Below are 207,541 nucleotides of genomic sequence, written 5' to 3'. Positions count from 1 at the left end.
ACGGCTTGACGCCAGCAACGGGCGCCAGGACCACACGGTTTTGCCGTACGCTTATCCACGCCGTCGTCGAGGCGTAAACCAGCGTCCACCGCAACCCGTCCAACGTCCGTGACGACGGCCGACGCCCTTCTGAGTAGGACGGGATGGCCAAACACATATCTCTGATTTTACTTCTGGTAAACAGAAATATTTTTTATTTCGGGGCTTGACACGAATTCTGACAATCAGAACTGATTTGCCCGACGGGTTGTTTTGTCGCACTGATTGCCGCGCATCCGCCATTGCGAGCGCAGCGAAGCAATCCGTAGCGCCGCAAGCAGAGGAATGGATTGCTTCGTCGCTACGCTCCTCGCAATGACGGTGGTAGGCAGAATCGCATCCCTATTCCACACCCGCTTCATCCGGCGTGAACTCATAGACCGACGAGCAGAACTCGCAGGTCACCACCACCTTGCCGTCCTTGACCATTTCCGCACGGTCCTGCGGCTGGAAGCTTTTCAGCATCGATGACACCGCGTCGCGCGAGCAGGAGCATTGCGCGCGCAGCGGCAACGGCGTGAACACGCGCACGCCGCGTTCGTGGAACAGGCGATACAATAGGCGCTCGCCCGACAAATCCGGATCGAGCAGTTCGACATCCTCGACGGTCGAGATCAGCGACTGGCCTTCGACCCAGGCGTCGTCTTCGGCCACCGCATGCGTCACGGCGCCTTCTGGCGCATCGCCGGGATCGAGGTCGGCCTGCCGCGCCCGCTCCGGCGCCTGCGGCAGGAATTGCAGCAGCATGCCGCCGGCGCGCCAGCGGTGTTTCGGACCGTCGCCGCTGCCGCGCCATTCCTCGCCGACCGCAAGCCGCACGCGCGTCGGGATCTGCTCGGAGCGCAGGAAATATTCATGCGCGGCGTCTTCGAGATTGCCGCCTTCCAGCGCCACCAGGCCTTGATAGCGGCTCATGTCCGCGCCCTGGTCGATGGTCATCGCCAGATGACCGTTACCCAGCAGCGCGCCGGAGTCCTGCCCGTCCTTCAGCCGCGTCGCATCGAAGCGCGCATAGGCGCGCAGCCGATCCGGCAGCTGGAAATCCACGATCAGGAACGACACCGGGCCGTCGGTCTGGGTCTGCAGGATGAAGCGGCCGTCGAACTTCAGGGACGAGCCGAGCAGCGTCGCCAGCACGATGGCCTCGCCGAGCAGCTTGCAGACCGGAGCCGGGTAATCGTGCTTGGTCAGGATGTCGTCGAGCGCGGGGCCGAGCCGGGTCAGCCGTCCGCGCAGGTCGAGCGCGTTGACTTCGAACGGCAGCGCTGCATCGTCGATGGGAACCGCCGATGGCGCGCGGATCGGCGCTGAGGGCGTGATTTTGATGTCGGGGGATTGAGTCATGGCGCTTTATCTGGGGTCGAAGAGGGTGAATCGAAAGGGGGTATTACGTCGTCCCGGCGAAGGCCGGGACCCATAGCCACAGGGAGTTCTGAGTAAGGCAAGGCGTCAACCACTGCCTTCAATCGTTAGAGCCGCGGCGTATGGGTCCCGGCCCCCGTGCGCAACTGCGCACTAGGCCGGGACGACAGTTACGTTGGGGCCGCTACGCCACTTCGTTAAAACACCAGGCCAGAATGCCCTTTTGCGCATGCAGGCGGTTTTCGGCTTCGTCGAACACCACCGATTGCGGGCCGTCGATCACCTCGTCGGTGACCTCCTCACCGCGATGAGCCGGCAGGCAGTGCATGAACAGCGCATCACGCTTGGCCAGCGACATCAGCTGGGCGTTGACCTGGTAGGGCTTGAGCACGTTGTGGCGATGCTCGCCGTCCTTGTCGCCCATCGACACCCAGGTGTCGGTCACGACGCAGTCGGCGCCGGCGACGGCGGCTTCCGGGTCGTTGCCGAGCACGATCGGCGCCTGCGTCGCCTTGATCCAGTCCTTCATCGCCTTGTTCGGCGCGAGCTGCGGCGGGGTGGCCACGTTCAGTTTGAACTTCAGGCGTTCCGCCGCATGCGCCCATGACGCCAGCACGTTGTTGTCATCGCCGGTCCAGGCCACGGTGCGGCCCTCGATCGAGCCGCGATGCTCCTCGAACGTCATCAGGTCCGCCATCACCTGGCAGGGATGCGAGCGCCGGGTGAGCCCGTTGATGACGGGCACGGTGGCGTTGGCGGCAAGCTCCAGCAACGCATCGTGATTGAGGATGCGGATCATGATCGCATCGACGTAACGCGACAGCACGCGCGCGGTATCGGCGATGGTCTCGCCGCGGCCGAGTTGCATTTCCGCGCCGGTCAGCATGATGGCCTCGCCGCCGAGCTGGCGCATGCCGACGTCGAACGAGACCCGGGTGCGGGTCGACGGCCGTTCGAAGATCATCGCCAGGGTCTTGCCCTCGAGCGGCTTTCTGGGCGTCTCATGCGCCTTCAGCTTCGCCTTCATGGCGACGCTCAGGTCCAGCATGTTGCGCAATTCCTTCGGCGGCAGCTCGCTGATATCGAGAAAGTGACGTAGGGACTTGCTCATCACCCCGCCGCCTTCTTCTTGTCGCCTGACAGCGCGATGCAGGCGCGTTCGAGGCTTTGGACGGATTGCTCGATCTCGGATTCGGAAACGATCAGGGGCGCGAGGAAGCGCACGACATTGTCGCCGGCGCCGACCGTCAGCAGCTTCTGGTCCCGCAGCGCGGCGACGAGATCGCCCGAGGGCACCACGGCCTTGACGCCGATCAGCAGCCCTTCGCCGCGCACTTCCGCCAGCACGGAAGGATAGCGATCGACCACGGAAGCGAGCTTCTGTTTCAAGAGCAGCGACACTTTCTGCACGTGGTCGAAGAAGCCGGGTTTGAGCATCACGTCGAGCACCGCGTTGGCGGAGGCGATCGCCAGCGGGTTGCCGCCGAAGGTCGAGCCGTGCGAGCCCGGCGTCATGCCGGACGCCGCCTCTGCCGTGGCGAGACAGGCGCCGATCGGAAAGCCGCCGCCGAGCGCTTTTGCCAGCGACATGATGTCGGGGGTGACGCCGAGGCGCTTATAGGCAAACAGATCGCCGGTGCGGCCCATGCCGGTCTGCACCTCGTCGAAAATCAGCAGCAGGCCCTTGTCGTCGCACAATTGGCGGAGCGCCTTGTAGAACGCATGCGGCGCGCTGCGGACACCGCCCTCGCCCTGCACCGGCTCGATCAGGATGGCGGCGGTCTGCGGCCCGATCACCTTCTTCACCGCTTCGAGATCGCCATGCGCGACCTGGTCGAAGCCGTCCAGCGGCGGACCGAAACCTTCCAGATATTTGGCCGAGCCGGTCGCCGCCAGCGTGCCCAGCGTGCGGCCGTGGAACGCGCCCTCGAAGGTGACGATGCGGTAGCGCTCGGGATGTCCCTTGGCGGCGTGATAGCGGCGCGCGACCTTGATCGCGCATTCCATCGCTTCCGCGCCGGAATTACAGAAGAACACCAGATCGGCAAAGCTCTGCTCGCACAGCCTTGCTGCAAGCTTGTCGCCGTCCGGACTCCTGAACAGGTTCGACATGTGCCAGAGCTTGGTGGCCTGCTCCTGCAAGGCTGCGACCAGATGCGGATGGCAGTGGCCGAGCGCATTCACTGCCACACCCGAGGTGAAGTCGAGATAGCGCTCGCCTGACGTCGAGATCAGCCACGCGCCTTCGCCGCGTTCGAAACCGAGATCGACTCTCGCGAATACGGGAAGCAGATGCGACGGGGCGCTGTTGGTCATGGCTATCACTGACGGTTAGAGACCGGCCACATAGCGTGCATTGGCGCGAACGCGGCACAGCCGGTCTTGCGAAAACAAAACGTGCCGCCTTTTCGGGGCGGCACGTGACAGGCATTCTATGCTGGCTTTGGACCGTGTCAACACGCCGAAATCCGCTTGTTTTGAGCATGATCTCCGGGCAAGCGCCTTGCGCTTGTCCCGAGGGAAAACCGGCGTCCACTTTTCCGGATCATGCTCGAACCGCTTCCCTGCGGTGCAAGATAAAGCAATCCGTAGCATTCCGGTGCCGTGGAAAACTCCAATTACAATGCATAAATACCGGAACATGTGGACGCACGGACGCGTACTCTTGCGCCAGAGTCCCGCCATATTGTAGCGTCTGGGCTGTCGGGTACGACATCTCGTGCGGAAGTACTGACCCCTAGAGTCCATTTTGTAAGGCGTAAACGTTCGGGCGGCTTTTTTGCGCCCGGCGAGGGCTAAGGGATTCTGCCCGCTGGGATTTTTGAGAATTGGCATCGCCAGCGCTGCCCCCGGTTTGGCCGGCTCTGTGCGAAGGGAAGAATGCGATGACGGTATTGACCTGGTCCGACGAGCGCGTCGAGCAGCTTAAAAAGCTCTGGGAGGGCGGACTTTCCGCCAGCCAGATCGCCGCGGAACTCGGAAATGTGACGCGAAATGCAGTGATCGGCAAAGTGCACCGGCTGGGTCTCTCCGGCCGTGCCAAGAGCCCCTCCTCGGCCGCGCCGCGTCAGCGCAAGGCGCGCCCCGCCCAGCAGATGATGCGGGTGGCGCGCCCGGTGTCGCGCGGCAACACCGCGCTGGCCCACGCCTTCGAGGTGGAGATGGAGCCGGATCCGGTCGCCTACGACAATGTGGTGCCGATGAGCCAGCGGCTGACGCTGCTCGAATTGAACGAGGCCACCTGCCACTGGCCGATCGGCGACCCCTCCAGCTCGGAATTCTTTTTCTGCGGCGGCAAGGCGCTCAGCAGCCTGCCCTATTGCGCGCATCACTCGCGCATCGCCTATCAGCCGGCCTCCGATCGCCGCCGCCCGGCGCCGAAGCCGACCAGGTAAGGGCTGCGCATCAGCTACGCGGAAAATATCCGCTGTCGTCCCTGCGAACGCAGGGACCCATAACCACAGGCGATCGTGGTTAGGCTTGGCTGGAGCTCCAGCTCGCTTCAAAAATCGATACTTGTGGTTATGGGTCCCGGCCTTCGCCGGGACGACGATGGAGTATTGGCTACTCCACCTTCGCGAACCGATCATCCAGCGCGTAGCCGGCGCCGCGCACGGTGCGGATCGGGTCCTGTTCGCGGCCGGGGTTGAGCAGTTTGCGCAGGCGGCCGATATGGACGTCGACGGTACGCTCGTCGATGTAGATGTCGCGGCCCCAGACGCTGTCGAGCAGTTGCTCGCGGCTGAATACGCGGCCGGGATGTTCCAGGAAAAACTCCAGCAGGCGATATTCGGTGGGGCCGAGATCGATCGGACGGCCCGAGCGCGCGACGCGGCGCTTCTCGCGGTCGAGTTCGATATCGCCATAGGTCAGCACGGTGGCCAGCCGCTCCGGGCTCGCCCGCCGCAACAGGCCCTTCACCCGCGCCAGCAGCTCCGGCACCGAAAAGGGTTTTACGATGTAGTCGTCGGCGCCGGTCGCCAGCCCCCGCACCCGTTCGCTTTCCTCGCCGCGCGCGGTCAGCATGATGATCGGCAGCGCCTTGGTCTCCGGCCGCGCCCTTAAGCGGCGGCACAGTTCGATGCCGGACAGGCCCGGCAGCATCCAGTCCAGCACGATCAGGTCGGGCACCCGCTCCTTCAACCGTGTATCGGCGTCGTCACCGCGGGCGACGGTTTCGACCTCATAGCCTTCGGCATCGAGGTTGTAGCGCAGAAGCGTGGTGAGCGCTTCCTCGTCTTCAACCACCAGAATGCGTGCGTTCATCTATGTAAGCCTCTTGTGTTTTGACGCGCTGTCGATACGCGAAAAACGTCTCTCGTTCCGCTGTCAGTTCAGTAACTAGTTTCCCGGCACAGTCGTGGCAAAATTCGTCATGTCGCCCTTCGGGCGCTTGTCGAGGATCTGCTGGCCTTCGATCATGTAGAACACGGTCTCGGCGATGTTGGTGGCATGGTCGCCGATCCGCTCGATGTTCTTGGCGCAGAACATCAGATGGATACAGAACGAGATGTTGCGCGGATCTTCCATCATGTAGGTCAGGAGTTCGCGGAACAGCGAGGTGCAGATGGCGTCGACTTCCTCGTCGCCCTTCCAGACCGCCATCGCCGCCGGCAGGTCGTGCGACGCGTAGGCGTCAAGCACGGACTTGACCTGCGACTGCACCAGATCGGTCATGTGTTCGAGACCGCGGATCAGTTTCAGCGGCTGGAAATCGTTCTCCAGCGCCGCGACGCGCTTGCCCATGTTCTTGGCGAGGTCGCCGATCCGTTCCAGATCGGTGGCCACCCGCATGGCGCCGACGATCTCGCGCAGGTCGATGGCCATCGGCTGGCGGCGGGCAATCGTCAGCACCGCGCGTTCCTCGATCAGGTGCTGCAGGCGGTCGATCTCGGCGTCGGAGGCGACGACGCGTTTTCCCAGCGCAACGTCGCGCCGGATCAAGGCATCGACGGATTCGGTGATCATGCGTTCGGCAAGGCCGCCCATTTCGGCGACCAGGCGGGTCAATTCCTGAAGATCGCTGTCGAACGCCTTCGCGGTATGCTCTGAAGCCATTGTCTTCTCCTCGCGATGTGCGCTTAGCCGAACCGGCCGGTAATGTAATCCTGGGTGCGTCGGTCGCTCGGCGAGGTGAAAATCTTGTTGGTGTCGTCGAATTCGACCAGTTCACCGAGATACATGAAGGCGGTCTTGTCCGAGACGCGCGCCGCCTGCTGCATGTTATGGGTCACGATGGCGATGGTGTAGTCCTCCGCCAATTCTGTGATCAATTCCTCGACCTTGGCGGTCGAAATCGGGTCCAGCGCCGAGCAGGGCTCGTCGAACAGGATCACTTCAGGGCGCACCGCCACCGTGCGCGCGATACAGAGCCGCTGCTGCTGGCCGCCGGACAGGCTGAGGCCCGATGCATTCAGCTTGTCCTTGACCTCGTTCCACAGCGCACCGCCACGCAACGCCTTTTCGACGCGGCCGTCCATCTCGGATTTCGAGATCTTCTCATAAAGGCGGATGCCGAAGGCGATGTTTTCGTAGATCGTCATCGGAAACGGCGTCGGCTTCTGGAACACCATGCCGACCCGGGCGCGCAGCAGATTGAGATCGAGCTTGGGGTCGAGGATGTTGGTCTGGTCGAGCATCAATTGCCCGGTCGCCTTCTGGCCCGGATAGAGGTCGTACATCCGGTTGAAGATCCGCAGCAGCGTGGACTTGCCGCAGCCGGACGGCCCGATGAAGGCGGTGACGCGGTGGGTGCCGAGCGTGAGGTTGATGTTCTTCAGCGCGTGGTGCTCGCCATAGTAGAAGTTCAGGCCCCGCGCGGTCACTTTCGGCGGCGCGTCGGGCAGCGCCACGTGGGGAACGCCCGCGTTGACGGCACTCATGGATACAGAAACTTCGGTCATTTTGCGGTCCTCTCGGCGCCAAGGATGCGCGCGCCAATATTCAGGGCGAGTACGGTCAGGGTGATGAGCAGCGCCCCGCTCCAGGCGAGCTGCTTCCAGTATTCGTAGGGGCTCTGCACGAAGTTGTTGATGGTGACCGGCAGGTTCGCCATCGTCTTGGTGAGATCGAGGCTGAAGAACTGGTTCGACAGCGCGGTGAACAGCAGCGGCGCGGTTTCGCCGGCGACGCGGGCGGTGGCGAGCAGCACGCCGGTGATGAGACCACTTCGCGCGGCGCGATAGGCGATCCGCTTGATCACCAGCGAGCGCGGCAGGCCGAGCGCGGACGCCGCTTCACGCAGCGGATTGGGCACCAGGCCGAGCATGTCCTCGGTGGTGCGGACCACCACGGGGATCACGATCACGGCCAGCGCCAGACAGCCGGCAAAGGCCGAGAAGCCGCCCATCGGCACCACGATGGCGCCGTAGACGAACAGGCCGATGATGATCGAGGGCGCGCTGAGCAGGATGTCGTTGATGAAGCGGATCACCGAGGTGAGCCGGTCATGCTTGCCGTATTCGGCCAGATAGGTTCCGGCCAGCATGCCGAGCGGCGCGCCGATGCCGACCCCGATCGCAGTCATGATGATCGAACCGATGATCGCGTTGCGCAGACCGCCATCGGTCGAGCCGGGCGGCGGCGTGTCCTGGGTGAAGACGGCCAGGTTGAGGCCGGCCAGGCCGTTATAGAACAGCGTGAACAGGATCAGCGCTAGCCATGTCACGCCGAACAAGGCGGCGCCGACGCAGAGGCCCCGGATGATGATGTCATTGCGGCGGCGGGAGGCGTAAATCGGGTTCATGGCTCAGTTCCCCGCCTTCTTTTCCAGCCGCATCAGCATCAGCCGGGCGGCCGACAGGACGAAGAACGTCAGCACGAACAACAGCAGGCCGAGCAGGATCAGGCCGGACTGGTGCAGGCCGTCGCTCTCGGCGAATTCGCTGGCGATCGCCGCCGAGATCGTGGTGCCCGGCGCGAAGATCGAAGATGAGATCTTGAACGAGTTGCCGATGATGAAGGTGACCGCCATGGTTTCGCCGAGCGCGCGGCCGAGCGCCAGCATCACGCCGCCGATCACGCCGACCCTTGTGTAGGGGATCACCACGTTGCGGACGACTTCCCAGGTGGTGCAGCCGACGCCGTAGGCGGCTTCCTTCAGCACCGGCGGCACCGTCTTGAAGACGTCGACCGAGATCGAGGTGATGAAGGGCAGCACCATGATCGCAAGGATCAGCGCGGCGTTGAACAGGCTGAGATAAGACGGGGGACCTGCGAAGATGGTGCCGAGAACCGGGACGCCGTCGAAGATGCTGATCATGAACGGCTGGAACGAGTTGGCCAAAAACGGGCCCAGCACGAAGAAGCCCCACATGCCGTAGATGATCGAGGGAATGCCGGCGAGCAGTTCGACCGCGAGCCCGATCGGACGGCGCAGCCAGATCGGACAGATCTCGGTCAGGAACACCGCAATGCCGATACCGACCGGAATGGCGATCATCATCGCGATCACGGAGGTGATCAGCGTGCCGTAGATCGGCCCGAGCGCGCCCAGCACCGGCGGATCGGCTGATGGCGCCCAGCGCGAGGTGAACAGGAACGAGAAGCCGTATTCCCTGATCGCAGGCCAGGCGCCCACGATCAGCGATAAGATGATGCCGCCGAGAATGAGCAGCACCGAGATCGCACAGGCGCGCGTGAGCCAATAGAAGGTAACGTCACCAAGCTTGAAGGCGCTGAGGGCCCTGGCGCGATCGTAAGGTCCTGCAGCTTCCATCACGTCGCTCTGAACGGCCATGTCTGCCACGCCAATCCCCTGTACTGTATAGCCCAACTGCCCCGGACCCGGCGCCGGTTTTGCACCGGACTCTTGAACCAAGACCCCTGTCGGCCAAGACCCTGTCGACCAAGACCTTGTCGACCAAGTCACTCGGCAAACCAGACCCGCCCGTATTCGCCCTCCTGCCCGGAGGGAAAGACCCAACCCGGAAAGACCCGGGTTGGGCAAAGTGGGAGCACGCTCCCATTGTCGCCGGGCCGGAACGCCGCCCGGCTCTTGTTCTTAAGTTCAGCTCTTGATCTCGGCGGTCCAGGTCTTTTCGATCAGCTTAACCACGGAGTCCGGCATCGGGATGTAGTCGAGCTCCTCAGCCATCTTGCCGCCCTTCTCGAACGACCATTTGAAGAACTTGATGGCTTCCTGGGACGCGGCCTTATCGGTCGCGGACTTGTGCATCAGGATGAAGGTCGCGGCGGTGATCGGCCACGAGGTTTCGCCGGGCTGGTCGGTGAGGATGACGTAGTAGCCGGGCGCCTTCGCCCAGTCGGCGTTGGCCGCAGCAGCCTGGAACGAGGCTACCGTCGGCTGCACGGTCTTGCCTGCCTTGTTGACCATCGCGGCATAGGTCAGCTTGTTCTGCTTGGCGTAGGCGTACTCGACGTAGCCGATCGCGTTCTTGGTCTGGCCGATGTTGCCGGCAACGCCTTCATTGCCCTTGGCGCCAACGCCCGTCGGCCATTCGACCGCGGTGCCGAGACCGACCTTGGCCTTCCACTCGGCGTTCGACTTCGACAGATAGTCGGTGAAGTTGAAGGTGGTGCCCGAACCGTCGGAGCGGCGGACCACGGTGATGGCGTCGGTCGGCAGCTTCAGCTTCGGATTGAGCTTGGCAATCGCGGGATCGTCCCACTTCTTGATCTTGCCGAGATAGATGTCGCCGAGCACTTCGCCCGAGAGCACGAGTTCGCCCGACTTGATGCCTTCGAGGTTCACGACGGGGACGATCGCGCCCATCACCATCGGCCACTGCACGAGGCCATCCTTTTCGAGGGCCTCAGCCTTCAGCGGCGCATCGGTGGCGCCGAAGGTCACGGTCTTGGCCAGGATCTGCTTGATGCCGGCGCCGGAGCCGATCGACTGGTAGTTCAGACCGTTGCCGGTCTCCTTTTTGTAGGCATCGGCCCACTTGGAATAGACCGGGAACGGGAAGGTGGCGCCCGCGCCGGTGATATCGGCTGACAACGCCGAGGTCGAGGCGGCGACGAGGCCTGCCGCGACGATTGTCTTGATGAAATTCATGGCTGGTCTCCATCTGGTGAGCGAAGCGCCTGTTAACGCCCGATCGCGCTCACGCCGCATCCGTTTAGGTGCGGTCAATAGAGCTTTTACGAAGGTTCGATGACAGTTGGATGACAGACTCAAGCGATTGGAATCGCTAGAGTTTAAGTCCCTGCCGGGGGTTTCGCCTGGGGAAAGCAGGCGGTAAAAGTGGCCCCGTTTTTGGGCACGCTTTCGATCAAAAGCCGGCCGCGATGGCGGTTAACAATATGTTTCACCAAGGATAAACCGAGCCCGGTTCCACCCTGCGCCCGGCTGTCGCCGACATCGACCCGGTAGAACCGCTCGGTCAGCCGCGGCAGATGCTCCGGGGCAATTCCGGGCCCGAAATCGCGCACCAGGACGCGGACCTCAGGCGCGCCGTCGGCGGAATTCGCATGCACCAGCGAGACGATGACCTTGCCGCCGGACGCGCCATATTTGAGCGCGTTCTCGATCAAATTTTCGAACAGCCGCAGCAGCTCCTCGCGATCGCCCGCGATCGTCACCGGCAGCTCAGGCAGATCGATCTCGATGGCGACCTGGCGTTCATGCGCCAGCGGCTCCAGCCCGTCGGCGACCTGGCGGATGATGGGCACGATGTCGACCGAGGTATCGGGCCGAACATGCGCCGACAATTCGACCCGCGACAGCGACAAGAGATCGTCGATCAGCCGCGCCATGCGCGTCGCCTGCGCGTGCATGATCCCGAGAAAGCGCTCGCGCGCCTTGACGTCATCCTTGGCCGGCCCTTGCAGCGTATCGATGAAGCCGGACAGGGCGGCGAGCGGCGTACGCAGTTCGTGGCTGGCATTGGCGACGAAATCGGCGCGCATCTCCTCGACCCGGCGCAGCGGCGTCTGATCGTGGAACGTCATCAGCATGCACTTGTCGGCGCCGCCGAACAGCGTCGGCACCGGCACCGGCGTGATGATCAACTCCATCCAGCGGTCGACCGGCACATGGTCGAGATAGGTCGCGCGGCGCGGCTCGCTGGTCGCGATCGCCTCGCGCAGGGCGGTGATGATTTCGGGCGAGCGAAGCGCGAACTGGGCAAGCTCGTTCTTGCGCAAAGCGGGGGCAAGCTGGGCTGCCGCAGCATTGAGATGGATCACGCGGCCGGCGCGGTCGAGCAGCACGGCCGGATCCGGCATGCCGGCCACGACGGCGCTGACGGCGGCGGCTTCGACCGGATTGACGCCGCGAACGTCTTCGCGCGAGGTGGCCGTATCATGCAGCCGCCATGGCACCAGGGCTGCGGCGGCAATGCAGATAAAGGCGGCAATTGCGCGCGCCACCCCGAGTTCGCCGGTCGCAACGAATACCGACAAAGCGAGGCCCGCGACCAGCAGGATAATGGCCGAATGCCGTAACCGGTCGGACCATGGGGCAAAATAGGAGGAGGAAGAGGAGGAATCGTCTATCGCCATTGTTGGCTTTGTTCCCTCTGTCTTTTGCATCTTTTACGCGCTTTCAGGCGCCGGTGTCTCCACGCTCGCGCACATAGACGGCCTCACGTCTCGGCTCGGCGTCGGGGCCAGGCGCCAACTGGCGCAGGCGCTTCGACCGCGCACCCAGGATAACCTCCCGAAGCGTCAGCAAGATTACAGATATGACAAAAGGCGCAATATAATAGAGGACCCGGAACAGCAGCATCCCGGCCAGCAAATCCTCCCGGTCCATCTGCGAGAGGCCGACCAGCATGGCGGCATCGAAGACGCCGAGCCCGCCAGGGGAATGGCTGGCGAAACCCAGCAGCGTCGCCGAGACGAAGATGACCGCGACGAAGATAAAGTCGACATTGGACTCGCCCGGCACCAGCATATACATCGCCAGCGCGCAGAACCCGAGGTCGACGATGCCGATGCCGATCTGCAGCAGCGTCAGCGGCCCGCCCGGCAGCGTCACGCTCCAGGGTCCACGGCCGACCCCGCGGGGCTGGCTCCAGACCCAGACCACATAGCCGACGAGGCCGGCGATAATCGCAAACGCCAGGGCACGGTTGAGCCAGGCCGGCAACTGATCGATCGAAGCTGCGGCTTCCGGATGATAGGCGATGCCCAGCCCGAGCACGGCGGCGTTGCCGAGCCAGAAGGTGAGCCCGGCCAAGAAGCAGATCTTGGCGACGTCGATCGCGTTCAGACCCCAGGCCGAATAAATCCGGTAGCGCACCGCGCCGCCGGTGAAGACGCTGGCGCCGACATTGTGGCCGATCGAATAGGAGGTGAAGGCGGCCAGGGCGGTGACGCGGTAGGGGATGTGGGTGTGGCCGATCGCCCGCACCGCAAACAGATCGTAGAAGGTCAGCGTGAAGTAACCCGCGCCCACGAACAGCGCCGCCAGCACGATCTGGCGTGGTTCCGTGCTCTTGATGGCCTCGATCACCTCGTTGGAGTCGATGCCCCGCAGCATGTGATAGAGCACGTAGCACGCGGTTCCGATGACCGCGATACTGATCACAACCCCGAGCTTATGCAGGACCTGCTTCTGGCGCAGAAACGAAATCGCCCTGCGTATTGCTTCCAGCATCTAGACCTCGAATTGCGATCCCGCGACGACGGCAACGGTGCGAATTCCGCCGACACTCCGCTGCTCCCTGGGGACTCCAGTAGCGCGTTTTGGGCCGGAGTGGAATTCGTCTAACGACAATAAAACGCGGTTCTTCAATCTATTAGGCGGAATTGATGACAGTGGATGCACAGTTTTGCTGCATTCTGCGCGCCCAAATCGGGCTCCGGCCGGGTCCCTTGGGCAATCCCTTGACCAATCCCTTGGGCTGGAAGGGGTCATGCCGGGGCGTTTCAAGCCGCGGGCGCATTGCGGGAGACCACCCAGTCCCGCAGCCACGACCCCACCGCGCAGCCGCAAAGATAGAGCGCAAACATGATCAGGCCGAGGTCGAGCCAATAGCCAAACCGGCCGGGAACCACGCGCGAAAGCGCGGCCGCGACCAGCACGACCGCCAACGCCGCCAGCCACCGCTTCCAGTTCTTCGATACGCCCTCGCCGTGCTGAACGATGGAAATCCAACCCATCGCCAGCCCAAGCAGCAGCGAGCCCAACAGCCAGCCCCAGAAGAACGTCGTCAGATAGGCCATCCTTACCTCACCACGAAATCGATGCGGCGGTTCTGCGCCTTGCCCTGGTCGGTATCATTGCCGGCGATCGGCTGTGTGCTGCCATAGCCGACCGACGTGAAACGGTTCGCGGGCAGTCCGGCCTTGACCAGGTAATCGGTGACCGCCTGGGCGCGCTTCTCCGAGAGCGCCTGATTGGCGGGTTCCTCGCCGTCGGAATCGGTATGTCCGACGACCTCGATATTGGCGTTCGGGCAGCGCAATGCGGTCTCGATCAGCCGGTCGAGCAGCCCGGCGGAATCCGCCACGATGTCGGCCTTCCCCGATTCGAACCGGATCCTGGCCTTGCCGAGCAGGTCGGTAAACAGCTGCTGGCAGACCGTGGGGTCGACCGGCGCCGCAGTCGGTTTGACCGAGATTTCAGGCTTGAATTGCCAGCCCTGCGGAAACTCCTTGCCAAGTCCGGCTCGGATCTGGGTCGCGGCCGCCTCGTAAAGCGCATCGCCCGACAGTTTCACCTCGCGGTCGCTGACCACGAGCGTCCCGGTCGACAGCCGCGACAGCGCGCCGAGCGCCGGCACGACGGCGGCGGCAAATCCTGATGGCGCGCCGATACTCGCCTTCAGGTTGTCGACGACTTTCTCGCTGAAGAATTTGCGGCCCGCCGCCGCCACCAGTGCCGCATGGGCGTTGTTGTCCGGCACATAGCCGGTCAGCGTCAGCGTCACCGCGACCGGATCCTTGTAGGCCTGGAAGATGTAGGGCGGCGCCTTGACGTCGTTGGCCGCGACCGAATAGCCCTCCGGGAGATTTTTCAGCGCGGCGGCGATGGCTTCCCGGCCGCCAAGTTCACGCGCCATCCCTGACAGCGTGACCTTGTTGTCCGACAGCGTGATCTTTCCGTCCTTCAGTTTAGCGATCTGGTCGAGCAACAGCAGCGCGGCATTGTCGAAGCGCTGCGGCGCTCCGCGCGCCAGATTCATCCGGTCGGAGACTTCGACGCCACCGAGCATCGCGCGCGCGGCTTCCATGAGCTTGCTCTTACTCGAAGGCAGCGGCGAACTGCCGCCCAGCGTCACCCGGACGACGTCGCGTTCAGCCGACCACACGAACGGCTTGGCTTCGGGAACGAGGCGGGTTTCGTCGTTGACCAGCCGCACGCCCGGCACCGCATCCACCGACGCAACCGCGCTCAGCCGGCCCTCTTCCGAGAATGCTTCGGCCGCAAACGTCACGTCGCGGCCCGCAACCGCTATTCGCCTTTTGTCGAGGACGGTATCCTTGAGCGCCGTGGTAGAACGTTGCGCCAGGTCTGCTTCCAGCGGTGCGGTGCTGGTCCAGGCGGCGAGAGCCCAAAGGATGACGAACGGAATCACACCCGGCCACCATTTGCCACTCCACCTGAAAAGTCCGTGCATTCGAGTTCCTAAAGGGCTAGTGCCCCCGTTTCCGAAGTTCGTCCGCTGTCGCGGCACCCTTGATACGAACTTCGGCAACAAGAGGGGCACTAGCAAAACAACAAATTCCGGTGCCGCTTATCGATTTGAAGTCCCTAATCGAATTCGCGGAGCCCGTGTAGGGACTTCAAATCGGCGGCGCCGGGAACAGAGAGAAAACAAACCCTTGCGGGGCTGTCAAACCCGAAATAACACAGAAGCGTCGGGGTGCGGATATTTGCCCAGCTAACCGTTTATTCAACGGTCTGCCGCTAAGTTCGAAACGTAATGAAACAGGCGGCAAGTCCTGATGAAAACGCTCCGCAACACCGTTATCCGCGCCGGACTGGAGGCGCTCTACTTCTCGGGTGCGCACTATCTGCTGCGACCAATCTTCGCAGGTATCGGCGCAATTTTCATGCTGCACCATGTGCGCCCGCGCCGCGACGTGGAATTCCAGCCCAATTATCATCTCGAGGTCGAACCGGAATTCCTGCGCGCGGTGCTCGCGCATCTGCGGTCCCTCAACGTCGACCTGGTTACCATGGACGAGGCGCATGAGCGGCTCTCCCAAGGCAATTTCGCGCGGCGCTTCGCCTGCTTCACCTTTGACGACGGTTATCGCGACAACCGCGATTTCGCGTTGCCCGTGATGCGTGAATTCGACGCACCCATGACAGTCTACGTCACCAGCGATTTCGCCGAAGGCACCGGCCGGTTGTGGTGGGTTGCAATGGAGCTGGCGCTCGCCAAGGCTTCCTCGATCGAGGTGCCGATCGGCGGCGTGGTTACCCGCCTCGATGCCTCGACGCCGGTTGCCAAGCAGCTCGCCTTCGACCGGCTGCACGAGTGGCTGCGTAGCCTGCCGGGCGAGCTCGACGTGCAACGCGAAATCTCCGCGCTATGCACCCGCTATGATGTGGACGAGACCAAGATCGCCCGCGACCTCTGCATGTCCTGGGACGAGTTGAAGGCGTTTGCCGACGAACCGCTCGTGACCATCGGCGCGCATACAATCACGCATTGCAATCTGGCCAAGCAGACCGAGGCGACCGCCAGTTTCGAAATCGCCACCAGCCGGATGCGGATCGAGGCGGCGCTGCAACGCCCGGTGCTGCATCTTGCCTATCCCTATGGCGACAAGATCGCCGCCGGGCAGCGGGAGTTCACACTCGCCAAGGCGGCTGGCTTCAAGACCGCGGTGACGACCCGGCCGGGCATGATCTTCCCGGAAAGCGCCGGTCATTTGACCGCGCTGCAGCGGGTCTCGCTCAACGGAAATTACCAGGACGAGCGCATTATCCCGGTGCTGACCTCCGGCGCCGCCACCGCGATGTGGAACGGCTTCCGCCGCATCGACGCGGCTTAGCTGATTTCGTCGTTCCGGCGAAGGCTCAGATGCGCAATTGCGCATCTGAGCCTTCGCCGGAACGACGGTTGTTTCCTTGACTCGCCCTGCCCCCGCGCTCAAAACCGCTGCCAAGAGCAAAAGGAGGAACGCATGTTCAAGGATCTGTTTTCACTAAAGGGCCGCGTCGCGCTCGTGACGGGTGGATCGCGCGGGATCGGCAAGATGATCGCGGCCGGGTTTCTCGCGCAGGGAGCTGCGAAGGTCTACATCACCGCGCGCAAGGCCGGTCCCTGCGAGGCGACCGCGAAAGAGCTCTCCGCGGCCTATGACGGCGAGTGCATCGCGCTGCCGATCGATATTTCGACGGTCGAAGGTTGCGACAGGCTGGCAGCCGAGATGATCAAGCTCGAGCCGAAGCTCGACATCCTCGTCAACAATGCCGGCGCCGCATGGGGCGCGGAGTTCGACGAGTTTCCGGAGAGCGGCTGGGACAAGGTCATGGACCTCAACGTCAAGTCGCTGTTCTTCCTGACCAAGGCGCTGGCGAAACCGCTGCGCGCGGCGGCCTCGCACGAACGGCCGGCCAAGGTCATCAACATCGCTTCGGTGGATGGCATCTTCGTCAACCCGACGGAGACCTATTCCTACGCCGCGAGCAAGGCCGCGGTGATCCATCTGACACGGCGCATGGCTACCAAACTGGTCAAGGACAATATCAACGTCACCGCGATCGCGCCGGGCGCCTTCAAGTCGGACATGAACAAGGCCGCACGCGATCACGCCGACGACGTCGCCAAGCGCATTCCGGCGAAGCGGATCGGAACCGACGAGGATATGGCGGGAATTGCCATCTACCTCGCCTCGCGCGCCGGCGATTATGTCGTCGGCAACACCATCGCGGTCGACGGCGGCGTGGTCTACGCGAATGCGGGGCTGGAGATCGCGGGGTAGGAGCGGCGTCACCGGTGGTCTGCTCCCTCGCCCCGCTCTTGCGGGGAGAGGGTTGGGGTGAGGGGCTCTCTCCACGAGTTCAGAGCGGAGTGAGACCTGTACCCCCTCACCCGCCGCGCAAGAGCGCGGCGACCTCTCCCCGCAAGCGGGGAGAGGTTAAGCAAGCGGCTCACGTCTCGATTTTCACGTACTCGAAATCGCCGGGCTTGTTGTCGATGCCGACCTTGGGCGGCGAAATCCAGGAGGCGTAGGTGCCGGCTTCCGTAACCGGCGTCATCAGCGAGGCGATGAAGTCGCCATCGTCCGATGACGGCAGCCAATCGTTCTTGCGCGCGTTCCAGGTGGCGGCGTCGATCAACACGCCCTCCGGGGTCGCGTTGATGTCCTTGAACTCGCCGATATGACGATGGAATGCGACGTCCGGCAGCGTCAGCTTGAACTGGTAGCCGGCGAGCGAGATGATCTTGTTCCAGCGCAGCATGCCCTTGGCGCAATCCTGCGTGTAGTCATCGCGCAGGCGCATGTTGAGCGCGGTCAGCGCCGGCTCGTCAACGCGCTTGATCACGCCGTCGATCAGTTTCAGCACCGGATAGGTCGCGTTCTTCAGCTGATGGTCGTCGTCGATCTGGGTTTCCTTGTAGCGGCCCTTGATGCCGGCGTTGAAGGCATTAGCCGCGTTGGTCGAGACTTCCGAGCCGAACAGATCCAGCGACAGCGAGTAATGCAAATGTAGTTTCTTCTGGATGGTCGGCAGATCGATCACGCCGAGCGCGCGGACTTTTGCGATATCGGTGGGATCGGTGATGCCGGCGGCCTTCATCGCCTCGCAGGTGCGCTGCACGACGCGGCTGATGCCGGTCTCGCCGACGAACATGTGATGCGCCTCTTCGGTCAGCATGAAGCGGCAGGTGCGCGACAGCGGATCGAAGCCGGACTGCGCGAGCGAGTGCAGCTGCATCTTGCCGTCGCGGTCGGTGAAGTAGGTGAACATGAAGAACGACAGCCAGTCGGGCGTCGCCTCGTTGAAGGCGCCGAGCATGCGCGGCGAGTCCGCGTCACCGGAGCGGCGGCGCAACAAATCATCGGCCTCTTCGCGACCGTCGCGGCCGAAATACTTTTGCAAGAGATAGACCATCGCCCAGAGATGGCGACCCTCTTCGACATTGACCTGGAACAAATTGCGCAGGTCGTACAGCGAGGGCGCGGTCTTGCCGAGATGGCGCTGCTGTTCGACCGAGGCCGGCTCGGTGTCGCCCTGGATCACGATCAGGCGGCGCAGCGTGGCGCGGTGTTCGCCCGGGACTTCCTGCCAGGCCGGCTTGCCAAAATTCTCGCCGAACGGAATGACGCGATTTTCCTCTTGGGGAGCAAGGAGAATGCCCCAGCGATATTCCGGCATCTTGACGTAATCGAACTTGGCCCAGCCGCGCGGATCGACCGAATAGGCGGTGCGCAGGTACACCAGCGACTGCTGGAAGCCCTCCGGCCCCATGTCGCTCCACCAATCCATATAGCCGGGATGCCAGCCTTCGAGCGCCTTGAGCACCTGGCGATCTTCACTGAGATTCACGTTGTTGGGAATCTTGGTTGAGTAATCGACGTTCATGAAGTTCATCGCGTGCTCCTTGCTCGCTCTCGTGTCCCGGACGCGGTGCGACGCGAAGCGGTGCGCCGCAGAGCCGAGACCATTTCAGTAACGGTCCGTGTGGGTCCCGGTTCTGCGAAGCAGCGCAAGCGCGCTGCATCGCGCCCGGGACACGAATCAAACCCGCGTCATATCGAATTGCGCCTTCTGGCCGGTGCCGTAGCGGCGCAGCGCGCCGTTTTCGCCGACGGCGTTGGGGCGCTGGAAGATCCAGTTCTGCCACGCGGTGAGGCGCGAGAAGATCTTCGATTCCATGGTCTCGGGTCCGACGAAGCGCAAGTTCGCTTCCATGCCGGTAAGGCCGTCGGGCGAGAAGGAGGTGCGTTCCTCCAGGAACACCCGCACCTCGTCGTCCCAGTCGATATCGTCGAGCGCGAAGGTGACGAGGCCGAGTTCTTCGGCCGCCTCGGCATCGAGCGTGGTGCCGATAGTGGCCTCGGCGCGCTCGAGATCGGACGGATCGGCCTGGAAGCGCGACTGCAGCCGCGTCAGGCCATGGCTCATGGGATACGGCCCGAAATTCATCGCGGTCAGTTCGATGGTCGGCGGGGCGCGGTTGTCGCCCTGTTTCTGGCCGATCAGCATGTAGGAGCGGTCGGCGGCGAACACGAGTTCGGCCAGCGTGCCTACGAAGCAGGAGCCGGGCTCGACCAGCGTCACCAGCGTGCGCGAGGTGACGTCGATGCGTTTCAGCACCCGCTTCCAGTATTGCCTGATCTCGTTGACCAGCCAATGCGCCTTGTTGGCATCGAGGAACGCGTCGCAGGCGACGACGCCTGCGCGGTCGCCATGCGACTTGAACAGCAGCATCGCGGTCTCTAGCTCGTTGATGCGCAGGTGCAGGATCGCGTCATCGAGCTCGCGCGCGACCTGCAGCGGCCAGAACGATGCGCCTTGCGCGATCAGGCCGTCGATGTCGGCGGGCGGGGCTTCTTCCGGCGCCTTGATCGAGATGGTGGCGATGCGCTGTGCGCGGTCGATATCGACGCTGACAAAACCATAGCGGATGCCGGCCTCATTGATGGTGCGCTTGAGCGGCGTCAGCGCGAGACCCTTGCCATTGCCGTTGCGCCTGGAGGCGGCGGCGAATTCCTTGGCGCGGTCGGCGACCTTGGCTTCCAGCTTGCTGTTCGGCACGATCTCGTCGACCAGGCGCCATTGCACGGCGCGCTTGCCCTTGATGCCTTCCTCGATGGTGCAGAAATAATCGGCGTGATCGCGGCGCACCTTGCGCTTGTCGACCACGCGCGTCAGACCGCCGGTGCCCGGCAACACCGCGAGCAGCGGCACTTCCGGCAGCGACACCGCGGCTGAGCCGTCGTCGGCAAGCATGATGTGATCGGTCGCCAGCGCCAGCTCATAGCCGCCGCCGGCCGCCGTGCCGTTGACGACGGTAATGAAACGCTGGCCGGAATTCTCGGACGAATCTTCCAGACCGTTGCGGGTCTCGTTGGTGAATTTGCAGAAATTGACCTTGTGGGCGTGGGTGGCGCCCGCCAGCATGCGGATATTGGCGCCGGCGCAGAACACGCGGTTCTTGCCCGAGCGCATCAGCACGACTTTTACTTCCGGATGCTCGAAGCGCAGCCTTTGGACGGCGTCGGCGAGTTCGATGTCGACGCCGAGATCGTAGGAATTGAGTTTTAACTGATAGCCTTCGAACAGGCCGGCATTCTCGTCGACGTCCATGGTCAGCGTCGCGACGTCACCAGCCACATCGAGCTTCCAGTGCCGGTAGCGCGACGGATCAGTCTGGAAATCGATGTATTTTGCACCGCCTGCGAGGACGCGATCTTCGCCAGCCATTGGGCCACCCTGACGCTTTTGTTAGCCTTACCTTACATGCACAATAATGCATGTTTTTGATCAGGTCTAGTCCAAAACGTCGGAACATGCATTTTGTTTCATGTTCGGCTGACAGAGCCAAAGGCCACCCAATCGGACTTGGCAAGCTGCGGCCGCCCTAGTTTGACCTTGACGAGTTCGGCCAGGGCCAAAACCGGAAAACCGTCGGCGAAGCCGTCGCCGCCGGCGTTGCGCATGCCGAGCGCCTTGAGTTCGGCGAGCGCTTCCCCAAGCAACCTTGCTGCGGCGTGCGGCTTCTGCATACGCAGGCGCAAATTCGCGGTCGCGATCTGGATGCAGGCGCGCAGCAGGATTCGCTCGCGGCCGCCTTGCGGTGCGGCTGCCCACACCGCCTCACGGATCTCCTGCGACTCCCAGAAATAGCCGTGGTCGTTGAGCCGCAGCGCATAGCGTAGCGCCGGATGCCGCGCCGGCACATGGCCGCCGAACCGCGACGGCACCAATGCGGTGACCTGCGCCAGCGTTTCGTAGTCGGCGTGGGCTTCGTCAGCCTCGCCCGGCACATAGGCCCATCGCGGCAGCGGAAGATTGCCTGTGGCCAGAGGCGGGGTGGTCATCGGGGCGTGACCCGACGACCAACAGTCCCAAACAGTGCACGGAAAAATAGCTTACGCGGCCCGTCCCTGCGAGCCGTGGACACGCAACACCGCGTTTGCGAATTCCTGGACCGCATCCAGCGTCGCCCCCGGCGCCTCCCGATGCGGCTGGTGTCCCGCCCCCGGAATCACCGTCACATCGACAGGACAGTAGCACTCTTCCTGGGCGATCTCGATCTGGCGCATTGTCCCATACTCGTCGTCCAGACCCTGCAGGATCGCCACGGGCACGCGGATATAGGCGAGGTATTCGGAAATATCCCAGTTGCGGAAGGCCGGATCGAGCCAGGCGCCGTTCCAGCCATGGAAGGCGTTGTCGACATCCTTGTGCCAGCGCGCCAGCTTTGCCTTCAGGTCCGAGGTCTCATAGGCGGTCTTGATCTTGGCGATCGAACTCACCGAGATGTCCTCGACGATGAAATGCGGCGCGATCATCACGACGCCTTCGACGCGGTGATCCTGATGCGCACCCGTATAGATCGCCGCGATCGAGGCGCCGTCGGAATGGCCGACGAGCAGCCCGCGGCGAAAGCCGATCGCATCGAGCAGCTTTGGCAGCACGTCGAGCGCTTCGCTGTGCATGTAGTCGACCGGGCGCGGCAATTTCACCGGCGTCGACGCGCCGTAGCCCGCGCGCGAGTAAGCAAATACACCGGCTCCGGTGGCGGCCTGAAGCTTGTCCGGGAAGTCACCCCACAGGCCGGCCGAGCCGAGGCCTTCATGCAGCATCACGATGGTCGGCGTGTCCTGAGGTGACGGACCGATCATGCGGTATTCGAGATCGGACGCGCCGATGGTGAGGAAGCCTGTGGGGGAGAGAGTTGTCATGATGGTTCCTGCTCAGTCATTCCGGACGGATCGCGAAGCGAGCCGATCCGGAATCTCGAGATTCCGGATTCGTCCTTCGGACGCCCCGGAATGACGGCATCAATTGTGTTCCCGCAGCTTGTAGCGCTGGATCTTTCCGTTCGCTGTCATCGGCAGTGAATCCACCACCTCGATCCAGCGCGGATATTTCCACGGGCCGATCTTCTGCTTGACGTGCTCCTTGAGCGATTCATACAGACCATCGCGGTTGCCATCCGGGCGCAGCACGACGAAGGCCTTCGGCTTCAACAGCCCGTCGGCATCGGCTTCCGGCACGACGGCGGCCTGCAGCACCGCGGGGTGCACGATCAGCGCGCTCTCGACCTCGAACGGCGACACCCAAATGCCGGAGACCTTGAACATGTCGTCGGCCCGGCCGCAGAACGTGTAGCGGCCATCGGCATCGCGAACGTATTTGTCGCCGGTGCGGGTCCAGCGGCCCTCGAAGGTCTGCCGGCTCTTGCTGCGCTGGTTCCAGTAGCCCTCGCCGGCCGACGGCGCATCGACCAGCAACTCGCCGACCTCGCCATCAGGCACATCAGCGCCGGCGTCATTGACCAGCCGCACCTTGTAGCCCGGCACCGGGCGGCCCGCCGAGCCATATTTGATATCGCCCGGCGCATTGGAGAGGAAGATGTGCAGCAGCTCGGTCGATCCGACGCCATCGAGGATGTCGACACCGAAGCGCGCCTTCCAGGCATTGCCGACCGATTCCGGCAACGGTTCGCCGGCGGAGGAGCAGAGCCGCAGCCGCGTGCCGGCACGCGCGTTCTTCGCCGCCTCGTCGTTCAACATCGAGGCGAACAGCGTCGGCGCGCCAAAGAAGAGGGTCGGGTTGTACCCGTTCAAGAGGTCGTACATCCGACCCGGCGTCGGCCGGTCTGCATTCAGCACGGAGCTGGCGCCAACCGCCATCGGGAAGGTCAAGGCATTACCGAGCCCGTAGGCGAAATACAGTTTTGCCGCGGAGAGGCAGACGTCGCCCTCCTGGATGCCGAGCACCTGCGTGGCAAAAGTATCGGCGGTCGCCTGCAGACTGGAATGCACGTGCCGCACACCCTTGGGCATGCCGGTGGAGCCGGAGGAATAGAGCCAGAAGGCCGGCTCCTCGGCATGGGTCGGCACGGTCGCAAACGTATCGCTCTCGCGCGCGAGTTCGTCGGAGAGCTTCTTGTGGCCGTGCGCCTCCTTGCCGGACACGATGACATGCTCGAGGTCCGGCATCCGCCCGACGATGTCTTTCACGACCGGCAGCAGCGCTTCGGACACGAACAGCACCCGCGCGCGGCAATCCGCCAGCACATAGGCATATTGATCCGCCGTCAGCAGCGTGTTGAGCGGCACCGGCACGATGCCGGCGCGGATTGCGCCCAGGAACACGCAGGGAAAATCGACCGTGTCGAGCATGATCATCGCGACGCGCTCTTCGCGGCGGACGCCGAGCCGACGCAGCATGTTGGCGACGCGGCGGCTTTGCCGCTGCAGATCGCCATAGGTGAGTTCGGAGACCGTATCGGTGAAGGCGAGCTTGGCGCCGCGGCCCTCGTCGACATTGCGATCAAGCAGCCAGGTCACCGCATTGTAGGAACCGGACGTGCCGCTCACGACGCTTCTCCCAGATTTTAAGAATTATAATTCATATAAAGACCACCGGGCGCGCTTGCTGTCAATCCTCATCGGCATTATGTTTCCGAACCGCGCCGATTCGCAGTCAGGGCTAACTCAGGGAAATGTCCGAAACCAGCGATCCCGAAACCGGCTTTCTTGAGCAGCTCGGCCAGCGCGTGCGCACCATGCGGGCGTTGCGCGGCATGTCGCGAAAAGTGCTCGCGAAGGTCTCCGGCATTTCCGAACGCTATATCGCCCAGCTCGAAAGCGGCAAGGGCAACGTCTCGATCGTGCTGCTGCGCCGGGTGTCGAACGCGATGGGCGCGCATCTGGAAGATCTCATTCCCTCCACTGAACCTGTGCCCGACTGGGCTGTCATCCGCGACCTCGTGCGCAAGGCGACATCCGCGCAGATCGCGCAGGCCAAGGATGTGCTCGCGGGCGGCAGTACTGCGGCGCATCGCAAGATGTCGTTCTCGGGCATCGCCCTGATCGGCCTGCGTGGCGCCGGCAAATCGACGCTCGGCAAGATGCTGGCGAAGAAGATCGGCTGGAGCTTTGTCGAACTCAACAAGGAGATCGAGGCGCAGAACGGATTGTCCGTCGCCGAGATCATCGCGCTCTACGGCCAGGAAGGCTTTCGGCGCATGGAGCAGGCCGCGCTCGGGCAATTGCTGGCGCGCAAGGAACTGATGGTGCTGGCAACCGGCGGCGGCATCGTCTCCGAACCACTGACGTTCGACCTGATCCTGTCGTCGTTCTACACGATCTGGCTGAAGGCGAAGCCCGAAGAACACATGGCGCGGGTGCGCGGCCAGGGCGACCTGCGGCCGATGGCGGACGATCGCTCCGCGATGGCCGAACTGCGCACCATCCTGGTCAGCCGCGAACCGCTCTACGCCCGCGCGTCGGCCGTGGTGGATACCGCGGGCCTGAACGTCAACGACGCCGCGTCGCGGCTGGTCGATGCGGTGGCGCCAGTGCTGCACGATGAAGCGCGGATGTTCGCGCGGGGCTGAGCGGGCGCAGCGTCTTCGTGCACCGCTCGCGAAAAGAACGCCACCATTAACCACGGCCGCGGTTAACCACCGCAACAGTTCCATGCGGAAACACACCCTCTAATAGTGTTACCAAAGCGTTAAACGCAGGGAATACAGATCATGTCCGAGCGCCGCAAACTGCCGAGAAACCGCGTCTATTACGGCGGAAGGGTCGCCTTCAACGCCCGCTCTTCGACGCTCGCCTGCGTCGTGCGCAACTTCAGCCAGTTCGGTGCCAGGATCGAATTTGAAAATTCGGCCCTCGTGCCCGACGAGGTGGATTTCGAAATCGAACGCAAGGGAATCTCCTGCCTGGCGCGCCTGGTCTGGCGCGATCGTTTCGCCGCGGGCCTGATGTTTTCAGGCGCAAGCGAGGCCGGAGGCGTCGTTGAGCTGAACTGGGCGCGCAAGCTGCGCGCCAGCGAACGGGCGAACCGGCAACTGCGGTCGCGCCTCGATCAGCTGCGATCCGAACACTGATGCGATCCGCTCAGCCACCATGCAGGATGAAATCGCATGAGTACCCTTGAAGACGACGCTTCCATCCGCATCGCCGCGAAGATGCCGAGGAGCCGGCCGCGCCCGCTTCGCGCGATACTGGCGGTGTTGACGGCGCAGTACACGATCGTCGCGATCGTCGTCAGCCTGTCGGTTGCGGGCACGCTTCGCTATCTGGTGACACCGCAGATCGTCGCCAAGTTCGAAATGATCGCCGCCGCGCTCAAGCGCTAGCCGGTTTTAGTTTCCCCATCAGATATCGGCAATCCGGCAGACTTCCTCGTGAAACACGAGGTAGCGCTTCGGCGCGATCAGATGCGGCGTGTTCTCGCGCCACCATGCGGCAGCCTCCGGACTCGCTTTGGCGAGAATGCCGATAGCGGGTGCTGCCGCCACCGCATAGCCGGCGACTCGCTCTGCGCGTCCACGGAGAATGGCTGCCCATTGCGCTGGCCACGACTGCAGTATGGACAGGACGCCGAAGGCCAGCATTTTGCGGTGCGCCGCATAGCGCATGACCGGCAAATCGAGGCCGACCCATTTCTGACGCACCCATAGCGGCGCCTCGCCGGGAGGGACGGCGACAATACGGACAGCCCAATTGGGATTGTTCATTCGATCTCTCGCGGCATCTGCATCAGCTTCGTGCAGGCGGGAGGGGATCGCGTTCATGGCAGATGACGAAAAATGCGGCCTCCGTTCAAGGTGGGTGATGATGAACTCCGCGTATCCACCAACTCTGACCGCGAGCACGGCGCAAGCGGGGCATTTAGGCACGAAAATCCCTGAATTTATGCACAAAACCTGCTCAGCCATCGGCGATAGTGAGCGGGCTACGCAGAATTGAACGGGGCCATTTTCAATGAACAATCGCGCTATTGGCGCTTCTTATGCACACAGCCTCTTGTGGGTCATCTTTCGCGGCGATGGCCGTCGGTGCAAGGAGTATCGCTCACCTTGTGTTCTTCGACATCGTGCACGGTAACCCGCACAGAACCCGGGAAGACGTTCTCTCCATGATGGCCATACAGACGCCCATCCTTGGTATCATTGCCGCGATCGGATCCATCCTCGTATTTGCTTTACCTCAGGCCTTTCAAGCCGCCCTCGTTGCAACCTGGCATCGGATGGTTGGTAGTCGAGCGCGATTTGCAGTGCTTCCGGCGTTGCCGCTTACCGCCATATTGACCTGGTATTACTACGACTATCTGACGCCTTCGGATCTCATTCTGGGTATAAATGCCGGCCCGGACTGGAAGCCGTATCAGCATGGCATTTCGATCACGCGCTACATTGGCGCATTGGCGTTTCAGACTCCCGTTACGCTGTTTGGCTTCCTGCATATGGACGCTGGCTTCCGCGGTACTTCCAAGTGGCCTCTCTTGGGTGCGGCTGCGCTGCTAACGATCACGATTGCCGGTATCTGGGGCTACGTCACAGCTCAGCGACAAATAGAGCTGCTCTCTTCGGGGCAATGACCTTCAAATAGCTTTTCAGGTTGCCCACGAGGTGCGGCATAGTCACAGCAACATCGATCTGACCGACTCCCCGCCCTCTTTCAGCAACGGCAAAAACCGCTCGATCATCTCGGCCGTCGAGACCCGATCAACATGCGCGCCCATGTTGATGGCGCCGACGATCACGTCGTCGTAACGGCGCACCGGGACCGAGATCGAACGGAAATGCGGCTCGGCCTCGCGATCGACCAGCGAATAGCCCTGTTCGCGATCGCCGCGCACGCAAGCAAGCAATCGTTTTGGATCGGTCACCGTGTGTGGCGTCATCGGCTCGCGCCGCATGGCGGCGAGCCGCGCCGTGAGATCGCCATCGTCGAACTGGCCGAGCATGACGCGGCCGACCGAGGTGCAGAACGCCGGCAGGCGGTAGCCGATGTCGAGGCCGGCGGAGAACACCCGCGTCGGACTGCCGCGCGCGATGAAAACGACCTCGTCGCCATCGAGCACCGCCAGCGAGCTTATTTCCTGCGCGGCCAGCGCGATCCGGTCGAGCACCGGTTGCAGCACCGTCACCACCTGGCTCGACTGAAGATAGGAGGCTGCGAGGGTCAGCACGCGCGGCGTCAGCGTGAACAGTTTGCCGTCTGACGTGACGAAGCCGCCGTGCTCGAGCGTGAACAGGATGCGGCGGGCGGTGGCGCGCGGCAGATCGGCGGCGCGCGCCAGATCGCTCAACGTCGCCGGGGCCCCGATCGTGCCGAACACCTGGAGCAGGCGGATGCCGCGGTCGAGGCTCTCGACGAAATCGGTGGCGCGCTCTTCGCCCTCGGCGCGTTTCAGCTTTGGCATTGGCCCTTCCGATTGGAAGCGTTCAAAATTGTGCTTGCCGTCCTCTACAGTCATGGCATAATTCGCCCATTCGTTCAATAGGCGAACAAACCGCCTCCGACGAAAGGGCTGAACGCCATGATGAGCCAGGAAGCGAACGACCTGATCACCCGCACCGGGGCAAAGGACCCCTGCGGGAAACTGATGCGGATGTACTGGCAACCGGCCGCATTGGTCGACGAGCTACAGGGCCCGCGGCCGGTCAAAGCCGTCAAGCTGCTCGGCGAGAACCTCGTGCTATTCCGCGACGAGAACGACCGCTACGGCCTGATCGACCGCCATTGCGCCCACCGCGGCGCAGACCTTGCTTTCGGCCGGCTCGAACATGGCGGCCTGCGCTGCGCGTTCCATGGCTGGCTGTTCGACACGTCGGGCCAGTGCATCGAGACGCCGGCGGAGCCGAAGGGCTCCAACCTGTGCAAGGGCATCAAGCAGCGCTCCTATCCCGTGGTCGAGAAGAGCGGCATCCTCTGGGCTTATCTCGGCGAAGGCGAGCCGCCGGCATTTCCGGAGATCGACTGCTTCATCGCGCCCGACAGCCACACCTTCGCGTTCAAGGGCCACATCAATTGCAACTGGCTGCAGGCGCTCGAAGTCGGCATCGATCCGGCGCACGCCTCCTTCCTGCATCGCTTCTTCGAGGACGAGGATACTTCGGCTTCCTACGGCAAGCAGTTCCGCGGCGCGTCCGCTGGATCGGACATGCCGATGACGAAAATCCTGCGCGAATACGACAACCCGATCATCAATGTCGAGCATACCGAATATGGCCTGCGGCTGATCGCACTGCGCGAGATCGACGAGGAGCGCACCCATGTGCGCGTCACCAACCAGCTGTTCCCGCACGGCTTCGTCATCCCGATGAGCCAGGAGATGACGATCACGCAGTGGCATGTGCCGGTCGATGACGAGAACTGCTACTGGTTCGCGATCTTCACTTCCTACACGACGCCGGTCGACAAGAAGAAGATGCGCGACCAGCGCCTCGAACTCTATGAATTGCCCGATTATAAATCGCGCAAGAACAGATCGAACGATTACGGTTTCGATCCGCACGAGCAGGCGACCGCGACCTATACCGGCATGGGCGCCGACATCAACGTGCACGACCAGTGGGCGGTGGAGTCAATGGGCGCGATCCAGGATCGCACCAACGAACATCTCGGCACCTCAGACAAGGCGATCGTGCAATATCGCCGCCTGCTGCGGCAGGAGATCGAAAAGGTCTCCGGCGGCGAGAAGCCGTTCATGTTCCTCGACGCGTCCCGCGCGCGCAGCATCCAGGGCCCCGCCACTATGGACGGCATCGGGCCGACTCGGGGCTGGGAAATCTACTGGATGGAAGTCGACGTCAAACGCCGCCGCGGCGCGCCATGGGCCGCGCCGGTGCCGGGCGAGATATCGGACAAGATCCGGCATCTGACGGCGGCTGAGTGATGGATTTGCTGAAATTGAGCAGACGCCGAGGTTTCGGTTCACCTCTCCCCGCTTGCGGGGAGAGGTCGGATCGCTCTTGCGATCCGGGTGAGGGGGTACAGGTCCTTCAATTCGCACCGGCTTCGCGGAGAGTCCCCCTCACCCCGCCCCTCTCCCCGCAAGCGGGGCGAGGGAGAAGAAAGGGAGTGACGCGTTGAGTTTCGTGGAGCGTCACGGCCTGTGGTCGGCGGAGCAGAAGGAGGCGGCAAGCCGCCTGCGCCGCATTGTCGAAGAGCAAAAACTCGAAGTCATCCGGCTGTCGTTCCCGGACCAGCACGGCATCCTGCGCGGCAAGACGCTGGTCGCAAGCGAGGCGCTGGCCTCGCTGGAGAGTGGCTGCTCCATTACCACCACCATGCTCGCCAAGGACACCTCGCACCGCACGGTGTTTCCGGTGTTCACGTCCGGCGGCGGTTTTGGCATGCGCGAGATGGAGGGCGCCGCCGACGTCTTGATGGTTGCGGATCCCACCACGTTCCGCGTGCTGCCATGGGCGCCGACGACCGGCTGGCTGCTCTGCGACATCTATTTCAGCGATGGCCGCCCGGTGCCGTTCGCGACAAGGCATCTCTATCGCGGGGTGCTCGATCAACTCGGCCAGCGCGGCTACGATTTCGTTGCCGGGCTTGAGGTCGAGTTTCACATCTTCAAGCTCGAAGACGCGCACATGGCGCCGGAGGATGCCGGGCAGCCCGGTCAGCCGCCTTCGGTGAGCCTGCTGTCGCACGGCTATCAATATCTGACCGAGCAGCGCTACGACCAGATGGAGCCGGTGCTGGAAATCATCCGGCGCGAGGTGCTGGCGCTCGGCCTGCCGCTGCGGTCGGTCGAGGTCGAGTTCGGCCCGAGCCAATGCGAATTCACCTTTGCGCCGACCAGGGGGCTGACGCCCGCCGACAACATGGTGCTGTTTCGCAGCGCCGTAAAACAGGTCGCCCGGCGCCACGGCTATCACGCCACCTTCATGTGCCGGCCCAAACTGCCGAACGTGTTCGCGTCCGGCTGGCATCTGCATCAATCCATCGTATCGCGCGCCAGCGGCGACAACGCGTTCATGACCACGGAAGGCAGCGAGGTACTGAGCCCGTTTGCGCGCAACTATCTCGCGGGACTGCTGGCCCACGCCCGCGCCTCCGCCGTGTTCACGACGCCGACCATCAACGGCTACAAGCGCTACCGCACCTATTCGCTGGCGCCGGATCGGGCGATCTGGGGCCGCGACAACCGCGGCGTCATGATCCGCGTGCTCGGCGGCCCCAATGATGCTGCGACACGTCTGGAAAATCGCATCGGCGAACCCGCCGCCAATCCCTATCTCTACATGGCCTCGCAGATTCTCTCAGGGCTCGATGGCGTCGACCGCAAGCTCGATCCTGGCCCGTCAGCCGACACGCCCTATGAGACCAAGGCGGCGCTGTTGCCGAAGACGCTGCGCGAAGCGGTGACCGCGCTCAGCGACGATCCGTTTTTTCGTCAAGCGTTCGGAAAAGAGTTCGTCGACTATTACGTCCACATCAAGAACGCCGAGATCGAACGCTTCCAGGCCGAGGTCTCGGAATGGGAACATCGCGAATATTTCGAGATGTTTTAGACAACAGTCTCGCGTCGTCCCGGCGAAGGCCGGGACCCATACGCCGCGGCGGTCATTGTTGTAAAAAGTATCTGACGCCGTCACTTTCACGGATAGATCACGCGGTATGGGTCCCGGCCTTCGCCGGGACGACAGTGAGTCCCCTCACACCACCGCATTCTGCTTGATAACCTCCCGATAGAACGACGCACTCAGTTTCGGCGTGCGGCGCTGGGTGTTGAAGTCGACGTGGTAGATTCCGAAGCGTTTCTGGTAGCCGTCCATCCATTCGAAATTGTCGATCAGGCTCCACAGGAAGTAGCCGGCCACCGGGACGCCCTCCGACGTCGCGCGCTGCAGATGGAACAGATAGTTGCGCAGATACATGACCCGGTCGACGTCATAGATGTTGCCGTCCGCGGCCGGCTGATCCGTCGACGACGTCCCGTTCTCGGTGATGTAGATCGACTTCACGCCCCAGATCTTCGCCGCGTGACGCGGCGCCCAGTACAGCGCCTCCGGACCGATCCTCAGCCAGGACGCATCCATATGCGGGAACGATGCCGGAAACGGCGCCAGCGTATAGCCGCGCGAATTGTCAGCGGCCACGACGTAATGGTCGGGCGTGTAGACATTCAGCCCGACGAAGTCGATCGGCGACGAAATGATGCTGAGATCGTCGGCGGTGTGTTTCGGGGCGTCGGGCTGCGCCAGATAGGCGTCGGTGAATTTTCCTTCGAGGATCGCGGTCAGATAACCGGCGTTGAGCTCGCGCACGGCGATCTCGGCGGCGCGGATGTTCGCCGGCGTCTCGATCGCGGGGATGCAGTTGACCATGTTCTCGGCGAGGCCGATTTTGGTTCCGGCCCTGGCGTGTGCCCGGATCGCCTGCACGGAAAGGCCGTGCCCAAGGGCAACGTGGTGACGAACCTGGTTCTGTTCGCCTAGCGACAGTTTCAGGCCCGGCGCGTCGAGGCCAAGGCCATGGCCGAGATGAACCAGCCTCGAACATTCGTTGATCGTGAAGATGTGCTTGACGCGGTCGCTCAGGCGCTCGGCGACATAGCCCGAGTAATCCGCAAAGGCTTTCGACGTGTCGCGCGACACCCAGCCGCCGAAGCGGTCCTGCAGCGCCTGGGGTAAATCCCAATGATACAGGGTGGCAAACGGCTCGATGCCGTTTGCCAGCAGCTCGTCGAGCAACCGGTTGTAGAAATCGAGGCCCTTCGGATTGGGCGTGCCTGTTCCTTCGGGAAAAACGCGAGGCCACGCGATCGAGAAGCGGTAGGTCTTCGTCCCCAGCGCCTTCATCAACTGGACGTCGTCCTTGTAGCGATGAAAGTGGTCGTCAGCGACGTCGCCAGTGCTGTGATCGGCAATTTTTCCGGGCGTGTGCGCAAAACGATCCCAGATCGACGGCCCTCGGCCGTCCTCGTTGACGGCGCCTTCGATCTGATACGACGAGGTCGCGGTGCCCCATCTAAAATCAGCCGGGAAGGCCGCGCTGGGTTTCTGGCCGCTGGAACTGCTTTGTGCATCCGCTGACTTGACCGATCCCGTCGACAGGCCGAGCGCCGCCCATCCTGCAAGCTTGCCCAAACGGCGCCGGGAAAATCTGTTCGACCACATGCGTTCGTTCCCGGACCAGAGCCCTCTTCAGCACACAGCTATTTGTCGCATTCGACCTTTGACGTCGCCGCAACGAAGCCGCCGCCGCCGGCCTGCGGCTTTGGCGGTGGCAGGGAAGCGACGGCGACCGGTTGTACGGCGAGTTGTTGCTTGCGAAGCGTCTTCCGGAACACGAACGGCATGTTCGGTAGCGCGCTCGACACAGCAACGAAACGCGGCGGCGACAGCGCGGCGCCAAACAGAACGAACGCCGCTGCCGTCCACAGCGACTGCCAGTTGTGAACACCCTCATTGAAAAAGAGGAAAAGCGCAGCCGCCACGAGCAGGCCTGCAAACACCGCCTCGGCGGTGACGCCGTTGTCTGACTTTCGACGGCAGAGCAGCGCCACCGTCCAGACCGGCACAGCCGCCATGGTCACGCTGGCGAACGGGAAATCCCGCGAACGCGGATCGAACACAAGGCCGAGCGCGACCTCTACGGTGATCAGCGTGGTGACCATCAGCACAACGCCCAGGACCAGCACAGGCAATGACGAGGGCCAGCCTTCGCGCGGGCCGAGCAATTCCCGGAAGGACGGCAATGGCCGTCCGGCCATCAACGCGTTGGCGCACAGCAGCGGCAGCGCGATGGCCGCGGTCAGAAGCCATCCCTGGTTCAGCAGACCGGCGACGCCATAGTTTTCATAAAAGGCCTTTTCGGCACCCAACCCCAGCAGGATTCCGCCTGTCGTCGCGCACGCCGACACGGCCAGCCACGGCGCCAATCCTGTCGCCGTCCGCCGACGCCAAAGCGTCAACAATGCAACGGCAAAGACACAAATGCCGAAAGCAAGGCCGGCTCCCAGTTGCAGCCTCCAGAACGGATAATTGCTGACGGCCGCTCCGTGCGCATGCTTGATCTGACGGCTATCGCCGTCGAGAAGGCCCCAATGGGCGCCGACCGTGCCTTCCCACTGGCGCTTCCATGATTCGTCGTAGGCCTCAAACAGATTGACGCGGATTTTTTCTCGGCCGGCCCGGTCGAGCAGTTCGGAAACGAAGCGGGCCTGATTGATGCGTGACGGCAGCGAGACCTCCCGCATGCGTCCCTTGCTCGGCCAGCCCGCCTCCCCGATCAGGATTTCCTTGCCGGGAAACGCCTGCGCCACCTTGTGGTAGATATCGATGACATGTGCCGCCGCGTTTTCGGCTCGGATCGGCTCATCTTCCCAGAACGGCAACATGTGGACCGTGACGAAATCGACGTCGGCCGCCATCTCGCGGTAGCGCAGCCAGTAATCCCAGGAATCGGCGTAGGTTATCGGCGTCGTGATACGCGACCTGACCGAGCGGAGGATTTCGCGAAGGTCTGCCACCGTCATTTCACCCCGGAGCAGCACCTCGCTGCCGACGATGACGGAGGTCACGGTCCCCTGATAATCCTTGGCCAGCGATACCGCGGTGTCGATCAGCGTTGCGTTCTTCACGCGGTCGCGTCCGAGCCAAATACCGAGAATGACTTTCAGCCCGACCTTCGACGCCAGCTGAGGCACCTTGTCGAGCCCGTTCTCGACCGAGTAGGTGCGGATGCAGTTCGATATCCCGGCCAACTGGCCGAGATCTTCCGCAATCTGCTCCGGGCTGATGATGATGTTGGAATTCCACGGTGTCTGCCCGCTCCGGAACGGCGCGTAGGACACGCAGTCGAGCTTTCTGGCGGGATCAATCAGCGCATGATCCAGCAGCACCGGCGCCGCCAGCCAGTACCAGGCCGCAACAATGAAGCTCATGGAAAAAAAGAAGAGCACAAGCGGCACGCTCTTGCGGGAAGCGCCGGTCGGCCGGACCGGCAAACCAGATCGCAACGCGGCGGAAGCATCGAGGGACATCGCGCAGCCCTAGGCTAGATCAGGAGCAAGCGGTGCTCAACGTCGCATTGCGGCGCGGTGGTCGCGGCGCCGACAATCGTGAAAACCTGCCGGTCAACAGGAAGGCAATTGAATACATTGTTGGACATACTTTGGCCTGATGGAGGTCACGATCCGGCTTGAGGGTTTGACGGCACGCGGCCCCGAGAGAACACGTCGGTTTGACGGAAAAGAATATACCAGCGTTCGTCATCTTCCAACAATCCCGGGCCCACCTGGCATGTGCGGGATCGTTCTGGCTGACCTGCGCGCAGCGTGGGCCAGCCGACCGCGCTAGGTGAGTTGCGCCAGCCAGACCGTATGACCGCCGCAGTCCGGATCTTCGACGACATGCGCCACCACGTCGAAACCATTCGCGCAGAGCAGCACGCGGTACTCAGTGGCGTCCAGGCTGGCATGATAGAGCGGCTCGCCCCTGTAGCTCCCGATCGCTTCGCCATGCGCCGGACCGCTCGTGAACATCAATGCCGCGCGCGGCCCAGCATGATCCCGGAAGATGGCAAACATCCGGCGCTGTCATCGGGACAGAGGTGGAAGAAACTATCCCATCCCAGCAAACCGTCGAAGCGCCGCGTGAGGGCGAGCGTGCGCATGTCGGCGACGTGCCACGCAAGATCCGGAAAAGACGCCCTGCACAGGGCAATCAGTTCCGGCGACGAATCCACACCGGTGACATGACATCCCTGCTGGATGAGGTAACGGGCGATCGGCTCACCTGAGCCGCAGCCGATGTCGAGCACGGAAGCTCCGGCCGGCAGCAGCGCGCCAAACCGGTCGAGCCACGCGCGCTCCATCAGCCGGTTGCCGCGGTCCTGCGCCCAGGCGCGGGCGTGGCGTTGATAGAGTCCGATGATGCGGTCGGCGTCGGGGTTCATGGAGACGTGGCCCAGGGCAAGCGATTGACAGCATACTCCGTCATTGCCTGCGACAAATCCTCAGCGTTTGCGCAAGGCGCGCAGCGACGAAGCAATTCATCTTGCTTACGCAATCGGCCCCTTATTGTCGCGCTTGACGGCGTCGCCTCAAGCATTGCCCGAATACAATCTTGACGGGTATCCATACAATTTCTATACTCCGGGTGACAACAGGCCAACGCAGCGAGCTAACGCAACGACAAGCATCAACAATCCAAGGGACCGCGGCCGTGCAAGACTATCCTCGCCCCAACACGCGGCGTTTGCGAATATTCTCGTTCGATCCGGCACTCGCTGCGCGCTACGATCTCGCTGGAATGAGCGGCATCACGATCGAAATCCCTTGGGAAGACAATTTGGAGAAAGGCCCGGTCGGCGAATACATTGAGGTGATCGATATCGATCCAGGCAGCGGTGTCGCCTATACGCCTGTCGACCTCAACGCGCCCGCGCTGCTCGCGACCGACGGACTTCAACCATCGGAATCCGACCCCCGCTTCCATCAACAGATGTGTTACGCGGTCGCGATGAAGACGATCGAACATTTCGAACGCGCTTTGGGACGGAAAGCACTCTGGTCTCCGCGCGCGCGGGCCGCAAACAGCGACTACGAGGAAAACTACGTGCCCCGCCTGCGCATTTACCCGCACGCGCTACGCCAGCAGAATGCCTTCTACAGTCCGCAGAAGAAGGCACTGCTGTTCGGATATTTCTCGACTAAAGCAAAAGACAAGAAGAACACCCCGGGCACGACGGTATTCACCTGTCTTTCGCATGACATCATCGCTCACGAGACGACGCATGCCCTGCTCGACGGCGTGCACCCGCGCTTTAGCGAGCCGGTCAACGAGGACGTGCTGGCCTTTCACGAGGCTTTCGCCGACATCGTGGCGCTGTTCCAGCATTTTTCCTACCCGGGCGTATTGCGCGACCAGATTGCACGCACACGCGGCGACCTCGTCCGCCAAAGCGTACTGGGCCAGCTCGCGCAGCAGTTTGCCTTGGCGTCGGGGCGCGGCGATGCGCTGCGCAGCTATCTCGGCAAGGAAGTGAAGGGCGTCTGGGAACCGATAAGGCCCGATCCGGCAATGCTTGACGAAACGTCTGAGCCACATGATCGCGGCGCCATCCTGGTTGCGGCTGTCTTCGGCGCTTTCACCAGGGTTTACCAGGCGCGGACGCGGGACCTGTTCCGGATCGCCACCGAAGGCACCGGGGTTCTGCGCGAAGGCGACATCCATCCCGATCTCGTCAACCGCCTCGCCGACGAAGCTCAGCTTTGCGCGGACCGGGCCTTGCAGATGTGCATTCGTGCCATCGATTATTGCCCGCCCGTCGGGATTACGTTCGGCGGCTATTTGCGCGCGATCGTGACGGCCGACCACGACATGAATCCGGTAGACCGAGAGCACTGGCGACTGGCTTTCATCGAAAGCTTCCGCGAATGGGGAATATCGCCGCGCGGCGCACGCTCGATGGCAGAGGACAGCCTGCTCTGGCCGACCGAGACGGAGCTAGTGAAGGAACGCGTCAAGGTTTCCAAGGGTGACTACATCGCGGAAGAGACGCTCAGCCGGAATGCGATGAAGAAAATGTTCAGTCAAGCCGCGCCGAGCAGCGACGATCCAGCCTATCAACGGAAGGCATCGCGCGCGGCCCCCGAGCAGTCAATGGCACCCTCATCCGGCATTTTGACTCCGGCCGGCCTGCAGATGCCGCGTTTCGATATATGGGTCGATGCCGACAGGCAGGCGGCCACATTCCATTCCTGGCTGCTGGACGAAGGCTACAGATGGATGACCGATGCGCTTGGTCTGGTGGTTCAGGTCGATAATCTGCCCAAGACGATCTCCGCGCGCCAACGCAATACGAACCAGGCCAATGTCGAGATCCACGCCGTGCGCACCGCCATGAAACGCGGACCGCTCGGCTGGCCTGAGCAGCACATGGTCGTCGCGGTAACGCAATGGCGCGCCGGTTTCTTCGACAAGGAAAAGCAGAAAGACAAGGACGCGACGCCAGGCGCGTGGGCCGATGCCGAGCGAGATTTCAAATACCGCGCCGGCTGCACCCTCCTGATTGATCCGGCAGGAACGCAGATTCGGCGCGTGATCCGCACGCCTGGCACCGTGGACAACGAGGACGAGCTCGACCGCATGCGGCACTACCTGCTCAACGGGCTGTCCCCGCCCAACGCCTTTGAACCCACAGCGGCCCGGTTTAGCGCGAGCGCCGAACCGTTCGCGCTCCTTCATTCGCACGCCGGGGACTGAATCATGGCCAAGAAAACGACGGCCAAAAAAGCTGCAGCCAAGAAAGCGCCCAAGAAAACCAAGAAGGCCAAAAAGGCCAAAAAGGTCGCAAGCAAGAAAAAGGCAAAAAAGCCGGCGCCTGATGCGCCCGCGACCGCTGCCGTCAATTCGACGCTCAAGCCACCGCCCGGCGGCGCCGCGGTTCGCATGTACCGCATTGGTCACGGGGATTGCTTCCTGATCGCGTTCGCCGGCGATAACCCGGACAAGCCGGCGTATGTGCTCATCGATTGCGGCTACAAGCCGGGGTCACCCGCTAAACTCAAGCCGCCGACGAAGGTAGCGGATATCGGCGCGAACATCCTCGAAACCACCGGCGGCTTCGTCGATGTCGCCATCGTCACGCACGAACATCAGGATCACGTCAATGGGCTCACATCGACCAACTTTCCCGACCTCAAGGTCGGCAAGGTCTGGTTCGCGTGGACCGAAAACCCGGACGACGATGTCGCAAATCAATTGCGGAAGAAGTTCAAGGACCGGCTGCTCGGACTGATCGATGAGCGCGCCAATCTCATGGGGCTTGGAAACAACGCCGCGGCAGGCGAGCTCGACTGGTACCTGGAATTCGAACTGGGAGAGGAGGCCGAGAAGTACAACGGCTTGGCGCATGCCGCCGCTGGCGGAAAGGACCCCGCCAAGTCGGCGAACAAGGTCGCGATGAAATACCTGCGCGAATGCGCACCGCAAGATCCGGAATATCTCTATCCCCATGAGAAAATCCGCCCGATTCCCGGTGCGAACGGCGCGCGCGCCTTTGTGCTTGGTCCGCCGCGCGACATCGACAAAATCGACGACCTCGACCCAATTGGGGACGAGAACTTCGGCCATGAAATGGCCGCAGCTGGTGCGGGAGGCACGCCAGCCGGTCCAACAACGTCGCCGTTCCCGCGCCGCCACGCGCTTCCGCTCGACCAGGCGTTCACGGACGACAAATTCGGTGACTTTTTTGAAAAACGCTACGGGAGCAGTCCGGTTCCGGAACCCGGTGATGGCAAGGAAATCTCGTCCAACGCGGTTTGGCGCCGGATGACGGCGGATGACGCGATGGATGCCGGCGCGCTGGCGCTCGCCATGAACAATGCCACCAACAATGCGAGCCTCGTCCTTGCGTTCGAACTATCGAAGAACGGCAAAGTGCTGCTGTTTGTCGGAGACGCTCAAGCGGGAAACTGGCGATCCTGGACCGACGGCGAATTCGACGATGGCGGCAAGACGGTTACGGCGACCGACCTGCTCGAGCGCACCGTGCTCTACAAGGTCGGGCACCACGGCAGCCACAACGCAACGCTAAAGGGAAAAGTCGGGTCGGGTCGGGCCAATCTTGCCGTGATGGCGAAGGGCGATAGCGCAACCGAATTTGTCGCGATGATTACCGCGGTCGAGGCGTGGGCGCACCAAAAGCCCAAGCCCGACTGGAATCACCCGCTGCCCGCCATCAAGCAGGCGTTGGTCGAAAAGGCCGGTGGTCGCGTTCTGCAAACGGACTCGAACCTGCCAGCCGGCCCGGTCGGCGCCGGGGCGGCCGGTTGGCAAGAGTTTATCAGCCGGGTTACCGAAACACCCCTGTACTTTGATCTGATCATTGAAGCTTGAGGGAGTTCGCGCGCGGACTCCCCTCAAATCCCCAGATAGCGGTGCTGCAAATCCGGCTCGGCGATCAACTGCTCCGACGTGCCGCTCCACACCGTGCGTCCCCGCTCGATGATGTAATGCCGGTCGGCGATGCGGGAGAGGTTGGCGACGTTCTTGTCGATCACCAGCACCGATTGCCCACGGCCCTTGAGCATCGACAGGCAGCTCCAGATTTCCTCGCGGATCAGGGGCGCCAGGCCTTCGGTGGCTTCGTCGAGGATCAAGAGCTTCGGATTGGTCATCAGCGCGCGGCCGATCGCGAGCATCTGCTGCTCGCCGCCGGACAGCGTCACGCCCATGTTGCCGCCGCGCTCGGCGAGGCGCGGAAACAGCGCGTGGATCTTTTCGATGGTCCAGGGATCGGAGTTGCCGGCGCGATTGCCGGCAGCCGCGACCAGGTTTTCGTACACGGTGAGGTTCGGAAAGATCTGGCGGCCTTCCGGCACCAGGCCGATGCCGAGTTTTGCGATCTTGTACGACGGCAGGCTGCGAACCTCCTGCCCGCCGAAACGGATGGTGCCGGCACGCGCCGCCGTCATGCCCATGATCGAGCGGATGGTCGTGGTCTTGCCCATGCCGTTGCGGCCCATCAGCGCGACCATTTCGCCCGACCGAACCTTCAGCGACAGGCCGAACAGCACCTGGCTGAGGCCATAGCAGGTTTCGATGCCATCAATTTCGAGCAGAGTTTCAGCCATGAGCGACCACCACGTGCTGATCGCCGAGATAGGCGCGCTTGACTTCGTCGTTGTGGCGGATTGCATCGGGATCGCCCGACGCGATGACGCGGCCGTAGACGAGCACGGTGATGCGGTCGGCGAGCGCGAACACCGCCTCCATGTCATGCTCGACCAGCACGATGGTGACTTCCTTGCGCAATTCCTTCAGCAGCGCCACCATGCGCGCCGACTCGGTGACGCCGAGCCCCGCCATCGGCTCGTCGAGCAGCAGCAATTGCGGCTTGGTGGCGAGCGCGACCGCAAGCTCGAGTTCGCGTTGTTCGCCATGGCTGAGTTCGGACACCGGCACGTCGGCGCGCGCCCCGAGCCCGACCCGCGTCAGCGCGGCTTGCGCGGCGGCCCGCAGCGGTTTTTCCTTGCGCGCATTGCCCCAGAACCGGAACGAGTGGCCGTCATGGGCTTGCGCTGCGAGCGCGACATTGTCGGCCGCGGTAAAATTCGGCAGCAGCGAGGTGATCTGGAACGAGCGCGCCAGCCCGAGCCGACTGCGCTCATAGGACGGCAGCCCGGTGACGTCGCGGCCGCCGAAAACAATGGTGCCTGAGTTCGGCATCAATTGCCCGGTCAACTGGCTGATCAGCGTGGTCTTGCCGGCGCCGTTGGGGCCGATGATGGCGTGCAACTCGCCAGGAATGACGTCGAGCGACAGATTGTCGGTGGCGAGAATGCCGCCGAACCGCCGCACCAGGTTTTCAACGCGGAGCAAGGGATCAGCCACGGTTAAACCTCCCGAGCAGGCCCATGATGCCGCCGCGCGCGAACAGCACGATCAGCAGCAGCAGCGGCCCCATGATCAGCGCCCAGTATTCGGTGAATTGCGACAGTAGCTCTTCCAGCAGCAGAAAGAAGATCGTGCCGATGACAGGACCGAACAGCGAGCCCATGCCGCCGAACACCACCATCACCATGAGCTCGCCGGAGCGGGTCCAGTACATTCCGGCCGGGCTGATGAAGTCGGTGTTGTTCGCCAGCAGCGCGCCGGCCAGGCCGCAGATGGTGCCGGAGATGACGAAACAGACCAGCCGGTAGCGGTTGGCATGATAGCCGATCGCCTGCATGCGCTGCTCGTTGGAACGAATGCCCTGCACCACCAGGCCGAAGCGCGAGTTGATGATCCGCCAGATCAGATAGATGCCGCCGAACAGGCAGCCGAGGCAGAGGTAATAGAACTGCACGCGGTTCGACAGGTCGATCAGGCCGCCGAAATTGCTGCGCTTGTAGATGGTCAGGCCGTCGTCGCCGCCGTAACGCGACATGCCCGAGGCGATGTAATAGGCCATCTGGGCAAAAGCGAGCGTGATCATGATGAAGTAGACGCCGCGGGTGCGCAGACTGAGCGCGCCGATCACGAGCGCATAGAGCGCCGACGCCACCAGCGCCACCGGCCACTGGATGAAGCCGGAGCCGATGCCTTCAAAGGCGAGGATGCCGACCGCATAGCCGCCGATGCCGAGATAGGCGGCATGGCCGAAGCTCATCATGCCGCCATAGCCCATGATGAGATTGAGGCTGGCCGCGGCCAGCGCGAAGATGATGATGCGCGTGAACAGCGTCAGGATGAAGATGTTGCCGGTGAGCTGCGAATAGAGCGGCAGCACGACCAGCCCGGCGGCGACCAGCGCCACGACGACGTTGCTTGTATTGATTTTTAATTTCATCGTTTGGCGGCCGGAAACAGCCCCTCCGGCCGCACCACCAGCACGATCGCCATCAAGAGATAGATCAGCATCGACGACAGCGCGGGTGCGGCGGTGGAGGCGGCGGCGGAACTCAGCACCATGCGCAAGAGATCAGGCAGGAAGGCACGACCAAGCGTATCGATCATGCCGACAAAGATCGCGGCCAGGAACGCGCCGCGGATCGAGCCGATGCCGCCGATGACGATGATGACGAAGGCGAGGATGAGGATGTTCTCGCCCATGCCGATCTGCACGGTGAGGATCGGCGCCTGCATCAGTCCGGCAAGACCGGCGAGCGCCGCGCCAAGGCCGAACACCAGCGTGAACAGCAGTTTGATGTTGATGCCGAGCGCGCCGATCATTTCGCGGTTCGAGGCGCCGGCGCGGATCAGCATGCCGATCCGGGTCCGCATCACAACGACGTAAAGCAGCGCGGCGACAGCGAGCGCGACGATGATGATCGACAGCCGGTAGGCCGGATAGTACACGCCGGGGATGATCTGGACCGGCACGGTCAGCCAGGCGGGCAGCGGCAGCGCGAGGCCGGCCGGGCCCCAGATCAGCCGCACCGCGTCATTGAAAAACAAGATCAGTCCGAACGTCGCCAGCACCTGGTCGAGGTGGTCGCGGCCGTAGAGATGTCTCAGTGCGATAAATTCCAGCGCGATGCCCAGCAGCAGCGTGGCGCCGAGCGCCAGCAACACGCCGAACACGAAGCTTCCGGTCCATGCGGTAAAGGTCGCGGCGAAATAGGCGCCCATCATGTAGAGCGAGCCGTGCGCCAGATTGACGAAGTCCATGATGCCGAACACCAGCGTCAGCCCGGCCGCCAGCAGGAACAGCAGCAGGCCGAACTGCAACCCGTTCAGCGATTGTTCGACAAGAACCAACTTAGCGCCCTCTCCATGATACTGGCGTCAACGCCACGCGTTGGTCGCGATCATGCCCCTCAACTCGAAACAAAACAGCGGCAGCGCGTTTGCGCCGCCGCCATTTTCTTATTGGATGCATGATCCTTGCCAAGTTTCTTGCCAAGATGCTGGCCAAGTCGTCAATTTCTGGCGGACCATGCGTCGGCAGAACAACTGATCACTTCATCGGGCATTTATCGTGGAAGCCATCCTGGCTGTCCTTGACGATGGTGGCCACCGTCTTCAGCGCCAACTGGCCGTCGGCATCCTTGACCACGTCCTGCAGATAGAAGTTCTGGATCGGAATGTGGTTCTTGCCGTATTTGAACGGGCCGCGCACCGATTTGAAGTTGGCTTTCTCCATCTCGGCCTTCATCGCGTCCTTCTTGGTCACGTCGCCCTTGACCGCAACCACCGCGCTGTTGATCAGCTGCGCGGCATCATAGGATTGCGCGCCATAGAAGGTCGGGCGCAGGTTCGGATATTTCTTGCGGTAGTCCTCGACGAACTTCTTGTTCTCGGGGTTCGGCAGGTCGTTGACCCATTGCTGCGCACCGGGAACGCCGAGCGCGTTGTCCTTCTGCAACGGCAGCGACAATTCGTCGATGGTGAACGCCGTATAGAGCGGGATCTGCGCCTTGATGCCGGCCTGCGCATACTGGTTGAGGAACTGCACGCCAGCAGCGCCCGGATAGAACACGAAGATCGATTCGGCCTTGGAGTTCTTGGCCTTGGTGAGCTCGGCGGAGAAGTCGAGCTGGCTTGGCCACACCGTGTATTCTTCACCGACTACCTGGCCCTTGAACGTGCTCTTGACGCCGGCCAGCATGTCCTTGCCGGCGGCATAGTTCGGGCCGATCAGGAACACCGACTTGACGCCCTTCTGGTTCATGTAGGTGCCCATCGCCTGCGGCGTCTGGTCGTTCTGCCAGGAGGTCGAGAACACGTAAGGCGAGCACAATTCGCCGGCGAGCTGCGAGGGACCGGCATTGGCCGAGATCAGGAAGGTTTTGGAATCGACCGCGGTCTTCAGCGAAGCCAGCAGCACGTTCGACCAGATGTAGCCGACGATGAAATCGACCTTGTCGGACTGGATCAGCTTTTCGGTCTTCTGCTTGCCGACATCCGGCTTCTGGCCGTCGTCCTCATAGATCACCTCGACCGGCTTGCCGTCTATCTTGCGGCCCAGATGGTCGAGCGCCAGTTCGAACGAGTTGCGCATGTCGTTGCCGATCGCGGCCGTGGGGCCGCTGAACGTCGAGACGAAACCGATCTTGATGCTGTCGGCGCCAAGCGCGGGCTGCGCCAGCGCCAGAGCCATTGCGCCCGCCAGCCAGAATGTCTTTTTCATATTCACTCCCCTCCTCATTATCTATTTTGTTCCGCCAGCCAGTGCGGCTGCCGTCTCGAGGCCTGCGCCTTCGTCAATCCCGGTAAGCCCGGATATTTTGTGCGCGAAATCTCCGGCCCACAGCAAGCACGAACCGAAAGCTCCGATTAGAACCTTCGGCCCATACCCCAGCGGCCTGCACCATAATTCGCAGACGGCGCCGAAGGCAAGAACTATAGTTCCGGTTGCCGGGGCAACAAATGTCGCAGGTGCGGCCGCAGCACAATCGAACGAGACAGCGCGCGCCATCATGTTCATGGCGCCTGATCCGGTTGGGGCGCGGCGTTTCGTCGCCACTCCGCCCAGCTCGGCCGGTCGAGTTGGAACAGATCGGTGCAGCGAACATACCAGCCGCTGCCATGCATGCGGCCGATCAACCGCAGCGCAGGCGTGTCGATATGGCAGCGCTCCCTGTCCTGAACCGCCGCACCATCCACGTGCGCGCACAGGATGCGGCCGATCACCGCCGTCTGGCGCGGCCCCGTCACCATCGAGCTCAGCACCCGGCATTCGAAGGAAACCGGGGACTCCGCAATGCGCGGCGGCCGTATCGCATGTGACGCGGCGGCGGTGAGGCCCGCCAGCGCGAGTTCGTCGATATCGGGCGGCGCATCGATGCAAGTGACGTTCATGGCCGCGGCATTCTGTTCGGAAACCAGGTTCACAACGAACTCTCCGGTCGCAAGAATATTCGTCGCGGTATCCTTGAAGCGCCCCGGCCCGGCGAGCAGGCCGATCGCGAGCGTCGGCGGCTCGTGCCCCAACACATTGAAGAAGCTGTAGGGAGCCGCGTTGATGACACCGTCTTCGGACAGCGTCGTCACCCAGGCAATCGGCCGCGGGGTCACCGCCGCCGTCAATATCTTGTAGCGTTGTTGAGCCTCCAGCGTCTCCATGTCGAACAACATCGCCGGCCCCCGCGCTCAGACCGCCACGACCGGATGACGCAGCCGGCCGATGCCGGCCACTTCCGCCTCCACGACATCGCCAGGCCACAGCCATTCCTGCGGCGTCCGCCCCGCGCCTACGCCGTCGGGCGTGCCGGTCGCGATGATGTCACCCGCCTCGAGCGTGATCGCTGCCGAAATGTCCGAGATCAGCAGCGGCACCTTGAACAGCATGTGGCGGGTGTTGGATCGCTGTTTTTCGACGCCGTTCACCGTGAGCCAGAGATCGAGCGCGTGCGGATCGCCGATCTCATCAGCCGTCACGATGCATGGACCGAACGGCGCGTAGGTGTCCTGGCCCTTGGAATAGATCCACTGGCCGGCGCGGCGATTGTCGCGCGCGCTGACGTCGATCATCACGCTGTAGCCGAAAACGAAATCGAGGGCCTGCGCTTCCGGGATCCGGCGCGCCGTTCGCCCCATCACGACGGCGAGTTCGACTTCCCAATCGAGCTGCTGCGTAATCGTCCGGTTGTGCTCGATGGCGTCGTCGGGTCCGATCACGCTGGTCGGAGGCTTTGAAAAGATGATCGGCTGCTTCGGCAATTCCTTCGCCGTGTCCAGCGCGCGTGACGATTCCGCGACGTGCTCGACATAGTTCAGCCCGATCCCGAAGATGTTCTTCCGCGGCCGCGGGATCGGCGCCAGCAGCCTGACATTGGCAAGCGGCAGCGCGGCACCCACCGGCCAATGGCTTGCGTGATCGCTTAAAATCTTCTTCAGCGCCATCGTCGCCGGCGGCCCGAGATCGATCAGATCGAGCATCGAGGACGGCAGCGCGACGCCGGCATGCGCGCCGATCCGTTCGACGTCCACGACCAGGTCATCGACGACGGCACCGAGGCGGGCCGCCGCCTCGACATTGGCGCGGTAGGTAACAAGACGCATGGTTGTTTTCCCTAGGATGTCAGCGGCTGCCGGCCTTGATTGTCGCCATACGCTTCCTCGCGATACAGGCCGAGGGCGTGCATCACAGGCAGATCGTTGAAGGTGAACAGGCAGGCGTCGTCGCGTTCGGAGCCGTTGACATGCTCATGCCAGGACCAGGACGGAACACAGAAGATGTCGCGCTCTTTCCAGTCGAAGCGCTTGCCGTCGATGATCGAGTGACCGCTTCCCTTTGCGACCTGGTAGATGAAACTGCCGGTGTGACGATGAGCCTTTGTGGCCTCGCCGGGCCGGAGCAGCTGCATCGACGCACCGATCGTCTGCATCACAGGACCGCCGGTGACGGGATTGACGTAGTTCATCAGCACGCCGTCATAAAGCGAGCCGTCGGAGGCCTTGCCGTAGCGTTGCAGCGCCTCGTAGGTCGGGCCCCACTCGTATTTCAGGAGCGGTGAATATCCGCGCGTCCATTCCGCGCCCGCGGGGCGCAGGCCCGGATTGCCCCAGGCGTGGGTCATGTCGTCGACGGGATAGCCGACCTCCTGCTGCATCTTCGGATGCACCGCGTAGAAATTGGCCTCGAGCGTGTTGACGAGCGGGATGTCGAGACCGTCCTGCCAGATGCACGGCGTGCCATCGCTGGAAACACCGTGTTCGTGCCACGTGCCGTTTGGGGTCAGGACGAAATCATTGGCGCCGAGTGTGAGCTTGTGGCCATCGACAATGGTGTAGGCGCCCTCGCCTTCCATGATGAAGCGCAGCGCCGAGGCGGAATGGGCATGGGCGGAGGCAACCTCCCCGGGGTGCATCACCTGCAGACCCGAATAGAGCCAGCCGACGGCGGCGGCATGATCACGGCGACCGGGATTGTTCAGGTAGATGACGCGTCGGCCGGCCTTTTCGGGAGACACCAGTTCGACGGACCGCAGCACATGCCGGCGCAGGTCCTCATAGCGCCAAAGCACAGGGACGGAGGACGACTTGGGCTGCCAGGGCTCGATCTTGTTGGCGACCGTCCACAGCGCACCCGCGTCCAGATTTTCCAGCTCGTCGTAATAGGCGAGCAATTCCGGGGTGTCCTCGACATTGGCGCGCCCGGCGACGTCTTCCCGGTGGTTTTCACGGCGTCCTGTTGCCATTTCGCTCTCCCTGGGTTACCAATCATATAAAATAATATATATCTTCGAAGCAATAGAAAATTTTCGAAAGAAACCCAATCCACTAACGGCGACCGCGAAAGCAGGAAACATGGCAGGCGTGGCAAGCGACCGCCGGATCGTCAGCGAAGGAGCCGGCGAGCCCGCAACATTGAGCGAAGTCGCCTATCAGCGTCTGCGTGCCGACATCGTCTCCGGCGCGCTCGACGCGGGCAAGCCGCTGCGCCTCGAAGCGCTGAAGCAGCGCTACGGCCTGAGCTTTTCGCCGCTGCGCGAGGCGTTGATGCGGCTGCAGTCCGAGCGGCTCGTGCTCTCGACGGCGCTGCGCGGTTTTTCGGTCGCGCCGCTGTCGCGCGCGGAAATGAAGGACGCGACGGAAACCCGTATTCTGATCGAATCCGACGCGCTGCGCAGATCGATGCGCGACGGCGACGATGATTGGGAAGCCGCCATTGTGGCCGCCTTCCATGCGCTCAGCCTGCAGGCCGAACGGCAATCGCGCCTCTCCGGCGAAGTAGGCGCCGTCGACATGCATGCGATGGACGAGCGGCACTATCAATTCCATCGGGCGCTGATCGCCCATTGCGGATCGCCGCGGCTGCTCGACCTGGCCGACCAGCTCTATGTCGAAACCCAGCGCTACCGGCTGCCGTGCCTGGTCGGCCGGGTGGCGGGAACGCCGGCGCGCGATGTTGCCGCCGAGCATCAGCAGATCATGGACGCCACGCTACGCCGCAGCGAAGACGCCGTGCGTTATTTGGCCGAGCATTACCGGCGAACCGCTGCGATCATCGAAGCGTCGACCGTGTGGCCGTCGTCAGCGTAAGCAAAATTTTTCGCTGCTGTTTCACCGCTCACGATGCGCTTTCGCTATCGGTCGATTGGCAAACGCGCCTTGAAGCTTCTCTTGGAAGCAGTGCACAAATAACTACATAATGAGGCACGGAGACATCTCGAACCGAGGCTGCATTCCATGACATCAGCGCCGAAACGTCAGCACCACGTGGTGATCGTCGGCGCCGGTTTCGGCGGGCTGGAAGCCGCCTTCGGGCTGGCCGGCGCAGCGGTAAAAATCACGCTGATCGACCGGCGCAACCACCATTTGTTCCAGCCGCTGCTCTATCAGGTTGCCACCGCATCGCTGGCGACCTCCGAGATCGCCTGGCCGATCCGTTATCTCCTGCGCGACCGGCCCGATGTCACGACGCTGTTCGCCAACGTCAATGGCGTCGACGCCGCGGGCAAGCATGTGCTCCTCGATGACGGCGAGGCGCTGCCCTATGACACGCTGATCCTCGCCACCGGTGCGCGCCACGCCTATTTCGGCCATGACGAATGGGAACCGTTCGCACCTGGGCTGAAAACGCTGGAGGACGCCACCACGCTGCGGCGGCGCATCCTGGTCGCCTTCGAGCGCGCCGAACGCGAGACCGATCCGGCGCGGCGCGCCGCGCTGCTGACGTTCGTCATCATCGGCGCGGGTCCCACCGGCGTCGAACTCGCCGGCACCATTGCCGACCTCGCCAAGGACACGCTGCCGCAGGATTTCCGCAACATCGACACCAGCAAGGCGCGCGTGGTGCTGATCGAGGCAGGTCCTCGCGTGCTCGCGGGCTTTCCCGACGATCTCTCGGCCTACGCTCAAACCTCGCTTGAGGGCCTCGGCGTCGAAGTGATGCTGGGAAAGCCGGTGACGGAATGCAGCATCGATGGCGTGGTCTATGGCGACACCAAGCTCGACGCGAAAACCATCATCTGGGCCGCGGGCGTGCGTGCCTCGCGCGCGGCCGAATGGCTGGGCGCGCCTGCCGATCGCGCCTACCGCGTGCAGGTAAAGCCGGACCTGACAGTGCCCGGCCATCCCGATATCTTCGCTGTGGGTGACACCGCAACGATTGCCGATGCGAGCGGAAATCCGGTGCCCGGCATTGCGCCGGCGGCAAAGCAACAGGGCCGCTACGTCGCAGCCCTCATCAAGGCGCGGCTCGGCGGCGGCACGCTGCCACCGTTCCGCTACAAGCATGCCGGCAGCCTGGCGCAGATCGGCAAGCGCAAGGCGGTGATCGATTTCGGCTGGATGAAGCTGCGCGGCAATCTCGCCTGGTGGATCTGGGGCATCGCCCACATCTATTTCTTGATCGGCCTGCGCCACCGACTCAGCGTCGCCATGAGCTGGCTCTGGATCCACGCCAGGAACCAGCGCGCGGCGCGGCTGATCACGCAGGGCTCGAGCAAGGTGACGGGGTGAGCCTCTTCTCCCTCGCCCCGCTCTTGCGGGGAGAGGGTCGGGGTGAGGGGCTCTCTCCACGAGCGAAGTGTGTCGTGAGACCTGTACCCCCTCACCCGGATCGCACCGGACGATGCTTCGCATCGCCGAGGCGATCCGACCTCTCCCCGCAAGCGGGGCGAGGTAAGCCATCACCGCACTCACTTCACCAGCGAGCACCCGCCATCGGCCATCGGCCGGAACGCCTGATCGGCGGGAATCGTCGAAACCAGCTTGTAATAATCATACGGATATTTCGACTCCGCCGGCTTCTTTACCTCGAACAGATACATCGGGTGGATGACGCGGCCGTCCTGGCGGATGGTGACGTCGCCGAACAGCTTGTCCTTGCCCTTGAACTTCTTCATCTGCGGCACGGCGTCCCTGGCATGGTCGCTGCCGGTCGCCGCCACCGCGTTGAGATAGGCGAGCGTGGAGGCATAGACGCCGGCCTGATTGCCGCTCGGCATCTTGCCGTTCATGCCGGGCCGCGCCGCAAAGCGTTTGGCGAACGCACGGGTGTCGTCATCCATGTCCCAGTAAAACGCCTCCAGCAGTTGCAGCCCCTGCGCGATCTTCAATCCCATGCCGTGCACGTCGTTGACGAACAACAGGAACGCCACCATGGTCTGGCCGCTCTGCTGGATACCGAACTCATTGGCCTGCTTGACCGCATTGATGGTGTCGCCGCCGGCATTGGCAAGGCCGATCACCTTGGCCTTGGAGCTCTGCGCCTGCAGCAGGAACGACGCGAAGTCCGACGTACCGAGCGGATGCTTGCTCGAGCCCAGCACTTTGCCGCCATTCTTTTCGATGTAGTTGGTGGCCTCGGCCTCGATGCCCTTGCCGAGCGCATAGTCGACCGTGACGAAGTACCAGTCCTTGCCGCCGCGCCCCATCATCGCCGCCGCCGTGGTGTTGCCGGTGGCCCACGCGTCGTTGACCCATTGAATGGTGTTGGGCGAACAGGCCTTGCCGGTGAGGTCGGAGCTCGCTGTCGATGACGCCAGGAACGTCATGCGGGAGTCCCGCACCAGCGCATTGATGGCGAGCCCGACCGCCGAATTGGGCACATCGACGATGGCATCGACACCCTCGACATCGAGCCATTTGCGCGCGATCCCCTGACCGACGTCAGCCTTGTTCTGGTGATCGGCATAGACGATCTCGACCTTGATGTTCTTGCCGCCGCCGCCAAAGTCCTCCGCCGCCATGCGCGCGGCTTCCACCGACCCCATGCCGTTGGTGTCCTGGAAGATGCCGGAAATGTCGTTGAGCACGCCGATCCGGACGACGTTTTCGGAAATCTCCGCCCGCGCCGGTCCGAACGCGGCGCAGAATAGCGCGAGCGCCAGATAGACCCTGATATTCTTCATCATTCTCTCCCTATGGATGTGATCGTTGTTGTTCCCGGACTGCGCCGGGTTTGAATTCAGATCTGCCGGTCCGGCAGCCGCACGATGAGGCCGTCGAGTTCCGGCGTGATTTTGATCTGGCAGGACAGCCGGCTGTTCGGCAGCCGCTCGGCGGCGACGCCGTGGAGCAGCTCGTCCTCCTCCTCGCTCATGGGCGCGAGCCGCGCGATCCAGCCCTCATCGACATAGACATGGCAGGTCGCGCACATCGCGTTGCCACCGCACTCGGCCACGATCTCGTCGACGCCGTGCGTGGTTGCGACCTGCATGACGCTGGCGCCGACGCTCGCGTCGATGCGTTCGGAACGGTTGTCGGGACGATTGAAAATGATGGTCGGCATGATCAGGCTCACGCTGCTTTGATGGACACGGGCAGGCTTTCGAGGCCCCGCAGCGTGTTATTGAAACGCCGCGTCGGCGGCCCCGTGATCTCGATCGCACTGACCCGTTTTGCCAGCGCCGAAAGCACCGCCTCGCCTTCCAGCCGCGCGACCAGCTGGCCGACGCACATGTGAATGCCGGAGCCATAACCGACGTGGCCACTGGTCTTGCGCGTCACGTCATATTCGTCAGGCCGGTCCCATCGCCGCGGATCGCGGTTGGCTGCGGCGAGGAACATCAGGATTTTCTCGCCCTCGCCGATCCGCGACCCGCTGATCTCGACGTCCCGTGTGGTGGTCCGGAAGAACGTCTGCACCGGGCTTTCGAAGCGCACCGCCTCCTCAAAGGCGTTGCGCGCCAGCGTTGGGTCGCTCCGCAGCCGTGCCCATTGATCGGGAAAACGCGCCAGGCAATAGACCGCGGCGCCGATGCCGTTGACCGTGGTATCGAGGCCGGCGCTGAGCAGCGAGCGCACCAGCAATGGCGCTTCCGCGGCCGTGATATCGCCGGCATCGGCGCGGGCATGGATGCAGGCGCCGAAACCGCCGGGCGCGAGATTTTCACGCTGGCATTGGTCGGCGACATAGGCCTGATGCGGCGCCGAGCGCTCGATCGCGTCCTGACGCAGCTTGTTCGGCGGCCCGAACGAGTTGAAGACAAGGCTCGCATAGGGCAGCAGGTTTTCGCGCCCCTCCGGCTTGAGTCCGAGCGCATCGGGAAACACGGACAACGGATAGGCCTCGGCGAGGTCGGCGATGGCGTCGAAGCTGCCTTTGGCGAGCAGCGCTTCGACCCGGGATTCGGCGGCGGCGACAAAGCTGCCGCGCAATTGCTTCATCACCGTCGGCGATAGCACCCGGCTCAGCACCGCCCGTGTGCGCGCATGTTCCGGCGGATCGGCCTCCAGAATGATGCTTTGCGGCCGCCAGGCCTTTTCCTTCGCAAAGTCGCTGAGGCCGACGCCGCGGCTGGAGCAGAAGGTCAGGGGATCGTTGAGGACGGCATGGACCTCGGCATGGCGGGCGACGCCGTAGACGTTCCACTTGTCGAACCAGACGACCGGCCCAGCTTCCCGGAGCACCTCGTGAGCGGGATGCGGGTCTTCGAAGAACTCGATCGAGAACGGATCGATGTCCATATGCGGCACGCCCGCCGATGGCGTGAAGCCTGATGTACTCATTCCGACCTCCCAAAGTTTGTTCTTGTAAAGAGCTGGCGCATGTCTCTATCTCTCAAGCCCAGCGTTTGCAGCGATGATCAGGGACATGAGCAGTCAACCACCCGCCAGGAATGCGCGCCGGCAGAGACCGGCGGAGGTCGCAGATGCCGATGACGGCCCGACCCTCGATCTCGAGCGCTACGTTCCGGCGTTCATCACCTTCATCGCCAATAAGCTCTCGAACAGCGCCACGGCGTTCTATCAGCGCAATTTCGGCGTCAACGTCACGGAATGGCGGATCATGTCGCTGCTGGCGATCGAGCCCGGCATTCCGGCCTCGCGCATCTGCCACGTGATCGGCTTCGACAAGGGACCGGTCAGCCGCACGCTCTCGATGCTGCAAAAACGGGGGCTTGTCGCGATCCGGACCGCGCCGGACGACGGTCGCACCCATTCGATATCGCTGACCGCGAAGGGACGCGCGACCCACGACAAGGTCATCGTCGCCGCGCTCGAACGCGAACGACGGCTGCTGTCCGTCCTGCGCAAGGACGAGCGGGAGGTGCTGATCGACCTGCTGCGCCGCGTCCACGGCAATCTCGATGCCGTCAAGGGCGTCGGCGGCCCATAGGCTGTCCGGCAACGACCATTTCATATGAAGCGCACCGGTCCGCGCCGCGGATGACACGGCGGCGTTCCGTGACCCGCTTTGGCTTTCGCCCATCCATACCTCCCTGCGAGACCCGGCAGCTGGACTGCTTCTGCGGCCATCATTGACCGAGAGACTGGCACGAATTAGTTGCCGTGGCAACAATATAGAGTTGCTAAAGCAACGAAATGCTCGGTCGGGAACTTTGGCCCTGCTGCATGCGGCTACGCTCGTCATGCCCGGCCTTGTGCCGGGCATCCACGTCTTTGCATCCTTTAAGCACGAAAGACGTAGATGGCCGGGACAAGCCCGGCCATGACGAAGGAGGAAATCTGACAGCTAAGGAAGGCTCAGACAGTACTGGCTGCTTTTTCGGCCAGACCCTAACGATCGCCGCGCGCTGCGGCGCGCCGTCTATTTCGACAGCGGACAGCCGCCGTCCTTCTCGGGCCGGAATGCGTCCTCGCCTTTGATCGTGCCGACCACTTTCAAAAGGTCCCATTTCGACTGCGACTCATCCGGCTTCTTGACCTCGAGCAGGTAGAGCGGATGGATTTTTCGTCCGTCGGCGCGAATGAAACCCTTGCCGAACAGGGGATCGTCGGTTGGCATCGCCTTCATCGCTTCGACAACCACCTTGCCGTCGGTGGCGCCGCCGGCCTTGTCGACGGCCTTGAGGTAATGAATCACCGAGGCATAGACGCCGGCCTGCATGTCGTTGGGATAATTCTTCTGCGGATGACGCTCGGAGAAACGCTTGGCGAAGCTGCGGGTGCCGTCGTTCAGATCCCAGTAGAACGGGTTCATGATCTGCGCGCCCTGCGCCGCCTTCAGCGTCAGCGCCGGCAACCCGTTCATGCCAAGGATCAGGCCGACCAGCTTCTGCTTCTGGGTGAGGCCGAATTCGGCCGCCTGCTTCATCGACGTGATGGTGTCGTCGCCGGCATTGGCGATGCCGACGATATCAGCGCCGGAGCCTTGCGCCTGCAGCAGGAAGGAGGCGTAATCCGCCGTCCCCAGCGGATGGCGGACGGCGCCGACCACCTCGCCGCCGGCGGCCTTGACCGCTTCCATCGCCTGCTTTTCGAGATCGTGACCGAACGCATAGTCGGCGGTGAGGAAGAACCATTTCTTGCCGCCCTTCGCCACCACCGCCTTGCCGAGACCGTGGCCATACGCGTAGGTGTCGTAGGTCCAGTGTACGGTGTTGGGGGTGCATTTCGCGCCGGTCAGCAGCACGGTTCCGGCGCCGGAGCCGATGAACACCTTGTTTTTCTGTTCGCTAATGCCTGCGACCGCGAGCGCGATCGCCGAGTTCGGCAGATCGAAGATCGCATCGACGCTTTCGTTTTCATACCAGCGCCGGGCGATGCCGACGCCGATGTCAGGCTTGTTCTGGTGGTCGGCCGCGACCACCTCGACGACCTTGCCGGCGGCCTTGCCACCGTAATCCTCGACCGCCATCTGGGCCGCGACCACCGAACCGATGCCCTGGTAGGTCGCGAACACGCCGGACTGATCGTTCAGCACACCGATACGGACTTTTTCCTGCGCCTGCGCGCCCGAGACGAGCAGGACCGCGGCCGCAGCAACCAGCGGCATCTTCAGCCGCGAAAAAACATGACCCATCCGGACCTCCCTGTGTTTACAACTCCAAAAGGCAATCTTCACGCTGCCGAAATTACTTATATAATATAAGTATTTTTCGGAGAGTCAATCTCGACCGGGAATCACTGAACAAATGCAAAAGCCCCGCAGCCGCGCCGCGGCAAAAAAATCCCCGCTGGTTGAAACCGCCGATGACAAGAGAAAGTCGCTCGATCTGAGCGCGTTACAGCAGACGCCCGGGTTCATGATCCGGATCCTGCAGCTGCTGAATTTCGAAGCTTTTTTCCGGCACTTCCAGGCGCTGGAAGTGTCGCCGGTCGAATATTCCATCCTCATGACCGTGCGCGACAACGAGGCCGTGACGCAGAGCGAACTCGCCGCCGTGCTCAAGATGCAACTGCCAAACCTCGTGAAGATCCTGTCTGCCATGGAAGAGGCCGGCATCGTGAGGCGGAAGCGATCGTCCCGCGACAAGCGTGCGGTCGAGCTTTCGCTCAGCGCGGCCGGGCAAAGGCGGGCCGATGAGGCAAGCCGGGCTGGCGAGACCTTCAATGAACACACGCTCGCCCCGCTCAGCAAGCCAGAGCGGGCGGCATTTCTTCAGATGCTGACGCGGCTGGTCGACGCCTACCGGCACGAACTTTCGCGAAGCAACGCCTCTTGAAGCTTAGCCGGCGCACCCGATCCACTCGGCCGATGCGCTGTCGTCCAACACCGCCACCGCGCCTGCCCGGCGGGTCAGCACCGCGCGCTGGTTGATGTAGCCCTTGTCGGTGATCTCGCCGCCATCGACGGAAGCAGGTTCGGCCAGCAGCAGCGCGCGCGTGGCGTGGCCGGACGAGTTGGTGCCCTGCGCTTTCAGTTTGGCGAGACCCTGCCCGATCGCGGCGCGAACTTCTTCGTGGCCGATGACCTCATCGGCGGCGGCGTTGTCGGGCAGACCGGCATGGTCACGACAAGCGGCGATGTTGGGGAACACCAGAAAGCGGACTTCATCGCCGCCATGTCCGGTGACGACAATATCCTGCGCCAGCGGCGCGAGTGCTGCGATGCCGGCGACGCGCAACGTGCCGACATTGACCCAGGTGCCGGAATTGAGCTTGAAATCCTCGGCGACGCGGCCGTCGAAAAACAATCCGAGTTCTGGCCGCTCAGGATCGGCAAAGGTCACGGCGTCGCCGATCAAATAAAAGCCTTCCGCATCGAACGCCTGCGCGGTGAGTTCCGGCGCCTTCCAGTAGCCGGGCGTGACATTCGGTCCGCGCACCCGCACCTCGAGCTTGTCGCCTGACGGAACCAGCTTCAGTTCGGTCCCTGATATCGGCACGCCGATATTGCCGGAGCGCCTGGCCTGGAAATGGCAGTCGGTCGCGAGCGGCGAGGTTTCGGTCGAGCCCCAGGCCGACACCATCGGCAGCGCGCGGCCGACCGTCTTGATCGAGAGCTGTTCCAGCGCATCCCAGAGATTCTGCGGCAGCGCAGCGCCGGCATAGAACGCGAACTTCACCTCGCTGAAAAACTTGCCGCACAGCTCGTCGTCACTGCGGAGTGCCGCGATCAGCATGTCGAAGCCGCGCGGCACGTTGAAATAGACTGTCGGCATCACGCTGCGCAAATTAGCCAGCGAAGTCGCGAACAACCCCGGCGCCGGCTTGCCGCCGTCGACATAGAGCGTGCCGCCATTGCGCAGCACCAGATTGAAATTGTGGTTGGCGCCGAACGTGTGGCTCCACGGCAGCCAGTCGAGGATCACGAGATCGCCCGGCGCCGCTTCGAGGAACGTCCAGGTCTGCGCCTTGGCCTGCTGGCTCGAGGTCAGCATGCGCTGGGTGTTGATCACAGCCTTCGGCGTGCCGGTCGAACCCGAGGTGAACAGGAATTTTGCGATGGTGTCCGGGGTCACCGCCTTGAAGGCTGTTTCGACGGCCGGCGTTTCCAGCGTCGCCGCGATCTTTGGAAACGGGATCACGTCGCCGTCGCTGGAATCGCTGCTGACGATCGCAGCCGAGTGCAGCGGCGCAATGGCCGCGAGCGCCGCCGCGAATGGATTGGCGCTGGAGACATAAATCGCGCCGGGTCCGAGCAGACGGATCATGCCCTTGAGCTTGTCGAAATCTTTCGACATCAGCGAATAGGCCGGCGAGATCGCCGCCGAGGGCACGCCGACATGCTGGGCAGCCAGCGCGAACAACGCATGGTCGACGCTGTTGTCGGACAGGATCACCAAGGGCCGTTGCGCGCTCAGCTCCTGCGCCAAAATCCACGCCGCGGCCGAGCGGACCTGCCGCAATGCATCGGCATACGTGAGCGTGTTCCACGGCGCATCTGGTGTCTTGCGGTCGGCAAGAAAAATCCGCTCCGGCGTTTGCCGCGCCCAATGTTCCAGCCAGTCGCCGACGCAGCGCGCGCCTGGATTCAGCGGCACCGTCGATTTCAGGATGATGCTGCCGTCCGTGCGGCGATCGGCAGAGATCACGGGCTTCGCAAACAGCGCTTCGGATTGGTCGCGGCCTGTGGCGGCGGCTGTCGTCATCGGTTTCCTCCTCGCGCGGCCCGTCGGCCGCCGGCCTCTTCGGGCCGCTCTTGCGCATATTGTTGGTCGCAACAATTGTTGTCGTCAACAACAATATTTCCTTCCCATTCGCAAAGCGCTAGAAGGGAAGCGACGCGGGGAGAAGCATGTGTCCAGCAGAGCGGCCCAACCAGCCTTGAAAACCGCGGTTTCCGCGAACGGCAAGCGCGGCGGAAATGGCAAGGCACGCCACCAGGAGCAGGATATCGAGGTCGGCCTCGACGGGCTGGTCGGCCATGCCGGCTACGCGGTGCGGCGCTTCCAGATCTGGATTTTTCAGGATTTCATCCGGACGCTGGCGGCGGTCGATATCAAGCCGACGCAGTATTCGGTGCTGACGGTGATCGGCGCCAATCCGGGCCTGAGCCAGATGGCGGTCGCCAAACGGCTCGGGATCGAGCGCGCCCGGCTGGTGCACCTCCTGGACAGTCTCGAAGACCGCAAGCTGGTGCGCCGCGTCCAGTCCCGGACCGACCGCCGTTCCCACGCGCTGCATCTGACCGCACGGGGCGAGGCATCGCTGCGGCAATTCAAGCTGCTCGCGGCCGAACATGAACGTCACGTAGCCGAGAAGATCGGGGCCGAGAACCGGGAGCAGTTGCTCCGGATTCTGTCAGCGTTCACCTGAGCGCGCGGGCGCGCACGAACTCCAAGCCCGACAGCTGACAACGCCGCCTATAAATTAGGCAGAGACAAGGCGCCGCGCTTGGAGCGCGAGCATGCTTCGTTTTCCGACAAGGCAATTAAACTATGGACATTGCAGGGCTATTGCCGTCTCGCGGGTTGCATCCTTAATTGTACACAATGGCACATCGCTTGCTTCAATCCGGATGGAACTCCTCGCTTTGGGAAGTCGATCGTGACTGACCTCAGCCAACCCAGGACGGGCATCACGTGACTGAAACCGTTGCTGCGATCGTCGCCGCGCACCGCGCCGGCACCATGACGCCGGCCCAAACCGTCGCGCGCAGCTATCAGCGCATCCGCGACCACAACGATCCCGCCGTGTTCATCTCCCTGCGCGACGAAAAGGACGCGCTGGCGGAAGCGCAAGCGCTGAGCGCAAACGATCCGGCGACGCTTCCGCTGCTGGGCGTACCGGTCGCGGTGAAGGATAATATCGACGCGCTGGGCCTGCCGACCACGGCCGCCTGCCTGGCCTTTTCCTATCTGCCGACGCGGGACTCGACCGCGGTCACAAAGCTGCGCGCGGCCGGCGCCATCATCATCGGCAAGACCAATCTCGATCAGTTTGCCACCGGCCTGGTCGGCGTGCGCTCGCCCTATGGCACCCCGGTCAACCCGGTCCGCAACGATCTCATCCCAGGCGGATCGAGTTCGGGATCGGCGGTCGCGGTGTCAGCTGGGTTAGTGCCGCTCGCGCTCGGCACCGACACGGCAGGAAGTGGCCGTGTGCCGGCGATGCTCAACAACATCGTCGGGTTGAAGCCGAGCCTCGGGCTGATCTCCAATGCCGGAATGGTGCCGGCCTGCCGCACGCTGGATTGCGTTTCGGTGTTCGCGCTCACGGTGGACGACGCCGTGACGGCACTATCAGCGATGGCCGGCCCTGATGACGCCGATCCGTTTTCACGCGACCGGCCGCTCGGCGCGGTCACGGCATTTCCCGGACAACTCCGGCTCGGCGTTCCCCGCGACGGTCAATTGGTCTTCTTCGGCGACCGTGAGTCGGAGCAGGCCTATGGCGAGGCGCTGAAGCGCTGGACCTTGCTGGGCGCGACGCTGGTCGAATTCGATCTCGAGCCGTTTTATGAGACCGCGCGGCTGCTCTATGAGGGACCCTGGGTCGCCGAACGCTATCTGGTGATCCGCGATCTCCTGGCGTCGTCGCCGGATTCGATTCATCCCGTCACGCGCGAGATCACCATAGCCGGCGCGCGGCCGACCGCAGCCGATACGTTCGCCGCGCTCTACCGGCTGCAGGCGCTGCGGCGCGTCGCCGAGCGCACCTTTGGCAATGTCGATGCGCTGGTGCTGCCGACCGCGCCGACCGCCTACTCGACCGCGCAGGTGCTGGCCAATCCGATCGAGCTCAATAGCCGGCTCGGCACCTACACCAATTTCGTCAACCTGCTCGATCTCTGCGGGCTGGCGCTGCCATCCGCGATGCGGTCCGACGGCATTCCGTTCGGCATCACGCTGCTCGCGCCTGCCGGACATGACGCGCAGCTCGCCAGCATCGGCCGCGCCTTCCACGCCGATACCGGACTGAAGATGGGTGCCAAGGACCTGACGCAGCCGCCGCTCGCAGCATTGTCGCCGCAACTGAGTGGCGACGAAATCGCGATCGCGGCGGTCGGCGCGCATCTCTCCGGCATGGCGCTGAACGGCGAACTGACTGATCTCGGCGGACGCCTGCTGGAAGAAGCCTCGACCGCGCCGGACTACAAGCTCTATGCGCTCGACACCACGCCGCCAAAACCCGGCATGCTGCGCGTCGAGGCGGGCGCGGGGTCGTCGATCAAGCTCGAACTGTGGGCGCTGTCGGCGGCGGCGTTCGGAAAATTCGTCGCCGCAATCCCGCCGCCGCTGTCGATCGGTACCATTCGTCTCGCGGACGGCCGCGGCGTGAAGGGATTTTTGGTCGAACCGGCGGCTGTTACAGGCGCGCGCGATATTTCCGCGTTCGGTGGCTGGCGCGCGTTCATGGCGCAGAAGGTGTAGGCCGTCATTCCGGGGCGCGCGAAGCGCGAACCCGGAATCCATAGCGCCAACAAGTTGGTCCTGATTTCAAGCGAAGCAACGTCCCCGCAGAGAAATGGATTCCGGGTTCGCCGCGTTGCGGCGCCCCGGAATGACGGCGCTTACGGATGCGACACCGCGTAAATCTCATACTCCCCGCGTACCAGTTCGATATGCGCGCGCATCGCGCCCGCCGCGCCGGTTTTGTCGCCGCGCATGATCGCGACCACGACGCGGTCGTGCTCGGCGTGCGATTTTGCCAGCCGCCCGAGATTGCGGAACTGGGCGCGGCGGAACGGCTGCACCCGCACCCGCGTCGCCAAGGTCATCTCGGCGATATAGCCGTTTTGCGAGCCGGCATAGATTGCGTTGTGAAAGCGCTCGTTGACTTCGTGGAACCGCTCGGGATTGCCGGCATAGCTCAGCACCCGCAGTTCCTCGTGGATCGCCTCCAGCTTCTGGCGTTCCGCGGCCGGCATCCGCTCCGCGGCGAGTCCTGCGCACAGCGCTTCCAGCTCCGCCATCGCCTCGAACATTTCAGTCAGACGCTCGATCGACGGCTGGGCCACCACGGCGCCGCGATGGGCGCGGGATTCGACCAGGCCGCTCGCCACCAGCTGCCGCAGCGCCTCGCGCACCGGCGTCCGCGACACGCTGAAGCGCCGCGCAATATCGGTCTCATCCAGCCCCGATCCCGGCGCCAGCACCCCGCGCACGATCTCGTCGGCAAGCTGCAGCCGCAATTCCTCCGCGCGCGTGACCTTGTCCGCCTGCGGCGAGGCGCGGTCGACACGCCGCACCACCGGCTCGGACTCTAGGCCGGCTTGCGGGATGCGCGTTGGAAGATCGTCAAGGCTCATGTCGTTTGACCCAAAATCCCTTCGACTCCGATCCCTTTACGAGGCCGGCTCGTCAATGATGCTGACATGGGCGGCGACGATTCTCCACCCCTCGGGAAACCGTATCCAGGTCTGCATCTGGCGCCCCACCTTCTTGCCGCTCCACACGTCGCGATAAAATAACGTCGAGGCGACCGCGGTATCGCGGCCATAGGTGGTGATCACGGTCTTGTCGGTCGTACGCATCAGCCCCACCGGCGAGCGGCCGGCGCGGAACGCCATGATCGCCTCATAGCCGTAGAGATTTTCGTTGATGCCGTAGCGCAGCGTGTGGGGATCGTTGCGGAACAATTCGTCCAGCACCGCGACGTCGTTCGACACCAGCGCCGTTTCATAGCGCGCGAATTGCGCTGACACCTCAGTGAGCACGTCGGGAAGATCGATATCCATGGCTAAAGTCCTCTTGGCGCAGGCGCCGCAGCAACGCCGGATTGCTCCAGCGCATAAGCGACGCGAAGCGCGATATCCTCGCGCCACGGTGCGGCGATGATCTGAACCCCGATCGGCATCGGCGCCAGCGGCACCGGCACCGCGACCACGGGAAGCCCGATGAACGAAATCGGCTGGGTATGGATGCCGATATTGGCGCGCACCGGCAGTTCGACGCCGTCGAGCTTGAAGGTCACCTGGCCGAGTTTTGGCGCGGTGCAGGGCGTCGCCGGCGCGATGATCACGTCGACCGACTTGAACAGCTCCAGCACCTGCGTGCGATACCAGCGGCGGAATTTCTGCGCGCGATCGACCAGCGGCGCCGGCACCATCGCGCCCGCGATCAGGCGATCGCGCACCGCCGGATCGAAATCGTTCGGGCGCTTGCGCAGGCGATCAAGATGCAGTGACGCGCCCTCGGTGGTGGAGATGACGTAAGCTGCGGCCCGCGCGCGCGCAGCCTCGGGGATTTCAATCGCCTGCGTCGCACCTAGCGCCTTGGCAACGCGCGCCACGGCCTCGACGGCCTCCGGAAACACGTTCTTCTGGAAATAGCCGCCGGCTATTGCGACACGCAACCCACCGATGCCTTGCGTGAGCTGTGACGTCACGGGCTCGAGCGGCCGCGTGGTGCACGCGGCGTCATCCGCATCAGGCCCCTGCATCGCATCGTAGGCCAGCGCGAGATCGCCGACGCTGCGCGCAAAAGGTCCGAGATGATCGAAGCTCGCCACGAACGGAAACGAGCGCGCCCGCGACAGACGGCCGTAGGTCGGCTTCAAGCCAAAGATCCCGCAGAACGACGACGGCACCCGGATCGAACCGTTGGTATCCGAGCCCAGCGCGATCGGCACCAGGCCGCCACCGACCGAACTGCCGGAACCACCGGAGGAGCCGCCCGTCATGCGCGTCGGATCGTGCGGATTGCGCGACGGGCCGTCATGGACGTTCTCGCCGGTGAAGTCGTAGGCGTATTCGCCCATGTTGAGCGCGCCGACCAGGACGGCGCCCGCCGCCTCCATGCGCTCGACCAGCGTCGCATCGCGCGACGACGGCGCAAGGTCGCGGTTGATCTTCGAGCCTGCGCGCGTCGGCAGGCCCTTGACGTCGAACAGGTTTTTCACCGCGAATGGCACGCCCGCGAGCGGGCCCACCTTTTGTCCCGCCGCAATCGCCGCATCGACCGCGCGCGCCTTGGCCCGCGCGCGATCCGCGGTCACGTCAGTGAAGGAGTTCAGAACGGAATCATGTTTGGCGATCCGCGCCAGCGCGTCTTCGGTCGCCGCAAGCGCGGTCATCCTGCCACCGCTCACGGCCTGCGCGATCTCTTGAGCGGTCTGTTGAACGGTCATGGCGCGATCAGGCTGCGAAGACACTGGCGGGCTCGGTTTCGTCGGGCAATGCAAATTCATCGACCAGCCGCGCCAGTCTCAGCGATACTTCGAGGTTCGCGCGCACCGCCGGCCGCCAGGAATCTTCCACCGGCAGCGCCAGCGCTTTGGCGACGGCGTCGATATAATCGTCCAGGGGTTCGGCCATTTCGCTCCCATCCAGGTTTATGAGTGAACCGGCAACGGCGGATGCGGGATCGCCGTCAGCAGCTCCTTTGTATAGGCGTCCTGCGGATTGCCCAAGACCTGTTCAGACGGGCCCTGCTCCACGATTCGTCCCGCGCGCATCACGATGACACGATCGCACAACAGGCGCACCACATTCAAATCATGGGAGACAAACAGATAACTCATACCCATCGACGCCTTGAGGTCCTGCAGCAGATTGAGCACCACCGCCTGCACGGAGACGTCGAGCGCCGCGGTCGGCTCGTCGAGGATCACGAGCTTTGGGTGCAGCGCAATCGCGCGGGCGATGCCGACGCGGGCCTTCTGGCCGCCGGACAATTGATGCGGAAAGCGATCGAGCAGATTAATGGGGAGACCGACCAGCCCGGCGAGTTCCTCGCAGCGGGCGCGCAGCGCGTCGCGTCCCCTGATGTCGCCGAGCTGCATGATCGGATCGACGATGGCGCGCGCCGCCGTGAAGCGTGGGTTGAGGCTGTCGGTCGGATCCTGGAACACCATCTGGATGCTTTTGCGCAGCGGCAGCCGCGCAAAGGCGTTGGGCAGCATGGAGCCGATCTCGTCGCCGTCGAACACGATACGGCCCGAGGTCTGGTCGAGAAGCCGCATTACCATCATCGACGTCGTGGATTTGCCGCAGCCGGATTCACCGACCAGACCGACGCTCTCGCCGTGGCCGACCGTAAAGCTGATGCCGTCGACCGCGCGGAACAGTTCGGCCTCGACCGGCGGCTTGCGCGAGAACAGCTTGCCGAGCACGGCCGTGGCGCCCTGGCGCGGATACTCCTTCACCAGTTTCTCGACCAGCAGCAGCGGCTTGGTTTCGTTGTCGGCCGGCCCAGCTGAAGTCAGCGCCGGCAGCGCCGCCGCGTCTTCCTCCGGCAACAGATCGCGCAAGGAGACGCCGAGCCGCGGCGTCGCGCGCATCAGCTTCTTGGTGTAGGCATGTTCGGGGTTGGCGAAGATGTCGGCGGATTTCGCGGTCTCGACCACGCGGCCCTTTTCCATCACCACCACGCGATCGCAATAGGCGGCGGCAAGGCCAAGGTCATGCGTGATCAGGACGGTCGACATGCCGCGCCGTTTTGTGAGTTCGACGATCAAATCCATCACGGCTTTCTGCGTCGTGACGTCAAGGCCGGTGGTCGGCTCGTCTGCGATCAGAAGCTGCGGATTGCAGGCCAGCGCCAGCGCGATCACGACGCGCTGGCACATGCCGCCGGAAAGCTCGAACGGATAGGCGTGGTACCGCTCGCGCGGCCGCGCGATCTTGACCTGTTCCAGCGCTTCGATCGCCTTCTCGCCGCGATCACTGGCCGCTGACTGCACATGCTGGCGCAGCACATCCTCGATCTGGTCGCCGACCTTGCGGATCGGATTGAGCGCCGCGCGCGGGTTCTGGAAGATCATCGAGATTTCGCGGCCGCGCAAATCCCGCATCTGGTTCTCAGTCGCGGCCTTGACGTCGATGCCGGAAAACATCACCGAGCCCTCGGCGATCTTGCCGGCGCGGTCGAGGATCCGCATCACAGCGTAAGATGTCACCGACTTGCCGGAGCCGGACTCGCCGACGATGCCGAGGGTCTCGCCCTTGGCCACGGAGATGTTGACGTGCTGCACCGCCTTGACGATGCCGCGCCGTGTGGCGAATTCCACCGTGAGGTCGTTGACGTCGAGCAATGGCTGCGCGGTCATTGGCTCGCCCTCAAGTTCTGCGCTGCGGATCGACGATATCGCGCAGACCATCGCCAAGCAGGTTGAAGCAGAATACCGCGATCATCAGCGCGAGGCCCGGGAACAGCGCGATCCACCATTCGCCCGACACCATGAAGCCGGCGCCCTCCGCGACCATGATGCCCCATTCGGCGGTCGGCGGCCGCACGCCAAGGCCGATGAACGACAGGCCTGCGGCGTTGAGGATCGCGTAACCCATGGTCAGCGACATCTGCACGATCATGATCGGCATGATGTTGGGCAGGATGTGCACCAGCAGAATCCGGAACTCGCCATTGCCGGACAATCGCGCCGCCTGCACGAAGCCGGCGTTGCGCCGGACATTGGCCTCGGCGCGGGCGACGCGGGCATAGAGCGGGAAATTCACGATCGCGGTCGCGATGATGATGTTCTGCACGGTATTGCCCAGCGCAGCGACGATGCCCATCGCCAGCACGAACAGCGGAAACGCCATGATGGTATCTGCGATGCGGCCGACGATGCGGTCGGTCCAGCCGCCGAAATAGCCGCCGGCGATGCCGGCAAGCCCGCCCATCAGGAACACCAGCGCCACGGAAGCCACCGCGATGAACACATCCAGCCGTGTGGCCACGATGACGCGGCTGAAGATATCGCGGCCCAATTGATCGGTGCCGAACCAGTGCGCCGCCGACGGCGCCTTCAGCGCGGCTGAAGTATCGCTTGCCAGCGGATCATAGGGAACAACATAGGGGCCGAATATCGCCGCGAACAGGATCACGACCAGCAGCCCGAAGGCAAAGGCGGTGACGCGGTTCTCGCCGAGCACATAGCGGGTATGTTCGAAGATCGCCGATAGTCCCGAGGTTCGCGCGGGACCGACGGGTTCGACGGCAGGCGCAACGGTGCTCATGCTTATTACCCTTCCAATCTCACGCGCGGATCGATCACGCCATACAGAATGTCGATGATCAGATTGAGCAGCACGTACATGACCGCCATGGTCAGCACGAAGCCTTGCACCGGCGCGAAGTCCGACGAGATCAGGGCTTCCACGGCGTAGGAGCCGATGCCGGGCCAGGCGAAGACTTTCTCCACCAGCACGTTGGCCCCGAGCAGGAACGAGAACACCATGCTGAGCGTGGTGATCACGGGCAGCATCGCGTTACGGAAGGCGTAAGTGACGATCACGGTGCCCGGCGACAGGCCGCTGGCGCGCGCGGTGCGGACGAAATCCGAGGCCAGCACCGCCAGCATTGAGGCCCGCGTCATGCGCGCGATCGGCGCCAGCGAGAAGATCGCCAGCGTCGTTGCGGGGAGGATCAGCTGGCTCAGCGCGGAACGAAACGCCTCGAGGTCGCGCGCGATCAGGGTGTCGATCAGATAGAAGCCGGTCACCGTCGGCGGCGCGCTGTAGAACACATCGAGCCGGCCGAGCGGCGCCGGCGACCAGCCGAGCCGGAAATAGAAGACATAGACCAGCACCAAGCCGGTAAAGAACACCGGCAGCGACACGCCGGCCGTCGTCGTTATCCGGCAGAGGTGGTCGATCCACGAGCCGGGCCGGGTGGCGGCCAGCACGCCAAGCGGGATAGCGATCACGATGGAAACAAACAGGCCGAGCAGCGTCAGCTCGGCAGAAGCCGGCAGGCGATTGCGGATTTCGGCGGCGACGGGCTGGCCGGTGGTCAGCGAATTGCCGAAATCGCCATGGGCGAGATCGTTGGTGTAGCGGAAGAACTGTTCGATTAGCGGCTTGTCGAGGCCGAGTTTTTTCCGGATCTGCTCGACCGCCTCCTTGGTCGCGGCCGGCCCGGCAAAATACGCGGCGGGATCGCCGGGCAGCGCCCGCGTCAGCAGGAACGTCACGATCACGACCCCGATCAACGACGGGATCGCAAACATCAGCCGCTTGCCGATCATGGTCAGCATGGCGGATTACGCCTTCACCAGCGCGCGATAGTCGAGCCTTCGGTGGAACCAGTATTGATAGCCGGAGATGTTCTTCTGCATCGCGACGTTGACGAAGGGCTGATACAGCGGAATGCGCGGGATATCCTTGTAGGCGAGATCGACGAAACCTTTCACGTCGCTGTCGTAGGCCGCCTTGTCGCCGGTCGAGGCCGCGTTGCGCGCGCCGTCGATCAGCTTGTCCATCTCCGGCGACTTGTAGCTCATGGTGTTGAAGACGGAATTGTTGCCGTGATAGCACCAGTAGAAGAAGTATTCGGGGTAATCGAGCCAGCCCGAGAACACGTTGGTGTAGAGCGGCATCTCCTTCTTGTTCAACTCGGTACGCCAGTTGGCGCCGGGGATCTTGTTGATCGTGGCCTTGATGCCGATCTGGGCGAGGCTCTCCTGCACCAGCACGCAGAGCGGCTCGTTGACCCCGGCGAAATTGAGATCGAACGAGATCGTGGTCTCGAAACCGCTGGCGTAGCCGGCTTCCGCGAGCAGCGCCTTCGCCTTGGCCATATCGGTGGAATATTTGGTCGGCTGCGGCCACGCCACTTCGGTGGCCTTGTCGGCGGACGCGCCAAACATCGGATTGGCGAGGCCGAACAGCACGACGTCCATGATTTTTTGATAGGGAAGCGCGTAGGCGATCGCCTGGCGCACCTTGGGATTGTCGAACGGCGGCTTGGTGACGTTCATGCCGATATACTGGATGCCGTTGGAGAACGGCAGCGACACCACGTTGAGCTTGCCATTGGCCTTCATCTCCTGGAAATCCTTGAACGGCAATTCATAGGAGATGTCGGCGTCGCCGCGCTCCAGCAGCGCGCGGCGGTTGCCGGCCTGCGGCACCATGCGCCAGATCACGCGCTTGATCTTCGGCAGGGGGCCACCGACCCAGGCGTCGTTGCGCTCCATGATGACTTCGGTGCCGGCGGTCCACTTCGACAGCTTGTACGCGCCTGAGCCGGCGGTCTGCTGTTTTGTATACTCGAGGCCCCAGGGGTCCTTCTCGCTCGCGTTCTTCTTCACGAGTTCGGAATTGACGACGCAGGGTACGATGACCGCGAGGTCGGGGATCGTCAGCCGGTCCTTCTTGGCAAAGTCGACGCGCACGGTGTTGTCGTCGACGACAACGAACTGCTCGGGCTTGGTCAGCGAGCCCGCGCTCATCTGGAAGGTCGGAAAGCCGCCGACCGAGACCGCTCGATCGAGCGACCATTTGACGTCCTTGGCCGCGACCGGCGTGCCGTCGTGGAATTTCGCGTTCTTCTTCAGCTTGAAGGTCACCGACATGTCGTCGATCTTCATGTCGTCGGCGAGTTCGCCCTTGAACTTGTCGCGGTCGTAATACGGCACGCCGCCGGGACCGCTCTTCATCTCGTGGGTGATCAGGCGGTCGTAGCAATTCCACGACACTTCATAGCCGGGCACGTTGGTGCCGACGCCATGGATGTCGAGGTTGTTGGGACCGCCCTCCGAGACGATCAGAAGCGTCTCCGACCGCGCATCGGCCTTGGCGGGGGAGAAAATGGCCGGCGCCGGCACCAGGGCGCCGGCGGCGACCCCGGTGACGGATTTCAGGAAATCGCGACGCTTCATGGTGATGCTCCAACGCCCGAGGGAAACGGCTTTGGAACTGGGAATCGCAAGGTTCGTGCCAAACCTTAATGAAGGGCTAACCTCTCCATAAGAGATTGATATTACATAGTAATATCAATTATCTGACCAAATTGTCTCGACGAAGCGAGCTTCAAATTGCATACAAAGATGCGTAATTGCCCGCTCTTTAAGCAGAAATTTTGTACGCCTCTTTGATGTGCGGTTTCGTCGCACCCGTCAAACCGGCCACACCAGGTCCTGCAATTCGGAAAGGTTGCCGGCCCTGCCCTGCCAGTCCTCGATGCAGATATGCCGGACCGGATCGCTGGCCCGATGCAACAGCATCAGCGCCATCAGCCGCCGTTTCATGGCCGGATTGATATCGGCGGGCGCGTATCCGAACCCTTCGAACAGGCTGCGCATCCGCCGTGGGTTTCCCGCGGCCATGAACGCGCTCGGACCCAGCAGGTCATATTCGCCCCAGCCGGTCATCACGTCGCCGAAATCAAACAGCCCCGACAGGCGCCAGCCGGTGCCTTGCTGGCTCAACAAGAAGTTCTCCGGAATGTATTCGCCGGTCAGGATGACCGGCGGCTTGTCCAGCGGAATAAGCGTCGCGGCATCGCGCAGGATGTCGTCGAAGCCATCGAGAAACTTCTCCGACATCCCGAGGCGCTCGTGCCGCGCGTGGCAGCCCTCGATTTGCCTGGATATGAACCGGTCCCATTGCGGCTCGATGTTTGCGAGTTCTCCGAGCGGGGCGCGCTGCACTTCGGCGATGGCCGCGCCGATCTGCGCAAGCACGCGTTCCTTCTGGTCTTCAGGCAGCCTCGGCCAGACCTCGGAGCCGACGACACCGTGCAGCCGCGTGATGATGAGATAGGGCCACCCGTCGCGCTCGCCTTCGAACAGGATTTCCGGAATCGGGATGCTCAATTGTCCGCGTAACTGCCTCAGCGATGCGCGCTCGGAGACAAACTGGCCGCGAAGGATTGGCGGAAAGAGCTTCAGAATCAGTTCGTCGTCGCCGAGGCCGATGACGAGGTTGGTACCGGTCGCGAAAACATGCGGCGCGGTCGGCCTCAAGCCGTGGCTGTGCGCGATGTCGAGCGCTATCGGCAGCCAGCGCGACGTGTCGGCGCGCCAGGCGTGGAAGGCTTCGTAGTCTGCGAGGGCCGGCAGTGAAGACATGATTGGCAATTCTCGACTTTTTCGACGTCATTCCGGGGCGATGCGCAGCATCGAACCCGGAATCTCGAGATTCCGGGTTCACGCTTCGCGTGCCCCGGAATGACAATTATCGGTCCGGATTCGCCCGCTCGAACTGGCGCAGCAGACGGTTGCCGCGCTCGGCGGCGAGGTCGAGGGCGGCTTGCGCGGTCCGCTTGCCGCTAAAGACCTGCTCCAGTTCCTCGTCGATCGCGTCGCGGATCAGCACGAACGAGCCAAGCCGGATTCCCTTGGAGTGCTCGGTCGGCGGCTTCAAGGTCATCTGCTCGATCGAGATCGCCGCTCCGGGATTGCGATCATAGAACCCCTGCGCACGTGAGAGATCGAAGGCGGCGCGGGTGATCGGCAGATAGCCGGTGTTCTGGTGCCAGCCCGCCTGGACTTCCGGCCTCGACAGAAACGCGAAAAACTTCGCGACCCCGGTATATTCAGCGCGTGGCCGGGCCCGCAGCACCCATAAGGTCGCGCCGCCGATGATGGTGTTCTGCGGCGCGCCAGTCACGTCGGGATAATACGGCATCAGGCCGTAACCGACCTCGAATTTCGAATTGGCCTTGATGTCGGCGCGGGTCGCCGACGAGCCGATGAAGATTCCGCACTCGCCCTTCTGGAAGCGCGGCTCGGCCGACTGGCCGCGGCCGCTATAGTCGTACACTTTCGTGGCCTGCCATTCCGCCAGTTGCGTGATGTGACGCACCACGCTCGGGTTGTTGAAGGTCAGCTCGGCGTCGAGACCGCCAAACCCATTGCCCTTGGTCGCCAGCGGCAGGTTGTGGAATGCCGAAAAATTCTCGACATTGATCCAGGAAGGCCAGGAGGTGGTCAGGCCGCAGACCGCGCCCGCCGCGCGCAACCTCTTCGCCGCAGCCCCAATTTCGGGCCAGGTTTTCGGCGCCACTTCGGGATCTAGACCGGCGGCGCGGAAAAGGTCCTTATTGTAATAGAGAATCGGTGTCGAGGCGTTGAACGGGAACGACAGCATGTTGCCGGCGACGTCGGAATAATAGCCGGCGACGGCCGGCAGATAGGCAGCCGGCGAGAACGGCTCCGACTGGTCGCGCATCAACTCGAACACCGGATAGATCGCGCCCTTTGCCGCCATCATGGTCGCGGTCGCGATCTCGTTGACCTGAACGATGGCGGGCTGGCTGCGTGAACGAAAGGCGAAGATCGCCGCCGTCACCGTTTCGGTGTAATTGCCCTTGTAGGCCGGAACGATCCGGTAGTCGGATTGCGAGGCGTTGAAATCGGTCGCGAGCTTCTCCAGCTGCTTGCCGAGTTCACCCGACATCGCGTGCCACCACATGATCTCGGTGGTCGCCTGCGCCGGAGTTACCAGCACGGTGAGTGCGAGCGCGACGGGCTGAAACAACCTCAAGACCGACTTCACTGATGAATCACTTTGCCAAAACCGCTTGTCAGGACCGCGACCAAATCTGCGCGCTGCGCCCTCATAGATGCCCGCGCCCGCCGTTTCAATCCACCACCGCCGTCGCACCGCACAATTAACGATTGCAGCGGCTCCGGATAGCCAAGTGTGGGCGCCTTCTGCTAAAAAAACATTGAACCTTTTCTTCCCGCCGCAGACTTCTTCACAAGGGGATTTGTTGCCTGTGTATCGCCGCGCCGACCTTTCGCGGATCATAATGCTTGTTCTGGCGTTGTTCCTGACAGCGGCCGCAACGAGCGTTTTTGCGCGCGAATTTCGCGCCGCCGATACCCAGAACGAGAGTTATCCGACCGTGCAGGCGCTGCACTACATGGGCAGCCTGGTTGCGGAACGCACCGGCGGCCGCCACAAGATCAAGGTGTTCCATTCGCGCCAGCTCGGCGAGGAAAAGGAAACCCTGGAGCAGACCCGCGCTGGCGCCATCGATATCAATCGTACCAACGTCGCATTGATCGGGACCATGGTGCCGGCGATGAATGTGCTGGCGATGCCGTTTCTGTTCCGCTCCATCGAGCATTTGCAGAAGGTGCTGGATGGTCCGATCGGCAACGAGATCCTGGACAGCTTCGAACCTTACGGCTTCGTCGGCCTCGCGTTCTACGATTCCGGCGCCCGTTCGATCTACAACCACGTCCGTCCGGTCACCTCGATGGCCGACCTCAAGGGCTTGCGGATTCGGGTGCAGCAATCCGAGCAGATGGTCGAGATGATCCGCTCGCTCGGCGCCGATCCGGTCGCACTGCCCTACGGTCAGGTGCTGACCGGACTCTCGACCAAATTGATCGACGGCGCCGAGAATAACTGGCCGTCCTTTGTCACCACCGATCACTACAAATTCGCCGGCTTCTACACCCTCACCGAACATACGATGAGCCCGGAAGTGCTGGTGATGTCAAAAAAGGCGTGGTCTAGCCTGTCGCCCGAAGACCAGAAGGCCTTTCGCGAAGCCGCACAGCGCTCGAGCCGCTTCATGCGCGAAAAATGGCGCGATCTCGAAGAGCGCTCGCGCAAGCAGGCGGAAGACGCCGGCGTCAAGATCGTCACCGATTTCGACCGCAAGCCGCTCGAGGCGGCGATGGCGGGAATTTACGCCAAGGCGCAGCAAGACCCCGCGATTGCGCAGCTCATTGAACGAATTCGCAAGGTGCAGTGAGTTGGCCGCAACCTCGCAACAAGACGGATCAGTGGAACGGCCGGCGAGCCTCGCCGCACGCGGCCGTATTCGCATCGTCCAGGTGCTGCGCGCGGTCCCGATCCGCTGGCGCATCCTGTCGATCGCGGCCTTGAACTCCGCCGTGGTCGTGGTGCTGGCCGCGCTGATATGGAACGGCGCCAAGGTGCTCGGTTCGGCCTGGGAAGATGTTCGCCACGTCAGGGAATCCGACAAGATCCTGGCGCTGCTTGAAAGCGAAACCAGCCGGCTGCAGAACCTGATCCATCGCTACATCAACCAGCCGAGCCCGGAACTATTCGCGGAGATCCTGCTGCTGCGCGAAGCCGTGCTCGGCACACTGACCAACCGCGCCTCGAACGACCCGATGCTTTCGGGCTCGGTCGAGCAGCTCGAGCAGGTCACCGACCGCTTCCTCAACGGTTTCGGCGAACTGCGCGCGGTGCAGGCGACGATCTCTAAAACCTACGAGCAACAGGTGCTGGGCCCGGCCAGGGACATGGCCGGGCTCTATTCCATCATCGAGGGCGCCACCGGGCACCGCGATGCGCTGATCTGGCCGTCGCTCGGAAAATCCCGCGAGGCGTTTACCGGGATGCTGGTCGCCGCCAACGCCTATTACCTTTCGCTGGCGTCGGCGTCGGCCGAGGACGCCCGCCGCAATACCGAGACGATCGAAAAAACCATCCCGGTGATGTCCGACCTTGCCGACAATGATTTGCAGCGCATGGCGCTGACGCGGCTGCATGCGAAAACCCTGGCGTTGCGCGAGGGACTGGCGAAGCTGACCGAGCAGCTTGCGATCCGGACCGAATTGTTGCGCAACACCATCGACGCCAGCCAGGCCGATGCGATCGGCGTGATCGACAGCCTGTCGGTGAAGATGCGCCAGCGCGAGCAAAAGGCGCAGGAAACCTTCGACCGCACGCTGGCGGGCATTTCGCGCCGGGTGCTGTCGATCGCCGTGATCTTCCTCGGCATCATCCTGTCCGCGGGTGTCCTGATCGCGCTCTCGATCCGGCTGCCGCTGCAGCAGATCATGGCGTCGATGCACGCGATCACCTCGGGCAATTACGATCGCGCCGTGCAGGGCACCACCGCCAAGGACGAGGTCGGCGCGATGGCGCGCGCGGTGGAGGTGTTCCGCGAAAACGCCATCGCCAAACGCAAGACCGAGGACGAGCTGCGCGCGTCGAAGGAAAAGGCCGAGGGCGCGCTGCTCGAACTCAATGCCGCCCAGCAGAACCTGATCGACGCCGAACGGCTGGCGGCGCTGGGCGGCCTGGTCGCCGGCGTCGCCCACGAGGTCAACAACCCGATCGGCATCAGCCTGACGGTGGCATCGAGCTTCGCGCGCCGCGCGGAAATCTTCGAGACCGAGCTGCGCACCGAGCCGCTGCGCCGCTCCAAGCTCGACGAGTTCGTCAAGAGCTCGCGCGACGCCGCCGGGCAACTGGTGGCCAATTTGCACCGTGCCGGCGAACTGATCCAGTCGTTCAAGCAGGTGGCGGTGGACCGCTCCCATGCCGAGCGGCGGCAATTCAGCCTCAGCGAGGCCACCGACCAGATCGTCGCGAGCCTGCGCCCGGTGTTGAAGAAGGCGACGATTACGCTGTCGGTCGACGTGCCGGAGGGTCTGTTGATCGACGGCTATCCCGGCTCCTACGGCCAGATTTTAACCAATCTTTTCCTCAACGCAGCCAATCATGCCTTCGCCGACGGCCGTTCCGGCGCGATCTCGCTTTCGGCACGGGCCCGCGGCAGTGACGATGTCGAAATCATTTTTGCCGATAATGGGGCCGGAATGACGCCGGACGTCCAGCGGCAGGCGTTCGATCCGTTCTTTACCACGCGCCGCAACGAGGGCGGTACCGGACTGGGCTTGCATATCGTCTATAATCTTGTCACTCAACAGCTCGGCGGCCGGATGATGCTGGAGTCAAGGCTAGGACAAGGCACCACTTTCCGCATTATCATGCCTAAGGTCGCCAAGGGAATCGTAACCAGCGGACCCACTATCACAGACGCAGCAGCCGACGGAACCCCTCAATGGCCGAACAGGACGATGTCCTCCACCTGATCGACGATTCCGAAACCGCCCCGGATGATTCGTCTGTACGCAAATGGAAGATCGCCGTCATCGACGACGATCAGGCGGTGCATGAAGGCACCCGGTTTGCGCTGAGCGACTACAACCTCCACGGCGCCACGCTGGAAATCCTCTCCGCCTATTCCGCGGCTGAAGGCCGCGTCCTGATGCGCGACAATCCCGATATCGCCGCCGTGCTGCTCGACGTCATCATGGAAACCGACGTCGCCGGCCTCGACCTCGTCGAGTACATCCGCAACGACATCAAGAACGAGACCGTCCGCATCATCCTGCGCACCGGCCAGCCCGGCCAGGCGCCGGAGCGCCGCGTCATCGTCCAGTACGACATCAACGACTACAAGGCCAAAACCGAGCTCACCGCCGACAAGCTGTTCACCTCGCTGACCGCCGCCTTGCGCAGCTATCAGCAGCTCGAGCGCATGGTGCAGACAAGGCGCGGGCTCGAAATCATCATCGACGCCGCCTCCACCCTGTATGATTTCAAATCCATGCAGCGCCTCGCCGAAGGGGTGTTGACGCAACTGGCTTCGCTGCTCAATGTCGATTGCGCCGGTATACTGGTGCTGCGCGACGACGGCGCCCCCGGCAGCGAATTCTCCGTGCTGGCGGGCTCGGGTTGCTACAGCCGCTTCATCGGCTCGACCAGTTCAAAATCACTCGATCCGGATTTGCGGCAGATGGTGGAAGACGCCTTCACGCGCCGCAAGAACGAGTTCGCCGACCACCGCAGCGTGCTTTACCTGCGCACCGGCTCTGGCCGTGAGGTCGTGGTGCTGCTGCAGGCCGAGCGCCAGCTTTCCGACACCGATCGCGCGCTGGTCGAGATTTTCTCCAGCCGGCTGTCGATCGCGTTCGACAATGTGATCCTCTACCAGCAGCTGCACGCGGCCAATACCCAGCTCGAAGACCGCGTCGCCCAGCGCACCCGCGCGCTGATGCAGGCCAACCGCCGGCTTTCGGCGCAGTGGCTGCGGCTGCAGCGCGCCAACGGCTTCAAGAATGAAATCCTCGGCACCGTCGCCCACGACCTGAAAAACCCGCTCGGCGTCATTCTCGGCCGCACCGAAATGCTGAACGAACTGATCAGCGCCGGCTCGCCGAAGGAAAACGTCACTGCGCAGGTCGACCACATCCGCGACGCCACCAAGCGCCTGACCTCGATGGTCGATCATCTGATTTCGGATGCGATGGCGGACGCCTTCGACATCACCATCCGCCGCGAGCCGGTCGACGTCGGCGCCCTGGTGGCCGAAGTCACCGACGCCAATCTGCCCTCGGCCGTGAACAAGCAGCAGACCATCAACGTCTCCGCGCCGCCGAATTTCGTCACCATGTGTGACGTCGACCGGATCCGCGAGGCGATCGACAATCTGGTCAGCAATGCCATCAAATATTCACCTATCGGCGGCAAGATCACGGTGGGCGTCACCCATGAGGGTGACAACACCGTCGTGCGGATCACGGACGAGGGCGCGGGCCTGTCGCCCGAGGATCTCGGCCGGCTGTTTGGCCGCTTCCAGCGGCTGTCAGCCAAGCCGACCGCGGGCGAAAGCTCGACCGGCCTCGGTCTATCGATCGTCAAACGCATTATCGACATGCATGGCGGCCATGTGACCGCGGATAGTCCCGGCCCCGGACAGGGGTCGACGTTTACGGTTACACTGCCTGCAGCAGAGACATCATGAGCCAGAGCCAGCACATCATCATCGTCGACGACGAGGCGCCGGCCCGCGAAATGGTCGGCGATTACCTCAAGATGCACGGTTTCGCCGTGACGCTATGCGACGGCGGCAAGAGCCTGCGCGGCGTCATCGAAACCAATGTGCCCGACCTCGTCGTGCTCGACCTCAACATGCCCGAGGAAGACGGGCTCTCGATCATCCGCGACCTGAAAAGCCGCATCAACGTCCCCGTCATCATGCTGACGGCGACCGCAAGCCCGATCGACCGCGTCGTCGGCCTTGAGCTTGGGGCTGACGATTACATCGCAAAGCCCTGCGAGCTGCGCGAATTGATGGCGCGCATCCGCTCGGTGCTGCGCCGCAGTGCGCCGGTCAAGGCGGCGACGCCCGAGGCCGCCGGCGCCAAGGCGGAAAAGGAGCAATTGGTGCGGTTCGGCACCAAATGGCTCGATCTCGAGGCCCAGGCGTTGCGCGACGACGAAGGCAACGAGCATCCGCTGACCGCGTCCGAATTCGGCCTGTTGAAGGTGTTCGCCGCCAATCCGAAGCGGGTGCTGTCGCGCGAGCGGCTGCTGGAGCTGGCGAATGCGCGCGACGCCGAAGCGTTCGACCGTGCGGTCGACCTCCGCATCATGCGGATCCGGCGCAAGATCGAGATCGACCCGACCAAGCCCGCCGTGATCCGCACCATCCGCGGCGGCGGCTACCTGTTCTCGCCGACCGGCGAGAAGGGTTAGCCGCGAAAATCAGCGTCGTCCCGGCGAAGGCCGGGACCCATAACCACCTACAGTCGTGATTCTGCACGTTTGGTCGTTGTCCTGTTCCAACAAGATTGGCTGCGGCGTATGGGTCCCGGCCTTCGCCGGGACGACAATTTCTCCCGCACTGCGGAACGATTTTCGATCTGAAATCCTCCAATTTTCCGCACATTGAAATCATTATCATTTTCGCCCGAAATGTTTCGTCGCAGCCGCTGTGACGAAACAATTCTCCCCGGCACGAAACCATTTTCCCCCTTCCGTGCAGACATCCCGAAACGTTCGTTAACTAGAAATCTCCCAACGACACGCCGCCAAGCGGCGAACTGGGAGTTTGTCATGCCGAACGTGATTGCCATCAACGCTGCAGCCCGCAAGCACATTGCCGATGCCCGCGCGACATCGGACGAATCGCTGCTGGAGAGCATTGCCAAAGGCGACCGCACGGCGATGCACGTGCTTTATTCCCGGCATCACGTACGGGTTTACCGCTTCATCCTGCGCATGGTGCGCGATACCACGATGGCGGAAGACCTCGTCAGCCAGGTGTTTCTGGACGTGTGGCGCACCGCCAGCCAATTCGAAGGCCGCTCCCAGGTTTCGACCTGGTTGCTGTCGATCGCCCGCTTCAAGGCGCTGACCGCGCTGCGCCAGCGCAAGCATGAGGATATCGATCAGGACGACGTGCTCGAGATCGCCGACGAAGCCGACACCCCGGAAGCGTCGCTCGACCGCAGCAACACCAGCGCCATCCTGCGCGCCTGTGTCGCCAAGCTGTCGCCGGCGCACCGCGAGATCATCAACCTGGTCTACTACCACGAGAAGTCGGTGGAAGAGGCCGGCGCGATCATCGGTATTCCCCAGAGCACGGTGAAGACCCGGATGTTCTACGCCCGCAAACAATTGGCCGACTTGCTTAAGGTCGCCGGCGTGGACAGCATCGCCGCATAAAACTTAGATATTTCAATCAGTTAGATTGGCATAGGGAGCAGAAACCGGGTCGATTTCGAAGCCAAAGATTAAAGGCGACGAAACAAATGAAACAATCCACGACATCACCCGGAAAAACTCTGCCCCTATACCTATCATCAACAACGCAACACCAACGCCGAACAGGAGAGCGAACATGCTGAAGCCGTCCTTCCGCCTCTTCATTGTCCCGCTCGGCGCGGTCGCCACCCTCGCTTCACTGTCCGCCCAGAACGTCTCGCCCCGCGCCCAGCGCGATACCGGTTCGATGTTCGTGCGCGAACAAGTGGTCGATTGCAGCACCAAGAGCGCCGCTGAGGTCTGTGTGATCCCGGACGCCGTTCGCTAAACAAGTTTCTGACGAGCCGACCAAGCTTTAACCGACCAAGGCTTAACCTCCCAAGAACCTCCAACGACCCGGCCGGGATGCCCCCCGCCCGGGTCGCTCTGTATTTGGCGGGTGCGATCCGCTCCCTCAGCTATCGTTCAGGACTAGTTTGCAACTAATTCGCATTTGCATTATCGTCATGACCTGACTTTAGGGATTTCAAGGATCACAGGGGGAGGCCACCATGTTCGTCTCGTATCGCGCAGCCATCGGCGCGTCTGTTTTGCTCGGCCTCGTCTCGGGCGGGGCGATCGCGGCCGGCGATTTGTCGCGGCAGACGCCGATCGAGGTCACCGTCGCATTGGGCTCGCCGGGCAAGCATGAATTCACGCCGAAGCAACTGAAGTTCGAGACCGGCAAGCTCTACAAACTGATCCTGCGCAACGACAGCAACGACCCGCATTATTTCACCTCGCATGCGTTCTCGGCGATGGTATGGACGCGCAAAGTGCAGGTCACGCAACAGCGCGACGGCAAGGGCGTGACGCTGGCCGAATTCAAGGGCGCGATGCGCGAGATCGAAGTCTATCCGGGCCACTCCGCCGAATGGTGGCTGGTACCGGTCGCCGCCGGCCGCGTCACCGACCTGCGCTGCGACATCAAGGGCGCCGACGGCAAGACCCACGCCGACCTCGGCATGACCGGCGAGATCGTGATCGAGTAATGGTGCGCTTCCTGCTTGACGCGATCGAGCCGGTCGTGATGTTTGCCGCTGACAATGGAAGCTGCGGCAAACCCGGATGAAGTTCGGCTGCGCAAGGGATCCTCGCTCAGGGAAAGGTTTGTCCAGGCGGGCTCCGGCGCTGTAATTCTTCTGATTATTGTCCCGGGCCTGCTTACCTGGGCCTCGGGCGGCCGACCATTCATTCCTGCACTCTGGGTCGTGCCGCTCGGATTGTTCCTGATCGGCGTTGCCGCCCTTGAGCGCAATGTGGCCTGGATCATCACGCAAGATGGCATCCTGATCGGCGAGCAGCGTCCGCTTGGTCAGGTGCACAAGCGAATGATCAGCCATCACGACATCGCAGAGGTTCGCGTCCGCAAGAACAGGTTCAGCTATCCCGCGAGTTTCAGCCTCGTGTGCAGGCTGGCCTCAGGGGGTGTCTTGATCTCGCCACCGCTGCCGGACATCACGCGCGTCAACGAAACCGCCTCAATTGTTACGGGATTGCTCGGTTGTCCCGATGCCGCGCCCATCGACAACCCGCTCGAGGCCGGCAACGCCGAGATCACCCTTGGCTCGCCGGTCAGCTCCGATCTGGGCCGCGTGATTCGAATGGCCGTGCCGGTTGTGGCCGGCCTGTGCGCTCTGCCATTCCTCATCGCATTCTGGATCGGCGAGTGGGAGATGGCGCTCGGATTGCTCTTGCCGCTCGGCTTTCTCGCTGCCTTTGCTCTCTACCGCTACGCGCACCGCCTCGCCGGCGCGTGCTGGTTCATTCGGCAAGGCGAGATCCGTGTCGAGCGGATTGCATTAAGCGGCAAGCCATCCGCCGAGACGATCCATGCAGGTGACGTCGCAGCGATCGAGGTCGACGATCCCGATTCCAAGGACCGGACCTGCACCATCAGCATTCGGCTGCACACCGGCCAGACCTTCTGCAGCCCGACAAAGCACGACGAAAATGCCGCACGTGCCGTGCGCGCAGAAATCATTCGGCGTCTCAATACGCCTCCGGATGCCGGAACATTGTCCGGATAGAGGACCTCTGCTGCAAAAGCCGCGGTACTGTTATCGCATCCGGCATGATAGGTTTCACGCCAGGTTAGCTGCGATAGGTGGTGCCGATGTTCGAAGGCTGGGATGCCGTTGTATTGGCCCGGGCGCAGTTTGCCTTCACGATGTCGTTCCACATCGTATTCCCGGCCTTCTCGATCGGGCTCGCCAGTTATCTCGCGGTGCTTGAAGCGCTGTGGCTGTGGACCCGGCGCGAGGTCTATATCAACCTGTTCAATTACTGGCTGAAGATTTTCGCCGTCGCTTTCGGCATGGGCGTGGTGTCGGGCATCGTGATGTCCTACCAGTTCGGCACCAATTGGTCGGCGTTCTCGGACAAAACTGGCCCCGTGATCGGCCCGCTGATGGCCTATGAGGTGCTGACGGCGTTCTTCCTCGAGGCGGGTTTCCTCGGCGTAATGCTGTTCGGGCTCGATCGCGTCGGCCCCAGATTGCATTTTTTCGCGACGCTGATGGTCGCGGTCGGCACGCTGATTTCAGCGTTCTGGATTCTGTCGGCCAATTCCTGGATGCAGACCCCCACAGGTCACGCCCTCAATGCCGAAGGCCAGTTCATCGCCGTCGACTGGTTCAAGGTGATCTTCAATCCATCATTCCCTTACCGGCTCGTGCACATGGTGCTGGCGGCGTACCTGACCACCGCGTTGGTGGTCGGCGCGGTCGGCGCCTGGCATCTGCTGCGCGACCCGCATCTGGCCGGCCCGCGTGTGATGTTCTCGATGGCGATGTGGATGGCGACGATCGTCGCCCCGCTCCAGATCCTCGCCGGCGACCAGCACGGGCTCAACACGCTGGAGCATCAGCCGGTGAAGATCATGGCGATGGAAGGCCATTTCCAGAGCCACAAGGACGGCGCGCCGCTGATTCTGTTCGGCTGGCCCAATCAGGCCGCGGGCAGGATGGACTACGCGATCGAAGTCCCCAAACTGGGCTCGTTGATCCTCAAACATTCCCTCGACGCGCCGATGGCCGGCCTTGACACCGTGCCGCGTGAAAACTGGCCGCCGGTGCCGATCACCTTCTGGTCGTTCCGGATCATGGTCGGCATGGGGCTCCTGATGATGGGGCTCGGCCTGCTCAGCCTGCTGATGCGCTTCCGCGGTACGCTGTACAATTCGCGTCTGCTGCACATGTTTGCGGTCGCGATGGCTCCGTCGGGTTTCATCGCAGTGCTGGCGGGCTGGATCACCACCGAGACCGGGCGTCAGCCTTACACGGTGTATGGATTGCTGCGAACGGTGGATTCGGCGTCGCCACTGGCTGCGCCCGCGGTCGCCTCGTCGCTGATCGCCTTCATCATTGTTTATTTCGTGGTGTTCACCGCCGGCGTGATCTACCTCCTGCGCCTGATGGCACAGCCGCCGCATCACGGCGAGGAAGGTCCGCGCAGCGACGTCCCGGCGCGCGCCGCCGGCATCACGCCGGCCGCCGGTGCTGTCGCCGAAGGAGCCGCGCGATGATCCCCATCGACCTTCCGACCATCTGGGCCTTCATCATCGCCTTTGCGGTGTTCGTCTATGTCGTGATGGACGGCTTCGATCTCGGGCTCGGCATCCTGTTTCCGCTGTTCCCGAAGAAGGAAGACCGCGACGTCATCATGAACAGCGTCGCCCCGGTCTGGGACGGCAACGAGACCTGGCTGGTGCTCGGCGGCGGCGGCCTGATGGCGGCGTTCCCGCTGGCCTATGCCGTGCTGATGCCGGCGCTCTACACGCCGATGATCGTGATGCTGCTCGGCCTGGTATTCCGCGGCGTCGCCTTTGAGTTCCGCTGGCGCACCACGCGCGAACGCAACCGCTGGGACATTGCGTTTGCCGGCGGCTCGCTGCTGGCGACGCTGGCGCAGGGCATCGCGCTCGGCGCGATCTTGCAGGGCATTCAGGTCTCGGGGCGGCATTATGCCGGCGGCTGGTGGGATTGGCTGACGCCGTTCAGCATCCTCACCGGCGTCGCGCTCGTGATCGGCTATGCACTGCTCGGCTCGACCTGGCTTGTCATGAAGACCGAAGGCGAATTGCGCGACCGCGCCTATCAGCTAAGCTGGCTGCTGCTGGTCGCGATGCTGTGCGCCATCGGCATCGTCAGCATTGCAACGCCGTTCCTGCATGTGCAGTACACCCATCGCTGGTTCGCCTGGCCCAACATCATCCTCACCGCTCCGGTGCCGGTGGCGGTGGCCGCCGTCACCGTGATGTTGCTGCGCAGCCTCGCCAACAAATATGACTACCAGCCGTTCTTCCTGACGCTGGCGCTGTTCGCGCTGTCCTATGCCGGGCTCGGCATCAGCATGTATCCCTATATCGTGCCGCAGAGCATCACGATCTGGCAGGCGGCCTCGCCCGCAAACAGCCAGCTGTTCATGCTGGTCGGCGTCGCGATTCTCATACCGCTGATCCTCGGCTATACCGCGTGGGCCTATTGGGTGTTCCGCGGCAAGGTCAAAGCCGGAAGCGGCTATCACTGATGACCAAAGCGTTTTCCAGCGAAGTGGACCCCGGTTCGCGTCAAAAAAACGCGTCTAATCAGGAATCCAGCGAGCCGACACCGCGGCCGCTGACGCAGCGCCTGCTGTGGTTTGCCGCGCTGTGGCTCGGCGGCGTTGGCACGGTGACGCTGATCTCCTACGGCCTGCGACTCTGGATCGCGCCGAAATGAGCCGTCTGTCACAATCAGCCGCGATCGGGATGAACAAAAATAGAAGCCATTCCAGCAAGATACCGGCCCTGCTGCCCTAAACTTGCCATCAAGCTAGCCCTGAGATTTGATGGTTCCGCTGATTTGGCTAGAAGCGCCAACCAATTGGCCAACGCGCCAACAAGGAGAGCTCCGCAATGACGAAGTTTCGGCACCTGATCTGGATGATGATCGCAACCAGCGGTCTGATCCTCTCAGCCTCGCAGAGCAACGCGCAGCTGCGGCAGCCCGATGTGGGTGACCAGCCTGGGCTGGTCGCCGACGAATCCGTCCAGCTCGATCCGCAGTTCAGGAAGACGGCGGTGCTCTACCGCACCAACGAAGCGCCGGGCACCATCATCGTGGTCACGGCCGAGCGCCATCTCTATCTGATCCAGGGCGGCGGCCGCGCGCTGCGCTACGGCATCGGCGTCGGCCGCGAGGGTTTCACGTGGCAGGGACTCGTCAACATCACGCAAAAGAAGGAATGGCCGGATTGGACGCCGCCGCCGGAAATGATTCAACGCCAGCCCTATCTGCCGCGCTTCATGGCCGGCGGCCCCGGTAACCCGCTCGGTGCGCGGGCGATGTATCTCGGCACCACCGTCTACCGCATTCACGGCACCAATCGCCCCGACACCATCGGCACCGCCGTCTCGTCCGGCTGCTTCCGGCTCGTCAACGCCGACGTCGCCGATCTCTATGAGCGCGTTCCTGTCGGCACCAAGGTGATCATCCGGCAGAAGCCCGAACTGTAATTGCGACGGCGCCGTCTCTTCCGCAGATCCATTTCCCTGAAATTGGTGAGTTAAAAAATGCTACGTAATTTTCGAGGCGGCCTCCTCATTGGGCTGGCGGTCGCAATCGCGGTCGCGGCTGGCGCAATCACATATGAACGCTATGACACCAAGACCCTGAAGCGGACGCTGAAGCGCGGCGAACTGCTGTGCGGCGTCAACAAGGGCCTGCCGGGCTTCTCGATCCCCGACGACAAGGGCGACTGGACCGGATTCGACGTCGATTTCTGCCGCGCGGTGGCGGCTGCGATCTTCGACGATCCCAAGAAGGCGAAGTTCATTCCCCTCGACGCCAGCGAGCGGTTCAAGGAGCTGTCGAGCCGCAAGGTCGACATTCTCTCGCGCAACTCCACCTGGAGCATGTCGCGCGAGGTCAACAACGCGCTCTATTTCCCGGCCGTCGCCTATTATGACGGTGAAGGCTTCATGCTGCCGGCCTCGCGCAAGATCGATTCCGGGCTGGACCTCAACAACAGCAAGATCTGCGTGCAGGACGGCACCACCACCGTGCTCAACGTCGCGGATTATTTCCGCGCCAACAACATGAAATACACGGAGATGAAATTCGCCAAGCTGGACGATGTCGTCAAAGCCTATAATGAAGGCAAGTGCGACACCCTGACCGCCGACGTCTCCCAGCTTTACGCGCTGCGCATCAACCTCTCCAAGCCGGACGATCACACCATCCTGCCCGACGTCATCTCGAAGGAGCCGCTGGCACCCGTGGTGCGGCAGCGCGACGACGATTGGATGATGATCGTGAAATGGACGCTGTACGCGATGATCAACGCCGAGGAGCTCGGCATCACCTCCAAGAACATCGACGAGGCGCTGAAGTCGAAAAAGCCCGACGTGATGCGGCTGGTCGGCACCGAAGGCGCCTATGGCGAGGACCTCGGCCTCTCCAAGGACTGGGCCGCCCGCATCATCCGCCATGTCGGCAATTACGGCGAGATTTATGACCGCAACGTCGGCGCCGAATCCAAGCTGAAGATCCCGCGCGGACTGAACTCGCTCTGGAGCAACGGCGGCATCCAGTACGCCCCGCCGATCAGGTGACGACGGTTAACGCCGTCATTCCGGGATGGTGCGTTAGCACCAGACCCGGAATCTCGAGATTCCCCGATGCGCAATTGCGCACCTGCGGTTCGCGCTACGCGCGCCCCGGAATGACTGCCTAGATTCTCAATAACTCTTCATCCGCGCCAATTGATCGGCGTGATAATTGCTGTCGCCGAACAGTTCCTGGCAGACCCGCGCGCGCTTCATGAAGAAGCCGATGTCGAACTGGTCGGTCATGCCCATGCCGCCATGCATCTGCACGCCTTCCTGGACCGCCCGCGTCGCGGTGGTCCCGGCGCGTGCCTTTGCAACCGCAACCGCGGCACTGGCGTTGGCGAAATCGCCATCGAGCGTCTGCAGCGCCTTCAGCACGGCAGCGCGCGTGATCTCGATATCGATATAGAGCTCGGCGGCGCGATGCTGCAGCGCCTGGAATTCGCCGATCAGCTTGCCGAACTGTTTGCGCTCCTTCAGATACGTCACGGTGCGGCCGAACACTTCCTCGCTGAGGCCTACCATTTCGGATGCGACCGCGCCGCGGCCGATATTGAGCACGCCTTCGAGCAATGCTCCGCCCTGATCGACCTCGCCGAGCACGCTGTCCGCATTGACCTCGACATTGTCGAATTCGATGCGCGCCGCATTGTGCGAATCCACCATCGCGGTGCGCTCGACCGCGAGGCCCTTGGACTTGGGATCGACCAGGAACAGCGTCAGCCCGTTGCGCTCGCCGGCGGAGCCAGCCGTGCGCGCCGCGACGATCAGGAGATCGGCGGTGTGGCCGTCGACCACAAAGGCTTTTGCGCCGTTGAGCTTGAAGCCGTTGCCGGAACGCGACGCCTGCAGCTTGGTCTGCAACGGACGATGCTTGGCGCCCTCGTCGACCGCAAGCGCTGCGAGCAGCGAGCCGTCAGAAATTTTGGGCAGATGCGCGGCCTTTTGCGCGTCGCTGCCGCCGCGCGTCAGTGCGGAGGCTGCCAGCACCGCGGTCGAGAGAAACGGCGACGGCATCAAGGTGCGGCCGATTTCCTCCATCACCACGCCTGCCTCGACGGCGCCTAACCCGCTGCCGCCAAAGTTTTCCGGCACCAGCAGGCCCGAAAAGCCCATCTCGGCAAACGCCTTCCAGAGCTCGCGGGAAAATCCCGTGGCGTCCTTCGCATCGCGCAAGGCTCGCAGATGCGACACCGGCGCCTTGTCGCTGATAAGGCCGCGCGCGCTGTCGCGCAGCATGGATTGTTCTTCGGTGAGGACGAGTGCCATGGAGAGGATTCCAGTCTAGGTGTTTCGAACGAGTATCTTTGAGATCGTCGTTCCGGGGCGGCGCGAAGCGGCGAACCCGGAACCTCGAGATTCCCCGGTGCGCAATTGCGCACCTGAGGTTCATGCTTCGCGTGCCCCGGCGTCAGTTAGCGCCTCAAGCCCCCGGCAGATCGAGGATCCGCTTGGCGACGATGCCGAGCATCACCTCCGAGGTGCCGCCTTCGATCGAATTGGCCTTGGTGCGCAGCCAGGCGCGCGGGCGGGCGCCGCCTTTGGAGCGCCCGCTTTCCCATTCCAGCGCATCGACGCCGCCGGCCGACATCAGGATTTCATGGCGGCGCTTGTTGAGTTCGGTGCCGTAATATTTCATCGCCGAGGAAAACGCCGGATGCGACTGGCCGGCTTTCGCCAGATCGACCGCGCGTTCCGCCGCCGCCGACAGCGCCGCCTCGTCGATCTCAAAGGTCGAGATCTGGCCGCGCAGCATCGGATCCTCCAGCCGGCCCTGCTCGTCGCTGCCGACCGAATCGGCCGCGACCTGCCCCAGCGGCCGGCCGACGCCGCGCTCGCCCATGCCCGAGATCATCGCGCGCTCGTGCTGCAGCAGATATTTCGCCACATCCCAGCCCCGGTTGACGGTGCCGACCACATGCGATTTCGGCACCCGCACCCCATCGAAGAAGGTTTCGCAGAACGGCGAGGCACCCGAGATCAAGAGGATCGGTTTGGTCGTGACGCCCTTCGACGTCATGTCGAACAGAATGAAACTGATGCCGTCATGCTTCTTGGCTGACGCATCCGTACGCACCAGGCAGAAAATCCAATCGGCGTAGTTGGCATACGACGTCCAGATCTTCTGGCCGGTGATCACGAAATCATCGCCGTCGCTCTCGGCGCGGGTCTGCAGCGAAGCGAGGTCCGATCCGGCGTTCGGTTCGGAGTAACCCTGGCACCAGCGGATCAGACCCGCGGCGATGTCAGGCAGATGCTCCTTCTTCTGCGCCTCGTTGCCGTATTTCAGCAGCGCCGGCCCGAGCATCCAGATGCCGAAGCTCGACAGCGGCGAACGCGCGCCCATCGCCGCCATTTCCTCGCGCAGCACCTTGTGCTCGGCGCGATCGAGCCCTCCGCCGCCATATTCCTTTGGCCAGTCAGGCACCGTCCAGCCCTTGTCGCGCATCCGCTCGAACCAGACGCGCTGCGGTTCGGAAGAGAATTTGGCGTTGCGGCCGCCCCAGTACGTGTCGCCTTCCGAGGTCATGGGCTTGCGCATCTCCGGCGGGCAATTGGCCTCGAGCCAGGCGCGGGTTTCACGGCGGAATTGATCAGGATCGGACATGGTGCGTTTCCATATGGGGCGAGTTGAAACGACCTTAGTCGCCGCATCGCGGAATTCAACATCTCTCTGCGCCGCGCCATGCTCGGTCAGCCGTAGTCACGCGCCGGGATCGGGTGTATCGCAGAGGCGGCAACGATTGAAAAACAAGAGGAAACCGACATGCGGCTGAAGTTGCTTTCGCCTGGCGAAATGAACCCCGAGCAAAAAGAAACCTACGACGAGTCGATTGCCGGCAAGCGCGGCGCCGCGCCGGCGCCGATGATGGCCTGGCTCAACAGCCCCCAGATGGCCAAGCATGCCACGCGGCTCGGCGAGCAACTTCGTTTCAACACGATCTTTCCCGCAAAGCTTTCCGAGATCGCGATCCTCGTCACCGCACGGCACTGGACCTCGCATTACGAATGGTTCGCGCACAAGCGCCTGGCGCTGAAGGGCGGCATGGACCCGAAAATCATCGACGACATCCGCGACCGCCGCACGCCCACCTTCGACGACCCCAAGGGCCAGATGATCTACGACGTCGCGAAATCGCTGCACGAGGGGCACGGCGTCTCCAAGCCGTTGTACGACGCGGCGCTGGAATTGCTTACGGTGCGCGGCGTGACAGAGGTCATCGGGCTGTGCGGATACTACACGATGGTTTCGATGACGCTGAACACGTTCGAGTTCGGGCTGCCGGATGGGGAAGTTTCGGACTTGGCATAAGATTTGGAAACGCATGGTTTCTGAATTGCCGGTATCCGTCTCCCGGATTCTCCCTACTTTAAAATCTCGGCAAGGCAAATGGAGACATCGACATGCCCGACAACACTCCCATCATCGCCGGCACACGGATCGGGCATGTCCATCTCAAGGTCGCCGACCTCGAACGCGCGCTCGGGTTCTACTGCGGTGTGCTCGGCTTTGAGATCATGCAGCGGATGGGCTCGGCCGCGGCGTTCATTTCGGCCGGCGGCTATCATCATCACATCGGCCTCAACACCTGGGAAAGCAAAGGCGGCCATCCGCCGCCGCCGGGCACCACCGGGCTGTTCCACACCGCGATCCTCTACCCCACCCGCCCGGCGCTGGCGGACGCGCTGCATCGGGTGATGCGGGCCGGCATTGCGCTCGACGGCGCCAGCGACCACGGTGTCAGCGAGGCGCTGTATTTGCGCGATCCTGATGAGAACGGCGTCGAACTTTACCGCGACCGGCCCAAGGAAGAATGGCCGCGCGCCGCCGACGGCTCGCTGTCGATGTTCACGAAGCGGCTGGATCTCGAAGATTTGCTGCGGCAACGGGAAGCGTAGTCTTTTCTCACCGTCATTGCGAGCGAAGCGAAGCAATCCATCTCTCCGCCCGCGGCGCTATGGATCTTCGTCGCTACGCCCCTCGCAATGACGCCGTCTTCCCGCGAATCATGATCAGCACGGCGGCAATCAACTCGAGACCAATGCAGCCGTAGAACGGCAGCGAATAGCTTCCCGACATGTCGCGCAGCAGTCCGACCACGCCGGGACCAAATGCATAGGTGATCTGGTTGATCGCGGTGATCAGGCTGACCAGCACGCCGAACGAGCGCGGATCGAATTCGCGCTGCACGATCAGCGCCGGCAGCGTGATCAGATTGCCGACCGAAAAGCCGAACAGCGCGCAGGCCGCCATCAGCGCGTAATCATTGTGCACGTTGATGACGACCACCAGCGCCACCGCCTGGCTGACGAACGAGAGCGCGGATGCCAGCCGCTGGTTCATCTGGTCGATCACGAACGAAAACAGCACGCGGCCGACCACCGCCATGGCGGTCAATAGCGCGACCGCGATCGCCGCGCGCTCGCGCCCGATCACCGAATCCAGAAACGAGATCAGATGCACGATGAAGCCGACCTGCGCGAACAGCACCAGCGCGAAGGCCGACGATACCGACAGGAAGCCGATATCGCGAAACGCCCGCGCGCGAATCTGAATCGGCGATGGCCCATCCGCGGCACTGACCTCGCCCCCGTTTGCGCTCGCATGGCCCGGCGGCCGCCCGACGTAAATCAGGATGACCGGTACCATCAGCACGACCATCACGACCGCAGCGGCAATCATCGCGCCCGGGAAGCCGAAATAGCCGATCGCCAGTACCAGCAGAGGCACGCCGGCGATACCGCCAAAGCTGGCGCCGTTCAGCGCCAGGCTGATCGCCATGCCGCGCTTCCTGTCGAACCAGAGGCCCAGCGTGTTGGTGATCATGCCGAGGCTGGTCCCGGCCCAGCCGAAGGCGAGAAAAGCGTTGGCGAGATAGAGCTGCCAGGGTTCGCGCACCTGGCCGATCGCAACAGCGGCGATCGCCATCGTGCCTATGCCAGCGATCATGCAGTTCCGGGGACCGAACGCCCTGATCGCCTCGCTGACGAAGGCAACCAGCGCCGCGCCGGACAGATAGAAGAACGTCGTGCCGAGCGAAATCAGCGACGCCGGCCAGCCGTGGAGCCGCTGCAGCTCGGCGACATAGACGCTCTGGCCGTAAAAGCCGAGCCCCCAGCCGAAGGTCGCGAGCAGGAAACAGACGAGGACAATCCGCCAGCCGTCGTAGCGTAGCGAAGTTTCGTCGATGGCGCTGTGAATGGGGCCCTTTAACATTCTTGTTCTTTGTTCGTGCACCGTCATGCCCGGACCAGTCCGGGCATCCACAATCTTCCTTACCACCAAAGGCGTGGATGGCCGGGTCATCTAGCGCGAAGACGCGCTTCGCGCTTCTGCCCGGCCATGACAACAACAAATAGCAGAATCACAAGAGCAATAATTCGGCGCAGGCCGAAATGTCAGCAGCTGTCATCAGGCCTTCTTCGGCGGCTCGTAGAAGAACCGCTCGCGGAAAATCCTGTCGCCGCGCCATTCCTGCATGGCGACTTCATCGATCCGCATCGCTGCGCCGGATGGATAGGTGAAATCGAAAATCCAGTGGATCGCGACACGATCGCCCTCGAGGACCGAGGACACGCAGGTGGTGACGACGCTCGACACCCGCTCGAGCGTCGCGCGCTCTTGCCCTACCAGCACGTCGCGGCCGACGCGCGGCGGCGCGCTGTTCTCCTGCATGGTGGCGTCTTCGGTGTAATAGCGCTCGATGGCGCCGGCATGGTCGCCGGAAACGACGACGGCGATGAATTCGTCAAGACGCGCGCGCGAGGGCATGGGGGCCTCCAGAATGTGACTGCTACTAGATAGTGGGGCCGGCAAGTTCGTCAACTTCCCGAAACTTCGCCCGCCGCCGCGCGAATGATGCGAGCGACAGCACCGCGAGCCCGAGCAGCACCGGCGGAAACACCACCATGTTGACCATCGACCAGCCGTAATGCGCCAGCAACTGGCCGGACGAGAACGAGCCGATCGCCATCACCCCGAACACCAGGAAATCGTTGAAGGCCTGCACCTTGTTGCGCTCCTGCGGCCGGTGCGTCTCCAGCACCAGCGCGGACGCGCCGATGAACGCGAAATTCCAGCCCACGCCGAGCACGATGAGGCAGGCCCAGAAATGCATCGCTGTGATGCCGGATAGGCCAATCAATGCGGCGGCGGCCTCCAGCAACAGGCCGAGCGCGACAATGCGAGGCGCGCCGAAGCGTGCGATCAGCGAGCCCGTGAAGAAGCTCGGCCCATACATCGCCACGATGTGCCACTGGATGCCGAAGTTGGAATCGCTGACGGTGAGCCCGCACATCTTCATCGCGAGCGGCGCTGATGTCATCACCAGATTCATCATGGGATAGGCGATCACGCCGCACAGCGCCGCCGCAATGAAGCGCGGCTGCCGCGCGATCTCGAACAGCGGCCGGCCGCCATGCATGTCCGCCGCGGCAGGTTTTGGCGCATCGACGCCGGACAAAACCGCCATCGCGACCAAAGCGACGAAAGCCTGCATCAGAAAGCTGAAGGCGAACAGATAAGGCGGCCAGATATCCATGGTCCATTGCACGAGCTGCGGACCGAGCACGCCGGCGAACACGCCGCCCGCCATCACCCATGACACCGCCTTGGGGCGGAACGCGACGCTGGCGCCGTCGGCGGCTGCGAAGCGATAGGATTGCGACACCGCGCCGTAAAGTCCGCCGAAGACGGTCGCGCAGCAGAACAGCCAGAATGCGCCCTGCAGGATCGCCAAAGCGCCGATCAGACCGGTGAGCACGCCGCAGCCGGTGCCGATGATGAAGGCGACGCGGCGGCCATAGGCGCGCGAAATTGCCCCGGTCGGCAGCGTGCCGGCGGCGAGGCCCAGCACATACATCGAGAGCGGCACGGTCGCGAGCGAGATGTCGGGCGCCAGCGTCGCGCCGACGATCGAACCGGTGGCGAAGATCACTGCCGAGTTGGCGCCGGTCAGCGCCTGCGCCGCGGCGAGACGCAGCACATTGGCGCGCGCCCGCGCGTCATTGGTCATCTCTGCGGTGGCAGTGGTATCCAGCATCGGCATTCCCGCCCGGCAGGCCCCGGCGGGAGCTGCAATTCATTGGCCTGTTTGATTTGCGGCACTATGAAGACGTGCAGACGTGCGATCAACCGGCGCAAACGGACGCGCGCTATGCGCTGGGCTCACCCTTTTATTGATCGCTCCAACACCAGAATCAAATTGTTCGCCGGCATCGGTACGGTTTTGATCAATGCAAGCCCAACGCCTTCAGCCAACCGGATGACATCGGCAATATCGCGCACGCCCCATTCGGGGTCGCGGTCGCGAAGGCTGGTGTCGAAGACGGCGTTACTGAGCGCGGTGTGCTTGCCGTCGCGCTTGAAGGGGCCATAGAGAAACAGCCGACCGTCGCTGCGTAAGTAGCGCGCCGCGCCGGCGAACAATCCTTCCGCGACGCGCCAGGGCGCGATGTGAATCACATTGGCGCAGAACACCGCCAGCAATTCAGAAGGCCCGCTGCCGTCCTGCATCTGAGAGCACCATGCGGGATCGCTGAGATCGATCCGCATTTCGGGACGGATGTTCGGCAGACCCGCATGCGCGCGCCACGCCGCAATGCTGTTCAGATGCGCATCGTTGAAATCGCTCGGCCACCAGATGATGTCGGGCGCATGGCGGGCGAAATGCACCACATGCTGGCCGGTGCCGCTGCCGGCCTCCAGCACGTCGCCGGATTTGCCGGCGAGGAATTTCTGCAGCACCGCCCAGATCGGCGCATGGTTGCGATGGAATGCGGCCGCATCCAGCCGGCCGTCGGCTTCAATCGGCCGGCCATCCTTGCCAAACTCCACCACAAACTCAGCCACCGCAAAATCTCACTTCAAGTCTTCGCAATAGATTTCCTTCAAGAGCTGCAAGACGCGCAGGGCACGCTGATCCACCACGCGGTAATGCAGCGTCTGCGAGGCCCGCCGGAATTCGACCAGACCATCGGCGCGCAATTTGGCCAGATGCTGCGACAGCGCCGACTGGCTGAGCTTGGCGACGCCGACGAGTTCACCGACAGTCATCTCGCCGCGCACCGCGAGAAAGCAGAGCACCAGCAGCCGCTTCTCGTGACCGAGCAATTTGAGCAGTTGCGCGGCCTCACCGGCCTGTTTCGCCAGCTTCTTCAGGGACGCCTCGTCCTCTGCGGCGTTGCCGATGGGCATCTTGTTGGTTGTTGCCGCTTCTGCTCTCATCGCCTGTATCCGGATCGAAATCAGCGCCGACTGGGCGCGGTGTATCAGTTTATCGCGCCCATGGTTATTTAGCATTGACTAAATTAGTAAACGACGATAAACCCGCGAAAAAGCAACAAATGATGCGGCCATGTGGCAGCAAGGGGAATGAAACGTGCGGCCTGATCTCTGGCGCAGCATATCTCTACTGTCGAGCACGGGCGCGCACACGCGGCTCGGCCGGCGTTCCCTGCTCGGCCTTGGCGCGGCGCTGACCGGTAGCCTTGCGCTCGGTCCAAAACAGGGAAATGCAGAGCCCTCGCCGGCATCCCCACCCGCGGACGCGCCATGGTCGCAATCGATCGGGCCCGGCGTGGTCGACCGGCCCTATGGCCGGCCCGCCGATACCGAGGCCGGCGTCATCAGGCGCAACGTGCCGTGGCTCACCGCCGGCACCGAATCCTCGATCAGCTTTTCGCCGCTGCAGGACCTGCACGGCATCATCACGCCGAACGGCCTGTTTTTCGAGCGCTATCACGCCGGCCGGCCGGACGTCGATCCGGAGCAGCACAAGCTCATGATCCACGGCCTGGTCGAGCGCCCGCTGCTTCTCTCGATGAAAGACATCGTCCGTTTTCCGCAGGTCACGCGCATCCATTTCATCGAATGCCCGGCCAATGGCGGCATGGAGTGGCGCGCTGCGCAGTTGAACTCGCTGCAGTTCAATCACGGCATGATCTCCTGCGCGGAATGGACCGGGGTGCGGCTGTCGACCCTGCTGGAAGAGGTCGGCATCAAGAAGGAGGCCAAGTGGGTCATGGTCGAGGGCGCCGACGGCGCGCACATGAACCGCAGCCTGCCGCTCGACAAATGCCTCGACGATTGCCTCGTGGTCTACGCGCAAAACGGCGAGGCGCTACGGCCCGAACAAGGTTATCCGCTGCGGCTGGTGGTGCCGGGCTGGGAAGGCAATGTCAGCATCAAATGGCTGCGCCGGATCAAGCTCGGCGACAAACCCTGGCATTCGCGCGAAGAGACCTCGAAATATACCGACCTGATGCCGGACGGCACCTCGCGCGGCTTCACCTGGCTGATCGACGCCAAATCCGTCATCACCTTCCCCTGCCCCGAAAAGCCCCTCTCGGGTCCCGGCCTCTATGAAATCAGGGGATTGGCATGGACCGGCAACGGCAAGGTCAAGCGCGTCGACGTCTCGACCGACGGCGGCGTCAACTGGCAGAGCGCGCGGCTGCATGAGCCGGTGCTGTCGAAAGCGCTGACGAAATTCACGATACCCTGGCGCTGGGACGGCGCGCCGGCACTGCTGGAATCCCGCGTCATCGACGAGACCGGATATGTGCAGCCGACGATCGCGCAGCTGCGCAAGCAGCGCGGAACCAATTCGGTCTATCACAACAATTCGATCCAGACCTGGCAGGTGAAGGGCGACGGGAGCGTGTTCGATGTCCAGCTCGCGTAAGCACCTCGCGCTGCTTTGCGCCGGCGTGATCACCGCCGCCGGCACCTTCGCTTACGCCGCCGAGCCCGGATATTACGGCTATGGCGAGCGGGCGACGCCTGGGCAGATCGCCGGCTGGGATATCGATGCGCGCGGCGAGGATGGTGTGGGCCTGCCCGCGGGCCGCGGCGGCGTGCACCGGGGCGCGGAGGTCTATGCCGAGCAATGCGCGGCCTGCCATGGAACTTTCGGCGAAGGCGAGGGCCGGTTTCCCAAGCTCGTCGGCAGCGCCGGGACGCTCAGGGACGACCGGCCGGAGCTGACGGTCGGCAGCTACTGGCCGTTTGCGCCGACCCTGTGGGACTACATTAACCGCGCCATGCCGATGGCTGCACCGCACACATTGTCAGCCGATGACGTTTATGCTTTGACCGCCTATATTCTGAACCTGAACGACATCGTTCCCAGTGAATTTGTCGCCGACCGGGAAAGCTTGCCGAAAGTCAAAATGCCCAATCGCGACAACTTCCTCTGGACCGATCCGAGGCCCGATACGGCAGCGAAACCGTGCATGAACGCGTGCGTTGACCCCGCCGGCGTCAAAATCGTGTCCACGGCGGAAGGCAAGAACCTGACGCCACGTACCACGGGTCCGCTCGACACGATGCAAGCAAAATAGAATTGGCAAGCAAAGTAGAGTTGGCAAGCTTGAATAGAAATTACGGGAAACGTCCTTGAGCAACACACCTCTAAACAAGCTTGGGCTGATCGCGGCGATGGTGCTGGCGCTATCGATCGGCGCAGCCGCGAGCCCCGCTTCTGCCCAGTCCGCGGCGGCGGAAGGCCAGAAACTGGCCTTCGACCGCAGCAAGGGCAACTGCCTGACCTGCCACGCGATCAAGGGCGGCCAGTATCCCGGCACGCTCGGGCCGGAACTGGTCGACATCAAGAGCAAATACCCCAACCGCGACGAGCTCGTCGCCATTATCTATGACGAAACCAAGCGCAATCCGCTAACGGTGATGCCTCCGTTCGGACGAAACCGGATTTTGACCGACAAGGAAATCAGCGCGGTCGTGGATTTCCTGCAAACATTGTGACGACGCGCCTTTCAGGAGAACTTTCGGATGACAAATACTGACAATGGATTTTCCGCCACGCGGCGCCTGATCCTGCAAGGCGCGGGCGCGGTGGCGCTGGTCGGCCTTGGCAGTTCTTTTGGCAATCTTCCCTTTGGCCTTGCGCCGGCGTTCGCGGCCGCCAACGACAAATATCCGGAAGAGGCGTTCAAGCAGAAGAGCGAAGCCGACGCGATCAAGTCGCTCTACGGCAAGACCGCGGAGGCTTCCGACAAGGTGAAGATGGACGCGCCCGAGATCGCCGAGAACGGCGCGGTGGTGCCGGTATCGGTCACGACGACGCTCGCCGACGTGACCTCGATCTCGTTCCTGGTGGCTGAAAACCCGGTCGCTCTGGTGGCCTCCTACAAGATTCCGGCCGGCACGATGCCGAGCGTTGCCAACCGCATCAAGATGGCGAAGACCAGCAACGTGATCGTCGTCGTCGAAGCCGGCGGCAAGCTCTACAGCGCCACCAAGGAAGTCAAAGTCACCGTCGGCGGCTGCGGCGGTTAAGACACAGATAATCGAAGGATCGAAACAATGGCATCGACCATTCGCGTGCGCGCCACCTCGTCAGGCGAAACCACCGAAGTGCAGGCGCTGATCCAGCATCCGATGGATTCCGGCTTCATCAAGGATTCCAAGGGCGAGCTCATTCCGCCGCATTTCATCCAGCAATTGACCTTCGAATATAACGGCAAGCCGGTATTCACAGCCGATTGGGGCGGCGGCGTCTCCAAGGACCCCTACGTCAAGTTCGCCTTCAAGGGCGGCAAGAAGGGCGACGAACTGAAAGTGAGCTGGGTCGACAACAAGGGCGCCACCGACACCACCACGGCGAAGATTCAATGAAGCTGCGATCCACGATACAGTTCGCGGCGGCGGCGTTCGCGCTGGCTCTGCTGGCGTTCGCCGCGCCGCCTGCGGTCTCCGCCGACAAGGTCGACCCGGTCGCCGACGAGAAAGCGTTCAAGAAATTCTTCTACGACAAATTCCCCAAGCTGAAGCCGGAGGATTTCGTCAACGGTCCCTATTCGATGGACGCGGACCTGTACAAGCAATGGCAGGACAAGGAACAGTTCCCTCCCTACGAGTTCTCGCTCGAACTGGGCAAGGAGATGTTTTCCAAACCGTTCAAGAACGGCAAGACCTATGGCGACTGCTTCCCGAATAACGGCATCGGCATCCGTCAGGACTATCCCTACTTCGACGAGAAAGAAGGCAAGGTCATCACGCTGGAGCTGGCGCTGAACCGCTGCCGCGAAGCCAATGGCGAGCCGCCGTTCTCCTATGTGCGCGACGAGATGGCGGCGCTGACCGCCTATATGGCCTTCACCTCGCGCGGCAAGCCGTTCAACATCAAGGTTCCGAACGATCCGCGCGCGCTGGCTGCTTATGAAAACGGCAAGGAATATTTCTACACGCGGCGCGGCCAGCTCAATTTTTCCTGCGCCACCTGCCATGTGCAGAGCCCGGGCGAGAGGGTCCGCACCGAAGTGCTGGCGCCGGCGCTCGGCATTGTCAACGCGATGCCGATCTATCGCTCCGAATGGAACGGCATGGGCACGACGAGCCGGCGCTTCACCACCTGCAACAGCCAGATCCGCGGCGTGCCGCTGACGCCGCAGGACGATGAATACCGCAACGTCGAGTACTACCTGTCCTATGTCAGCAACGGATTGCCGATATCAGGTCCGGGAGCGCGGCCATGAGGATCACGACACTCACATCGATCGCGGCGTTGCTGCTGCTGGGTGCGACATCGGCGCTGGCCGCAGGCGAGGACGACTACAAGGCCGCCTACGCCGCCGCTGAAGCCGCCAACAAGCAGGCGGCCTCCTTGCGCAATCAATGGACCACGACGGCCTCGACGCTGGCGGCGGCCAAGAAGTTCGCCGACGGCGGCGATTTCGACAAGGCCACCGCATCCGCAAAAGAAGCGGAAGCGCTGGCGAAAGCTTCGATCTTCCAGGCCACCAGCGAGAAGGAACGCTGGAGAGATTTGGAAATACGCTGAGCATTTTTGCGCCGCGCGGAGACTTTGTATGCCGATCCGCCGCCGGGATTTTCTGACGCTAGCAGGCGCGGCTACCCTCGCAGGCGGCCTGCCTCGCCTCGCGCGCAGCGCCGACAGCGTCTACGACCTCGAACGCTTCGGCAATGCGCGCATCCTGCACATCACGGACACCCATGCGCAGCTCAAGCCGGTGTTCTTTCGCGAGCCCAGCGTCAATCTCGGCGTCGGCTCGATGCAGGGCAATCCGCCGCATCTGGTCGGCAAAGCCTTTCTCGACCGCTTCGGCATCCGCCCCGACAGCGCCGACGCCTATGCCTTCACCTGCATCGAATTCGAAAAAGGCGCGCAGCGGTTCGGCAAGCTCGGCGGCTTCGCGCATCTGAAGACGCTGGTCGACCGCCTGCGCAGCGACGTCGGCGCCGGCCGCTCGCTGCTGCTCGACGGCGGCGATCTCTGGCAGGGCACGGGCCTTGCCAATGTCATGCAGGGCGCCGACATGGTCGCCGCCTCGAACCTGCTCGGCATCGACGCAATGACCGGCCATTGGGAGTTCACCTATGGCGAGAAGGCGCTGCGCAGCAATCTCGAGCGCTTCAAGGGCGAGTTCCTGGCGCAGAACGTTTTCCTGACCGAGGAAGCCGCCTTCAACGACGCCAAGGCGTTCGATCCGGCATCGGGCCGCGTGTTCAAGCCGTACACGATCAAGGAGATCGGCGGCCGTCGGGTCGCCGTGATCGGACAGGCTTTTCCTTACGTGCCGATCGCGCACCCCAAACGCTTCACGCCGGACTGGAAATTCGGCATCCGCGACGAAGAGCTGCAGAAGCTCGTCGATGGCTTGCGCAACACCGACAAGGTCGATGCGGTCATTTTGCTGTCGCATAACGGCATGGATGTCGATCTCAAACTCGCCAGCCGCGTCACCGGCGTCGACGTCATTCTGGGTGGTCACACCCACGACGCCGTGCCGCAGCCGATTGCGGTGACCAATCCGGGCGGCGTCACGCTGGTGACCAATGCCGGCTCGAACGGCAAGTTCCTCGCCGTGCTCGATCTGGACATCGGCAAGGGAAAGGTCGCAAACGTGCGCTACCGGCTGCTGCCGGTGTTCTCCGAACTGCTGAAGCCAGATCCGGCGATGCAGGGGCTGATCGACAAGACCCGCGCGCCGCATGCGGGCGACTGGGTCGACAAGATCGCTTCCGCCGATCGGCTGCTCTACCGCCGCGGCAATTTCAGCGGCAGCATGGATCAGTTGATCTGCGACGCACTGCGCGGCGAACTCGATGCCGAGATCGCGCTGTCGCCGGGTTTCCGCTGGGGCACCACGGCGCTGGCAGGCCAGGCGCTGACGATGGAAGACGTGCTGGCGCAAACCGCGGTCACCTATCCCGAGACCTACGTCGTGACCATGACCGGCAGCCAGATCAAGGACGTGCTCGAAGACGTCTGCGACAACCTCTTCAACACCGATCCCTACTACCAGCAAGGCGGCGACATGGTCCGGCTCGGCGGCCTCGCTTATGCCTGCACGCCGGCGGAAAGCGTCGGCAAGCGGATTTCCGAACTGACGCTCGATAATGGCAGCCCGCTGCAAGCCGCCAAGAGCTACAAGGTGGCGGGATGGGCCTCGGTCAACGAACAGACCGGCGCGCCGGTCTGGGATGTGGTGGCGAAGCATCTGAAGTCGGGCAAGCCGCCCAACCGCTCGGCCCCGGGCGTGACGCTGAAAGGCGTCGAAGGCAATCCGGGCATTTCGAAACAGGTATGACAGGCCTTACCACCACCCTGCGCATCATGACCGCGGCGCTGTTGATCGCAGCGACTGCACCGGTCGTGCGCGCCCAGCAGGCGCCGCTGCAGGACAAGCCGTTTGCCGAGCACAAGATCGTGCTGCAGCTTTCGGACAATGACCCGCGCAAGCAGGGTCTCGTGCTCAGCGTCGCCAGCAACCTGATGAAGCACTACGACCCCGACAAGGTCGCGATCGAAATCGTGGCATTCGGCCCGGGCATCGAACTGCTGCGCCCGGAAAATCCCAACCGCAAAATGGTCGAGAGCCTGGTCGCCCAGGGCGCGCGGTTCGATATCTGCCTCAACACCGTCGACACGCTCGAACGCGAGAGCGGCAAACGGCCGGAATTCATCGCGGCTGCGACGCCGGTCCAGGTCGGCGTCGCGCAGATTCTGTTCCTGACCGAGAATGGATATACGCTGGTCAGGCCTTGAATACCGCTGTCCGGCCTTCGGGGAGCAAGACTCCCTCGACAAAGCCATCTCGTGGAGACGAAAGCCGTTTGAGAAGGCGACAAAAATAGAATAATATCCTCCGCGAGACCCAGATAGAGAACGCGGCAGCGACCATGATTTTTCGTCAGCTCTTCGACAGCGTCTCGGGCACCTACAGTTACCTGCTGGCCAGCCGCGCCGGCGGCGAGGCGCTGATCCTCGATCCCGTGCTGGAAAAGGCCGACCGCTATTGCCAGCTGCTGCGCGAACTCGATCTGCGGCTGGTCAAGGCGGTCGACACCCATCTGCACGCCGACCACGTCACGGGCCTCGGCGAACTGCGCGATCGCACCCAGTGCATCACCATCATGGGCGAGCAGAGCAAAGCCGACGTGGTGTCGATGCGCGTCTCCGACGGCGACAAGGTGATGATCGAAGGTTTGAGCCTGGATGCCCTGTACACACCCGGCCACACGGACGATTCCTATAGCTATTTGATGGGCGACCGCGTCTTCACCGGCGACACGCTTTTGATCCGAGGCACCGGCCGCACCGATTTCCAGAACGGCAGCGCGCGGGCGCAATATGATTCGATCTTCAACCGGCTGCTGAAGCTGCCGGATGAGACCATGGTATTCCCCGCCCACGACTATAAGGGCGACACGGTCTCCACCATCGGCGAGGAGAAGCGCTACAATCCGCGCCTGCAGGTCCGCGGCATCGACGAGTATGTCGAGTTGATGAACAATCTCAATTTGCCGAATCCAAAACTGATGGACGTGGTGTTGCCAGCCAACATGCATGTCGGCCTGCACCAGGACGATCTCGCCAAACAGGGCCTCGCACTGTCGGCGCGCGCCGCGATCGACAGTATCGGTAAGCCCGACATCCTGCTGGTCGATCTGCGCGAGGCCAGCGAGCGCGCCAAGCACGGCACGCTGTCGGGCGCCCTGCATGCGCCCTACCCCGGCATCGCCGAAAGCTTAGCGCCGGGCGGCATGCTGCGCGAAGTCGCGGCCGCGACGGGACGGCGCGTGGTGTTCTTCTGCGCGTTCGGCGAACGCTCGGCGATGGCGGTGACCGCCGCCAAGAACGCCGGCCTTGCCAACACGGCCCATATCGAGGGCGGCATCGACGCCTGGAAGAAGGCCGGCGGCCCGGTGGTGATGGGGTAGAATCTTTTGCCGTCGTCCCTGCGAACGCAGAGACGACGAAATAGTCTTTCCGGGACTTCACCGCCCCACCCGCTTCAATTCCGCAGTCAGTACATCCAGCGCTTCCGCCAGCATCACGCCGCCGCATTCGGTCAGCCGTTCCGGAATCACGATGCGTTTTTCCGGCGGATAGAACCGCGCGAGTGCCGGATGCAGCAGAAAGGCCTGGCCGTCGTCGCGCGCGAAATCGCCGGCCTGCGACACCAGCAGCAAATCCGGTTTCTGGCTCACGATCGCCTCGAGTGAAGCGAAGCCGCCGAAATTGAAACCGAGATCACCGGCCGTGTTGAACAGCCCGGTCTCCGCCAGCAGCGAGCCGACAAAGCTGTCGCTGCCCGCGACCCAGCCGCGCCGCGACAGCGGCAGCACCCGATAGTGTTTTGCGGCGACAGCCTGGCGCGCCCGCGCTAACGCCGCATCGAGCAACGCGATCTGCGCCGCCGCGCGATCGGGGTGGCCGACGATATCGCCGAACTCGCGAATCTGGTCCTTCACCTCAGGCAGCGTTCGCGGCACCGGGAGTTCGGCGAGACGCAGCCCATGCGCTTTGAGCAATTCCCGCGTCGAACGCTTGTCGTACAAATTGGCGACGACGATGTCGGGCTTCAGCACCATCACGTCTTCCGCGCCGCCCGACAGTTTTGGATAGCGAGCGACGTCACCGGCCACCCAGGCATCGCGCGAATAACGCGAAAGCCCGAGGATCTGCTCGGGATCGGCCAGCGACAGCAGCAATTGATCGCTGCAGACGTTCATCGACACGATCCGCGGCAGCTTAGCTGATAACGCGGAGCCGCCCGGCATCGCCAGCGCGGCAACCGCCAGCAGCACGGCAAGCCGGCGGCGCATCACAGATCCGCCCACGGCACGATCACGGCCTCGCGCTGGTATTCGGCGCGGTAGGCGCTGATCCGGAACACGTCGGCTATCACCCGCTCCGACAGCGCTTCCACCGGCGCGCCCTGCGACACCAGCCGGCCCTCCTTCAGCACCAGCACATGATCGGCGAATCGTGCAGCCAGGCCGAGGTCGTGCGTCACCACGATGACCAGCACGCCCTTGTCGGCGGTGGCGCGCAAATTCTTCATCACGTCGATCTGATGGCGCGGATCGAGCGAGGCGGTCGGCTCGTCGGCCAATATCACCGGCGCTTCGACCGCCAGCACGCGCGCCAGCGCGACGCGGCTGCGCTCGCCGCCGGACAGTTCGGTGACGCGGCGTTCGCTGAATTCCACCACATCGACCGCCTGCATCGCGCGCAATACGGCTTCAGTATCCTTTGGCGACAGCCGCGCCGGATCGGTCGCGCCGTGCGGATAGCGGCCGAGCGCCACGATATCGCGCGCCGGCAGTGGCCAGTGCACGATGTGGCCCTGCGGCAGATAGGCAAAGCGTTTTGCGCGTTCACGCAGCGACAGATCGGCCAGCGCATCGCCGCCTATATGGATACTGCCTGAGGACGGCAGCAGCCCCGACAGCGCCCGCAGCAGCGTGGTCTTGCCGGCGCCGTTCGGTCCGACCAGGGCGACCAGATGACCCGCGGTCAGCGACAGCGATACATCGCTGAGCACATGGCGGCCGGCCAATGTCACGTTTACGCCCTGCGCCGTGAGAAGCGTTGCTTCGCTCATGCGACACCTCCCCCGAGCGCGCGGCGTTCGCGCGCGATCAGATAGAGGAAGAACGGCACGCCGATGATCGAGGTCAGCACGCCGACCTTGATGTCGCTGGTCGAGGGAATGATCCGCACCGCGATGTCGGCGGCGAGCAGCAGCGCCGAGCCTGCCAGCGCACTCGGCACCAGCAGCCGCGCCGGATCATGACCGATCAACGGCCGCATCAGATGCGGCGCGACGAGGCCGATGAAGCCGATGGTGCCGGTGACCGCAACCGCGCCGCCGACCCCAAGCGCAACGCCGGTGATCACGATCAGCCGCAGGCGCCCGACATCGACGCCGAGGCTCTGCGCGGTCTCCTCACCGAGGCTGAGCGCGCGAAAGGAATGGCGCTGGCTGAACAGGATAATACCACCGGCAACGATGAACGGCAGCGCCAGCATCACGTGCTGAAAACTGCGATCCTCCAGCGATCCGAGCAGCCAGAACGCGATCTCCAGCACCACGAAGGGATTGCTGGAGAGGTTCATCACCAGCGCGGTGGCGGCGCCCGCCAGACTCGAAATCGCAAGGCCCGCCAGGATCAGGATCAGCAGCCCGGCATTGCGGCCGGCGATCGTCAAGAGCACGAACACCGATCCGAAAGCGGCCATGATCGCCACCACCGGCAACGCATAGGAGCGCACATCGGCCCACCCCAGCGCGATCACCAGCACCGCGCCGAAGGCGGCCGATTGCGGCGCGCCGAACAGCGAGGGCGAGGCCAGCGGATTGCGCAGCAGGCCCTGCAGCGACGCGCCTGACATTCCCAGGATGGCGCCGATCGCCAGCGCCAAGATGGTCCGCGGCAGGCGGATTTCCCGCACGATCACCTGCGACACATCGCTGCCGCCGCCGAGGAGAGCTTCCATCACCGCCAGCGGCGACAGCCGCACCGGCCCGATGCCGAGCGAGATCAGCACCAACAGCCCGACGAGGCCGGCGAGCGCGGCCGTCACGCCAATCCGGCGCCGCGCGGCCTCCTCGTTTGCAGCAATGATGGTCTCAACACTCATCGATCGTCCCCGGACGGTCAGCCCGTACCGCACAACGCGTTCGAACGGTACTGCTCATGCGACATAAAAGACGCACTCGTCCAGTGAGGATCGCAGGCGAGGCCTGATGGGATTGACTCTATCTTTGACAAACTTCTACCATAATTTTCGACGGTTCCCGTTTTGGGGATCAAAAGGGAATGCGGTGCGGGGACAGTCCCCCAATTCCGCGGCTGCCCCCGCAACTGTAAGCGGTGAATCTTTCGTCCTACGCCACTGGGATTCTCGGTCCTGGGAAGGCGACGAAAGGTAACGACCCGCAAGCCAGGAGACCTGCCGTCAGCCGTGGTCACACGCGAAGATGTCGGTCGGGGAGTACAGGCATTAGTTTCACCAGAGCTGCTTACAGCACGATGGTGGGACTTGGTTCGCTGTGACGTGCCACTGACGTCATACCGAGGCCTGAACCATGTCTTCCACCACCACTGCCGCCAAGCGGTGCCGCCGTCTTTTGCTGGCGTCCAGTTTTCTGGCGCCGATCATGGCGCTCACCAATTCCGGCGCGCAGGCCCAGCAGACCGCCACAGCGGATCAACTGCCGGCGATCGAGGTCAACCCGCCCGGCGACCAGAACCGGACCCGCGCCAAACCCGCTTCCGATCAAGGCTCGGGCACGCGCCGCGTCGTCGCGCCGAACCCGAGGCCGTCAAGCAATCGGAACCCTGCGCCGGGGACCGGCTCGAACGTCGCGTCACAAGGCGATGGCCAGGGCGGCGGCGGAACGCCCGTCCGGCAATTCGCCGGCATCGTCGGCACATCGGCGACCGTCATCACGGCTGAAGAGATCGCGCATTCACCCGCGCAGACCTTGCAGGAAATCATCGCGCAAACACCGGGCGTGCAGCTCACCAGCCTGTATGGCGGCGTCAACGGCGCGAAGACCAGCGTCGATCTGCGCGGATTCGGCGCGTTTGCGACCTCCAACACCCTCGTGCTCATCAACGGCCGCAGGCTCAATGACGTCGACATGGCCGGTGTCGATTTTTCGACCATCCCGCGCGATTCGATCGAGCGCATTGAAATCACCCGCGGCAACAGCGGCGCGGTGCTGTACGGCGACAATGCGGTCGGCGGCGTCGTCAACATCGTGCTGAAAAACGGCGTCGGCGGCCCGCCGGTCGCGATCCGCGGCGAAGCCGGCGTCGGCTCCTTCAACCAGCGCATGGCCTCGGTCTCGGCGGCGACCAATTTCGGTGCGTGGTCGACGTCGTTCTACGGCAACGCCATCAAGTCAGACGGCTACCGCGTCAACAACACGCTCGACCAGCGCAACGGAGTCGGCAACCTCAACTACACCACGCCCGGCCTCACCGCCTTCGTAACCGTTACCGGCGACGATCAGAAGCTCGGCTTCCCCGGCGGCCGCATCGTCGATCCCTCGATCGGCGTCAACGAACTGGTCACAGCCCGCACCGGCACCAGCACGCCGTTCGACTACGGCAATCAGCAGGGCGCCAGCGCCACCGCCGGCTTCACCAAGACCCTGTGGAACGGCGTCGATCTCATCATCGATGGCGGTGTGCGGGACAAGAAACAGCAGGCCGCGTTCTTCAATCCCTTCGCCAACAGTTACGTCGACAGCCATCTACAGACATGGTCCCTGACGCCTCGATTGAGCGTCAAGAATGTAATGTTCGGACTACCCTCTTCGATCCTGACCGGCATCGATTATTACGATGCGACGTTCCATCAGGAGCGGCCGGAATTCAAGGGCACACCGCCGATCCATACTTACGATCTGTCGCAAAGAACGATCGCCGGCTATTGGCAGCAAACCCTTGGGCTGTTGCCGACAACGGATTTTTCGTACGGCGCGCGAATCCAGAACACCAGCCTGAGTGCGCGGGACCGTCTTAACGATCCGCCGAATTGCGCCCTGTTTTTTACGTGCGGCGCTCAGAACCTTCCGCTGGATAGCAGCGAAGTCCAGCACGCGCTGCATGTCGGCCTCGAACATCGCTTCAACAATATCGTCTCGGTATTCGGCCGGGCCGCCCGCGCGTTCCGCACGCCGAATGTCGACGAGAGATTGTCCTCCGGACCCTCCTTCGATCCTGTCTTCTTCACCCCAATTCCCGGCACCTTCCAGCTGAAAACCCAGACCTCGCACGACGTCGAAGGCGGCTTCCGCATCAAGTCGGGCGGATTCCAGATGCAATCGAGCATCTACAACATGGACCTCGAGAACGAGATCCATTTCGTCCCCGCGCTGTTCTACAACGTCAACCTCGATCCGACCCGCCGTTACGGCTCGGAAACCAGCGCCTCGCTTCGCATCAGCGACAGCGTGCTGCTGCGCGGCGGCGTGGCCTACACCCGGGCGGTGTTCCGTGAAGGGCAGTTCGCCGGCAATGACGTTCCGCTGGTGTCCCGCTACACCGCCAGTGGCGGCGTGACTTGGAACATCTGGCAAAATTATCTGGTTGCGGACGCCACGGTGCGCGGCTGGAGCGAGCGCTACATGGACAACGACCAGAAAAATACCCAGCGCCGCATCCCGGCCGATGCCACCATCGACTTCAAGCTGAGCGGGGCATATCAGCACTTCTTCTGGTCGGTGAGCGTCAACAACGTGCTCAACGCGCTGTACTACGACTATGCGATCGCAAGCTCGTTCACCGACGGCCGCTTCAGCGCCTATCCGCTGCCGGGCCGGACCTACATGGTGAAGGCCGGCGCGACGTTCTGAGCCCGGACGCCGGTCCGGGGCCCGCTCCGGACCGGCTTGTCCTGACCTGACAAGCCAGTATTCTCTTTGGCCCCGAGGGTTAAGGGAATGCTGGTTGATGCATGATGTTTCCGCCGTCGCGGCGATCGATCTGTTGCAGCGGGAAATCGCCGATCCCGACACGCAATGGAGCCTCGGCACGTTCGGCGCCATCGCCGAATTCGCACGCGACCGCGACGAGCCGGTGCGGCTGACGCAATCGATCGAGGCCGTTGCAGCCGTGACGCCGCGCGGCGGCATTGCGCTGAAACCGGGCGGCAACAGCCGGCCGTTCGCCTCCGAGAGCATCACCAAGTCAGGCTGGAGCCATCGGATCGCGCTGTGCCTGCCGTCAGGCGATTGTGCAATGAACGGCCGCAACGCGCTGACGGAAATCGGCGCCGATCACGAGGCGCTGCGGCCGGAGGACCGCGAATCCATCCTGTTCGATCTCGGCCTCGGCGCGCTGCAGGCGGATTTTTGCGTGCGCGTCAGTAACCCCCGTCTCGCCACGCGGCTGCGCGAACTCTGCGGCCGCGCCATCTTCGAACACGACAATCCCGCAATGGGGATGATCCTTGGCGCGAACCCGCATCGCGTCTTCATCAGCCGGCTCGGCCGCATCGAGGTCTATCAGCCGATCCCGCCGCCCTCGGGCAAGAGCCCGGAAGGGCCGCACACGCACGTGCTGCCAAGACTCCTGAAAAGCGGCCGGACCCATGCCGCGACCGAGCCGGTTCCCGACGGCTGGATTCCCTGCGCGCACATCTATCCGCCGCATCCGTTGCGTGACGGAATGGGCGAAGCCCGGCCGTTCGACCGGACACGTCACCAGCGTTTTCAACGGATCCTGGCGGCGTGCGGCGATCCCGAAGCGCTCGCGATCAAGCAGCGCGTCGTCGATGCGGTGCTGGCGGGGGAACCGCCGGCGGCGATCGCCGGCGACCGTCACGGCCGCGCCGGCATCCGCATCGCGCTGCGCCAGGTCAAAGCCGAAGGTCAGGCGTCAACGACATTGGCAGCCTGGCTGGCCACTTTCGACCAGAGCGGTCCTGAAGACGGCGATGACCCCACCGCCCTTCACCATCAGGGCTGAATCAACGCGATAACGGGGCGTTTTCGACCCAAATTCGCCCCCTCAGCGGCGCAATCCATGGTATTACCGCCGAAACACCGCCCGACGGCATGCGTCGCGGTTCCAGAGGTATATGATGAACGACGAACCGAAGAGTCCGGCCGAAATGAAAGAGATTCGGCTGCACCGCAAGCGTACCCAGGAGGTCGAGGGCATCAAGGCGATGGCCGAGATCGCGGCCTCCGACATCGCGATTCGCAAGCGGACTGAAAAGCTGCGCGCGCTGCGGCTGGCCAAGGAAGCTGAAGACCTTGCCAATCCGCCCGAACCGAAGGCCAAGCCTAAAGCGAAAGCCAAAGTGGCGAAGAAGGCTAACGTAAAATGACGAAAGATGATCGCGACCGCGCCCAGGCGCGTCTGGATAAAACCACCCGCGCAGCCCAGGACGCGCGGTCCGGCAAGGCCGACCGCGATGCGGCCTCGAGGGCCATGCTCGACAATATGGCGAAGCTGAAGGCGTTGCGGCTTGCCCGCGAGGCCGCCGCACCTCCGGCTCCCGTCAAGGCAAAGAAGGCAGCGGCCAAATCGAAGAAGCCGGGCGAGAAGCGCCCGACCCCCGCGTTGGGCGATTGGCTGGCGAGCCAGCAAAGCGGCGGACGACGGACTTAACATCGAAGACCTTGAGCTGAGCTCCTTGAGCTCAGCTTTGAAGTCCAGTCTTGAAGTTCAGTCTAAAAATTCGGTCTTGCAGCGTTACGCCGGTGGCCAATGGATCATCGAGCGCGTCTTGGTCTCGGCGTCATAGACCTGCACTTGCAGCATCTGGAATTTGTTCTTGAGCGCCGTGCCCGCCTCTTCGGCGGCTTCGACCGTGTCGTGGTGCGATTTGAAGTGACCATCCACGACAAGCGAATATCCATTGGTCGGCGCCTTGTCGGCGCGAATGATCTTGCGCGGCTGCTGTTCTTCGGTCTCGATGCGAGGCTTCTTCATTTTGGCTCCGTGTGATTGCCCCGTTTGAAGCAATATCGGCAAAAAGGGCAAGGAAAATTCGTGTTGCTGCCGCTAGTATAATGCGCAAAGTCGGTCGTATTACGGTGAATGCGTCAATTCGTCCGGATAAAGCCGGTTGAGCCGGCAAAAAGGCGCGATATGGGCGGAAACGGCAAAAAGAGCGAGCCTCCCAGGCAGGACAACGACAAGCCCGTGAAGCCGAAAGGCCCGCCTGTCGAGGACGACGATTACGAGGATGGCGACATCGCCACGCCCAAGCACGACCGCCACGGCACTGACGACGAGCCGTTGTGAATTCCATGTCGTCCCGGCGAACGCCGGGACCCATACGCCGCGGCCGTTGCGATACGGCAAGCGGCTAGAGACTCCTAAACAACAAACGTCGGTGGCTATGGGTCCCCCGATGCGCATTTGCGCATCTGAGCTCAAGGCCGGGACGACGCGAGATCTAACCAAACCCATCGCTTTCGATCTTCCGGATACTCCCGACATCGAGCAGATGCGCGCCAAAACCGCCGCGCGCCAGCTTGATCGCTGACGACGGCGAGGCCAGCAGAAATGCAGCGGTCATCGCCAACGGCACGGCGCTGAACCAGTCCAGCCGTACCGGCGTGAGTTCTTCGCGGCTGCCAGCATAGGGTCCGCTGGCGGTAAACACCCGGCCGCATTCCCGGATAATATCGCCCCGCGTACCGCCGCGCGATGCGCAACCGAGCAGCGCCTGCATCGCCAGATGCGTGAGCACGCCCTCGCGGCTTTCCGGCAGCGGCTCCGGCGTCTCGCCTTGCGAGACACGCAGCAATAACCCAACGAGATCGATGCCGGCGCGGTAGGCGTTGACCGGCTCGACCAGCCGCGGGTTGCAATCGATCAGGAGCGGCGCCGTACCATCGTCGGGCATGATAAAATCGACCGACAACGCACCGTGCCAGCCGAGTTGCCCGCCGATCGTCTCGAGATAGGCGCGCACCATCGGCCGGCCCACGCTTTGCTTGATCGCCTCGCCGCCACCGACGCCGGCAGCGACTTGCCGATAGGCATGAAAGCCGACCAGCCGTCCCCGGCAAAACACCGACTGCGCCTTCTCGGTGGTGCCCGAGATGAGGTCCTGCGCCAGCACCTCGCCCGCGAACGCATCGCCGGCGTCGAGATCACACAGTGCTATTTCCAGATCATCCGTATTGCGCACGAACCAGACGCCGCGGCTTGCGGTGCCGATCGAGGTCTTGACCACGGCTGGAAAACCGATGGCGTCGCGCAGCGCGCGTGCAGATTTCACGATCCGCGTCGGCGGCTGCGGCAGCTTCCATTGATCGAGCAACCGGCTGAATCCGGCCTTGCTGTGCGCGGTGCGATAGCTCTCGAATGAAGGCAGCGCAACACCGGTACGGCCTTCCAATCGAGCGAGCATCCGCGCAAACAGAAAACCCTGCTCATGCGTCGGCAGCAGCACGTCGAAACGTTCGCGCGCCAGCAATTGTTCGACAAACGCCAGAAATCCGGCGGGGTCTGTGCGCAGGCCCGGGCAGCGGTGAAATTTGCGGACGAAGCGTGAGAACCGCGCCAGGCAATGGGCGGAGGGATCGCAAACCTCGACATGATGGCCCGACAGGCCCAGTATCGTGATGGCCTCGCGGGCTGAGGTACTGGAACCTTCTGACACCAGCACCCGGAGCGGCTTCCCCGGATCGATCATGCCGGATCATTGCTGCGCCCGCCGACTTTGTCCCTGAACTTATTGACGCATTTGGCCCCTTCCGCACCCTGCGCCGGGGCAGCCATGCAGCGGTATTCATGGACAAATAACGGCTAATCACTATTTTCGGCGAGCATTTTCGCAAAGCCAGCCTTTGCCGGGCCGTAGATCGAGACGGGGTTTGACGCTGATATGGTCGATGTTCTGACCGCACCGCAACACGTGAAAGCGGATGGTTCTCTGCGCACGCTGGCGGGAATTTCGGTGGCCCATTGGGTCAGCCATTTCCATATCTTCGTGTTGCCGATGCTGTTTCCTTATCTGAAGGCACAGCTCGGCGTCGGCTATATCGAGCTCGGCTTCGCCCTGACCGTGTTCGGATTGGTGTCCGGCCTGACCCAGGCGCCGATCGGCTATCTCGCCGACCATATCGGCGCGCGCAAGGTGCTGTTAATCGGCCTTTGTGTCGGCGGCCTGGCGCTGATCATACTCGGCATGCATCTGAGCTACACGTCACTGATCGTCTGCGCCGCGCTGCTTGGTCTCGCCAACAGCGTCTATCACCCCTGCGATTACGCCATCCTCTCCACCCATATGGATGAAGCGCGGATGGGCCGCGCGTTTTCGATCCACACTTTTGCGGGCTTCCTCGGCGGCGCAGTGGCGCCCGCGATCATGGCGGCACTCGTCGCTTGGGTCGGAGGTCTCGGCGCGCTGATCGTGGCCGGCGCGGTCGGACCTGTGGTAGCGCTGCTGTTGATCGCCGTCGGCATTCCCGATGCGAGTTCGGCCGACCGCAAGACCGATGGCGCGGTCGCACCCCAGCAAAGCGTCATTACGTCGGCGATCATCATGCTGACGTTCTTCTTCATGCTGCTTGGTCTCTCCAACGCCGGCATCAGCAATTTCGGCGTGGTCGCGCTGATGAGCGGCTATGGCGTGACATTCTCGGCCGCCAATATCGCGCTGACGGCGTTTCTCGGCGCCAGTGCGGCGGGCGTGCTGGCCGGCGGTTATCTCGCCGACCGCACCACGCGCCACGGACAGGTCGCCGCCGCCTGCTTTGGGATCAACGCCATCATCATGCTGGTGATCGCGACGACCACCTTGCCGTCGGTGGTGCTGACCGCGGCGATGGGAATTGCCGGGTTCCTCGGCGGCGTGATCGCGCCCTCCCGCGACATGCTGGTGCGCAACGCCGCCCCTCCAGGTGCGGCCGGCCGCGCTTTCGGGATCGTCTCCACCGGCTTCAACTTCAGCGGCATTCTGAGCCCGCTATTGTTCGGCTGGATCATGGACCAGCACCTGCCGCATTGGGTGTTCGGCGCCTCCGTCGCCTTCATGGTCCTGACGGTACTGCTCGCATTGATCACCGACCGCAAACCGAAAACGCGGTCGGAGGGCCCGGTCACAAGCGTGATGCATTCCTGAACCTCAATCCCCGCGGTTGACTGCATCGGGGGATATCAGATGATGCAGTCAACAAAATTTCAAACCCGGGATGAATCGCCATGACCAGTTCCCATGATCTCGTGATCCGTGGCGGCAATATTGCCGATGGCAAGGGCGGCGACCTCTATGAAGCCGATATCGCCATCTCGGGCGGCCGCATCACCGAGGTCGGCAAGGTTTCCGGGAAAGGCAAGGAAGAGATCGACGCCCGGGGCAAACTGGTCACACCCGGCTTCGTCGACGTCCACACCCATTATGACGGCCAGGTCACCTGGAGCCAGGAGATTACGCCGTCGTCGCAGAACGGCGTCACCACAGCGATCATGGGCAATTGCGGCGTCGGCTTCGCGCCGTGCCGGCCGAGCGACCATGTCCGCCTGATCCAGCTGATGGAAGGCGTCGAGGATATTCCGGAGCCGGTGTTGAGCGCCGGCATTCCCTGGGCCTGGGAAAGCTTTCCGGATTACATGGAGTGGCTGTCGAAAAGGAATTTCGACATGGATGTCGGCGCGCAGCTGCCGCACGCGGCCTTGCGTGTCTATGTGATGGGTGACCGCGGCGCGCGCCGCGATCCCTCCACGCCTGACGACAACAAGGCGATGGCGGCGCTCGCCGCCGACGCCGTGCGCGCGGGCGCACTCGGTTTCTCGACCTCGCGCACCCTCAACCACCGCACATCGACCGGCGACTACACGCCGACCTTGAAGGCCGGCGAGGACGAGCTGACCGCGATTGCCGCCGCGATGCACGGCCAGGGCCGCAGCGTGCTGCAATTCGTGCTCGATCTCTCCACCCTCAACGAAGATCTGCCGATGATGCTGCGGGTGGCCGAGAACACCAAAATCCCGGTGTCGTTCTCGATCACGCAAAACGACAAGGCGCCGCAGCGCTGGCGCCAGACGCTCGACACCATCGCGGAGGCTTCCGCGCGCGGCCTGTCGATCACCGCGCAGATCGCCGCCCGCCCGGTCGGGCTGATGCTGGGCCTCGAATTGTCGCGCAACCCGTTCCAGACCCATCCGAGCTATCAGGCGATCGCGAAACTGCCGTTGAAGGAGCGGCTGGCACGTTTGCACCAGGCGGAAGTGCGCGCCGCGATCCTGAGCGAACACGCGACCGCGACCGATGACCCGCTGTTCTTCCGGCCGAACTACGACAAGATGTATCTGCTCGGCAATCCCCCTGATTACGAACAGCCGCCGGAAAATACGTTGGGCGCGCAGGCCCGCCGCTTGGGCAAGCAGGCGGAAGAGCTGGCCTACGACGCGATGCTCACCGACGACGGCCGCGGCATGCTCTACGTGCCGTTCCTCAATTATGCCGACGGCAATCTCGATGCGACGCGCGAGATGCTGCGCAACCCGAACGCGGTGCCGGGCCTTTCCGACGGCGGCGCGCATTGCGGCATCATCTGCGATGCAAGCTTCCCGACCTACCTTCTGACGCACTGGACCCGCGACCGCAGCCGCGGCGAAAAACTCTCGATCCCGTTCGTGGTCGCGGCGCAGTCGCGCAAGACCGCGCTCTCGGTCGGTCTCTACGATCGCGGCGTGATCGCGCCGGGCTTCAAGGCCGACGTCAACGTGATCGACTACGACAAATTGCATCTGCATCCACCGAAGGTACATTACGATTTGCCGGTCGGCGGCCGCCGGCTGATGCAGCAGGTCGACGGCTATGACGCCACCATCGTCTCCGGCGTGGTGACGCAGCGTAGCGGCAAGGCCACCGGCGCACGCCCCGGCAAACTGGTGCGCGGCGCGCAGGGTATCCAGCCGAAGTTCGGCGCGGCGGCGGGCTGACGCAGGTTCGGCTTAGCCGCAATCGAGGTCGATCGCGTTACCGCGCTTCGACACCCAACGTCGCAACGCTCGTTCCAACTCGTCGCAGATCAGGCGCCGCCAAACTTGGACGGATCATTGTAGCTCGGGGTCTGGTCCTGCAGCACGGGCGGGAAGCGCGGGTCCACAGGCTGGACGGGACGGACAATGACATGTCGCGGCTTGGCGTGATGCACCTTCTTTGCGGCGCTGGCAGAAGCACTAAAGGCGATCAAAACACCTAGGGCCAACACAAAACGCATCGCAAATATCCTTTAATCAGCTACCCCGTTTGATCAGCTACCCCGCTTCCCATGTGTAGGGCGGAACGCAGCGCCGCAATCTGTGACGGCATCAGGATCGCTCAAATCGGGGTGATCGCAAGGCACAGGCGCACGCCCGGGCAAACCGCTGCGCGGGGGCGCAGGGGTGTCACAACCGAAGTTTGGCGCCTCGGCGCGTCAGGCCTTGGTCGCAGCCTCAGTCACGAACTGATGACCGACCCACCATACGGATTGGCGGGGATTCAATGCCTCATGCAGCATGGCGTATCCGCAGGCCTTGAACACGATTTCGCTCAGCGCCGCCGTGAGAAGCTTGCGGCCGTCCTTGTGCATGTCGATAATTGCTTTCGACGTGGCGTGCATCAATTCCATCTGCTCGGGACCATTGTGCTGCGGCCATTGTTCGAACTTGGTCCAGCGCTGAATAATGTCTGACCGGAAATAATTGTCGGTGAGCTCGATCAGTGCCTCAAGGCTGTGCTCGGGCTTCAGCAGGTCAGAACACTCGGCCAGAAGTTTTTTGGTAACCGGATGATCGGGCGCCTCTTTTTTGAAGGCGGCGAGAAGCGGATAGAGCGCCACTTCAACACCCAGAAATATCGAGCTTGAATTGGTCAGTATCTCCGGCGCATTGAAGACACTCGCTTTCACGCCATCCGCGGTCGCGCGCCGCGCGATATTCTCGAGTTCGATTTTCGCGAAACCCTGCAGGTAGGGTGAGTAGCTCTGCCAGTGATACTCGCCGGCAATAAGGATCTCGGTGCCATGATAGCCGTAGGCCACGTAAGAAACCTGACCGCCGTTCTTGGCGACGCTGTCGCGCAGCCCGGAACTCAGTTCGATCAGATCCGAAAGGCTATTCGCGCTCACATCCATAAAGCTCATTTCGCAGAGCCGGCCGAGGTCGCCTTCCCAAAATTCCTTGGAAGAGGTCGCGGTCCCTTTGAAGACCCGGTTCATCACGGGCATCATGATCTTCGCGCGCGGAACTCCGCCGGCCATGGTGTGAGCGATCAGGACCTTGGCGCCATCGGGAATTTGCTTTTGCAACTCGACCAGATATTGCTGCACGCGCACGCGAAAATTTTCGCGGCCGGCTTTGCGCGACTCTTCCACCTGCGCAAGATCAACCGTGGCCTTGTCCCACTCGCTGAGTTTTAAACCCTTGAGCTGGTCGCATGGGCTGAGACCCTTGCTCGATTTTGCCAGATCGAATCCGCATTCCAAGGGAACGTTGACCAGCGGCTGGTCTTTCTCGGCCAACTCTTCCGCTGTCAAAGGCCGCAGCTGCTCATTTTCATCGCGGCGTCCGACCGTGCCATAGATGACTGTCATCCCGGCCTTCTTGGCTTCATCGATCAGGCCGTTGACGTAACCTCGGGCAAAGACCTCGCCGAAAATGACCAGAACGTCGTTTTTGCCATAGCCTGAAACGGGGTTGACCTGACGAAGCGGTTCGAACTTTTGCACGCGGATATCCTTGGCTGGAGAGGTTCTTCGAATACTAACAAATTGACCGGTACCAAGTACATCGGTTCCATCCTGAACCCAAGCATGAACCCAAGTATCGATACGCTGTCGATACGCGCCGTGCTGGCATTCCCCATACCCGGAGGGTATAATTTGAGGGAATTTGGCGATGGTACGAATGTCGATTTTTACAGGCAGATTAGGTCTCGCGCTCGTCCTGGCGGCGCTCTGTCTGGGCGGGCGGACGGCCCATGCCCAGGCCGCCCCCGTGCCATATTGGAGCCCGAGTTGGCCCCTCGGCTTTGGCGGGACCCTGCCCTCCGACCAGGACTCCCCGACGCGCTACAATTTCCAGAACGGCATGTTTATCAGCGGCACCAGCATTCCTGCGGGAATGAACTGGAACGGCATCAACCAGGCTGGAGCGTTCGGCAATTTCGGCTCGCTCCGTTACGAGGGTATGCAGGCCGGCTACAATTTCGGAAGCCCGGGCGGGTTACCCGTTTCGCTCTATGCCGGGTTCGAAACCTTGAAATACGATAGCGGCATCGGCGGTCCGTTTGCGGCGTTCGACAAGAAGTCCGGCACATTGCCGGGCTATCGCGCGAATGCCGGCATCGAATTTCAGCCGGCGCCGAATCTTAGCCTGTCACTCGGATTCGGCTACACCCAGCGGTCCGGGAGCATCCCCATCGACAGCGAAATCAATTCGCTGCCCGGCGCTTCGATTATCCCCAGCGCTCCCCGCTGACGCAGGGCTTCCGGCCAACTCCGGTCGTCGCCATCAGAGCGGACCGAGGATGCCCCATCGACGATCGCAATATTCCTTGATGGCCGCGGCGACACCGCTGCTGATGATGTCCCGGCGTTCGGCTGAGTCCATCTGGAGCTCTTCGTCCCGGTTGATGATCGAGCCCGCCTCCAGCAGCACGGCAGCCATCCTGGTCTTTTTCAGCACGATGAGCTTGTCATAGCTGTAGACACCGGTTTCCTTGTTCAGCAGCGGATGCTGGTAGCGGCCCATGATGGGCTGCGAATATTGCTCGGCATATTTCAGGCCCTGGGCCTTCATTTCCTTCGCCAGCAGCTCGGCGATCGAGAGGCTCGCCTTGTATTCCGGGTTGTTGCTGGAAACGAAAACGGAATAGCCGCTGAAGCGGTCGCTGAAACGGCTTTTCCTGCCGCCGAATTCCCAGTCCTCCAGGAATTTCTTGGGCACCGAGTCATGGTGGATCGACAGGAACAGATTCGCGGGCAGATTGTTCGCTGCGGCGACGCGCTTGACCAGGCTGGCCCTCGCCTTGCCTTCGGTCAGCAGTAACTTCGTCTCGGTAAAGCCTTCGGCCTTCAGTTTCTCTTCGATCCGCTGCGTCAGCCGCAGATTGTAGACGAACTCGGAAACGTTGCGGGCGCTGATCGCGCCTTCCGATTGGGCGGTATGCCCCACATCCAGAACGATCCGGAACTTTGACGGTTCGCAGGTGGTTGCGACCGTCTTCGAAACCGACGGCTTGGCCGTCGCCTTTGGGGCAACAGCCTTCGCCGTGCGGTGCTTGGGCGCGGCGGCAGGCTTCGCTACCCTGGCAGGCTTTGCAGCGGCCGGCTTTGGCGCGGCGGCGCGCTTTGGCGATGGACTCTGCTTTGGCGCCTGACGCTTTGGCGATTGAGCCTGCTTTGACGTGCCCTTGAAGACGTCCGACAGCCAGCCGGCATGGCTGACCTCGACCGGCAGAAGCAGCAAGGCGACCATCGCGGCGGCGGTGGTGCGGCGGCGGGGCCAACCGCCAAAGCCTGACTGGTCGAATGTTTTCCCTGACGACGGCAATCCCCACTCTCCCCCAGAGTGACTTCTATGCGCGCTTCATGACCGCATCGGACAGCATCGGCCGGGAGTATGAAGCATGAGTTACCGGTTGCAAGGTTCCACCGGCCGGCTTCAAACCTTTTGCCCCGCCTTGATCTCCTTGAACACGGCAAGCGCCTGTTCGAATTTGGCATTGAACAGCCACATCGCATCGAGGATTTCGCGCATGGTTGCAGACGTCCGCGCCCTGTCGGCCTGTCCAAAGGTGAAAACGCTGTTGTTCCGCAAGAATCCCATGATGACAGGATCGGAAATCCGGTAGTTGAGTAAATTGCCCGACTTAAGCGCGGATTTGGTCGGCGCGGGAATAATCTGGATCAGCTCGAACAGCTTCATCTGATCGATCGGATCCGGCAGCGTTTTCACGATTGCCGGCACCTGCGGAAAAACTTCCGCATGCGCGTTCATCAGGGCATCCCGCACCGAGGTCCAGTGGTTGAACCGGTGATCCATATTGCCGGCCCGCGCCTCCTCTTTGTCGTCGCGCTGGATCAGCGCAGGATCGAAAGCTGCGATCGACGGTTTTATCGCCGCCCACTTCCTGCGGCCGTTCAGATCTTCCGATGTGCCCGTTTGCAGGCTGCCCTTGTATTTGTTCGAGCGCGCATTGCCGATGGTTTGATTGCCATTGGTCTCGGCAAAGAACAGCCCGAGGCTGATCCGGCCTGCCGCCTCGGCATTGACAGCATCGAGGCCTTTGGCGCGAGCAATCGCCGTTCCCAGATCGACGACGTCCTTGAACGGGATATCTGATTTTTGCGCGTTGGCGGGCGGCGCCTGCATCACATCGAAAAGCTTCCGGTACTCGTCGAGCAGCGGCTCGGTAGCCACGTTGAAATAGGCCGGCGGGATTTCGTATTTGTTGGGCCCACCGATTTTGGACGGCAGCACGTCGGTGAGATCCTTGTAGGCGCTCAGCATCTTGTTGCGCGCCAGATAGAGCGCCTGTCCCGGCAGGTTCGGCAGCGGTTGCTTCGCATTGATCTGCGCGCGCCGCTGTACGAGGATCGCCTCGAAGTTCTTTACCGCATCATTGTACGCATTGAGCGCGTCCGATTGCGTCTTCGTGAGCGTACCCTGCGCCATCACGGTGCCTGTGAAACCGATGGCCATCGGCAGCGCCAACAACAGCGCGAACGCAAGCGCCGCCACGGGCACGCCGCTAAAACTTTTGATCCCCATGGCCGTCTCCCAACGCCCGCTATGCCGGCCGGTTCATCGTCAGCCGCAGATCCGATCCCAGCGGCATCAGCTCATAGGGCGGCTTCCAGCCCGGCAGCGCCGCAAGGCGCTTCCGCCAGGCATCCAGCGCCGGATAATCCGCTGCGATGTCGAAGCCTGTCTCTTCCGGCGGATAATAGACATACCCGGCCAGCGAGAAATCCACGATGGTCGGCCGGTCGCCCAGCATGAAGGCGCGATCCCTGAGGTGTTTGTCGGCGATTGCAAAACTCGACTCGGTCCGCGCGCGCAGGAACGAAAGGATCGCCGGATGCACCGGCTCCGGCATGAAAGATCGCTGAAACCGGTGCATTGCATGGTTGTTGGTGAACTTGTGATTATCAAACATGATCCAGCGCAAGGCTTCGTATCGCTCGTCGGCGGCGGGCGCGAAATGGCCGGTGGTTTCCGCAAGCCAGACCAGGATCGCACCCGATTGCGACATCAACTGCCCGTCGACTTCGAGCACGGGCACCTCGCCCATCGCATTGGTGCCGGCGCGCCAGTTCGGATCGCGGGTCGCACCGCCCGCGAAATCGACCCCGACCGGCTCCCAGTCGAGGCCGGCGCAGTTCATGTACAGCGCCAGCTTGTAGGAATTGCCCGAGGCGCCGATGCAATGCAGCTTGTAGCGGGCCATTGGCTCACGCGAACTTCGGTTGTGCGGCCTGAGCCAGCAGCCGCGCCCGCTCGCTGTTAGGCCACAGCAGCAGCAGGCCGAGCAGTCCCGACGACACCATAACGACCGCGTTGATGGTGAAGCCGGTCAGATAGCCGTCGAGCGGCGTTGCCGCGTGCTTGATGACGCTTCCCATCACCAGGGGAGCGATAATGCCCGCCAGCGTGTAGATCGCGCCATAGATCGCAATCACGGCGCCGCGCTGCTGCACCGGCGTGAACTCGCCGAGCATCGGCGGACAGACCACGTAGATCGAACCGCTCAACCCGGTACCGACCACGAGCAGCGCAACCATCACTCCGCCCGGCGCGGAATAGGGCATCATCGCGAGAATCAGGCCGCCGATGATCAGCGGCACCGATCCCAGCACGCCGCGCGCGCCGCGGGTGGTAAAGCCCCGCGTCAGCATCACCTGCGAAATCCAGCCGGTGAGCAGCACGATCACCGCGCCGAACACCCAGGGCAGCACCGAAACCCAACCCGCATCCTTTTGCGAGAAGCCGAGCCCCTGCACGATGAAGGGCGTGAACCAGGTGAGGCCGAGCGACAGCGCCCAATACGCCCCGAAGGTCGCGGCACAGCAGCCGATGAAGGTGCGCGAGGTCAGGAGCTGGAAATAGGGAACGCGCGGATCGTTGGCGGCCATCGTTACCGTCTGCACCAGCGGGCCTTCCTTGCCCATGATCAGCCACGCCACCACCCACATCAGGCCGACCACGCCGAGCGCGCCGAACGCATAGTGCCAGCTGTGATTGACGATGATCCAGTTCAGCGCGGGCACCGCGAGGATCACGCCGAAGGCGGAACCCTGCGACAGGATCGCGGTCGGCAGGGTGCGCTTCTCGTCCGGAAACCATTTGTAGATCGCATGCACCGCTACCGCGAACGCCGGGCCCTCGCCGGCGCCGAGAATGATGCGGCAGATCAAGAGCGTGGTGAAGCTGACGGTACCGACCATCGGGAATTGCGCCACCGACCAGATCACCGCCATCGCCAGCAGAACCCAGCGGGTCTGGACGCTATTGACGATGAAGCCGACGACGATCGCCGAGATCGAAAACAGCAGGAAGAACGAGGATCCGAGTGTGCCGAACTGCTCCGCGTCGAGCTTCAACTCGGTCATGATCGGCACGCCGGCGAGGCCGACCACGATCTTGTCGGCAAAATTGACCAGCATGAACAGAAACAGCAGAAATGTGATTTTCCAGGCGCCCTTGGGCGTCACATGTTCGGTCATGGCTGCTACCCCAAGTTTATCGTTGCCGATTCAGTGACTTCGGCATGCGATGCTAGCCATGGCCTCCCCGGCAACGCAACTGCGCATTTTGACCGGAGGCGCGGCCCTGCAACTTTGCGCCGCCTGATCGCACCGTTGCAACCGGATCACGATCCCGTCGTCCCCGATATTGAGGCCGTGATCTGGTATCGCGGTCCTGATATGTTGCACGGCATCACGCCAAGGGAATTTCATGGTCAGTTCGATCTATCGCCACATCGATTTTGGCCACGCCGGCTTTCCCCACGCGCCGGAAGCTCGCGTGACCAGCGCATGACCAACGGCGAATCAATCGTGCTCACCGTGAACGGCCTGACCAAGAGCTACCGCGCCGCCGGCGAGGAAGTCGCGGTGCTGCGCGGCGTCAACCTGTCCGTCGCGGCCGGCGAGAGTGTCGCGCTAACTGGTGAATCCGGCAGCGGCAAGAGCACGCTGCTGCACCTGATCGCCGGCCTCGATGCCGCCGATGGCGGCGCGATCAGGCTCGACAACGCGCTGGTCTCCGAACTCTCGGATGCCGGCCGCGCCGAACTGCGCCGCGATCGCCTCGGGCTCGTATTCCAGCAATTCAATTTGATCCCGAGCCTGACCGTCGAGGACAATCTGGTGTTCCAGTCGCGCATCGCCGGACGCCACGATGATGCCTGGCATCAGGAACTGGTGGAGCGTCTGGGCCTGAAGAATTTCCTCAAGCGCTATCCCGAGCAATTGTCCGGCGGTCAGCAGCAGCGCGTTGCGATCGGCCGCGCGCTGGCAACAAAGCCGCTGCTGCTGCTCGCGGACGAGCCGACCGGCAATCTCGATGAAGCCACCGCCGACGAAGTGCTGGCGCTGGCCCGCGACCTCGTGGCGCGCAGCGGCTGCGGCTTCCTGATGGTGACGCACAGCGCGCGGCTCGCCGCCACGCTGGACCGCCAGGTCAATCTGCACGCCGGGGTGATCGCGTGAGGCGCGCGCTCTGGACGCTCGCCGTGCTCTTGAGCCATTGGCGGCGCCATCCGATGCAGCTCGCGACCTTGCTGATCGGCCTGATTTCGGCGACCGCGCTATGGAGCGGCGTGCAGGCACTCAATCAGCAGGCGCGCACGTCCTATGACCGCGCCGCCGCCACATTCGGCGGCACGCGGACCGCGATGTTGGTCGGCCGCGATGCGCCAACCTTCCCGCAACAGCTCTTCGTCGACCTGCGCCGCGCCGGCTGGCCGGTATCGCCGGCACTCGAAGGCCGCATCCAGATCGGTGGACGCTCGTTCCGCCTGCTCGGCATCGAGCCTGTGACGTTGCCGCGCGAGGTCGGCAGCGCGCCCGGGGTCGAAACCGCCAATCTGCAAGCCTTCATGACGCCGCCCGGCCAAATGCTGGTGGCGCCGGAAACGCTTTCCGATCTCAAGCTCACCGAGGGCGCTACAGCTGTCACCAATGGCGGCGTGGCATTACCGCCGCTGCGCGTGCAGGCGCAGCTGGTGCCGGGCGTGCTGGTGGTCGACATCGGCATCGCGCAGACTCTTTTGAAAACGCCGGATCAATTGTCCCGCCTGCTGATCGGCAAGGCCAAGGGCAAACCTGCGCCGTTGGAAAATGTCGTCGGCGACAAATTGCGTCTGGTTGCACCGGATGCCGAAACCGATCTCGAACGGCTTACCGACAGCTTCCATCTCAACCTCACCGCATTCGGACTGCTGTCGTTCTTCGTCGGCCTGTTCATCGTCAATTCCGCGATCGGCCTTGCCTTCGAGCAGCGCCTGCCCACCTTGCGCACGCTGCGCGCCTGCGGCGTGTCGGCGCGGATGTTGAACAGCGTGATGGTGATCGAACTGGTGTCGCTGGCGCTCTTCGCAGGCCTGATCGGCCTCGTCTGCGGCTACCTGATCGCGGCGACATTGCTGCCTGACGTCGCCGCATCCCTGCGCGGGCTATACGGCGCGCAGATCCCGGGACAGTTGACGCTGAAGCGCGAATGGTGGCTCGCCGGCATCGCCATCAGCATTCTGGGCGCGCTCGCCGCCGCGGCGACCAGCCTGACCAAGGCGCTTCGTTTGCCGCTGCTCGCCACCGCGCAGCCCTATGCCTGGCAACAGGCGCAGCGCCGCTGGCTGATGTTCCAGAGCGCGGTGGCGCTCAGCGTATTCGCCGCCGCCGGCGCGTTCTTGCTGTTCGGCGATTCCCTGGTGTCGGGCTTTGCCGTGCTCGCGGCCCTGCTGCTCGGCGCGGCGCTGATCCTGCCGATGCTGCTGGAAGTCGTGCTCGCGTTCGGCCAGCGGCATGCGCGCGGCCCGCTCAGCACCTGGTTCTGGGCCGACAGCCGCCAGCAGCTTTCGGGCTTGTCGCTGGCGCTGATGGCGCTGCTGCTGGCGCTCGCGGTCAATGTCGGCGTCGGCACCATGGTCGGCAGCTTCAATCGCACGTTCCTGGTCTGGCTCGACGGAAGGCTGGCGGCGGATGTCTATATCAGCGCGTCCGGCAATGCGCAGGCGACCGAGATCAGGAATTGGCTGCGCGAACGGCCCGAGGTCGAGGCGATCCTGCCCGGCGGCCGCGCCGACACGCAATTGGCAGGCGCGCCGCTCGAAGTGCTGGGCCTGCCCGATCACACCACCTATCGCGACAGCTGGCCACTGCTGGATCAGGCGCCGAACGCCTGGACCAGACTTCGTCCCGGCACGACCTGCCTCGTCAGCGAACAATTGGCGCGGCGCCTGAAGCTTTCGATCGGCGATCGCATCGACATTCCGGCGCCGGGCGGCAACTGGACGCTGGAAATCGTCGGCATCTATGCCGACTACGGCAATCCCAAGAGCCAGATCGCGGTCAACTATGCCGCGCTGACGCGACGTTTTCCGGAAGTTCCCCTGACACGGATGGGCTTGCGCGTCGCACCCGGCCAGATTCCGGCGCTGATCACGGCCTTGCAGGAAAAGTTCGGGCTCGACGACCGCAACGTCGCCGATCAGGCGACGATGAAGGCGGAATCGAAACGCATCTTCAACCGCACCTTCTCGGTGACTGCGGCGCTCAACGCCTTCACGCTCGGCGTCGCCGGCATCGCGCTCCTCACCAGCCTGCTGACGCTGAGCAATTCGCGGCTGCCGCAGCTGGCGCCGCTATGGGCGATCGGCATTACCAGGCGCAGGCTGGCCGCGATCGAGCTTCTCAAGACGATGTCGGTCGCGTTGATCACCGCGCTGTTCGCGCTGCCGCTGGGCCTCCTGGTGGCGTGGTGCCTGCTCGCGATCGTGAACGTAAAGGCCTTTGGCTGGCGTCTGCCGTTCCACGTCTTCCCGGCGCAATTGCTGTGGCTCGTCGGCGTCGCGATGGCGGCGGCCTTTTGTGCGGCAGCGCTTCCGGTCATGCGACTGGCGCGGATGCAGCCGGCGAGCCTGATCAGGATCTTTGCCAATGAGCGCTAGCGGCCTGATATCCCGCCGCAGTTTTGCCGGCGGCTTGTTGATCGCCTCGCTCGGCAGCAAGGTGTTGGCGCAGGGCTTTGCCGGCTTAGGCGAAAGCGCCAGTGGTTATGCCGCCGTCATCCCCGGCCGGGCATTTTCATTTCCCGCCGATCATGGCCCGCATCCGGAATTTCGGATCGAGTGGTGGTACGTCACGGCGAATCTCGCCGATGCCAACGGTGTCCCTTATGGCGCGCAGTGGACCCTGTTCCGGCAGGCGACAAAGCCGGGCACGCAACAGGAAGGCTGGGCCAATCAGCAGCTCTGGATGGGCCATGCCGCGGTGACGCGCGCCGACACCCATCGCACCAGCGAGACCTTTGCCCGCGGCGGCGTCGGTCAGGCTGGCGCTGACGCCGATCCATTTCTCGCCTGGATCGATTCCTGGGAAATGCGCGGGCTTGGCGCCGTCAATCCGGCAAACATGGCGCCGCTCGAACTCAAAGCCTCAGGCGCCGATTTCAACTATGCGCTGCGCCTCGATGCCGACCGGCCGCTGGTGCTGCAGGGCGAGGCCGGCTACAGCCGCAAATCGCTGCGCGAACAGGCCTCCTATTACTACAGCCAGCCGCACTTCTCGGCGAAAGGCAGCATCACCATCGACGACAAAACTGTCGATGCCACCGGACAGGCCTGGCTCGACCGCGAATGGAGCAGCCAGCCGCTGGCCTCCGACCAGAGCGGCTGGGACTGGCTGTCGCTGCATTTCAAGACCGGCGAAAAGCTGATGCTGTACCGGATGCGCCAGACCGACGGCCAGCATTACGGCTCGGGCAAATGGGTCGCCCGCGACGGCAACACTGAGCCGCTCGCTTCAGCAGATATCAGCTTCACGCCGCAGGCTTACACGGAGATAGCGAACCGCAAGATCCCGACCTCATGGCGCATCGCCATTCCCAAACTCGCCGTCACGATCGACTGCACGCCGCTCAATGCGAAGAGCTGGATGGGAACGAATTTTCCTTATTGGGAAGGCCCGATCAGCTTTGGCGGGAGTCACACGGGATTAGGCTATCTGGAAATGACGGGGTACTGAAACGTCATTCCGGGGCGATGCGAAGCATCGAACTACGATGTGCTATTGCACATCTGAGAATCTCGAGATTCCCCGGTGCGCAATTGCGCACCTGTGGTCAGGTGCTAATGCACCATCCCGGAATGACGGCCAGGACCGTTCGCAAAGAGGAATCACTCGCCAATGTACCACTTCACCGCTCTCGTCACCTGCCTTGCCATTCTGTTCTACTTCTTCACCTCGATTCAGGTTTCGAAAGCGCGCAGCGCGTTCGGCGTCAAGGTACCGGCGACGTCAGGCCATCCGGATTTCGAGCGCGTGTTTCGCGTGCAGATGAACACACTGGAATGGATGCCGATCTTCCTGCCGTCGCTGTGGCTGTTCGCGGTCTATATCAGCGACCCCTTCGCGGCAGGGCTCGGCCTGGTCTGGATCGCCGGCCGCCTCCTCTACATGTTCGGCTATTCGCAGGCCGCCGCCAAGCGCGGCCGCGGCTTTGGCATCCAGGCGTTAGCTGCGATCGTGCTCTGGGTCGGCGCGTCGGGCGCGATCGTGTGGCGGATCGTACAGGGGTGAGCACCGCGCAACTCCCTCCCCACGTCGTCCCGGCGTTCGCCGGAACCCATACGCCGTGCAGTCGCGGTAAGGTAAGCTGGCAGACACCTTCTGCAAACAACAGCCGCCGGTGGTTATGGGTCCCGGCGTTCGCCGGGACGACGATGGTGAGAGACGTGCCTCACTTCGTCAGCGGGCAGCCCGAATCCTTGGCGCTCGGAAACGCCTTGTCGCCGGGCACCACGGCGAGCTGCTTGTAATAGTCCCACGGCTTCTTCGACTCCGACGGCTTCTTGACCTCGAACAGATAGAGGTCGTGCACCATGCGGCCGTTCTCGAGCACCTTGCCTTGCGCGAAGAGATCGTCGACCGGCAGTTCCTTCAGCTTCTTGGCGACGGCCTCGGTGTCCTTGGTGCCGGCCGCCTTGACCGCTTTCAGATATTGCAGCGTCGCGGAGTAAGTGCCGGCCTGGATCATGTTCGGCATCCGGCCGGTGCGCTTGAAGAAACGGTTGGCGAGGTCGCGGCTCCTGTCGTCGCGATCCCAGTAATAGCCTTCCGTCAGCACCAGGCCTTGCGCCGCTTCCAGTCCGAGGCCGTGGACTTCGGCGAGCGTCAGCAACAGGCCGGCCAGCTTCTGTCCGCCCCTGACGATGCCGAATTCGGCCGCCTGCTTGATCGAGTTGGTGGTGTCGAGACCGGCATTGGCGAGCCCGATGATTTTCGCCTTCGAACTTTGCGCCTGCAGCAGGAACGACGAAAAATCCGACGAGTTCAGGGGAATGCGGACCGCGCCCAGCACCTTGCCGCCCATTTCCTTGACGAGGTCGCCGGTGTCTTTTTCCAGCGCATGGCCGAACGCGTAGTCGGCGGTCAGGAAGAACCAGCTGTCGCCGCCGGATTGCACCAGCGCGCCGCCGGTGCCGACCGCCAGCGCGTGGGTGTCGTAGGCCCAGTGGAACCCGTAAGGCTGGCAGGCGTCGCCGGTGAGCCGCGAGGTGGCCGCACCGACGACGATGTCGATCTTCTTCATCTGCTTCGACAGATCATGAATCGCGAGCGCGACCGAGGAGGTCGTCAGCTCCGTGATCATGTCGACGTTCTCGACCTCATACCAGCGCCGCGCGATCGCAGTGCCGAGATCGGGCTTGTTCTGGTGGTCGGCGGAGACGATCTCGATCTTGTGGCCGAGCACCTCGCCGCCGAAATCCTCGATCGCCATCTTGGCGGCCTCGAACGACCATTTGCCGCCGTAATCGGCATAGACCCCGGACTGATCGTTCAGGATGCCGATCTTGACGCCCTGCGCCGCCGCCGGTGCGGCGAGCAAAAGGCCGCTCAATGCTACGGCTATCAACAAACCCGATTTCATATCTGTCTCCCGGCAGTTCTTGGTTTTGGAAATTTCAGGGCAGTAATATTCTATAACCCTGCGGCGGCCCAGCTATTCAAGTCAGCCAATAGTCTTGGGCTGGTCGGCGATCCGATCTCTCCCTCCGTCATTCCGGGGCGCGCGAAGCGCGAACCCGGAATCCATTAGGCGGCAAGTTTCGTAGATGAATGGATTCCACGATGTGCAATTGCACATCGGGGAATGACCATGGAGCAACAAGCTCACCCGCGATCACACCGCGGCGACATCCTTCGGCTTCTTCGGATCTGCCAGCCCACGAACGATCATGTAGAAGATCGGCGTGAAGATCAGGCCGAACACCGTAACGCCGATCATGCCGAAGAACACCGCGACCCCGACCGCCTGGCGCATTTCCGATCCCGAGCCGGACGAGATCACCAGCGGCAGCACACCGAGAATGAAGGCGAACGACGTCATCAGGATCGGCCGCAGCCGCAACCGGCAGGCTTCGATCACCGCCTCCAGCCGCGGCTTGCCTTCAAGCTCGATGTCGCGCGCGAACTCGACGATCAGGATCGCGTTTTTCGCCGCCAGCCCCACCAGCACCACGAAGCCGATCTGGGTCAGGATGTTGACGTCCTGCCCCATGATCCGCACGCCGATGGTGGCGGCGAGCAGGCACATCGGCACGATCAGGATCACCGCGAACGGCAAGCTCCAGCTGCCATATTGCGCCGCCAGCACCAGGAACACGAACAGCACGCAGATCGGGAACACGTAGAGACCCGCATTGCCGCCGGTGACCTGCTGATAGGACAGGTCGGTCCATTCATAGGCGAAGCCGCTCGGCAGCGTCTCTTCCGCCAGCTTCTTCATGGTGTCGATGGCGGTCGCCGAACTGGTGCCCGGCAGCGTGTCGCCCTGCAGCTCCGACGCCGGATAGAGATTATAGCGCGCGACGCGGTCCGGCCCTGAGATGTCCTTGAAATCCACGACGCTGCCGAGCATCACCATGTCGCCGGCGGCGTTGCGGGTGCGCAGCCGCGCCAGATCGGAGGTTTCCTTCCGGAACGGCAGATCGGCCTGCGCCGTGACGTGATAGGTGCGGCCGAACAGGTTGAAGTCGTTGACGTAGATCGAACCGAAATAGGACTGGATGGCCTCGGTGACGCTCGAAATCGGCACGCCAAGTTTCTGCGCCTTGACCCGGTCGATGTCGACGAACACCTGCGGCGTGTTGGCGGTGAACGGCGAAAACACCGAGGTCAGGCCGGGCGCCTTGCGCGCCGCGCCAACCAGCTCGTCGGTCGCAGCGGCAAGCATTTCCGGTCCGCGGCCCTGGCGATCCTGAACGCGCATGGCGAAACCACCACCGGTGCCGATGCCCGGCACCGCGGGCGGCGGGATCACGATGATGAAGGCGTCTTCGATCGCAGCGAGCCGCTTGCGTAAATCGTTGGTGATGACAGCCGCGGTCAATCCCTTCTTGATCCGATGTTCCGGATCCTCGAACACCGGGAACAGGGCCGCGGCATTGCCCGCCTGCGTTCGGGTCGCGCCCGAGAAGCCGGCGAACGCAGCTACCCTGATGATGCCCGGCGTATCGAGCGCGATCTTTTCGATCTCCCGGACCACTTCGGTGGTACGCGCCAGCGACGCCGCGCCGGGCAACTGCACGGATACGATGATGTAGCCGCGATCCTGCGCCGGAATGAAGCCTTGCGGCGTGGTGTAAAGCAGCCATCCGGCGCTGCCGATCAGCGCGGCATACAGCAGCAGCATGACGGCCGAATGCCGGATCACGAAATTGGCCGCGCTGGCGTAACCATGCGCCAGCCGGTCGAAGGTGCGATTGAACACCCCGGTGAAGGCGTCCCAGCCGCGCCCGATGAAATTCCAACTGGCCGGCGGCTTCTTTTCCGCGTGCGGTACCAGGATCAACGAGGCCAGCGCGGGCGACAGTGTCAGCGAGCAGAAACAGGAGATCGCGGTTGCCACCGCGATGGTGACGGCGAATTGCTGGAAGAACTGCCCGGAAATGCCGCCGAGGAACGCGGTCGGCACGAACACCGCGCACAGCACCAGCGCGATCGAGACCAGGGCTGCACCCACCTCTTCCATCGTCTTCAGTGCCGCGTCGCGCCGGCTCATGCCGTGTTCGAGATGCCGCTCGACGTTTTCGACCACGACGATCGCGTCATCGACCACGATGCCGACCGCGAGCACCAGCCCGAACAAAGTGAGGTTGTTGATCGAGAATCCCAGCGCCGCCATCACGGCGAAGGTGCCGACCAGCGACACCGGGATCGCGATGATGGGAATGATCGCCGGACGCCAGCCCTGCAGGAACACCAGCACCACGATGACGACGAGGATCATCGCCTCGTAGATCGTCTTGATCAGCTCGCTGACGGATTGCGCGATGAACTCGGTCGGATTGTAGCCGATATTGTAGTCGAGGCCCTTGGGAAAGTCGGCCTTCAGCTTCGTCATCGTATCGGAGATGTTCTTGGCGGTAGCGAGCGCATTCGAGCCGGGTCGCTGGGTCACCAGCAGTGCGACGGCCGATTTCCGCAGCAGGAAGCTGTTGGTCGTATAGGACAAGGCCCCCAGTTCGACCCTTGCCACGTCGCGCAATCGCACCGTGCGGCCGTCGGAGCCGGATCTGACGACGATGTCCTCGAATTGCTTGATATCCTTCAGCCGGCCGGTGAAGGTGAGATTGGGCTGGAAAGCCCGGTCGGCGATCGGCGGCTCCGCGATCTGCCCGCCCGTGATCTGCAGGTTTTGCGCACGGATCGCCGCCAGCACTTCGCCGGCGGTCATGCCGAGCGTGGCGATCCGGTCCGGATCGAGCCACAGCCGCATCGAGTAGTCGCGCGCGCCGAACATCTGGATGTCGCCGATGCCGTCGACGCGAAGCAACTGATCGCGCACCTGCAGCAGCGCATAGTTGCTGATATAGAGCTGGTCGAAGCTGTCGTCGGGCGACAGCATGAACACGACCATCAGGATGTCGGGGCTGTTCTTGCGGGTGACGACGCCGTTGCGCTGCACCTCTTCCGGCAATCTCGGCTGGGCGATGGCGACGCGGTTCTGGACCAGCACCTGGGCCTTGTCCAGATCAGTACCGAGCTTGAACGTCACCGTGATCGTCAACTGCCCGCTCGAGGTGGCCTGGCTGTAGAGATACAGCATGTCCTCGACGCCGTTGATCTCCTGCTCGATGGGGGCTGCGACCGTATCGGAGACGGTCTGCGCGGTCGCGCCGGGATATTGCGTGGTGACCACCACGGTCGGCGGCACCACTTGCGGATATTCCGACACCGGCAGCGTGGTGTAGGCGATCGCGCCGATAATCAGCAGCACGATCGACAGCACCATCGCCAGGATGGGCTGATTGATGGAGAGCCGGCCGAGGTTCATTTCTTGTCACCGGCAGGCGCTGGAGTGGGAGCGGGATTCGGCGTGACTTTCGCGCCGACGCGGGCGCGCTGCAGGCCGGCGACGATCACGCGATCTTCGGCCTTGAGGCCTTCGCGGATTACGCGCAGGCCTTCGTCGAGCGGGCCGAGGGTTACCGGCTTCGCCTCGACGGTATTGTCGTCCTTGACGACGAAAACGATTTTTCGCGATTGATCGGTGGCGATCGCGGTATCCGGCAGCAGCAGCGCTTCATACGGCGCACTGCCGATCAGCCGCACGCGGCCGAACTGCCCGGGCAGGATCGACATGTCCTTGTTCGGAATCACGGCGCGGCTGCGCAACGTACCGGTCGAGACGTCGAGGCGGTTATCGATGAAATCCATCTTGCCGTCATGCGACGGCTTGGTCTCCCCGGTCAGCGTCACCTGCACCGGGTTCGGGGTATCACGCGAACTCGGCCGCCGGCCCTCAAACCACAGGCGGTTGTTCCTCAAATAGGTCGTCTCGTCCACGTCGAAATAGATGTAGATCGGATCGAGCGAGACGATCGAGGTGAGCAGGGTCGAGGCGCCATCGCTGCCCTGCACCAGATTGCCGGGGGTCACGAGATGACGGCTGACGCGGCCCGCGATCGGCGCCATCACATGGGCGAATTCGATGTTGAGCCTGGCTGCCTTGAGCGCGCCTTCGGCCTGCATCTCGGCCGCACGTGCCGCCTGCAGGGTCTGCCGGCGCTGATCGACGATGGAATCGGAGACCGCTTGGGTCAGGTTCAAGGTCAAGGCGCGATCGAGTTCGCGTTTGGCGAGTTCGCCCTTGGCGCGCGCATCGGAAAGCTGGCCGTCGGCTTGGTCTGCGACCGCTTCAAAGGGGCGGGCATCGATTACATAGAGAAGATCGCCGGCCTTGACGAAGGCGCCGTCGCGGAACTCGACGCTGTTCACGAAGCCGCCTACGCGGGCGCGAACCTGGACTTCCTGGACCGCCTCGAACCGCCCGGTGAATTCGTCCCAATCCGTGACGGTGCGCTTCACCGGCTGCGCGACCGTTACCGGCGGCGCCGCGGCCGCGGCTGGCTGCGGGGGCTTGTCGCCACATCCGGACAGCGCCAGCGCGGACACCAGGATCAGCGGCGAGAGGCTGCGAAGCGAAGGGAAGAAGACGTGACGGCCTTCCGGCTGAACCGGACAATCCCGTTTTTCAGTCGCGCTCAATTCCATCTGCTCCATCTCCCCTGGCACTTCCCGACATCTCGATCGATGGAGGCGGCTGCCGCTCCCCGGCGGAGGTCACAGATGTGACTGGTTCCCAGTCTGTTCAAGAAGGCGATGGGATCAAGCACAATCGTTATGCATGGCGGACGATCACGCCTTGCGCCGGTGCGGGTACTGGGCTGGCACGAATGGGTCAAAAGTGCTGGCCTGAAGGAAAATCGCCGGATTGCGCCATCGCGGTCACCGCGCCGAACATGACGAAAACGTGACATCACACAATTGTCGTCGGCCGCGTCGCCCAAAGTTCCATTTAGGAGAAGCGGACGACCGGCAGCGCCTCCGCGTCGACGTTACGGCCCACGCCCATATGGTTAATAATCCGAGAACATTGACTCCAGGTTGTGCACTCGGCTACGATCATGGTTGCTAAAGTCTTAATTTTTATCCAGCCGCATTTATTGAACATTGATTACCCCCTTTTCGTTGCGGCGTAAGTGAGTGAGGCATTTCGGAGTGACGAGCGAGATTTCTGTCGCTGGTAACAGGTCTCCCCGAATTGCGTTTGCAGTCCTCCGTTCATCGGGCGGACCGGGCTGCTGCAACATCGCGCACACCATCCATCAAAACATTCGACGTGTTCACGCATCGCGCTAGCCGCGCGATTGGCTGCGTGACGCGGACAAGAAACTTGCGTTGGGAGTACGAATAATGGCGAACGATTTGCCCCCCGGTTCGATGCCGCCGCCCGCGACCGGCGGCACACCTCCCGGCGTGAATCCGCCGCCGCCCGGCCCCGGCACGCCTCCCGGTGGCCCCGGCACGGTCATCGTTGGCCCCGGACCACCGCCGCCGACAGCCAACACGCCGCCATCGACCGCGACCGACGTCAACGCCGCGGCCAACAATGTCGTCGAAGGCGCCGCCGTCAATACGCTGGTCGGCGTGACCGCCCGCTCGACGGACGCCGAAGGTCAGACCATTACCTACACGCTGGCGTCGGACAGTTCCGGCGGCGGCTTCAAGATCGACGCGGCCACCGGCGTGGTGACGGTCGCCAACCCCGCCAAGATCAACTTCGAGACCGCGGCGGGCCACGCCTACACCATCACGGTGAATTCGTTCGACGGTTTCTCCACCTCGTCGCAGAGCTTCACCATCAACGTGTCAGACATCGCGCCCTCGACCCCGGTCGACAGCAATGCCGGCGCCAACACCGTGGCGGAAGGCGCCGCCGCCAACACGCTGGTCGGCATCACCGCCTCCTCTACCGACATCAACGGCCCGGGCGTCACCTACAGCCTGAGCAACAGCGCCAACGGCGCCTTCAAGATCGATACCGCCACAGGCGTGGTGTCGGTCGCCGATCCCAGCAAGATCGATTTCGAAAGCACCGCTCCCGGCCATACCCTCAATATCACCGCGGTCGCCAGTGACGGCACGCTGTCGAGTTCGCAGAACTTCACCATCAACGTGTCAGACATTGCGCTGGCGACGCCGGTCGACGGCAATGGCGCCGCCAACAGCGTCGCGGAGGGCGCCGCCAACGGTTCGACCGTCGGCCTCACCGCGTTCGCTGTTGACCCGAACGGCCCGGCGACGACCTATTCGCTGATCGGCGACACGTCCCTCGGCGGCTTCACCATCGACGCCACGACCGGAATCGTCACCGTCGCCGACGGCACCAAGATCGATTTCGAGACTGCGGCCGGTCACGCCTATTTCGTCGTCGTGCAGGCGTCTAACGGCGCACTGAATATGGCGCAAACCTTCATGATCGGCGTGACGGATGTCGCACCGGCAACGCCGACCGACAGCGATGCAGCGGCCAACACGGTGCTGGAGGGTGTCGCGAACGGCACCGTCGTCGGCATCACCGCCGCCTCGAGCGACATCAATGGCGGAGCCGTGACCTATTCGCTGACCGGCGATACGTCCGGCGGCGGCTTCACCATCGACGCCGCGACCGGCATCGTCACCGTCGCCGATTCGAGCAGGATCGATTTTGAAACGTCCGGCGGCAGCTACACCGTCACCGCGCAAGCCAGCGACGGCACCCTCACCAGTTCGCAGACCTTCACCATCGGCGTGACCAATATCGCACCATCGATCCCGGTCGACACCAATGCCGGCGCCAACTCGGTGATCGAAGGCGCTGCCAATGGTTCAACCGTCGGCATCACCGCTTCCTCGACAGATATCAATGGACCCGGCGTAGTTTATAGCCTCGCCGACAGCGCCGGCGGCCGTTTCACCATCGATGCCGCCACCGGCGTCGTCACCGTCGCCAACTCCAGCGCCATCGACTTCGAGAGCGCGCCGGGCAACAGCTATACGATCGTGGCGCGGGCCACCGACAGCGGCGGATTATTCAGCCAGCAGTCCTACACCATCGCCGTCACCGACGCGGCGCCTTCGACGCCCGTCGACGGCGATGCCGCAGCCAACACCGTCGCCGAGGGTGCCGCCAACGGCTCGACCGTCGGCGTCACCGCGTCTTCGACCGACGTCAACGGCCCGGGCGTGACTTACACGTTGACCGGCGATACCTCCCTCGGCGGCTTCACCGTCAATGCGGCGACCGGTGTCGTCACCGTCGCCGATTTCACCAGGATCGATTTCGAAACCTCGGGCGCCAGCTATACCGTCACAGTGCAGGCCAGCGACGGCACGCTGGCCTCTTCGCAAGCCTTCGTCATCGCCGTATCGGACATCGCGCCCTCGACGCCTGTCGACAGCAACGGCGCGGCCAACCAGGTCGTCGTCGGTTCTGCAGCCGGCGCCACGGTCGGCGTCACCGCGTCTTCCACCGACGTCAACGGCCCGGGCGTGACTTACACGCTGATCGGCGATACGTCGGGCGGCGGCTTCACGGTCAATGCCGCGACCGGCGTCGTCACCGTCGCCGATCCGAGCAAGATCCTCCTCGCCGATCCCAGCTATGACATCACCGTCGATTCCAGCGACGGCACGCTGCACAGCCAGCAGACATTCACGGTCAATGTCGTCACCAACCTGGCGCCGGCCATCGACTCCGACGGCGGCGGCGCCGTCTTCGCCAAATCGATCGCGGAGAACACCACGGCTGTAACCACCGTCCACGCCACCGACCCGGATGCCGGCCCCTCGCCGGTCACCTATTCGATCGTCCCCGGTGACGACGGCGGCAAGTTCGCGATCGATGCGAACACCGGCGTTGTCACTTTCATCACCGCGCCCGATTTCGAGAATCCGACCGATACCGCGACCAGCGGCAACAACACTTATGTTGTCACCGTCCGCGCCTTTGACGGCCTCTCGTCCGACGACCAGACCATCACCGTCACCGTCACCGACGTCAATGACGCACCGGTCATCACCTCGAGCGCTTCGATCAACGTCAACGAGAACCAGACCGCAGTCACCACGGTCACCTCGTCAGATCAGGACAGTCCGGCGCAGACACTGACCTACTCGCTCGCCGGCGGCGTCGACGCGGGCAAGTTCTCGATCGACCCCGGCACCGGTGTACTCACCTTCCAATCCGCACCGAACTTCGAGGTCCCGACCGACATCGGCACTGACAACAACTATGATGTCATCGTTCGCGTCACCGACAACGGCGCGCCGAACCTGCACACCGATCAGGCCGTCACCGTTCACGTCCAGGACGTCAACGAGGCGCCCAATACCAACGCCATCATCGCGACCGGCAACGAAGACCCGGCCGGGCCGGCCTATATTCCGATCACGATCACCGGCACCGACGTGGACTCCGGCGACTCCGTTGCGTCGTTCCACATCAGCGGTTTGCCGGGCGGCGCGCAGGGCACGCTCTACAGCGACGCCGGCCTGACCACGGTCGTGACCGAGGGCGCCGACGTGGCGGCCTCAGGCAACGCCGCGACGTTGTATTTCGTCCCGGCCGCAAATTTCAACGGCGCGGTGACGTTCAACGCGGCTGCGACTGACAGCCATGGCCTCACCGACGCGACCGCGGCGGTCGAGACCATCAACGTAACGGCGGTCAATGACGCGCCGGTCAATACCGGCGTGCCGGGTCCCTTCACGGTGATGTCCGGATCCACCCATACCATCACCGGTCTGTCGGTATCTGATATCGACGCCAATGAGGCCGGCGTTGCCACCGACATCACGACGACGCTGACATCGGCCGGCGGCGGCGCGGTGACGATCGGTGCCGTCGGCGGCGGCGCGGCCATCGGCGGCAACGGCACCGGTACGGTGACGCTGACCGGCTCGATCGCAGAGATCAACGCTTCACTCGCGGGCAGCGTGGTCTACACCGCGGCGGACGGCGCCACCGGTTCATCGCTGACGACGCTGACGATTGCCACCAACGACCATGGCCACACCGGCATCCCCGGCGCCATCACCGACACCGACATCATCCAGGTCGGCGTCACGCCGCAGGTCTGGTTCATCAACGGCGACCAAAGCGCCATCGACGGGGCCGCGCCGCGCGGTTCACAGACCAATCCATTCACCGACGTCACCGAATTCAACGGGTCCAGCGGACCTGGCGTCAACGACTACATCTACGTCAAGGCCGGCACCTATACCGGCCCCGGCATCAACCTGAAGGACGGGCAGACCCTGCTCGGCGACGACCAGCCGCTCTCGCTCACCGATCCGTTCGGCGGCCCGGCCATCGTCATCGAAACCGCCAGCGGCGCGCGGCCGACCATCAATGTCACCAGTGCCGGCGACCAGGGCATCGACCTCGCCCAGAACAACACCATCCACGGCATCAACATCACGACCGCAGCGGGCACCACCGGCCTCGACGACGGCCAGGGCGGCGGCGGCAACGCGGTCGGCAGCCTGACCATCGACCAGATGCAGATTTCGGGCGCCGGCCAGGCGGTCGACATCGACCAGGGCGGCGCGCTCAACGTCACCATCGACACGTTGAGTTCATCCGGCGGCGCCTATGGCGTTCAGCTCGGCGGTGCGCTGACCGGTACCTTCACCGGCACCACTGGCACGCTGTCCGGCCACACCACTGCGGAATTCGACATCAACGGCGGCACCGGCAACATCAGTTATGGCGGTGCGATCGGCAATGGCACCGGCCTGTCAGCTTCGGTCGCCAGCCACACCGGCGGTACGATTGCCTTCTCCGGCGCCGTCACCGACAGCAACGATGCCGGTGGCGGCATCTCGCTCACCAGCAATACCGGCGGCACCATCAATTTCACCGGCGGCATGACGCTGGATACCGGCGCCTCGAACGCCTTCGTGGCGACCGGCGGCGGCACGGTCAACGTGACCGGCACCAACCACCTCGCCAGCAGCACCGGCACCGCGCTCAACATCACCAGCACCACGATCGGCGCAAGCAACGTCACCTTCCAGGACATCTCGTCCAACGGCGCGGTCAACGGCATCGTACTCAACACCACCGGCACCAGCGGACATCTGGTCGTCACCGGCACCGGCACGACGGACGGCACCGGCGGCACCATCCAGAACACTACCGGCCACGCCATCAGCCTGACCAATACGCAGGACGTCACCCTGCGCAACATGAACATCACCGGCGCCGACGGCAACGGCATCAACGGCAACACAATCAACGGCCTGGTGTTGAGCAACCTCAACATTTCCGGCAGCGGCGACTCCACCGCGGGCAATGGCGAAGGCAATATCTATCTGTTCGAACTGACCGGCAACGCCAGCCACGTGACCACCTTCGACGACCTCAACGTCACCAATTCCTATGTCCACAACGTCTTTATCGAGAACACCGGCGGCACGCTCGCGGATCTGGTGGTGACCGATAGCACCTTCTCCAACAACGGCGCCTCGACGTTCGCCGGCAGTCAGTTCGTGGTCAACCTCGCCTCCGGCGGCGTCGCGGGAACGCCAACCGCGACGGTTCACGCCACGCACAATACGTTCAGCGGCAATCTGTCGACGCCGTCGACCTTCACCGCGACCGGCTTCCAGGGCTCGTCCAACGACGGCACGCTCAACGTCCACATCGGCGACGGCACAGCCGGCGGCCTCAACACCTTCAATACCAACAATTCCGGCATCACCCTCAGCAGCGCGCTCGCCGGCAACCTCAATTTCGACGTCAACAACAACACGGTCACGAATAACCGCGCGGTCGGCATTGCCGTCAACCATTTTGGCACCGGCACCGTCACCGGCTTCCTGCAAAACACCACGATCGGCACCCAGGGCGTGGCAGGTTCCGGCGCGCAGATCGGCAACGGCCTCGACCTCCACGACGAGGCCGCCAGCGGCACCATGACGCTGAGCGTCACCAACAACATCATTCAGAGCGTCGGCGGCGGCGGCCTGGGGTTCGAGGGCATCGTCGCCCAGGTCGGCGTCGGTGCCCAGAACTCGGCGAGCACCTTCAATCTCACCCTGACCGGCAACACCATCCGCGACATCATCGATGACCGTGGCCTCTTCGTGAATAATTTCAATAACGCCGGCCTCAGCGTCATCAACGCGAATATCAGCGGCAACACGTTCTCCAACGCCAACGCAAGCGGCGCCAACACCACCGCGCGCGTCGGCGGCGCACCCGGAGGGTCCGATCACGTCAACGTCACCCAGGCCAGCGCCGCGGCGCTGGCTGCGGCCAACGGCCTGACCGCAAGCGGCGCACCCGGCAACACGATGCGGGTCGACACCAACGTGTTCTTCAGCCAGCCCGCCCCGCCGTCGCCGCCGGCGACGCCGCAGATGGCGCTGAACGGCCAGGGGCCGGGCAGTTCGGACGTCCTCACGATGGACGCGCTGGCGCCGCTGCTCGCGGTGGCGATTGCCCATTGGGCCGCTGCCGGCGCGTCAGCCGCGCAGATCGCGCAAATGCAGAATGCCCAGATCCGCATCGCGGACCTGCCCAATTCCGGCTTCCTAGCCAACAGCGACGAGCATGGAATCACGATCGACAGCAACGGCGCAGGCTGGGGTTGGTTCGTCGATCCGACGCCGGCCAATAACAGCGAATTCGATACCGCGACTGCGCCGAACCAGCTGACGGCAACCAGCGGGAGCGCCGCCGGTCGTATCGATCTGCTGACGGTGATCGAGCACGAACTCGGTCACGTGATCGGCCTGGAGCATTCGGACATCGCCGGCCTCATGAATGTCGTTCTCGATACCGGCGAACGCAGGTTGCCCGACACGATCGACGTCGCGCTGGCCCCGACCACGACCTTGACGCCGACGATCTCGCTCGGACCTGTGACACCCACCGCGTCTACGGGAGCTGCCGCAAATCCCGGCAACGACACCATCGACGCCGGTACCGGTGGCGGCTTCCTGTTCGGCGGCGGCGGCGCGGACAATTTCGTGTTCGCCAATGTCGACGTCCATGCGGCGACGGCGCCGCCGGTCACGCATGTCGTGGATTACAGCTACGCCGAGGGCGACCGGTTCGACTTCTCCGCGCTGACCTCGCAATTCCACGCGACCGGTTTCAGCGACGGGATGATCGTGCGCGCGGTCGAGGATGGCAGCGGCCAGTTCGCGACACTGCAGGTGAACGCGACGAACCCCTTTGGCCCGCCCGCCGCGCCGCACTGGGTGAGCGTCGCGCAAATCGACGGCGCGCATTCGGGCGATGCCCTGAACGTGCTGATCGACAGTCATTCGGGCGTTCATCTCACCCAAATCCACGTCGGTTTGCTGGTCTAGAACCAGCAAACTGCGTTTGCCCGCTGACGCCGCAATGGCGTGCTCCGGTTCTCGCTGATGCGGCGCTGTCCATACGGATAAATGGCCGCGCCCCTCCCGCGCGCGTCGCTGCAGATTCATCTCGACGGCGAAGATGAGATCGGTTAATACCTAAGGTAGATTGACTGGAAGCAAGGGGAGAGAGCGTGGGTCAACCTTATCTGGGTGAAATCAAGCTTATTTCCTGGAATTTTGCGCCGAAGAACTGGGCGTTCTGCAACGGGCAGCTTCTGCCGATCAATCAGAATCAGGCCTTGTTTTCGATACTCCAGACATTCTATGGCGGCGATGGGCGGACCACCTTCGCGCTCCCCGATCTGCGCGGACGAACCGGGCTTCATCAAGCCCCGGGCTTTACCATCGGCCAGAAAACCGGCGAGGAGTTTCACACGCTGATTACCGGTGAAATGGCCGCACATAATCATGGACTGCTCGCATCCGACACGCAGGGCAACGTCAACACGGTGCAGGGCAACATCCTCGCACGTGAGGTCGGCATCCCCTACGGGGGCCTCACCTCTCCAACGACATTGCATCCCACGACCGTATCGAACGTTGGCGGTGGCCAGGCTCACGAGAACCGCCAGCCATTTCTCGTGGTCAATTTCATCATTTCCCTGGCGGGCATCTACCCGTCGCGAAACTAGAGATTTCCCATGAGCAATCCCTATATCGGCGAAATTCGAATGTTCGGCGGCAACTTTGCACCAGCCGGCTGGGCGTTCTGCGACGGATCGCTGATTGCGATCTCGGAGAACGACGCGCTCTTCACCCTGATCGGCACGACCTATGGCGGAGACGGCCAGTCTACTTTCGCCCTGCCCGATTTGCGGGGCCGCCTCCCGCTCCATCAGGGACAGGGACCCGGTATCGTGCAATCCTACACCATCGGCCAAACTGGCGGCGTCGAAACGGTGACGCTCACGACCCAACAGATTCCGATCCACAATCATGCGTTCATGGCCTCGACCGCGATCGCGACGAACCCAAGCCCCAGCGGCAATGTGCTGGCGACCTCGCCAACCATCAGCCCCTTCGTGATCGATGTGGCGGGCCCGCAGTTGGTCGCCACCGCCGTCCAAGGCACCGGCTCCAACCATCCACACGACAACATGATGCCCTTCCTGACCGTCAGCTACATCATTTCGCTGTACGGCGTGTTTCCGACGCAAAGCTAGAGGCCATCCATGTCAGACCCGTTCCTTGCGGAGATCAGGATATTCGGCGGCGACTTTGCGCCGACAGGATGGGCGTTATGCAACGGCCAGCTCCTGCCGATCTCGCAGAACACGGCCTTGTTTTCGATACTCGGGACCTATTACGGCGGCGACGGCAAATCGACCTTTGCGCTCCCCAACCTGATGGGCTCAGGCGCCATCAGCCAGGGACAAGGGACCGGACTGAGCGATCGCTATCTAGGCGAACCCGGCGGCGTCCAGACCGTAACCCTGTTGCAGGGGAACTTGCCGCTCCACAACCATTTTATCCAGGGCTCGACCGAGAACGCCACGCTCAAGGAGCCCACACCTACCGAATTCCTCTCGCGATCCAAGGCGGGCACCATCTATCAGTCCAACATCGCCAATCTCGTCCAGATGAATGCGCAGACACTGGCTCTTACCGGCAGCTCGCATCCTCATAACAACATGCAGCCGTATCTGACGCTGACCTACATCATCGCCTTGCAGGGCGTTTTCCCGCCGCGCGGATGAACCTGCGGGCCGCCGACATCTCGCCAGTTTCGTTCGGCTGGTTGCGCGCAGCCGGCGCAGGTCTCGGTTTTCGCCGCATCGCCGACACCGATCTGGCGTTCCTCGCCCGGCTGTATGCCTCGACCCGCACCAGCGAACTCGCGGCTTTTCCGTGGAGCGAGGACGAAAAGGCGGCGTTCCTCGACATGCAGTTCCGTGCGCAGCACACGCATTACCAGAGTCAGCATCCCGAAGCCGACCGGCTGGTGGCGATGCGAGCCGGAGAAGACATCGGCCGTCTCTACATCGAACGCTGGCCGAGCCAGCATTGCATCATCGACATTGCGTTCCTCCCCGAACATCGCGGCAAAGGGCTTGGCGAAGCCCTGCTGCGCGACCTGCTGGACGAGGCCGCCGCCGCCGGCAAGGACGTGTCGATCCATGTCGAGAAGTTCAATCCGGCGATGCGGCTTTACCGGCGTCTCGGCTTTGTCACCGAGGAGGACAAGGGCGTCTACGACTTGATGCGGTGGCGGGCGGAGACTGCGGTGGTGCGTACTGCGTAGGGTGGGTTAGCGAAGCGTAACCCACCATTTTTTCCCATGTCTCTGAAGCTCGTCATGCCCGGCCTTGTGCCGGGCATCCACGTCTTTGCGGCAAAAAAGTAAGACGTGGATGGCCGGGTCAAGCCCGGCCATGACGGTGAATCGTGTCTAAGCAAATATCGCCTGATAACCGCTGCCGCCTTGCAGCGGACCGATCGGCACCAGAAATATTTCCATCACCCCGAGCGCAGGATGCGTCACCGGGTAGATCGCCTGCGACAGCGACGTGCCGGCAGGAGCTGTGAACAGCAGCGAGAACGCCGCGCCTTCCCTTCCGCCCGCGCCAGTCGGATCGGCCTTCACCAGCTTCAGCGGCAACACGCCGCCGGTCGTCTGCAACTCGAAGTCAGCATCGAGATGGGATGCGAAGTCGTCGAGCTTGAGCGTCGCAAGGTCCGGCGATGAAGCCATCAAAATATCCCCTTCGGTTGTGCCAAGCCTCTAACATATCGCAGCACGACGCGCCCGGATTTTTTGCGCGTGGGTAAAGCGTCATTCCGGGGCGCGCGCAGCGCGAACCCGGAATCTCGAGATTCCCCGGTGCATCGCGCACCAGAGGTCTGGTCCTTCGGACCATCCCGGAATGACCGCTTGATTTAGACGCCGTCCTCTCCCCGTCATTGCGAGGAAGCAATCCATATTGCGCCAGACCGAGGCGTGAATTACTTCGCGGAACCTGTCATCGGGCGCGCATTCGCGCGACCCGGTGGCTCGCAATGACGGCTGGGTGCGACATAGTAGCCCGACGGGCAAATCAGTTCTGATATTCGGAAATCATGTCAAGTCCGATATTTCCGAAAATCAAAAATATTTCCCTTTCCTTCGACCCAAATCACCGGCACATTCTCGCCCATCCCGTCCCACTCAGAGGGGCGTCGGCCGTCGTCATGACGAGGGGCGGGGATGCGGTGGACGTTGACGTTGCGATTGACGGTCGCTGCTGATGCGTACGGCGAAAGCGTGTGGTCCTGGCGCCCGTAACGGCGTCAAGCTCTGAAGAGGCTAACGCTTCCGAGGGGTGACGGTGGCAATAGAGGCCGCCTCACCGGGGAGAGCGCGTTATAAGCCGTAAAGCCACTGCGCAGGGAATGTCGGATGTTCTCCGCTGCCCTGTATGCTCGTGTGCAGCTTTCTTTGCACTATTCGCACACGAGACCGCGGGTGCAGCGCGCATCCGGCATTCCCTGCGCCCTCTCTTTTTCGAGAGGTGCGACGTTACGTACAAACCTTGAGCGCATCGCGCTGCGGGATCGTAAATCTGCGTCCGTTGCGATGCGTTCATTGAAAAGTATGCAGGACTGCCAGCTATGCGCCGCCGGCGAACTCTTCATTCTCGGCCTCTTCGGCAAGGCCATCCCGGACCATCAAGATCGTCTCGCGTATTGAACGGCCGGCATGTCGGACAATGACGCGGCGTCCTATCTGCGTGGCGCAGCCGTCTGAACCGGAGAAGATGACATGTCAGCGACGACCATCCGGCCGGCCACCATGAAGGGGTCCGCAATTTTTCCGGCGCAGTTCATCGGCGATGATCAGCCGTTTGACAGCTTCGATGCCATCTGCGGCTGGGCGGCAGGACTAGGGTACAAGGGCGTTCAGGTCCCGACCTCCGATCCACGCCTGATCGATCTCGACAAGGCCGCCGCCTCTGAGCATGCTTCGCGTCTTGCGGTTCAGACCGTCCCGCGTCCACGCGTAACCCCAACACCATTCCGTGGTGATGCGCTGAAAGCGCCATCATGAAGTCGTCAGCCTTGGCAAGGCTTCCGTCGACATACTCGGCGCCCTACACGGCGCGCCGGACCTCAAGGCCTTTTTCGAATTGTGCGTTCTCGCTCATGGTGTTCCTTCTCCTTGGTTCGATGGTCCCGATGGGTGTGGGCTTGGCTATTGTCGAATGTTTGCGTCAATTATAGAGCGAGCTTTCACCGAGGACGGATTGCCTGAAGCGGGTGGTGAGGATGCCGCCGTCGGCGGGCGGCAGCACGAAGTAAAGCGCTTCCGGATTGATCTTGACCTGCGCGAACACGGGCCCGTTTCCATGGTGCGCCAGCTCGCGGATCTCGGTTACCTCAGCCATGGTCCTGACGATCCGCGATGTCCTGAAGCCGGCGGCCGCAGCTATCCCGGCGAGGTCGACACCGCCTGCCGTATGCGTCTTCTGCATTCCGGTCTCACCGAAGCGCTCGTTGTCGAGCACGGCGATAGTGAGATTCGCCGGGTTTTGCACGGCGATCGTGGCAAGCGCGCCGAGGCTCATCAGCATTTCGCCGTCGCCGGTGATGACGAGCACGCGGCGCTTGGGCTGCGCGATAGCGAGACCAAAGCCCATCATGGCGGCCGCGCCCATCGCGCCCCAGAGCGGGAAGTTGTTCGGGCTGTCGCCCGCAGCCGAGATATCCCAGTTGGGCGCGCCGAGCCCGGCAACGACCAGGAGATCGCTCCGGTCGCGCAGCAATTCATTGACGACGTCGCGGCGATGCAGCAGTTCGTTGGGAACGTTCATTTGCGGGCAAGCTCCTTGAAATTCTTGGCACCGAGCACGCGCTGTCCGATCAGGACGGCGGCAGGCCGCCAGGTGTTGAAGGCAAGGTTGGCCGCGCCGGAAACGGTCGAGGCGACCAGAAGCGGCTCATCGGCGCGGGTCACGATCACGCCCATGGCTTCGAGCACGGCCCTGGTGCCCTGGCCCATCGGGACCTGCCACGGGTTGAACTCCCCCCATTCGCCGCGCATCGTCACCAGCATCAAGAGCGGCATGCGGCAGATCATCGGCAGCGACAGCATGTTGATGCAATTGCCGACGCCGCTCGATTGCAGCAGCAGGACGCCCCGTTCTCCGCCGAGCCAGGCACCTGCCAGCATGGCGATCCCTTCCTCTTCAGTGGTCAGGGTGATGACGCGGGCTTGAGGATCCGCCTCGAATGCGCGGATGAGGCGGCTGTGGCCTGCATCCGGCACCATTCCGACCTGGCGCACGTCAGCGTCCTTGAGGACGCGGTACACTTCGTCGGGCCAGGTCGGCAGTGCGACCGGCTCGTTTCGGGCCGGCTCTTGTTTCTGCGGATCCGCCATGGAGAAGCTCCCCCCTTTTTTATCGGGCTCGAACGAACCCCGTTGAGGGATAGTACGCCGCCGTTTCGAAAAGAAGGTCAAAAATCGATATGACTTCTATTGCAGAATTGAAGTGCTGCCGGACGCGCGCCAGGCCCGGTGACTTATGATCACCACTGGCGAATCGTCGCTGTTCTTCTCATTCTCGCGCCAGCTCCGGCAGCACGTGGTAGCGGGCGATCTCATGCGGAAACTCGCCGCGGTTGGCGAGCAGGACGATGCCGGTCTTGTGTGCCGGCACCAGGCCGACATAGGCCGAGGCGTTGTTAAGTCCGCCCGGCTTGTCGACGACGACCTCGTCGTTCAAGTGGATGTTTTCCCAGGCCATCGCCTGTCCGAACTTCTCGGTCACGTGAAATGCCTCGCGCTGCGTCATCTGCAACGCTTGCCGCAACTGCGGATCGATCGCATGGCCATCGATAAAGGCAGCCAGAAAGGTGGCCAGGTCGCGCGCCGAGGTGAACATCTGACCAGTCCCCGGAAAATCGTAGTAACTCTGCTGATCTCCGCGTGGACCAATCGCCATGCCCGTATCAGAGTAGCCCTGCACGACACGTTTCATCAGCTCCGGAGCCATGATGGCGCGATGGTCTGGCCCGCGCTCGGGGAGGAATGTCTGGTTCATGCCGAGCGGTTTCAGGATGCGCGCCTCGATAAGATCACCGATCGGTCGACCGTAGCGACGTTCGAGCGCGAGCTGCAGCAGCACATACCCCGCATGCGTGTAGATGCGCTGCTTGCCCGGCTGCTCGCCCGATTGCGGCGTCCATGCGTTGAGCGCCTCGAAGAACTGCGGCAGCGTAAACGAATCGTTTGGCCATGGCGGGTGGTCGGTCGGCAGCAGGAGTCCGGACGTATGCGTTGCCAGTTCACCGATCGTCACGCTCTTGATGTAGTCGCCGCGCAGCTCGGGGACATACCTGCTCACGGGGTCATCGAGACGGAGTTCGCCGCGAAGCGTACCCAGCGCGACCAGGATTGCTTCAAACGGTTTGCGCACTGACGCTACGTTGAACAACGTGTCTGAAGTGATCGGCTGCCTTGTCGATTCGTCGGCGACTCCGTAGTTGAAAAACTCGGTGTGACCCGCAGCGTAGACGGCCACAGCGAGACCGCCCGGCTTCCCCACGGTCTCCGGCGCCAGATAGGCCGTGACGACGTGCTGAATCTTGGCGTCCATGCCGATATCCGCGACCGACCCGCCCGCCAGCGCGAGCAGCAGAACGGGGAAAATGATCAGGCCTGTCGATCGACGATATCGCCACCAGCGCATGGAACTTGTCACCATACTGAGCCATCGTCTCGTTGCCGCCGATGGACCTTTTTGCCGGCACGATTCCGGCGCTTATCGGGAAGCGCCCGTCAACTTGCCGTGAAGTGGTCGAATTCCGCCGGCCTGCGGACCTGCTGCGTCGAGCGCTCTCGCGCAACGCGGGACGTCCTGCGCAGCCTCGCCGTCGCGGTCGACCATAAGCTCACAAGACGCTGCGCTCCACGCATCGGCTGCGTCTTGTGCGGTGGGGTTCAAGAGATCGCAATGATCTCGAGCTCGTGACCGGATACGCCGACGACATCGCCGACAGCTTTACCCATCAGGGACCTTGCCACCGGGGACACGAAGGAAATGGAGCCGGCCTTCGGGTCCGCTTCGTCCTCTCCCACGATATGATACTTCTGCACGCGCCCATCCTCGCGCCTGAAGGTCACCGTACTCCCGAAAGCAACGGTATCAGTGGACGCAGGAGGGGTGATTAGCTGAGCCGTCCGAACTCTCGCCGCAAAGTAGCGCGCATCGCGCAAGGGGGTCGCCGCTTGCCGCCGCCGCTCATTCACGTCTTCGATCTTCTGCGCCGTCTCGTACGCTTCGCGAGCCTGTTGCAGCTGAAATTCCAGCGCCTTCAATCCCGCTTCCGTAACCAGGTTCGGATGAGGCGAAATCGGGCGATCGGGGAGCAGCGTCTCCGATGCGGTTTCGGCACTGTCTTCCTTGGTGAAGGCAACGCTCAACTCGGCCTCCTTTCGAGTGGGATACGCCAGGAAATGGAATTGTAACACAACGCTCGGCGGTTTTTGCGTATCACATATCGCGGAGCGGATGGAACCTGGTTGCCTCTTTTGGGGTACCGCTTCTTCTGGAGGTCGCTCGATCCTGGCGCGAAGCGGATGCCAGCCGTGGAAACATCCCAACAGCCCTTAGCGCCACCCGAGAGCGGGAGCCACGTGCGTCAGAATCGATTCAATGACATGGGCATTGTAGGCAACGCCGAGCTGGTTCGGGACGGTCAACAGTAACGTGTCGGCCTCATTGATCGCCTCGTCCTTCCTCAGCTGCTCGATCAGGACGTCCGGCTCGGCAGCATAGCTGCGGCCGAAGATCGCCTGGGTCTCCGGAGAGATGAAGCCGATCTGGTCATCCTCGTCTCCACCGCGGCCGAAGTAAGCGCGATCACGATCACCCATGATGGCGATGATGCTGCGGCTGACGGACACCCGTGGCTCGCGCGCATGGCCTGCCTCCTTCCACGCCGAGCGATAGGCCCTGATCTGGGCAGCCTGCTGGATGTGGAAAGCCTCGCCGGTTTCGTCGTTCTTGAGCGTCGAACTCTGCAGGTTCATGCCCAGCTTCGCTGCCCATATTGCCGTGGCGTTCGAGCCGGCTCCCCACCAGATGCGATCACGCAGTCCTTGGGAATGCGGTTCAAGACGCAGCAACCCCGGCGGATTTGGAAACATCGGACGTGGATTGGGCTGCGCGAAGCCATGGCCGCGCAGCACGTCGAGAAAGACCTTGGCATGACGCCGGCCCATGTCGGCTTCGGTCTCGCCTTCGGCCGGTTGATAGCCGAAATACCGCCATCCATCGATGACCTGTTCGGGCGATCCTCGGCTAATACCAAGTTGCAGGCGCCCGCCCGAGATGAGATCGGCCGCGCCGGCGTCTTCGGCCATGTAGAGCGGGTTCTCATAGCGCATGTCGATAACGGCCGTGCCGATCTCGATGCGGCTGGTTTTCGCGCCGACCGCTGCCAGCAACGGGAAAGGCGAGGCGAGTTGGCGGGCGAAGTGATGAACGCGAAAATAGGCGCCGTCGGCGCCCAATTCCTCAGCCGCGATGGCCAGATCGATCGATTGCAGCAGCGCGTCCGCCGCCGAGCGGGTCTGCGATTGCGTAGAGGGCGTCCAGTGCCCGAACGAAAGGAATCCTATGCTTTTCATGCAGCTTATCTAGGCTCTCCCTGTCGATTTGCCACCGCTTACTGTGAGCGGGACTGCCCTTGCACCGAACGTGGAATCGTTCGCGGTCGTGAGGGGCGATGCCGATCTTCGGCGGACGATCGCTTTCGGCGCAATGCAGAACTTCGACAAACCGGCGATGGTCCGCCTTCGATCGCGTCGTTGAGCGCGGCCCCTTCGCGCAGCACCACGAACAGAGGCCAGGTGAACAATGATGGAAGTGCCAGCTCGCAGGCTGGACCGAAAGTGTCCTTGGATGGTACAGGATTCCGGGACAAGCCCAGTCGACCATTGAAACTTTTTTTCGGCACGCTGAAACGGTGATCAGGACAGCCAGCATGCCCGTCGGCGAACTCTTCATTCTCGGCTTCTTCGGCAAAACCATCCCGGCATGGCTGCGGGAATTTGCAACCAACTACGGCTTGGGCGGCGTGATCCTGTTCGACTATTCCTGCCAAACGCAGAAATACGACAACAACATTGAATCGCCGGAGCAGGTGCAGTCTCTCTGTGAAGAGATTTCCTGCCTGCCGTCGCGCCCGATGGTGTTCATCGACCAGGAGGGCGGGCTGGTGCGGCGGCTCAAGGAGAGCAAGGGGTTCAAACCGCTGCCGAGCGCGAAGGAATTCAACCATCTCGCCTTGAGCGAGAAGCGGGAAGTACTCGCCGCCAGTTTCGCCGAAATGCGCCGCCTCGGCATTCACTACGACTTCGCGCCCGTCATCGACGTCGATTACAATCCCGACAATCCGAACATCGGCAAAATCAAGCGTTCCTGGTCCGCCGATATCGGCGAGGTGGAGGCCAATGCGCTGCTGGTGAGCGAGGTCGCGCGCGAGACGGGCATCGGGCTTTGTCTGAAGCATTTCCCCGGCATCGGCGGCGCGGTGGTGGACTCGCATCAGGAGTTCATGGACATTTCCGACAGTTTGCGCACCGAGCAGGAAGAGCTGTTCTATTCGCTGGCGCCGAAAATGTTCGGCGATGCCGTGCTGGTCAGCCACGCCATCGTCAGGCAATGGGACCGCGACAATCCGATGACCCTGTCTGCCGCTGGCCTTGCCCGGTTGCGCCAGCGGCTTCCCGATACGCTCCTGATCACCGACGACATGCAAATGCAGGGTCTGCAGAAGGCGTTGGGCACCAGGCAGGCCAGCCTTCAATCGCTGAGGGCCGGTATCGACATGCTCTGCATCGGCAACAATCTGTTCGATCAGGAGCGGGAAATGGCCGGAATCGCCCAGTCCATTGAACAGGGCCTGCACGAGGGGGCCCTGGTGGGTTCCGCCATTAGGGGTTCGATCGCCCGGGTAGCCCGGCGAAAGGCGCTTTTGGCTGCCTGACGGGCCCCGGAGACTGCGCTATGCGTACCGGCGCGCCGGTTCCCCGCCAATGGCGGGTTGCCTTGCGAGACCGTTGAGACTACAAGCCTTTTTTCCAACGGGAAGACAGGCGATGGCCCACAATTACGCAATCAATGACGACGTGCACCACCAGCTGCAGGGGCCGCAGGGCCGCGCCACCGTCAAGGAACGCAGCATCTACACCATCGTCACCTGCCTGCCGATCGAAGCCGACGGCCGCCCGCGCTACCGCATCAAGAGCAAGACCGAAAACGTCGAGCGCGTCGTGACCGAGGAGCAGATCAGCCGGCTTGGCTGATCCGCCGCCATTCTTCATTTGGACGGAAGCTTGTTTGGACGGTTGGCGCGCGCCCGCATCGCCTTGCCGTGCGCGGCGATGTCGGCATCGCCGTCTGCCTTCTCTTGATTTCGTTATTGTTGATGTCGCGCGTCGGTCATCGCGCGGCCGCCGGGACCTGCACCTCGCAAATCGGTGAAGCCGTGGTCGCCTGCGATCACAGTGTTTCTACGGCTCTTTGTGAAGCAAGTCACACGCGGGTGCCGGCACGGGCGTTAACGACGGCGCATGACAACGCGGCGGATAGCATATTGGTGGTTCAGGCTCGTTGCCTCGGGACGCTTCCTCGAAAAGTTCCTGAGGCTCCCGCGCAACTGACCCGCGTCGAGGCTACGTCCGATCCGTCGTAACGGAAACGGGTCGATTATTTCATGGAAGCCGCGCCTATGAATTGCCGGTGAGGTCCGTCACACGCGGCTTGTTGCGTTGCCGCGTGGCTGCCTGGGTTTAAATAGTCCGGCGGACGGGGACCATAACGAATCAAATTGAATGCATTAGAGAAGCAAATACTCATAAGGCGGAATTATGAGGGATTAGGCGCGGGGCCAACGCATTTCTACGGGCCGTAAAACTACGGAGTCCTGACCTGGTGACATCCTACTTCCTCGATTGAAGGCCAAAACCCTTCCCGTTGGTTCAGTTTCCGGTCCACTTGCCGGTTCCCCGTATTCTTACTGGTTAAAAAATTAACCACCGGCGGCAATGGAATCGATAAATTAGTTATATGTCGCAGCAAGACCATCGAGCCGGTGATTCGCACTTCCCGAAGTGGATGGAAACCGTCACGCCTCTCGAGAGCAATCTTGAAATCGTCCAATTGTCCGTCGCGCGCGCTCGCGCAACGGAAGAAGCGGAAGCGTCGATCGCTCGCCAGTTGAACGGGCCGCTGACGGCGCTGCTGCTCTACATGAACGAGATCAAGCAGCACAGCCACCAGTTCTCCGAGGCGCCCGGCAATCGCGTATACCTGCAACAGGTCGTGGACAACGCGGTTCAACAACTCGAACGCGTCTGCGTCGTGGTGAAGCAGATGTCGGACAAGCATCCCGCCTTTGCTTCCGAATCCGATCGCAAGCAGGGGCGGGAGAGCCAGGCCAGCCGCACCAAGGATGGCGGTCGCACGCCGGGGGTGATGTTCGCCTCGGAGTCCGGTCAGAAGCCGCTGACCAAGCGCGAGCGCGAGGTGCTGAGCCTGATCAGTGAAGGCTGCTCCAACAAGCAAGGCGCCTTGCGGATGAACATCAGCCCGAGGACGTTCGAGAGCCATCGCGCCGAGGCCATGCGCAAGCTCGGCGCCCGCAACACCGCGGATCTCGTCCGCAAGGCGTTGTTGCAGCCAGCCTGATTTCATTTGCTCAAAAATGAAGGCGAAGCGCACTGCGCCTGCAGTGAAAGCGCCGCAATGCTGCAAGCTCACAAAGGCCGATTGTAACGCGACAGGGCCGACGAGGCCGGACCAGGGCGTGATCCGGAACAGCGGGAGCCCGCTTTCCGAGAAGATCGCGCCAGGTTGCCGCTCAGCAGAAGTCTTCCGCGAAAGAGCGCATACGGGGCGCGGGCCGGGTCGCGATAACAGGTTTTGGCTCTTCCGGGATGATGGTGATCACCCAGGCCGCCGGAACACTCGACTTGCTTTCCACGATCGATCGAACGTGGCCGGTGACGGCCGAGCCGGCCGAGCGGAAGGTTGCGGTTCTGCCGTTGAACTGGGCGATACGAAAACGCCGCACTTCTTTCTGATCGCTCGTTTCGAACGTGAACATGAGGGGGCTCCTTGGTCCACGCGACTATCGCGATTCAACGTTATCCGTCTGTGAAAATCGCAAACCGTAGTAGTACGGCAAGCCGCGAGTGCGGCGCGCGGGGCCGTCCCGTCCGGACACGGCGAAACAGGTCGGATGCCGCCTCGGCGTTCGCCGATCCCGCTCTGCGTCTGATGGTCGCGAGGATAGAAGGCGGGGCGGCGATGGATGGCGGCCTTCAGCCTGGTGCGGCGCGCCCGGGCACGATGCTATTCGGCCGCGCTGGGGAACACGGCTTCCATCTTGGTCTTCAGCGTCGCCGCGTTGAACGGCTTGACGATGTAGTTGCTGACGCCGGCCTTCTTCGCGGCGATGACGTTCTCTGTCTTCGATTCCGCTGTTATCATGATGAAGGGCGTGTTTGAGAATTCCGGGCTCGCGCGGACTTCCTTCAGCAGGTCGTAGCCCGTCATGGGCTCCATGTTCCAGTCGGAGATCACGAGGCCGTATCGCTTGCCCTGCATCTTGGCGAGCGCCGCCGAGCCGTCGCTGGCATCGTCGACGTTCTCGAATCCGAGCTGCTTGAGGAGGTTGCGGATGATGCGGATCATGGTGCTGTAGTCATCGACCACCAGGATCGGCATCGACAAATCAAAAGCCATGTCTTTACTCCGCGCAGCTAGCAAACCGCCGAACACGGGTGAACTCGCGTGGCATTCGAAATCGTCTCGATGCTCTTTCCCGAACCTGCACCCGTCAGCACCGTGACAAGTATCAGGGGTCATTGAACAGCGCGTTAATTCCCGGCCGAATAAATCCCGGGCAAATGCCAAGCCGGCCGTAATTATACGGTGAGTTCCCGCGGGCCGGATCGCAGGGCGCAATCTTCACGCGCATCGCCGGGCCGGCGACTATCAATGGGTTCGGGCACCCGCCCGCCCATGGACAGCGGCCGAGGGGTCACGCTGCCGCGCAATGGATGCGCGGATGCAGCAGGCGGTCGTACTGGGTCTTGACCGTCGCGTAGCACTCGCAGGAGGTCCTGATCAGGCCGTCCAGATTGGTGATCTCGATATGTCCGCGGCTGTAATGGATGAAATTCGCCTGCTGCAGTGTGTTGGCCACCAGCGAAACGCTGTTGCGGCGCGCGCCGATCATCTGTGCCATCGCTTCCTGGGTCAGTACGAGCTTGTCGCTGCCGGACAGGTCGCGGGTATGTAACAGGCAGCGCGCCAGGCGGGACTCTACCGTGTGCGAGGCGTTGCAGCCCGCAGTCTGCTGGATTTGCGCGTAGACCGCCAATCCGTGCCGTGCCAGCAAAGTGCGGAGCGTCACGCTCTGGTCGGCAGCCGCCCGAAGCTGATCGAGGTCGATCGTCGAGGCCACGCCGGGGACCAGCACCAGCGCGCTGTTCAGCGCGGTTGGATCGCCGAGGGCGGAGAATGCGCCGAAGATGCTGTCGCGGCCGACCATCGCGATCTGAACGTGCTCGCCTCGCGCGAGCTTGACCACGAGCGAGATCACGCCTCGGTGCGGCAGGTAGGCGCGCTTGAGCGTCTCGTCGACTTCCACCAGCACCAGGTCCTGGGTGAGGTCGGCGGAGCGCAAATGCGGGCGGATCAGTTCAAAATCGTCCGCAGTCAGCGAGGACAAAAATCCATTCGGGGAACGAGGGGCTGAATCCAAAGCAGTCTCCTGCCTTACGGTCAAAGCCGGTCTCAGGGTGCCAGGCACCAAAAATATGCAATATCCGCCGTCAAAAATGTCCGTTCATCTTGCCATGAATCGCCGGCGGGAAATATCGGCAAATAGCCGCACTCTGACGGCGGCAAAGCCGTCGCGGCTCACGATTCCGTACCTCCCGTCGGGTAGCTTTGGAGCCCTGTGAGGCAGGTAGGCCTGCGGCAGAGGCGCGCCGGCCTTGCTCGGGACGGCCCCTTGGCAGTTCGAAGGTCTCGAGGCACGGATGGAACTCCGCTGGCCCGATGACCCAAAGGTTGTGGAACCCACCCTATACACTGTGGAGGGCAGACAGACTCGCCAATTTGCGACGGAATTGCGAATAGCGCGCTGATTCGCAAGGCAAAACTGCTCGCGGAGAAGCCTTGATGCGCTGTTGGGGTGCCTGGCCAGGCGTGTCCTGTCGGGCGGGCTTGTCGTTTTGTGTCTTCTTGCAGCGCGTCCGATACGGCGGAGGAGGCCGTCATGCGTCGTATTCTGGTTGTCGATGACGACCTTCATACCCGCCTTGCTATGCGCGCCTGGCTCAAGCACTGCGGTTTCAGGGTCGCGATCGCGGACGGCGGGCCCAACGGCCTCGCGGCGCTCGACGACGCAACGTTCGACCTGATGATCGTCGATATTTTCATGCCGAACATGCGCGGTTTCGAGTCGATCAGGATATTTCACCAGCGCGCCCTTACGGTACCGTTGATCGCAATTTCCGGTTACGCGTTCTCCGGTCCGGAAACGGACAATGTTGCTTGCCTAAAAATGGCTCTCAGCCACGGTGCGACCAGGTGCCTGCACAAACCCTTCCGGCCGGCGACGTTGCTCAGCGTGATCGACGAACGTCTGTCGGAAGCCGAGCCGCACCGAAGACACGCCGCAACCCTTGCCGCGGTCACAACCGCGCCGTCGGAACTGCAAGGCGCAACGACATCGTCAGATACTTCGAAAGAGAGGATCGCTACGGGCTGAGCTGCCAGCAAGACGTAACAACTTTGCGTCGAACCAGAAAAGGGTGGCGGGCACCCATTGCGACTGAGGAGCGATTGAAAGCAGATATCTTGCTTCGGGGGCTGAAATGACACGGGTACTGGTTGTCGATGACGATTCAATGGTCTGCACGGCCATTGAAATCTATCTGGAGCGTCACGGCTTCGAAGTGACGATAGCCAATGGCGGCGAAGCCGGGCTTCGCGCTCTCGAAGACGCCAGCTTCGACCTGATGATCGTCGATATCTTCATGCCGCATATGCGCGGTTTCGAATCGATCCGGATATTCCACGAGCGCGCGCCGGCGATTCCGCTGGTCGCGATGTCGGGATATGCGTTTGCGAATCTTGAATCGCCGGCGCCGGATTTTCTGCGAATGGCGCTCGAACTCGGCGCGGCGCGCTGCCTGCGCAAGCCGTTCACGCCGGCGGCGCTGCTGGCGGTGATTGACGAATGCCTCTCCGAAGCGCGGGCACGCTATGCGGGCGTCGCCGAATCCAGATAGCGCTTTCGGATGCGGCAATTTCAGGTCGCGATCGCGATGATGTCTACGCTGCCATTGCCGGGTCGATTGGACCCCGTCTGGGATGCTGGTTCGCCTCATATCCGAGAACCATCGCAGAACTGATCGAGAGGGCGCAGCTTGGACGCAAAGCCGACATTGCTGACGTGATCGAACCAGCTGCAGCATTGGTAGGAGTCTGTTTACCAGAAATGATAATGCCGCGGCTTTCCCGGTCTAAGCCGGCCAAGCGGCTCCTCGTCCATGAAATCATCAGCCGGATTTCCGTGGCTAACCGCCGGCGGATTTTCAAGGCGCCAGCCAGCGGCGTTTTGCCGGTGCAATCTATCTGTGCAGCATTTTACGACAATTTATTTGGGTTATCCGTATTTACACGGACAGTGAAATTAACGTGGTCGTGAAATCAGAAAGGCTATGCCTAACAGACGACCGTTACATCGATAGTTGAAGGGCGCGCTCTGATGGATGATCTTTTGCGGGAATTCCTGACAGAGACCAACGAGAGCCTGGATACGGTCGACAATCAGTTGGTGCGGTTCGAGCAGGATCCGAGCGACGCGAAGATTCTGGATAACATCTTTCGCCTGGTACACACGATCAAGGGCACCTGCGGCTTCCTCGGCCTGCCGAGGCTGGAAGCGCTGGCCCATGCCGGCGAGACCCTGATGGGCAAATTCCGCGACGGCATGCCGGTCACCGCCGGCGCCGTCACGCTGATTCTGTCCTCGATCGATCGCATCAAGGAAATCCTCGCAGGGCTTGAAGCCACCGAGACTGAGCCGGAAGGCAGCGACGAGGACCTGATCGAGAAGCTGCATCTGTTGGCGGAAGGCGGGGCGCACGATGCGCCGGCGGAAGCCGTTGCCGAACCCGCCCCCGTGATCGCTTCACCCCCGGTTCAGCCCCAGGCTCCCAAAGAGGCTCAAGTGGCTCACGGCACGCTGGTGGATCAGGTGCTGGAACGGCCGCTGCGTCCGGGCGAAGTCTCGCTCGACGATCTCGAACGCGCCTTCCGCGAGACCGCGATCGAAGTCGTACCCGCGCCCGCAGTTGCTGCCAAAGCCGCGGCTCCCGCGGTGCCGGAAGCCGCCCCTGCGCCGCAGGCGGCAAAGGAAGTAAAGGCAAAACCGGTCCGCAAGGCGGCCGCCGCCTCCGATGTCGGCGACGTGCAGGAAGCCGACAAGGTCGCCAACCAGTCGATCCGCGTCAACGTGGACACGCTGGAACACCTGATGACCATGGTCTCCGAGCTGGTGCTGACCCGCAACCAGCTTTTGGAGATCTCCCGCCGCAACGAGGACACCGAGTTCAAGGTGCCGCTGCAGCGCCTCTCCAACGTCACCGCCGAACTGCAGGAAGGCGTCATGAAGACGCGGATGCAGCCGATCGGCAATGCCTGGCAGAAGCTGCCAAGGATCGTCCGCGATCTCTCCGGCGAACTCGGCAAGCAGATTGAACTCGAGATGCACGGCGCCGACACCGAACTCGACCGCCAGGTGCTCGACCTGATCAAGGACCCGCTCACCCATATGGTGCGCAACTCCGCCGATCATGGCCTGGAGACCCCGGCCGAGCGGGCCGCCTCCGGCAAGCCCGAGCAGGGCACCATTCGTCTGTCCGCCTATCACGAGGGCGGCCACATCATCATCTGCATCGCCGACAATGGCCGCGGGCTGAACACCGAGCGGATCAAGGCCAAGGCACTGCAGAACGGGCTCGTCTCCGAGGCTGAACTGGAGAAGATGACCGAAGCCCAGATCCACAAGTTCATCTTCGCGCCGGGCTTCTCCACCGCCGCCACCGTCACCTCGGTCTCCGGCCGCGGCGTCGGCATGGACGTGGTGCGCACCAATATCGACCAGATCGGCGGCACCATCGACATCAAGTCGGTGGCCGGCGAGGGCTCAAGCGTCACCATCAAGATCCCGCTGACGCTCGCCATCGTCTCGGCCCTGATCGTGGAAGCCGGCGGCGACCGCTTTGCGATACCCCAATTGTCTGTTGTCGAACTGGTCCGCGCCCGCGCCAACTCCGAACACCGCATCGAGCGCATCAAGGACACCGCGGTGCTGCGGCTGCGCAACAAGCTGCTGCCGCTGATGCACCTGAAGAAGCTCCTCAAGATCGACGACGGCTCCTCCTCCGACCCCGAGAACGGCTTCATCGTCGTCACGCAAGTCGGCAGCCAGACCTTCGGCATCGTGGTCGACGGCGTGTTCCACACCGAAGAGATCGTGGTCAAGCCGATGTCCACAAAGCTGCGTCACATCGACATGTTCTCCGGCAACACCATCCTGGGCGATGGCGCCGTGATCATGATCATCGACCCCAACGGCTTTGCCAAGGCGCTCGGCGCCGCCGGCTCCTCCGCCCAGGGGATGGCGGACGAGAACGCGGCGGCCCATGCCAACACCGGCGAACAGCTGACCTCGCTGCTGGTGTTCCGCGCCGGCTCGACCCAGCCCAAGGCGGTGCCGCTCGGCCTCGTCACCCGGCTGGAAGAGATCGCCACCGACAAGATCGAACTCTCCAACGGCCGCTACATGGTGCAGTACCGCGAGCAGCTGATGCCGCTGGTGCAGATGACCGGGGTCAACGTCCAGACCTCGGGCGCCCAACCGATCCTGGTGTTCGCCGACGACGGCCGCTCGATGGGGCTGGTGGTCGACGAGATCATCGACATCGTCGAGGAACGGCTGCACATCGAGGTCGCCGGTTCCAGTGAAGGCATTCTGGGTTCGGCCGTGATCAAGGGCCAGGCCACCGAAGTGATCGACGTCGGCCATTTCCTCCCGATGGCGTTTGCCGACTGGTTCTCCCGCAAGGAGATGCGACCCTCGGTATCCGCGCAGTCGGTGCTCTTGGTCGACGACTCAGCCTTCTTCCGCAACATGCTGGCGCCGGTGCTCAAAGCCGCCGGCTACCGGGTGCGGGTCGCCCCCAATGCGCAGGAAGGCCTCACCGCGCTGCGTTCGGGCCAGACCTTCGACGTGGTGCTGACCGACATCGAGATGCCCGACATGAACGGGTTCGAGTTTGCCGAGACGATCCGGGCTGACCAGCACTTAAGCGCAATGCCGATCATCGCGCTGTCCTCGATGGTCTCTCCGGCGGCGATCGAGCGCGGCCGGCAGGCCGGCTTCCACGATTACGTCGCCAAGTTCGACCGTCCCGGCCTGATCGCGGCGCTGAAGGAACAGACCGCCGGCGAAACCAGGCGCGCGGCGTAGGAATCAAGGATCGCACACGATGACAACCAAGACCGATACCATTGAGGGCACCGTGGTCGAATACGTCACCGCCGTGATCGGCGGGCAATTGTTCGGCCTGCCGATCTCCCGCGTCCAGGACGTGTTCATGCCGGAGCGGCTGACCCGCGTTCCCCTGTCCTCGGCCGAGATCGCCGGCGTGCTCAATCTGCGCGGCCGCATCGTCACGGTCGTCGACATGCGCGCCCGGCTCGGGCTGCCCAAAAACGACGACGGCAAGCCGCCGATGGCGGTTGGCGTCGACCTGCGCGGCGAGTCCTACGGCCTCTTGATCGACCAGATCGGCGAGGTGCTCCGGCTGCCCGACGACAGCCGTGAGGAAAACCCCGTCAATCTCGATCCCCGCATGGCCAAGCTCGCCGGCGGCGTCCACCGCCTCGATGGCCAGCTCATGGTCGTCCTCGATGTCGATCGCGTCCTCGAAATCGTACCGGATCTGTTGGCGGCATAAGAAGCAGAAGCAAGGCGAAAGCGTACATAACATTTGGAAACGTCCCCTTTTGGGGAATGGAAGTAGAGGCCGAAAATGAGAACATGTCTCGTCGTCGATGACTCCAGTGTCATTCGAAAGGTCGCACGTCGTATCCTGGAAGGTCTTGATTTCCAGATCATCGAAGCCGAGGACGGCGCGAAAGCGCTGGACGCCTGCAAGCGCGCCATGCCCGAGGCGGTCCTGCTCGACTGGAACATGCCCGTGATGGACGGCTATGAATTCCTCGGCAATCTGCGCCGCATGCCCGGCGGCGATGCGCCCAAGGTGGTGTTCTGCACCACCGAAAACGACGTCGCGCACATCGCACGTGCACTGCACGCCGGCGCCAACGAATACATCATGAAGCCGTTCGACAAGGACATCGTCACCGCGAAGTTCCAGGAAGTCGGCCTGATCTGATCGGTCCAGACGATCCGGCGGCCAGGCGGCCTTCGGCGTTGTTTTCGTAAGCGTGCCGTTCGAGTCGTTCCTGGTGAAGTAATGAGTATTGCGTTGACAAGTGCCGCGGCCCCGACTTCGACACGGCAGGACAAGCTGCGTGTTATGGTGGTCGACGACAGCGTCGTCATCCGCGGGATGATCTCGCGCTGGATCGGAGCCGAGCCGGACATGGAGGTCGTCGCCTCCCTGCGCACCGGCCTCGACGCCGTCAACCAGCTCGAACGCATCAATCCCGACGTCGCCGTGCTCGATATCGAAATGCCGGAGCTCGACGGCATTTCCGCGCTGCCGAAACTGCTGGCGAAGAAGCGTGATCTCATCATCATCATGGCCTCGACGCTGACCCGCCGCAATGCGGAGATCAGCTTCAAGGCGCTCTCGCTTGGCGCCTCCGACTACATTCCAAAGCCCGAAAGCACGCGCGAGGCTTCCGCAGCCGAAACTTTTCGCCACGATCTGATCCAGAAGATCCGTCACCTCGGCGCCAAGATCCGCCGCAACGTGCTCGCGCCCGCGCATGTGACGCCGCCTCTGGCGCCGGTCCACGAGCGGCCGCGTGAAGCTTCGGTCCGAGCGCCGACGGTGGCACCGGCAGCGCAATCGCAATTGGCACGCCGCCCGTTCAGCATGCTGGCGCCGCGCGTGCTCCTGATCGGTTCGTCGACCGGTGGTCCGCAGGCGCTGATGTCGCTGGTCACCGAAATCGGGCCTGTGATCGACCGTTTCCCGGTTCTGATCACGCAGCACATGCCGCCGACCTTCACCACGATTCTCGCCGAGCATCTGGCGCGTTCGAGCCGTCGGCCGGCGCATGAGGCGGTCGATGGCGAAATCGTCAAGGCCGGCCGGATCTATCTCGCGCCGGGCGGCCGTCATATGAAGGTCGTGCGCCATGGCGCGGAGGCGGCGATCGCGCTCGACGACGGACCGCCGGTGAATTTCTGCAAGCCTGCGGTCGATCCGCTGTTCACCTCGGCGATCGACGTCTGGCAGGGCGGCATCATGTCCGTGATCCTGACCGGCATGGGCTCCGACGGCATGCGCGGCGGCAAGGATATTGTCGCGGCCGGCGGCAGCGTGATTGCCCAGGACGAGGCGACGAGTGTGGTGTGGGGCATGCCGGGTGCGGCCGCGAATGCCGGCATTTGCGCCGCGATATTGCCGCTTAATCAGATCGCGCCGAAACTGGTTCGGTTGTTTTCGGGAGATCGTGCGTGACGCCTCAAGACTATGAGTATCTGCGTAAGCTTCTGAAAGAGCGTTCCGGGCTGGACCTGTCCCCCGACAAGCAATATCTCGTCGAGAGCCGTCTGGTGCCGCTGGCGCGCAAGGCGAGCCTTGCCGGTATCCCCGAACTCGTTCAGAAGATAAAAGCCGGTGCCGACGCGCTGACTGCCGAGGTGGTCGAGGCGATGACCACCAACGAGACCTTCTTCTTTCGCGACAAGCTTCCGTTCGATCATCTGAAAGAGGCGGTTCTCCCGGCGCTGGCGCAGGCGCGCGCGGCGCGTCGTTCCCTGCGCATCTGGTGCGCGGCTTCCTCGACCGGGCAGGAGCCGTACTCGATTGCGATGTGCCTGAAGGAGGCCGGCGCCATGCTGGCGGGCTGGCGCACCGAGATCGTCGCGACCGACCTTTCGCTGGCCGTGCTGGAAAAATCCAAGGCCGGCATCTTCAGCCAGTTCGAGGTGCAGCGCGGCCTGCCGATCCAGATGCTGGTGAAATATTTCACGCAGAATGGCGAGCTGTGGCAGCTCAACGCCGACATCCGCAGCATGGTGCAGCACCGTCAGTTGAACCTGCTGCAGGATTTTTCTCACCTCGGCACGTTCGACGTGATCTTCTGCCGCAACGTCCTGATCTACTTCGACCAGGACACCAAAGCCAAAATCTTCGAACGCATCTCGCGGATGCTGGAGCCCGATGGCGTGCTGGCGCTGGGGGCTGCCGAATCCGTGGTCGGAATCACCAATGCCTTCAAGCCCTATCCGGATCGCCGTGGGCTCTATCGTCCAAATGCCGCACCAACCGTTGTGCGCCCCGGGGTAGCGACCCTGGTGCCGCAGGCGCCAAGGTCGGTGGCGTCGGCACGCTGATCTATCGGTCTATCGATCGCTTCTGCTACAGAATCGCGTGCGGTACGAACCGCGACGTGTTGCCGGTGATCGGATTTTCGTCCTCGCGGATCGATAGTCCGCACGGTGTGTGATCGATCAGCCAGCTTCCGAGCACCGGGTATTGGTCGGAAAAGCTCGGCAGGGACGCGAAACCCTGCAGGATGAATCCTTCTGCCCCATATGGGCCTTGCTGTTCCATCAGCGTCGAGCCGGCGCTGACGAGCGTAACATTTGCGCCTTCGCGCGAATAAAGGGGCTTGCGCACGAAGGAAGAGCCGAGCATCGCCGCCTTCGGATCGTCCTCGAAATAGGCCGGCAGCAAATTGGGATGTTTTGGGAACATCTCCCAGAGCAGCGGAAGAATGCCCTTGTTGGACAGGATCGCTTTCCACGGCGGCTCGATCCAGCGCGTCGGCGTGCTCGACAGATTTGCGCCGAACGTGTCTTGAAACATCCATTCCCAGGGGTAGAGCTTGAAGGCAAGCTCAATGCTGCGATCGTCGAGATCGACGAACCGGCCATCGCCCCCCAGTCCGACGTCCTTAATGTCCATCAGCGTGGTCTTCAATCCGGCCTGACTCGCGGTGTCCTGCAGATAGGCCAGCGTGCCGGCGTCCTCGGCATTGTCGGTCATCCCGGTCAGATGCAGGTGCTTTGCGCTGCCGTGTTTTTTCCAGGCGTCGATCAGCCGTTCATGGATCGAGTTGAACTGGTCGGCGCGCTTCGGGATGATGCTGCGCTCGATCGCCTGTTCGAGCCAGGTCCACTGAAAAACCGCCGCTTCGAAAATCGAGGTCGGCGTATCCGCGTTGTACTCCAGCAGTTTCGCCGGACTCCAGCCGTCGTAGCTGAGGTCCAGCCGGCCATAGAGGCTGGCGTCGCGCCGGCGCCAGCTCTCCGACAGCAGCGGCCAGAAGGCTTCCGGTATTTTCAACCGGCGCAGATATTTTTCGTCGTTGATCGCGCGGCCGACCACCTCGAGGCACATCGCCTCGATCTCCCCGGTCGGCGCCTCGATCCGCCGTTCGATCTCGTTCAGCGTGAATGCGTAATAGGCCCGTTCGTCCCAATAGCGCTCGCCGCCGATCGTGTGAAAAGTGAATCCGGCGCTTTCGGCGGTGGCACGCCAGTCGTCGCGTTCGGGGCAGGGGATGCGTTCCATGACATTCAGCCGCCAGAGAAGCCGACGGCGTGCCCGAACGAACCGAAGCCGCCGCGCTGCGCGCTGTGCGAGCCGGAATCGGAGGTGCTGGAGCCCGAATAGTTCGAGGAGGAATTGCTCGAACCCGAAGAACTCGACGAGGAGCCGCCGGAGTAATAGCTGCTGCGTGAGGAGCTTCCGCCACCACCCGAACTGCTGGATGAAGATCCGCGCTGCTGGCATTCGGCGGCACTGCTTTGCAGCAGCGACGGCTGCGCTGTGTTCGGCGACGGTTCGCATTTTCTGCTGGGCATCAACGTGTAGGCGGCACTGCCAACCGCGAGCGTGCCCATCAGAAACAACGCGACGTGGCCGGAACGCTTTGCCGGTGGGCCCGACGACTGCGGCACAGGCGGCACCGATGGTTTGCGCGTCCCGAATTCGCTTGTGCGTTTGGGGGGCTTGTTCGCCATGGTCAGTAGATCATGCTGGCAGCGTTGAGTGCGCCCGCTGCCAGCGAGGCTAGACCAAGCCAGATGGCGGCGGCAAGTTCGCCGCCCGCGATGCGCTGCGACAGGTTCGGCACCGGTATCTTGACGAGGTAAAAGACGATGATCTGCACGATCAGGGCGACGACAGCCCAGATCAGGCAATCCCAGACATTGGCGGAATGGGCGATGGCGCTGACCAAAGGCAGCGCGAAGCCCAGCAGGCTGAGCCCCAATGCGATTGCCGCTGCCGGATTATTGTCGCGGATCAGCAGGAACTCGTCATGCGGCGTGACACGGGTATAGACGAAGAGGTAGGCGGCCACGGCGACCAGCGCCGTGCAGAAATAGACCAGAAACGCCGGTAGCCCGGCGAGGGATTGCAAGATCATTGATAACGCCCCGACTCGATCGGTCCCCACGTTCGCACGATCCATTGGTCGGCGCATCGGAGAGGTCGGTTCAATCCCAAGCAAAAACCCCGCCGTTTCAGGCGGGGTTAGCAAATCTGCCTTGACGCAGCCGGCTATTCCTTGACCTCGATCTTGCCCTTCATCGCCGGGTGCAGGCCGCAGATGTAATCGTAGATTCCGGCATCGGCGAGGGTCAGCTGGGTGGTCTGGCCCTTCAGCGCGATGGACGAGCGCTGCGCTTTGGCGCCGGTGATTGTGACCTGGTGCGGCGAGGAATCGGAATTGTGCCAGGTGATGGTCTGGCCCTTGTTGACGACGACGGTCTCCGGTCCGAATTTGAAGTCGGAGATCGAGACCACCCCGGGGCCCGGCGCGGGTTTTGCCATGGCGCCTTCTGGGGTGCCCTTCAGGCCCGCCAGTGAGATAACAAAATCCTGCCCGGCATGTGGCTTGTGGCAGGCGAAGCAAGCCGTCAAATTGGCCTTGTCGTTGACCTTCCTGTCCGGCCCAAACGCCTGATACTCCCATTCGCCGTTCCGAATGTCGTCCTTGTACTCGGTGCCCCAGCCGTCGCGCTTTTCCATCACCGTGTAGGCGATGAGGTCGCTCTTCTGGAAACGGCCGCTGGCATCCTTGAGAGGCTCGCCGGCCGCATCGAGCTGCGCCTTGTATTGTACCAGCGTCAGCACCGTGCCGCTCGGGATAGGCTGCCCCTTGCGCACGGCATCGACCGCCGCCGGCGTCGCATAGAGCTCGCGATACTGCTTGTTGTCGTAACGGCTGACGATGGCGTAGAGCGTGTCCTTGTCGAAATTCTCCGGGAAGGCGACCTTGTCGCCGCCGGCGAGCGCCGAATAGCCGATGAGCGCGCCCGATGCCGATCCGAGCGCAACCGCGGCAAGCAGCCTGACGTTTTTCATGACTTCCCCCTCGTTTGCGGACAATTCCGTCAGATACGAGACACCGCGAAGCGGGTTTCAATCCGGGGTAAGCGAATTTGTCGCGTGGCCGTTGCCCAAAAACAAAAACCCCGCCATTCGCGGCGGGGTCCAGTCGGGGAGGAGTGAGCCTTGCGGCTCGCCGTAAACCCTGGTCAGGCGGGAATGCGTTCTTCCTGCTCGTGCGGCTCGCGCAGCACGTAGCCGCGGCCCCACACGGTCTCGATGAAGTTGCGGCCTTCGGAAGCGTTGGCGAGCTTCTTGCGCAGCTTGCAGATGAAGACGTCGATGATCTTGAGCTCGGGCTCGTCCATGCCGCCATAGAGGTGGTTGAGGAACATTTCCTTGGTGAGCGTGGTGCCCTTGCGGAGCGAGAGCAGCTCCAGCATCTGGTATTCCTTGCCCGTCAGATGGACGCGCTGGCCACCGACCTCGACCGTCTTGGTGTCGAGATTGACGACGAGGTCGCCGGTCTGGATCACCGACTGGGCATGACCCTTGGAACGGCGCACGATCGCGTGGATGCGGGCGACCAGTTCGTCCTTGTGGAAGGGCTTGGTCATGTAGTCGTCGGCGCCAACGCCGAGACCCTTGACCTTGTCCTCGATGCCGGCGAGGCCGGAGAGGATCAGAATGGGGGTCTTGATCTTCGACACCCGAAGCTGCTTGAGCACGTCGTAACCGGACATGTCGGGCAAATTGAGGTCGAGAAGGATAATGTCGTAATCGTAAAGCTTACCGAGATCGACGCCTTCTTCTCCGAGATCCGTCGTATAGACGTTGAAACTCTCGGATTTAAGCATCAGCTCGATCGACTGCGCGACGGCGCTGTCATCTTCTATCAGCAAAACGCGCATGCCAGTCCCCTATAGTCGCCGCTCCGGGCGTCAGGTCGGCCGCACTTGCGGCACTCAAAACGCCTTTGAACAACTGATTCGGATCCTGACGACATATGGTTAACAAATACTGATTCGTGTTCGCAAGCTCTAACCGTGCAATTTTTATCGAATCGCCGTAAGATATTGCGTCGAAGCAGCTTTTCCTTACCGTTCTCGTTCAAGTTCCACATTAAGAGACGGGCCTAACCGACTCCCGCGACTCATCCTTCTGATGGGCGAGCGCTCTCAGTCACCAAAGACAGTGACGCAATGATTAACGATGCGGGTAAACACGAGGTTAAGCGCCCCTTTCAAACACGCGGAAACTTAAGGTTTTCGCAATGAAGGCGCTCGCGGAACAGATCGGCGACGTCGACGGCGTCAATATATATGGCCGTGTGATCGGCGTGCGCGGGCTGATGGTCGAGATCGCGGGGCCGATCCATGCGATGTCGGTCGGCGCCCGGATCGTGATCGAGACCGGCGGCAGTTTCATTCCGGCCGAGGTGATCGGCTTCTCCGGGAACAATGCGGTGGTGATGCCGTTCGCCGGCCTCGAAGGGGTCAGGCGCGGCTGCCGTGCTGTGATCGCCAATGCTGCGGGGCAGGTGCGGCCCTCGCCATCCTGGCTCGGCCGCGTGCTGAACGCGATGGGGGAACCGATCGACGGCAAGGGACCGCTGACGCAGGGGCCATCGCCGATGCCGTATCGGAATTCGCCGCCGCCGGCGCATTCGCGCCAGCGGGTCGGCGCCCCGCTCGATCTTGGCGTGCGCGCCTTGAATACGTTCCTGACCTGCTGCCGCGGCCAACGGCTCGGCATCTTCGCCGGATCCGGCGTCGGCAAATCGGTGCTGCTGTCGATGCTGGCGCGCAATGTCGATGCGGATATTACCGTCATCGGCTTGATCGGCGAACGCGGCCGCGAGGTGCAGGAATTCCTGCAGGACGACCTTGGCGATGAAGGCCTGGCGCGCTCGGTCGTGGTGGTGGCGACCTCCGACGAGCCGGCCTTGATGCGCCGGCAGGCGGCCTATCTGACGCTCGCGATCTCCGAATATTTTCGCGATGAAGGCAAGGACGTGCTGTGCCTGATGGATTCCGTGACGCGCTTTGCGATGGCGCAGCGCGAGATCGGGCTGTCAGCGGGCGAACCGCCGACCGCCAAGGGGTATACGCCGACGGTGTTCACCGAACTGCCGAAGCTTCTGGAGCGGGCAGGTCCGGGCACCAGCACCGGCACCATCACCGGCATTTTCACCGTGCTGGTCGATGGTGACGATCATAACGAACCGATCGCGGATGCGGTGCGCGGCATTCTCGACGGCCACGTCGTGATGCAGCGATCGATTGCCGAGCGCGGGCGTTTTCCCGCGATCAACGTCCTCAAATCGGTCTCCCGCACCATGCCGAAATCGGCCGATCCGGCCTATCTGCCCGTGATCATGCGGGGCCGTCAGGTGATGGCGACCTACGCCGATATGGAGGAACTGATCCGGCTCGGCGCGTACCGGGCGGGGTCGAGCCCGGAGGTCGACGAGGCGATCCGGCTGCACGAGCCGCTGGAAGGGTTCCTGCGGCAGGGCAAGGGCGAAAAAGCAAGCCTCGCCGACGGCTACCAGCAATTGGCGCAGATCCTGACTGGTTTGGAAACGGAACGCTAACTTTGTCAGGCCATCATCCCCGGCACATGAATAGTCTTGCTGGCGGGGCCCCCGGGGGAAGCCGGCTTTGTCCCGCGTTAAGATTGGGACTTCTGGGGAGTATGAGTCGATGAAGTCACGTGAAACGCTGATCCGCCTGAAGAAGTTTCAGGTCGATGAGAAGCGCCGAAGGGTTACCCAGATCGAAGGCATGATCGCTGATTTCCAGCGCATGTCGGTCGACCTCGAGCGCGAAATCCAGACCGAGCAGGACCGGGCAGGGATCCAGGATCCCTCCCACTTCGCCTATCCGACCTATGCCAAGGCCGCGATCCAGCGGCGCGAGAACCTGACCCGTTCGGCCGACGAACTGCGCATCCAGCTCGAGGATGCCAAGAGCCTCCTCGGCGAAGCCTTCGAGGAGCTCAAGAAGGTCGAACTGCTGGACGAGCGTGACCAGGCGCGCGAACGCGCCGAGGAGAACGCCCGCGAGCAGGCCGACATGGACTCCATCGGGTTGATGCGCGCCCGCCTCGGCGCCATCGCCTGACGCCTTAACCTTCTCTCATCCGATCATCGACAACCCGGGCCGCAAGGTCCGGGTTTTTCTTTGATGATGTCCACAGACAGGCGTCTTGGTGGCTGGTTTGCTGCAAGGTATGCTAGGAGGGTTCTCGATGCCTCCCGGCGTAAAGCGCGATGGGGGATCGCGATTTGGGGGACGCCGAATGCTGACGCCAGCCGAGCTGGTTTGGCTGATTGCCGCTGTTGCGAAGGGGGATGAAGCCGCTTTCGAGCGGCTTTACGCCGCCACGCGCGCGAAACTCTTCGGTGTCGTCCTCCGTATCTTGCGCCGACAGGATCTCGCCGAGGAGGTCATTCAGGAGGCTTACGTCAAGATCTGGAACAGCGCCGGACAATTCAATCCGGCGCTTGCTTCGCCGATCACGTGGATGGCGGCGATCGCGCGCAACCGGGCGATCGACGTCGTGCGCAAGAAGACCGAGGCCTCGATCGAGGAGGAGCCGACCGCGATGGAAGTGGCCGCCGATTCACCCGATCCGCTGGCGCGGCGCGAGATGACGGAAGAGTTGAAGCGGCTGCTGGAATGCGTCGGCCGTCTGGAGCCGGACCGGCAGAAGCTGGTGCTGCTGGCCTATTACAATGGCTGGAGCCGCGAGCAGCTGGCCGCCAAGTTCGAGACGCCGGTGAATACGGTGAAGACGTGGCTGCGCCGCAGCATGATGGATATCCGGGAATGTCTCGGGCTTTGAGTTTTTGGATTTGAGTTCTTTGGAAGCTGTCTTGAAGGGTGTCCTGGACGTTAGATGATGGCCTATAGCGAAGACCATATCGCGCTCGCCGCGGAATATGCGCTCGGCACCCTCGATGCCGACGAACGCGCGCAGGTCGAAACCATGATGGCCGTCGACACGGAATTCACCGCCGTGGTCCAGGCGTGGGAGTACAGGCTCGGCGTCCTCAACCAGATGGTCGGCTCGGTCGAGCCGCGGCCGATCGTCTGGGAGAATATTCAACGCGCGATCGGACATGCCGGACCGCAGGTGCCGCTGGCGCTGCCGGACGCAGCCGCTGCTCCGCCGCCGGAAGCCGCCGCCCCTCCGCCGCCGGCGGATACCCTGATGGCCGAACTGACCGAGGCCGCGGACAATTCGAACGTCGTCCAGTTGTCCGGCCGGGTGAAGCGCTGGCGCAATCTGGCGTCGTTCGCAACGGCTGCCGCCGCGGCGCTGATCGCGATGCTCGGCCTGCAGATCTATTCGCCGGATCTGTTGCCGAATGCCCTTCGTCCCAAGATCCGCACGCAGGTGGTCGAGGTCAAGACGCCGCCGCTGCCGGCGCCGCCGTCGGCGCAATACGTTGCGATCCTGCAGCGGAACGGCGGCTCGCCGGCGTTCATCCTCACGGTCGATGCCGCCACCAGGAATTTCACCGTCCGCAAGGTCAATGCCGATGCCGAAGCCGGCAAGAGCTTCGAGCTCTGGCTGGTCTCCGACAAGCTGCCGCAGCCGCGCTCGCTCGGCGTGATCGGCGGCAGCGAGTTCACCGCGCGTAACGTGCTCGCGTCCTACGACGCCGGCACGATCAACGCCGCGACCTACGCGGTGACGGTCGAGCAGGCCGGCGGATCGCGTGACGGCAAGCCGAACTTGCCGCCGGTCTTCGCCGGCAAGCTGATCGAGACGGTGCCGGCCGGGCCGGCGCGCTGATTTTTTTTGGACCCCCATCATTTGGGACCCCCATAAAGAGAAAACGCCCGTGGGGAGCGGGCGTTTTCGTAGTCGACTTGGGGTAGTGTCAACTTAGGGGTAGTTGGGGTCTTCTAGTACTTCACGTGGCGACTTTGGGGGGCTGTAAAGAGCCGCGTGAATTCGTGAATTCCTTATCTTAGCGTACGACCGAATTGCCCGAGCTCGTGACCACGACCGGCTTGCCGGCCTTCATCACGCGGTTGCTCGCGGTCTGCTGGAAACCTTCGTCCGAAGTGGTGCGCGCCGTGATGCCGAAGGCGGCGACCAGGATGCCCACGACCAAAGCTACGACCACAATCTTGAGATGGGTCGTGCGGTCTGCGCTGTAAATCGAGTGGTTCATGGAAGTCTCCTGCCCGCCTTCCCCTGTGTCGAATTAGACGGCCTCATCGACAAACAGGTTCAACGTCTCGGCACAGGAAACGTAGGAATTCGCTGTTTCGTTCCACAGATGCGATCACAACGCAGTGAAAAGACTTGAACGGCCGCGATTGGAGATCGCGCGGCAGTGTCTCGAAATCAATAATTTATGAATTATTTCAATATGTTAAATGCATATTTCGTGGGTGGTCGCAAAACACCCACGGCGGGGCCGGTTTTTACAAACCGTTTGCCTGTGGCGAAAATGCCTCGCGGCGCCCTTGTCGATTTTCGCGGCGGAACTAAACGCTGCCGACCGTTTTCAGCCGGGCGCGTGGGTGGATTTCGGCCTGCGACAGCACGGTGGTCTGGGCGCGGAACCGTTCCACCAGCGAGCGCACGAACGGGCGGATCGCCGCCGACGTCACCAGCACCGGCGCCTCGCCTTCCTGGGCGGCGCGCTCGAAGCTGACGCGCACCGCGGTCATGAACTCCGACAGCTTTGACGGCTGCATCGCCAGGCTGCGGTCTTCGCCGCTGCCGACGATCGATTCGGCGAACGCCTGCTCCCACCGCGCCGACAGCGCGATCAGCGGCAGATAGCCGTTGTAGGAGGTGTTCTGGGCGCAGATCTGGCGCGCCAGCCGGGCGCGGACGTGCTCGACCATGGTGGCGGGGTTGCGCGAGAACGCCAGCGCGTCGGCAATGCCTTCCAGGATGGTGGAGAGGTCGCGGATCGAGATCCGTTCGGACAACAGCAATTGCAGCACGCGCTGGATGCCCGACATGGTGACCTGGCTCGGCACGATGTCCTTGACCAGTTCGCCCTGTTCCTTCGGCAGGTCCTTGATCAGCTTCTGCACCTCGCCATAGGACAGCAGGTCCGACATGTTGCTCTTCAACAGCTCGGTCAGATGCGTCGACAGCACGGTCGCAGCGTCGACGACGGTATAGCCCTTCAGCGACGCCTCTTCCTTCAGGCTGGCGTCGACCCAGGTCGCGGGCAGCCCAAAAGTCGGCTCGATGGTGTGGATGCCGGGCACGCCGACCTGGTTGCCGGCGGGGTCCATGACCATGAACTGGTTCGGCCAGATCTTGCCGCTGCCGGCGTCGACTTCCTTGATCTTGATCATGTAGGTGTTGGCCTCGAGCTGGACGTTGTCGAGGATGCGCACCGCCGGCATCACAAAGCCCATTTCGACCGCGAGCGAACGGCGCAGCGCCTTGATCTGTTCGGTGAGGCGGTCGGTGCCGTCGGGGCCGTTGACCAGCGGCAGCAGCGCATAGCCGAGCTCGATCTTGAGATCGTCGATCTTGAGCGAATTGGCGATCGGCTCTTCCGCCGCCGCGCTGGCGGCCGCAGCTGCAATATCGGGCGCGGCGAGCTCGGCGGCTTCGGCCGCCCTGGTATTGCGGTTGCGGTTGCGCGCCTTCCAGGCCAGGACAGCGGCGCCGCCGCCGAGCGCCACGAACGGCAGCATCGGAATGCCCGGCAGCAAGGCCAGCACCAGCATCACGCCGGCCGACATGCCGAGCGCCTGCGGATAGCCCGAGAGTTGCTTCATCAGCGCCTTGTCGGCGGCGCCGGTGATGCCGGCCTTGGACACGAGCAGGCCCGCCGCGGTCGAGACGATCAGCGCCGGCACCTGGGTGACCAGGCCGTCGCCGACGGTCAGGATCGTGTAGGTGCGGGCGGCATCGCCAAAGCTCATGCCCTGCTGGGCAACGCCGATGATGATGCCGCCGATGACGTTGATGAAGACGATCAGGAGGCCCGCGATGGCGTCGCCGCGCACGAATTTCGAGGCGCCGTCCATGGCGCCGAAGAAGCCGCTTTCGTCTTCCAGTTCCTTGCGGCGCCGCTTGGCGGTGGCTTCGTCGATCAGGCCGGCGGACAGGTCGGCGTCGATCGCCATCTGCTTGCCGGGCATCGAGTCGAGCTGGAAGCGGGCGGCGACTTCGGCGATGCGGCCCGAACCCTTGGTGATGACGATGAAGTTCACGATGACCAGGATCGCGAACACGATAATTCCGATCACGAAATTACCGCCCATCACGAAATTGCCGAACGCCTCGATGACGTGGCCGGCGGCCGCCGTGCCCTCATGGCCGTGGCTCAGGATCAGCCGGGTCGAGGCCATGTTCAGCGACAGCCGCAGCATGGTCGAGATCAACAGGACGGTCGGAAACGACGAGAATTCCAGCGGCGCCTGGATGAACAGGGCCGTCATCAGGATCAGGATCGACACCGTGATCGAGATCGCCAGGAACAGGTCGAGCACGATCGCGGGCAGGGGGAGGATCAGCACCACCAGGATGGTGAGGACGCCGAAGGCCAGCGCGAGATCGCCGCGCCGGAGGATGGTGCCGATTTCACTGAAGCTGGGGAATCCGCCGCTTGCCCCTGTGCCCTGACCTGCCGTGACGTCGACCATGCTTGCAGCTCCTCGCGAATGGCGGCCGCGGCCGCCAGACGTCTTCGCGGCGGCCGAAGGGCCGCCGCTCCGTAAGTGAGGCACCGCACTGGCGTCCACGGGGTTCCTCCCGTTCTACGCGGCTGACGACACTCGACTTCACTGGGCAAATTTTGCCCGGTGTATGGTTAGCAAAGGGTTAATTTCGGGTGCTTGGGCCGTCGTTTGGCCGCCGGATTTGCCCCTCAAGGACGTCGTCCCGGCGAAGGCCGGGACCCATACGCCGCGGCGCTTGTGTTGAGAGACGCTGTTCGACGACTTTCTTCCAATCATTGACTTCGGTGGCTATGGGTCCCCCGATGCGCAAATGCGCATCTGAGATCGCGTTTCGCTTGTCCGGGACGACGGAGACAGACACACCTCCGCGATCCCGCGACGCAAAGCGCCCGGGTGGTTCAATCCGTTCCTCCCAAAAACAAGGGAGCAGGGAATGCCGGGTGCGCGCTGCACCCGCGGTCTCGTGTGCAATTGTGCAACAAGAGTGCGCACACGAGCATACAGGGCAGCGGAGAGCATCCGACATTCCCTGCGCAATGGCTTTACGGCTTATATCGCGCTCTCCCCGGTGAGACGGTCTCTATTGCCACCGTCGCCCCTCGGAAGCGTTGGCTCCCGAAAGACTTGACGCCGTTACGGGCGTCAGGACCACACGACTTCACCGTACGCCTTTGTCGCGCGCGTCAAGCGCAACATCGACGTCCACCGCATCCCACCCCGCGTCCGGACGATCGCGATACGCCCCTCGTAGAGGGATGAGACGGGATCAATAAATCGGTGAGTCGGGGTGGTCGTCAAGGAAAATTTCTGTAAATCAGAAAATGATTCCTGGGACACCTGGTGTGCCGTCGACCGCGACTTTGAACTGCCACCTTGACCGAGCACCCCGGCCGGGCGCTGGTTCCAAAACAATCCTTTGAACCTTTGCCCGTCCCTGCAGACAGATAGCTACCGGGGGATTGCACTTTCCGGGGCTAGCACAGCGCCACTCAGCATCATTCGGCTTTGGGGCGCTGTTGCGTGAGTGGCCTATTTTGAATCTGCGAGTGGCCTATTTCGGCCACTAGCCGTTCCTCTAAAGGAAAGGCCTATGACCGAAGGGCGACGTTTCAAACAAATCGACCCGCTCGACAAAGGCCTGTTGAAGGAGGCCGAGCGTCGCTGGAGAGAGGCTCGAATGGCTCTGCCCGGGGTGGTGGAGCGCGACAGGCTTGCTCGCGAAGCGCAACTTGCAGAACCGGCCTCTAGCAAGAGGGTTGCGGCACCCCGCCAGAAGGCTCTGACCAAAGCGTAGGGCCGCCATTTTTGTCTTTGGTTCGGACGGCGGATTACGCTGTCGCTAATCCACCCTATGCGCTGCTAACGATTTCGCGATGTGAGCAATATTGATCACTATGTCGGACAGCGGACATGCCAGATTGTCCCGATCACCGCCCGGCCATCGGCTTCTATCGGTGATGAGAACGCCAGTTGCGCTCCCGCCTCCCTCAAGGAATGGAGCAGCGCCCATGCAGCGACGCCGTTTCAAACAGTCCGCACCAGTCCATCAACGTCTATCTCACGAAGCAGAACGCCTCCGTAAAGTAGCCCAAGGCACGCCGCCGGGGATCAAGCGCGACAATCTCATTCGTCAGGTTCGCCAGTTGGAGACCGCCTTGCAGGTCCAAGAGTGGCTAGGCTCGCCGGGCCTGCAAGCGCGCCGCTGATGCCAGAGTATCGCGCTTACATCGTAGGCGAGGACGGGCATTTCATCGGATACGAGCCGATGGTTTGCGCCGATGACAGCGGGGCCACGGAAAAGGCCAAACACCTTTGACGAGATCTGATGGCCGGCCGACACGCTGAAAAAGTCGAAGATTGACCGACCAGGACGACCTCGCGAAAGGCGTTGCTCTTCTATCGAGGAGGGCAGTGACTAGATAGGGAGGGGGCAACCCAAGGAGTTGCCATGAAAAAGCCTCTGACGATACCGGACGAGCCGCAACCCCGTAACATCACACGCGCTGACCTTGTGATGACCGCGGGCTTTGGCCTGGAAGTCGATGGCCGGATGAAGACGGTATTTCCAACACTGGAAGCGGCGCAGAAAAGGGCGAGGGATCTCAAAGCCGAGTTTCCGATGCTCCAGGTCAAGGTATACGACGCTGCGGAAAAGAAGATGCTGGAATTGACGCCGACCAAGTGATGCTATGAGACCATAAAAAGTATTCCGCCATTTTGTCGTTGGTTCGGACGGCGGATTACGCTGTCGCTAATCCACCCTACGCGCTGATTTGAGCTGTTAACATTTCGCGATGTGAGCTGTATTGACCAGATGTCGGCTGCGGGACATGGCAGATTGCACTGGTCACCGCACCGCTCCTGTTGGCCCCTATCGGTGATGAGAACGCGCGGTTTGCGCTCCCGCCTTCCTTTATGGAACGGAGCAGCCCTATGCAGCAGAGGCAGCACGACACACCACCTGAAATCCTGGAGCAACGTCTTGCCGAAGAAGCACACTGCTTGCGCGAGCAAGCCAAATTGCTTCCACCCGGCGCGGTTCGGGAAGCCACAATCCGCAAGGCACGACAAGCCGAGACCGGATCGCACTTGAGCGACTGGCTGCGATCTCCCGGCCTGAAGGTTCCGAACTAATGCACGCATTCAGCGATAACTACACCTTGGGCAAGTTCAACCCTCCCTCATACGCGAACTGGCTCGCCGAACTTCGCGCCCTGTTTCCTGTCCAGGATGAATTCCTTCTAGCGGATGCGATTTTCAGTTTCCCAAACGCATTCAAGGAAGGAAAGACGCCGCAACAGGCTTACGAGTTGTTCGATAGTTTCGTCAGCGCGGAGGCTTGAATTTGAACGACAACAGCCGTAGGCCCGCTGCGGTTGGCGGCCTCTTTGGTTAGAGACCCCTGCCGTCGTCTTTCCGGCTCGTAGTCGAATGGAAGCAACGACCGAACGGCGGATGACGCTGTCGCTAATCCGCCCTTCTGGCTAATTCGGTTTGGAACCTCTGACTTGTCAGAGCGTCTGATTGAAGCTTCCAGCCAGAAAGGTGCCCCCCGACTGCTGGAGGAAAACCCGTACCATTCGGGTTGGCGGCCCCCTCGTTGGGGCCGTTTTAAAAATCCGGAAACCGGTACCATTGCTCGCGGTTATCGCAACGTCTTGGCGTGGCGACCTTGGCCGCAATAATCGGCTTGATGCATCTCACCGACCGGATCGACGTTCGCGAACTCCCGTAGTTCTCCTACCGTGAACGATGTTCCACTCAACGGGCACACGACCGTTCGCCGCCAAACCTAGTTGCGCACCGTTATGGCCTTCTTGTAGGTCGCGCGGTCATCGAGGATCTTGACCATGTACTCGGCCACATCAGCGCGGGTGGCTGTTGAGGTGATGTTCCAGCGCAGATCGGTGCCGGCCTTCAGGTTTCCGCGCGCAGGCTTGAATGTCAGCGTTGCCGGCCGAACGATCGTCCAATCGCAGTCACTCTCCCGAACAGCGGCTTCCTGCTTTTCCTTGTCTGCCATCACCTCCTTGAGTGCGAGCTTGACCAGGAAGCCTGCGCCGAAACTCCCGGTGCGGTAGCTCTCACCGACACTCACCGAACTCTCAACGATGAGCCGGCCCCGGCCTCGAGGCATGGCGGCCAGAATGTTCCTGGTTCCCACCGAGCAAACCGGGACACCGGGCTGGCGTCGACCCCGATCGTCTTTCGCCTGAGGTATCGCCCCCAACGTGCAGATGATTGCATCCGTACCCTGGACCGCAGATGCCACCGAGGCCGGATCCATTGCATCGCCCTTGACGATTCTGAGACTCGGATGCGTCAAGGGCATGCGCTTTGGGTCACGGACAAAGGCAGTGACGACGTGACCCGCGGACAAGGCGGACTCAACGACGAGCCGTCCTGTCGACCCCGTTGCACCAAAGACAACGACGTTCATCAAACCCTCCCGTCGCGCGGCTTCGAAGCGCGATCGCGGTGCGGAGTGGTTTGGTCCGTGAAACCGGAAGCATCTTCGCGAAGATACTCAGGCAGCAACAGCTCGGGGGCCTGCCGGGCACAGTTCAGGCGTTGTTGTTGCGACGACATGATGGAAAGGACTCCTTGGGTTGGCGGCCGCGGCGTCGACAGAATTTACCGCGCTGATCCTCAAGACGAGGCAGCCTGGTCGTTTGTGACAGCCGCCTGGCTCATGTTTGTCCCTGCTGACCGCCGCCGCCTTCACACGGCATCGACGACGCTACGTGGCGGTGCGTTTGCGGTCGATTGGGCCCGAGGGAGAGGGCGAGCCATACCAAGGTGTCGGTCCGCAAGGCGGATCGAGCCGAGCTGTCCACGGTCGCTCAAAGAGCGAAGGCGGAAGGCGTCATCCGCCATTTTGTATTCGGTTCCAGCATGTCCGCGGGAGCCGATTTCGTCACCGAACAGGTCGGCCGGGACGAAACCGTTTTCCCGGGCCGCGAAGTCGTCCTGAAACAGAGCGCCGGTAGGGTGCCCCCGCTCAAAGAAGGGGAAGCTCAAACAAGGGGAACGGTCATGTTAGTCGCCATCCTCAATTCGATTTACCGCCATTTCCTCACGGCTGCCATCGTTGGCATGGCAATGACCCAGGGGAGGCGGCGATGATCGAGCTCGTAGCAGCCCTGTTGGCCTTCCTCAGCATAGGCGTTTTCGTGGCGCACGCGTTGGACGCCTATCGCACCGGCTAGGGCCGGCGGATCAAGCTGAAGGCGTAATCCTCCATTTTGTATTCGCTTCGAACGGCGGATTACGCAGCCGCTAATCCGCCCTGCGCGCTGGCGAAGCGTAGCGGCCCGCTCACTCAGAGCGGCTGGTCCGAGATCGCGAAGCTGCGTGACTGCGGTCACAGTCTGCGGGATAGCGCCACGGCATACTCGCTCCAGATCAACGGCGACATATCGCCAAAACACGGAGCGGGACCATGCACAGCCAGATCTCGATCTTGAGCGATGCCGAACTCGACTTCGTGAGCGGCGGTGACAAAAACGCCAAGGGGCAAACGGTGCCCCACAAGGAACCCAAGCCGCCCGTTGTCAATACACCCGTCGTGCCCGCTCTTTTGATCAAGTTCCATTTCTGACGGACTCCGCTCCGTGCGGGTCACGTCGCGCTTCCTGATTCCGTGATCAGGACCGCCTCCAAAAGTGACTGAACTTGCTTCCCCAGCCCTCCGACCTATCCAGAGGCGTCCGAACTCCCCTCTGCGAGGGTTAGATGGCCGAAGTCGTCGTAGAAGCAATCTGCCACCTTCTCGCGGCGCTGTTCGAACTCGGCCGCTATCTGCCACCGCTCAAACCAAAACCGGGCAAGCCGAGCGTCCCGCAAGTCCCTGCAAAAAGACTGTCCTGATTCAGATTGGCTGATGTCCTCGGCCAGTACCCGACGCCTGGTCCTGGTCTACCTCGGAATTGCCCGGGAGCCGGATTGACCGGCGGTCGCCGATGCGACAGTTTAGTGACATTGATCGAAACGTATTTTTCCCGATTGCGATACTGACATGGATAACAGCGCCGAATATTGGCGGCGGGCGCTAGCGGCCCACGACCAAGCGCGACGGGCCACGAATGAGACGGACAGGGCTGCTTGGCGACGGATCGCCGAGAGCTTTACGACTCTCTTCCGGCAGGTTCAAAGTGAAGAAGCAGAAGAGGCAATGGCCGCTGTAGACTCCGTTGACGCAGCGACAAGCGACGATGTCCTGAAGAACTAGCGCCGGGGCCATGTTGCTTCGAGCCCGGACGGCGGATCACGTTGTCGCTAACACGCCCGACGCGCTTTATTTTTTCTTCCAGAAACGCGCGAGGATTTTGGGCCTGGGTCGCTTCCCGGCAAGTCTGGACCCGCTTGGCGGCGATGCTTGCTTCCTGACCATCCAGCGATGCGTGATATCGCAGCTCGGGCAGTGCAAGGTTTGCAGCTCGAATCCGGGTTGATCTGGCTGCGTGCGAACCAGGGTCATGTCGCTTTGACAGGTAGGGCAATGCGCCGGTTCTCCAGCCTTCATCTTCCCAAGCCTCCCGAGGAAGCGACAGACAGTTAGGGTGTAAACGATAAGAAATTTGTGGCCACATCAAGAAAGGGCATTCAAGGGCCAGCCGACTTGTCCGCCGTATCTCAAGGAGAAGGCGGAAGGCGTCATCGCCATTTTTGTCTATGGACGGTGGATTGCGCTGCCGCCGCCTTACGCACTGATTTGCGCTGTGTGCACAAGTGGACAGAACTAACAGTACCGGCAGCGTATTGTCGTGGCATCACCGCCCGGCCAGTGGCTTCCATCGGTGATGGACCGCCGGTTGCGCTCCCGCCTCCCTCAGGAATGGAGCAGCGCCATGCAGCGACGCAGTTTCAAACAGACCGCCCCGCTGGATCAACGCTTGACGGAAGAGGCAGAACGCCTGCGCAAGGAAGCGCGAGGCACCCCGCCGGGAGTTGCGCGCGACAAGCTCATTCGTCGGGCCCGACAGGCCGAGACAGCTTCGCACATGCAGGAATGGCTGGCGTCACCGGGCCTGCAGGCCCCACGGTGACGCCCGAAGCCTGCGTCGATCAAGCCACGGCCTGTCTTGCAGAAGCCAACGCCGATCCTGCGCGCCTAACGCAGCCCCCGGCGTCCAATGTGCACTTTTGAACATCATTTCGGAACCAATCATTCCAGCGTCACTTGCCCTGCCGGAGGACTGCAACACTGCAGCAGGGAGCGTTTGAAGTGGATCGTGCGGTTACGATACTGGTCGTCGAGGACGACCAGCTCATTCAGGCCATGGTCGAAGATGCGCTTGCAGACGGCGGGTTCAAATCAGCCATCACAACATCCGGCGAGGAAGCCATTGCGCTTCTCCAGGGTGATGAAACTCAATACCGGGCGGTCGTGACCGACATCAATCTGCTCGGAAGACTGAACGGATGGCAAGTCGCTCGCGCTGCCAGAGAGGCCGATCCGGCGATGCCCGTCATCTATGTGACCGGCACTCACGAAGGGGAGTGGGCATCCAAGGGCGTTCCCAACAGTGTCCTGCTCGCCAAACCCTTTGCCGCGGCGCAGCTTGTGACCGCCATTTCCAATCTGCTCAATACCGGCACGCCGCCGTCGTAGGCGATGTGCCGCGGAAGCGGATCGATCTGCGCATCCATGGCGCGCGGTATCGACAAGGAAGACAAGGCAGCGGCCGGTTGAGCGAACGCGGCGGGCAGGGCCGGATCACATTCCCGGCGGATCAAGCCGCGACGGATTGCGGTTCCGGCCTGGCCGCCACCACGCCGGCGCGCCTGATATTCAGAATCTGCCACTTCGAAGTATCGAAACAATCGGCGGCTTTGGTCTCCGCGGCGGCGGCATCCGGTGCCTGGATGGCGATGTGGAATTTCCTCGCACCGTCACTCAGCGTCATTCTGAAAACCTGCATTCTTGGCTGTCCTCCATCTGATGAAAAGGTGGCGCGAGCAGGGTTAATTTTTCGTTACCGAAGTTTGGCCTGTCGCTAATCCGTCCCACGCGCTGTATGGCATTTCCGGCCAACACGGGAAGGAGATGCGGAAATGACCCTGGACGCGCAGGCCCTGAAAGCCAGAATGCGTGACGATCTGCGCGCCGCCATGAAAGAAGGGCGCACCGATGAAGTTAAGCTCATTCGGGCGCTGGTTGCGGCAATCGACAATGCCGAGGCGCCGCCGCTTGACGCTGATCGGAAGGCTGCCGATCAGCACCGGTTCAAGGAGGGCACGGCAGAAATTGATCGGCTCGCTCTCGGACATGCGCAATTGCAGGTGATCTTGGCTGCGGAAATAAGCGAACGTGAGCACGCAGCGGATGAGATGATCCGTATCGAAAGAGCAGATCGCGCCGCAGCCTTGCGTACCGAAGCGGCGATGGCAAAGCGCTATCTTGGGCTTGTGGAATGAAGTTGAGGCCGCCTTTGTTGGCGGCCTCTTTACTTGCCGTTAAGTCCCCGGCGCGACGATATTCGAATGAGGGTGTTGGCGGCCACGATCGTTGCTCTCCTTGTGCTCCAATTTGTGGACGAGCATTTTCATGGCTCGCACTATTCCCGCAGTGCGAAGGCCGTCATTTCTCACATGGCGAGATCGTCCGGCTAGGCCGCCTCAGGTCCTGTGAAGTTCGTCCCGGCTCCGGCGTCATCCGCCCTTTGGTGTTCGGGTCGGGCCGCGAAATGCGCTTTGGTACATGCGCCCCAAGAGTTCCGGAAATGAAACTCCGCGCGATAGGCTGGCAGCGGAACAAAGCCGCTCCGTCGGCGTAAAATCCGGATGGACGATTTGGAAAAGCACAAGGAAGAGGCTCTCGTCGTGATGTCACTGAGCACCGCGACGCTGATCGCGTGCTTTGGTATCGCGCTTGCGTTGCTCTAGGGCCGCGCGCCTCCACCGTATCCTTCTCACAACCCACGAACAGGCCAGAGCGGAACCGCTGGCCTATTCGGCCTGAGCGGTCGACTTCATCCCCGTGCCCGTTAAGTTGCCTAAAGGACAGACGAAGGCCGTAAATGTCGGTTAGATGACATTATCACCGCGCCGTCCTAGGCATCTTTCGGTGACTGAGAGTTCGTCGCGCTCCCGCCTTTTCCGGAGAGAGCGCCATGCGCGGTCATCGCGAAAATCAACTTCTGTCCCGGCTCGATCGCGCCACGTTCGCGCAGCTCGAGCCGCACCTCACCATCGCAGAACTGCGCCACGGTTTTGCGATCGCGGAAACCCATGCGCATGTCCAGAGGGTATACTTCCCGCATGGCGGCATCATTTCCTGCGTCGTCGAGTTGTCCAACGGAGGGCGGATCGAAACCGGCATGATCGGCAAGGACGGTCAGTACGGCGCAGGCCCCGCGATGGATCACAAGATCTCCCTGAACCATGTCGTGATGCTGGTTGCAGGGTCCGCTTCGGTTGTCGATGCCGATCGGCTGCGCGATCTCACCCAGCAGAATCCTAAACTTCGGAAGATGCTGATGCACTATGAACAGTTCTTCCTCGCACAGGTGCAACAGACCTGTGCGTGCAACGCGGTTCATGACGTCTATTCCCGCACCTGCAAATGGCTCCTGAGGATGCAACAACTCGTCGGCGACGACATGCCGTTGACGCAGGAATTTCTCGCCCAAATGATCGGCGTCCGCCGAACCAGCGTCACGGCAGTGGCGGGAAAATTACAGGACGCCGGATTGATCTCCTATTCGCGCGGCCGGGTTCACATCCTCGACATTGCCAAGATTCAGCAGCGCGCGTGCGAGTGCGATGCAGCCGTCAATTCTCACTACGCGCGCATCTTCGACAGCTGATCAAAGAGCACGCCTCGTTCGGCCGCCTCCAGCGCCCTGACCGCAGTCCCATTTTCCCGATGCCATGCCAGCGCAACACGTCGCAAGCCTCGCGCAGGCGAGCCAATGCCGGCAACGGGCCGGGCGGTGCGAGGGTTTGAAATGTCAGAAACCGGGCAGACGATCCGAGCGACGGCGGTATAAAATCGGGCATTGGCAGTTTTTGTGAGGTAGAATGCCATGGCTCAGACGAGGAGGAGGCGGGTCAAGCACACGGCCACTTTTGAGGAGCGGCTGGCGGAGGAGGCCCTGCGATTCAAGGAAGCGGCGGAAGAGCAACCTGCCGGCAGCATGGCTCGGGAGCTGCTTTTGCGCCGGGCGCAACAGGCTGAAACAGCTTCACGCATGAACCGGTGGCTGTCGTCGCCAGCGCTGGCATCGCGCAAGTGAATGGGCACCGCGCGTCCTGCAGCGTAACAGAAAGCTGCCGGCATAGCAGGCAACGGGCGGCCCGGCCGGCTGTGCCCGGCGCGTGGCGTTACCCGGTCGTGAGTTCTACGGTGAGGATTGTTCGCCCGGTGCCGTCGGGGCCGTCCGTGACCCACGCCTTCCAGGGATCGCCGGACCAGAGGCCGTCGGTTTTGCCGAGGTTCAGCAACTCCCGGTCGGCGCGAACGGCTTCCTCCTGGACCGCGCCCAAATCCGCAAGGTCAAGGCCGGTCGGGTCCAGGTTGTGGCGCCATTCGCCAAGTGGAAATAATGCCGCGCCATAGTTGTGCTCCGGGGAAGGCGGGAGCGTCGCTCTGTCACCGATATATACCTGGGGAATCGGGCGATGATGTCCGCACGCTAACTGCCCCTTCGCCGTTGGTCTGCTCGCTAAGCAACGTTGGGACGGAAAACTTGCAAGACTCTGTAACCATTGTTCGCTGACCGACAGAGCAACCTATTGCGAATGTGTAGGTTGAGTAGCGTGTTCGCCTTGGTGGTTGAGAACCAGCATGCCGCGATATTATTTTCACATCGATGAGCTGGACACCGATCCTGACGGCACCGAACTGCCCGACCTCGAAGCCGCGCGCCGGGAAGCGCTGCTGGCGGCGCGCGAATTGCTTGCCGAGTGGATCGTCCTCGCTGCCGACGGCATGCCGATGAGGATTCTGATCGCGGACGAGGCAGGAAACGTGCTGGATACCGTCCATCTGCACGACGCGCTGCCGCGAGCGCTGCGGGAGAAATAGAACCAGCGTCTCATTGCGGCCTTTTCATTGGGCCTTGTCAGGTCCGTCATCATTGCCAGGGAGGGCAGGGGCTGGCCTGATGGCCTTGAAAGCTTCGCGCCTGCCAGCGCGGCCACCCGTTCGGCTGTGGCGCACGAATTTCATCGTGCGGCCGGATGCAGAACCGTGGTATGTTGAGAGATTAGCGCGACCGGCATTGATTGCAGACAAGTATCGAATTTTTTCCGATGGAATACCGCGGCAAGAATTATCTGGTTTTCGAAGGCGATCAGCCCAATTCGTGGCGATGGGCGGTGACGCTTGACGACCACACCACCAAAACCGGCGAAACGAAAACGCGCAGCGAGGCCATCACGCAGGTGGTACTGGCCGTCGACCGGGCCCTTTCAAAATCGGGCAGCCGATGAATAGGGCCGCCAACGGGCCTGCTGGACCGGCTCAGTAGCCCCGGCGATAACGCCGCTCGCTTTGTCTCGGCGCTGCCGCATGAGCGTAAAACGGGTTGAGGAGGCACTGCGCAGCGCGGCCGGAAGCCGATGCCGCGCATTGGGCCATCGTATAGTAGGTGCAATCTTCGAAAGAACCGCCTCTCGGTGGAACGACATGCGCACAAACTGGAAACGCCGGGTCATAGGTCTGCGCCGGAGCTTGTTCGGCTGCGGTAACCAGACCAATCGTCAGAAACGCCAAAGCCAAAATGCGCATCGGAACATCCCTCGAAGTCGCCAACCAGAACAGCCTCGCGGGTTTATTGTTGAAGCCCGCTTGCCGGAGCGAACGTCTGCCGCCAAAGCACGGCACAGACGCGCAACACGGTCACTGATACTAGCGCGCCTTCTCCCGCCGCACGCCCTCGAATTTAGCCGCCTCGGTCATCCCTGCCGGCTTTTTCAGGTACATGGGGTGAAAATCCGTGATGGGTCAGAAGGTTCCGAGCGGCCGAGGCTTCGTTACAAGGCTTCGTTATTAGGCTTGGTGATAGGCTTGAGCATCAACACAGATAAGGCCGCTTCAGTTGGGCGCCCTTTGTGATTCCGATCACATTCCTGCAAAAACAGCCTCGGCACACTCGCTCCAGATCAACGGCGAGCTCCTCGCCAAACACCGAGCGGGACGATGCGCAAGATAGTCGGTTTCGTGCTTCTCGCCCTGCTCGCTGCGGCGGCGATGCACCCCAACAACAGATATCATCCGCCGGCAGCGACCAGCCACGTCATGAACGCCTCGAACATGACCAGGAATTAATTCGCCCCGGGGGTTTGAACTTTTGGAGGGGCTGGCCCGTCTATCTATCGAAAGCAATTCATAGCAATTCGAGGAGTTTCGACCATGCGCCGCAATGTTTCCCTTGCCATTCTGGCAGCCGTTTCCGCCTTGACCGTCGTCGGATCGATGTCGCCAGCACCCGCAGCCGAGCGCATCCAGGATCGCTATTGCCTGCAAGGCCGCCAGTGGGGCTATCCCGGCAATTGCCAGTTCTCCAGCTACCAGCAGTGCATGGCGACCGCGTACGGGACCGACGCCTATTGTGGCATCAACCCCATGCACGCCTACGCCTACTATCCGCGCGGCCGTTACTACGACCGGTACTGATCTGCGCGCGGCCTGTTTCGGCCAGGGCCATAGGGCGGAAAGAGCCCGACGGGTCGCGCAAGGCGTGGCCCGATGAACAGGTGGCGGCGCAGTCCGCCATCCTGTCTTGGGTTCGAACGGCGGATGGCGCTCCAGCTCATCCGCCTTGAGCGCTAGGACGCGTACTCATAAATTTCCGATGTCCGCTATGCCACCAATAGCGACTAGAAAACGGACAATGCTGGATGTCCGAGAAGTACCCATGAGCTGACATGCCCACCCCAAATTTACCGTGACCCGACCAAAAAACCACCTTGAAGCCCGCTTTCCGCATTAACGTCGAAGCGATAGGTTGCGGCGGTACGCACAGGCATTGCGAAAAGTTTGTTCAAGGGGATCTGCGATGACGATTGTTTTCGTTCACGGAAATCCTGAAACAGAGGCAGTATGGGACGGCCTAGTCCCGCATTTGCGCAACCACGACGTTGTTCGTCTGTCTCCACCCGGGTTTGGCTCCGCAATCCCTTCGGGCTTTGACTGTTCCACCGACGCTTATCGCGACTGGCTCGCCGTCGAACTTGGAAAGTTGGCACAACCCATCGATCTTGTGGGACATGATTGGGGTGGCGGACATGTCGTCCGCATCGCGATGGACCGTCCAGATCTGATACGGTCCTGGGCAAGTGATATTTTGGGCGCCTTCGACCCTGATTACGTCTGGCACGACATGGCACAGGCTTGGCAGACGGCAGAAATCGGCGAGCAGGCGCTTGCACAGATGGCCAGCATGCCGGCAGAGGCCCGAGTCGAGCGGTACGTGAGCCTGGGCATGACCAAGGCAATCGCTCAGAAAGTGATCGCAGGTGCGAACGCGGACCTGGGTCGAGCGATTTTGTCGCTGTACAGATCAGCCGCTCAACCGGTGATGCGCGATCTCGGTGCGAGCTTGCCGCGAGCCGTTGCCAAACCCGGCCTAGCGATTATCGCTACGGAAGATACCTTTGTTGGCGGAGAAACGCTCGCGCGCCGTTCTGCCGAGCGCGCCGGCGCAAAAGTCGCAGTGCTGGAAGGAGCGGGTCATTGGTGGATGTGCCAGCAGCCCAAACAAGGAGCGGATGCGATAAACGCGTTCTTGGCAAACCTCAGCTAGGTCAGGTCTTTATCAACGTTGCTTGCCGACCGTGGCTATGACGCCGATTGGATCAGGGGGCTCGCCATGAGGCGAGGCGCATGGGCCAACATCCCGCCAAAACGCAATCGCAACGATCCGATCTGCTGCAGCCCTTATCTCTGCCGCGAGCGCAACCGGATCGAGCGTTTCTTCAACCCGATCAAGCGCCGTCGGGTTGCGACGCGCTACGACGAGCTGGCTGCCAACTACCTTGCCTTCGTGCAACTTGCGTCAATCAGGCTATGGCTCCGCGCTTATGAGTCCACGCGCTAGTTCGTCAGCCGTATCGGCGACGCCGCCACAAAAAGCTTTGTGAACGCCGATTGGATCGAGGCGACGTCTGACGCCACCGTAAAATACTTGCCCGCGCACGCCGACAAGGCGATCGGAATATCGTCCACGCGGGTCGCGCCGCCGAGGCTGCCGGGCTGGCCGAGCGTCGCGTTGTAACCCCAGTCCCAGGTCATCGGGTAATAGGGCGTATTGATGATCGCAACGGTGACGCCCTTGCTCTTGAACGTGCTGCAGAAGGCCGTATCGAACACCTTGACCTGGGATCGAAGCGATGGCTCCGAGACCCAGGCGCGTGTCGGATCGTTGACGCCGTCGGTGGCAATGATCACCATTTTCTGCGGACTCGACGCTGAGCTGCCGTCACCGGCGGGGCCGACATCGCTGATGAATTTCGATATCAGGCTGTTGAAGGGCGTTGCCGCCGATGCGTCGGTGTTGGCAAGCGCAGGCGCCGGGAAATTGCCGGATACCATCGAATAGGTGTAGGTCGGAGCCGTCAGTTGCGTCAGGTTGTCGTCGAACGACCACAGCCCGACCTTGACGTGGGATTTCAGGCTGGAATTGCTGTTGAGGTGTGTCAGCAGATTCTGGACGCCCTGATTGACGACCTGGTAGCGCAATTCGATTCCCTTGTTCAGGGCCCAGGCATATGAATCGGTGCCGTTGGCCTTGTCATGACAGGCCAGCGCGCAGCCGCCCTGGCCGTTCATCATCTGCGTGATGCCCGCACTGGTCGATGGCAACAGCATCGATGCGGAGATGTCGATCAGGAGGTAGACGTTCAGGTAAGGTTGGGCCGTCGAGCTCGACTGCGAGGCCGTCGACAATTGCGTGGTCGGATGGCCGGCCACCTTCATGAAGGAGTTGGAAACGGTGCCCGTCGCCGTTCCCTTTCCTGCAAGCGTGAGGCCGTTCATCGTGAAGGTGGTACTGATGCTGGCCGAGATGCCCGATGTTATATTGGCGGAGAAGAAATTGGCGGCAGCGGCATTGGCTGCCGCAATCGCCGCGGTGCTGCTGGCGCCGGAATCGAGCGCTTGTTTGCCGGCGATCGAGCCGGCCAGGATCGCGGCATCGAGCGCCGACTGCATCTTGGTGCGCTGATTGTTCGCCACCGAATAGTCGATGGCGCAGCCGACGGCGATCAGCAGGGGCACCAGGACAATCCCGAACAGGACCGCGATATTGCCCGAGCTGTTTTTTCCAAAGCGGGCGACGCACTCGATCGCGCCGATCCTCGTCGAATTGGCAACGTTGGCCAGAGCCCGAAAAAATTGAAGATGCACGGTTGGGCTCGCCCTCGGATCTATGTCAGCCGGTAATGGTCGGTGCCGGGCTTGATAGACGGCAAACACTAAAGTTCCATTGAACGATCCCCGCGATTTCCCGCAAGGCGCTGCTTTGGCGGTGCGCGATTTCCGTACTTCTACGGATTTGTTGCCGTTATGCTTTCAATTTGGGCAGGCGGATCAAGCTGTCGCCGGTCCGTCCTGGGCGACGTCCGTGTCTGCCCCCGGTGGCCCAAGTTGATTTCGGAGTGGCCTGGCTAGAAATTTCGCCGTTCTTGTCGGGGGACGTCATTTGCAGATATTTGACCTGCGGGAGCGGCCTGAGTTCTTCGATACCGTCGCTGACCGGGTGTGGCGTGCCTGGTGGGACCCCTCCGGCCACCCATACTCCACGGTATCGAACGGCTTGCTCGATATGATGAAGGGCGATCCCATCCCCTTTGCTGTCGTCGCGGCGGACGGAGATCGGTATCTGGGGTCGACACTGGGCATCGCGTGCGATCTTCCCGAACGCAGGCAGTACGCGCCGTGGGTAGCCGCCGTGTGGGTTGAGCCGGAGCACAGGCGGCAAGAGGTTGGACGCGCGCTGGTGCGGCATGCGGCGCAATGCTGTTTCGAACGCAGCTTCCCGCGCGCCTATCTGTGCTCATCGCTGGAGCGATTGGCATCTACACGCGGATGGGATGGACCCCCATCGAGCACGGGGTGGGGGAGCATAACCAGACGGTCTATGTGCTGGAACGATAAGGCCGCCTCGGTTGGCGGCCTTTTTCATTGCCTGCGCGCTGGTTTCAATCCTCAGAAACCTCACACAGTCCCCTCCGGATGGTGCATAATGTCTCATGGCAAAAGCAAAAGTGACCTTCAAGACCGTCCGGATCGCAGATGACGACTGGACTATCCAGGCAGATTATCCTGGCAGCGAACAACGCGAGATCACCGGGCTGACCAGCAAGGCAGATGCCGACGACTGGATGAACGGAAACCGCAAGGTCGCGTGGCTCCGATCCCAGGGCTACGCCAAGTGACCCGGTAGGGCCGGCGGCCGGATTAGCCAACGGGTCCCGCGCAAGGCGCGGCCCGATATCCTGAATTCATCGACTCGCAGGCGATTGCCGGCAACCACGATCGGTTTTTTTGCGCACCAGCGGGGCTGTCGGCTACTTGGCCGGGATGGCCGGCTGAACCGGTGCCGGGCCGGGCGGCGTCGGCTTGATCGCAGATTCAGGCCGGGTCGGATTAACCGTCGCGCCGGCGTCATTCACCGTATTGAATGTCGTGCCGGGAGGCGTCTGGGGTGGCCGTCGGTCAATGATCAGGTTGGTGTGATCTACCAGGATGATGGTGGTAATCGAGACGGCCGCGACAATCACGGCAATGATCACGGGTTTTCGCAAAACGGTTGCCATACACGTCAACGCCGTCCAGGCCGCGGGGTTCCAGCGCCGGCAGCGCTGGCTGATCCGCGAAACGTCGCAGCAGCATTCAAGCTGCCGTCGTGCTCCATCCGGCTATGAAATGCTTCTGCGCAGAGCGGGCATTGTCCCGGGCCGCAGTGGTCTGTTATCACCGACAAGCCATCCGTTGAAAAGCCAGCCCAGCGAAAGATCATGAGTTTCTTCGAGCGATTGAAGACCGCAGCATCCGCCGAGTGGCGCGCCTACACCGAGCATGCCTTTACGAACGCCATGGCGGACGGCTCGCTCGCCGAGGCGGCGTTTCGTCACTATCTCGTTCAGGATTATCTGTTCCTGATCGAGTTTGCGCGCGCCTACGCGCTCGCGGTCTACAAGGCGCCTCAGCTGGCGGACATGCGCGAGGCGGCGGCCGGCCTTTCGGCGATTCTCGACGTCGAGATGGACCTGCACGTCAAACTCTGCGCCGGCTGGGGGCTGTCGCCCGGCGATCTCGAACAAGCCCCTCCGGCGGTCGAGATGCTGGCCTATACCCGCTATGTGCTCGACGCTGGGATGCGCGGCGACCTGCTGTCGCTCAAGGTGGCGCTGGCGCCTTGCGTGATCGGTTACGCCGAGATCGCAACCAGGCTCGCCGCGCACCCGAACGCGCTGCTCGCAACCAACCCATATCGTGTCTGGATCGCCGAATATGCCGGTGCGCCCTATCAGGAAGTCGCGGCGAACGCGCGGGCGCATCTGGAATCCCTTGCCGATCGCTACGCGACGCCGGCCCGCGAGGCCGAGCTGATCGCGACCTTCAAGGAAGCAACCCGGCTCGAAGCCGACTTCTGGGAAATGGGCTGGCGCGTGGGCAAGTCTTGATAGGTCGCTAGCAGGTCCGGGGTCGCGGCAGGCTTACGATCGGGCCAGCATGCCATCGCGAGCCACAAGTTTTCCATTCTTGTAGACCGATCGCCCGCGCGGGATCGCCACCACTGCCTCCGGCACATGTTGCGCATTCAAGGTCACGAAATCGGCCTTGTCGCCGACCTCAAGCCCATAGCCCTTAAGCCGCAGCGCTTTCGCGCCGGTCCTGGTCACGACGTCAAAGGCGATCCCCAATTCGTCGTCGGTGTTGAAGCCGGAGCGGTAGCCGATCATGTTGGCGCGGCCCAGCATGTCGCCATCGCCGTAAGGCCACCAGGAATCCCGGATATTGTCGCTGCCGCCGAATACGGTGACTCCGGCCTCGCGCAGAAGGGCGACGGGCGGAAAGGGCCGGCGTCCAGGCGCGTTGGTCATGATCGCAATGTCGCTTTCCGCCAGAACGTCGGCCGTGCGTTTGGCGATGTCCGTGGCGACATCGCCGAGCGCATAGGCGTGGCTGATCGCGACAAGGCGGCCCATGCCGAGCGCGCGCGACCGCGCCGCAATCTGTTCGATTTCGAAGATTCCGAGCGTGCCATTATCGTGCAGATGTATGTCGACGCCGACGCCACGTTTCTCGGCAACACCGAATACGATGTCGAGATGCTTTTCGACATCGCGATCAAAGCTTGCGGGATCGATGCCGCCGACGAGATCAGCGCCCATCGCCACCGCTTCATCGAGCAGTTCAGCTGTCCCGGGGCTTTGCAGGATGCCGCTCTGCGGGAACGCGACGAGCTGGATATCGATGATATTCCGGTAGGCTTCACGCACCGCCAGAATCTTCTCCAGCGATCTGAGCCCGATGGTGCCGTCCACCGTGACATGGCTGCGCATATGCGTCGAACCATGGCCGATGCAAAGCTCGAGCTGATTTCGGGCGCGGACTTCCACGGGAGCGGCTTCGGCGAAATTTTGCGCCTGAAAGGCGACGCGTTCATGGACATTGAAGCCGTTGGTATAGGGCTTGTGGGGCTTCCAGTCGTCGCCGTAGAAGCTGGTGTCGAGGTGGATGTGTCCTTCGACAAACCCGGGAACGATTAGCGCGCCGCCGAGATCGCGTGTCGGCGCACCCACGGAGATTTGGGTTCCCGCCCTCGAAACGGAGCTGATGCGTCCGTTCGCAACGGCGACATCATTGAGCGAACCGTCAGCGAATTTTGCGTTGGTGAACAGCGTATCGATCGGGCTCACGCGACGTCTCCCAGCCTGAGTAGCTACGGGAGTTCATATTGGCCCTGGGCCTTTGGCAAGGGCTTTGAACCTCGGCGCGCCCCTCCGGCACTAAAGGACTGGCACATCCGTGCCGCCGGATGAGAGGATGCTGAGACCATGTACGCGCGAGGCAAGAAGGCAGGGTTTATCGTCGCCTTCATGCTGGCGTCCGCCGCGTGTTCGGCGGTGGCCGCGCCGCGCGCGACGTCCGATGACGCGCAGGCGGTCGACAAGATGCGCGCGACGATTGCGGCCAATGCCGAGCAGGCGCTGGCCAGGCAAGGCGGCTCCAAGATTCTGTTCAAGGTCGATAGCGCCGCGTTGCGCGAAGCAGTCGTGACGGAGCTGCGCGATGATTTGTATCGGACCGTGCGGGAAGGGCGCATTCCGTTTTCCGGTCTGGCGATGCGCGACGGCGGCGTCGAGGTCCGGATTGCCGAGCCCAAGGACCGGCAACGCGTGCTGGCCAAGCTGGTGCCATCCACGAAAGAATTGCCTTACAGCGCACAGACGATCAGCGTCACCGACAGCGGTGACGGGCTGATCCGCCTGATGCCGACGGAAGCCGGGTTCGCCGAGCGCCTGCGCGAACTGGTCAGGCAATCCGGCGAGATGATCGACCAACGCCTGCGCAACGCAGGCATCAGGGACGCCAGCCAGCAGCCCGACGGGGCCGACCGGCTTCGTGTGCTGCTGCCGGGCGTCAGGGATCCCGAACGCGTGAGCGCGCTGCTCGGCAAGCGAGGGCGGGTGACGTTTCGCCTGGTCGATGTGTCCGTGATCGCCGCGCTGGCTCAGAAAGGTCCGCTGCCACCGACATCCGAAATTCTTTACCACTTCAAGACCAGGGAGCCTTCTGTGGTCCTGAAGGAGGTCGCAATGGAGGGCGACGATATCATCGACGCGTCGCCCTTGATCGACCCGCGAACGCAGCAGCCGATCGCGTCGTTCCGCTTGAATGCGCGCGGCGCCCGGCGCTTCGCCACCATCACGCAGGAGAATATCACAAAGCCGTTCGCGATCGTCGTTGACGACCAGGTGCTGTCGGAGTCGATTATCAGCGAGCCGATCACCGGCCGCTCGGCGATCATATCGGGCAACTTTACGATCGAAGACGCCAACAACGTCGCGATGCTGGTACGTTCAGGGGCGCTGCCGGGGCGCCTGAGCGTCGTCGATCAGCAGGTCGTCGAACCGGTCGCGACCGCCGGCAAACAGTAGCGAGACCACGTCAGGCAGCTTCGCGCCGCTTTCCGGATTCATCGAGCAGACCTGCAGCCACCAGCGCCTCGCGAATCCGCGCGATCTCCGGCTCGCTGATCTTGACCAATGGCGGCCGCACCACGGCGCGCGGCAGGCGGCCGAGAAGAACCAGCGCCTCCTTCATGCGGTTGTGCATGTCGACAAAGGGATCGGCGTAGAACACGCCCATCAGCGGATGGATGCGATCGTTCAGCCGCCGCGCCTCGGCAAGGTCGCAGGCTTCGACCGCGCGGAACAGCCGGGCCTGCAGATCGGCGATCACGCTGCCGCTTCCCGACAATAGTCCGTTGCAGCCGAGCACGAGCGAACTCAAGAGCCAGGCGCTGTTCGTGGAGAGCACATTGACCGGCTGCTTTCGCGATTGCAGCATCCTTACATGCGCCTCGTGCTGAGGCACGCTTTGCGACCAGTCCTTGATGGCACGGATGGTGGGGATTTCGTCGAGCAGGCGGGTCAGCGTCGCCGCGGGATAACCTTGTCCGGTCGCCAGCGGATACTGGAAGACGATCAGCGGCAGATCGGAGGCCACCGCGATTGTGCTGAAGTGCGCGAGCGCCATGTCAGCGGTCTGGCCGAGCGTGAAGGGCGCCGGCGGAAACACCAGCAGCGCCGAAGCGCCGCCGGCCTGCGCGCGCTTTGCGATCCGCGCCGCCTCGAGGCTGCCGTCCGCCCAGATGCCGTGGATCAACGGCAGCCGATCGCCGATCTCGTCGCCTGCGATGTCAAGCACCCGGCTCTGCTCATCGGATGTGCACGAGGCCACTTCGGTCGAATGCGCATTGATCGTTACTGCCGACAGGCCCTCGACAGCAGCGACGTCACGCAGATGGCTGCGGAAGCTCGACTCGTCGATGGCGAGATCGTCGTGGAACGGCAGCAGCACCGCGGGGATCACCCCCTGGGGTACGAAGTCCTTGAAGCGCGCCGCTTTGAAGTGGGCTTCTTTGGGGTAAGCCATGGCGATCTCCCGTCACGTTTTTTTTCAAACTTGACCGTTTCGCAGTAACTATCACGGCCAGGAGACGCGAACCAGTCGCGATCAACAACGCGGCCATGCGTCCGCGATGCGCGGCGGTCCTGGCGCGCGATCATTGTCGCGGACGGACAATCAGCGGGAAGTTAGGCCGCCAAAGGAGCCGGCCTGCGCTTTATTTCACGTACCAGTAGGTGCCGGAGCAGGTGGAGGTCGCCCAGATCACCAGCACCTGGCCGCCGAACGGTATGCTCACTTCCATCCTGGGCGGACCGTGGTTACAAGTCCGGCCGCCCGCGATCGTGTCGAGTTCGGTTTCCCTGAGCGGTCTGGTTTTGATTTGCCCGGATTCCATATCTGTCTCCTGTCGTGGGACGAAGGGACCATCCGCATCGTCAGACAGGGCAGGCTAGGTTCGCGCGAGCGACGTGCCGTGAGGTAAGTCACGGTTTGAAGCATCGGCCTCATCCGCACCGGTCATTCCGGCTCATGTGACGATCGTCACGGTGATCCGCGATCGGCAAGCCTAGTGTTGCGTCATGACGAGCACTAACGCTCTTCACCTCATTCTTAACCGATGGAGAAATGTGATGACCAAGCGCAATACCGAAAACCGTGAACTGGCGATCGAGGAACTGGAGATCGTGGCCGGCGGCGTGATCGAAGGTGGCTGCATCCGTTTTCCCGACATCCTGAAAGTGCTGTTCCCGAAGCCGCTGCAGCCGACCCCGTGGAAGGACATCTTCCCGATCCGCTGATCGAACGTTTAGTACCGGCCGGTACATCCAGTTGGGGGAAACAACATGACTAGTCTTGTGCACGAATTGTCAGCAACCGAGCTCGACCGGGTGTGTGGCGGCGAGCTGGATATGATCAGTCTGCAAAGCATGATGGCTCAGCGGCATATGGCCGTGCAGCTGACCACCACCATGCTCCGCGCCATGAACGATACGACCAGCACAATCATCAGAAATATCGGCAAGTAATCTCGACAAGTAAGCCTGGCCTGCTGCCGGGTTCGATCGGCTGCAGGCTGGCCTCTCTCGACGGTGCGATGTAGCGTCGGGGTTTCCGGATCGGGCATGCGCGGCTTGTCCGAGAGGAACTACCGGCACCCGCGCGGGGTTATCCCGGCAGCGGGCAATTCTGCCATCGAAGGAGTTCTGATGCGCATTCTGACGTTGGCTGCATTGGCGATTGCTGCGGCTGTTGCAGCGCCGTCGGCGCACGCCCAGACCTATGATCCGAAATATCCCGTCTGCCTTCAGGTCTACACAGGCCGGAACGATTTCTACTTCGAATGCGGCTATACCTCGATCCCACAGTGCAATATGTCGGCATCCGGCCGCGCCGCACAATGCGTCGTCAATCCCTATTACGAGGGCGGAAAGCGCAAGCCTCGCCGCGACTATTGAGGACTGTTGGGTTCGATCCGCCCTGCTATTGGGGGCGCGGCATCTGACCGGGCGACGGGCAGGGCGTAGCGCCTGACCCACCAGCGGAACGAAGGCGAATATGCAAAAGCCCGGCACACCGGCCGGGCCCTAGTTTGAAAATTCTTTCGTGATGAAACTCAGACATTCATAGCGAAATACGCTGGTGCGTCTGTTCAATATAGCACAATGGAGCCACAATTTGCCTCCGTATGACTGCGGAGACCCCACGCATGCGCATGGTCGCGCACAGGCGTGAGCATCCCCAAAGATTTCTTGAGACAAGAACTGTCGAGACAAGATGAAGTCGAGGACTGTGTGGCATGAAAAAGCCGGCGCGTTGCGCCGGCTTCTCCATGCGCTGTTTCGCGTCGTGCCGAACGGCTCAGCCCGGGCCGGCGCCCTGGGTCGCCGTGTACACGGCGTAGAGCGACTGGCTCGCGGCCATGAACAGGCGGTTCCGCTTCGGCCCGCCGAAACAGACGTTGCCGCACACTTCGGGCAGGCGGATCCGGCCGATCAACTTGCCGTCCGGTGACCATATCGTCACGCCGCTATAGCCGACGGCGCGGCCGGCATTGCTGGAAGCCCAGACATTGCCGTTGACGTCGCAGCGCACGCCGTCCGGTCCGCATTTGACGCCATCTACCATGAAGTCGCTGAACCGCTTGTGGTTCGACAGTTTGTTGTCGGTGCCGACATCGAACACGAACATGTCGCCCTTGCCGCCCGGCCCGGTATCGCCGGGCCCCTTGCCGGTGCTGGCGACGTAGAGCTTCTTGTAATCGGGCGAGAAACAGAGGCCGTTGGGATCGGGCACCTGCTCCTCGGTCACGACCAGGTCGACGCGGCCTGAGGGGTCGATGCGATAGCAATTGGTCGGCAGCTCGCGCTTGCCAGGCACGAAGCCGGCCGGCTGGCCGATCCGAGGGTTGAGCTTGCCGGCTGGATTGCTGGGGCCTCCCGCAACGTCCGGTTCGCCCTCATAGAGCTGGCCGCCATAGGGCGGGTCGGTGAACCAGTAGCTGCCATCGGGATGGGCGACGACGTCGTTCGGCGAGTTGAGTTTCTTGCCGCCGAAATTATCGGCGAGCACGGTCGCGGTGCCGTCGTGCTCGTAGCGCACCACCCGGCGGGTGAGATGCTCGCAGGACAGCTGCCGACCCTGGAAGTCGAACGAGTTGCCGTTGGAATTGTTGGACGGGGTGCGGAATACGCTGACGCGGCCGTCATCCTCGGTCCATCGCATCTGGCGATTATTGGGAATGTCGCTCCACAGGAGATAGCGGCCCTGCGAGCTCCACGCCGGGCCTTCGGCCCACAGCAGTCCGGTATGGAGACGCTGGATTGGCGCGTTGGGCTGGGCGAGGTCGTTGAACGACGGATCGACCGCGATGATATCGGGGTCCCAGAAATAGGTGGTCGGCGCGCCGCGGGGACTGAAATCGCGCGGCGGGGTGGTGACCACGGATGGCGGCCCCACCGCGCCGCCCTGCTGGGCCAGCGCGGTGCCGGCCCCCGCCACGGTGGCCCCGGCGGCGAGCGCCAGGCCGTGGACGAGCGTTCGTCGTGAAATCATGGATTGCGGATCGCGCTGCACGTCGCGTGTCATCACTTCCTCCCAGGATATGTGCCGGCCGGTTGATCCGGCCAAGCGGGTGCAAGGCTATGCCGGCCCGGCCTCGGTTGCGAGCACCTTTCGGCGCAGCCCGGGGCTGAAGGATGCAGTGCAAGATGGCTTACCCTGTTGATCTCTGTCCGCCGGAAGGCGGCGGCGCGCCGGGCGGTTCGCCAGGATGCTGGCGCTCCGCTGGTCCGCTCGCAGATCAGGAGGGCTCAATCCGCCGGAGGATTCCCGGCAGGTTTGGTTGCCGCGCGGTAGCGCTTCCAGTTTTCGATGGTCGCTTCGTAGCGGACCGGCTTCCTTGCAGCGGGGACTGGCTCCGGCTTCGCGGCGACCATGCCCACGGTTTCAGCCTGTCCGGCTTTGGATACATGTGCTGGCTTCGGATAAAAGGCGACGAAGCCCAGCAGGCCCGCGATCACCAATCCAACAGGGATAGCGATCGCCCAATCATTATGTGTACGCTGAGTGACATCATGGCGCAGGACTCTCGTTAAGTCTCTTGGCATGTTCAGCTCCCACGTTGCATTGGCTTTTGTAAGTCGAGACGCGCTGCGGCAATCGTGAGCTGCTTCACTATTGCTGCTCACGAAACCGTTAGAAGCGGCCGGCGGTGGCCCCGAGCCCGCGCGCAGCCTGAACGATCCGCGCCTTCGAAAAAGTGATCCGGATCACGGAAATGCCGATGGAAATGCGCCTTTCCCGTTCGATCGCCGTTCAGCCTCGCGGCACATTTTGCGATTGCACCGCGCCTGTTCGCATCGATCGCTTTTGAATCAATCGATTGGCGAAGCTCATTGGTCGGCCGCGCAAGCCTCGACACGCGGCCTCTCCGCCCATAACCTCCGCCGCGCAATTGGAGGAGAAACGAATTGGCCAAGAGAGTTGTGAAGCGCGCTTGGAAAAAGACGCCCGCGAAAAAACCGACCAAAAAAACTTCTGTCCGCGCCAGCAAGGCCGCGAAGGTGGCCAGCAAGACCGGGAAAGCAAAGGCCAAGAGCGCTCCTTCGCGCAAGCCGGCCACGCCCAAGGGGCCGGTCTGGCAATGGTCGGCGCTGGAGACCGCGGCAGCCATCCGGTCCGGCGCGATTTCTTCGGTCGAGGTTACGGAGGCTCACGTCGCGCGGATGCGCGCGGTCAATCCAAAGCTCAACGCGGTTGTGGTCGATCTCTCCGACGAAGCGCTCAAGGCTGCCAGGGCGGCGGACCAGGCGCGTGCGAAAGGCGGCGAACTCGGCCTGCTGCATGGCGTGCCGATCACGATCAAGGAAAACGTCGATTACGAAGGCAGGCCCAATCCCAACGGCGTGCCTTCGCAAATGAACATCATCGCCCCATCAGACGCGCCTGTGGTGCGCAATCTCCGGAAGGCCGGCGCTGTCGTGCTGGGACTGACCAACACGCCCGAATTCTCGTTCCGCGGCTTCACGGATAATCCGCTGCACGGCCTGACGCTCAACCCGTGGGATCCCGAGATCACCTGCGGCGGATCATCGGGCGGCGCCGGCTCGGCGGTCGCGGCCGGCATCGGCACGATCGCGCATGGCAACGACATCGGCGGCTCGCTGCGCTGGCCGGCGCATTGCAACGGCGTCGCCACCATCAAGCCGACGCAAGGCCGTATCCCCGCCTTCAATCAAAGCGCCACAGCCGAGCGGCCGATGCTCGCGCATCTGATGTCGGCGCAGGGACCGCTGGCGCGCAGCGTCGGCGACGTCAGGCTCGGCCTTGAAGTGATGTGCCAGCGCGATCCGCGTGATCCCTGGTGGGTGCCGGCGCCGCTGGCGGGTCCGAAACCGAAAGGACCGATCAAGGTCGCGCTGGCGAAACTGCCCGCCGACATGAACGTCGATCCATCGGTGCGCGCGGCGCTGAAGCAGGCCGCCGACCATCTGGAGCGCGGGGGCTATCGCGTCAGCGAAGTCGAGGTCCCTGATATCAATGGCGTCTGGCAGACCTGGTGCGACATCATCGTCAATGAAGTCGCCGTGCTGCAGGAAGCCGGGATGCTGGCGGTAGCCTCGGAGCATTTCCACACGGCGTGGGGCGGCATCAAGCTAAAGGCGAACACGCTCGATCTGCCGGGCTGGATGCGTGCGACAGCCGCGCGCAGCGGTCATATTCGCGCCTGGCAAGCCTTCTTTGAGGATTATCCGGTCGTGCTGGCGCCGACGACGGTCATGCCGACGCCCGGGCCGCGCGCGGATACGACCAGCCTGGAACGCGTGGCCGAGATGTTCTTCAACGATTTGCGGTTCATTTCCGCCATCAATGTACTGGGCCTGCCGTCCGCGGTGGTGCCCGTCGCGCTGCACGAGGGCAAGCCGATCGGCGTGCAACTGATCGCGGGACGCTATCGCGAGGACCTGGCGCTGGATGCCGCGGCGTCGATCGAGAAACGCGCCGGCGTGCTGGTGCAAAAATTGTGGCAGCAGATGGCGTGAGCTAGAGCGTTTTCCAGCGAAGTGGACACCGGTTCGCGTCAAGAAAACGCGTCAAGACGAGAATCCAGAGCCCGTGCCGATTCCATCGGAACGGGCTCTGGCGCGCGTGTTGGGGGTGGCGCTTTTTACCACCCCCTCCACATCTGCATGCCCAATATCGCGCCATTGTGGCTTGACCTCTAGGCAATTGCGCTAGAAGTTGCGCCCGCCGTGGTTATTTCTTCTGAATTCATTCGAGATTCCGAACTGTTCGTTCCCGACTCGCGCCGAGCCTGGGCCCGGCTTGCCGTGGCCGTGCTGATCGGCTCGCTCGGCAGCGTCGGCATGTGGTCGGTGGTGGTCGCGCTGCCGGTGGTGCAGCAGGATTTCGGCGCCACCAGGGGCACGGCGTCACTGGCCTTCACCATGATGATGCTCGGTTTCGGTTTGGGCCAGGTGATAACAGGCAAAATATCCGACCGCTACGGTATCGTCACCGCGATCGGGCTTGGCATCAGCATTCTGGGCCTCGGCTATATCGTCGCCGGCATGTCATGGTCGATCTGGCCGTACATTCTCGTGCATTTTGCCATCGGGCTTTCTTCGGCGGCGACCTTCGGGCCGCTGATGGCGGAAGCCTCGCACTGGTTCGAACGCTACCGCGGGCTGGCGGTCGCGATCGCCGCCAGCGGCAACTACATCGGCGGCGCGGTCTGGCCGTCGCTGGTGAACTGGGGCATGCAGACCTATGACTGGCGCACCACCCATATCGCGCTCGGCATCTTCACGGCCGTGGCGATGACGCTGGCGCTTGTCGGTCTGAGGCTCCTGATGGGAGCAGGGGGGCGCCGCAGTCATGTCAACGCGCCGCCGCCGCGCCTCGACCTGAAACTATCCGCCAATGCACTCACCGTGATCCTGGGGCTCGCCAGCATCTCCTGCTGCGTGGCGATGTCGATGCCGCAGGTTCACATCGTCGCCTATTGCAGCGATCTCGGCTATGGCGTGGCGCGCGGCGCCGAAATGCTGTCGCTGATGCTGGGCCTCGGCATCATCAGCCGCATCGGCTCTGGTTTCCTGGCCGACAAGATCGGCGGCATCCCGACGCTCCTGATCGGTTCGATCGCGCAAGGCACGGCGCTGCTGTTTTATCTGTTCTTCGACGGCCTGACCTCGCTTTTCCTGATCTCTGCGATGTTCGGGCTGTTCCAGGGTGGCATCGTGCCGAGCTACGCCATCATCGTGCGCGAGACGATGCCGGCTTCGGAGGCAGCTACACGCGTCGGGTTCGTGATCCTGGCTTCGGTGTTCGGCATGTCCTTCGGCGGCTGGATCTCGGGCGTCATCTTCGACGCCACCGGCTCCTACGCCGCCGCGTTCACCAACGGCGTTGCCTGGAACCTGGTCAACATCGCCATCATGGTGCTGCTGTTGATGCGCGCGCGGCAGCGGATGGCGATGGCCTAGATCGGGATGACGTTTCTTCGAACCGTCATCCCGCTCCATCTTTTTGTGTGAGCATGATCTGCGCGCAAACGCCTTCCGCGTTTGTCGCGAGGGAAAACCGGTGCCCGCTTTGCGCTAACGCGGCCCTGCGGGTCCGGATCATGCTCGCGCCAATTATCCCTTCTCGACTTCGCCGCCGGCCTCCAGCCAGCCCTTGAAGCCGCCAAGGTTGCGGACGTTATTGTATCCCATGTCTTTCAGGGTCTTGCCGACCAGCGCCGAGCGCCCGCCGGACGCGCAGTAGGCGACCACCGTCTTGGATCGATCGAACGCCGCGTCGTGTAGCGCGGAAGCTGGATCGGCACGAAATTCCACAAGTCCTCGCGGAATGGCGAGCGCGCCCGGGACCTTGCCCGATGCTGCGACCTCGGCCGGTTCACGGACGTCGAGAAACAGCACGTCAGCCCGGCCAACCAGTTTCTTCGCTTCATCCGGACTGATACGCGGCACCTCGGCTTCGGCCTCGGCCAGCATCGTCTGTACTGTTTTCATTTTTGTTTCCTCCGGGATCAAGACGCGGTTGCGTCCATTGGGGCGAGTAAGGCGCAAACCCCCGGCGGTTGCAATGGCAAAGGACTGCGTGCGAATTCTGATGTCGAGGCGGCCCTCTGTCGCAACGTATGTCTCACACCGCTTGGCCGGCCTTCAACAGCGAGCAGCCCGTGATCTTGAAGCTGCCGTCGGGCTGCTGCTCCAGCGTATACAACGCCTCCCATGCCTCGCCATTGGCATCGACGATGTGGACGCGCTGGGCAATCCGGCCACCCGCCGCGCGGGCTTCGCCGAATTCAAAACTCTTGTGGCGGTAGACCGGCGGATAGGCCTGCCGGACCATCTGCATGAAGATATCGGCTTCCGGAAAAATCTGCTGGATCGACGGCGCCGCGTGAGAATAGGCGGCGGCGGAATCGTCGCGGCCAAAAGCCTGCTCCTGCGCGCGGATCACGCTTTGCGCGGCGGCGACATCGTCGGCGAAGGCCGGCGATCCAAATCCGATCAGGAAAACGACAAGCAGAGCAAGAGCGCGCATGCGGATGTTCCCTGGCTAGAGCCTCTTCCGTTTCGATGAAATCGAAACGGGGCTCCAGATTCTCGACTTGACGCGTTTTCTTAACGCGAACCGGTCTCCACTTCGCTTGAAAACGCTCTGATGCAGCGAGTTACGGCCAAGTCGGCCGAAAGTTGCATCCATCTCGCCAGCGGTGCAAGCGGCTCCAGGGATTGAGGTGGCTATTGGCCGCTCGCCAGGCGCCGCAGGCCGGACGCGGTCAAGCCGAGTTCGCCGAGCCGCCGCACTGCGTAGCCGAGGCCGACCAGCCGTTCCCAGTGCAACTGGGGAATTTCACGCTGCGCATCCCCCTTGCTGACTTCGCGCAAGGAGGCGAATTCGTCGGCGCTGAGGGCAGGGTGTGGTTCGCTCATGCGGCGACCTCGTCGGTCCACACCTTGAAGCTCGCCAGCGTGTTCGGGCCGAAGGTCTGGGTGATCGGCACGTCGGAGGCATCGCGCCCCTGTGCGATCAGGACGCGGCCGATCCGCGGCACGTTGTTGCGCGGATCGAACATGTGCCAGCGCCCGCCGATATAGGCTTCGAACCAGCCGGCGAAATCCCCCACGGCCCAGGGCTTGGGCGTGCCGATGTCGCTGAGATAGCCGGTGCAATAGCGCGCCGGAATGTTCATGCAGCGGCAGAACGTGATGGCCAGATGAGCATAGTCGCGGCAGACGCCCTTGCCTTCGCTATAGGCTTCCCACGCCGTCTTGGTGGCGCGGGCGTGCTCGTAGCCGAACGCGATGTGGCGATGCACGAAGTCGCAGATCGCCTGCACCCGCGCCCAGCCCGGCGGCGTCTTCTCGAACAACTGCCAGGCAATGTCCGAAAGGCGGTCGGTCTCGCAATAGCGGCTGCCGAGCAGATACACCAATGTGTCCGCAGGCAGATCCTCGACCGCGTGCTGGACCGCCGAGGCGAACATCGGATCGGGCAGGCCGGAGTCGCGAACGACGCCATCGGCGGCAAGACGGAGGCGGCCTCCCGGCGCCACCATGCGGCTGCACCAATTGCCGAACATGTCGCGATAGGGGGTGATTTCGACCGCAGGCGTGGTGGTCAGGAAGTCCGGCACGATGACGTCGGAGGCGCGCGTGAAATGAGTGCCCAGCACCATGATCATGGGTGTCGGCTGCGGGAAATCGTAAAGCATTTCGAATCCGACGCGCAGCTTCATTCGAAATACTTTCTTGGCTGAATACCTGCTTGAAATGGCTACGAAACCACCGAATACAAGGCTTTTGCTGCTTTATTCAACCAAATGCGCCTCTCGACAGAGAAAACGATAGCTAATTGCCGCAAAAGCGCGCACGCTACGCCGATGTCCGAACAATCCGATGGTTCCGTGCGCAGACGAGGTCTGTTGCCATGACGATGCGCTCGCGACGGGAAACGATTCATTTCAGGCACCCGTTCCGCATCAAGGGAATTGATCGCCAACTCGCGCCCGGCGCTTACGAAGTCGTCACCGATGAGGAGATGATCGAAGGGCTGTCGTTCCCGTGCTTCCGGCGTGTCGCCACCATGATCATGGTCCCTGCAGCGGCGCCGCACCGATCTTCGATGGAAATGATTTCGATCAGTTCAGTCGATCTGTCCGATGCGCAGCGGATCGACGCGAGCGCGCCCAAGTGACTGAGATGCCGATCGAACTCGACAAGCATCGCGGCATGGCGGCGCAGAAGGCAACCGACATCCGCCGCGTGCTCGCCGACGTCGAGGCCAACGCGAAACTGCTGCGCGACAAGCAGGGCGTGGTTGAGATCCAGCTCCTGGCCGTACCGGCCGCCTCGTGGTCCGAGGCGGTGGCCAAGGCGCGTTACGTGCTCAACCTCTATTCGGCCAGCCTCGCGCCATCAGACACGCATCACCGCGACCTCGTGAGCGCGGTGCTTGCGGATCTCACCCGGCTCTCCGGCGATGATGTCTGAACAAAACGAACAAGCGGCTTCGACCAACCAAGACTTTATCCAGCGTGTTCGACGCAAGATCGAACGGCCAAACTGAAAGTATCTGATGAAAAATCTCTCGCCCCGTCACGTCAAGACAGAAGAATCGCTTCGCCTCGGTGTCGTGTCCGGCTGGTACTCGACCAAGGTCAGCGGCACCTTCGTTTCGGGCCCGCATGATTCCGAAGCCGACTGCCTGCGCAGGATTGCCGAAATCAATCCCCCGCCGGCCAAGAAGAAGATGATGGTGGGTTGAGTGGGAGAAATCGATGGTACGGTTGTTCCGACCTTTGAGAACCGCCCGATGACGCTCGCGCGTGGCAGCATCGGGGGCTACGAATATGATCGCATGGTGCTGAAATTTTCCATGATGGACGACGGCAGGGAAGTCCCCTGCGCCGTCAGTGCGTCGGCGATGGACGATCTTGAGCGTGTTTCGCGGACGGCGCCGGAACGGCGTGAAGAGCAGTTCGTCCGGCTGCGCGACCGGATCGAACAATGCGCCTCGCGCAAGTTCCAGGCGCGGGAGTTCGAGGGCTCGCCTCCCGGCATCATCCTGCGCAGCATCGACTTTCGCGGCTGATGGCCGAGGCCGCGGCGCGGCCTGGAATTGACAGCGTCGCCGCGTGAGCCGGGATCGACGCCTGCCTTAATTGGCAAGCGCGGCGATGCAAATATAAGTCGTCGTTGCGGAACTCTGCGTCCGCAGCGCCGTTGCCAATCGATCCCCAAGCGCAGTGGGATTGGCGATCCGCCACAGTCAGCAGCCCAACATGACCAAAGCTATCTCGGCGTTCGCGGTATTCGCGCTGCTAGGAGCGTCGGGTGCAGCCGTTCGCGAGGTGCGCCTGGTCATGGCGTGCCGTTGAGCCATATATGATGCCTCTGGATCATTCCCGCCTTCCGCTCGTCGTGCTCGTCGTTGAAGACGAGATGATGCTGCGCATGCGCGTGGTCGATATGGTGGAAGACGCCGGCTATGTCCCGGTCGAGGCCGTGGACGCGGATGAAGCCATGGCCATCCTCCGCTCCCGATCCGATATCGCGCTGATGCTTACCGACGTTCAGATGCCCGGTAGCATGAACGGGCTGCAACTGGCACACGCGGTCCGCGAGAATTGGCCGCCCATCAAGATCATCCTGGCGTCCGGACAGCTGAAATTGTCCGGCAGCGACATTCCGTTGGACAGCCGATTTTTCGGCAAACCGCTGCAATCCGACGAAATCATTGCGGAAATGCGCGTAATGCTTGGCCCGGCCTGAAATCGGCAGGAGACGGACATCCGATGGCTTTGCACCGTAACGGTCAGACGGCTGAATCATTGGCATAAAGAAATGTCCGGAACCGGACAGATGGTGGTATTCGTTGTCGATGTTCAGAACAGTTCCTGATCCGTATGCCTCCCTTGAGGCGTCCGATCCGACGTCACCGCAGGAGGAACTGGCGGCAGAAAACGTCAGTCTCCGGCTGCTGCTGACACAGGCCAAGCTCAGCGCCGAGACGCTGCTTGAGCAGGCCGGCATCGACGCCAAGGAGCGCGAAGCCGCCGACAAGCTGCAAAAACTGATCCTCGAAGAGCTTCATCACCGCATCAAGAACACGCTGGCAACCGTGGGCGCCATCGCGTCGCAAAGTCTTCGCAACGCGCCGAGCACGCAGCATGCGCAGCAAGCGATCGAAGGCCGTCTGTTGGCGCTCGGGAGGGCCCATGATCTGCTGTTGCAGGCGCGCTGGACCGGTGCGGAGCTGCGAAAGATCGTGCAGGGGGCGACCGAGCCGTTCGACAATCCGGACAGGCCCCGGTTTTCGATTGCCGGATCCGATGTGCAGATCGCGTCGGGCGCGGTTATTGCGATCGCGATGACCCTCAACGAACTCTGCACCAACACCACGAAATTTGGCGCATTGTCGGTGCCCGCCGGTCACGTGGCAATCAGCTGGGCGAAGGATGCGCCGGCATCGCGGCTGCATTTCACCTGGAAAGAACAGGATGGCCCGGCGGTTGCGGCTCCGACGCGCCAGAGTTTTGGCACGCGCCTGATCGAGACGCTCGGCCGGCAACTCAAAGGCAATGTCAGATTGACGTACGAGCCGAGCGGGTTCGTCTATTTTCTCGATATTCCCTTGCTCTCGCTTGAGTCCTGAGCGGCTGAATTAGCTCGATCGGATCGAGCTGCTCATGGGCGAGGGGCGGGCGGGAAAGAGCCGCGTGGACGATCCAGACTTTTCGCATCGGGCCGTACCCTTTGCGATTGTCGCGTTACGCTTCCGCGACCGCCTCACTCCATGGCTGGAACACCTCGGTGGCGCCGCTGTTGGTGGCGCCGTCGCGCAGTACGACGCTCGGGCAGGCGAACTTCATCGGCGTGGTCTGGATCCGCGCTTCCTCGTAATCGAACTGCGCATGCAGGCTCTCCCGCGTTGATTTCGGCAAGCGCACGTCGCCGATCACGATGGCGCCTTCGCTGGCGTCGATGCGCGGCTGATGGATCGCCGCGTCCAGATCCATGCCGTAATCCATCACGAACGACAGCAGCTGCGTCACCGCGGGCAGAATGCGCCGGCCGCCGGAGGCGCCGATGGCGGTGCGGCGGCCGTCAGACGCCTGCGCCAGCACCGGCGTATAATTGGTGAGGCAACGCTTGCCGGGCGCCAGCGAATTCGGCGTGCCCGGCGTCGGGTCGAACCACATGATGCCGTTGTTCATGGTGATGCCGGTTTGCGGACAGACGAATTTGGAGCCGAACGATGACAGCAGGGTTTGCGTCACCGCGGCCATGTTGCCGTCGCGGTCGACGGCCGAGAAATGCGTGGTGCAGGCCGGCGCCAGCGTTTCGGCGCCGAGCGCGCGGCGGCCGTCGGCATCGCCCATGTCCTTGAGGCGTTCGCGGTAGGCCGTTTGCAGCGCTTCGGCATAGGCCGTGTAGGTCGCGGCGTCAGGTCCGCTTTTCGCCGGTTTCAGATTTTGCTGCAGCAGGTGCAGCGTACGCGCCAGCGTTGGTCCGGCGGTCAGTTCCGGCGTCGCAAACACCTTGCCGCCGCGATAGGGGATCGCCAGCGGTTCGCGCAGATAGGCCTTGAACGGGATGAGATCTTCGACCGACAGCGCGCCGCCGGCGCTTCGCACATCGGCGGCGAGGCTGCGCGCCAGATCGCCTTCGTAGAAATCGCGCGGACCTTGCGCTGCCAGATGCGCCATCGTGGCCTTGAGCTTGTCCTGCGGCAGGCGGACCTTGGTCTTGATCCCCCATGGCGCATTCGGCGGCAATCCATCAACGAGATAGGCCGTCGCACTGGCGGGATAGCGCCTGAGATCAGCGGCCGCACTCGCAATCATCAGCGTGGTCCACCAGTCGACCGCGAGGCCCTCACCGGCGAGGGCAACGCTGGGCGCGAGCAATTCCTGCCACGGCATTTTGGCGTGGCGGCGATGCGCTTCCTCCATGCCGGCAACCACGCCGGGCACCGCGATCGCGCCGGGGCCATGGATGTTGCGGTCGTCCTTGACCCGCGCCCACGGAAACAGATCGGATGCCGCTCCGCCGCTCAGCGGATAATCCTCCAGGCGCAGGCTGAGCGGCGCCCGCATGCCGTAGTCGATCACTTCATAACGGTCCTCGCGGGCGCGATAGAGCACCATCGCGCCGCCGCCGCCGAGCCCGCTCATCCAGGGTTCCAGCACGCCCAGCGCAAACGTCGTCGCGATCACGGCATCGACGCAATCGCCGCCCGCCGCCAGCACTTCGGCGCCGACCTTGGCCGCCTTGCCCGATTGCGCGGCGACGATGCCGCCTTTGGAAGTCACTGCGGGCTTTCGGATCTGCTGGGTGTTGGTGAACTGGTCGTGCATGCTGCTGCTTTCATTGCCACAGGAACCGCTAGGGTACGGAACGGCCCCCGCCAGGTAAAGCCATCAGGCGCAACCCTGGCATCCTGACGCAAGTGCAATGCGCGGATTGTTGGTATGGTGGGCACAAGCGCCGTCGTTGCCAAGAACAACAAAGACCGGGTGGAATATGACCGAAGGGACCAAGGCTCCCCGCGACAAGTCGCATTACGAAGTGATCGTGATTGGCGCGGGTGTGGCCGGCATCTATCAGATCAAGCGTCTGGCCGATCTCGGGGTGGATGCCACGGTGCTGGACGGCTCCCCCGACCTCGGCGGGACCTGGTACCGGAACCGCTATCCGGGCGCACGTTTCGACTCGGAGAGCTACACCTATGGTTATTCCTTCTCGCGGGAATTGCTCAACGAGTGGCACTGGAAGGAACGCTTTTCGGGCCAGCCCGAAAATCTCCGCTACCTCAACCATGTCGCCGACAGATTCGATCTACGCAAATACATGCAGTTCAACGCCAAGGTGGAGGCTGCGCAGTTCGACGAGGCGCAGCACATCTGGCGGCTCAGGATCGACGATGGCCGCGAGCTGACCTGCCGGTTCGTCATTCTGGCGATCGGCCTGCTCTCGACGCCGACCTTGCCGCGGCTGGAAGGCATGGACACCTTCAAGGGCCGCTCGTTCCACACCTTCTACTGGCCGCACGAGCCGGTCGAGATGGCGGGCAAGAAGGTCGCGATCATCGGCACCGGCGCCACAGCGATCCAGGTGATCGGCGAGATCGCCGACAAGGTCGGCGAATTGACCGTGTTCCAGCGGCGGCCGAACTGGGCGGCACCGCTCAACAACGGACCGATCTCGGACGAGGAGATGGCCGACATCAGGTCGCGCTATGACGACATCTTCGCGGCCTGCGCCCGCAGCCCCGGTGGCTTCGAGCACGAGCCCGACCGACGCGGCTTCTACGAGGTGACACGCGAGGAGCGGCTGGCGCTGTGGGACAAGCTCTACGACGAGCCGGGATTCGGAATCTGGCTCAGTAATTTCCGCGAGATATTTACCGACGAAGTGGCGAACGCCGAGTTCTCCGCCTACATCGCCGACCGCATCCGCCGGCGCGTGAAGGATCCGGTCATCGCAGAGAGATTGATTCCGAAAGACCATGGTTTTGGCGTGCAGCGCGTGCCGCTGGAGACGAATTATTTCGAGGCCTATAACCGCGACAATGTACATCTCGTCGATATCAGCGAGACGCCGCTCGAACGCGTGACCGAAACCGGCCTGCGCACGTCGGCGCGCGACTACGATTTCGACATCATCATCTATTCGACCGGCTTTGACGCCATCACCGGCGCGTACGACCAGATCGACATCAGTGGCATCGGCGGCGAGAAGCTATACGACAAATGGAAGGACGGTCCGTCGACCTTCCTCGGCATGCTCGTTCACGGTTTTCCAAACCTGTTGATGCCGACCGGCCCGCAAAGCGGTTCGGCTTCGACCAATTTTCCGCGCGGCATCGAGACCGGCGTCAATTGGTGCATGGGCTTGCTCGAGCACATCTGGGATCGCGGCTACACCAGCGCCGATCCAACTTTGGCGGCGCAGGAGCGCTGGAGCGCGCATGTGAAAAAGATGTACGCCATCATGCTGATGCGAAACGCCAAGTCGTGGTTCACCGGCTACAATTCCAACGTTCCCGGCCACGAGCACGGCAAGTACCGCTACTTCGTCTACAACGGCGGCACGCCGAAATACGTCGCCGCCATCAACGACGCCGTCGCCAAGGGCTATGAAGACATCGTGTTTGCGTCGGGCGCGCGGTCGGTACGGCCAGCGGTCAGATCGAGCGCTGCGGAGTAAAGCGCACCGGCAGTTTGCGGATGGCGTGGACGAAATTGTTCGGCGCCATTTCGATGCCGCCGGCGTATTCGATATCCGGCAGCCGCGTCAGCAGCTGGCGATAGACTTCTTCGAGCTGCAGCTGCGCCACGCGCTTGCCGATGCAGACATGCGGGCCGAAGCCGAAGGCGATGTTCCTGGACGCATTGGCGCGGCGGATGTCGAGCCTGTCAGGATCGGGAAAGATCGCGGGATCGCGGTTGGCGGCGCCGTAATACATGATGACCTTCTCGCCGGCCGCGATCTTCTGTGCCCCGATCTCGGCATCTTCCGTGGCGGTGCGGCGCATGTAGATCACCGGGCTGATCATGCGGATTAGCTCATCGACGGCGTTGGGCAGCAGCGATAGGTCGGACATCAGCGCGCGCTTCTGATCGGGAAATTCGGTCAAAAGCTTCATCGAGCCGGAAATCGAATTGCGCGTGGTGTCGTTGCCGGCGAACACGATCAGCAGCCAGGAGCCGTCGAGATATTCGTCGCGTAGCAATTCGCCGTCGATGGTGGCGCGCGCGATCGCGCTCATCAGATCGGGCTTTGGATCGGCGCGTCGCTTCTGCAGCATGTGCTGGCCATAGGCGAACATCTCGGCGACGTTCTCGTTGAACGCCTTGACGAACGCCATGAACTCGGGCGTGGGCTGCGGATTTTTGCGTTGCGTCGCCGCGACATGGCCGGCCACTTCGAGATAGTGCATCCAGTCCAGGAATTTCGGCCGGTCGGCTTCCGGCACCCCGAGGATTTCGCACAGCGTGAACAGCGGCAGGCGTGACGACAGCGTTTCGACCAGGTCGCATTCGCCAAGGCCGGCCATGCCGTCGATCAGCCGCGTGGTCTCGGCAGCTACTTTCTCCCGGATGCCCGTGAGATAGCTAGGTGTGAAATAGGGCATGTGCTCCTTGCGGA

Annotated in this window: 208 protein-coding genes, 3 pseudogenes and 1 riboswitch (1 of these 212 running past the window's edge); of the genes and pseudogenes, 108 read left to right on the top strand and 103 right to left on the bottom strand. The window is 62.8% G+C overall.

Annotation, left to right across the window (positions count from 1 at the left end):
• Window positions 1-381: 381 nt before the first annotated feature.
• The 3 genes from JQ611_RS02295 to JQ611_RS02285 all read right to left on the bottom strand — a co-directional run bounded on the left by JQ611_RS02295 (window position 382) and on the right by JQ611_RS02285 (window position 3,717).
• Entirely contained in the window at window positions 382-1,383 is a 1,002-nt protein-coding gene (locus JQ611_RS02295) for an Hsp33 family molecular chaperone (protein WP_212464391.1), read from the bottom strand.
• A 202-nt stretch (window positions 1,384-1,585) separates the two neighbouring features.
• The gene (gene argF, locus JQ611_RS02290) at window positions 1,586-2,512 is read right to left on the bottom strand and encodes an ornithine carbamoyltransferase (RefSeq protein WP_212267539.1); all 927 of its coding nucleotides are present in this window, start codon (window positions 2,510-2,512) and stop codon (window positions 1,586-1,588) included.
• Complete coding sequence (locus tag JQ611_RS02285; RefSeq protein WP_212267537.1) at window positions 2,512-3,717, bottom strand: aspartate aminotransferase family protein; 1,206 nt, start codon at window positions 3,715-3,717, stop codon at window positions 2,512-2,514. The genes argF and JQ611_RS02285 overlap by 1 nt, the downstream gene beginning before the upstream one ends.
• A gap of 569 nt (window positions 3,718-4,286) precedes the next feature.
• Between JQ611_RS02285 and JQ611_RS02280 the strand changes: the two genes are divergently transcribed.
• Window positions 4,287-4,796, top strand: a complete 510-nt coding sequence (locus tag JQ611_RS02280) for a GcrA family cell cycle regulator (RefSeq protein ID WP_212267534.1) — start codon at window positions 4,287-4,289, stop codon at window positions 4,794-4,796.
• A gap of 169 nt (window positions 4,797-4,965) precedes the next feature.
• On the opposite strand, the gene phoB is transcribed toward JQ611_RS02280, so the two are convergent.
• The 10 genes from phoB to JQ611_RS02230 form a co-directional block, all read right to left on the bottom strand.
• Window positions 4,966-5,667, bottom strand: coding sequence for a phosphate regulon transcriptional regulator PhoB (gene phoB / locus JQ611_RS02275; RefSeq protein WP_192735463.1), 702 nt, complete (start codon window positions 5,665-5,667; stop codon window positions 4,966-4,968).
• Between the two features lie 75 nt (window positions 5,668-5,742).
• A complete protein-coding gene (gene phoU, locus JQ611_RS02270; RefSeq protein WP_212033448.1) occupies window positions 5,743-6,459 on the bottom strand; it encodes a phosphate signaling complex protein PhoU in 717 nt (238 codons plus the stop codon).
• Window positions 6,460-6,482: 23 nt separating this feature from the next.
• Entirely contained in the window at window positions 6,483-7,304 is an 822-nt protein-coding gene (gene pstB / locus JQ611_RS02265) for a phosphate ABC transporter ATP-binding protein PstB (protein ID WP_212267531.1), read from the bottom strand.
• A complete protein-coding gene (gene pstA, locus JQ611_RS02260) occupies window positions 7,301-8,146 on the bottom strand; it encodes a phosphate ABC transporter permease PstA (protein WP_212267528.1) in 846 nt (281 codons plus the stop codon). The genes pstB and pstA overlap by 4 nt, the downstream gene beginning before the upstream one ends.
• Before the next feature lie 3 nt (window positions 8,147-8,149).
• Window positions 8,150-9,139, bottom strand: coding sequence for a phosphate ABC transporter permease subunit PstC (gene pstC, locus JQ611_RS02255; RefSeq protein WP_212267572.1), 990 nt, complete (start codon window positions 9,137-9,139; stop codon window positions 8,150-8,152).
• Window positions 9,140-9,409: 270 nt separating this feature from the next.
• Window positions 9,410-10,420: a phosphate ABC transporter substrate-binding protein PstS gene (gene pstS, locus JQ611_RS02250; protein ID WP_212464390.1), complete on the bottom strand. Its 1,011-nt coding sequence runs from the start codon at window positions 10,418-10,420 to the stop codon at window positions 9,410-9,412.
• Window positions 10,421-10,563: 143 nt separating this feature from the next.
• The gene (locus tag JQ611_RS02245; RefSeq protein WP_212464389.1) at window positions 10,564-11,868 is read right to left on the bottom strand and encodes an ATP-binding protein; all 1,305 of its coding nucleotides are present in this window, start codon (window positions 11,866-11,868) and stop codon (window positions 10,564-10,566) included.
• 43 nt (window positions 11,869-11,911) lie between these two features.
• Window positions 11,912-12,967: a lysylphosphatidylglycerol synthase domain-containing protein gene (locus tag JQ611_RS02240; RefSeq protein WP_212267522.1), complete on the bottom strand. Its 1,056-nt coding sequence runs from the start codon at window positions 12,965-12,967 to the stop codon at window positions 11,912-11,914.
• A gap of 272 nt (window positions 12,968-13,239) precedes the next feature.
• A complete protein-coding gene (locus JQ611_RS02235) occupies window positions 13,240-13,536 on the bottom strand; it encodes a hypothetical protein (protein WP_212464388.1) in 297 nt (98 codons plus the stop codon).
• 2 nt (window positions 13,537-13,538) lie between these two features.
• The gene (locus JQ611_RS02230) at window positions 13,539-14,933 is read right to left on the bottom strand and encodes an OmpA family protein (protein WP_212267518.1); all 1,395 of its coding nucleotides are present in this window, start codon (window positions 14,931-14,933) and stop codon (window positions 13,539-13,541) included.
• 328 nt (window positions 14,934-15,261) lie between these two features.
• On the opposite strand from JQ611_RS02230, the gene JQ611_RS02225 reads away from it, so the two are divergent.
• Window positions 15,262-16,320: a polysaccharide deacetylase family protein gene (locus tag JQ611_RS02225; RefSeq protein WP_212464387.1), complete on the top strand. Its 1,059-nt coding sequence runs from the start codon at window positions 15,262-15,264 to the stop codon at window positions 16,318-16,320.
• A gap of 132 nt (window positions 16,321-16,452) precedes the next feature.
• Complete coding sequence (locus JQ611_RS02220) at window positions 16,453-17,253, top strand: SDR family NAD(P)-dependent oxidoreductase (RefSeq protein WP_212464386.1); 801 nt, start codon at window positions 16,453-16,455, stop codon at window positions 17,251-17,253.
• A 169-nt stretch (window positions 17,254-17,422) separates the two neighbouring features.
• Here JQ611_RS02220 and boxB read toward each other — a convergent pair whose 3' ends face one another.
• The 5 genes from boxB to JQ611_RS02195 form a co-directional block, all read right to left on the bottom strand.
• Window positions 17,423-18,859 carry a benzoyl-CoA 2,3-epoxidase subunit BoxB gene (gene boxB, locus JQ611_RS02215; protein WP_212267569.1) on the bottom strand — a complete coding sequence of 479 codons (1,437 nt, stop codon included), beginning with the start codon at window positions 18,857-18,859 and terminating at the stop codon, window positions 17,423-17,425.
• Window positions 18,860-19,015: 156 nt separating this feature from the next.
• On the bottom strand, window positions 19,016-20,704 hold the full coding sequence (gene boxC, locus JQ611_RS02210) for a 2,3-epoxybenzoyl-CoA dihydrolase (RefSeq protein WP_212392095.1): 1,689 nt from the start codon (window positions 20,702-20,704) through the stop codon (window positions 19,016-19,018).
• A 98-nt stretch (window positions 20,705-20,802) separates the two neighbouring features.
• Entirely contained in the window at window positions 20,803-21,321 is a 519-nt protein-coding gene (locus JQ611_RS02205; protein WP_212464385.1) for a DUF309 domain-containing protein, read from the bottom strand.
• 51 nt (window positions 21,322-21,372) lie between these two features.
• On the bottom strand, window positions 21,373-22,188 hold the full coding sequence (locus tag JQ611_RS02200; protein ID WP_212464384.1) for an alpha/beta fold hydrolase: 816 nt from the start codon (window positions 22,186-22,188) through the stop codon (window positions 21,373-21,375).
• A 99-nt stretch (window positions 22,189-22,287) separates the two neighbouring features.
• Window positions 22,288-23,832 carry a benzoate-CoA ligase family protein gene (locus JQ611_RS02195; protein ID WP_312011821.1) on the bottom strand — a complete coding sequence of 515 codons (1,545 nt, stop codon included), beginning with the start codon at window positions 23,830-23,832 and terminating at the stop codon, window positions 22,288-22,290.
• Between the two features lie 125 nt (window positions 23,833-23,957).
• Between JQ611_RS02195 and JQ611_RS02190 the strand changes: the two genes are divergently transcribed.
• The 3 genes from JQ611_RS02190 (at window position 23,958) to JQ611_RS02180 (ending at window position 25,607) form a co-directional block, all read left to right on the top strand.
• Window positions 23,958-24,854, top strand: a complete 897-nt coding sequence (locus JQ611_RS02190) for a helix-turn-helix transcriptional regulator (protein ID WP_212033461.1) — start codon at window positions 23,958-23,960, stop codon at window positions 24,852-24,854.
• A gap of 141 nt (window positions 24,855-24,995) precedes the next feature.
• Window positions 24,996-25,355 (top strand): PilZ domain-containing protein, encoded by a 360-nt coding sequence (locus JQ611_RS02185; protein WP_212392093.1) that lies wholly within the window; start codon window positions 24,996-24,998, stop codon window positions 25,353-25,355.
• Between the two features lie 36 nt (window positions 25,356-25,391).
• On the top strand, window positions 25,392-25,607 hold the full coding sequence (locus JQ611_RS02180) for a hypothetical protein (protein WP_212392092.1): 216 nt from the start codon (window positions 25,392-25,394) through the stop codon (window positions 25,605-25,607).
• A gap of 18 nt (window positions 25,608-25,625) precedes the next feature.
• Here JQ611_RS02180 and JQ611_RS02175 read toward each other — a convergent pair whose 3' ends face one another.
• Window positions 25,626-25,988, bottom strand: a complete 363-nt coding sequence (locus tag JQ611_RS02175) for a hypothetical protein (RefSeq protein WP_212464383.1) — start codon at window positions 25,986-25,988, stop codon at window positions 25,626-25,628.
• A gap of 344 nt (window positions 25,989-26,332) precedes the next feature.
• Here JQ611_RS02175 and JQ611_RS02170 point away from each other — a divergent pair, with 344 nt between their 5' ends.
• Window positions 26,333-26,851, top strand: coding sequence for a hypothetical protein (locus JQ611_RS02170; protein WP_212464382.1), 519 nt, complete (start codon window positions 26,333-26,335; stop codon window positions 26,849-26,851).
• Window positions 26,852-26,893: 42 nt separating this feature from the next.
• On the opposite strand, the gene JQ611_RS02165 is transcribed toward JQ611_RS02170, so the two are convergent.
• The gene (locus tag JQ611_RS02165) at window positions 26,894-27,679 is read right to left on the bottom strand and encodes an IclR family transcriptional regulator C-terminal domain-containing protein (RefSeq protein WP_212464381.1); all 786 of its coding nucleotides are present in this window, start codon (window positions 27,677-27,679) and stop codon (window positions 26,894-26,896) included.
• A gap of 117 nt (window positions 27,680-27,796) precedes the next feature.
• Between JQ611_RS02165 and JQ611_RS02160 the strand changes: the two genes are divergently transcribed.
• Together JQ611_RS02160 and JQ611_RS02155 are read left to right on the top strand one after the other, a co-directional pair.
• Window positions 27,797-29,155 carry an aromatic ring-hydroxylating dioxygenase subunit alpha gene (locus JQ611_RS02160; RefSeq protein ID WP_212464380.1) on the top strand — a complete coding sequence of 453 codons (1,359 nt, stop codon included), beginning with the start codon at window positions 27,797-27,799 and terminating at the stop codon, window positions 29,153-29,155.
• 193 nt (window positions 29,156-29,348) lie between these two features.
• Window positions 29,349-30,785 carry a glutamine synthetase family protein gene (locus JQ611_RS02155; protein WP_212464379.1) on the top strand — a complete coding sequence of 479 codons (1,437 nt, stop codon included), beginning with the start codon at window positions 29,349-29,351 and terminating at the stop codon, window positions 30,783-30,785.
• A 144-nt stretch (window positions 30,786-30,929) separates the two neighbouring features.
• Here the strand turns inward: JQ611_RS02155 and JQ611_RS02150 are convergent, their stop codons facing one another.
• The 4 genes from JQ611_RS02150 to JQ611_RS02140 all read right to left on the bottom strand — a co-directional run bounded on the left by JQ611_RS02150 (window position 30,930) and on the right by JQ611_RS02140 (window position 35,175).
• Window positions 30,930-32,393: a GH1 family beta-glucosidase gene (locus JQ611_RS02150; protein ID WP_212267493.1), complete on the bottom strand. Its 1,464-nt coding sequence runs from the start codon at window positions 32,391-32,393 to the stop codon at window positions 30,930-30,932.
• A gap of 38 nt (window positions 32,394-32,431) precedes the next feature.
• Entirely contained in the window at window positions 32,432-34,261 is a 1,830-nt protein-coding gene (locus JQ611_RS02145; protein ID WP_212267492.1) for a glycosyl hydrolase family 17 protein, read from the bottom strand.
• Window positions 34,262-34,573: 312 nt separating this feature from the next.
• Window positions 34,574-34,762 (bottom strand): hypothetical protein, encoded by a 189-nt coding sequence (locus JQ611_RS42645; RefSeq protein WP_312011819.1) that lies wholly within the window; start codon window positions 34,760-34,762, stop codon window positions 34,574-34,576.
• Entirely contained in the window at window positions 34,762-35,175 is a 414-nt protein-coding gene (locus JQ611_RS02140) for a class I SAM-dependent methyltransferase (RefSeq protein ID WP_312011817.1), read from the bottom strand. Before JQ611_RS02140 ends, JQ611_RS42645 begins: the two co-directional genes overlap by 1 nt.
• A 356-nt stretch (window positions 35,176-35,531) precedes the next feature.
• On the opposite strand from JQ611_RS02140, the gene JQ611_RS02135 reads away from it, so the two are divergent.
• Together JQ611_RS02135 and JQ611_RS02130 are read left to right on the top strand one after the other, a co-directional pair.
• Window positions 35,532-37,487 (top strand): hypothetical protein, encoded by a 1,956-nt coding sequence (locus JQ611_RS02135; RefSeq protein WP_212267490.1) that lies wholly within the window; start codon window positions 35,532-35,534, stop codon window positions 37,485-37,487.
• 3 nt (window positions 37,488-37,490) lie between these two features.
• Complete coding sequence (locus tag JQ611_RS02130) at window positions 37,491-39,122, top strand: hypothetical protein (RefSeq protein ID WP_212464378.1); 1,632 nt, start codon at window positions 37,491-37,493, stop codon at window positions 39,120-39,122.
• A gap of 23 nt (window positions 39,123-39,145) precedes the next feature.
• Here JQ611_RS02130 and JQ611_RS02125 read toward each other — a convergent pair whose 3' ends face one another.
• The 8 genes from JQ611_RS02125 to JQ611_RS02090 form a co-directional block, all read right to left on the bottom strand.
• A complete protein-coding gene (locus JQ611_RS02125) occupies window positions 39,146-39,859 on the bottom strand; it encodes an ABC transporter ATP-binding protein (protein ID WP_212267486.1) in 714 nt (237 codons plus the stop codon).
• Complete coding sequence (locus JQ611_RS02120; protein WP_212267484.1) at window positions 39,852-40,619, bottom strand: ABC transporter ATP-binding protein; 768 nt, start codon at window positions 40,617-40,619, stop codon at window positions 39,852-39,854. Before JQ611_RS02120 ends, JQ611_RS02125 begins: the two co-directional genes overlap by 8 nt.
• Window positions 40,612-41,559: a branched-chain amino acid ABC transporter permease gene (locus JQ611_RS02115; RefSeq protein WP_212267480.1), complete on the bottom strand. Its 948-nt coding sequence runs from the start codon at window positions 41,557-41,559 to the stop codon at window positions 40,612-40,614. The genes JQ611_RS02120 and JQ611_RS02115 overlap by 8 nt, the downstream gene beginning before the upstream one ends.
• Window positions 41,556-42,470, bottom strand: coding sequence for a branched-chain amino acid ABC transporter permease (locus JQ611_RS02110; protein ID WP_212464377.1), 915 nt, complete (start codon window positions 42,468-42,470; stop codon window positions 41,556-41,558). Before JQ611_RS02110 ends, JQ611_RS02115 begins: the two co-directional genes overlap by 4 nt.
• 199 nt (window positions 42,471-42,669) lie before the next feature.
• Window positions 42,670-43,842: an ABC transporter substrate-binding protein gene (locus JQ611_RS02105; RefSeq protein ID WP_212411464.1), complete on the bottom strand. Its 1,173-nt coding sequence runs from the start codon at window positions 43,840-43,842 to the stop codon at window positions 42,670-42,672.
• Window positions 43,843-44,135: 293 nt separating this feature from the next.
• Window positions 44,136-44,789, bottom strand: a complete 654-nt coding sequence (locus JQ611_RS02100) for a flavin reductase family protein (RefSeq protein WP_212464376.1) — start codon at window positions 44,787-44,789, stop codon at window positions 44,136-44,138.
• 15 nt (window positions 44,790-44,804) lie between these two features.
• Window positions 44,805-45,716 (bottom strand): fumarylacetoacetate hydrolase family protein, encoded by a 912-nt coding sequence (locus JQ611_RS02095; RefSeq protein ID WP_212464375.1) that lies wholly within the window; start codon window positions 45,714-45,716, stop codon window positions 44,805-44,807.
• A gap of 11 nt (window positions 45,717-45,727) precedes the next feature.
• Entirely contained in the window at window positions 45,728-46,855 is a 1,128-nt protein-coding gene (locus tag JQ611_RS02090; protein WP_212392079.1) for a cupin domain-containing protein, read from the bottom strand.
• A 109-nt stretch (window positions 46,856-46,964) separates the two neighbouring features.
• Between JQ611_RS02090 and JQ611_RS02085 the strand changes: the two genes are divergently transcribed.
• The gene (locus JQ611_RS02085; RefSeq protein ID WP_212464374.1) at window positions 46,965-47,699 is read left to right on the top strand and encodes a GntR family transcriptional regulator; all 735 of its coding nucleotides are present in this window, start codon (window positions 46,965-46,967) and stop codon (window positions 47,697-47,699) included.
• Window positions 47,700-47,846: 147 nt separating this feature from the next.
• Window positions 47,847-49,121 carry an NAD(P)/FAD-dependent oxidoreductase gene (locus JQ611_RS02080; protein ID WP_212464373.1) on the top strand — a complete coding sequence of 425 codons (1,275 nt, stop codon included), beginning with the start codon at window positions 47,847-47,849 and terminating at the stop codon, window positions 49,119-49,121.
• A 179-nt stretch (window positions 49,122-49,300) separates the two neighbouring features.
• On the opposite strand, the gene JQ611_RS02075 is transcribed toward JQ611_RS02080, so the two are convergent.
• The 3 genes from JQ611_RS02075 to JQ611_RS02065 are packed head-to-tail and all read right to left on the bottom strand — an operon-like array spanning window position 49,301 to window position 52,115.
• Window positions 49,301-50,515, bottom strand: a complete 1,215-nt coding sequence (locus tag JQ611_RS02075; protein ID WP_212464372.1) for an ABC transporter substrate-binding protein — start codon at window positions 50,513-50,515, stop codon at window positions 49,301-49,303.
• A gap of 56 nt (window positions 50,516-50,571) precedes the next feature.
• Complete coding sequence (locus JQ611_RS02070; protein ID WP_212267457.1) at window positions 50,572-50,895, bottom strand: 2Fe-2S iron-sulfur cluster-binding protein; 324 nt, start codon at window positions 50,893-50,895, stop codon at window positions 50,572-50,574.
• An 8-nt stretch (window positions 50,896-50,903) separates the two neighbouring features.
• Window positions 50,904-52,115 (bottom strand): cytochrome P450, encoded by a 1,212-nt coding sequence (locus JQ611_RS02065; protein ID WP_212464371.1) that lies wholly within the window; start codon window positions 52,113-52,115, stop codon window positions 50,904-50,906.
• A gap of 85 nt (window positions 52,116-52,200) precedes the next feature.
• Here JQ611_RS02065 and JQ611_RS02060 point away from each other — a divergent pair, with 85 nt between their 5' ends.
• Window positions 52,201-52,725, top strand: coding sequence for a MarR family winged helix-turn-helix transcriptional regulator (locus JQ611_RS02060; RefSeq protein ID WP_212267453.1), 525 nt, complete (start codon window positions 52,201-52,203; stop codon window positions 52,723-52,725).
• 432 nt (window positions 52,726-53,157) lie between these two features.
• Here JQ611_RS02060 and JQ611_RS02055 read toward each other — a convergent pair whose 3' ends face one another.
• Entirely contained in the window at window positions 53,158-54,345 is a 1,188-nt protein-coding gene (locus JQ611_RS02055; protein WP_212464410.1) for an ABC transporter substrate-binding protein, read from the bottom strand.
• A gap of 139 nt (window positions 54,346-54,484) precedes the next feature.
• Between JQ611_RS02055 and JQ611_RS02050 the strand changes: the two genes are divergently transcribed.
• On the top strand, window positions 54,485-55,015 hold the full coding sequence (locus JQ611_RS02050) for a MarR family winged helix-turn-helix transcriptional regulator (protein WP_212390837.1): 531 nt from the start codon (window positions 54,485-54,487) through the stop codon (window positions 55,013-55,015).
• A 3-nt stretch (window positions 55,016-55,018) separates the two neighbouring features.
• Here the strand turns inward: JQ611_RS02050 and JQ611_RS02045 are convergent, their stop codons facing one another.
• Complete coding sequence (locus JQ611_RS02045; RefSeq protein ID WP_212464370.1) at window positions 55,019-56,884, bottom strand: feruloyl-CoA synthase; 1,866 nt, start codon at window positions 56,882-56,884, stop codon at window positions 55,019-55,021.
• A 175-nt stretch (window positions 56,885-57,059) separates the two neighbouring features.
• Between JQ611_RS02045 and JQ611_RS02040 the strand changes: the two genes are divergently transcribed.
• Together JQ611_RS02040 and atzF are read left to right on the top strand one after the other, a co-directional pair.
• Window positions 57,060-57,551, top strand: coding sequence for a MarR family transcriptional regulator (locus JQ611_RS02040; protein WP_212464409.1), 492 nt, complete (start codon window positions 57,060-57,062; stop codon window positions 57,549-57,551).
• Window positions 57,552-57,817: 266 nt separating this feature from the next.
• A complete protein-coding gene (atzF, locus tag JQ611_RS02035; protein ID WP_212464369.1) occupies window positions 57,818-59,608 on the top strand; it encodes an allophanate hydrolase in 1,791 nt (596 codons plus the stop codon).
• Window positions 59,609-59,748: 140 nt separating this feature from the next.
• Here the strand turns inward: atzF and JQ611_RS02030 are convergent, their stop codons facing one another.
• The 10 genes from JQ611_RS02030 to ugpB form a co-directional block, all read right to left on the bottom strand.
• A complete protein-coding gene (locus tag JQ611_RS02030; RefSeq protein ID WP_212267443.1) occupies window positions 59,749-60,486 on the bottom strand; it encodes a GntR family transcriptional regulator in 738 nt (245 codons plus the stop codon).
• Window positions 60,487-60,522: 36 nt separating this feature from the next.
• Entirely contained in the window at window positions 60,523-60,915 is a 393-nt protein-coding gene (gene hpxZ / locus JQ611_RS02025) for an oxalurate catabolism protein HpxZ (RefSeq protein ID WP_212267440.1), read from the bottom strand.
• A gap of 2 nt (window positions 60,916-60,917) precedes the next feature.
• Window positions 60,918-62,306, bottom strand: coding sequence for an AtzE family amidohydrolase (locus JQ611_RS02020; RefSeq protein ID WP_249132837.1), 1,389 nt, complete (start codon window positions 62,304-62,306; stop codon window positions 60,918-60,920).
• 7 nt (window positions 62,307-62,313) lie between these two features.
• On the bottom strand, window positions 62,314-62,493 hold the full coding sequence (locus tag JQ611_RS02015) for a DUF4089 domain-containing protein (RefSeq protein WP_192735513.1): 180 nt from the start codon (window positions 62,491-62,493) through the stop codon (window positions 62,314-62,316).
• 17 nt (window positions 62,494-62,510) lie between these two features.
• Window positions 62,511-64,226 (bottom strand): ABC transporter ATP-binding protein, encoded by a 1,716-nt coding sequence (locus tag JQ611_RS02010; protein WP_212464367.1) that lies wholly within the window; start codon window positions 64,224-64,226, stop codon window positions 62,511-62,513.
• 10 nt (window positions 64,227-64,236) lie between these two features.
• Entirely contained in the window at window positions 64,237-65,136 is a 900-nt protein-coding gene (locus tag JQ611_RS02005; protein ID WP_212267434.1) for an ABC transporter permease, read from the bottom strand.
• Between the two features lie 5 nt (window positions 65,137-65,141).
• Entirely contained in the window at window positions 65,142-66,155 is a 1,014-nt protein-coding gene (locus JQ611_RS02000; RefSeq protein ID WP_212267432.1) for an ABC transporter permease, read from the bottom strand.
• 6 nt (window positions 66,156-66,161) lie between these two features.
• The gene (locus JQ611_RS01995; RefSeq protein ID WP_212464366.1) at window positions 66,162-67,781 is read right to left on the bottom strand and encodes an ABC transporter substrate-binding protein; all 1,620 of its coding nucleotides are present in this window, start codon (window positions 67,779-67,781) and stop codon (window positions 66,162-66,164) included.
• A gap of 237 nt (window positions 67,782-68,018) precedes the next feature.
• Entirely contained in the window at window positions 68,019-68,972 is a 954-nt protein-coding gene (locus JQ611_RS01990; RefSeq protein WP_212464365.1) for a phosphotransferase, read from the bottom strand.
• Between the two features lie 106 nt (window positions 68,973-69,078).
• A complete protein-coding gene (ugpB, locus tag JQ611_RS01985; RefSeq protein ID WP_409363332.1) occupies window positions 69,079-70,389 on the bottom strand; it encodes a sn-glycerol-3-phosphate ABC transporter substrate-binding protein UgpB in 1,311 nt (436 codons plus the stop codon).
• A 229-nt stretch (window positions 70,390-70,618) separates the two neighbouring features.
• On the opposite strand from ugpB, the gene JQ611_RS01980 reads away from it, so the two are divergent.
• The 5 genes from JQ611_RS01980 to JQ611_RS01960 all read left to right on the top strand — a co-directional run bounded on the left by JQ611_RS01980 (window position 70,619) and on the right by JQ611_RS01960 (window position 77,133).
• Window positions 70,619-71,614 carry a TRAP transporter substrate-binding protein gene (locus tag JQ611_RS01980; RefSeq protein ID WP_212464364.1) on the top strand — a complete coding sequence of 332 codons (996 nt, stop codon included), beginning with the start codon at window positions 70,619-70,621 and terminating at the stop codon, window positions 71,612-71,614.
• 31 nt (window positions 71,615-71,645) lie between these two features.
• A complete protein-coding gene (locus tag JQ611_RS01975; protein WP_212464363.1) occupies window positions 71,646-73,712 on the top strand; it encodes an ATP-binding protein in 2,067 nt (688 codons plus the stop codon).
• Entirely contained in the window at window positions 73,682-75,427 is a 1,746-nt protein-coding gene (locus tag JQ611_RS01970) for a DUF3369 domain-containing protein (protein WP_212267415.1), read from the top strand. The genes JQ611_RS01975 and JQ611_RS01970 overlap by 31 nt, the downstream gene beginning before the upstream one ends.
• Window positions 75,424-76,161 carry a response regulator gene (locus tag JQ611_RS01965; protein WP_212001768.1) on the top strand — a complete coding sequence of 246 codons (738 nt, stop codon included), beginning with the start codon at window positions 75,424-75,426 and terminating at the stop codon, window positions 76,159-76,161. The genes JQ611_RS01970 and JQ611_RS01965 overlap by 4 nt, the downstream gene beginning before the upstream one ends.
• Before the next feature lie 360 nt (window positions 76,162-76,521).
• On the top strand, window positions 76,522-77,133 hold the full coding sequence (locus JQ611_RS01960; RefSeq protein WP_192735524.1) for a sigma-70 family RNA polymerase sigma factor: 612 nt from the start codon (window positions 76,522-76,524) through the stop codon (window positions 77,131-77,133).
• A 12-nt stretch (window positions 77,134-77,145) separates the two neighbouring features.
• Here JQ611_RS01960 and JQ611_RS01955 read toward each other — a convergent pair whose 3' ends face one another.
• A complete protein-coding gene (locus tag JQ611_RS01955) occupies window positions 77,146-77,310 on the bottom strand; it encodes a hypothetical protein (RefSeq protein ID WP_212267412.1) in 165 nt (54 codons plus the stop codon).
• Here JQ611_RS01955 and JQ611_RS01950 point away from each other — a divergent pair.
• The 8 genes from JQ611_RS01950 to JQ611_RS01915 all read left to right on the top strand — a co-directional run bounded on the left by JQ611_RS01950 (window position 77,309) and on the right by JQ611_RS01915 (window position 83,806).
• Window positions 77,309-77,500, top strand: a complete 192-nt coding sequence (locus JQ611_RS01950) for a hypothetical protein (RefSeq protein WP_212267410.1) — start codon at window positions 77,309-77,311, stop codon at window positions 77,498-77,500. The two genes, JQ611_RS01955 and JQ611_RS01950, sit on opposite strands and share 2 nt — an antisense overlap.
• 223 nt (window positions 77,501-77,723) lie before the next feature.
• Window positions 77,724-78,203 carry a hypothetical protein gene (locus tag JQ611_RS01945; RefSeq protein WP_212267408.1) on the top strand — a complete coding sequence of 160 codons (480 nt, stop codon included), beginning with the start codon at window positions 77,724-77,726 and terminating at the stop codon, window positions 78,201-78,203.
• Window positions 78,204-78,257: 54 nt separating this feature from the next.
• Complete coding sequence (locus JQ611_RS01940; protein WP_212464362.1) at window positions 78,258-79,241, top strand: hypothetical protein; 984 nt, start codon at window positions 78,258-78,260, stop codon at window positions 79,239-79,241.
• A gap of 86 nt (window positions 79,242-79,327) precedes the next feature.
• The gene (locus JQ611_RS01935) at window positions 79,328-80,737 is read left to right on the top strand and encodes a cytochrome ubiquinol oxidase subunit I (protein WP_212267404.1); all 1,410 of its coding nucleotides are present in this window, start codon (window positions 79,328-79,330) and stop codon (window positions 80,735-80,737) included.
• Window positions 80,734-81,741, top strand: a complete 1,008-nt coding sequence (gene cydB / locus JQ611_RS01930) for a cytochrome d ubiquinol oxidase subunit II (protein WP_249132836.1) — start codon at window positions 80,734-80,736, stop codon at window positions 81,739-81,741. Before JQ611_RS01935 ends, cydB begins: the two co-directional genes overlap by 4 nt.
• Window positions 81,742-81,830: 89 nt before the next feature.
• Entirely contained in the window at window positions 81,831-81,932 is a 102-nt protein-coding gene (locus tag JQ611_RS01925; protein ID WP_192735727.1) for a DUF2474 domain-containing protein, read from the top strand.
• Window positions 81,933-82,108: 176 nt separating this feature from the next.
• The gene (locus JQ611_RS01920) at window positions 82,109-82,708 is read left to right on the top strand and encodes a L,D-transpeptidase (RefSeq protein WP_212001779.1); all 600 of its coding nucleotides are present in this window, start codon (window positions 82,109-82,111) and stop codon (window positions 82,706-82,708) included.
• A 57-nt stretch (window positions 82,709-82,765) separates the two neighbouring features.
• Window positions 82,766-83,806 (top strand): amino acid ABC transporter substrate-binding protein, encoded by a 1,041-nt coding sequence (locus JQ611_RS01915; RefSeq protein WP_212464361.1) that lies wholly within the window; start codon window positions 82,766-82,768, stop codon window positions 83,804-83,806.
• Window positions 83,807-83,932: 126 nt separating this feature from the next.
• Here the strand turns inward: JQ611_RS01915 and JQ611_RS01910 are convergent, their stop codons facing one another.
• Window positions 83,933-85,072, bottom strand: coding sequence for an acyl-CoA dehydrogenase family protein (locus tag JQ611_RS01910; RefSeq protein WP_212464360.1), 1,140 nt, complete (start codon window positions 85,070-85,072; stop codon window positions 83,933-83,935).
• Window positions 85,073-85,226: 154 nt separating this feature from the next.
• Window positions 85,227-86,411, bottom strand: a complete 1,185-nt coding sequence (locus JQ611_RS01905) for an acyl-CoA dehydrogenase family protein (RefSeq protein WP_212464359.1) — start codon at window positions 86,409-86,411, stop codon at window positions 85,227-85,229.
• Between the two features lie 159 nt (window positions 86,412-86,570).
• Between JQ611_RS01905 and JQ611_RS01900 the strand changes: the two genes are divergently transcribed.
• Together JQ611_RS01900 and JQ611_RS01895 are read left to right on the top strand one after the other, a co-directional pair.
• A complete protein-coding gene (locus JQ611_RS01900; RefSeq protein ID WP_212464358.1) occupies window positions 86,571-87,116 on the top strand; it encodes a carboxymuconolactone decarboxylase family protein in 546 nt (181 codons plus the stop codon).
• A gap of 92 nt (window positions 87,117-87,208) precedes the next feature.
• Window positions 87,209-87,703, top strand: a complete 495-nt coding sequence (locus JQ611_RS01895; protein ID WP_212267391.1) for a VOC family protein — start codon at window positions 87,209-87,211, stop codon at window positions 87,701-87,703.
• Between the two features lie 73 nt (window positions 87,704-87,776).
• Here JQ611_RS01895 and JQ611_RS01890 read toward each other — a convergent pair whose 3' ends face one another.
• The 5 genes from JQ611_RS01890 to JQ611_RS01870 form a co-directional block, all read right to left on the bottom strand.
• Window positions 87,777-89,021, bottom strand: coding sequence for an MFS transporter (locus JQ611_RS01890; RefSeq protein WP_212464357.1), 1,245 nt, complete (start codon window positions 89,019-89,021; stop codon window positions 87,777-87,779).
• A gap of 195 nt (window positions 89,022-89,216) precedes the next feature.
• A complete protein-coding gene (locus JQ611_RS01885) occupies window positions 89,217-89,576 on the bottom strand; it encodes a nuclear transport factor 2 family protein (RefSeq protein WP_212208898.1) in 360 nt (119 codons plus the stop codon).
• Window positions 89,577-89,601: 25 nt separating this feature from the next.
• Window positions 89,602-90,846, bottom strand: a complete 1,245-nt coding sequence (locus tag JQ611_RS01880; RefSeq protein WP_212464356.1) for an MFS transporter — start codon at window positions 90,844-90,846, stop codon at window positions 89,602-89,604.
• 125 nt (window positions 90,847-90,971) lie between these two features.
• A complete protein-coding gene (locus JQ611_RS01875) occupies window positions 90,972-91,655 on the bottom strand; it encodes a DUF938 domain-containing protein (protein ID WP_212464355.1) in 684 nt (227 codons plus the stop codon).
• 9 nt (window positions 91,656-91,664) lie between these two features.
• On the bottom strand, window positions 91,665-92,000 hold the full coding sequence (locus tag JQ611_RS01870) for a helix-turn-helix transcriptional regulator (protein ID WP_212267557.1): 336 nt from the start codon (window positions 91,998-92,000) through the stop codon (window positions 91,665-91,667).
• A 208-nt stretch (window positions 92,001-92,208) separates the two neighbouring features.
• Here JQ611_RS01870 and soxC point away from each other — a divergent pair, with 208 nt between their 5' ends.
• The 10 genes from soxC to JQ611_RS01820 all read left to right on the top strand — a co-directional run bounded on the left by soxC (window position 92,209) and on the right by JQ611_RS01820 (window position 100,010).
• Window positions 92,209-93,489 (top strand): sulfite dehydrogenase, encoded by a 1,281-nt coding sequence (gene soxC, locus JQ611_RS01865; protein ID WP_409363334.1) that lies wholly within the window; start codon window positions 92,209-92,211, stop codon window positions 93,487-93,489.
• Window positions 93,473-94,147 carry a c-type cytochrome gene (locus JQ611_RS01860; RefSeq protein WP_212464354.1) on the top strand — a complete coding sequence of 225 codons (675 nt, stop codon included), beginning with the start codon at window positions 93,473-93,475 and terminating at the stop codon, window positions 94,145-94,147. The genes soxC and JQ611_RS01860 overlap by 17 nt, the downstream gene beginning before the upstream one ends.
• A 97-nt stretch (window positions 94,148-94,244) precedes the next feature.
• Complete coding sequence (gene soxX / locus JQ611_RS01855) at window positions 94,245-94,568, top strand: sulfur oxidation c-type cytochrome SoxX (protein WP_212267552.1); 324 nt, start codon at window positions 94,245-94,247, stop codon at window positions 94,566-94,568.
• 27 nt (window positions 94,569-94,595) lie between these two features.
• Window positions 94,596-95,102: a thiosulfate oxidation carrier protein SoxY gene (soxY, locus tag JQ611_RS01850; RefSeq protein ID WP_212464353.1), complete on the top strand. Its 507-nt coding sequence runs from the start codon at window positions 94,596-94,598 to the stop codon at window positions 95,100-95,102.
• Between the two features lie 27 nt (window positions 95,103-95,129).
• Window positions 95,130-95,441 (top strand): thiosulfate oxidation carrier complex protein SoxZ, encoded by a 312-nt coding sequence (gene soxZ / locus JQ611_RS01845; protein ID WP_192735543.1) that lies wholly within the window; start codon window positions 95,130-95,132, stop codon window positions 95,439-95,441.
• Window positions 95,438-96,301, top strand: coding sequence for a sulfur oxidation c-type cytochrome SoxA (soxA, locus tag JQ611_RS01840; RefSeq protein ID WP_212464352.1), 864 nt, complete (start codon window positions 95,438-95,440; stop codon window positions 96,299-96,301). The genes soxZ and soxA overlap by 4 nt, the downstream gene beginning before the upstream one ends.
• A complete protein-coding gene (locus tag JQ611_RS01835; RefSeq protein WP_212267363.1) occupies window positions 96,298-96,606 on the top strand; it encodes a hypothetical protein in 309 nt (102 codons plus the stop codon). The genes soxA and JQ611_RS01835 overlap by 4 nt, the downstream gene beginning before the upstream one ends.
• A gap of 28 nt (window positions 96,607-96,634) precedes the next feature.
• Window positions 96,635-98,377 (top strand): thiosulfohydrolase SoxB, encoded by a 1,743-nt coding sequence (gene soxB / locus JQ611_RS01830; RefSeq protein ID WP_212464351.1) that lies wholly within the window; start codon window positions 96,635-96,637, stop codon window positions 98,375-98,377.
• Window positions 98,374-98,835 (top strand): hypothetical protein, encoded by a 462-nt coding sequence (locus tag JQ611_RS01825; RefSeq protein ID WP_409363331.1) that lies wholly within the window; start codon window positions 98,374-98,376, stop codon window positions 98,833-98,835. The genes soxB and JQ611_RS01825 overlap by 4 nt, the downstream gene beginning before the upstream one ends.
• Window positions 98,836-98,969: 134 nt before the next feature.
• Window positions 98,970-100,010: an MBL fold metallo-hydrolase gene (locus JQ611_RS01820; RefSeq protein ID WP_212267358.1), complete on the top strand. Its 1,041-nt coding sequence runs from the start codon at window positions 98,970-98,972 to the stop codon at window positions 100,008-100,010.
• 57 nt (window positions 100,011-100,067) lie between these two features.
• On the opposite strand, the gene JQ611_RS01815 is transcribed toward JQ611_RS01820, so the two are convergent.
• From JQ611_RS01815 to JQ611_RS01805, 3 genes are read right to left on the bottom strand one after another with little or no spacing between them, the layout of a single operon-like run.
• On the bottom strand, window positions 100,068-100,898 hold the full coding sequence (locus JQ611_RS01815) for an ABC transporter substrate-binding protein (RefSeq protein ID WP_212464350.1): 831 nt from the start codon (window positions 100,896-100,898) through the stop codon (window positions 100,068-100,070).
• Window positions 100,898-101,680 (bottom strand): ABC transporter ATP-binding protein, encoded by a 783-nt coding sequence (locus JQ611_RS01810; protein ID WP_212464349.1) that lies wholly within the window; start codon window positions 101,678-101,680, stop codon window positions 100,898-100,900. The genes JQ611_RS01815 and JQ611_RS01810 overlap by 1 nt, the downstream gene beginning before the upstream one ends.
• Complete coding sequence (locus tag JQ611_RS01805) at window positions 101,677-102,720, bottom strand: iron ABC transporter permease (protein ID WP_212267352.1); 1,044 nt, start codon at window positions 102,718-102,720, stop codon at window positions 101,677-101,679. Before JQ611_RS01805 ends, JQ611_RS01810 begins: the two co-directional genes overlap by 4 nt.
• Window positions 102,721-102,854: 134 nt before the next feature.
• Window positions 102,855-103,055, top strand: a riboswitch (cobalamin riboswitch).
• Between the two features lie 113 nt (window positions 103,056-103,168).
• Between JQ611_RS01805 and JQ611_RS01800 the strand changes: the two genes are divergently transcribed.
• The 4 genes from JQ611_RS01800 (at window position 103,169) to JQ611_RS01785 (ending at window position 107,210) form a co-directional block, all read left to right on the top strand.
• Window positions 103,169-105,448 (top strand): TonB-dependent receptor, encoded by a 2,280-nt coding sequence (locus JQ611_RS01800; RefSeq protein ID WP_212464348.1) that lies wholly within the window; start codon window positions 103,169-103,171, stop codon window positions 105,446-105,448.
• A 97-nt stretch (window positions 105,449-105,545) separates the two neighbouring features.
• Complete coding sequence (locus tag JQ611_RS01795; protein ID WP_212464347.1) at window positions 105,546-106,562, top strand: DUF6925 family protein; 1,017 nt, start codon at window positions 105,546-105,548, stop codon at window positions 106,560-106,562.
• A gap of 115 nt (window positions 106,563-106,677) precedes the next feature.
• Window positions 106,678-106,926, top strand: coding sequence for a transcriptional regulator (locus tag JQ611_RS01790; RefSeq protein WP_249132835.1), 249 nt, complete (start codon window positions 106,678-106,680; stop codon window positions 106,924-106,926).
• Window positions 106,923-107,210 carry a hypothetical protein gene (locus JQ611_RS01785; RefSeq protein WP_249132834.1) on the top strand — a complete coding sequence of 96 codons (288 nt, stop codon included), beginning with the start codon at window positions 106,923-106,925 and terminating at the stop codon, window positions 107,208-107,210. Before JQ611_RS01790 ends, JQ611_RS01785 begins: the two co-directional genes overlap by 4 nt.
• A gap of 84 nt (window positions 107,211-107,294) precedes the next feature.
• Here JQ611_RS01785 and JQ611_RS01780 read toward each other — a convergent pair whose 3' ends face one another.
• Window positions 107,295-107,534, bottom strand: coding sequence for a hypothetical protein (locus JQ611_RS01780; RefSeq protein WP_212267341.1), 240 nt, complete (start codon window positions 107,532-107,534; stop codon window positions 107,295-107,297).
• 469 nt (window positions 107,535-108,003) lie between these two features.
• Window positions 108,004-109,251: a hypothetical protein gene (locus tag JQ611_RS01775; RefSeq protein ID WP_212464346.1), complete on the bottom strand. Its 1,248-nt coding sequence runs from the start codon at window positions 109,249-109,251 to the stop codon at window positions 108,004-108,006.
• Window positions 109,252-109,443: 192 nt separating this feature from the next.
• Between JQ611_RS01775 and JQ611_RS01770 the strand changes: the two genes are divergently transcribed.
• Together JQ611_RS01770 and JQ611_RS01765 are read left to right on the top strand one after the other, a co-directional pair.
• Window positions 109,444-110,682 (top strand): MFS transporter, encoded by a 1,239-nt coding sequence (locus JQ611_RS01770; protein ID WP_212464345.1) that lies wholly within the window; start codon window positions 109,444-109,446, stop codon window positions 110,680-110,682.
• Between the two features lie 80 nt (window positions 110,683-110,762).
• A complete protein-coding gene (locus JQ611_RS01765; protein ID WP_212464344.1) occupies window positions 110,763-112,505 on the top strand; it encodes an amidohydrolase family protein in 1,743 nt (580 codons plus the stop codon).
• 89 nt (window positions 112,506-112,594) lie between these two features.
• Here JQ611_RS01765 and JQ611_RS01760 read toward each other — a convergent pair whose 3' ends face one another.
• Window positions 112,595-112,786, bottom strand: a complete 192-nt coding sequence (locus JQ611_RS01760; RefSeq protein ID WP_212267333.1) for a hypothetical protein — start codon at window positions 112,784-112,786, stop codon at window positions 112,595-112,597.
• Between the two features lie 198 nt (window positions 112,787-112,984).
• Complete coding sequence (locus JQ611_RS01755) at window positions 112,985-114,277, bottom strand: enoyl-acyl carrier protein reductase FabMG (RefSeq protein ID WP_212267331.1); 1,293 nt, start codon at window positions 114,275-114,277, stop codon at window positions 112,985-112,987.
• Between the two features lie 178 nt (window positions 114,278-114,455).
• Here JQ611_RS01755 and JQ611_RS01750 point away from each other — a divergent pair, with 178 nt between their 5' ends.
• On the top strand, window positions 114,456-115,028 hold the full coding sequence (locus JQ611_RS01750; RefSeq protein ID WP_212267329.1) for an outer membrane protein: 573 nt from the start codon (window positions 114,456-114,458) through the stop codon (window positions 115,026-115,028).
• 33 nt (window positions 115,029-115,061) lie between these two features.
• Here JQ611_RS01750 and JQ611_RS42640 read toward each other — a convergent pair whose 3' ends face one another.
• The 4 genes from JQ611_RS42640 to JQ611_RS01730 form a co-directional block, all read right to left on the bottom strand.
• On the bottom strand, window positions 115,062-116,102 hold the full coding sequence (locus JQ611_RS42640; RefSeq protein WP_312011804.1) for an N-acetylmuramoyl-L-alanine amidase: 1,041 nt from the start codon (window positions 116,100-116,102) through the stop codon (window positions 115,062-115,064).
• Window positions 116,103-116,213: 111 nt separating this feature from the next.
• Window positions 116,214-117,323 carry a hypothetical protein gene (locus JQ611_RS01740; RefSeq protein ID WP_212464343.1) on the bottom strand — a complete coding sequence of 370 codons (1,110 nt, stop codon included), beginning with the start codon at window positions 117,321-117,323 and terminating at the stop codon, window positions 116,214-116,216.
• A gap of 19 nt (window positions 117,324-117,342) precedes the next feature.
• Complete coding sequence (locus tag JQ611_RS01735) at window positions 117,343-118,002, bottom strand: glutathione S-transferase family protein (RefSeq protein ID WP_212464342.1); 660 nt, start codon at window positions 118,000-118,002, stop codon at window positions 117,343-117,345.
• 4 nt (window positions 118,003-118,006) lie between these two features.
• The gene (locus tag JQ611_RS01730; RefSeq protein ID WP_212464341.1) at window positions 118,007-119,278 is read right to left on the bottom strand and encodes an MFS transporter; all 1,272 of its coding nucleotides are present in this window, start codon (window positions 119,276-119,278) and stop codon (window positions 118,007-118,009) included.
• Window positions 119,279-119,590: 312 nt separating this feature from the next.
• On the opposite strand from JQ611_RS01730, the gene JQ611_RS01725 reads away from it, so the two are divergent.
• The 4 genes from JQ611_RS01725 to JQ611_RS01710 all read left to right on the top strand — a co-directional run bounded on the left by JQ611_RS01725 (window position 119,591) and on the right by JQ611_RS01710 (window position 124,354).
• Window positions 119,591-120,265 carry an ABC transporter ATP-binding protein gene (locus JQ611_RS01725; RefSeq protein WP_212464340.1) on the top strand — a complete coding sequence of 225 codons (675 nt, stop codon included), beginning with the start codon at window positions 119,591-119,593 and terminating at the stop codon, window positions 120,263-120,265.
• A complete protein-coding gene (locus JQ611_RS01720; RefSeq protein WP_212464339.1) occupies window positions 120,262-122,724 on the top strand; it encodes an ABC transporter permease in 2,463 nt (820 codons plus the stop codon). Before JQ611_RS01725 ends, JQ611_RS01720 begins: the two co-directional genes overlap by 4 nt.
• Complete coding sequence (locus tag JQ611_RS01715; RefSeq protein WP_212464338.1) at window positions 122,714-123,799, top strand: lipocalin-like domain-containing protein; 1,086 nt, start codon at window positions 122,714-122,716, stop codon at window positions 123,797-123,799. The genes JQ611_RS01720 and JQ611_RS01715 overlap by 11 nt, the downstream gene beginning before the upstream one ends.
• A gap of 162 nt (window positions 123,800-123,961) precedes the next feature.
• A complete protein-coding gene (locus tag JQ611_RS01710; protein ID WP_212390802.1) occupies window positions 123,962-124,354 on the top strand; it encodes an MAPEG family protein in 393 nt (130 codons plus the stop codon).
• A 160-nt stretch (window positions 124,355-124,514) separates the two neighbouring features.
• Here JQ611_RS01710 and JQ611_RS01705 read toward each other — a convergent pair whose 3' ends face one another.
• From JQ611_RS01705 to JQ611_RS01695, 3 genes are all read right to left on the bottom strand, one after another.
• Window positions 124,515-125,705, bottom strand: a complete 1,191-nt coding sequence (locus JQ611_RS01705) for an ABC transporter substrate-binding protein (protein WP_212267312.1) — start codon at window positions 125,703-125,705, stop codon at window positions 124,515-124,517.
• 252 nt (window positions 125,706-125,957) lie between these two features.
• Window positions 125,958-129,113, bottom strand: a complete 3,156-nt coding sequence (locus JQ611_RS01700; RefSeq protein ID WP_212267309.1) for an efflux RND transporter permease subunit — start codon at window positions 129,111-129,113, stop codon at window positions 125,958-125,960.
• Window positions 129,110-130,333 carry an efflux RND transporter periplasmic adaptor subunit gene (locus JQ611_RS01695; RefSeq protein ID WP_212267306.1) on the bottom strand — a complete coding sequence of 408 codons (1,224 nt, stop codon included), beginning with the start codon at window positions 130,331-130,333 and terminating at the stop codon, window positions 129,110-129,112. The genes JQ611_RS01700 and JQ611_RS01695 overlap by 4 nt, the downstream gene beginning before the upstream one ends.
• Window positions 130,334-131,035: 702 nt before the next feature.
• Between JQ611_RS01695 and JQ611_RS01690 the strand changes: the two genes are divergently transcribed.
• The 5 genes from JQ611_RS01690 (at window position 131,036) to JQ611_RS01670 (ending at window position 140,282) form a co-directional block, all read left to right on the top strand.
• A complete protein-coding gene (locus tag JQ611_RS01690; RefSeq protein ID WP_212464337.1) occupies window positions 131,036-137,986 on the top strand; it encodes a cadherin repeat domain-containing protein in 6,951 nt (2,316 codons plus the stop codon).
• 185 nt (window positions 137,987-138,171) lie between these two features.
• Window positions 138,172-138,672 carry a tail fiber protein gene (locus tag JQ611_RS01685; RefSeq protein WP_212464336.1) on the top strand — a complete coding sequence of 167 codons (501 nt, stop codon included), beginning with the start codon at window positions 138,172-138,174 and terminating at the stop codon, window positions 138,670-138,672.
• Between the two features lie 9 nt (window positions 138,673-138,681).
• Window positions 138,682-139,203 carry a phage tail protein gene (locus JQ611_RS01680; protein ID WP_212464335.1) on the top strand — a complete coding sequence of 174 codons (522 nt, stop codon included), beginning with the start codon at window positions 138,682-138,684 and terminating at the stop codon, window positions 139,201-139,203.
• 9 nt (window positions 139,204-139,212) lie between these two features.
• Window positions 139,213-139,737 carry a phage tail protein gene (locus JQ611_RS01675; protein ID WP_212464334.1) on the top strand — a complete coding sequence of 175 codons (525 nt, stop codon included), beginning with the start codon at window positions 139,213-139,215 and terminating at the stop codon, window positions 139,735-139,737.
• Window positions 139,734-140,282 (top strand): GNAT family N-acetyltransferase, encoded by a 549-nt coding sequence (locus JQ611_RS01670; protein ID WP_212464333.1) that lies wholly within the window; start codon window positions 139,734-139,736, stop codon window positions 140,280-140,282. Before JQ611_RS01675 ends, JQ611_RS01670 begins: the two co-directional genes overlap by 4 nt.
• 147 nt (window positions 140,283-140,429) lie before the next feature.
• Here the strand turns inward: JQ611_RS01670 and JQ611_RS01665 are convergent, their stop codons facing one another.
• Entirely contained in the window at window positions 140,430-140,732 is a 303-nt protein-coding gene (locus JQ611_RS01665; RefSeq protein ID WP_249132833.1) for a DUF6916 family protein, read from the bottom strand.
• A gap of 684 nt (window positions 140,733-141,416) precedes the next feature.
• Here JQ611_RS01665 and JQ611_RS01660 point away from each other — a divergent pair.
• Both JQ611_RS01660 and JQ611_RS01655 read left to right on the top strand, forming a co-directional pair.
• Entirely contained in the window at window positions 141,417-141,707 is a 291-nt protein-coding gene (locus JQ611_RS01660; RefSeq protein WP_212265971.1) for a hypothetical protein, read from the top strand.
• Window positions 141,708-141,779: 72 nt separating this feature from the next.
• Window positions 141,780-141,974: pseudogene (locus tag JQ611_RS01655) on the top strand (hypothetical protein); the annotation flags it as partial.
• Here the strand turns inward: JQ611_RS01655 and JQ611_RS41525 are convergent.
• The 6 genes and pseudogenes from JQ611_RS41525 to JQ611_RS01630 all read right to left on the bottom strand — a co-directional run.
• Window positions 141,972-142,161, bottom strand: a pseudogene (locus JQ611_RS41525) (gamma carboxymuconolactone decarboxylase); the annotation flags it as partial. The pseudogenes JQ611_RS01655 and JQ611_RS41525 sit on opposite strands and share 3 nt — an antisense overlap.
• 66 nt (window positions 142,162-142,227) lie before the next feature.
• Window positions 142,228-142,827, bottom strand: coding sequence for a thiamine pyrophosphate-dependent enzyme (locus JQ611_RS01650; protein WP_212389372.1), 600 nt, complete (start codon window positions 142,825-142,827; stop codon window positions 142,228-142,230).
• Window positions 142,824-143,396 (bottom strand): thiamine pyrophosphate-binding protein, encoded by a 573-nt coding sequence (locus JQ611_RS01645; protein ID WP_212464331.1) that lies wholly within the window; start codon window positions 143,394-143,396, stop codon window positions 142,824-142,826. The genes JQ611_RS01650 and JQ611_RS01645 overlap by 4 nt, the downstream gene beginning before the upstream one ends.
• Before the next feature lie 178 nt (window positions 143,397-143,574).
• On the bottom strand, window positions 143,575-144,615 hold the full coding sequence (locus JQ611_RS01640) for a serine hydrolase (protein ID WP_212464406.1): 1,041 nt from the start codon (window positions 144,613-144,615) through the stop codon (window positions 143,575-143,577).
• Window positions 144,616-144,959: 344 nt separating this feature from the next.
• Window positions 144,960-145,442, bottom strand: a complete 483-nt coding sequence (gene greA, locus JQ611_RS01635) for a transcription elongation factor GreA (RefSeq protein ID WP_212464330.1) — start codon at window positions 145,440-145,442, stop codon at window positions 144,960-144,962.
• Window positions 145,443-145,628: 186 nt separating this feature from the next.
• The gene (locus JQ611_RS01630; protein WP_212464329.1) at window positions 145,629-146,651 is read right to left on the bottom strand and encodes an LLM class flavin-dependent oxidoreductase; all 1,023 of its coding nucleotides are present in this window, start codon (window positions 146,649-146,651) and stop codon (window positions 145,629-145,631) included.
• A gap of 356 nt (window positions 146,652-147,007) precedes the next feature.
• Here JQ611_RS01630 and JQ611_RS01625 point away from each other — a divergent pair, with 356 nt between their 5' ends.
• The 3 genes from JQ611_RS01625 to JQ611_RS01615 all read left to right on the top strand — a co-directional run bounded on the left by JQ611_RS01625 (window position 147,008) and on the right by JQ611_RS01615 (window position 149,715).
• Window positions 147,008-148,012 carry a glycoside hydrolase family 3 N-terminal domain-containing protein gene (locus JQ611_RS01625; RefSeq protein WP_212265977.1) on the top strand — a complete coding sequence of 335 codons (1,005 nt, stop codon included), beginning with the start codon at window positions 147,008-147,010 and terminating at the stop codon, window positions 148,010-148,012.
• A gap of 112 nt (window positions 148,013-148,124) precedes the next feature.
• Window positions 148,125-148,331 carry a hypothetical protein gene (locus tag JQ611_RS01620; protein WP_192740564.1) on the top strand — a complete coding sequence of 69 codons (207 nt, stop codon included), beginning with the start codon at window positions 148,125-148,127 and terminating at the stop codon, window positions 148,329-148,331.
• A 763-nt stretch (window positions 148,332-149,094) separates the two neighbouring features.
• Window positions 149,095-149,715 (top strand): helix-turn-helix transcriptional regulator, encoded by a 621-nt coding sequence (locus JQ611_RS01615; RefSeq protein WP_212265978.1) that lies wholly within the window; start codon window positions 149,095-149,097, stop codon window positions 149,713-149,715.
• Between the two features lie 172 nt (window positions 149,716-149,887).
• Here the strand turns inward: JQ611_RS01615 and JQ611_RS01610 are convergent, their stop codons facing one another.
• The 3 genes from JQ611_RS01610 to JQ611_RS01600 form a co-directional block, all read right to left on the bottom strand.
• Window positions 149,888-150,133, bottom strand: a complete 246-nt coding sequence (locus tag JQ611_RS01610) for a hypothetical protein (RefSeq protein WP_212265979.1) — start codon at window positions 150,131-150,133, stop codon at window positions 149,888-149,890.
• Window positions 150,134-150,381: 248 nt separating this feature from the next.
• Window positions 150,382-150,774, bottom strand: coding sequence for a response regulator (locus JQ611_RS01605; protein WP_192740568.1), 393 nt, complete (start codon window positions 150,772-150,774; stop codon window positions 150,382-150,384).
• Between the two features lie 298 nt (window positions 150,775-151,072).
• Entirely contained in the window at window positions 151,073-151,798 is a 726-nt protein-coding gene (locus tag JQ611_RS01600; RefSeq protein WP_212265980.1) for a Crp/Fnr family transcriptional regulator, read from the bottom strand.
• 519 nt (window positions 151,799-152,317) lie between these two features.
• Here JQ611_RS01600 and JQ611_RS01595 point away from each other — a divergent pair.
• The 7 genes from JQ611_RS01595 (at window position 152,318) to JQ611_RS01565 (ending at window position 159,652) form a co-directional block, all read left to right on the top strand.
• Window positions 152,318-152,812: a response regulator gene (locus JQ611_RS01595; RefSeq protein WP_212464328.1), complete on the top strand. Its 495-nt coding sequence runs from the start codon at window positions 152,318-152,320 to the stop codon at window positions 152,810-152,812.
• Between the two features lie 106 nt (window positions 152,813-152,918).
• The gene (locus JQ611_RS01590; RefSeq protein WP_212265982.1) at window positions 152,919-153,335 is read left to right on the top strand and encodes a response regulator; all 417 of its coding nucleotides are present in this window, start codon (window positions 152,919-152,921) and stop codon (window positions 153,333-153,335) included.
• Window positions 153,336-153,814: 479 nt separating this feature from the next.
• A complete protein-coding gene (locus JQ611_RS01585; RefSeq protein WP_212464327.1) occupies window positions 153,815-156,583 on the top strand; it encodes a hybrid sensor histidine kinase/response regulator in 2,769 nt (922 codons plus the stop codon).
• A gap of 19 nt (window positions 156,584-156,602) precedes the next feature.
• The gene (locus JQ611_RS01580; protein WP_212416608.1) at window positions 156,603-157,073 is read left to right on the top strand and encodes a chemotaxis protein CheW; all 471 of its coding nucleotides are present in this window, start codon (window positions 156,603-156,605) and stop codon (window positions 157,071-157,073) included.
• Between the two features lie 75 nt (window positions 157,074-157,148).
• Entirely contained in the window at window positions 157,149-157,514 is a 366-nt protein-coding gene (locus JQ611_RS01575) for a PleD family two-component system response regulator (RefSeq protein ID WP_192739881.1), read from the top strand.
• Window positions 157,515-157,595: 81 nt separating this feature from the next.
• Complete coding sequence (locus JQ611_RS01570) at window positions 157,596-158,774, top strand: chemotaxis response regulator protein-glutamate methylesterase (RefSeq protein WP_212464326.1); 1,179 nt, start codon at window positions 157,596-157,598, stop codon at window positions 158,772-158,774.
• Window positions 158,771-159,652, top strand: coding sequence for a protein-glutamate O-methyltransferase CheR (locus tag JQ611_RS01565; protein ID WP_212265986.1), 882 nt, complete (start codon window positions 158,771-158,773; stop codon window positions 159,650-159,652). Before JQ611_RS01570 ends, JQ611_RS01565 begins: the two co-directional genes overlap by 4 nt.
• A gap of 25 nt (window positions 159,653-159,677) precedes the next feature.
• On the opposite strand, the gene JQ611_RS01560 is transcribed toward JQ611_RS01565, so the two are convergent.
• From JQ611_RS01560 to ctrA, 5 genes are all read right to left on the bottom strand, one after another.
• Window positions 159,678-160,835, bottom strand: coding sequence for a glutathionylspermidine synthase family protein (locus JQ611_RS01560; RefSeq protein ID WP_212464325.1), 1,158 nt, complete (start codon window positions 160,833-160,835; stop codon window positions 159,678-159,680).
• Window positions 160,836-160,840: 5 nt separating this feature from the next.
• Window positions 160,841-161,287 carry a hypothetical protein gene (locus tag JQ611_RS01555; protein WP_192739885.1) on the bottom strand — a complete coding sequence of 149 codons (447 nt, stop codon included), beginning with the start codon at window positions 161,285-161,287 and terminating at the stop codon, window positions 160,841-160,843.
• 2 nt (window positions 161,288-161,289) lie between these two features.
• Entirely contained in the window at window positions 161,290-161,694 is a 405-nt protein-coding gene (locus JQ611_RS01550; protein WP_192739886.1) for a DUF350 domain-containing protein, read from the bottom strand.
• Between the two features lie 134 nt (window positions 161,695-161,828).
• On the bottom strand, window positions 161,829-162,635 hold the full coding sequence (locus tag JQ611_RS01545) for a cytochrome P460 family protein (RefSeq protein ID WP_212464324.1): 807 nt from the start codon (window positions 162,633-162,635) through the stop codon (window positions 161,829-161,831).
• Between the two features lie 173 nt (window positions 162,636-162,808).
• Window positions 162,809-163,510, bottom strand: coding sequence for a response regulator transcription factor CtrA (gene ctrA / locus JQ611_RS01540; protein WP_015688285.1), 702 nt, complete (start codon window positions 163,508-163,510; stop codon window positions 162,809-162,811).
• 362 nt (window positions 163,511-163,872) lie between these two features.
• Between ctrA and fliI the strand changes: the two genes are divergently transcribed.
• The 4 genes from fliI (at window position 163,873) to JQ611_RS01520 (ending at window position 167,405) form a co-directional block, all read left to right on the top strand.
• Complete coding sequence (gene fliI / locus JQ611_RS01535; RefSeq protein WP_212265990.1) at window positions 163,873-165,195, top strand: flagellar protein export ATPase FliI; 1,323 nt, start codon at window positions 163,873-163,875, stop codon at window positions 165,193-165,195.
• A 109-nt stretch (window positions 165,196-165,304) separates the two neighbouring features.
• On the top strand, window positions 165,305-165,724 hold the full coding sequence (gene fliJ / locus JQ611_RS01530; RefSeq protein ID WP_212265991.1) for a flagellar export protein FliJ: 420 nt from the start codon (window positions 165,305-165,307) through the stop codon (window positions 165,722-165,724).
• Window positions 165,725-165,902: 178 nt separating this feature from the next.
• Window positions 165,903-166,448: a sigma-70 family RNA polymerase sigma factor gene (locus tag JQ611_RS01525; RefSeq protein ID WP_192739890.1), complete on the top strand. Its 546-nt coding sequence runs from the start codon at window positions 165,903-165,905 to the stop codon at window positions 166,446-166,448.
• Window positions 166,449-166,505: 57 nt separating this feature from the next.
• Window positions 166,506-167,405 carry an anti-sigma factor domain-containing protein gene (locus tag JQ611_RS01520; RefSeq protein WP_212464323.1) on the top strand — a complete coding sequence of 300 codons (900 nt, stop codon included), beginning with the start codon at window positions 166,506-166,508 and terminating at the stop codon, window positions 167,403-167,405.
• Window positions 167,406-167,583: 178 nt separating this feature from the next.
• Here the strand turns inward: JQ611_RS01520 and JQ611_RS01515 are convergent, their stop codons facing one another.
• The gene (locus JQ611_RS01515; protein ID WP_212265993.1) at window positions 167,584-167,790 is read right to left on the bottom strand and encodes a hypothetical protein; all 207 of its coding nucleotides are present in this window, start codon (window positions 167,788-167,790) and stop codon (window positions 167,584-167,586) included.
• Window positions 167,791-168,109: 319 nt separating this feature from the next.
• A complete protein-coding gene (gene flhA / locus JQ611_RS01510) occupies window positions 168,110-170,242 on the bottom strand; it encodes a flagellar biosynthesis protein FlhA (protein ID WP_212265994.1) in 2,133 nt (710 codons plus the stop codon).
• A 1,126-nt stretch (window positions 170,243-171,368) separates the two neighbouring features.
• Between flhA and JQ611_RS01505 the strand changes: the two genes are divergently transcribed.
• The 4 genes from JQ611_RS01505 to JQ611_RS01490 all read left to right on the top strand — a co-directional run bounded on the left by JQ611_RS01505 (window position 171,369) and on the right by JQ611_RS01490 (window position 173,121).
• Entirely contained in the window at window positions 171,369-171,572 is a 204-nt protein-coding gene (locus JQ611_RS01505; protein ID WP_212265995.1) for a hypothetical protein, read from the top strand.
• A gap of 654 nt (window positions 171,573-172,226) precedes the next feature.
• Window positions 172,227-172,463 carry a hypothetical protein gene (locus JQ611_RS01500; RefSeq protein WP_212265996.1) on the top strand — a complete coding sequence of 79 codons (237 nt, stop codon included), beginning with the start codon at window positions 172,227-172,229 and terminating at the stop codon, window positions 172,461-172,463.
• A 248-nt stretch (window positions 172,464-172,711) separates the two neighbouring features.
• Window positions 172,712-172,912, top strand: a complete 201-nt coding sequence (locus JQ611_RS01495) for a hypothetical protein (protein ID WP_212265997.1) — start codon at window positions 172,712-172,714, stop codon at window positions 172,910-172,912.
• Window positions 172,912-173,121 (top strand): hypothetical protein, encoded by a 210-nt coding sequence (locus JQ611_RS01490; protein ID WP_212265998.1) that lies wholly within the window; start codon window positions 172,912-172,914, stop codon window positions 173,119-173,121. The genes JQ611_RS01495 and JQ611_RS01490 overlap by 1 nt, the downstream gene beginning before the upstream one ends.
• 449 nt (window positions 173,122-173,570) lie before the next feature.
• On the opposite strand, the gene JQ611_RS01485 is transcribed toward JQ611_RS01490, so the two are convergent.
• A complete protein-coding gene (locus JQ611_RS01485) occupies window positions 173,571-174,218 on the bottom strand; it encodes an NAD(P)-dependent oxidoreductase (RefSeq protein ID WP_212464322.1) in 648 nt (215 codons plus the stop codon).
• 359 nt (window positions 174,219-174,577) lie between these two features.
• Between JQ611_RS01485 and JQ611_RS01480 the strand changes: the two genes are divergently transcribed.
• From JQ611_RS01480 to JQ611_RS01465, 5 genes are all read left to right on the top strand, one after another.
• Window positions 174,578-174,904: a hypothetical protein gene (locus JQ611_RS01480; RefSeq protein ID WP_212266000.1), complete on the top strand. Its 327-nt coding sequence runs from the start codon at window positions 174,578-174,580 to the stop codon at window positions 174,902-174,904.
• A 316-nt stretch (window positions 174,905-175,220) separates the two neighbouring features.
• Window positions 175,221-175,379 (top strand): hypothetical protein, encoded by a 159-nt coding sequence (locus JQ611_RS01475; protein WP_212390067.1) that lies wholly within the window; start codon window positions 175,221-175,223, stop codon window positions 175,377-175,379.
• Window positions 175,380-175,513: 134 nt separating this feature from the next.
• Window positions 175,514-175,648 (top strand): hypothetical protein, encoded by a 135-nt coding sequence (locus JQ611_RS42355; protein WP_283813442.1) that lies wholly within the window; start codon window positions 175,514-175,516, stop codon window positions 175,646-175,648.
• A 980-nt stretch (window positions 175,649-176,628) separates the two neighbouring features.
• Complete coding sequence (locus JQ611_RS01470; RefSeq protein ID WP_192739899.1) at window positions 176,629-176,826, top strand: hypothetical protein; 198 nt, start codon at window positions 176,629-176,631, stop codon at window positions 176,824-176,826.
• A gap of 179 nt (window positions 176,827-177,005) precedes the next feature.
• Window positions 177,006-177,392: a response regulator gene (locus JQ611_RS01465; protein WP_212266001.1), complete on the top strand. Its 387-nt coding sequence runs from the start codon at window positions 177,006-177,008 to the stop codon at window positions 177,390-177,392.
• Between the two features lie 121 nt (window positions 177,393-177,513).
• Here the strand turns inward: JQ611_RS01465 and JQ611_RS01460 are convergent, their stop codons facing one another.
• Window positions 177,514-177,702, bottom strand: a complete 189-nt coding sequence (locus JQ611_RS01460; RefSeq protein WP_212002287.1) for a hypothetical protein — start codon at window positions 177,700-177,702, stop codon at window positions 177,514-177,516.
• Window positions 177,703-177,835: 133 nt separating this feature from the next.
• Between JQ611_RS01460 and JQ611_RS01455 the strand changes: the two genes are divergently transcribed.
• From JQ611_RS01455 to JQ611_RS01445, 3 genes are all read left to right on the top strand, one after another.
• Window positions 177,836-178,198, top strand: a complete 363-nt coding sequence (locus JQ611_RS01455; protein WP_212266002.1) for a hypothetical protein — start codon at window positions 177,836-177,838, stop codon at window positions 178,196-178,198.
• A 695-nt stretch (window positions 178,199-178,893) separates the two neighbouring features.
• Window positions 178,894-179,589: a Crp/Fnr family transcriptional regulator gene (locus JQ611_RS01450; protein WP_212464321.1), complete on the top strand. Its 696-nt coding sequence runs from the start codon at window positions 178,894-178,896 to the stop codon at window positions 179,587-179,589.
• Window positions 179,590-179,808: 219 nt separating this feature from the next.
• Window positions 179,809-180,018, top strand: coding sequence for a hypothetical protein (locus JQ611_RS01445; protein ID WP_212266005.1), 210 nt, complete (start codon window positions 179,809-179,811; stop codon window positions 180,016-180,018).
• A gap of 88 nt (window positions 180,019-180,106) precedes the next feature.
• Here the strand turns inward: JQ611_RS01445 and JQ611_RS42930 are convergent, their stop codons facing one another.
• Window positions 180,107-180,298, bottom strand: a complete 192-nt coding sequence (locus JQ611_RS42930) for a DUF6894 family protein (protein WP_409411245.1) — start codon at window positions 180,296-180,298, stop codon at window positions 180,107-180,109.
• Window positions 180,299-180,569: 271 nt separating this feature from the next.
• Between JQ611_RS42930 and JQ611_RS01440 the strand changes: the two genes are divergently transcribed.
• Entirely contained in the window at window positions 180,570-180,809 is a 240-nt protein-coding gene (locus tag JQ611_RS01440) for a DUF6894 family protein (protein ID WP_212266007.1), read from the top strand.
• A 227-nt stretch (window positions 180,810-181,036) separates the two neighbouring features.
• Window positions 181,037-181,216 carry a hypothetical protein gene (locus JQ611_RS01435; protein WP_212266008.1) on the top strand — a complete coding sequence of 60 codons (180 nt, stop codon included), beginning with the start codon at window positions 181,037-181,039 and terminating at the stop codon, window positions 181,214-181,216.
• 31 nt (window positions 181,217-181,247) lie between these two features.
• Here the strand turns inward: JQ611_RS01435 and JQ611_RS01430 are convergent, their stop codons facing one another.
• Window positions 181,248-181,514: a DUF3551 domain-containing protein gene (locus JQ611_RS01430; protein ID WP_212266009.1), complete on the bottom strand. Its 267-nt coding sequence runs from the start codon at window positions 181,512-181,514 to the stop codon at window positions 181,248-181,250.
• A gap of 411 nt (window positions 181,515-181,925) precedes the next feature.
• Between JQ611_RS01430 and JQ611_RS42350 the strand changes: the two genes are divergently transcribed.
• From JQ611_RS42350 to JQ611_RS01415, 4 genes and pseudogenes are all read left to right on the top strand, one after another.
• Entirely contained in the window at window positions 181,926-182,054 is a 129-nt protein-coding gene (locus JQ611_RS42350) for a hypothetical protein (RefSeq protein ID WP_283813443.1), read from the top strand.
• A gap of 84 nt (window positions 182,055-182,138) precedes the next feature.
• Window positions 182,139-182,402, top strand: a complete 264-nt coding sequence (locus tag JQ611_RS01425; protein WP_192739909.1) for a DUF3551 domain-containing protein — start codon at window positions 182,139-182,141, stop codon at window positions 182,400-182,402.
• 382 nt (window positions 182,403-182,784) lie between these two features.
• Window positions 182,785-183,531 (top strand): alpha/beta fold hydrolase, encoded by a 747-nt coding sequence (locus JQ611_RS01420; protein ID WP_249132830.1) that lies wholly within the window; start codon window positions 182,785-182,787, stop codon window positions 183,529-183,531.
• Window positions 183,532-183,825, top strand: a pseudogene (locus JQ611_RS01415) (transposase); the annotation flags it as partial.
• Here JQ611_RS01415 and JQ611_RS01410 read toward each other — a convergent pair.
• Window positions 183,822-185,132, bottom strand: a complete 1,311-nt coding sequence (locus JQ611_RS01410; protein ID WP_312011801.1) for a TadE/TadG family type IV pilus assembly protein — start codon at window positions 185,130-185,132, stop codon at window positions 183,822-183,824. The pseudogene JQ611_RS01415 and the gene JQ611_RS01410 sit on opposite strands and share 4 nt — an antisense overlap.
• 352 nt (window positions 185,133-185,484) lie before the next feature.
• On the opposite strand from JQ611_RS01410, the gene JQ611_RS01405 reads away from it, so the two are divergent.
• Window positions 185,485-186,024 (top strand): GNAT family N-acetyltransferase, encoded by a 540-nt coding sequence (locus JQ611_RS01405; RefSeq protein WP_409411244.1) that lies wholly within the window; start codon window positions 185,485-185,487, stop codon window positions 186,022-186,024.
• Complete coding sequence (locus JQ611_RS01400; RefSeq protein WP_212266011.1) at window positions 185,978-186,163, top strand: hypothetical protein; 186 nt, start codon at window positions 185,978-185,980, stop codon at window positions 186,161-186,163. The genes JQ611_RS01405 and JQ611_RS01400 overlap by 47 nt, the downstream gene beginning before the upstream one ends.
• A 132-nt stretch (window positions 186,164-186,295) precedes the next feature.
• On the opposite strand, the gene JQ611_RS01395 is transcribed toward JQ611_RS01400, so the two are convergent.
• The gene (locus JQ611_RS01395) at window positions 186,296-186,544 is read right to left on the bottom strand and encodes a hypothetical protein (protein WP_212266012.1); all 249 of its coding nucleotides are present in this window, start codon (window positions 186,542-186,544) and stop codon (window positions 186,296-186,298) included.
• A 201-nt stretch (window positions 186,545-186,745) separates the two neighbouring features.
• Here JQ611_RS01395 and tenA point away from each other — a divergent pair, with 201 nt between their 5' ends.
• On the top strand, window positions 186,746-187,414 hold the full coding sequence (gene tenA / locus JQ611_RS01390) for a thiaminase II (protein WP_212266013.1): 669 nt from the start codon (window positions 186,746-186,748) through the stop codon (window positions 187,412-187,414).
• A 33-nt stretch (window positions 187,415-187,447) separates the two neighbouring features.
• Here the strand turns inward: tenA and JQ611_RS01385 are convergent, their stop codons facing one another.
• A complete protein-coding gene (locus tag JQ611_RS01385; RefSeq protein ID WP_212464320.1) occupies window positions 187,448-188,653 on the bottom strand; it encodes an amidohydrolase family protein in 1,206 nt (401 codons plus the stop codon).
• A gap of 138 nt (window positions 188,654-188,791) precedes the next feature.
• Between JQ611_RS01385 and JQ611_RS01380 the strand changes: the two genes are divergently transcribed.
• A complete protein-coding gene (locus JQ611_RS01380; RefSeq protein ID WP_249132829.1) occupies window positions 188,792-189,895 on the top strand; it encodes a SecDF P1 head subdomain-containing protein in 1,104 nt (367 codons plus the stop codon).
• 10 nt (window positions 189,896-189,905) lie between these two features.
• On the opposite strand, the gene JQ611_RS01375 is transcribed toward JQ611_RS01380, so the two are convergent.
• Together JQ611_RS01375 and JQ611_RS01370 are read right to left on the bottom strand one after the other, a co-directional pair.
• Window positions 189,906-190,895 (bottom strand): dihydrodipicolinate synthase family protein, encoded by a 990-nt coding sequence (locus JQ611_RS01375; RefSeq protein ID WP_212464319.1) that lies wholly within the window; start codon window positions 190,893-190,895, stop codon window positions 189,906-189,908.
• A 190-nt stretch (window positions 190,896-191,085) separates the two neighbouring features.
• The gene (locus JQ611_RS01370; RefSeq protein ID WP_212266016.1) at window positions 191,086-191,265 is read right to left on the bottom strand and encodes a hypothetical protein; all 180 of its coding nucleotides are present in this window, start codon (window positions 191,263-191,265) and stop codon (window positions 191,086-191,088) included.
• Between the two features lie 235 nt (window positions 191,266-191,500).
• Between JQ611_RS01370 and JQ611_RS01365 the strand changes: the two genes are divergently transcribed.
• From JQ611_RS01365 to JQ611_RS01355, 3 genes are all read left to right on the top strand, one after another.
• On the top strand, window positions 191,501-191,668 hold the full coding sequence (locus JQ611_RS01365; protein ID WP_212266017.1) for a hypothetical protein: 168 nt from the start codon (window positions 191,501-191,503) through the stop codon (window positions 191,666-191,668).
• 45 nt (window positions 191,669-191,713) lie between these two features.
• The gene (locus JQ611_RS01360) at window positions 191,714-191,896 is read left to right on the top strand and encodes a hypothetical protein (RefSeq protein WP_212464318.1); all 183 of its coding nucleotides are present in this window, start codon (window positions 191,714-191,716) and stop codon (window positions 191,894-191,896) included.
• Between the two features lie 180 nt (window positions 191,897-192,076).
• The gene (locus tag JQ611_RS01355; RefSeq protein WP_212464317.1) at window positions 192,077-192,325 is read left to right on the top strand and encodes a DUF3551 domain-containing protein; all 249 of its coding nucleotides are present in this window, start codon (window positions 192,077-192,079) and stop codon (window positions 192,323-192,325) included.
• A 403-nt stretch (window positions 192,326-192,728) separates the two neighbouring features.
• On the opposite strand, the gene JQ611_RS01350 is transcribed toward JQ611_RS01355, so the two are convergent.
• Both JQ611_RS01350 and JQ611_RS01345 read right to left on the bottom strand, forming a co-directional pair.
• Window positions 192,729-193,955, bottom strand: a complete 1,227-nt coding sequence (locus JQ611_RS01350) for an SMP-30/gluconolactonase/LRE family protein (protein ID WP_212266020.1) — start codon at window positions 193,953-193,955, stop codon at window positions 192,729-192,731.
• A 224-nt stretch (window positions 193,956-194,179) separates the two neighbouring features.
• Window positions 194,180-194,476: a hypothetical protein gene (locus JQ611_RS01345; RefSeq protein ID WP_212266021.1), complete on the bottom strand. Its 297-nt coding sequence runs from the start codon at window positions 194,474-194,476 to the stop codon at window positions 194,180-194,182.
• Between the two features lie 363 nt (window positions 194,477-194,839).
• Here JQ611_RS01345 and JQ611_RS01340 point away from each other — a divergent pair, with 363 nt between their 5' ends.
• Both JQ611_RS01340 and JQ611_RS01335 read left to right on the top strand, forming a co-directional pair.
• A complete protein-coding gene (locus JQ611_RS01340) occupies window positions 194,840-196,411 on the top strand; it encodes an amidase family protein (RefSeq protein ID WP_212464316.1) in 1,572 nt (523 codons plus the stop codon).
• A 210-nt stretch (window positions 196,412-196,621) separates the two neighbouring features.
• On the top strand, window positions 196,622-197,857 hold the full coding sequence (locus JQ611_RS01335; protein WP_312011798.1) for an MFS transporter: 1,236 nt from the start codon (window positions 196,622-196,624) through the stop codon (window positions 197,855-197,857).
• A 153-nt stretch (window positions 197,858-198,010) separates the two neighbouring features.
• Here the strand turns inward: JQ611_RS01335 and JQ611_RS01330 are convergent, their stop codons facing one another.
• The 4 genes from JQ611_RS01330 to JQ611_RS01315 form a co-directional block, all read right to left on the bottom strand.
• Window positions 198,011-198,388 (bottom strand): rhodanese-like domain-containing protein, encoded by a 378-nt coding sequence (locus tag JQ611_RS01330; RefSeq protein WP_212000484.1) that lies wholly within the window; start codon window positions 198,386-198,388, stop codon window positions 198,011-198,013.
• Between the two features lie 133 nt (window positions 198,389-198,521).
• Entirely contained in the window at window positions 198,522-198,926 is a 405-nt protein-coding gene (locus JQ611_RS01325) for a DUF4864 domain-containing protein (protein ID WP_212266026.1), read from the bottom strand.
• Between the two features lie 200 nt (window positions 198,927-199,126).
• Entirely contained in the window at window positions 199,127-199,318 is a 192-nt protein-coding gene (locus JQ611_RS01320) for a hypothetical protein (RefSeq protein ID WP_192739931.1), read from the bottom strand.
• A complete protein-coding gene (locus tag JQ611_RS01315) occupies window positions 199,315-200,124 on the bottom strand; it encodes a transglutaminase family protein (protein ID WP_212464315.1) in 810 nt (269 codons plus the stop codon). Before JQ611_RS01315 ends, JQ611_RS01320 begins: the two co-directional genes overlap by 4 nt.
• Window positions 200,125-200,315: 191 nt before the next feature.
• Between JQ611_RS01315 and JQ611_RS01310 the strand changes: the two genes are divergently transcribed.
• The 6 genes from JQ611_RS01310 (at window position 200,316) to JQ611_RS01285 (ending at window position 203,042) form a co-directional block, all read left to right on the top strand.
• Window positions 200,316-200,582, top strand: a complete 267-nt coding sequence (locus JQ611_RS01310; protein WP_192739933.1) for a hypothetical protein — start codon at window positions 200,316-200,318, stop codon at window positions 200,580-200,582.
• On the top strand, window positions 200,579-200,878 hold the full coding sequence (locus tag JQ611_RS01305; protein ID WP_212464314.1) for a hypothetical protein: 300 nt from the start codon (window positions 200,579-200,581) through the stop codon (window positions 200,876-200,878). Before JQ611_RS01310 ends, JQ611_RS01305 begins: the two co-directional genes overlap by 4 nt.
• An 85-nt stretch (window positions 200,879-200,963) precedes the next feature.
• Complete coding sequence (locus JQ611_RS01300; protein WP_192739935.1) at window positions 200,964-201,152, top strand: hypothetical protein; 189 nt, start codon at window positions 200,964-200,966, stop codon at window positions 201,150-201,152.
• 48 nt (window positions 201,153-201,200) lie between these two features.
• On the top strand, window positions 201,201-201,479 hold the full coding sequence (locus tag JQ611_RS01295; RefSeq protein ID WP_212464403.1) for a DUF1488 domain-containing protein: 279 nt from the start codon (window positions 201,201-201,203) through the stop codon (window positions 201,477-201,479).
• 242 nt (window positions 201,480-201,721) lie between these two features.
• Complete coding sequence (locus JQ611_RS01290; protein ID WP_312011797.1) at window positions 201,722-202,159, top strand: response regulator; 438 nt, start codon at window positions 201,722-201,724, stop codon at window positions 202,157-202,159.
• 109 nt (window positions 202,160-202,268) lie between these two features.
• The gene (locus tag JQ611_RS01285; protein WP_212266029.1) at window positions 202,269-203,042 is read left to right on the top strand and encodes a sensor histidine kinase; all 774 of its coding nucleotides are present in this window, start codon (window positions 202,269-202,271) and stop codon (window positions 203,040-203,042) included.
• Window positions 203,043-203,157: 115 nt separating this feature from the next.
• Here JQ611_RS01285 and JQ611_RS01280 read toward each other — a convergent pair whose 3' ends face one another.
• The gene (locus JQ611_RS01280; RefSeq protein ID WP_212464313.1) at window positions 203,158-204,747 is read right to left on the bottom strand and encodes a gamma-glutamyltransferase family protein; all 1,590 of its coding nucleotides are present in this window, start codon (window positions 204,745-204,747) and stop codon (window positions 203,158-203,160) included.
• 166 nt (window positions 204,748-204,913) lie between these two features.
• Here JQ611_RS01280 and JQ611_RS01275 point away from each other — a divergent pair, with 166 nt between their 5' ends.
• Window positions 204,914-206,599 carry an NAD(P)/FAD-dependent oxidoreductase gene (locus JQ611_RS01275; RefSeq protein ID WP_212464312.1) on the top strand — a complete coding sequence of 562 codons (1,686 nt, stop codon included), beginning with the start codon at window positions 204,914-204,916 and terminating at the stop codon, window positions 206,597-206,599.
• Here the strand turns inward: JQ611_RS01275 and JQ611_RS01270 are convergent.
• Window positions 206,577-207,541 carry the 3' portion of a cytochrome P450 gene (locus tag JQ611_RS01270; RefSeq protein WP_212464311.1) on the bottom strand. Its footprint extends 373 nt past the window's final position, so 965 of the gene's 1,338 nt are visible here — the last part of the coding sequence; its start codon lies off the right edge, out of view — the gene reads right to left on this strand; its stop codon occupies window positions 206,577-206,579. The genes JQ611_RS01275 and JQ611_RS01270 overlap by 23 nt on opposite strands.

It is taken from the genome of Bradyrhizobium sp. AUGA SZCCT0182 (assembly GCF_018130185.1).
Classification (GTDB): Bacteria; Pseudomonadota; Alphaproteobacteria; order Rhizobiales; family Xanthobacteraceae; genus Bradyrhizobium.
The sequence above is the reverse complement of the archived record's forward strand: the minus strand, read 5'-3'. Positions and strand labels throughout refer to the sequence as shown.

What these genes read in the sequence shown, in the direction of transcription:
- JQ611_RS02295 (WP_212464391.1), bottom strand. Translation starts at nt 1,383, where the DNA reads ATGACTCAATCCCCCGACATCAAAATCACGCCCTCAGCGCCGATCCGC.
- argF (WP_212267539.1), bottom strand. Translation starts at nt 2,512, where the DNA reads ATGAGCAAGTCCCTACGTCACTTTCTCGATATCAGCGAGCTGCCGCCG.
- JQ611_RS02285 (WP_212267537.1), bottom strand. Translation starts at nt 3,717, where the DNA reads ATGACCAACAGCGCCCCGTCGCATCTGCTTCCCGTATTCGCGAGAGTC.
- JQ611_RS02280 (WP_212267534.1), top strand. Translation starts at nt 4,287, where the DNA reads ATGACGGTATTGACCTGGTCCGACGAGCGCGTCGAGCAGCTTAAAAAG.
- phoB (WP_192735463.1), bottom strand. Translation starts at nt 5,667, where the DNA reads ATGAACGCACGCATTCTGGTGGTTGAAGACGAGGAAGCGCTCACCACG.
- phoU (WP_212033448.1), bottom strand. Translation starts at nt 6,459, where the DNA reads ATGGCTTCAGAGCATACCGCGAAGGCGTTCGACAGCGATCTTCAGGAA.
- pstB (WP_212267531.1), bottom strand. Translation starts at nt 7,304, where the DNA reads ATGACCGAAGTTTCTGTATCCATGAGTGCCGTCAACGCGGGCGTTCCC.
- pstA (WP_212267528.1), bottom strand. Translation starts at nt 8,146, where the DNA reads ATGAACCCGATTTACGCCTCCCGCCGCCGCAATGACATCATCATCCGG.
- pstC (WP_212267572.1), bottom strand. Translation starts at nt 9,139, where the DNA reads ATGGCCGTTCAGAGCGACGTGATGGAAGCTGCAGGACCTTACGATCGC.
- pstS (WP_212464390.1), bottom strand. Translation starts at nt 10,420, where the DNA reads ATGAATTTCATCAAGACAATCGTCGCGGCAGGCCTCGTCGCCGCCTCG.
- JQ611_RS02245 (WP_212464389.1), bottom strand. Translation starts at nt 11,868, where the DNA reads ATGGCGATAGACGATTCCTCCTCTTCCTCCTCCTATTTTGCCCCATGG.
- JQ611_RS02240 (WP_212267522.1), bottom strand. Translation starts at nt 12,967, where the DNA reads ATGCTGGAAGCAATACGCAGGGCGATTTCGTTTCTGCGCCAGAAGCAG.
- JQ611_RS02235 (WP_212464388.1), bottom strand. Translation starts at nt 13,536, where the DNA reads ATGGCCTATCTGACGACGTTCTTCTGGGGCTGGCTGTTGGGCTCGCTG.
- JQ611_RS02230 (WP_212267518.1), bottom strand. Translation starts at nt 14,933, where the DNA reads ATGCACGGACTTTTCAGGTGGAGTGGCAAATGGTGGCCGGGTGTGATT.
- JQ611_RS02225 (WP_212464387.1), top strand. Translation starts at nt 15,262, where the DNA reads ATGAAAACGCTCCGCAACACCGTTATCCGCGCCGGACTGGAGGCGCTC.
- JQ611_RS02220 (WP_212464386.1), top strand. Translation starts at nt 16,453, where the DNA reads ATGTTCAAGGATCTGTTTTCACTAAAGGGCCGCGTCGCGCTCGTGACG.
- boxB (WP_212267569.1), bottom strand. Translation starts at nt 18,859, where the DNA reads ATGAACGTCGATTACTCAACCAAGATTCCCAACAACGTGAATCTCAGT.
- boxC (WP_212392095.1), bottom strand. Translation starts at nt 20,704, where the DNA reads ATGGCTGGCGAAGATCGCGTCCTCGCAGGCGGTGCAAAATACATCGAT.
- JQ611_RS02205 (WP_212464385.1), bottom strand. Translation starts at nt 21,321, where the DNA reads ATGACCACCCCGCCTCTGGCCACAGGCAATCTTCCGCTGCCGCGATGG.
- JQ611_RS02200 (WP_212464384.1), bottom strand. Translation starts at nt 22,188, where the DNA reads ATGACAACTCTCTCCCCCACAGGCTTCCTCACCATCGGCGCGTCCGAT.
- JQ611_RS02190 (WP_212033461.1), top strand. Translation starts at nt 23,958, where the DNA reads ATGTCCGAAACCAGCGATCCCGAAACCGGCTTTCTTGAGCAGCTCGGC.
- JQ611_RS02185 (WP_212392093.1), top strand. Translation starts at nt 24,996, where the DNA reads ATGTCCGAGCGCCGCAAACTGCCGAGAAACCGCGTCTATTACGGCGGA.
- JQ611_RS02180 (WP_212392092.1), top strand. Translation starts at nt 25,392, where the DNA reads ATGAGTACCCTTGAAGACGACGCTTCCATCCGCATCGCCGCGAAGATG.
- JQ611_RS02175 (WP_212464383.1), bottom strand. Translation starts at nt 25,988, where the DNA reads ATGAACAATCCCAATTGGGCTGTCCGTATTGTCGCCGTCCCTCCCGGC.
- JQ611_RS02165 (WP_212464381.1), bottom strand. Translation starts at nt 27,679, where the DNA reads ATGCCAAAGCTGAAACGCGCCGAGGGCGAAGAGCGCGCCACCGATTTC.
- JQ611_RS02160 (WP_212464380.1), top strand. Translation starts at nt 27,797, where the DNA reads ATGATGAGCCAGGAAGCGAACGACCTGATCACCCGCACCGGGGCAAAG.
- JQ611_RS02150 (WP_212267493.1), bottom strand. Translation starts at nt 32,393, where the DNA reads ATGTGGTCGAACAGATTTTCCCGGCGCCGTTTGGGCAAGCTTGCAGGA.
- JQ611_RS02145 (WP_212267492.1), bottom strand. Translation starts at nt 34,261, where the DNA reads ATGTCCCTCGATGCTTCCGCCGCGTTGCGATCTGGTTTGCCGGTCCGG.
- JQ611_RS42645 (WP_312011819.1), bottom strand. Translation starts at nt 34,762, where the DNA reads ATGTTCACGAGCGGTCCGGCGCATGGCGAAGCGATCGGGAGCTACAGG.
- JQ611_RS02140 (WP_312011817.1), bottom strand. Translation starts at nt 35,175, where the DNA reads ATGAACCCCGACGCCGACCGCATCATCGGACTCTATCAACGCCACGCC.
- JQ611_RS02135 (WP_212267490.1), top strand. Translation starts at nt 35,532, where the DNA reads ATGAGCGGCATCACGATCGAAATCCCTTGGGAAGACAATTTGGAGAAA.
- JQ611_RS02130 (WP_212464378.1), top strand. Translation starts at nt 37,491, where the DNA reads ATGGCCAAGAAAACGACGGCCAAAAAAGCTGCAGCCAAGAAAGCGCCC.
- JQ611_RS02125 (WP_212267486.1), bottom strand. Translation starts at nt 39,859, where the DNA reads ATGGCTGAAACTCTGCTCGAAATTGATGGCATCGAAACCTGCTATGGC.
- JQ611_RS02115 (WP_212267480.1), bottom strand. Translation starts at nt 41,559, where the DNA reads ATGAAATTAAAAATCAATACAAGCAACGTCGTCGTGGCGCTGGTCGCC.
- JQ611_RS02105 (WP_212411464.1), bottom strand. Translation starts at nt 43,842, where the DNA reads ATGAAAAAGACATTCTGGCTGGCGGGCGCAATGGCTCTGGCGCTGGCG.
- JQ611_RS02100 (WP_212464376.1), bottom strand. Translation starts at nt 44,789, where the DNA reads ATGTTGTTCGACATGGAGACGCTGGAGGCTCAACAACGCTACAAGATA.
- JQ611_RS02095 (WP_212464375.1), bottom strand. Translation starts at nt 45,716, where the DNA reads ATGCGTCTTGTTACCTACCGCGCCAATGTCGAGGCGGCGGCCCGCCTC.
- JQ611_RS02090 (WP_212392079.1), bottom strand. Translation starts at nt 46,855, where the DNA reads ATGGCAACAGGACGCCGTGAAAACCACCGGGAAGACGTCGCCGGGCGC.
- JQ611_RS02085 (WP_212464374.1), top strand. Translation starts at nt 46,965, where the DNA reads ATGGCAGGCGTGGCAAGCGACCGCCGGATCGTCAGCGAAGGAGCCGGC.
- JQ611_RS02080 (WP_212464373.1), top strand. Translation starts at nt 47,847, where the DNA reads ATGACATCAGCGCCGAAACGTCAGCACCACGTGGTGATCGTCGGCGCC.
- JQ611_RS02075 (WP_212464372.1), bottom strand. Translation starts at nt 50,515, where the DNA reads ATGAAGAATATCAGGGTCTATCTGGCGCTCGCGCTATTCTGCGCCGCG.
- JQ611_RS02070 (WP_212267457.1), bottom strand. Translation starts at nt 50,895, where the DNA reads ATGCCGACCATCATTTTCAATCGTCCCGACAACCGTTCCGAACGCATC.
- JQ611_RS02065 (WP_212464371.1), bottom strand. Translation starts at nt 52,115, where the DNA reads ATGAGTACATCAGGCTTCACGCCATCGGCGGGCGTGCCGCATATGGAC.
- JQ611_RS02060 (WP_212267453.1), top strand. Translation starts at nt 52,201, where the DNA reads ATGAGCAGTCAACCACCCGCCAGGAATGCGCGCCGGCAGAGACCGGCG.
- JQ611_RS02055 (WP_212464410.1), bottom strand. Translation starts at nt 54,345, where the DNA reads ATGCCGCTGGTTGCTGCGGCCGCGGTCCTGCTCGTCTCGGGCGCGCAG.
- JQ611_RS02050 (WP_212390837.1), top strand. Translation starts at nt 54,485, where the DNA reads ATGCAAAAGCCCCGCAGCCGCGCCGCGGCAAAAAAATCCCCGCTGGTT.
- JQ611_RS02045 (WP_212464370.1), bottom strand. Translation starts at nt 56,884, where the DNA reads ATGACGACAGCCGCCGCCACAGGCCGCGACCAATCCGAAGCGCTGTTT.
- JQ611_RS02030 (WP_212267443.1), bottom strand. Translation starts at nt 60,486, where the DNA reads ATGAGCCTTGACGATCTTCCAACGCGCATCCCGCAAGCCGGCCTAGAG.
- hpxZ (WP_212267440.1), bottom strand. Translation starts at nt 60,915, where the DNA reads ATGGATATCGATCTTCCCGACGTGCTCACTGAGGTGTCAGCGCAATTC.
- JQ611_RS02020 (WP_249132837.1), bottom strand. Translation starts at nt 62,306, where the DNA reads ATGACCGTTCAACAGACCGCTCAAGAGATCGCGCAGGCCGTGAGCGGT.
- JQ611_RS02015 (WP_192735513.1), bottom strand. Translation starts at nt 62,493, where the DNA reads ATGGCCGAACCCCTGGACGATTATATCGACGCCGTCGCCAAAGCGCTG.
- JQ611_RS02010 (WP_212464367.1), bottom strand. Translation starts at nt 64,226, where the DNA reads ATGACCGCGCAGCCATTGCTCGACGTCAACGACCTCACGGTGGAATTC.
- JQ611_RS02005 (WP_212267434.1), bottom strand. Translation starts at nt 65,136, where the DNA reads ATGAGCACCGTTGCGCCTGCCGTCGAACCCGTCGGTCCCGCGCGAACC.
- JQ611_RS02000 (WP_212267432.1), bottom strand. Translation starts at nt 66,155, where the DNA reads ATGCTGACCATGATCGGCAAGCGGCTGATGTTTGCGATCCCGTCGTTG.
- JQ611_RS01995 (WP_212464366.1), bottom strand. Translation starts at nt 67,781, where the DNA reads ATGAAGCGTCGCGATTTCCTGAAATCCGTCACCGGGGTCGCCGCCGGC.
- JQ611_RS01990 (WP_212464365.1), bottom strand. Translation starts at nt 68,972, where the DNA reads ATGTCTTCACTGCCGGCCCTCGCAGACTACGAAGCCTTCCACGCCTGG.
- JQ611_RS01970 (WP_212267415.1), top strand. Translation starts at nt 73,682, where the DNA reads ATGGCCGAACAGGACGATGTCCTCCACCTGATCGACGATTCCGAAACC.
- JQ611_RS01965 (WP_212001768.1), top strand. Translation starts at nt 75,424, where the DNA reads ATGAGCCAGAGCCAGCACATCATCATCGTCGACGACGAGGCGCCGGCC.
- JQ611_RS01960 (WP_192735524.1), top strand. Translation starts at nt 76,522, where the DNA reads ATGCCGAACGTGATTGCCATCAACGCTGCAGCCCGCAAGCACATTGCC.
- JQ611_RS01950 (WP_212267410.1), top strand. Translation starts at nt 77,309, where the DNA reads ATGCTGAAGCCGTCCTTCCGCCTCTTCATTGTCCCGCTCGGCGCGGTC.
- JQ611_RS01955 (WP_212267412.1), bottom strand. Translation starts at nt 77,310, where the DNA reads ATGTTCGCTCTCCTGTTCGGCGTTGGTGTTGCGTTGTTGATGATAGGT.
- JQ611_RS01945 (WP_212267408.1), top strand. Translation starts at nt 77,724, where the DNA reads ATGTTCGTCTCGTATCGCGCAGCCATCGGCGCGTCTGTTTTGCTCGGC.
- JQ611_RS01940 (WP_212464362.1), top strand. Translation starts at nt 78,258, where the DNA reads ATGGAAGCTGCGGCAAACCCGGATGAAGTTCGGCTGCGCAAGGGATCC.
- JQ611_RS01935 (WP_212267404.1), top strand. Translation starts at nt 79,328, where the DNA reads ATGTTCGAAGGCTGGGATGCCGTTGTATTGGCCCGGGCGCAGTTTGCC.
- cydB (WP_249132836.1), top strand. Translation starts at nt 80,734, where the DNA reads ATGATCCCCATCGACCTTCCGACCATCTGGGCCTTCATCATCGCCTTT.
- JQ611_RS01920 (WP_212001779.1), top strand. Translation starts at nt 82,109, where the DNA reads ATGACGAAGTTTCGGCACCTGATCTGGATGATGATCGCAACCAGCGGT.
- JQ611_RS01915 (WP_212464361.1), top strand. Translation starts at nt 82,766, where the DNA reads ATGCTACGTAATTTTCGAGGCGGCCTCCTCATTGGGCTGGCGGTCGCA.
- JQ611_RS01910 (WP_212464360.1), bottom strand. Translation starts at nt 85,072, where the DNA reads ATGGCACTCGTCCTCACCGAAGAACAATCCATGCTGCGCGACAGCGCG.
- JQ611_RS01905 (WP_212464359.1), bottom strand. Translation starts at nt 86,411, where the DNA reads ATGTCCGATCCTGATCAATTCCGCCGTGAAACCCGCGCCTGGCTCGAG.
- JQ611_RS01900 (WP_212464358.1), top strand. Translation starts at nt 86,571, where the DNA reads ATGCGGCTGAAGTTGCTTTCGCCTGGCGAAATGAACCCCGAGCAAAAA.
- JQ611_RS01895 (WP_212267391.1), top strand. Translation starts at nt 87,209, where the DNA reads ATGCCCGACAACACTCCCATCATCGCCGGCACACGGATCGGGCATGTC.
- JQ611_RS01890 (WP_212464357.1), bottom strand. Translation starts at nt 89,021, where the DNA reads ATGTTAAAGGGCCCCATTCACAGCGCCATCGACGAAACTTCGCTACGC.
- JQ611_RS01885 (WP_212208898.1), bottom strand. Translation starts at nt 89,576, where the DNA reads ATGCCCTCGCGCGCGCGTCTTGACGAATTCATCGCCGTCGTCGTTTCC.
- JQ611_RS01880 (WP_212464356.1), bottom strand. Translation starts at nt 90,846, where the DNA reads ATGCTGGATACCACTGCCACCGCAGAGATGACCAATGACGCGCGGGCG.
- JQ611_RS01870 (WP_212267557.1), bottom strand. Translation starts at nt 92,000, where the DNA reads ATGCCCATCGGCAACGCCGCAGAGGACGAGGCGTCCCTGAAGAAGCTG.
- JQ611_RS01860 (WP_212464354.1), top strand. Translation starts at nt 93,473, where the DNA reads ATGTCCAGCTCGCGTAAGCACCTCGCGCTGCTTTGCGCCGGCGTGATC.
- soxX (WP_212267552.1), top strand. Translation starts at nt 94,245, where the DNA reads ATGGTGCTGGCGCTATCGATCGGCGCAGCCGCGAGCCCCGCTTCTGCC.
- soxY (WP_212464353.1), top strand. Translation starts at nt 94,596, where the DNA reads ATGACAAATACTGACAATGGATTTTCCGCCACGCGGCGCCTGATCCTG.
- soxZ (WP_192735543.1), top strand. Translation starts at nt 95,130, where the DNA reads ATGGCATCGACCATTCGCGTGCGCGCCACCTCGTCAGGCGAAACCACC.
- soxA (WP_212464352.1), top strand. Translation starts at nt 95,438, where the DNA reads ATGAAGCTGCGATCCACGATACAGTTCGCGGCGGCGGCGTTCGCGCTG.
- JQ611_RS01835 (WP_212267363.1), top strand. Translation starts at nt 96,298, where the DNA reads ATGAGGATCACGACACTCACATCGATCGCGGCGTTGCTGCTGCTGGGT.
- soxB (WP_212464351.1), top strand. Translation starts at nt 96,635, where the DNA reads ATGCCGATCCGCCGCCGGGATTTTCTGACGCTAGCAGGCGCGGCTACC.
- JQ611_RS01825 (WP_409363331.1), top strand. Translation starts at nt 98,374, where the DNA reads ATGACAGGCCTTACCACCACCCTGCGCATCATGACCGCGGCGCTGTTG.
- JQ611_RS01820 (WP_212267358.1), top strand. Translation starts at nt 98,970, where the DNA reads ATGATTTTTCGTCAGCTCTTCGACAGCGTCTCGGGCACCTACAGTTAC.
- JQ611_RS01815 (WP_212464350.1), bottom strand. Translation starts at nt 100,898, where the DNA reads ATGCGCCGCCGGCTTGCCGTGCTGCTGGCGGTTGCCGCGCTGGCGATG.
- JQ611_RS01810 (WP_212464349.1), bottom strand. Translation starts at nt 101,680, where the DNA reads ATGAGCGAAGCAACGCTTCTCACGGCGCAGGGCGTAAACGTGACATTG.
- JQ611_RS01805 (WP_212267352.1), bottom strand. Translation starts at nt 102,720, where the DNA reads ATGAGTGTTGAGACCATCATTGCTGCAAACGAGGAGGCCGCGCGGCGC.
- JQ611_RS01800 (WP_212464348.1), top strand. Translation starts at nt 103,169, where the DNA reads ATGTCTTCCACCACCACTGCCGCCAAGCGGTGCCGCCGTCTTTTGCTG.
- JQ611_RS01795 (WP_212464347.1), top strand. Translation starts at nt 105,546, where the DNA reads ATGCATGATGTTTCCGCCGTCGCGGCGATCGATCTGTTGCAGCGGGAA.
- JQ611_RS01790 (WP_249132835.1), top strand. Translation starts at nt 106,678, where the DNA reads ATGAACGACGAACCGAAGAGTCCGGCCGAAATGAAAGAGATTCGGCTG.
- JQ611_RS01785 (WP_249132834.1), top strand. Translation starts at nt 106,923, where the DNA reads ATGACGAAAGATGATCGCGACCGCGCCCAGGCGCGTCTGGATAAAACC.
- JQ611_RS01780 (WP_212267341.1), bottom strand. Translation starts at nt 107,534, where the DNA reads ATGAAGAAGCCTCGCATCGAGACCGAAGAACAGCAGCCGCGCAAGATC.
- JQ611_RS01775 (WP_212464346.1), bottom strand. Translation starts at nt 109,251, where the DNA reads ATGATCGATCCGGGGAAGCCGCTCCGGGTGCTGGTGTCAGAAGGTTCC.
- JQ611_RS01770 (WP_212464345.1), top strand. Translation starts at nt 109,444, where the DNA reads ATGGTCGATGTTCTGACCGCACCGCAACACGTGAAAGCGGATGGTTCT.
- JQ611_RS01765 (WP_212464344.1), top strand. Translation starts at nt 110,763, where the DNA reads ATGACCAGTTCCCATGATCTCGTGATCCGTGGCGGCAATATTGCCGAT.
- JQ611_RS01760 (WP_212267333.1), bottom strand. Translation starts at nt 112,786, where the DNA reads ATGCGTTTTGTGTTGGCCCTAGGTGTTTTGATCGCCTTTAGTGCTTCT.
- JQ611_RS01750 (WP_212267329.1), top strand. Translation starts at nt 114,456, where the DNA reads ATGTCGATTTTTACAGGCAGATTAGGTCTCGCGCTCGTCCTGGCGGCG.
- JQ611_RS01740 (WP_212464343.1), bottom strand. Translation starts at nt 117,323, where the DNA reads ATGGGGATCAAAAGTTTTAGCGGCGTGCCCGTGGCGGCGCTTGCGTTC.
- JQ611_RS01735 (WP_212464342.1), bottom strand. Translation starts at nt 118,002, where the DNA reads ATGGCCCGCTACAAGCTGCATTGCATCGGCGCCTCGGGCAATTCCTAC.
- JQ611_RS01730 (WP_212464341.1), bottom strand. Translation starts at nt 119,278, where the DNA reads ATGACCGAACATGTGACGCCCAAGGGCGCCTGGAAAATCACATTTCTG.
- JQ611_RS01725 (WP_212464340.1), top strand. Translation starts at nt 119,591, where the DNA reads ATGACCAACGGCGAATCAATCGTGCTCACCGTGAACGGCCTGACCAAG.
- JQ611_RS01715 (WP_212464338.1), top strand. Translation starts at nt 122,714, where the DNA reads ATGAGCGCTAGCGGCCTGATATCCCGCCGCAGTTTTGCCGGCGGCTTG.
- JQ611_RS01710 (WP_212390802.1), top strand. Translation starts at nt 123,962, where the DNA reads ATGTACCACTTCACCGCTCTCGTCACCTGCCTTGCCATTCTGTTCTAC.
- JQ611_RS01705 (WP_212267312.1), bottom strand. Translation starts at nt 125,705, where the DNA reads ATGAAATCGGGTTTGTTGATAGCCGTAGCATTGAGCGGCCTTTTGCTC.
- JQ611_RS01700 (WP_212267309.1), bottom strand. Translation starts at nt 129,113, where the DNA reads ATGAACCTCGGCCGGCTCTCCATCAATCAGCCCATCCTGGCGATGGTG.
- JQ611_RS01695 (WP_212267306.1), bottom strand. Translation starts at nt 130,333, where the DNA reads ATGGAATTGAGCGCGACTGAAAAACGGGATTGTCCGGTTCAGCCGGAA.
- JQ611_RS01690 (WP_212464337.1), top strand. Translation starts at nt 131,036, where the DNA reads ATGGCGAACGATTTGCCCCCCGGTTCGATGCCGCCGCCCGCGACCGGC.
- JQ611_RS01680 (WP_212464335.1), top strand. Translation starts at nt 138,682, where the DNA reads ATGAGCAATCCCTATATCGGCGAAATTCGAATGTTCGGCGGCAACTTT.
- JQ611_RS01675 (WP_212464334.1), top strand. Translation starts at nt 139,213, where the DNA reads ATGTCAGACCCGTTCCTTGCGGAGATCAGGATATTCGGCGGCGACTTT.
- JQ611_RS01670 (WP_212464333.1), top strand. Translation starts at nt 139,734, where the DNA reads ATGAACCTGCGGGCCGCCGACATCTCGCCAGTTTCGTTCGGCTGGTTG.
- JQ611_RS01665 (WP_249132833.1), bottom strand. Translation starts at nt 140,732, where the DNA reads ATGGCTTCATCGCCGGACCTTGCGACGCTCAAGCTCGACGACTTCGCA.
- JQ611_RS01660 (WP_212265971.1), top strand. Translation starts at nt 141,417, where the DNA reads ATGTTCTCCGCTGCCCTGTATGCTCGTGTGCAGCTTTCTTTGCACTAT.
- JQ611_RS01650 (WP_212389372.1), bottom strand. Translation starts at nt 142,827, where the DNA reads ATGAACGTTCCCAACGAACTGCTGCATCGCCGCGACGTCGTCAATGAA.
- JQ611_RS01645 (WP_212464331.1), bottom strand. Translation starts at nt 143,396, where the DNA reads ATGGCGGATCCGCAGAAACAAGAGCCGGCCCGAAACGAGCCGGTCGCA.
- JQ611_RS01640 (WP_212464406.1), bottom strand. Translation starts at nt 144,615, where the DNA reads ATGGACGCCAAGATTCAGCACGTCGTCACGGCCTATCTGGCGCCGGAG.
- JQ611_RS01630 (WP_212464329.1), bottom strand. Translation starts at nt 146,651, where the DNA reads ATGAAAAGCATAGGATTCCTTTCGTTCGGGCACTGGACGCCCTCTACG.
- JQ611_RS01625 (WP_212265977.1), top strand. Translation starts at nt 147,008, where the DNA reads ATGCCCGTCGGCGAACTCTTCATTCTCGGCTTCTTCGGCAAAACCATC.
- JQ611_RS01620 (WP_192740564.1), top strand. Translation starts at nt 148,125, where the DNA reads ATGGCCCACAATTACGCAATCAATGACGACGTGCACCACCAGCTGCAG.
- JQ611_RS01615 (WP_212265978.1), top strand. Translation starts at nt 149,095, where the DNA reads ATGTCGCAGCAAGACCATCGAGCCGGTGATTCGCACTTCCCGAAGTGG.
- JQ611_RS01610 (WP_212265979.1), bottom strand. Translation starts at nt 150,133, where the DNA reads ATGTTCACGTTCGAAACGAGCGATCAGAAAGAAGTGCGGCGTTTTCGT.
- JQ611_RS01605 (WP_192740568.1), bottom strand. Translation starts at nt 150,774, where the DNA reads ATGGCTTTTGATTTGTCGATGCCGATCCTGGTGGTCGATGACTACAGC.
- JQ611_RS01595 (WP_212464328.1), top strand. Translation starts at nt 152,318, where the DNA reads ATGCGTCGTATTCTGGTTGTCGATGACGACCTTCATACCCGCCTTGCT.
- JQ611_RS01590 (WP_212265982.1), top strand. Translation starts at nt 152,919, where the DNA reads ATGACACGGGTACTGGTTGTCGATGACGATTCAATGGTCTGCACGGCC.
- JQ611_RS01585 (WP_212464327.1), top strand. Translation starts at nt 153,815, where the DNA reads ATGGATGATCTTTTGCGGGAATTCCTGACAGAGACCAACGAGAGCCTG.
- JQ611_RS01580 (WP_212416608.1), top strand. Translation starts at nt 156,603, where the DNA reads ATGACAACCAAGACCGATACCATTGAGGGCACCGTGGTCGAATACGTC.
- JQ611_RS01575 (WP_192739881.1), top strand. Translation starts at nt 157,149, where the DNA reads ATGAGAACATGTCTCGTCGTCGATGACTCCAGTGTCATTCGAAAGGTC.
- JQ611_RS01570 (WP_212464326.1), top strand. Translation starts at nt 157,596, where the DNA reads ATGAGTATTGCGTTGACAAGTGCCGCGGCCCCGACTTCGACACGGCAG.
- JQ611_RS01560 (WP_212464325.1), bottom strand. Translation starts at nt 160,835, where the DNA reads ATGGAACGCATCCCCTGCCCCGAACGCGACGACTGGCGTGCCACCGCC.
- JQ611_RS01555 (WP_192739885.1), bottom strand. Translation starts at nt 161,287, where the DNA reads ATGGCGAACAAGCCCCCCAAACGCACAAGCGAATTCGGGACGCGCAAA.
- JQ611_RS01550 (WP_192739886.1), bottom strand. Translation starts at nt 161,694, where the DNA reads ATGATCTTGCAATCCCTCGCCGGGCTACCGGCGTTTCTGGTCTATTTC.
- JQ611_RS01545 (WP_212464324.1), bottom strand. Translation starts at nt 162,635, where the DNA reads ATGAAAAACGTCAGGCTGCTTGCCGCGGTTGCGCTCGGATCGGCATCG.
- ctrA (WP_015688285.1), bottom strand. Translation starts at nt 163,510, where the DNA reads ATGCGCGTTTTGCTGATAGAAGATGACAGCGCCGTCGCGCAGTCGATC.
- fliI (WP_212265990.1), top strand. Translation starts at nt 163,873, where the DNA reads ATGAAGGCGCTCGCGGAACAGATCGGCGACGTCGACGGCGTCAATATA.
- fliJ (WP_212265991.1), top strand. Translation starts at nt 165,305, where the DNA reads ATGAAGTCACGTGAAACGCTGATCCGCCTGAAGAAGTTTCAGGTCGAT.
- JQ611_RS01525 (WP_192739890.1), top strand. Translation starts at nt 165,903, where the DNA reads ATGCTGACGCCAGCCGAGCTGGTTTGGCTGATTGCCGCTGTTGCGAAG.
- JQ611_RS01520 (WP_212464323.1), top strand. Translation starts at nt 166,506, where the DNA reads ATGGCCTATAGCGAAGACCATATCGCGCTCGCCGCGGAATATGCGCTC.
- JQ611_RS01515 (WP_212265993.1), bottom strand. Translation starts at nt 167,790, where the DNA reads ATGAACCACTCGATTTACAGCGCAGACCGCACGACCCATCTCAAGATT.
- flhA (WP_212265994.1), bottom strand. Translation starts at nt 170,242, where the DNA reads ATGGTCGACGTCACGGCAGGTCAGGGCACAGGGGCAAGCGGCGGATTC.
- JQ611_RS01505 (WP_212265995.1), top strand. Translation starts at nt 171,369, where the DNA reads ATGACCGAAGGGCGACGTTTCAAACAAATCGACCCGCTCGACAAAGGC.
- JQ611_RS01500 (WP_212265996.1), top strand. Translation starts at nt 172,227, where the DNA reads ATGAAAAAGCCTCTGACGATACCGGACGAGCCGCAACCCCGTAACATC.
- JQ611_RS01495 (WP_212265997.1), top strand. Translation starts at nt 172,712, where the DNA reads ATGCAGCAGAGGCAGCACGACACACCACCTGAAATCCTGGAGCAACGT.
- JQ611_RS01490 (WP_212265998.1), top strand. Translation starts at nt 172,912, where the DNA reads ATGCACGCATTCAGCGATAACTACACCTTGGGCAAGTTCAACCCTCCC.
- JQ611_RS01485 (WP_212464322.1), bottom strand. Translation starts at nt 174,218, where the DNA reads ATGAACGTCGTTGTCTTTGGTGCAACGGGGTCGACAGGACGGCTCGTC.
- JQ611_RS01475 (WP_212390067.1), top strand. Translation starts at nt 175,221, where the DNA reads ATGCACAGCCAGATCTCGATCTTGAGCGATGCCGAACTCGACTTCGTG.
- JQ611_RS42355 (WP_283813442.1), top strand. Translation starts at nt 175,514, where the DNA reads ATGGCCGAAGTCGTCGTAGAAGCAATCTGCCACCTTCTCGCGGCGCTG.
- JQ611_RS01470 (WP_192739899.1), top strand. Translation starts at nt 176,629, where the DNA reads ATGCAGCGACGCAGTTTCAAACAGACCGCCCCGCTGGATCAACGCTTG.
- JQ611_RS01460 (WP_212002287.1), bottom strand. Translation starts at nt 177,702, where the DNA reads ATGCAGGTTTTCAGAATGACGCTGAGTGACGGTGCGAGGAAATTCCAC.
- JQ611_RS01455 (WP_212266002.1), top strand. Translation starts at nt 177,836, where the DNA reads ATGACCCTGGACGCGCAGGCCCTGAAAGCCAGAATGCGTGACGATCTG.
- JQ611_RS01450 (WP_212464321.1), top strand. Translation starts at nt 178,894, where the DNA reads ATGCGCGGTCATCGCGAAAATCAACTTCTGTCCCGGCTCGATCGCGCC.
- JQ611_RS01445 (WP_212266005.1), top strand. Translation starts at nt 179,809, where the DNA reads ATGGCTCAGACGAGGAGGAGGCGGGTCAAGCACACGGCCACTTTTGAG.
- JQ611_RS01440 (WP_212266007.1), top strand. Translation starts at nt 180,570, where the DNA reads ATGCCGCGATATTATTTTCACATCGATGAGCTGGACACCGATCCTGAC.
- JQ611_RS01435 (WP_212266008.1), top strand. Translation starts at nt 181,037, where the DNA reads ATGGAATACCGCGGCAAGAATTATCTGGTTTTCGAAGGCGATCAGCCC.
- JQ611_RS01430 (WP_212266009.1), bottom strand. Translation starts at nt 181,514, where the DNA reads ATGCGCATTTTGGCTTTGGCGTTTCTGACGATTGGTCTGGTTACCGCA.
- JQ611_RS42350 (WP_283813443.1), top strand. Translation starts at nt 181,926, where the DNA reads ATGCGCAAGATAGTCGGTTTCGTGCTTCTCGCCCTGCTCGCTGCGGCG.
- JQ611_RS01425 (WP_192739909.1), top strand. Translation starts at nt 182,139, where the DNA reads ATGCGCCGCAATGTTTCCCTTGCCATTCTGGCAGCCGTTTCCGCCTTG.
- JQ611_RS01420 (WP_249132830.1), top strand. Translation starts at nt 182,785, where the DNA reads ATGACGATTGTTTTCGTTCACGGAAATCCTGAAACAGAGGCAGTATGG.
- JQ611_RS01400 (WP_212266011.1), top strand. Translation starts at nt 185,978, where the DNA reads ATGGCAAAAGCAAAAGTGACCTTCAAGACCGTCCGGATCGCAGATGAC.
- JQ611_RS01395 (WP_212266012.1), bottom strand. Translation starts at nt 186,544, where the DNA reads ATGGCAACCGTTTTGCGAAAACCCGTGATCATTGCCGTGATTGTCGCG.
- tenA (WP_212266013.1), top strand. Translation starts at nt 186,746, where the DNA reads ATGAGTTTCTTCGAGCGATTGAAGACCGCAGCATCCGCCGAGTGGCGC.
- JQ611_RS01380 (WP_249132829.1), top strand. Translation starts at nt 188,792, where the DNA reads ATGTACGCGCGAGGCAAGAAGGCAGGGTTTATCGTCGCCTTCATGCTG.
- JQ611_RS01375 (WP_212464319.1), bottom strand. Translation starts at nt 190,895, where the DNA reads ATGGCTTACCCCAAAGAAGCCCACTTCAAAGCGGCGCGCTTCAAGGAC.
- JQ611_RS01370 (WP_212266016.1), bottom strand. Translation starts at nt 191,265, where the DNA reads ATGGAATCCGGGCAAATCAAAACCAGACCGCTCAGGGAAACCGAACTC.
- JQ611_RS01365 (WP_212266017.1), top strand. Translation starts at nt 191,501, where the DNA reads ATGACCAAGCGCAATACCGAAAACCGTGAACTGGCGATCGAGGAACTG.
- JQ611_RS01360 (WP_212464318.1), top strand. Translation starts at nt 191,714, where the DNA reads ATGACTAGTCTTGTGCACGAATTGTCAGCAACCGAGCTCGACCGGGTG.
- JQ611_RS01355 (WP_212464317.1), top strand. Translation starts at nt 192,077, where the DNA reads ATGCGCATTCTGACGTTGGCTGCATTGGCGATTGCTGCGGCTGTTGCA.
- JQ611_RS01350 (WP_212266020.1), bottom strand. Translation starts at nt 193,955, where the DNA reads ATGACACGCGACGTGCAGCGCGATCCGCAATCCATGATTTCACGACGA.
- JQ611_RS01345 (WP_212266021.1), bottom strand. Translation starts at nt 194,476, where the DNA reads ATGCCAAGAGACTTAACGAGAGTCCTGCGCCATGATGTCACTCAGCGT.
- JQ611_RS01330 (WP_212000484.1), bottom strand. Translation starts at nt 198,388, where the DNA reads ATGAAAACAGTACAGACGATGCTGGCCGAGGCCGAAGCCGAGGTGCCG.
- JQ611_RS01325 (WP_212266026.1), bottom strand. Translation starts at nt 198,926, where the DNA reads ATGCGCGCTCTTGCTCTGCTTGTCGTTTTCCTGATCGGATTTGGATCG.
- JQ611_RS01320 (WP_192739931.1), bottom strand. Translation starts at nt 199,318, where the DNA reads ATGAGCGAACCACACCCTGCCCTCAGCGCCGACGAATTCGCCTCCTTG.
- JQ611_RS01315 (WP_212464315.1), bottom strand. Translation starts at nt 200,124, where the DNA reads ATGAAGCTGCGCGTCGGATTCGAAATGCTTTACGATTTCCCGCAGCCG.
- JQ611_RS01310 (WP_192739933.1), top strand. Translation starts at nt 200,316, where the DNA reads ATGACGATGCGCTCGCGACGGGAAACGATTCATTTCAGGCACCCGTTC.
- JQ611_RS01300 (WP_192739935.1), top strand. Translation starts at nt 200,964, where the DNA reads ATGAAAAATCTCTCGCCCCGTCACGTCAAGACAGAAGAATCGCTTCGC.
- JQ611_RS01295 (WP_212464403.1), top strand. Translation starts at nt 201,201, where the DNA reads ATGACGCTCGCGCGTGGCAGCATCGGGGGCTACGAATATGATCGCATG.
- JQ611_RS01285 (WP_212266029.1), top strand. Translation starts at nt 202,269, where the DNA reads ATGTTCAGAACAGTTCCTGATCCGTATGCCTCCCTTGAGGCGTCCGAT.
- JQ611_RS01280 (WP_212464313.1), bottom strand. Translation starts at nt 204,747, where the DNA reads ATGCACGACCAGTTCACCAACACCCAGCAGATCCGAAAGCCCGCAGTG.
- JQ611_RS01275 (WP_212464312.1), top strand. Translation starts at nt 204,914, where the DNA reads ATGACCGAAGGGACCAAGGCTCCCCGCGACAAGTCGCATTACGAAGTG.